This is a genomic window from Paenibacillus sp. FSL E2-8871 (assembly GCF_038000345.1).
GTDB lineage: Bacteria > Bacillota > Bacilli > Paenibacillales > Paenibacillaceae > Paenibacillus_AQ.
Genome location: NZ_JBBOBV010000001.1, coordinates 5997410 through 6228095, shown reverse-complemented (window position 1 = coordinate 6228095; position 230686 = coordinate 5997410). Strand labels below are relative to the sequence as shown.

The window sequence follows — 230686 nt, the reverse complement described above, 5'->3', positions numbered from 1 at the left end:
TGCACCGTAGAGAACTGGACTCGTCTCATCTCTTGGTATTGAACCACTCTACAAGAATCGCAGCCGTATCATGGGGCTGAAATACCGGAAAATAATGACCATAGGGTACATCTACGCATTTAACCTGTGGATCGATTTCCTCAGGATAGTGGTAATCCTCATCTTCCTTGCCCCAGACCACTACTGTGCTCTTCGCCTGATCAGCTTTACTCCACGTCCCCATCGATAACTTGTCTTGGACTCCTTTGCCCTTCCCGGTATGAATCCAGCGTAACAAATCGGTATGCGCACCCGCAATGCGTGGAGATTGCATACTGGACCTCACCTTTTCTGCAAATCTTCTAATTACACGGTGATCCGTGTCACGGTTTGATTGAAGCATACGATTCCAGCCAGCTTCGGATCGCCCGGCCAGAAGGGTACGCACGAAACCTCTTGGCATACGGGAAGCCATACGCAGAGCTGTCTGGTTAGAGTTATGACCTGCGGGCTGCAATAAACCAAGCTGAATATCGGTGCGTCTGCTCCTGATTGCCGCCGTAGCTGCAATTGCGCCCCCAACAGAGTGACCGATCAGCTTCATCGGGCCTTCCAACTCGCGAAGTGCGGTGAGTAGTTCATGCACCTGGCCTTCAAACGCTTCACTCTTCTGATGAACAGGTGACCGACCGAATCCGGCCAGATCGACAAGCCATACCGGGTTTCCTGTCAGTTCCCGAAGCCGTTCTCCCAAAGGTAACATCTCATCGGCACAACTAAGCAAACCATGTACGATGATCCACGGCTCTCCTTCACCATCCCAACCAAGTGCAGCCAAATTTCCGATCCGTGATCGAATACAACCGGCTGGCAAAGTCCCAGATGATGCATGACGGAGACGATAATCCAAGTCGGCTGTCACAAATGGAAGCTGTTCCCTGATATCAGGCCAGGATTGTCCCATACGTGTGAACAGAGCCTCCGTCTCTTCCACCGGAAATGTTCTGTTGGTAATAAAAGAAACCGATTCTGCTGGAACACCGCTGATCCGCGTACCGCCTGATTTCATCGCCCTTTGAATCCATGTCAGTGGTACAGCCCATTTGGGCTTTGGAACATCCATTTGCTGTGACAGAAGATGTAGTAATTCCTTCATGCTAGGACTATCTTCTTTGCGCGCCAAAAGTGGATACGTTCCTCCCACTGGAGCTGTTTCTTTGGATAAAAAGACAAGGGTCTTTGCAACCACATCATTCTCCACAAGCGGCAACCAATACGATGAACCTCCCGGTACAACAGGCATGAATCGTTTCTGAATCGCCTGAATGAGCAGTCCGATACCACCCGTTTGCTCGGTTTCACCCGTGGGTCGCGGTCCCACGACTGTACTTGGATTGACAACAGACAACGGATACTGATTCGCCTCTGCATGTTCACGGATATACAGATCAGCGTGAAATTTCATTTCTTCATATGCACTTTCATGATTTTCTAGTTTGTTGACCTGAATGTATTCCCCCTTTTCGTCCCGTTGTCCATACGGGCTCATAAATCCAACAACATGGATAAAGTGTCTCAGTCCGCGTGTACGATGGATCTCGCCAGCCAGTTCCGCCACTTCCTTCGCGCCGTTCATAAAAATCTGTTCTGCTTCTTTACGCTCCAGAGTAACATCCATCGTGCCGCCAGCATGAATGATGACGTCTGCTTCGAGAACAAGCTGCCGATCAGTCAATACAAGGCCGAGACCTGGTTTGGACAAATCGCCGTGGATAAATGTAATTCGGTCGAAGTTCTTCACTCCGTAAGCTTGCAGCACAACTCTGGCTCTTGGTTCGGAACGAACAAGCAACAACAATTTTGTGTCCCCAGCCGCGAGTTGTTTTACTGTTTCCTTACCGATAAAGCCTGTACTGCCTGTCATGAAAATGATTACTGGTTCAATTGCCCTCTTGTTAATAACCTGCTTTATGTCCCTAGTGTGCTCCGTATTTGTTTCACGAGTAGTATGAACATTCACTGTGTATCCGCCCCTTATAGTACTATAAAGTACTAATAATATTCAAAAAAAGAGCTTCGTTTACCGAAGCATCTGACAAAAAGTACGTGCTGATTGTTCAATAATTCCTGTATCACGCGCGGTCTCCGCAAGCACAAGGGAACCTTCCATTGCCGCAATAAATAATGCTGCTGCTGGCCCCGGCTCGATTCCTTTACGAAACTCCCCGCCATCCAGCCCCTGTTGGAACAATTTCTCCATCATCGGCTGCAACTCACGAAAGAAACGGGATATGCTTTCTTTTACTTCCGGTGCACTGGCTGGTGTCTGCATATACAGTGTAATAAACGGACAACTTCCTTCATAATCCCGACCCTCTATGCCTGCGGACAGTAACGCCATAAACGAATAGATGCGTTCTGTTACCTCTCGTTCACGCTGACTGAGCAGCAGGTAAAGATCTGATTCATACTGGGCGATCCAGTACTGCACCACAGCATGAAGTAATTCCTCCTTGTTTTTAAAATGGTAATAAATATTCGACTTGGATACTCCGCTAACCCGTACTACCTCATCCATACTAACGTAGCTGTACCCCTGACGCAGAAATAACTGTGCAGCCACTTCAACTGCCTTGGTCCGGTTAACCGGATTGGAACTCTTAGATTTAGCAGATTCATTGTTCAATTTTTTATTCGTCATAGATAGAACTATATAGTACTAATCAAATAAAAACAAGTTTTTTGTTAATCAAAAGATCCTCTTTCATCTCAACCCCCTCCTACTTGTCCACATATAGTATTAACGCTGTGTTAAATACGTCATGGAATTACTAAACCGCTTCGGGTTATCCACATTCCAGAGATATTCACGAGGTTATTGGATCTGATCGGCAGATTCATCCTCTTTAATCAAAAGCGACTAGGGCGTGTTAGTGACTCAAAAATATATTTTCATTATATCCATATTATTACTACATCATTTCAACTCTTGTAGATATAAGTCTAGCGACAATTATTACTACTCTTTTTTTGCTAGCGATCATTTTAGAGTTATCTATCTAGAAGCTTATTCCTACATTCAAAACATATATATATTAAATCTATGCATCATTTAAAGTATTCTTCTGAACACCACTTTATCTTTATTTCTCTACTTTTTTCATGAATTTTTATTAACTGATTTTAAAAAAAATTCGTTGAACTATATCTTCAGCTATCAAAAACTGTCTCTTAAAGTAAATTATTTGCTTCTGATATGGACCTTGGTGCTTTTCATTGTTCTCATATACATGTAACAATTGAATATGTAGATCATATATTTCTTTATATGACATAATAACACCCCTTAGCAGTTAAAAAGTTAATTTTCTGAATATGCTTTTTTTTATGTTCAATTAGCCCAACTACTTGAATTAACAAAAAAGCAACTCCCCTGTTGGCAAGTCGCTTTTAACACAATCTTTTGTGAATCTTTATTACTATTGTAAACCCTACCGCTTCGCCTTATAAAACTCATGATAAAGCTTCATCAGCGCCCTCTTCTCAATCCGCGAAACATAACTCCGCGAGATCCCCAGCTCCTTGGCAATCTCCCGCTGCGTCCGCTCTTCTCCACCTGTATCAAGTCCAAATCGCCCAACGACAACTTCCTTTTCCCGATCATCCAGTATATCAAGATTACGATAAATCTTGCTTTTCTCGATCTTCAAATCCACTTCTTTAATGACATCATCAGCCTCGGAGCCAAGGATATCGATGAGTGTAATTTCATTACCTTCTTTATCCGTCCCAATTGGATCGTGCAGAGATACGTCTTTCCGTGTTTTCTTCAAAGATCTAAGGTGCATCAGAATTTCGTTTTCGATACATCGGGCAGCAAAAGTGGCTAGCTTTGTGCCTTTGTTCGGGCGATAGCTCTCGATGGCTTTAATCAGGCCGATCGTGCCGATGGAGATGAGATCCTCCATGTCTTCTCCGGTATTATCGAATTTCTTTACTATATGGGCGACAAGTCTCAAATTGTGCTCGATAAGCAAATTTCGGGCTTTAGCATCCCCTTCAGCCATCATGCCTAAGTATTTGCTTTCCTCCTGCTCCGAGAGCGGCTGTGGAAATGCGTTGTTCCTTACGTAGGATACCAGCAACGTCAGTTCTTTGATTAGCAACGCGATCGTACTTAAGAATCCAGGCAACTTGGCGACACCTCCCGCACTTGTACAATGAAACCGATCTGTTAGCCTTACGGGTTCATGGTCATCTTATTGTATGTGGGTAGATGCCTAGAAGTGCATGTACGGGGGAAATTGTACAAACACACAAATTTATGTTTTTCTATTTTTTAACCAAGTATGAACAAAAGACCTGCAGAAGCCTTCGCCGTCTTGGCGAGACAACCGCAGGTTTTTATTGCCTATCGCATCAAGCTTTATCCACTAGATCATTTTTTGTAAGTATTATAGATTAGCATTGCTGCTTCGGCCCGGCTCGCTGTTCCACCCGGGTTCAAATTCAATCCGTCACCTTTAACGAACCCTGCCTTGACCAGTGAAGCAATGCTGCTTACCGCATAGCTTGATACCTTCGAAGCATCTCTGAATCCTTTCAGGTCAGCAATTAAACCTTCTTCGGGAAGCTTCCCAGCTGCTTTCAGTACCCTAGCGATCAGCACCATCATATCCTGTCGGCTGATTTCGGCATTCGGAATAAATTTTCCGTCCGCACCACCCTTAGCAATTCCGAGCGCTTTGGCGATAGACAACGCCTCGGCATAATATGTGCCTGGATTGACGTCGGCAAACTGATCTGTTGAATCCGAACTGAGCTTAAAGGCCCGAACTGCCATCACAATAAAGTCCGCTCGCTTGATCTTTCCTCCCGGCGAGAACAAACCATCGCCTGTGCCTTTAATAATCCCCTCTGCCGCAAGCTTGTCGATAGCCTGCCTTGCCCAGTCATATCGGCTAGAGATATCCCGGAAAGTTATTGCTGACTGTCCCGATGTTCCCGGCTGCGAATCTGGGTTTGGTGCCTGAGACGCTGATGCGCTGCTAGTCGGCGTCGGCGTTGGTATCGGTGTCGCAGTGGTTCCCGGATTCGTCGTGCCGCTGTCATTGCCACCACTGCTACCGCTTCTCGGTGTAACCGATATGTCCGACTTAACCCCTTCGCCTAACAAATTGCTTGCTGATACGGCGAATGTGTAAGATTGGCCATTGTTCAGATTCGTAATCACTGCACCAAGACCGTTATCTTTCCAGGTAATATGCTCGGTAATTGGTGTGTAGGTTTCCCCTTCCTTGACGTATACGTTGTAACCTTCAGCATTTGCGTTAGCTGGCCAGCTTATAGTGACTTGCCGATTTCCGACCTGTGCTGTCGGCACAACGTTACCAGGCACTGCGCCGCTCAAATGGATACTATCCACTCGGATATCCGGATTTTTAAAGACTAGATATAAATCATGCGTACCGGAGAGTGTCGTCAACAACTCCCCCGTTACATCGGTATAATCCAACTCGGTCACTTTAAAGGTGCTGCCTGGCACCTCACGAACTGCTGGCACAGTCGCGTCAAATGTAACGACCGCCAAACGGGTTCCCGTTGGAGAATCTGCTCTAACCTCAACTACTGAGCTTGCATTCGTGGAAGCCCCACGCAAGGTAATGCCAGTTACACCGGATAAACGAACTTGATTAAGTGCTACCCAGGAGTTGCTGTTCTTAGACATGACGGCATAATATCCGTTCTCGGCTTCTTTTGCCTTAAGCCCTTCTGCTGTACGAAGCTTGGAGACCTCTCGATAAACTACATCTTTAGATGCAAAGGCATGATCGAAAATGTTAGCAGGCGCATTGACCGCATCAAGCTTCGCAATACTCTCATTATTGTAAGAGAGCGCAGCGGATATAGGAAGGTCACTAGACGATTTGCCTACCATCAGAGTGTAGCTTCCTGTTTCATTCACATACTCATTACGGTTGACATCCCACACGGCGAAATCAGATGGGTTCACTGTAAGCTGAACAGCCTTTGTCTCTCCGGCCGGAATGTACACTTTTTCATAGGAAACCAGCTGTTTCTTAGGTGTATGATCACCGTACTTGGAGGTATTGTTTTTGATGTACAGCTGAACTACCTCAGAAGTATTAACAGCTCCAGCATTCTCCACATCTAGGTTGATGGCAAAAGGTTCCTTGCCGCTAACATTAGACGGCACGCTTAAGTTCGAAAATTCGAAGCTGCTGTATCCCAACCCGTAACCGAATGGATAAGTTACTTGGGCATCGGTATACATGTAGGTCAGCTTACTTTCAAGCGGATCACCGTTTGTCATATCCACTGTAAATCGAGGATCGAGCTCGGCCAAAGTCACCGGAGTCGCCCCTTCAGGCAATGAATAATTATCAAGAACCGGCAAAGCATCCATTCCGGCATACCATGTCGAAGATAGGCGACCAGTAGGCGCGTAATCACCGAACAGCACATCCGCAAGTGCCTTGCTGTCGTATTGACCTGCATATGGCTGATACATAATAGCAGCTACATTCTCATTGTTTTGAATGGCCTCCATGTTCACAGGCGCATTTGACTTAACAATAACAACCGTCTTTTTCGGAAAAGCCTGCGCCACTTGAGACACAATCTTATACTGATCTTCTCCCAGGTTAAGATCCGATCTGTCGGCGCCTTCGCCTGCGCTATGTCTGGCAGGTGCACCGACGACAACTACGGCGTAATCGTTGCCGGAGGCCCAAGCGCTTGCATCTGCGCCCGCTTCCTTCAAGACAATCTCTTGAAACTTCTGATTGTCAGTTCGTGCCGCGGCGCCTGCTTGATTGGTCAGCGTCGTCGACGATAGATCAAGACGATCCGCCCCGTTCACGGTAACAAACCGGCCAGCAGAGTAGTAAGCTGTTTCAAACCCACCTCCGAAGCTCTCCGAATACGTGCCTGAGATCAGCGAGACGGTTCCGTCGCTATTTGCTTCTTGACGGAAGCGACCCGGAAGTGTACTGGCATCCGCCACATTAGAGAACGGATTTTCCACGAGATTGAGCTTGGTCGCATCGCTGTTTTGGACTGTACGGCTACTTCCGCTCGTTACGTCCTTCAGCCATTTTCCATTTGCCAGTGACAAGTAACTATAGCCGCCTTGGCCCCATGCGTAAGCCTCAAAGGCTTGGGATGCCGTATAGGCTTTTCCGGCGGCACTATAGACATAGACACTGTCTGTTACGGTTGCCATATCCGGTGCAATGAAATCCGCAGTGAGCTGAGCACCGTTCGTATAGGTGGAAGCCGTAACCGTTTGATGATTGGAGACAGAATCCAACGCAATTACGGGAGCGCCTGTACCAAAGGTAACATTATCACTACCAATTGCTTCCCGAATGGCTCCAAGTGGGGACAGCCCAGCCCCAGGCAATACCGGTGTTTTAGATACAGAGTAAGTTGCTTTAAACCGGGTATCCGCCAACAGCCCCGTTACAGCAACGTTGCTGGATTTGGATAAAGGTAGCAAATTATTATCGTTCTTCAGCAGAACGACACTTTCCCGCGAAGCATCAAGCGCAACGTTCTGGTTTTCGTTCAACGTATAGATTTGCGGACTCCGGTCGCTCGCTAAATCCGAGAACGGATAACTTTTCGGGGAACCATCTGGATTTTTCTCGTTAAAATATCCAGTGCGTACCCACATCTCGATTTGTCCGCGGACGCTATTCTCTAGATCCACGCGGGTCACACCAAAAGTCCCATTATTTACAGCATTCAGAATGTTGGTGCGGGTGGAGCTTGTCGTGTTGGCATGATTTCCGCTAAGCAGCAGGAGCGCTGCCGCACCATCAGCATCCGTATAGTTCTGATAACCATTGTTGAAGCCTGCGGTCATCGCGCGATCGGCGGCTATAAAATCACCTACCGGCAGCATACTATACGGGTTTGAATTCGACGCACGGATAATATTCGGTGAGATATGGTTAGGAACTCCATTCGTTCGACCGTAAGTAGTCATAATACTTTGGACCACACCGGCTTGTAATGGATATAGGAAACTTTTCATTTGGTATTCATTAAGCGCCCGGGCGCTTGCATAAAATTGGCCGCTTGCTCTGAACCATTGTGCCAGATAGTTGGTATAATGCTTCGTCCCCAATTGAGCTTTTAACCAGAAGCCATCCTCGTTGCCAGCCTCCCCGTACCCGGTGATCCCCTTAGCCATGGAATTGATCATCGTTCCAGCAAGGACTGGGTCCTCTGCGTAGCCCTCTTCAAATCTGCCACTAAGTGGATTTGTCCGTAAATCAGATACGGCAGAGAACATCAAGGTGTTGGGATTGGCCAAAGTGACTTCTCCCCGCCGCTCGTTCCCCATGACTGTCCCCACTTTGCTGACTAGATCCTTATTCCAGCTTTGTCCCAAAGCGAGCATGGACGGCATATCTGTGCTTACACCCATAACACGGTCCACTCCGCCGGCTGCCGTTCCCGGCAAGGTATAACCTCCCGCGATTGTCCGGGCTGTGCCGGCACTCTTTTGATCCGCGTAATACGCCAAATCCTCGATGCTCATATCAGCTAAAATCAAATCTACAAATGCGTCCAGATGACTAGGTACACCATCAAAGATCGGCATGTTGGATGCGCCTCTAGCAAACTCAATCGCTACATTGTCAGCCGCTCTCACCTGATTCGGTGCGATCGTTGATATCATGGAGATGATAAGCGCCATAATCAGGGTGACCACAACTAGTTTTCTGAGGGTAAAACCTTTCATTCCACTGCTCATGTGATTGCTCCTTTTAATTTTTTTGGACAAGTCTCTCGCATGTAACTGATGACAGTCTAGCTGCTGCTGTCCTCTTCAGAGATTTAAAGAGTCGTCGATGAGATATCACATGATGCAGTTTCTGAAGATTAGCCTTTCACTGAACCTACCGTAAGTCCCCCTACGAAATACTTCTGTAGGAACGAGAAGGCAATCAGTAGCGGAAGCGCACACAGCATACAAGCTGCGAAGAGGACGTTCCACTGGGTTGGATTCTGCTGGTCACCCATGAAGCCAAGCATGGCTAGCGGCAGTGGAGACTGCGAGGACTTGGATATAAACGTCATATTGAAAAAATAGTCATTCCAAATCCAGATGCCCTGCGTGATGATGACCGAAACTGTGACGGGAATCAGTAGCGGGAAGACCACTGTCCAGAACCGACGAAAAAGTCCCGCACCATCAATATGTGCTGCTTCTTCTACCTCCTCCGGAACACCACTACGAATAAATCCGGTGTACAGGAATGTTGAAAATGGCAGGCTGCAGGTAACGAACATCAGGATCGGCGTATACTGCGTGCTTGGAATACCCAAGCTGTTGATCATTTGCACAATTGGAATCAGAACCATCTGTCCGGGTACGACTAGCCCGGCAAGGAAGAAAAGATACAGAAACTGGCTCCATTTACTTCTGATTCGGGCCATCGGATAGGAAGCCATAGCCGCGAAGATCACAACTAAAACAACGGAAATTGCTGTCAGCACCACACTATTTAGTAGAGCGGAATCAAAATGCATCCGTTCAAAGGCTGTCCGGTAACTTGTAAATGATATCTCATTGAACAAATCAAGCGGGTTTGTGTTGTTGTCCGGTGATCTCAGTGAGGTGGACAGCACGATCACAAGCGGAATTAGATTCAGTACCATAATCACGATAACGAGGAGCTGAACAAGTATTTTTTTGAGAATTGACCCGGCTCTAACAGGCTTCCGCACGTTTCGGACAGGCTTATGCTGCTGCAGGAGGTTGCCTACTGCTGTTCCATTACTCATGCTGACACCTCTTTTCTATTCATCATCAGGACAGAAACCGCAGTAATAGCGATAATCAGCATAAACGAAATAATCCCGAGCGCCGAGGCCTTGCCAAACATTTGCTCCGTGAACGCCATTTTATAAATCGAATAAATTAGGGTGTTAGTCGAAGTTCCAGGACCTCCATTAGTCATAATAAACGGAAAATCGAAGGCTTTCAGACCATTAATTAAACTCAGCGTCGTATTGATCGTAATGGATGTGGCAAGCAGTGGGAGCTTCACAAACCGCAATAGCTTCCAGGCACCGCAACCATCGATTCTGCCGGCCTCGAGCAGCTCACTAGGAACGGTCTGAAGACCTGCCAGAAAGATAATCATTGTTGTTCCGACGTTCTTCCAGATTTCTACGAAAATAATAGAATATAGCGCCGTGGAATAGCTGCCGAGAAAATTCAAATTATCATTTGCAATCCCGAGCTTGGTCAAGAATGTTGCAATCATCCCGCTGTCCGGCATATAAACATAACTCCAGATGAAGCCGACCACAATCGCACTGAATAGAGTCGGAATGTAGGAGATGGAGCGGTAAAAGCCCTTGCCTCGAATCTTCATGTTCAGCAGCAGCGCCAGTCCAAGCCCGATTAGATTGCCCCCCACTACGCTGACAACCGTATAAATGAGAGTATTCTTGATCGAGTTGCCCAGCGTACCTCCGCTAAACAAATCCTTATAATTATCAAAGCCGATATAATTAAAGGTTTGGGCGTACCCGTTAAAATCTGTAATGCTATATTGAAACAGCTTCGTAATCGGGAAGATCCAGAATATTAAATAAAAGATCAAGGCCGGAACTGCGAAAAAATACATCGTTTTTTTCATTACAGTTGATTTCATCTCTGTCTCATCCTCCTATCCAGAACCGCTCCGCCAGTCAAGCGAGCTAAATGACAGGACTGGCGGGACGACCTTCAGTAATTCCCGTTTAATTTTTCCACAATTCCTTGAACTTGTCGTCCATAGCCTCTGTAACCTGCTCCGGAGTAGTCTTTCGTCCACCAATAATCTCGGCGAATTTAGCTTCCATCTCTTCAGCTACACCCGTTGGCCACATTTGATTCGGGAAGTATACGGACTTTCCATTATTCAGGTATGAATCATTAACTTCTTTGAACAGGTCATGATTCAACGGAACACCTTTATACACGCTGATCGAACTGTTGGCTTCGGTCCAAGCCTTGAACAGATCTGACTGACCATCAAACAGGTAATTCATAACTTCCTTGGCAATGTCCAGATTCTCCGATTTGGCGTTAAGCGCGAAACCAGCAGCAGTGGCAGCAGAGACATAAGTGGGCTGGCCTGAATCGTTAGCAGGCAGAGAGAAGAATCCACGGGTAAAGTCGGCTGCACCTTTGGCTGTCAGTGTTGCATAATCCCAGGTTCCGTCAAACACCATAGCCGCTTTACCATCTACGAACAGTTGAGCCGCTTGAGCACTTCCAAGTCCAAGTGAGTTCTTGACTACATAACCTTTGTCATATAATTCCTTCATTTTGGAGATCGTGGCTACCCACTTTGGATCTGTTAACGATTTTTCTCCCGCTTGAAGCTTGGTATCGAAATCCATTTCATCCGGATAAACCTCATTCGCTGCGATTTGATACATCCCGAACTGGAGGAACCAAGGATCCTTGTCCGCGAGTGAGATTGGAGTAATGCCCGCATCCTTCAGCTTCTGGCAAGCTTCCAGGAATGAGGTCCAATCCTTCGGCATTTCTATGACACCCGCCTGCTTGAACAAATCCTGATTGTAATACACCCCTAGATAATCAAGACCTCCAGCGATCCCATAAGGCTTACCCTCATAAGACATATCATCTTTCGCCCCTTGGCTGATGTTATCCCAAAAGGTTAAATCCGATAGATCAGCCGCATAGCCGGCCTTTGCCATGTCCAGAACACCGAGGGATGCATTTCTTGGGAATACCCAGTAAATATCAGGCCCTTTACCTGAAGCAAGCTTTGTACGAATGGACGTAAAATACTGCTCATCCGGAAGCTTGGAAGTTTCGAGCGTAACGTTAGGGAACTTTTCCTTCACGAGCTTAGGCATAATATCAAGTGCAAAATCCTGTCCGTCCGGGGCTTTAGTGCCAGATACCATCATGGTCAGCGTCACCTTTTTCGCACTGTCTGTTGTTGCTGCCGGAGCATTTGTAGCGCTTCCACTATTTTCAGCGTTACTAGTGTTGCTGTTGTTACCTGAGCCGCAGCCTGCTAGAACAGCAAGTAACAGCGCTATCATTAAAGCTCCTGTCCGTTTTTTAGTACGTAATTTCATAGAATAACCTCCCTGTTTTCATATCACTTCTATTTCCCGGCATCCATTTTTTGTTGGTTGCTGTATTGTTATTTTAATCTTGTAAGCGGTATAATTACTTTTGCATTTAGGGTGCACTATTTTACGAACGGCTTAAATCGGAGGAGAGCGAATGAAATTTTCCAGTATCAAGATGAAACTCTTTCTAGCACTCGTTCTTGTATCAGTCATTCCGATTGTGATCGTCACGTATAACTCCTACCGGAGCTATACTAATCTGGTCAACCAGCAAACCTCTCTCGTTGCCTCCAACACCATCCATAATACCGTTAAAGGCATTGAGGATATTTTCGGAAATATTGAACGCATTTCACTTACCATTCAGCAGCAAACCTCCAGTGCGACCGCATACACTACCGTTAGCGACGAGCTAAAAAAACTGGCCAGCACCAGCGATTCCTATGACATTTTTATAATACAAAACAAGCTGAAGCTGATCTTTGAGAACCTGCTACTGAGCTATGATTATGTTAATGGAATCTATCTTTTTTCTCCTGACGGCAAAAATATCAGCTATGGCAGTACGGCGGAACTGAAGGTGGGATATGTCCCCCTCCGGGATGCGTGGTATCAGAAGACCATTGCCAACAAAGGTCAGCTGTATATCGGCGAGCCCGGTGTAAAGCCTTATATCATTAATTCTGAGCCTTCCCTGGTATTCTCCCGTGCGCTCTATGATATGAAGACTCAGCAGTTCCTTGGTGTGTTTATGCTGGACTGTAGCTTAGATATTTTCAAAGGCTTGAATCAAGACGCTGTCCCAAATATGAGTTATTTTGTACTGGCCAATGACGACGGTAACATTATCTACGACAGTACCGGCCAGAACACGGACTCACGGCTGCCGGAGGACTTAACCCGCAAGACCGAGGCTATGCAGGGTGATGAACTGGAATTTTACAATGAAAATAATTTGACGGTTATTCAGCGACTTCCTGTATATCACTGGACAGTTATCGCCAATATTTCGCTAAGTGAGCTGTACGAGAAATACGGAATTTCCAACAAGCTGATCCTTTATATTTCCCTTACTTGTGCGGTCATTTTCATACTTCTGTCCATCCTGTTATCCAACTGGATTACTAAGCCGATTACCCAGCTCGCTAAAATCATGCGCAAAAACAAATCGCAAAAATTCGTTACAACCGAGATCAAACCTAAGCGGGTTGACGAGATCGGCTTTCTGTATACGGAATACAACAAGATGATGCAGGACATCGACATCTTTGTCAGAGAGAGCTATCAGAATAAAATTCTGACCATGGATTCACAAATGAAAGCGCTTGAAGCCCAGATTAATTCGCATTTTCTGTATAATACACTCGAATCTATCAACAGCATAGCTGAAATTGAAGAGGTTGAAAGCATTGCTGTAATGACCAAAGCGCTGGGAGATATGTTTCGCTACAGTATCAAGACGGATAGTGAGCTGGTATTTGCCCGGGACGAGATTCAGCATGTCGATAACTATATGGCCATCCAGCAGATCCGCTACGGCAGCAAAATCTGTTTTGTAAAAGAGATGGAGGACTCCGTTCTGGAAGCGAAAATTCTCAAGCTGATCCTTCAGCCCTTAGTGGAGAATGCCGTCTATCACGGCTTGGAGAATAAAAGAGGTAACGGCATGCTCTTACTAAAGGGCTATCTGGAGCCTGATACCAAGCGAATTATCTTTGAGATCCAAGATGACGGGATTGGTATCCCAGAAGCACGGCTTAAGGAAATTCAAACACTGCTAGATCAACCACCGGAATTCATGGGGCTTGGTCACCGGAGCAGACAGAGCATCGGGATTAAGAATGTGCACTCTCGCATCGCCCTGTATTACGGCTCAGATTTCGGACTGACCCTATCCAGCGAACCCACGCTGGGAACAACGATCACCCTAACACTCCCCTCTAAATAAAGATAAAAGGAGACTGGATCATGTACAAATTCATAATCGTCGACGATGAGCCTTTGATCCGCCAGGGTCTACTAAAAAAAATCAAGGCAGTGACTAATGAACTGATCTTCAGTGGAGAAGCCGACAATGGTGAGGATGCCTTGGACCTTATCCAAGCGACGGACCCACATCTAATCTTCACCGATATGCGGATGCCCGTGATGGATGGAAAATCCCTGCTTCGTCAGCTGCAAAATGATTATTCCGATAAGAAAATCATCGTCATCAGCGGATTTTCCGATTTTGAATATATGCAAGAAGCGATCTCAGCCAGAGTTGTCCACTATTTACTGAAGCCGTTCAGCAAAGACGAGATCCACCAAGCGATCTCCAAAGCGATAACCGCCATAGAGAGTGAGCAGTCCGCTAAGGCGGAAACTCTGAATATAACCAAAGAAGCGGAGCAGCTAAGCCTACAGGGAGATTTGCAGGCCCTGCTTCAATACATTGCCGGCTTCTACCCGGCTGAGAAGCCGCCAAGCTTCCGATCAGCCCCATTGCTCAATCTGATGACATCCCGAAGAATGATCCTATTGACGCTCTATAATCCAGAAGATCTAGTTGCCCAAGAACCCTATCTGGAGAGGACTAGTATCTTTCTCCCTCATCCTCAGAGCAGGAAACTCGCCTTTTCTCTCCTGCTATGTGATGCTTCACTGAGTGATTCTAAGGTGCTGGAACTGGCTTCTTATGAAGCCAAACAGTTGATCGAAGAAACTGGACCACAAGCCTGCATCGGCATAAGTGGCAGAAAAACCGATCTGAAGGAACTGCCGCAGGCACGGCTAGAATCGATGTCCGCATTGAACTGCCGGGCCATCGCCGACCAGGGACAGTTTTTCCACTACCGCCCGGGTAGCTACCAAGCAGGGCCGGAAATGTGGGAAAGTAGCCGGGAACTCATCTTTTTCATCGAATCTGGGAATAGCGATAAGGTGAAAGATCGAATTCACGACTATTTTGACTATTACCGAGGGCAACCCGCAGCAACAATCCATCAGTTGAAAGAGAACTGCCGAGCCATAATCACAGAGGTCAAAACCTTGGTTTCCGTCTATTTTCCTGTAGAGAACGGACAACATACATCATCCAGCCTTGAAGGCGTACTTAATATTTCATTTGATTCGGAAGAAATCCGGGGATATTTCCTGACCGTACTCACTTCGATTGCAGAATTACTAAAGGAACAATCGGTCTATGCCTCTCCCAACGTCATTGATAATGTAAAGGTATATATCCGCAAAAACATCTGCTCGTCCCTCACGCTAGAGCATTTATCGAATCTGTTCTACATCAGTCCGAGCTATCTTAGTTACTTGTTTAAGGAGAAGACGGGCGAAAATCTGATTGATTATGTCAACAAAGAGCGAATCGAACGTGCCAAGTTGCTGCTCCGTACCAGTGATGAGAAGATTTATAAGATTGCCAAGAGTCTTGGGATCGATAACGCCAAATATTTTTTCCGCCTATTCAAGAAAATGACCGGGTTCACACCAGAGGAATATCGAAAATTAAGTGAAGCTCAAAAAGAGGGGGCACGCTAATGGATCATATGGAGCTGGATTGTTATCTACGCCGCCTTGATGCAATCGAAGCCAAACAACAGTACACCCGTCGCAACATTAATGAATTTGGTGGCAAAGAATTGATCTTACCTCACGGAGAACGGGTTCCGCGTCTACCGGTACATCATTTTTTTAATCAGGGCGATTATCATATCAGCAAGCACCACCGGTTCGCCGATATGCCGGAGCATACGCATACATTTATCGAACTAAATTATATGTATTCAGGCCGCTGCCGTCAGACTATTGGCGGATCCGTCGTAGAGCTGACTCAAGGCCAGATTTGCTTGTTGGATACGGACGTACCCCATTCAATTTTTACACTTAATGAAGACGATATTTTGATCAATATTTTGATGCGAAAGGAAACACTGAACGCGGCATTTCTGACCCGGCTGGGTTCTGACGGAAGATTAAGTGATTTTCTGATCAACGCCCAATCTCCCGCTGCAGCCCATGACCGTTACCTTGTCTTCCGATCAGATAACAGTCATAACCTTCACCATATTCTCGCCAGCATGATGTGCGAGTACTTTGATCCCCGTGATTTCTCCGCGGACATGATCAACGGTTATATGGTCATCGTGTTTACCGAGCTCATGCGGGTTCTAAACCAGAACACCGCCCCCAGTGGATTACCTACCACTAAACGGGGCGATCTGCTGGAAATCCTACAATATCTGGAACATCATTTTAATAACTGCTCCTTGAAGGATTTGGCCACACGCTTTAATTTCAATCCCAATTATCTGAGCAATCTACTTAAGAAAAGCACAGGCAAAACGTTTGGTGAGTTGGTACAAGAGCATCGTATGGCTTATGCCGCGCTCTTACTCGCTAACAGTGATCGACCGATTGGAGATATAGCCGGAGAATGCGGATATGAAAGCCTAAGCTTTTTCTACAAAAAATTCGCGGAACGATACGAAGTTACTCCGCTTTTGTACCGCAAGCAGAGCCAAACAACCTGAGACACCATTTGCTACGGTGCTCAGGCTGTTCGAGCTGATATCGAATAGGCATCTGCTTATAATTGATATTTGCGGATCAGATACGTTGGCGTACAGCTCCAAGCATGGCAATAACTATTAATTAAATGACTGCCATAGGGAGAAAAGCTCTTGTCGCTTGGATTATACAGCTCCCAGAACGTATCAGCCCCGTCTTTAATCATCTGCCCCCAATACTTCTTGATCTCCGAAATGGCTGTATCCCTTTCGCCCATCTGAATCAGTGCCTCAATAAAATGGTGAACCATATAGGGTGTGGTCATCGGAATGGGAGCGGAATCCTGCTGAAGCCGTAGCAATAGTCTCTTCCCGCGCTCTTCTTCAACGATTCCGGCAAGCACCATCCAGATCTGAGAAGCCCATGAAACCTGCCTAATATCACCACTAACAAAATAGCCTAATTCAGAGTCCCATAAGTGATCCAAAGTGGCCTTCGTAAGTTCTTCAATCGTCTGCCGTAAACGATCCTGTCGTTCATTTCCGAGAAGAACGGCCAGATGCAGCGCGCATTTCAAGTTATAGATTAAGATAGCCTGCGCCGGGGCCTGTTTGTTCAGATCCGGATGCCAGTCAATAAAAGCCCACCAGGTCTCATCGTCGGTCACAATGCCACGCTCGTCCAATCGTTCTAAAGCCAGCTCTATCTGCCGATAAGCAGATGGCCACAGCTCCTCCAGCGTGTTCCGGTCATCTGTAGCCAAGTAATAATCATGAAGTGTAGATACAAAAAAGAGTGAATAATCATAGAGATACGTATCGTCAGGTATGACCTGGGGTTTCATGAACAAGTTAGCCGTGATCCGACCCCGCTCATCCGGATAAGCTGCAAACAAGTACAGGCATCGCTTAACCAGATCATTGCCTGAGAACGTTTCGTAATTGGCCAGCGCCTGAAGCCGCAGGTCACCAAGCCACAGTCTTCGGTCCCGCTTAGGTCCATCTTCGAAGACCTCCTGCATACATTCTTCCAGCGTCTTAACGCTGACTTCATCAATGGCTTGCAGTTCAGGATCTGTGTGGCCCAACGGAGCCTGAAGGGAGCGGTCAGCCGAAGTTTCCGCTGTACAACTAATTTCAGCAAAGGATACTTTATACTTCGGTGACGTATCAAGTACCTTAAGCTTTACATACCGAAAGCTGTATCGACGATCCAGATTTAGTGATGAAGGCAGTATATCCAGATGAACTCGCTCTTCCTGTAACCACGAGCTGCTTAGCCATCCGTCATACTCAGAAAAGGATTCAGCCATCTCCACCGGCATTTCCCCGAGGGTGATCTGCAGATGTAACGGAGCATCCGGGGGACTACCTATTGGAATAATCCGAATCGCCAGCCTTCCCACTAGATGCTCTCCGAAATCTAGAATAACCTCCTCCCCTTTACCAAAAGCAATGGCAGAAAGAGCCTCTGCACCTTGAATCGATTCTGACTGCCAGCCATGCACCGCTAGTTCATTCTTTACAACCCGGATTATCTGCTTCGGTTTACAATCCCGGTAAATAAGCTGAGGTTGAAGCTGCTCTGCGGTTAAAGCGAACACCTCATTTTTATGGATAGTTACCGCTTGCTGGCGCTGCATCGCTTGAGTCATAACCTATCTCCTCCTTCATTGGTCTTGTTCCCCCTCTAGTAAACCTCAATTCCGCTTGCCTGAACATACAGTGAATACAGCTAATCTTACTCTTATTACAGTTCTGCTCAACGGAGTGACGCTAATTTGTCATGATAAAAAAGATGCAGTAAGATCCATCACAAAAAACAACACAGCTGCCTTAGCAAACCGCTCCAACCTGCGTATTTTCGTGATATTAACACTTTAATAGAGCGTTTACTAGACCAATTTCCAACTAGTTAGGATGCACTTTTCATGTTGACTTTTCAACATATAGTGATTAAAATAAACAACGCACACTAAATATAGTATGCATATGATTTTCCAGTATTTATAGCTTATCTATTCAATCTTTACAGTAATATATACAGGGGGAGAGACTCCATGCTAGTCGCATACGATTCAAAAACCGGAAACGTCAAACGCTTCATTGGTAAGCTTAAGCTGCCAGCTGTGCAGATTGAAGAGCATATGACCATTGACGAGCCCTATGTGCTTATTACATATACCACCGGCTTTGGACAGATTCCAGAGAAGGTGTCTACTTTCTTGAAGAACAATTATTCCAATTTGAAAGGCATCGCCGCCAGCGGCAACAAGAACTGGGGCGAGCTGTTCGCGCATAGCGCAGACTTGATTGCAGATCGGTACAATGTACCAGTTATCGGTAAATTTGAGCTATCGGGCACATTTGGTGATGTGGAACGAATTAAACAGGAGGTGAGCCGAGTTGCGGCATATTGAACTAAACAACATGTTGATGAAGAGAGACGAAAGTGGTTTCTTTCAATTGGATAAAGACCTTGAGGCAGTAGCCGAATTTATGCGGGATGTAGAACGGCGGAGCCTGGTTTTTGCGAATACAAAAGCCAAGGTTGATTATATGATTGAACAGGATTTCTACGAAAATTTTTACGAACAGTACAGCTTGGCTGAGATTGAAGATGTCTACCAAATTACCCATTCTTACAACTTCAGCTTTCCATCCTATATGGCAGCTTCGAAGTTCTATACGGATTACGCTGTAAAAAGCAATGACCGCAAGCAATATCTGGAGCATTATCCGGACCGTGTGGCGGCAGTCTCCCTTCATCTTGGACGCGGCAACGCCGCTACTGCCGGCATGCTTGCCCGTTCGATGATGGAGCAGCGTCTGCAGCCAGCGACCCCAACCTTCTTAAATGCCGGCAAGAGCCGTCGCGGTGAGCTTGTCTCCTGCTTCCTTATCGAAATGGACGACTCGCTTAATTCGATCAACTATGTGCTCAATACCTGCATGCAGCTGTCGAAGATCGGCGGTGGTGTGGCTGTCAACCTGTCCAAGCTCCGTTCCCGCGGAGAGACAATCAAGGGTGTCGAGGATGCGGCGAAGGGCATTATACCTGTGCTCAAGCTGATGGAAGACGGCTTCTCCTATGCTGACCAGATGGGTCAACGTAAAGGTTCTGGAGCCGCCTACTACAACATTTTTGGATGGGATGTTCTTGAATTTCTCGACAGTAAGAAGATCAACGCCGACGAAAAAACAAGACTCAAAACCCTGTCCATCGGCCTGATCATTCCGAATCGCTTCTATAAGCTGGCGAAGGACAATGAACCGCTCCATGTATTTGCCCCTTACAGTGTGTACAAGGCTTATGGCACGCATCTTGATGACATGGATTTGGATGAAATGTACGATAAGCTGCTAGCCGATCCACGTGTCAAAAAGAGAAAGGCCATGAGCGCACGGGATATGCTGACCAAAATCGCCATGATCCAGCTGGAATCTGGCTATCCATATATTATGAACAAGAGCAACGCCAATGAGGCTCATGCCCTGAAAAACGTTGGACAGATCAAAATGTCCAACCTCTGCACGGAAATCTTCCAGCTGCAGGAGACCTCAGAAATTGCTGACTACGGACAGGAAGATACCATCCGCCGTGATGTAAGCTGCAATCTGGCTTCCTTAAACATTGTCAACGTGATGGAGCATGGCAAAATCCGTGAATCGGTACATGAAGGTATGATCGCCTTGACTGCAGTCAGCGATATGACCAGCATCTCTAATGCCCCAGGCGTAGCCAAAGCTAACAAAGAGATGCACTCCGTCGGTCTCGGTGTCATGAATCTGCACGGCTATCTGGCCAAGAACAAGATCGCTTATGAGAGCGAACAGGCTCGCGATTTTGCCCGGACCTTCTTCATGACCATGAACTATCATTCACTGGAGAAAAGCATGGAGATCGCTGCTGCAACCGGCCGGTCCTTCCATGGATTTGAGGCTTCTGATTATGCTACAGGAGCTTATTTCGAGCGTTACCTGACTACGGATTACCGCCCTGTAACGCCAAGAGTACAAGAGTTGTTCGGAGATATTTTTATCCCATCCCCTGCGGACTGGGAACAACTGCAGGATGCAGTAAAAGCAAATGGCCTGTACCATGCATACCGTTTGGCAATTGCGCCGACAGCCAGCATTTCCTATATTCAAAATGCTACTTCAAGCGTTATGCCTATTGTAGAGCAGATTGAGACCCGGACTTATGCCAATTCAACGACTTACTATCCGATGCCGTACCTGCGTCCAGACAATGTATTTTTCTATAAATCAGCTTACCAAATGGATCAGTTCAAGGTGATCGATTTGATCGCGGAAATTCAGCCCCACATCGACCAGGGCATCTCGACCGTTCTGCATGTGAACAGCGATGTCTCCACCAGAGAACTGGCCCGCTCCTATCTGTACGCGGCGCATAAAGGCCTGAAGTCGCTATATTACACCCGGACCAAAAAGCTGTCCGTTGAGGAATGCCTCACCTGCTCGATCTAACTGGAAGGCTATAGCCGCAGAAAAGGAGATTGCCATATTATGACCGCTATCCAAGCCGTTAACTGGAACCGTCCTGACGACGATTTCTCATTGATGTTCTGGAATCAGAACATTATGCAATTCTGGACGGACGATGAAATTCCATTATCCGATGATAAAATGTCCTGGCTCACGCTCAGTGAGCAAGAAAAGGACTCCTATATGAAGGTACTCGGCGGACTCACGCTGCTGGATACGATTCAAGGCGGAGTAGGTATGCCGCAGATTATGGAGCATGTCGAAGGTCTTCAGCGCAAGGCTGTGCTTGGCTTTATGGGCATGATGGAACAGATTCACGCCAAATCGTACAGTAGCATCTTCACCACTTTGTCCTCCACAGAGGAGATTGACAGTGTGTTCCGCTGGGTTGAAGAGAACCCTTATCTGCAGTTCAAGGCAGAGACCATATCACAATATTACAAAAAAATAGATTCACCCAAAGATCTGTACCTTGCCATGGCAGCCTCAGTGCTGCTCGAGAGCTACTTGTTCTACAGTGGCTTCTTCTACCCGCTTTATCTAGCTGGCCAAGGCAAAATGACATGCAGCGGTGAGATCATCGACCTTATTCTGCGGGATGAGAGCATCCATGGCGTATATGTCGGTGTGCTGGCGCAGGAGATCTTTGACGGGCTACCAGATGACGAGCAGCGTGAGCTACACCAGAAGCTGGTAGACCTCCTTAGACTGCTACATGAGAATGAAGAACGTTATACCGAGCAGATCTACGCTCCCATCGGACTGGTGGACGAGGTCAAGACCTTCCTTAGATACAATGCTAACAAAGCCATGATGAATCTGGGGCATGATCCGCTATTCGACGAGGAAGAGATCAACCCGATTGTTCAGAATGGCATCAGTACCCACACCAAGCAGCATGATTTCTTCTCGAAAAAAGGTAACGGATACGTCCGGGCGCTTAACGTGGAACCGCTGAAAGATGAAGATTTTCAATTTTAAATATAGATAAAGCAAAAAAGTGCGGAGAAAATTCTCCGCACTTTTTGCTAACTGTAAGATTAGATTATTGCAAGCTTTTCAGGTATGTTCTAGCTTCTTCGTAGGTATCGTAAGCATCTGCAAAATCTCTACCAAAAATACGTTTCAATTGCATCTTCCAAATTGGGTTTTTAGTTACATAAGCCCATCCTGCTTGACCAGCTTCACTCGCCATCGCACCAGTAGGGGCTAGCATAGCTGCAACCTCAGGAGTAAGTACACTTTTAGAATCAGTTACATCAGTTGTTCCTGTAAATTTAGGTTTAACAAGCTTCATGATATTTTCAAAATCTTTCAGGTATCCTGGAACATCTTCAGCTGAAAAATCAATAGATACTACATCGATATGGTTCTCATTTTGGTTGTACTTAATTGTGTATGACATAATTATTTTTCCTCCAAGTTTTAACGTTATTTTTTAATAATAGAGATGAAATGTATGTAACTTCACAGACAAAAAATACCCGCCCCAGGCTTTTTCAGGGCGACGACATCTACTTCCTGTATCGTTTTTATAACAACACCCTTTCTAGAATATTAACTAATACATATTACCTATATTATTATCGACAAATTTCTTTTTTTATTTATATTAAAATACAAATTTCTACAAATTCCAACATATCCATGGTCATATTTTCCTTAATTCATTCATTTTTGTGTATCTGCTGTCTCTTGCAAGCATTCAATTTGCCAACATACGAAGAATCTATTTATTTTAGACAACTAAAAAAGGCTCTGCGTGCGACTTCCGATTCCAATCCAGTCATCCTTCAGGTTTTTGGAATCAGAATACGCCGCAAAGCCTTTAATACTATATATTAGTTGTTATATAAGTAAATCAATCCGTGATTACTTTGTTGCGGAATAGCCCCCGTCAATCACATGTGCTGTACCTGTAATAAACGAAGCCTCATCACTTAGTAGGAAGCATGCAAACGCAGCTACTTCCTCAGGCGTACCGTATCTACCCAGAGCCGTTCCAGAAGCGATAAGAGATTGAAGCATCTCTACATCATCAGACAACAGCTTTTCATATCTGTTCATGGTTGGTGTAGGGATAGGTCCTGGGCAAAGGGCATTTACTCTAATGTTACGGTGACCCACTTCTTTGGCAACTGATTTAGTCATCCCCACAATAGCATGTTTACTTGCTGAATAAGCTGCATCATTGGCCATCCCGATAAAAATACCATGCAAAGAGGAGCAGTTTAGAACGGAAGCTCCAGATTTCATATGAGGTAATGTATAATGCAACATGTAGAATTGGCTAGTGAGATTTGTCTGAATCACTTTTTGAAACAACAACGGATCATAGTCTATAACATCCGTATTGTCTCCTGTAATTGCTGAGTTATTATATAGGCAATCAATTTTTCCATAAGCTGCTAATGTTTGATCTACGATATTTTTGCAGTCTGCTTCGAGAGAAACATCTGACCGAACAAACATCGCTTCCCCACCTAGAGCCTTAATTTCCTCAACTGTGTTAGCGCCGGCATCTGAACGATTGGCAACTACTACAATACCGCCCTCTCTTGCTACTCTTAAGGCTGTAGCTTTTCCGATTCCGGTACCTGCACCTGTAATAATAACTACTTTGTTCTCAAATCTGTTGCTACTCATATGCGCACCACTTTCTTATGTCTTTTTCAGGAGGAGGATTCGAACCTCATAGACCCTAATATCGCCTGATGCAATATGGATTGGAACATTTTTGCAGAAAAATCGACAAAATTATCCTCTATATGACAACTTTATTGTATTTAATTGTATATAGCAATGAATATTTTAATCTACTTTTGCAACAATTGAGAATTTGGTTTTGATCGTCATAAAAAAAACACCCCTTAGAATTTCATCAGATAAACCAGAAGTTTTATCCGATGCTTATTCTAAGGGGTTTGATAATTTGTAAATCCGTCGTTGTTAATGAAACCATACTCCAAATAAATTATTTATTGGCTTATAGATAAGAATAATCAGAAACAAAGGACTCGGGATGTTCAATTTTAACAAAGCACATACGGTCGCGCCAAGTCCCAAAATCCAAAATATAAAATATACGCTAAGATCACGTACTCGGCGCTTTCGCACTAATTTAGGCAAATCAAGTGCCATACAACCTACAGCAAGCACCAAAAAAAACAATAACACCATTCGACTCACTCCTTGATTTTTTCAAGAAAAGAATTATCTGTGAGACCTACGCGATTAATAACTACTGAGGCACTATAATGGATGGGCAATGATTTGAGGTAATCGTCGCCTTTTTTTTGCTGTAGCTTTGTCCAGGCTTTAGGACTGGCATGGTAGATCGATTGTCCAAATCCCATAATATCAACATTGAAGCGATTAGTTACTTGCTCCACAGTGTTTTGCATCCGCTCTATAATCCGTTCCTCTGTTTCCTTTTCCAAACGTTTTATGGTGCTTTCCGATTCCAAATTTTCTGTACTTTGCACTTCTTCAATGTTGCAAAGCGTCTTAACGTCAAGGTAAATATGCGGCTCCCCATCAATAATTTTCACTTTGCGTTTGGTTGAAGCCTGGATCGCTTCGATAACAATAGGCTTTCCATCTTCCCCTGCTATCGAGCCAGAATGTGAGGTTACCTTATCGTTGATATAATTGTAACCAATCGTTTCACCCTCATTTAGCCAACCGATCAGTTTGTCTTTTCTGAACACAGCTACAGTATGGTATTCCAATCTCGCCTTAGGCATTGTTCGCTCTACATTGCTTTTATCTCCTCCCTCTTTGGGATCTCCCATAACTTCCACTCCGGTCAGTACAGGATGTTCACCTTCAGCCAATAAATTTTCAATAAAATCATCCAGCGTGACAGCGACTGTTTTTGCTGAATCTTTATAAGAATTATCTAGGGAACTAAATAATTTGTTCGCTGGTAATTTATCCATAGGTGTAAGGACATTCAAGACATCGCTGGCGGTTGTATCTCTGGCAACCATAACGTAGAAATCCATTCGAGCTTCCCGACTTCTTTTAAATACGTCCAGTATCTCGCCCACTCCGGAGCGGGCAAGTTCCTCCCCAATAACCAACACCCGGATATGACCAAGATAACTCGTCCTGGAACTATCCAGATTCAACTTACGTTGTGCATCATAAAACGTAGGTACCGTAAATTTATAAACAACCACTGGAACTCCAGTGCCTCCCCCTCCTCCAGACGATTGTGAGGAAATCGCAGATGGAATAACGACCTGCATCGAAACTGTATAACCCGTTTCAGCCTTGTCGATCCCTAACCCCAGGACAAAGGCTACCTCATTCAGCTCCTTTCTCTCCCAACAGCCACTTAGCACTAACGTAAATTGGAGAGCTATCATCAATTGGAGAACGCCTCTAACTAATTTTTTATTCATTGCGTTGATTCCTCATCACTAGAAGTACTTTGACGAAATAGGTTCTGCGTCTTGTTCTCAGCAGGCCTTGTTTTTAAAAAAGGCCACGGAAAGCGAAAGATAGAGTCTTTTAAGTCTTTTGAATTATAAGGTCCGAGCGGACTCATATAAGGCATTCCGAAAGAACGCAAACTCGACAAATGCAGTACGATGATAAAAATACCGAATAGAATTCCATATAATCCGATAAATCCGGCCAAAGCTATAAGCACAAAACGGATCATCCGCGCAGCTATAGACATTCCTGTCTCCGGAATAACAAAGCTAGAAATGGCTGTAAGCGATACAATAATGACCATTGCAGATGAAATAAAACCCGCTGCAACTGCTGCTTGCCCTATCACCAACGTTCCGACAATGGAAATCGCCTGTCCAATATTTTTGGGTATCCGCACCCCGGCCTCCCGCAAAATCTCATAAGTCATTTCCATGATCAGCGCCTCGACAAAAGCAGGAAAAGGAACACTCTCCCGCTGGGCAGCTAAACTAATTACAAGATTGGTCGGTATCATCTCCTGATGATACGTAGTTATCGCAACATACAATGAAGGTGCAAGCAAAGTAATAAAAAATGAAATAAAACGAACTAATCTCAGCAATGTACCAATATCAGCCCTTTGGTAATAATCCTCAGCAGACTGAAAAAATGCCACAAAAAATGTGGGTACCAACAGTACAAAAGGAGTTCCATCAACAATAATGGCCACTTTTCCTTCCAAAATACCTGCTGCAATCGTATCTGGACGATCACTGTTGTATACGGTAGGAAATGGTGTAAATACCGTCTCTTGAATAAATTCTTCAATATATCCACTCTCGAGAATACTGTCCGTATCAATTTTATTCAGACGGCGTTTTACTTCTTGCACCAACTCCTTATTCGCGATGTTGCTTAGATACATAATGGATACGCTGGTTTGAGTTACCCTTCCGATCTGAACGGTTTCCAGCCATAAATGGCTATCTTTTATTTTCCGCCGAACCAGTGCCGTATTCGTCCGTAAATTCTCAGTGAATCCTTCCATTGGACCTCGAACAACCGATTGGGAACTGGGCTCACCTACATTGCGATCTTCCCAGCCTGGTAAGCCGATCCGGAGAGCGGTGGATGTCCCATCGAGCAGCAGCATTACACTACCGGACAGCAATTCGTGTACAAATTGGCTGTAATCAACGATAACGGTTAGATCACCGGCTATTAATATTTGTTTCTTAATGATCTCAATCTTCTGCTCGGGCTCAAGCTTCCCCAGCTGTTCATAAGGAATATGTTCCTGCAAAGAATACAAAATTGAATTATGCAGCACCTGAGTATCCACAAGACCGTCTATGTAAATCAAAGAAATATTAGTATTTTCTTCTATCTGCAACTCTTTTATCACTACATCAGAACTTCCGCCCAGCAATCCGTTCAACTGATCAATATTGGTTTTCAATCGGTTTGATAGTGTACCCGTCTCCGAACTTTTCACGATGTAGCCTCCACTTCACTTAGATTAATGAGTATAGTTTGATGTTAATTTTGATAATTATTCCTTTCTGATTAAAATTCGGAATGGCATAATTCTGGTAACTACAACCATACTAAAACTAGTCCAATAAATTTGAGGGGGTATATGCATTTGGAGAAAGATCGAATTAGTACCAATCAAATGATTATACTCGGGCTATTCACATTTATTGGGGATATGGCACTTGTATATCCAGCGTTAATGATATCAGGAGCGAAGCAAGATGCATGGATTGCTGCTTTGATTAGTATTCCCTTGGGCCTAGCGACCATAAAACTGTTGCTCTGTTTAGCAGACATTGAACCAAACAAGAATATTATCGAGCTTAGCCTACAAATTCTAGGAAAATGGGCCGGAACTGCTGTAGCCTTGTTCTATCTAGTGTTCTTCCTGATTGCCGCTTCCACTTACATAAGAGAAATTGAAGATTTCATGTGTACACAGATTTACGAGAAAACACCCGGTGGGGTTATCCGTTTCATGGCCATTTTCCTACTGGTATATGGTGTACGACTGGGTCTGGAAACATTAGGACGGGCAGCTCAGCTTTTTTTCCCTTTGTTTGCAGTTTTTTTGATCGGTCTGCTGCTTCTGCTGACTCCCGATGTCAAAATGGAACGTTTATACCCCATTATGAACACACCAGTACCGGACATGCTCCATACTTTGATGTATGGTGTTTTTTATCCTTTTGGTGAATTATGCGTGTTTCTTATGGTATATCCTTATGCTCAGAAGAATAGCAAAACAAGCCGGGATATTTTCATAGCCCTGATCATCGGGGCTATGGGACTTAACCTCATCTTATTTTTTTCCCTTACCGTTCTTGGTGTTTACGCTTCTGAACATCAATTTTATGCCGCTTATATTCTTGCTCAAAAAATTAATATTGCTAATTCTCTGCAACGTATTGAAGCGCTTATGGCTACAGCATGGATTATCAGCACGTACTTTAAAACAGCCATTTATTACTATGCTTTAACATTAGGTACAGCCCAATTGTTTAAACTCAAAAGCCACCGTCCTCTGATCCTACCCACTGGATTTTTGTTATTTGGTATGTCACAACTGATTGCCAAAGACATCATTTTTTATGTAAAGGAAATCCCCACCTACTGGGTAGATTGGGATTTCACCTGTGCATTTGTTCTGCCGCTTATGTTGCTAATTGTGTATTATTTTAAGAAACGTTTTGCTGCCAAGGTTTAAACAACCTCTCTCCTCAAAATAAAAAAGGACAGCTATTGAGCTGTCCTTTTGTTCATGAATTTCTTGTATGCAGCAAGTTTATTCCTTCTTATCCAATGTAATCGACGATGGTGTTACATCACGAATTGGCTCTTGAGCCACTTCAAAAGTTGATCCGCAACTCGGACAAAAGCGAGCCTCGATTGCCACATTGCCACCGCATGCTTTACACTGCTTCACATCGGACAACCCCGCAATTTGCTGCAGATTGACCTCAATCTCCGATTTCAGTTCAAGAATACGGGAAATATTCTTCTCGATCTGCTCACTCGGCAATGGTCCTGCTCCTTGTGTTACAGCTTCAAACAACAGTTTACCCATTACCTGATACTGCTGGTCAATGTCATTCTGCTTGCTGTTGTTCTGTAATTTCAAACGGTTGATCTCCACCACTGTCTTTGCTTTATTGCCAGCCTCGCTCACGCCTGCCTTTACCTTGTTAAAAAAGCTCATATTCAGCCCCCTATTCCGTAGTAGTCATATATAAGCATATTTCGACACCACCACAAGTATTCCTCTCTTTATTGTACCTAACTTCAACCGGGATTTGTAGTTCATCCACAATCATGAACTTATTTCCCCCGCCTTCCTGCGGGAACGAACCTCGACTCAGGTCTGGTATATAAAACCGCCTTCAGGCCGTTTTGCCGCATTTAAAAAGGCTATACAATGAGTACATAAGCAAGCGGGTTGCAAGATTTAAACACAATCCCCCCCATTAGAGAGGATGACAATAATAAATGAAAAAATTATATCGTTCCAGAAGTGACCAGAAGATTAGTGGTGTATGCGGAGGTCTTGCCAGTTGGTCAGGCATCGATGCCACAATTCTCCGTCTCGTAACTGTTGCCGCAGCACTTTTCAGCTTCGGTACCGTACTTATCTTTTACTTTATCGCCAGCATCATCGTCCCTAAAGAACCTTTTGGCAGCTTTTCGGATGGACATGATTTCTATTAACAGATCGTCATTTAGTACCAATCAAACATACTAACGAGAGATATAACATGAGTTTATTCAAAAGAATTTCCACCCTTACTAAAGCTGCCCTACACGAAGGTCTGAACAAATTAGAAAACCCAGTGCTACTGACGGGTCAGTATCTACGCGATCTTGAGAACGAAATAGCTACGGCAGAACGCAATGAACGTGATTTAAAAGTTACAGCGAGTGTATTGGAACGCCGTAAGCAAGAATATACTCAGCTGATAGATCAAAGCGAAGCTGAAGCTGTTCAGGCGGTTGAGCAAGGTAATGAAGAAAGAGCACGCCTTGCACTCATGGCCAAGCTGCGGTATACAGAACAGCTGGATGAGAGCATCAATAGTCAGGCACAAACTCAGCAATCCCTGGCAGAGCTGGAGATCAACATCGCTAGAGCTAAAGAAGAGCGCGAACACCTTAAAGCGAAAAGAACTGAACTTATCGCTCGTGCTCAGCAAGCTACAGAAACACTAAGCTCAGCCCCTCATAGTAACAGTGTAAAAGGACCGAATGTGGGTACCGCTTCACGTGGCTTCGAACGAATGGAAGAGAAAATTTTCGAGTGGGAAGCATTGGCAGAAAACTCTAAGTATAAATCCAACTCAGGCGCAGGTGTAGCTTCATCCATTGACCCCAACCTTCGTAGTGCTGTTGATGATGAAATTGAACGTATCCGCAACCGGAAAATCAATACCGACAAAAAATAAATATACTAACAGGTCCCTTATTTCTCAGCAACTGAGCTATATAAGGGGCTTGTTTTTTCTATTCCTCTTCATCCCGCGAATCATTTTTTTCGATTCCGGATCTACTCGGTAAGACTCTGTGATTTTCTGTAAAGCCTTGTTATAGGTGAAATCATCTAAAGTGTTAGTTCTCAAATAACCTATCGTAGCCGCAGGCAGCTTCACATAACACATCGATAGCGCCCAAGAAACCGCCATTTTCACATAATACCCCTCATGTCTGACCTTATCGAGTAGTTGTAGAATCCGACTGATGTACGCTTCTTCAATAAAGAAATTAAGCATCATTACTACCGCAAATCGAATCTCATATTCTTTGTCAGATAACAGATACGGCACTATAAAGTCCCACATCTGCTCTTTATTCTTCAAGGTAAACTTCAGCCCTGTGCAAAAGCTATCACATACCGACCAGTTATCGATTTTAGGAATAAAGTCCGCAATATAATGCAGAATTTCTTCAGGATCTGCCTTCACATAACCAAGTACCATACCTTGCAGCATTACCTCTTCAAAAAAATCAGAGTCGACGTGCTCCAAATAGGCTCTCCAGTCACCCTTTGCAATGGTTTTGGCGAGTTTACGTAGCTCCGGTAGCCTGACTCCTATCACATTATCGATCGTCGGAAGTAAAGCCGCAGAAAACTTCTGGTAATCCGCGTCTGCCAACTCCACTAGCTGTTCCTTTATTGTTTTATCCACTATAGTGCTCCCTACGTATTAATTATTGAAATGAAATCTCCCATAAATATATGGAAGCTACCGAACCATGTGGTGAGTACCTGAGACGGTATTGTTCGAATTGCTTTTTGGTAAGCGTATCAAGCCCATACAGCTTCATCATGCCGCGACGAATGGCGATATCTCCCCAACTAACTACATCTGGGCGCTCCATACAATTGATTAGCATCATCTCTGCTGTCCACATACCGATGCCTTTTAACTTCATGAGTCTTTGAATAACCTCTTGATCGGACAATCCATATAATTCCTCCAGCTTAAACTCCCCATCAGCAATCAGCTTGGAAATGTCATGAATGCAAACCGCCTTTTTCATCGTCATGCCGCAACCCTGAATCTCATCCGCTGTGTGTATAGCTAGCTGCTGCGGAGTTATTTCTTCGAACTGAGCCTGCATTCTTGTCCAGATAGTTCGAACTGCTTTGACTGATATTAGCTGACCTACTATGGCATAGATAAGCGCGGTGAATAGATCCGGAATAATCACACGTTCCACTTTCCCCATTCGCGCCATCGCCGCACCTAGCACTGGGTCCACACTTCCGAGGTAATCGATTTCTGCTTGCCCATATTCAAAAAATTTAGTGATTACAGCTCCCAAAGTATTTCCTCCCGTATCTGAGCTTAACAATAATATACAACATCTATTTTGCAGTGTACGGATTCTTGAATAGGATAGCAAGATAACGAAACTTGAAAAAGCCACAACATTTCTACTCGGGTAGATGGTTATGGCGGGAATTCATATTTTTACTCAACTACTATATGTAACTTGTACTAGATTGTATTTATCATTTTACTACTTTAATATGAATGTATATATGATAGATGAGGAGCTTTACGATGGACTTTATAGCAATTGACTTTGAAACGGCGAATTCCAGTCGATCCAGCGCCTGTGCTTTGGGGCTTGTGGAAGTTAAAGATGGCGTAATCACAGCAGAACATTCTTGGCTGATCGATCCCAAGCAGCGGTTTGACGGCATGAACATTTCGATACATGGCATCACCCCTTCCATGGTAATCGGTCAGCCTACTTTCCACGAATTATGGCCCACCGTTGAACCTTTGCTGCACGGACGAATTGTTGTAGCGCACAATGCCGCTTTTGATATGAGTGTACTGCGGTATTGCCTCGATGGGATGTCCATAAGCTATCCGAGCTTTCAATACTTATGTACTTATTTACTAGGCAAAAAAATGCTGCCCGAGCTTCCCTCTCATAAGCTTAATGTAGTATCCGAGCATTTCGGCATTGAGCTGAAGCACCATGACGCTCTCGATGACGCGCGCGCTGCTGCCTTGGTTCTATTAATGCTTATGGAGCGAGAATCACACCTTGACCCGCTTTTGCTCTCCAGCAGCCAAGGATATACTAGCGGAACAATGTTTGCTGGTGGATACACTCCTTTTTCTGCTCGAAAGAGTAAACCTGCTAAGAAACCTGTGAACAATCAAAGAACGAAAAACTTCTATTTGTAAGAAACTATTAAGTTATTTACCAAAAAACACCCAACAGGCTCATTACAGCTGGTTGGGTGTTTTGCATAGATGGAGGAATATAGCATACAAGTCGATTCATTCACTACGAAAAAATCTAACCTTGCTGGTCATTATAGGGAAGAATTCCGTATATTTTTTATCATCGATCAGTGAACATCCCATTGGTTCATCCAGATCACCAACCAAGATTAACACAACACGCTAGATCTTCATCCGATAAACTGCTTTATTCTCCAGTCCTCTGATGAATGGCGTCCATTCTTCCGTTTCTGGTGTGGTATCCAGCGCATCCTCGACCATCTGCAGCTTCGCATCCATCGCGTCAATATGATGCAGCGCTACGGCCTCAGCCGTTTGCGGCTGAACAGGACTGCCCCATTCGCCCAGGTTATGGTGTGATAATACGAGATGCTGTAACGCCAGAACCTTCTCCGAATTCAAATCAATGTCTAAGCGGATGGCCGCTTCTGTAATCCAGTTAGATGCCATCGAGATATGACCAATCAACTTACCCTGAACGCTATATTCTGAGACAATTCCGAGCTGAGAGATCATCTCCTCCGGCTTCGCGATATCATGCAGAATAATTCCAGCCTTCATTAAATCTGTATTCAGAAACGGACGCTGCTTGCACAGAAAATCCCCGATCTCCAGCATGCGAACCATATGATAAGCAAGTCCGGCAAAATAAGCATGGTGATGCGTTTTGGCAGCCGGATAATGCATCAATTTCTCTTCCACTTTGCTTACACAAAAGGAGACAATCGAGGCAATCTCCGGATCTGTGATGCTTGCCATAACCCCTTTAATCGTATGAATAAGGTCTACTGGACGAATAGGAGCGGAGCGAATAAAATCCGTTAGCGCAACGCCATCCTCATCGTTCACCAATCTGATTTTGGTTACTTTGATTTGCAATTTCTCACGATAAGTGTGCGCAATCCCGCGAACCTTCACCAGTGCCATAGGAAAAAAAGTTTCTTTATCGGTTGTGCTGACATCCCAATATTTCGCGGACAATTGTCCACTGGAATCTCCCAAGACTAGGTCGAAATAATCCTTTGGAGGAGTACCGTTCGTTTGTTTGATCGCTAGCTCTCTTAAGAGATAAAAGCCAACAAATTCATCCTGTGGAGCGAGCTGTTTAATTTGTGTCATGTTGAAGCCTCCTATTAATAACAGGCTTTGTACCTGCTCTCTATATTAAACTTTAGACACTCACGTCCAAAATCCCTTTAAATCACTATACGATCTATTTTCATTTTTATGTACAGGTAGATAAAGGAGGTTACTCCACAGGCCATAATATGGCTCTAGAATAACCCCCTTTATAGATTAAATATTGATTAAAAATTGCTTATTTACCAGCGGATTCAAGCGCTGATTTAATAGCTTCTACCACTTTAGCAGATACTTCTTTCTCGGCATCATTATTTCCGAAAGCTGCTGCGCGATATCCATACTTGTGTAAGCTATAGCCTGTTGAAGTCGACTCAATCTCGCTCTTCACAGCCAGCTCAGCGTCAGTCAACTGGTTAACCGCTCTTGTGCTTCCGTTTTTATCTAGATAGTAAACGAGCATTTTAACAGGAACGCCATGTTCAACATACGTCATAACATTTACAAGCTTATCAGCACTTACACCAATGAAGATTCCATCGAAGTAAGCCGCTTTATTAGCTTCAACAATCTCAGCTTTCCCGTATGCTCTATCCACCGCAGTCTTAAGAGCTACACTACTGCTAGTTGCACCGGAAACAGCGTCCACATCTTGAACAGCTTCTCTAGTACCTGCTGCAAGGATGCTAGTAGTCAATTGCGGAATTGCTTTTACCACCTCTGGGTAAGCTGCCTTGCCTCTATCCACAAGATTCATTCCTACACGATACAAAGCAACATTAACGATCTTACCGTTACGCAGTGTAACGTCTGCTCTGTTTGTTCCTTTATCATAGGCATCACCTAATGCAGTGAAGGTTCCGTCTTTATAGATTCCTTGAACTTTGGATGCATTAGTCAAAGCATCAGTCAGAGCCGCTTTGGCAGCTGCGGATAGCTCTTCTTGACCTGTGATATCGGACATTTGCACACCTTTTTCAAGTAATCCTGAAGTAAGTGTACCCACCAGCGATTTTTGTTCTGCACTTAGTTTGTCATCAGCGATCAGCTTGCCGTCAGCTCCGAACAAGCTTAATTTAATGTTTGTAACTGTATCTGAAGCAACATCAACAAGCAGTAATACTTTAGATTGGTTATCCACACCTGCGAATTTTCCGTCAAAATATTTAACTTCACCAGGAACTTTCAGTGCTTTCTCGAAAGCTCTTTCTACGGCTTGGTTCCAACCGTGACTGCTTTCTGTAGCGCCAGAAATTCCATCTACTTTCTCATCATAGTTAGCGAAGTAAGATCCATTAGCAAGCAACTTAGCTGTCATCGGAGCATTAGCTTTTACAACTTCTGCATAAGCCGTTGCACCTCTGTCAATGAGGTTGTTCCCAAGTCTGAACAGCTTCACGTCCACTAGCTTACCGTTGCGGATCACGATGTCAGCTCTTTCAACACCAACACTTCTTGCAGTCCCATAAGAGGAATAGAATCCGTCTACATAAGCAGAAGTATTGTTAATCTTTGCATTCTGCTCAGCATCCCAGAAAGCATTAATCGCAGCCTTAAAGTCGGCTTCGAGTCCTGCAACAGGCTCTGCAGCTGTTCCTTTAGCCAGCAATGCTGGTGTTATAGCTGCAACTGCTGCGGATTGCTCAGCTGTGTAGGCCTTCTCATCCACGAAATCACCGGCACTGTTCAGCGGGTACACTTTAACAGCTGTGAGCTTATTGGATTCGTAGGTTGCAAATACTGCATATTTACCTGTAGGATCTATGCCCATATGAACACCATCAAAGTAAATAGCATCTGTATCTTTCACTGTTAGAGCTCTTTCAAACGCTCTGTCTACAGACAATTTCCATCCATTACTAGAGCGTGTTGCTCCCGAAACAGCATCTACTGCAGCTGCTCCATCTCTTGTCTTGCCAATCAATTTATTCTCCATCAATCCATAAGCTTGCCATAAAGCGCTATAATTGTTACGAGCATCTCTGTCGATCAGCTTAGGGCTGGTTCTCAGGAGATCGATGCTAGTAATTTTTCCATCTTTAATTTCGATCTTAGCGCCTTCGGTACCTTTGGAGTAAGCATCGCCATAAGCTACGTAAACCCCATCTTGATATACATTTTGCTTAACTGTAACCGGCAATGCTGTAGGTACAGGCTTAACAGTCGCTGCTGGAACTACTGTAGCCGCTGGAGCAGCGGTTGCTTTTGGCGTTGTAGCTGGTTTTGTCGTTGCTGCTGGTGCCGCTGTTGCCTTTGGTGTTGCTACTGGTTTTACCGTTGCTTTCGGTGTTTCTACTGGTTTTGCTGTTGGCTTTGGTGTTGCTACTGGTTTTGCTGTTGCTTTTGGTGTTGCTTTTGGTGTTGCTTTTGGTGTTGCTACTGGTTTTGCTGTTGCTGCTGGTTTTGCTGTTGGTTTAGCTGCTGGTGCATCCGCTTCTTCAGAAGCTGCGGATACTGCATCCACCTTCAAGTTCAAAGCAGGCACATTAAGTGTGTAAGCAAATGGCGCTAACAATATTGCCGCGCTAACCGTTAAAGAAATTAGTTTTTTCAATAAAATTCTCCTTTACCAAATCCCCAGTGATATATAGCTTTTCTTAACCAAACTTACCTTTCACGGCGCCCCTTCTCTTCTTATGAAGCATTACATCTCTCTTCATAAGAACCCATCCCCCCTCTCATGCCTATGCGCGAACCATCACTTTCCAAAAAAATAATGCCTTAAATCTATTCATTCATTTTTACAATAAACCGCATCAAAGGTGAAATAATTCACATATCATATCAGAAAAAAATGAAGGCGCTTTTTCAATCAATTTCTGGTTTGATACTACCAAACTTTTCCGCAATTCCTCTGTATCTAAAATCACATACCCTATAAGAAACATCACTATTTGCTCATAAATGTGATTTTTCATTATTTTTTCCAAACAAATACACCCACTTCCTATTCCAAAGTAGATAACGTGATCTCGATTATTGTGTATCCAAGAATAGATATGTTATTTTAGAACGATCTCTAACATGGGAAAGGAGTTCAAAGCTTTGAACAAACAGCCACCTATTGGAGTTATTCTCGCCCAAATTGGCACACCTACTGCACCTACTGCAAAGGCGGTACGTCCTTATCTGAAACGTTTTTTATCCGACCGCCGAATCATAGATTATTCCCCACTGCTCTGGCAACCTCTGCTGCGAGGCGTTATTCTGCGTACACGTCCTCGGCGGTCGGCTGAGCTGTACAGACAAATCTGGACAACAGAAGGATCACCTTTACTCTTCCACTCATTAGCTCAGCGATCTGGTTTGCAAGCGCTTCTAGGTTCTCGGTATCAAGTAGAGCTTGGCTTAGCATATAGCGAACCAAGTATGGAACAAGCGATGAGCACATTGGAAGCAAATGGAGTCACACGCATCATCATTGTGCCGCTATTCCCGCAATATTCGTCCACTACGACGGCATCTGTCTTCGATCAAGCGAGTTTTGCTGCACTAGGACGACAAAGCTCCACTGGGCCGGTAACAAAGCGCCTTATTCCTGCTCTCAGATTTATGGATGCTTATTATAATGAACCCGGTTATATTTCAGCCATGAAGTCGCATTTACTGCAGCAAATGGAACTTCTTAGCTCTAATCCTGATTTTTTTGTACTGACCTTTCACGGAATCCCCAAACGATATGCAGATACAGGCGATCCCTATCCAGAGCAATGTATGGAAACTGCGCGTCTTCTCGCTTCAGCTATGAATTGGGAGCCTGAACGCTGGCAGCTTACTTTTCAATCACGCTTCGGACGCGAAGAATGGGTAGGTCCCTCTACAGCAGATGTTTTGGGAAAGCTAGCGGAACGCGGAATTCATAAGCCTTTGATTTTCTCACCGGGACTTGTAACGGATTGTCTGGAAACGCTGCACGAGCTAGCCATAGAAGGGTGCGAGCAATTTGAGGCTGGAGGAGGACATGCTGAAGACTTCACTGCGATCCCCTGCTTGAATAATCATGAGGACTGGCTTCAATTTCTGGCTCAGCATGTTGAACGAAATGCCATGGGCTGGTAATACAAAAAAACCGTCTTGTCCGCAAATATTCTTTGCTGCAGAAAAGACGGTTTGCTATGTCAATTCATAAGATCTAAGGGTCACTAAGATGCTTATGCTGTAAGCTGCTTATATTTAGTAGTCAGTTCATGGAACCATTGCTTGTCCTGTAAGGTCAATGCAAAGTCGATCAGCTCGGCAATCTCACTTGGCTGCAAATCAGCTGAATCATTAAAAGATACTTCAGCGGTTGCAGTGGCTTCTCCATTCCCATTCTCTGCATAATCATAAGAGAAGCATATCTTGATATCACTTTCCAGAAATTCGTTACGCAGGAAATATAACACCTCACACATTAGCACAGGTCTAACATGATCATCAAAGACACATTCCATAACCTTCGCCCAGTACTGCTGATTGCTGAGGTGTAGCTTATCATTGGTTAAGAGATATTTCTCACCCTGAAAATCAGTGACAAATCTCAGCTCAAGCGGCTTCATTTTAAAAATAGTAGCAATTTGCTTCATGCTAATATTCAGAATGTCTTGCGTTTCTAGTCTGATCATCTCTCATGCACCTCGTCCCTCTTAGTTGGGTTACCTGAAACCTGATGATATCTATAATTTCGTTAAATGCCAATAATGTAAAATTAACTCTATCCAATCACTTTAATTTTTATCTAATTTAACATTATTATCGTCAACTGACTACGCTTTGTTAATATTTTTTCATTAATTCCACAGAAAAATGTTTCAATCTTTGTCCATCTGTTTAATATGTATATTTAAAAACTTAGTCTTTCTTATTTTCACAACAAAAAACTGTTCTGAATGGTCATTACGACCTCAGAACAGTTTTTTGCATTAGGATTATACTTCGGTTAATTTACTTAAACAAACAATGGCACTAACTGTATTCCCTCGGGTGAAATCCGCACGAGTCCTTTATCTGTGATACGTAACGTTGGGATAACCGCCAAAGCAAGCAGCGATAAAGTCATAAACGCGTAATTCAAAGTACAGCCGGCATCATACAACGCTTTGCTGATCGCAGCTGATTTCTCAGCAGCAATTTCGAAGGGTTCCGTGGACATTAGACCTGCAATAGCCAACGGGAATAATGTTTCCCCACTGGATGTGATCATGCAAACACCACCCTGGGCATCCGCCACCGCATTTGCAGCTTTAGCCATTAACTCATCATCATTGCCGATGACGAGTACATTATGACTATCGTGAGCAACCGTCATTGCAATGGCAGCCGGCTCTTTAAATCCAATACCTTCGACAACGGCCACTGATTTATTGCCTGTACCTTTATGACGTTCGAGCACAGCGATTTTACACAGACCCTCCACAGCATTTACATCCAACTGCCCTGCCACTACAGGTACCGAAACTATACGTTCAATGGTCTCTACATGATTTTCTCTTACTTTAATAACTCTTGCAGTAAGTTCACCTGTTTCAATTGGAGCCGCGATAATGAAATCTTCGGCGGTAGGACGCTGTGGCAAATGAACCGAAGCCAAAACTTCCTCTGGATAAGTGAATTTAGCAAGCTCTGCCGTCATCACACCATTTTCGGCAACTACTACACCCGCGGCAATCGTAAGTACCACGTGAACATCGGCCAAATTCCCGTCCAGCAGAATAATATCCGCAAAAGAACCTGGAGTAATAGATCCGATATCCTGAGACAACCCAAAACGCTCTGCTGTATTAATAGTTGCCATTTGGAAGGCTGTTACTGGTTTCACGCCTTGAGCAATCGCATGGCGAACAACGAAATCCATATGACCTTCGTCGCGTAACGATTCCGAGCTGCGATCGTCAGTTACCAGCATCATGCGGCGCGGATCAAGTCCACGCTCTGTATGAGCGGTGATGGTCTTGGCAACATCATGCCAAGCCGAGCCCCGGCGCATTTTGGCATACATCCCCAGTCGAACGCGCTCAATCACATCGTCTGCCGTCACACACTCATGATCGCCAGTCACACCTGCCGCAGCATACACGGGCAGTCTCCAGTCGCTGGAAGGCCATGTGAAATGACCATCTACAAATCTGCCTGCCCGCAGCGTAGCTTGAATTTCCCCAAGCATTTTCTCATCGCCATAAACAACGCCAGGAAAGTTCATCACTTCACCCAGCGCAATCACATCGGGTCCCCAAGTAAAGGCTTCTGCCACTTCTTCTGGTCCAATAGAAGCTCCCGTTGTCTCGAATTCCGCACCTGCCGCAGGCACACAAGAAGCCACCTGCATGTAAGCCGCTAACGGTGTCCCCCGCATCTCATCGAGCATCAATTGAATCCCCTTCAGCCCAAATACATTAGCAATCTCATGAGCATCAAAGAAACCACCTGTTGTACCCAGCGGCAGAACCGCACGGGAGAATTCAGTAACGGTCAGCTGTGTGCTCTCAATATGACAATGGCCATCGAGTAGTCCCGGAGCTATATACTTACCGTTCGCCTCAATGACCTGTGTTCCTTCACCAATCATATGTGTCACATCTTTACCAACATAAGCGATACGTCCACCTTGTATACCAACAGACATTCCTTCTAAAATTTCACCAGAGCATACATTAACCAGCTTTCCACCTGTAATTACTAGTGTTGCCGGTTTATCTCCTCTTGCCGTAGCCACAAGCTCAGGTACACAATCTGCTAAAGGCTTTCTTGTAAAAGTTGTCATTTTCATCTCTCCCCCGTTAGTATCCAAGTGCGTTCTTGATGTAGTGAATAGATTCATAATAATAGAGGATTGCTTAATCATCGGCTGTGTTGATATCATAGTTGGCAAATCTGATATTGTACGAAAAAACGGCTCCGTCATCCCTATAGATGATAGCCGTTTTCTTAATCCAAAGATTGTCCAACACTCCGGACATGCCCCTGGTATGAACTCACCCGCCAGCATCTATTCCAACGATTATCTTACGTTTTCCTCATATACGTCAAGTGCCGCTTGAACACCAAGTCCGTAAGAAACTTCAAATCCGTGTCGCAGCAACGCTGCTTCCAAAGCTCCAAGCAAACGCAGCACATTATTCGTACGGCAGCTAAAGCCCATCGTGCCAATGCGCCAGATCTTTCCTTTCAGAGGTCCAAAGGAGCTGGCAATTTCAATGCCGAACCGCTCCAGCAGCAGCGTGCGTACAGATTCACCGTCTATGCCCTCAGGAATCAGCACACAGGTAACAACGGTAAGTTTGCAGGACGGCTCCCCGTAAAGTTCAAGCCCCATCGCTGTTAATCCAGCTACAAGTGCTTTTTCATGGAGGATATGTCTGGCGAATCTGGCATCCAGCCCTTCTTCAAGGGTAAGCCGCAAGCCCTCCCGCAGTGCATAAAGCATTGAGGTCATCTCTGTATGATGATTGAGACGTTGTGGACTCCAGTAATCCTGAAGCATGCCGAGATCGAAATAATTGCTGCGGACAAAAGATAAGTCACCTGGCTGGACATCACTTGTTCTAATCCCTCGTTCTACTCGTTTTCGGGTCATGAGCTTAGCTTCAGCACGATCATTATACGTTATCGGTGCCATTCCGGAAGGGACGGACAGGCATTTCTGTGTACCGCCAACGACGGCATCCAACATCCAAGCATCTGTCTCGACAGGAATGCCCCCAATGGTTGCAACTGCATCAACTATGAATAAAGCATCCATCCGGCGGCAAGCTCTACCGATTTCCGCGAGTGGCTGCACACGTCCTGTAGAGGTCTCCCCATGAACCATTGCGACCACATGTGGCTTAAAAGTCTCCATAGCTGCTATCACTTCCTCCGGCTCAAACACACTCCCCCATGGCTTTTCCAGCACGAACACCTCAGCGCCACATCTTTCAGCAATCTCATGCAATAGATGTCCGAAGCGGCCAAAGATCGGAATCAGCACACGTTCACCCGGCAGGATTAAGCTGACCATCAACGCCTCAATACCAGCGCGAGAGGTCCCATCTATAGGGTAAGCCCATGCATTTCGGGTAGCGAACAGCTCCCGCAGCATTTCCATCGTTTCATTCATAATAGAGGTGAACTCTGGATCAAACTGACCCAGCACCGGAAAAGACATCGCCCGCAGTACACGCGGATCTACCTCGACCGGACCCGGAGTCATAATACAGCGTTGGGACGGCGACAAATCTTCGTAACGCTTCATGATGATCCTCCCTTCAAGTAGAAACGGCTATGCCGTCCTTTAAGGGACGGGCTCCGTTTCAGCGAGAAATATAAGGATAAAGTATAGAGTAAACATATACTTCCTTATATTTAAAAGTTCGGCGAACTCTTTTTAATAAGCTAACTCATATAACATCGCAGTCAGCACCTCAAGCCCAGCAACGAGCTGCTCAGGGGAAGTATACTCTTCCGGAGAATGGCTGATGCCAGCTCGGCTTGGCACAAATATCATCGCAGTAGGGCAACGCGGCGCAAACAGCTGGGCGTCATGTCCCGCTCCACTTACCATCATGCGGTACGTCTTCGCCTGTTGGCGGCAGATATTTTCCAGCATTGCAGATAGCTTCGTATCCATAGGCGCAGGGACTGTGTGGAGCACGGATGTAACCTCAAGAATCACCCCACGTTTAACAGCAATTTCATTACATTCCGCAAGAAGCTTCTCACAGAAACGTTCCAGTTCGTCCTCTTCACTATGGCGGATATCTAATGTAAAAAGAACCTCACCCGGGATCACATTTGGCGTATTCGGGTACACCTCAAGCTTACCCGAGGTTGCTACAAGAGGTTCACCAGCCGTTTTAGCAGAACTTTCAAGCACGTACAGCATTTCAACCGCACTAGCCAGTGCATCCTGCCGCATAAACATCGGTGTCGTGCCCGCATGATTAGCAATACCACTGACCTTGACCACATATCGTCTCTGACCAACAATCCCCTGAACTACGCCTATCTGAGTGTCTGTCTTCTCCAGAATAATCCCCTGCTCGATGTGCAGTTCTACAAAAGCACCAATATCATTTCTGACTCCAGTCCGCTTAGAAGCTTTCTCCTCCGTTATGTCCTGTAAGAATCTGGATTGTGCCATTGCTGCTTTTAACGTCACTCCCTCTGCATCTATACAGGTCTCGGCCTCGCTTCCGTCATACCTTTCCGTGACATGGCCCGAACCCCAATAAGCAAGCGGAAATCGGCTCCCCTCTTCTTCACAAAAAGATACGACCTCAAGCGTCCGCTGCGGCTGGCCAAAGTTCCTCTGCAAATCTTGAAGCGCAATCATAGCCGCAGCGATCCCATACGCACCATCATATTTTCCGCCATTGACTACAGTATCGATATGCGATCCGGTTAAAATAACCTTTTGCTGCGGATCGCATCCACTCAATCGTCCATATACATTGCCAACCTTGTCTATGGAAACTTCTAAGCCGAGCCCAGCCATTTTTTCCTGCAAAAAAATCTGCGCCCGGCTCCATTCTTCCGTATATAGCAGTCTAGTAACTCCTGGCCCAGGTGTGCTGAATGCCGCCAGCTCCTCCAGCAGCTCCAGCAGTTTCTGAGTCGACGCTTGAACTCTGGAATCATTCATAGGCTGTACTGCTCCTTCCTAATTCGCAGCCACTGTCCACCTCCCTCACTAATCACTCCTTCTTCAGAGGTATAGATCACATTCCCGCGACAGATCGTAGCAACTACTTTGCAGGATAAAGTTCTTCCGATGTAGGGGCTGTGCTTGTGGCGATACAATAAATCCTCCGCAGTCAGCGTATAGGTTGTATTTGGATTCAGCAGAACTAGATCGGCATCTAGACCTAGGGCTATAGCGCCTTTACGATGCTCTATTCCAAAACGTTTTGCGGGTTGCCCTGCGAGCAGACTGGAAATTAATGTAACATCCAACCCCCGCACATTCACGCCTTCATGGAACATAAGCTCCAGACTGCTCTGCGCACCCGAGATCCCACCCCAAGCTGCAAAAAAAGACAAGTCCGGCTTCACCTTCAATTCCGTTGGACAGGGGGAATGATCCGAAGCAATCAGATCGATTTTGCCTTGGGCCAACATCTCCCATAACTTCTCCTGCTCCACCGCACTTCGCAGCGGAGGCGCACACTTCGCCACAGGGCCTAAAGCCTCCATATCATTTTCAGTGAGGACCAGATAATGTGGACAGGTTTCTGCCGAAACGTCCAGACCTCGAAGCTTAGCTTCATAGATTTTCTCAATGGCGGCGGCCGTGCTGATATGAACAAAATGCAACCGGCAGCTAGTACGTTCACTGTACAGCAGCGCCCTGGACACTGCCTCCACCTCTGCTTCAGCAGGGCGGCAAGCCGCAAAATCACGCGCGCTGGTTCTGCCATTTCGCACTGCATCTGCGGTTAACACCGCCGTGATAGCCTCACTTTCTGCATGCAGCGCCAGAATCCCGCCCAGAGAAGCGATTCGCTGCATCCCTTGATAGAGTGTATCCTCATCCACTTCACGGAATCTGCCTTCGCCCTCCCCTCCAGGATTGGAGAGAAAGGCTTTAAACCCAGTGACGCCAGCGGCTGCCAAAACTTCTAAATCATCCAGATTGCCGGGAACGAGCCCACCCCACAGCACATAATCAACGGCAGAGTTTCCAGCCGCAGCATCTACCTTTTGATGAAGTGCAACCTCGTTCACAGTAGGTGGATTGCCGTTAAGCGGCATATCTGCATAGGTTGTGCAGCCGCCAGCTGCCAACGCCGCAGAACCGCTGCGAAAGCCTTCCCAATGTCCAAACGTTGGTTCATTAAAGTGGACATGCATATCAATCATACCGGGGAGGACATAGAACCCATCTGCGTCGATGATTTTGGTTAGCGGCGCAAGCGAAAGTTCCTCTCCAAGTGCGACAATCTTACCCTCTGATACTGCAATATCCAGCTTGAGTACCTGATCGGGCAGCACTACATTCCCGTTCTTAATCACAAGTTCATAGGATTCCTTCATGAGCTGCCACCTCCTCCGGTCGTCAACTTACTCCTAACTTCCCCGATACGTACTATATCCACCAGGAGCTACTAGCAAGGGTACATGGTAGTGTTGCATGGAGCTCTCTATATGAAAGCGAATAGGTATCTGTTCTAGAAAAAAAGACATCTCACGTTGAGTATCTACTGAGCTTTCTGTTACTCCTATGCCAGCTGCTGACGCTTTGGCATCAGCTCTACGGTAGTAATCGCCGACCATAAACAGCAGCTCGTAACATCCAGCCTCCATTTCGTTTCCCTCCAGCAGCGGAGCATCCAGCCTCCCGTCACTGTTCGTGACTTCTTCACACAGAAGCTTGCTCATCCCATCCGTAAGCTTCCAGAGCTGAAGCGTCAAACCTGTAGCAGGAATCCCCCGCGACAGATCCAGCACATGGGTGGTAAGACGCCCGCTCATTACGCTGTCTCTCCGACCAGATCTGCACGGCTAACAGAAAAGCCCTGAAAACCATAGGGTGGACGAGGTTCGGTGAATACTCCACCTTTAGTTTCTTCAGGCTCAACAATGGTTTCCCAAGTCCGGTTATTGGACTCAAATGAAACGGTAGCCAGCTGTGGAAAACGGGACAATACGCGCAGCCCAATTTGATAAATCAACGATTGGATTGATGGACTGTTCAGCTCATGAAAAGCGCTATGGGCGATATCGCGAACCTGCTCCGCAGCCACATATTGGCCTAGATCTCCATCCAGAGCATGCTCAACACCACTGTAGGTCCAGTTAATATTCAGAAAAATATAAAGCGGACGGTCAAAGCTCTCCGGCAATGTTGTGTACTCATCACGGACGAATCCATAAAACGAGCTTCCACTCACTTTTATCAGCTGTAAATCCTTCAATCGGCATTCATGAGCGATAACCTCAGTCCCATTCTCTCCACGTTTTATAGTTAACGAAGCCGAATAAGATTCATTATTGGAGTGACGCAGTACTAAATGACTCTGTTTAAGCCCCTCAACCCCAGGCACCATCACCTGTTCAAAAGGTAACCGGTCTGCGGAAACTGAAACTGCGGTGACATGATCGTATTTATCGAGAAAACGGCTGCTTAGAAGCTGCATTAGCCCCTCCGTTGTGCTCCCAGTGTAGTCTGCGGTATTACGAAGGATGAAATTTTTCATAGAATCGGTAGCAACAACCATGGAATTGTCCCCCTCTGAAAAAGAAGGAAGAAACGCTTCGCCCGTGACCGCGAATGTAATATTATGTGCGAATATAATGTTGTCGCAGCCCGTGAAGGAAGATTCGGGAACGGGGGTAACGGCCAGCGGTTTAGCATAGGTACGATAAGTTAACACATCACTTTTTCCATAAAACATTGTACGTCCGTTAATTGGCTCCAGCATGGCTGACACCCTCCCCGTTTATGATGAATGAATGAGTGAATGAATAATTAAATAATTAAATCACTTAAGCGAAATCTCGTAATTGTACCGACTTCAGAAAAGGCTTGAACCCATTCCTCCTGAGGGGAACGCTCTACTCGCACTCCAATGGCGCCGATAATGTCATCTTTGTTTTTGCCACGAACAGCTAGAATAAAAGGGAAATGAAATTTGTCCGTATACTTTCGATTCAGATCATTTAATAGATTGAACTCTTCCGTTGTTAGCCGATCCAGTCCAGCTCCCTGCTGCTCAGAGGCAGACAAAGCCGTAATTTGAAGCCTAGTCGCCAAATCTGGATGAGCTTTTAATAGTCCCTCCATTCGGCTCCGGTCAGCACTCAGTACGGTCTGCATCATTGTGCTATGCAAATGCTCTAAAGAATGGAACGGAATCTGCTTATACGCCTCCTCTGCTACCCACGGTGAATGTTCAAAAATGCCGCCTAGATGCTTCACAAAATCCGTTATACTCATGGCATTTATCTCTTCCAACGTAAACCTGCCTTCAGAAACGACCATCCACTCAACCTCCAATAGCTTTGTTAACAGCTCGTAAAATGCCACCGTACCCCGTACAGCGACAAATGTTACCCGATAAAGCTTCTTCCACTTCAGCCTGAGTAGGATGCGGGTTTTCTTCCAGCAGAGCAACCACCGAAATAACCATCCCTGGTGTACAATAACCGCATTGGAACCCTCCCTCTTCTAAAAAAGCCCGCTGAACGGGATGCAGGCCTACTTCACTAAGACCCTCAATTGTTGTAATTTCCGCACCTGAGCATTGATAGGCCATAACCAGACATGAATTCACTGGACGTCCATCCACCAGCACCATACATGCCCCGCAGCGGCCAATCTCACAAGAACGTTTTGTGCCGGTCAGCTCCAAATCTTCACGTATGACATTTAAAAGCCGGCGGGAAGGTGGAATCTCCGTGGACATCGCTTTTCCATTAAGATAGCAGTTAAAGATGAACCTTTCTTCTGCAAAAGCTTCCTCAGACGATAAGGGGTCACGGTTATCTTCATCTAGATTGTGATCTGAATTATGGCTCGGCATGGATATTCACCACCTTTTGTGGAATAAACGGTGTAGACTGCAGCCATTCGGGATCAATGGGCAGCTTGGTTACCCGCTTCCCTACAGCCTGAAATATGGCTGACACGACTGCCGGAGCTACATTGACGGAACCCACCTCTCCAATGCCGCGAGGACCGTACGTGTCATGATCCGGCAAATCCTCTATCGGCTGCACCTGAATGCTGCCATTCATGTCGGCAATGGTCGGCACCAAATAGGTGTCTAAATTTTTGGTGACATAGCTGCCGCCTGACATCACAGCATCCTCTGACAAAGTGAAGCCTACCGCCATACTGCTGCCACCTTCGATCTGCCCGAGATAACCTTGCGGATTAGCCATCGGTCCCGCCGCTACCGCATGATATTGGTCCAGTACACGGACACGTCCAGTAAGCAGATTAACTTCCACGCGGACTGCGATTGCAGAATAGGTGTATAGGAAATGTGCCCCCACTCTTTTAAAGGGTGTGGTTGGATAAGTAAACTTTGTATTACAGACAATGGGTTCTGAAATACGCTGTGCCAAGTCCTTGTAAGTCAGAAGCAGACCGCCGTCTTTTAGCCAAATGCCGCCAGGGCCGAGTTTCATTTCATAGTTATCCAGCTCTGGCTTTATCATCGCAGCTGCCTGCAGCACTCGAGCGGTGAAGTCTGGACGCAGCCGTTTCAAGGCCATCCACATCATGCTAGTTGATCGGGAAGCCGTACTAGATCCGCTATCGGGCACAACATCCGTATCGCCAATGACGATGCTTAGATCCTCTGCCGCCAAGCCAAACTGTTCAATCAGCATTTGTTCCATGGTTGCGATTAACCCCTGACCAAACTCCTCGTAACCAAACACCGCCTCAATCTTGCCCTCTAGCGTCAAAGAGAGCCTACCACCCGCCGGATCGGGAATACCATAACCAAGTCCTGCACCATGCATAGCTATAGCAGCACCCGTTCCAGTTACGATCCAAGGTTCCACAACACCTGAATCACTGTCTGTAGATGCAGCCTCAGTCATAAGAGGCGAACCCGCCAGCGCTTCCCACACCTGAAAGGCACCATCGGTCTGAGCAATTTCCTGACCCAGTGGCCCCAGATCTCCATATTTACGCAAATTACGGCGGCGCATTTCCCACGGATCGATCTGCAATCGCTCAGCCAATCGATCGATTTGTCCCTCCAAAGCGAAAATCGCCTGATTGCCGCCAAAACCGCGAAATTCACCAGATACACCGTTATTGGTATATACAGCAAAACCCTTCACATCCACATGATCGATGATATAGGGGCCCATCACATGTTCTGTCGCAAAGTTGAGCACCTCCGCCCCCAGTGTTGCGTAAGCTCCCGTATCCGAAATAATTCTGACCTGATGTGCCCTGATGATTCCTTCGGGGTCGCAGCCAGTCTTCATGGTGATTTTCATGGGATGGCGTTTTAGTCCTGCACGTACCGATTCAGATCTCGAATTATGCAGTCTTACCGGACGGAGTGTCCGCAAGGCGAGCAGCGCTCCATACGGCTGTACATTCAACTCGTCTTTTCCTCCAAAGGACCCGCCGATAGGACTCGAGATGACGCGAATATCTTCTTGAGGAATAGCCAGAATTCTGGATAGCTGCAGGCGATCCATCAACCCATGTTGTGTAGCTGAATATACGGTAAGCCGTCCGTTATCCTCTGGGATAAACAGTCCACCTTCAGTCTCCATATAGGTGTGCATTTGGCGTGGTGTATAGTAAGTCTCTTCTACCACATGACAGCAATCCGTAAATACCGCTTCTGGCTCCCCTTTCCGATATTCCGTATGATGAAGCACGTTTCCCTCGGCATGCAGCAGAATTGCGTCCTTTTTCATCGCCTCTTCCGGATTCTCGAGTAACGGTAGAAGCTCATAATCCACTTCGATAAGAGATAAGGCGTATTCCGCAATTTCGTCCGTCTCTGCCGCGACTGCCGCAATCGCATCGCCAGTGTAACGCACACGGTCACTGCAAAATACCGGTTGATGCGGCAAAGCTATGCCAAAGCCGTTAAGTCCGGGCACATCCTCATGAGTGATTACAGCGTGTACACCAGGGACTTCAATGGCCTTCTCAATACGTATGGACAAAATACGAGCATGTGCCTGCTCACTGCGGAGCACACGGCCGATCAACATTCCTTCTGCCCTCATGTCGGTCAAATACTGCAGCTTACCGGATACCTTGCCCTCTCCATCGGGTCGTGTACGCCAGCGGCTACCGCTGGATTCCTTATTCAGCAGCATTTCCCTTCTCTCCTTTCGTCGGGTTATTCACCTCTTAACTCCGTATATTCATAGCCTTCCACAGCTCAGATACAACCAAATTCCCAGCAGTCTTTTTCTTGTAAAGTTCTGTGGCAAAGGGATCACTATACGTCTCAAAACTGTTCTCAACCACTTCATATAAAGAAGCCAACAGCTCCTCTGTATTCCTCACACCTTCAAGCATAACTTCAGCTCTACTTAGTCGCTGCGGTCGCCCCGAGCCCCCACCTGCGGCGATACGCACCTCACGGAAACGGTTTTCCTCATCGATCGATACTGAGATTGCTACCGTTACAAGTGAAGGGGTGAACGCTTCCCTGCGGCCAACCTTACGGAAAATTTCTAGCCTATCCGTTAACGGACTCTCTAAACGAGTAGGTGAGATGCGAATCTCAGCCACAAGATCTGCCGCAGGTTTTATCCCGCTCCAGTGATTATTTAGCCACTCTATCAAAGGTAGAGCCGTCATAAATTTGCCGTCAAAGGAGATTAACTCCGCGTCATAGACCAGTAACGCAGGTAGAATATCTCCGAAGCCAGAAGCGATATTGCCCCCGAGCGTGGCAAGATTACGCACCGACGGAGCCGCTATGCAACGTGCAGCCTCTTGCAGCGCAGGAGCTACGGCCTGCAAATGCTCATTACTGCGGCACTGAGAGAGTGGAACAAGAGCACCCAGAGATAAGTGAAATTCCGTTAAGGTAATGTCCGCGAGATTTGTAATTTGCCGAAGATCAATCAGCTGTTTGGGCATAAGAGCTGTTCCATTTTCCCACCCTGTTCTCAGCAGTGTTCCTCCTGCGACATATTGGGCACTGTCTCCAAACGCCGTTTTTCTCTCCCAAGCTTCGTGCAGGCTGCGGGGTTGAATTACTTCAGGTAGCCTTCCTTCCTCTTCCCGTAAAACTCCCATACACTCCGCCTCCTTATTGAGTACCAGATTGGTGCTTCCCTTCTCGTATAGCCTGCCTTAAAACCTTTGTTCCCGAATATAAGGAACTCCGAGCGCCTCCGGTGTGCCAGATGGTTTGTTGCGATTGCGGTACCCCAGGTACATTAGGACCAGAATGGTCACAAGGTACGGAATCATTTTGAGAAAATAGGGCGGAACCGCACTGCCCAGCAATTGAATACGGAAGCCAAGTGAATCCAATGCCCCAAAAAAGTAGGCGCAGAACAAGGCACGCAGCGGATTCCATCTGGCGAAAATCACCAGCCCTACCGCAATCCAGCCCCGGCCGGCTGTCAGCCCTTCATTCCAGGTTGGCGCGTAGGCCAATACCATATCCGCTCCGGCCAGGCCGATGAGAGCAGCACCGGTGATCACATAGCTGTAGCGGATAAGCTGTACACGGATCCCCATCACATCTGCGGTAGCCGGACTGTCTCCGACTGCCCGCAAATGCAGGCCCCATGAAGTGCGGTGAATTAGCAGATGTAGAGCAAGCACTAGCAGTAAGCTGAACCAGGTTAGGTAGTCCGTGTTGCCGAATATTTTTCCGATGAACGGTACATTTTCCAGCCAAGCCAGATGCAGCTTAGGGGAGGTTCCCGGCAAAGGAATGCCGCTGATCGGTTTACCAAGATAAGCGCTCAACCCACTGCCGAACAGGGTCATCGCAAGACCGGACATCGTTTGATTCGCCCGCAAGGTCACACAGAGAAAAGAATGCAGCAAACCAAGTACAGCCGTTATAGCTACGGTAGCCAACAGAGCCAGCAGCAGGTTTCCGGAGCGAATATACACGATACAAGTGGTGACCGCTCCCATCAGCATCAGACCTTCAGCCCCAAGCTGTATAATACCGGCTCGTTCATTTAGAATGCCTCCCAGCGTAGCCAGCAGCAGCGGGGTCCCTGCGGAAATAGCGGCAATAAGTAGCTGTGTTGTAAAATCCATTGCCTATCTCCCCCCTTTCAGCTGAAACCGGCTACGGCGAATGCGGAAGCGGTAGATCATATCGCCAGCAATCAAGAAAAACAGGATGGAGCCCTGCAGCATTTCTGATATCGATGAGGGCAGCCCGATGGTTTGAACACTATATCCGCCAACAATTAAGCCACCGAATAGAATAGAAGTAACGATTAGACCGAGTGGATTCAATTTAGCCAGCCAAGCTACAATAATGGCGGTGTATCCATAACCCGGTGAAATGCCCTGCATCAGCTTGTGTGTAACACCGGAGACCTCCGCCATGCCAGCGATCCCGGCGAGCCCCCCACTGATCAGCATGACGATAATAATATGGCGCTTGATAGGAATCCCCGCGTATCTGGCTGCAACAGGATTGGCCCCAATCAGCCGGAGCTCGTAACCCCACTTGGTATAACGAATCATTAAGTAATAAATCACAACGGCGATAAGTGCAAATAACAATCCAATATGCAATCTTGTACTTCCGAGAACGGGCAGCGACTGAGCCGCAGTAAACATAGGTGATCCCGGGAAATTAAATCCTTTAGGATCTTTCCAGGGTCCGAATACCACGTAATCGAGCGCCAATAGGGCAACATAATTCAGCATTAATGAAGTGATTAGCTCATTCACTCCAAAATGCGTCCGCGGAATAGCTGTCAGCAGTCCCCAAAGCGCACCCGCGGCAATCCCGAACAGCAGCATTAAGCTCAGGGACCAGAATGAAGGTAAGTCAGGAAAATAAATCGTGACCGCTGTGGCCGCCATAGCCCCAACGGTTAACTGGCCTTCTGCTCCAATATTCCATACCGAAATGCGGTAAGCCACAGCAATCCCAAGCCCACATAGGAGTAGCGGGATCGCTTTAACCATCGTTTCCGTGAGCCCATACGCAGTGCCAAATGCGCCACGGAACATTTTTTCATAGACCAGCACCGGATTCATACCATTCGCCGCAATAAATAGGGCACACAACAATAGCGCTAAAACTATAGATACAATAGGTGTCCACCAAGGAGAACGGATGCGGCTGGCATCGTATTCGAAACGTAGAGAGAATCGTTTTCCGGAGTGGGAGGGGCGGGGTTCCAGTACTGCTGCTGCGGTATTTCTTCCATTCTCCAGGCTCATACGGCGCTCTCCTCTCTATTATGAATACCAGCCATTAGTAGTCCGATGCTCTCTCGATTCGCTTCCTCATGTGTACTCTCACCAATAATTGAGCCGTTATAGATCACTAGAATCCGGTCGGACAACTGAAGCAATTCATCTAAATCCTCCGAAATTAACAACACGCCACTACCTGAACCACGCAGCTCCATAAGAAGGTCGTGAACACCAGCCGTGGCACCTACATCCAGCCCTTGTGTCGGATGAACGGCGACCATCAGCTTAGGCCGATGACTGATTTCACGTGCAAAGAGCAGCTTCTGCTGATTACCACCTGACAACTGTTGTACTGGCGTCTCCAGCTCAGGTGTTTTGACGTTAAAGCGTTGGACCAGCTCCTGTGACCACAAACGGTTCTTCGCGGACTTCAAGAAACCAAATTTGGAGTGCTCCTCTGAGCGGTAAGACTTAAACAAAAGATTATCCACCGATCCGAGGCGTCCAGCTAAACCGCTCTTCATCCGGTTCTCCGGCACGTGGGAGATTCCTGAATCAGTTGCCCCTCTAACCGAAGCCGATTTCACCGTCTTTCCATCAAACGTGATTTCACCACTTTTCCAGCCTCTAAGGCCTGTTAACACTTCAGCCAGTTCCTTTTGTCCATTGCCAGCTACCCCAGCTACGCCTACAATCTCCCCTTTACATACGTTCAGAGAGAAGTGATCCAGTGCTTTTCGCCCGTGATCGGCATATACGTCCACATCTTTCACTTCTAATAAAGAATCCCCTTCAGTGGCTTCCCGTTCTTGACGGGTGATGGTTACTTCCTTGCCCACCATCAGACGTGCCAGCTCCAGTTCATCTGTATCTGCCGTGGTCAGTGTGGCGATCATTTTCCCTTTGCGCATGACGGAAATCCGATCCGAGGACGCCATAACCTCTTTCATTTTATGAGTAGTCATAATGACCGTTTTTCCTGCCTGCTTCATGACCCGCAGCGTTTCAAATAGCTGTTCCACCTCTCCCGGGGTCAGTACAGAGGTTGGTTCATCCAGAATAATAATGTCAGCCCCGCGATACAGCGTCTTAACGATTTCAACACGCTGCTGCTCACCCACGGACAACTGCCAGATCGGGCGATCCACCGGGAAATTCAGTCCAAACCGTTCCGCTAATGCCTCGATCTCCTCGCGTTTGTTCTTCATCCACTTACGGCCGCGCCAGAAAGACGACTTTTCGCCAAGCACGATATTTTCTGCTGCTGTGAGGCTTTGCACCAGCCTAAAGTTCTGAAACACCATACCTACACCCAGCTGCGCAGCATCTTTAGGAGAACGGATCTGAGCACCTTTCCCATGAATGAAGATTTCTCCTTCGTCTGCTCTATACACCCCTGACAGCATGCTCATCACCGTGCTCTTCCCGGCCCCATTCTCCCCAAGCAACGCATGAATCTCACCCGTATTTGCCGAAAAGTCGACTTGATCACTGGCGGTTACCGAGCCGAATTTTTTCACAATCCCCCGCATTTCAACTGAAGTTCCCCGCATGGCCTGAACCCCTCCTTCCTTCAAGTTGTAGTACGGGTGGGGAAGTTTCCACTTAACGGAACCCACCCCACCCATAGATTGTGCACATTTTATTCCCTATTTTTAAACATTATTGCGGGATAGTTCCTTCCACACCCTTTACGAGCCAGTTCATGCCCAGTACTTCCTCCAAGGTCAGCTTCTGGCCCTCCTGAACCTTCACATTCCCTTGATTATCTGAGATCGGACCTGTGAAAACCTCAAGCTCACCACTGATAATTTTGGCTTTGGCGTCTTCGACAAGCTTTTTCACATCATCTGGGATCTTGTTCCCGAAAGGAGCCAGCTCCACCATACCGTCAGCCATATCACCGGAATATTGCTCGCTCTTCCAGGTTCCATCCATAACTGCCTGCACAGCTTTTACGTAATACGGCCCCCAATTCCATACCGGATTCGTCAAATAATTGTCCGGAGCGTATTTACTCATATCCGAGTCATTTCCCCCGGCAAAAGCCCCTCGTTCAGCAGCAGCCTGCAGGGTTGCAGGTGAATCCTGATAGGCCAAAAGCACATCCGCACCCTTATCCAGCAAGCTGATTGCCGCTTGACGTTCAGTCGTCGGGTCATACCATGTATTCGTCCATACCACATTCACCTTTACATCAGGATTGACACTTTGTGCTCCAAGGGTAAAAGCATTCAAGTTATAAATCACTTCGCTGATCGGAAAAGCCCCTACATAACCCAACTGATTATTTTTGGTCATTTTCCCTGCCGCTATGCCGCTCAGATAGCTGGCCTGATAGTTCTTTCCGAAGTAGGTCCCCATGTTCTCTGCGGTTTTGTAACCCGAAGCATGCAGGAACTTCACGTTGGGAAATTTGCCCGCTACATTTAATGTAAAATCCATATATCCGAAGCTCGTTGTAAACACGATGTCGTGTGATTGCGCAAGCTCTGTGATGATTCGTTCGGCGTCAGCACTTTCAGGGACATTTTCTACAAAGTCAGCTTTAATCCCCAGCTCCTTCTCCATATACAGCCGTCCTTGATCATGTTGGTACGTGTAGCCGCCATCCCCTGGAGGTCCGATATAAACAAAAGCAACCGTCGGTTTCTTTGCAGCCGGTTCTGTTGTTGCAGTTGCCTCTGTTGCCGCTGTAGTTGTCGCTGGTGCCTCCGTTGCATTTGTAGAAGTATTATTATTGCTGCCACACCCCACCAAAGCCACCGTCATTAGAACCATTAATGCAAGACAAGATGTTATGAACTGACCCCTTTTTTTCATAATTCTCCTCCTCCAAATCATCTCTCATCATGGCTGCAACCATTAATGTACTTCTACTATACTTAGAGGTGGCCTTGGCGTAAATTTATATAACATACGTTTGTATAGGAATATAAGAATCAGAACTTTTTTTGTGTGTAATGCACTAATTGGTTTTCGGAAGGTGAGTTGCGTGTCATATTATATGACCAAAGGTGGAAAAGGAACACTGTTTCAGATTACTTTCCAGACTATTCTTTACTTCACTTTCCATTTCTCAGAATCCATTGCTCCTGAATCTCACCAAAATCTTCTTTTGTATCTGCGTCCATGAAATAATGGGCAGACTTAGATTCCAGAACAATCCCCTTATAATCAGGTGAACGCAATATCCCCGCCGCTCCTCGATCTCCATCTAATCCCTGTAGTGCTGGAAACAACGTCTTCGAGAACAAAGCCGGGGGCATAGCCGACCCATTGCTGACGCTAGCGACATAGTCCATCTCCGGAGATTGTTCAAACGTTTGTATTAGACGGTTCACTAATGCTGTTGTAATAAATGGCTGATCCGCAAGCGCCACAACTACTGCATCGGGCTGCAAAGGTAATACCGCATTAAGACCGCAGCGCAGTGAAAAAGACAATCCTAGATGTGCGGTTAAGCAAGTTTCGGTACGTCTGGAGCCTTGCGGTTCAATCGCGGGTGGCAGCCATTCCAAGTTGTCATCCGCACGCACTACCACGATTAGCGGTTCTAGATTGCAACGATCCAATTCACTAAGCGCGACGCTCCCGAGTGAGACCTCCTGCGACAATTTCAGTGAAACCTTGGACACGCCCATCCGCCTGCTCTGCCCCGCTGCCAAATATATTCCTGCTACCTTCAATACTATCCACTCCTTTAGGCAGCTCTCGTAAGCCCGCCCTTCTAATTTGAATAATTTCCGCTATAATACTGACCGCAATCTCCTCTGGACCTTCTCCACCAATGGGTAACCCAACAGGCGCATGCAAAGATGCAGGAGCTTCAAGCCCTTCCAGTAAAAGAGCTATCCGCGCCTTCGAACCGATAATTCCTATATATAGAGGGGCAAGCGGAATCACACTCTCCAGGAACTGTTTATCCCGCCCAAGTTGATGACTGCAAATCAATACATAATCCTCTCGAGCTACGCCCAATCGCTGAACAACCTCCATAGGGGAACAAATTACTTGTTCAGCTCGAGGAAACTTATTGTGCAAGCTTCCTTCGCGCCAATCCGCAACCGCAACCCGAAAGCCAACTCTGTCAGCAAGTTCCGCAATTGGAACCACATCACGTCCCCCGCCAAAAATCACAAGCCGCGGTCTAGGCACGAAAGACGTATGGAATGCTGTCAATTCTGCTGGAGCGGCCATAAAGCGACCTGCCGCTAGGTTTTCTTTTGCCGAGTGGGATAATTTCGGATGTTTCTTGTTCTGCGATAGTGAAGTATCAGTATCCAGCTGCAGCTTATAGTTAAAACCTTTCGCCGCTGTCTCCCGAAACAGAACCAACCGCTCTCCTGCCGCCAGCCTGACACTCGCCTGCACCAAAAGCTTGTAGAGCTGACCCTGCACGGGTTCAAGCACCACTTTGATTTTGCCTCCACAGCCGACAGTCTCACCCCAGGACAGATCATCCGAAGACAACATATTGTATTCCACAATCTCGGGCAGCCCTCGTTCCCATATCTCAGAGGTACGTAGCTCCAGATCGCTTTCCAAACAACCTGGACTCAGACTCCCAATCGTGCCCCCTTCAAAAAACAGCATCACTGCCCCAGGTTTACGATACGAGTGTCCCTCTACCTCAATCAGTGTTGCCAGCACCGCAGGCGCCTGATGGGTTTGAATATGCGTTGCGATCTCATGTGTATTCACGAGGCCCCCTCCTCCGTGTTTGCATTTCAACCCAGACCTTAGTCCCGCCCAAGCATTTTCCGAAACATGAACACTAACTTCAGCCTCATTAGATCATTTATTTTTTTAAAATCGACATCCAAGAGCTCACTTAGCTTCTCGATCCGGTAGGTAGCCGTGTTCCGATGAATAAACAACTTTTTGGCTGTCTCATTGACATGCCCATCGTTCTCTAGATAAACCTCCAGCGTCCGCAGCATTTCTCGCACATACTCCGGCTCACGACTAAGCAGTCCTCTAAGCGTTCCGTTGCAATATTTCTCCATGACCTCTGTCGGGATTTGCCCAAGAAGCAAGGAAAGCTCAAGCTGCCGATAATGCACAACATTCCCATGCACTCCCTCAAACTGAAGCATCCCCATACATTCCTTCACCTCCGCAAAAGCCTCCTTCAGCCCATCCGGCTTCAATTTACAACTACTTATCGCAGCTCGTGGATAATACCCCTTGTCAAACTTCAAGTTGTCAAAACAAGTCTGGATTACATCCCGAAATTGCTCAGGACTCTGAAGAGCTGCCGGATAGATGGACAATAATCCTTGGTCTACAATCACATGAATGGCCTTTAAATCCCGCAGTACGGGGTGTTCAGTGTATTCTTCTTTTAATCTAAGCAGCTCACTTTGGCGTTCTTCAACAGTCGCAACAATATCAGTTAATACTAGTTGAAATGGCGACTGAAGCAGTTCAATTTCCAATTCGAGCGTAGCCTGTGCTAAATCGGCGTAAGATAAGTTACCATTTAGACAACGTCTCAACAATCCACTGAACTCCCTATGTTCTGCCTGTTCAAAATAATCCTCGTATCCTGAGTGAATATGATATGAAATAAGTTCAGCCCCCTGAACGAACAAGCTCTCTTCCACCGGGAGCAATAAAGGGTCGATGGAACAATACAATAAATATCCCGAGCACTTTTCTTCTTGCATTAGGGGTGTGCGATAACCCGTACGATCTTCTACACGAAAACGTTGATTCCGTTTCTGCCAGGGCCATCCCTCCAGCAACTGTGAGGTCTGGTATTCAGAATTGTTATAGATTACATCCCCGCGTGCGCTAACCACTACAAGTGAATGTCCAATCACTTCAGACACCGAGTCAAACAGTGGACGGCTGCGGACAGATCGCAGGGCAAATTGCATCAGCTTTTTCTGCTTCTCCATTATGCTCTGCAAAACATGAGTGCTCCGGCTAAGCTCGGCGCGAAACAGGCCATTCATCTGATCCGAAAAAGTGAACTGGAACGGCAACTGGATTAAGGGGAAGTTAAGGCTCTCAGCTTCTGCGATCAGTTGCTCCGGTACTTCATCCCAAAATCGTCCCAGCTTAATACCCAAGGCCGATGAGCCCCTTCGATTCAGCGTCTGCAGCAAAGCAGAGGCATCCTCCAGATTGTCCTTGATTAAATAGGCTGTCGTTAGCAGCATCTCGCCTTCTTTGATCCAATCCGAAATATCAGGTGCGTCCATCACATTAATCGATTTCACAATTCGATGTTTCCCCTTGGACCCCGCGATAAGCTTCGCCTCGGACAAAGGATAAATGGACAACGCTTCTTCAACCGTAAGATGCATGCCATCCCTCCTTTTTAGGATCAATTGAACCATTTTTGATTCATAATGTTATTTTATGTAACATTATAATTAAAATGAACCTCTTTGGATAGAGCCAAATTAAAATTTAATGGTTATTATGTTAGTTAATATAACATTAAATGAACATAACTGATGAATCATTAATCTTTAGTTCACATCACTTGTGTGAGTAGTATAATTAGATCGGACAATATTAGGATGGATTTGGAGGGGATCTTTTGAGTAAAAAGCAAGTGTTTACGGGTTCACCCTGGGAGTCGGTGGTTGGATATTCTCGTGCCATCCGAATCGGCAATCGTATCGAAGTCGCAGGAACAACAGCCATGCAAGACGGGGAAATAGTCGGTGTAGGAGATCCATACGCGCAGACGAAATTCATTCTACATACCATCGAAAAAGCGCTAAACCAGCTAGATGCTGATTTGTCGCATGTAATTAGAACAAGAATGTTCGTGACAGACATCTCACGCTGGGAAGAAGTCGGCAAAGCACACGGCGAATTTTTCAAAGATATTCAGCCTGTAGCAACCATGGTAGAGGTAAAAGCGCTTATTGATCCACTATTGTTAGTAGAAATAGAAGTCGAAGCATTCGTAGAATAGGGCTCGGATGGGGCACGGGGCATGGCACCTTCTTCACAGAAGGTGCTTTGTTTGCGTGTTCAGATGAAACGTGAGCGTGTCGCTGACCTTTGTGGTGTGGGGCATTTTTGCCCCTCTTTTCGGCTATATGACCGGAATTACTGGATTCTAGGGTATTTATACCCCTCTTTCCTTTAATATCGCCAGAATTCTTGGATTCTGGGGGATTTATACCCCTCTTTCCTGTAATATGGCCGGAATTACTGGATTCTAGGGTATTTATACCCCTCTTTCCGGCTATATCGCCGGAATTACTGGATTCCGGGGCATTTTCGCCCTTCTTCCCCGCAATATGAGCCAATTTCACGCATTCTACGGGATTTATACCGTTATTTTCAGCTATACGGGCTAATTTCGCGAATTCTACGGGATTTATACCGCTCTTCTTCTTCACGTGGAGGTGTTTACTGAAACACTGGTCTTAAGCCAACTTTTGAGCGCTGAATTTATCTTTTACTCTAACACACCATTATTGAACCTACTTCATCACATTGAGATCATTTTTTTAAAACCAATTTCACCTATCATCTCAAAACCCATCAAGTCCCGTCATCTCAAGACCGCCGCCAAACCTCCTTCACCCATGAGAGTAACCGAAGATCCTGACCATGTCCGGCGATAACCGACAATCCCAGCGGCAGTCCATTTGTAGAGAGCATAGGTAACGTTACTTGAGGCAGGCCTGCCAGTCCAGCTATACAGCTCAACATCATCGCCCCACTACGATTCTCCTCCAATTGACGTAAATCCCCACCACGCAGCGGTGCAGGACCAGGTACTGTCGGAATCACAAGACAATTATCTTCTCCCAGCAGCTTGCGCAACTGGGTAGAAATCTCCTTTCGCTTATTCTGAGCGATACTGTGGTCCTTGCCCGCTAAGCTGGCAGCCCAAGAGAACCGGGCTGCAATATCAGGCCCAAAAACTGGTTTCACCTTCTCAATCCAGGCGCTATGGGTTGTCCAGATCTCATTGCCTTGTAGCTCTCGAAAGACATCCATCCAGACTTTTAAACCTTCTCGAGCTATTTTAGTTTTGAGGAAATGATCAGCACCAGTCCGCAAACGATTCAATCCGTCCACTAGAATACTTACATCCTTTGGGGCAACCAAATCCCAACAGTCCGTAGCGACAAATAAAGTCCCCATTTTCTTTTGTGAATCATCCTCTTTATCCTTTCTAGAATTATATTCCACATGATTTTCTTTGCTCTTCGGTATCTGATCCTCTATGTTTTTTTGTATATTATTCTCCAATTCTTCCTCTTCATTTTTTCCCCCACCGTTCTCTATATTCAATTCTAAATTTCCATCTATGCTCATCGTTACTTTTTCATCCATGCGCCCATTTCCAAGTAAAACCTCCCCCACTTTCTGGAGCACATCCATACGATCAGCGATCCAGCCTACTGTATCAAATTGCGGTGATAACGGGATCACACCTTCCATATTCACAGCACCATGCGTCGGGCGAAAGCCATATACTCCGCAATAGGCGGAAGGGACTCGAATAGAACCACCTGTATCTGTTCCGAGCGCAAAATCAACACTACCTGAAGCTACCGCTACTGCCGATCCACTAGAAGAACCACCTGGGATACAGCCTGCAGCACGTGGATTTATGGGCGTTCCATAATGATGGTTCTCACCGCCCAGACTGTACATTAGCTCATCCGTATGAGTCGCTCCTCGAAGCGTCGCTCCCGACTGGAGCAGCTGGCGTACTACTGCTGCATGTTCTGTAGAGGGATTGTGGCTCCGCAGCCAATCTGGATTACCTGCAGAAGAGCTGTGCCCTGCGATCGCATACACATCTTTTACAGCAAAGGTCATTCCGTCCAATATCCCATTCCCTAAACGTCCGACTGTTAGCTCAGAATCTATGAACGCGCCATACCGATTATCCAGAATCATTTCTCCTTCCTCCTCCCCTCACCATTCCTTCTCTGATCATAATCAACCCGTCATCCGTCATTTCTATTAAGAACCTATCGCTCCGTTAAACTAGGATTTTCCCATTTGCCTTTCCGAGAATCCTCTCACGATATCCTTCCTACCAAATAACGGAAGGAGCAAATTGGGGGATTTGGAGAGAGCATCTCACCCTACCAACCTATCGCAGCGCCATCGCAGCGCGGGTCTGTCCCCCCACTACGATATCCATTGTCATCTATGGATATCGCGTGAGCATGACCCACGCTCCCGTCATATGGTTCCACTTTCCGGACAATATGACCAGCTCCCGCCAGATCTGCCAGCACCTCATCCGCTACCCGTCCCTCTACCTTCAGCTCCTGCGTAGGTTCCCCCCACGTTCTCCCCCATACAAAACGTGGTTCACTTACAGCAGTTTGCGGATTCATCCCATAATGCAGCATCCTTGTAAGTAGCAACGTTTGAGTTTGCGGCTGACCTTCACCACCTTGCGTACCATATAGAATCACAGGCTTGCCCTCGCGGCAGGCAATGGCTGGCATCAGTGTGTGGAAGCTGCGCTTATGCGGTTCAAGCGTATTGATATGGCTCGGATCAAGCGAGAAAAACGAACCCCGATTCTGAAGCAGAATTCCTGTATTCCCAGCAACCACACCTGAGCCAAACTCAAAATACAGACTCTGAATAAAGGAAACCGCATTTCCCTCCTCATCCACCACCGCAGCATATGCAGTATCACTACCAATAGGCTGACTTGTCAGCTGTGCCGCTTTTTGCATCGAGATCGTAGAGGCTAGTTGCCCTGCATAGTTCTTATCCAGCAACTGCACCAAAGGAATAGCACTAAAATCCGGATCTGTAAGCACTCTATCCCGATCGCGAAAGCTCAGCTTCAGCGCTTCAACAAGCAGGTGGTAATATTCATAAGAACCATGCTCGATTTCTCCGAAATTAAAATGCTCCAATATATTAAGACTCATCAGCCCCGTAAACCCTTGAGAATTTGGCGGCACTTGATACACCCTATGCCCATGATATTCCACATGAATCGGCTCAACCCAATCCCCCTGATGATCCGCAAAATCATCCCGTGTTAGATAGCCCCCAGCTGCCAGCATATAATCACAAATATCTTCAGCAATCTTCCCCTTATAAAAAGCGTCCCGTCCACCCGCAGCCAACGTCCTCAGGGTTGTCGCCAGCTGCATCTGCTGAAATCTCGATCCAGCAGACACAACCACTCCACCCGGCATATAAATCGCGGATGCCTCCGCCGACAACGCCGCTCCAGCAAACAGCGTATTATTTCGCTGGTCCGGCGACATCGGAAACCCACTCTGAGCATAGCCGATAGCTGGCTCCAGCACCTCTACCAGCGTTAAGCGGCCATACTTACTGAGCATGGCATCCCAGCTATCCACCATCCCCGGCACGGTGATGGCACTGCGGATTCCCCGCCTCGGGATAGCTCCCTCCCCGGCATAGCAACTTCTGCGAACTCCGTAACCCGACCGTCCACTTCCGTTATACGCCCGGACACGCGCCTCTTCTGTGCTATAAGTCAACCAGAACGAGTCCCCACCAAGCCCCGTCATATGTGGGTAGACTACAGCGAGCGTCGCACTAACCGCCACCGCCGCATCAAAGGCATTTCCCCCTTTTTCCAAAATGCGCGCACCCGCAGCCGAAGCTAAATAATGAGGGCTGACGACCATTGTTTTTGTGCCTATTACAGGTTTCTCCGCCATGTTCCCCATCTCCCTATTAACTTCTCACTTAATTAATGTCATTTAACATTACATAAAAATCCCTTGTCAATCGGTTACGCTAAACCTCAAAATAACCATCCTCTTTTTGTGATTCATGCACAAACATTAGCTAATTTCTAGTCAACCTCGTAGCTTCACACATATGATTTGTATAGAATGGGCTCTAAACACAAGGGGAGGTCTCACGTGATATCCATCCATAAAGACTATGTACAATTAGCTATCGCCATGTTCAGAACTGGGATTGTCGGCTATGGCGGAGGGCCTTCCGTGATTCCATTAATCCGGCATGATGCGGTAACTCGCTACACTTGGCTAAGCGATGATGAATTCGGGGAGACATTGGCGATTGCCAACGCGCTACCGGGACCTATTGCTACCAAAATGGCGGCTTATCTTGGATATAAACTTCGAGGAGTTAGGGGGGCGATACTGTCAGTTCTGGCACATATTTTACCTAGCTGCCTGGCTATGATCATACTGTTATCGGCTGTAAATTATTTAAGTAGCTCAAAAGTAGTAGCTGGAATGATCGCGGGGGTATCTCCTGTCATTGCTGTCATGTTAGGAATAATGGCATATGAGTTTGCGCAAAAAACCTATAAAGGGCTAGGAAAATATCTCAGCGCTGTCTTCATCCTTCTCGCCTTACTTCTGCTACAAATAATTCACATACATCCAGCTCTCGTAATCGTGCTTTTTCTAGGTTACGGAGCCGTTCATTACCGGATCATCGCGAAGCAACAACAAGGAGGATCAAATTGATGGACTGGTTAGAGCTCATATACGGATTTTTCATGGCGAATTTGCTTGGATACGGCGGTGGTCCTTCCTCTATTCCATTGATGTATCAAGAAATCGTTCCCCATTACGGCTGGCTGACCGATGAACAATTCTCTAACATGCTTGCACTTGGCAATGCACTGCCTGGCCCGATTGCTACCAAAATCGCAGCTTTCGTCGGCTATGATGTCTACGGTTGGTTAGGACTCATCGTAGCTTTGTTAGCAACCGTCTTGCCCTCCACAGTAGCGCTTATTATCCTGTTAGAGGTCATGCAAAAATACAAGCAATCCCCCGTAGTGAAAGGGATGACATTGCTTGTTCAACCGGTTATTGCAGTTATGATGGCTGCGCTCACTTGGACAATGGTCAAAGGTCCTACGAACTCTATCGGAATCTGGCAAACACTGTTCATTGCCGCAATCGCATTCTGGGCCATCAAGCGGCTTAAGCTGCATCCTGCCTTAGTCATCTTAGCCGCTTTTGCCTATGGTGGTCTGGTACTTCGCTACACGGTCTAACTAAACTATTTTAAAATATATTGTGACAATACCGCCTGTACCTCATAAATATTCACGGATTTATTAAAGGTCTTCTTGAGCGGCATAGTGCTGCTAGAAATATAGATACATAGCTCCGCATCCAGATCAAAGTGCCCTGCCGTCTCCACGGAATAATGCGAGATGCTTTTGTATGGGATGGAATGATAGTCCGTCTTTTTCCCCGTCAGTCCCTGTTTATCCACTAGAATCAGTCGTTTGTCTGTAAAAATAAACATATCTCTAATCAGCTTGTAGGCTCGTTCAATTTTCTCTTGAGGGGCAAGGATTTGTGCATATTCCCGTTGTACCTCCGCTAGATTTACTTGTGATGCATTACCCATCAATCCGTCAAAAATCGCCATATAACTTCCCCTTTTCATCTGTTATTTTTAGTGGCTTGTCTCCTCCCACATAGAACCATATTATTCCACATTTCATATTATATGCAGTGTAAAACTTCGCTCTGCCATCTTTTTACTTGCTAAATTTCCGATTATTGTTTACACTGTCATTAAATTTGTTAAGAAAGGGGTGTGGAAGGAATGGATCACAATTGGACCAACAGTGTTATGAGTCGGCTACCTAAAGCGATAGCTGGCATTGCTCATGTAAATGGCGATAACGGGAGAAGTCTGTCCATTTCCATGAATTTAATAACACTACACAATTGTGAAATGCCTTTCCTGCCATCACCCGGACGGATCAGTTAACCGGAGAATGATAAGGCCGTGGGGAAATTTCCCTACGGTCTTTTTTTATGGTTTTTTACAGAATTCCAGTTTCGATTTAGGGTTCTGGCGGTGCAAAGGGCATTCTTAAAGGAGAATATATATGATTATTCAATGCCAAAATGTTCAAAAATACCACGGTGCACAGCTCGTACTAAATAGCATCACCTTCGATATCCGCCAAGGAGAAAAAATCGGTCTAATCGGCCGCAATGGCTGCGGTAAAACTACACTTTTCCACTTACTGAATGGCGAAGAGCGCCCCGATCAAGGGCAAATCTCAATTCGCAAAGGTAGTGTAGTAGGAATGCTGGCTCAAATTCAAGAGGTTAACGAAAAAGAAACCGTATATGAAGTTCTACAGCGTAGCTTTGCTGAACCTTTGCAATGGCAACAACGCCTGCGAGAGCTGGAGCTTGAAATGTCCACCTTCAATACCGGAACGGATGAAACGCTATGGAATCGGCTGCTGAAAGAATATGGTAGCCTTCAGGATAAATTTGAGACCGCAGGAGGCTACGAAATTGAATCCACCATTCAGCGAGTTGCCATTGGTCTAGGAATCGGAACTGGGCAATATAACCGACTCTTCTCCTCTCTTTCTGGCGGCGAGAAAACTAAAGTCGGACTCGCAGAGCTGCTACTGCGTAGACCTGATGTACTTCTACTCGATGAGCCAACCAATCATCTAGACATGAACGCCATCGAGTGGTTAGAGCAGTACTTACAGAGCTATGACGGTACAGTGTTAGCCATTTCCCATGATCGTTACTTCCTCGACGCTGTAGTCAAAAAAGTGATCGAGATTGAGGATGGCGAGGCTTTTACCTTCCATACCAACTACAGCGGCTATCAAATAGAGAAGGAAACACGTCTACTTCAACAATTTGCTGATTATCAAGAACAACAGAAAAAGATAAAGCAAATGCAGGAGAGTATCAAACGCCTCATCGAATTTGGGAATCGGGGAACTCCCCCAAACCCTGCCTTTTACCGGCGAGCAGCTTCCATGCAAAAAGCACTGGATCGTATGGTAAAGGTTAAACGTCCTATTCTTGAGCGCAAATCGATGGATTTGCAGCTACAACAAAATGATCGCTCCGGGAATCAAGTCGTCATACTGGAGGATATCGGTAAGGCATATGGAGAGCGAAGCCTGTTTTCAGACGCAAACGAAGTTCTTCGCTACGGAGAGACTACGGCACTTATCGGTGGTAACGGGGCAGGGAAAAGTACACTTTTAAGAATTATATTAGGTCAGGAGACGCCAGACACCGGAAGCTGCACGCTTGGTTCAAGAACCGTTGTTGGCTATCTCGCGCAAGAGGCTGTCCCTGACAATAACAAACAATCCGTACTCCGCTACTTCCGTGAAGAGGCCGGACTAGAAGAAGGTGAAGCGCGCGGGCAGCTCGCACGTTTCCTATTCTACGGTGCCGATGTATTCAAAGACATCACGAATCTATCCGGAGGGGAATGGACCCGCCTGCGTTTCGCTGTGTTGATGCATCGTAAACCAAACCTGTTAATTCTGGATGAACCAACGAACCATCTAGACATTGACTCCCGGGAAGCGTTAGAGGAAGCATTAGAAGAATTCCCAGGTACAGTGCTGGCCGTTTCACATGATCGCTATTTCATTAATCGTCTGTTCCATAAGCTCTGGTCCATTGAAAGTGGACGATTTGGAGTTTTCAACGGCAACTATGAGTATTACAAGGAGAAGCAAGCTGAACAGGCGTTAGCAGCACCAGTCTCTATTCCTGATCAGCCTAAACCTTTCTCTTCAGATGGAACCACTGCACGCTCCGGTAAGCCTCAATCTAACCGTTCCGTGAATGTTAATGTCACCACGGCTAACTCGTCCAGTTCCCGCAAGAAGAGTATCCACTTTGATTGGGAAAAGGCTATTGCCGAAGTTGAGGATCAGCTTTGGGAAATCGATGCCAAAATGCTAGATCCACTGATCAGTAGCAATGCGGCAGAGCTCGCCGAGCTACAGAAAGAACGCGATGCAGTGCAAGAGCAACTAGATGAGCTCTATGCGGGCTGGATGGAAACTGCGGGACACTAACGATTATTACATGAGGAGATACGGATATGAGCAACGAAACGAAGATTAAGCTTTTTTGGGAAGAATACACCCAGCTTCATCCACAAGCAGCGGATAACTACGAGGCTTGGGCCTTTGGCGACAGTCCTCAAATGGCCGATGAACTGCTAGATCTGGTGATCCGTAGGATTAAGACAGGAACCGCTTCGAACTATGAAATTTATGCAGTCTGTGACGAGACCTTACCAGAAATTGGCCGACATAGTATCCTGCTGGACGGCCGTGGTAATCCGCAAGCAGTGATCGTTACGACAGATGTGCAAATTACACCTTTTGATGAGGTAGGCGCTGACTTTGCCTATAGCGAAGGCGAGGATGACAGAACGCTAGAGTCGTGGCGCCATGAGCATGAGAAGTTCTTCTCCAGAGAATCCTTAGCGTTCTTGAAGAAGCCTTTTGATCCAAAGATGAAGGTAGTTTGCGAGAACTTTAGACTGGTATATTCGAAATCTTGAGAAACACAGGAAACTAAAAAGGCGGCCTCTTCAGTTACGAAGAGACCGCCTTTGATGTATACTATACAACTAATAGAGTTAGATAATTATTAAAATACGGCTCAGCGCCAAAACCCCAGAATCCAGCCAATCACAGAGATCCATAACGGAATGCTGATTAAGATACCCCAAACCAGCCCAGTGGCAATATTGCCCTCTGCAGGACGCACCACATTTTCCTGTTTCAATGGAATGCTCAACTCTTCTTGTTCCATGCGATCCCCTCCTAAAATTCTTATCGTCACAGTAGAGGAAAAAATGTAGACCGCTCGACCTAAAAGCTTAGAATACCAACATTGTAAGTGCTTACATAATAGTAATTACCCATCATTTACATCATTAAAAACATCACTTTACGGAAGTCATATATAATATGCAAATTCTTAGTCCAATATTACTACTTTTTCTGGATTTCGTAAATATTCAAACATCTTTTCAATCTGCTCACTTGTATTCCTCTCTAATGAGAGCTCAGGCAGTTCATCTTCAGCAAAAAAGGATACTTCACTCGTCTCCACCCCTTGCAGCGCCTCGCCGCCTACAATTCTGCACAAAATAAAAAACTTATACACGTGATACGGCTCCGGAGGATGGTTATGAAATTTCTTATCTAAAACAGCCAGCAAGCGAATTGCTTCTGTCTCAAATCCTGATTCTTCTTGAATTTCCTTAACAACGACTTCACTCGGTGACAGACCGATGTCTCCCCAGCCCCCGGGAAGCGCCCACTTTCCATCTAATTTCTCGCGGACAAGCAGGATTCTGTCATCCTGAAAAACAACACCACGGATATCCACTTTCGGCGTAGAATAGCCACCCTCACTAGCAAAGGAGAGTCTTATTCTCTCCTTGCTTTCGAACGTATAATTAGCGAGGATATCTACACTTAGCTCCCGCAAAGCTTGATACCGTTCTATATCATAGACATCTTTAGCGTAAGTTAGTCCAGTCTGTGCGATGGCCTGTATTTCTTTAGCCCAGGTTAACCATTTCTGCTCCATTGCTGCACCCCTTTAAATAACTTGATTAGGATTACTGGCAAAGCATTAAATGACGGGAGAACAAACCTTTTTTAGCTTCACAGCGGTCTATAATCGTAAATCCAGCCTCCGTGATCATCTCATCCATCGGTTCAATCGCAACGATAACTACCCGATCTACAATCCGGCGCGCATTCACTAGAATCGCAAACTGTTCCTCAGGTGTAATACTAGAATATAGATTATAAGGCATATCTACAATAGCTACATCGTAATGTTCTGTGATGTCAGCAATATCTCCAAGCGTAACCTCACTTGTGAATCCAAAATGGGCAATATTCGTTCTGGCACCGATCGCGATCTGAGGGTTAATGTCACGTCCAACCATATTGATTCCCATCGAGAGAGCTTCTACCATTACTGTTCCGATGCCGCAGCAAGGATCGATAGCTCGTACACCTTCCGGATTCGGAACGGCTATATTGACCGCAGCTCGGGCTACACGTGTGCTAAGCGCGATAGAGTAGCTACGCGGCTTTTTCATTTGACGGAACCAGGTGGCCTTGTTCTTATGATAAGATCCAAAGTACCAGCGACCGCCCAGCGTAACAATACCGTATACCAACTGAGGGTGGTTTACATCCGCTTCCCCTTCAATCCGCAGCCCAATTTCCCGCTCGATCACTCTTCGCTCATCATATTCTATTTTGTCCGCAGGGGACAGATCATTGGTCTTCACAAAAATAACCTTAAATGTCTTACCGCCAAGCTCCACCTGCTCCGTTTGATCATAAATCTCAGGCAAGCTATCTCCCTCGTACATAACATCAATTCGTTCTTTAATGAAGGGACTACGACTTACATCCACCTCTACCTCACTCTTAAAGATTGAAGAAGGCACTTCCTCTCCAAAAAGACAACGAAGCTCCATCTTACATAGAGATAACTCATCCTCTGAACAGGTATACGTATATATAAATGTGTTCTTTCCACTTTTCTTTTGCAAAATAATCCATCCTCTATCCCAGTAAATTGTACTCCTAGCTTGTTACTCTTGCGTTTCGTGCTGGCTATCATACCCTATACGCGCTTTGGCGATTTCAACGTTGTTTCTATTGACCCACTCCACTAGGGAAGTTAAAGGATCCAGCAAGGACTCTCCTAAACTCGTCAGACCATATTCAACAGTCAAGGGTACCGTAGGCGTAGCTTTACGCCAAACTATACCATCTCGTTCTAAATGACGCAGGGTTTGGGTCAGCATCCGTTGTGATATCCCACCAGAACGCCGCTGCAGTTCTTTAAACCGCAATGCTTCTGCACCCAAATTAACAATGATGAGCACACTCCATTTGTCCCCAACCCTGTCGAGAATTTGGCGGGTGATGGAGCAATCCTCTAGCGTCGGCATTAGCCGAATGGGTTCGTCCATTGAATGTTCCAAAGTGGTTACCTCCATAGGAACTCAAGCATGTAATAGTGCCTTCTTGTCCCTTAAGTTTAATCAGCTTATCATGGTTACTGTTAGTAATCAACAACCGGAAAGGAACTATTAATTACGAAAAAAAGCTCCGGTCACGAGGATCAGATAAGACGTCTTTCTAATCGCTTTTGATCCATAGTGAGTTCTCCAGTATAATGATTCCTATAGAATGCTAAACAAGACGGTCACGCATGGCGATTAAGCTCATAGCCGGTTTTGCGCAGCAAAACTTAAGGAGGTACATACACACTATGTCATATGAAACGTATTTTTCAACACACCGGGATGAACATCTCGAAGAACTAAAACAATGGCTCAAGATTCCAAGTATTTCTGCCTTGTCTGAGCATAAGGACGATGTACTAGCTGCAGCCCATTGGCTGACAGACACACTAAAGAAAGCCGGACTTGAGAACATTGAACTTCATCCGACAGCGGGACATCCCGTCATATATGCTGACTATCTTCATGCTCCGGGTAAGCCAACCATTCTTGTATACGGCCACTACGATGTGCAGCCAGTAGATCCGCTAAACCTGTGGACTACACCTCCGTTTGAACCAGAGATCCGTGACGGCAAGCTGTATGCACGTGGAGCAACGGATGACAAAGGACAAGTATTCATTCACCTCAAAGCGATTGAAGCAATCCTGAAACAAGAAGGTACTCTTCCTGTTAACATCAAGCTCTGTATCGAAGGCGAAGAAGAAATCGGCAGCGCAAATCTCCCTCCATTCCTGGAAGCTAACAAAGAGAAGCTGGCTGCAGATGCGGTGCTAGTCTCCGATACTTCCCTGCTGGAACGTGGTCGCCCTGCAATTTGCACAGGACTACGTGGCCTAGGATCACTTGAAGTGAGCGTAACTACAGCTCTTACAGACCTGCACTCCGGCTCTTACGGTGGTGGTGTTCCGAATGCACTGCACGCTCTCGTGTCCCTGCTCAGCTCCCTTCATGACGACAAAGGCCGTGTTTCTGTAGAAGGCTTCTATGATGGTGTACCTGAACTTTCTCCAATGCTACGTGAGGAATTCGTGAAGCAAGGCGTGAATGAAGATAAGATTCGCGAAGGACTTGGACTCGATGCGTTATACGGCGAAGAAGGTTATTCTTTTGTAGAACGTATTGGTGCTCGCCCTACACTTGAACTTAACGGTGTCTATGGTGGCTTCCAAGGCGAAGGAAGCAAGACAGTTATTCCAAAAGAAGCACATGCCAAGATTACTTGCCGTCTCGTTGGCGATCAGGATCCACAGCATATTCTTGATGCCGTTGAAGCGCATCTGAAGGCTAATATTCAAACCGGAGCGAAAGTGCATGTGACGCAAATGGAGAAGGCACGTGCCTTTAACATCGATCCATCGAACCCTATTCTACAAACTGCAGCAGACGCTTACGGCAAAGTATACGGAACCCGTGCCCTCTTCACCAAAGACGGTGGCTCCATTCCGATCATGGAAAGCTTCTCCCGTGTACTTGAAGCACCAGTGGTCCTGATGGGCTTTGGCCTTGATGATGAGAACTTGCACGCACCGGATGAGCATTTCAACCTGGAGAACTTTGATAAGGGACTGCTCACCATTGTTGAGTTCTTGAAGACTGTTTAAGAGAATCAGGTAGTATAACGAAGCCAGACTCCTCTTCATTGAGGAGCCTGGCTTTTTGATATCTAAGAATAGTTCATAACAAAACCATCAACCAAAACATAAAAAAATCCTTGCATCGCAAGGATTTGAAATTTTAAATTATGGAGCGGGTGATGGGAATCGAACCCACGCTATCAGCTTGGAAGGCTGAAGTTCTACCATTGAACTACACCCGCATTAGAAAGTGAGTACAAGAGATATTGTATCACCCCTATAAATAAAAATCAACATTTTTTTATGCGAAATATAAGACATAGAGTATGGTGTGAAACTTATACTTTCTTATATTTTACAAGGAAGCGCCGAGGGGAGCCTTTTTCAAAAATGAGGTCTCAAATTCAGCTGCTTGAATAGGTTTACTGAACAAAAACCCTTGAGCTTCATGGCAATGCTGCTCACGCAAAAACTGCAGCTGCTCCTTGTTCTCCACCCCTTCTGCGGTAACTTTGAGCTTCAAATGATGCGCCATAGAAGTAATCGTGGAGACTATTGCCGCATTATTACTGTCCTCCATAACCTCGGAGACAAACGATCTGTCAATCTTTAGCCTGTCGATCGGCATATCCTTCAAATAGTGCAATGAGCTATAACCTGTACCAAAATCATCGATGCTAATGAACACACCTAGCTCTTTCAAGCGCTTCAGCTGATCAAAAGCCGTTTCTTTATCCAAGGTCATACTCTCTGTAATTTCAAGATCAACATAACATGGATCCAAACCAATATCGGTCAGAATGGTATGAATTTTACCAGCCAGGTTCGGCTGAAGGAATTGACGCATAGATAAGTTGATAGAGACGCATATCGGCTGGTAGCCTGCTAGCTGCCACTGTTTATTTTGCAGGCACGCCGTCTTCAGTACCCATTCCCCAATTGGAACAATTAGCCCGCTATCCTCAGCTAATGGAATGAACTCATTAGGTGAGACAATACCACGCTTAGGATGATTCCAGCGTAATAAAGCTTCCATCCCTACAATCTCTTCTGTCTCCAGCTGCACCTTTGGCTGATATAAGAGATAGAACTCATCACGCTCAAGCGCTCTTCGAAGGTCATTTTCCAGCTTCAGGCGTTCCTTTGCCTTCATCTGCATGGCTGGGATATAACGACGAATCTCCACGCCCTGTTCCTTCGCATTATGAACAGCAGTATCCGCATTTTGAATGAGATGTTCAGCAGTTTCCCCGTCACCGGGATAAATACTCATCCCCAAGCTGAGTGAGATATGGTACTCGCCAGATTCTATATTAACGGGTGCTTCAAATAATCTGAGCAACTCTGTAGCTCGTGCCAAGCATTCTCCAAGACTTGCTCTTTCTGTCATTAGAAAAGCAAACTCATCCGCTCCCATACTATACAACTCTTCACCGGATCTAGCCTCATTACTGAGACGCTCAGACACCAATTTCAATAAAAGGTCTCCGGCATAATGACCCAGAGAGTCATTTATATTCTTAAAATGATTAATATTCATAATGGCCAAAGCTGAGAATTGATCATTTGTGTCCGTCTCTCCAGCATCAATCATTTCTTCTACACGCTGTGTCAGCCGACGTCTATTAGGAAGTCCTGTTAAATCATCATGATACGCCAAATAATTGATCCGTTCTTCGGCCAACTGTTTCTCGTAAAATGGCTCTTCAATTGTCAGGCGATACACGCCAGTAAGCAACTGGTAATAAGCAATTCCGCTACATAACATTCCAAAGACATCATCAATATTTCCGCCACTTATGGGAGTCATAAAAAAAGCCTGACCTAGCGAGAAAAAGATAAGTGCCCGAATAATAACAAGCAGCGAGGCTGACTTTTCATTATTCCCAGGAAATACGATGACAGCAACACCTGCTAAATAAACAAAAAGTACTGCCAGATCAACGAATTGTTTAAGTGTACTCATCCAAGGCTTAGTAAATAACTCAGGCACTGCCGAGTGGATAAATATAAATAATGCGATGAAGAGTATGATCAACATGAAGGCGATTCTGAATACATTTCTTTTTTCGGTAACTGTCACAGGTTTATCTTCTCTACTAAAAATAAACAATATACCCAGCCCGCTGGATAGTCGTGAAAAGGTAAGCAGCCACCTAGATTCCTCAGGGGTTATTAACGATGAAATCAATGGAAATGCTACAAAGCCGAGTGTATGCAAGAAATCAATAATACATATTCCACCAAAAAGAGCTGCGACATATAATCTTCCTTTAGATAATCTGCTAGAGAAGAACAACCAGCCCTGTGCAAATATCGCAAATCCAAAAGCAACTGTACAACAGCCGACAATGAGATAGAGTGCAGAAATAATATCCCAATTGTCCAATCGGTTTAACGATGTATGGAAAATTTGAATGAATAGGAACAGTAAGGCTCCTACAATAGCCGCTTGAATTGTCTTTTTCTCTTCTTGTCTCATAGATCCCTCGCGTCTGAAAATGATGTCGATTATTAAGCAACTATGTATAGTCTTGTCCTATGTATAAATATCGGCTAGATCGGTCTTTAAAGTTACATTTCTTTTGTGAGGTCGTATTTTCATAGCGATTATTCATAAATCTTGCATAAATATAAACCATTTTCTTCTAGCAGGCAAGCAAAAATACCTTCAGGCTTCTTATTAGAACGGTAAGTATTTTAGCGAAAAATATTAGAATCATTTATCAGAGAAACTTATAGAAATTTTATTTTTATTCAAAAAAAAAAAAAGCACTTCCCCCTACGAACGGGTTCAGTGCTTCTGAACAACAGGTTTATTTATCTCCGAAGTTAACCTCTGGTGTTGTAAGCTTATCATAGAAATCAACCGCTTTATCCTTATCCGCCGATGCGCGAAGCGCCATTGCTGAACGTGGATGCTCATCAAGCGTTCCAGTGATCATGTAAGGAATGATATAGCCCCACTCTTCTTTTTCACGTAAAGGAATCATCAGGCGTTCAATGATATCAATTACAGGGCGCAATGTGTAGCGTGTATTCTTCAAATGGGTCACTAGCAGCTCTGTAGGACAGTTCCCCGCAGCACGTCCCATTCCATAACAGGAAGCGTCCAGCAGCTCTACACCTTTCTCAGCAGCAATCAACGTATTGGAGAACGCGAGTTGAAGATTATTGTGGGTATGTACGCCCAGGCGTTTGTTTGGCAAATGAGTTTTGAACTTCTCAACTAAGTAATTGATGTCGTTGTGATCTAGACTACCGTATGAATCCACAATGTATACCACATCAACTACACTCTCACGAATCATTTCGAAAGCTTCTAATAATTCATTCTCCATTACATTCGACAAAGCCATAATATTGATCGTTGTCTCATAGCCTAGATCATGGAAGGTTTGTACCAGCTGTAAGGCTTTCTCCACATCTTTGCTATAGCAAGCTACCCGAATCAAATCCAGCATACTTTCGCTGCGAGGTAAAATATCATTTTCATCCACACGACCGATATCAACCAAAGCGGAAAGCTTCGTATGTCCCTTTTGCGGGATAACTTTACGTAAGAAGTCATCGTTCAGAAAACGCCATGGTCCAGCACCTTCTGCTCCTTTGAGCAGTTTAGGGGAGTTTTTATAACCGATTTCCATATAGTCAACACCAGCCTCATTCAAGCCGGCATACAAATTTTGCACAAATTCCACGCTGAAATCCCAGTTGTTAACGAGCCCCCCATCGCGAATGGTGCAGTCAACAATTTTACATTGATTAGTCTTCATAATTATCTCCCTTCAATTCCTGCAATCATCGTATGTGCTATTGCAATCATTATAACCTCTAGCATAGCTTTACTATGCAATTTATATCGTTCAATCATACTTTAATGAAGAATAAATTGTAAAGGTTATTTCACCTTTAACTCATAGATGTTATTATCACATTATGTCTGCGACAAATGTCACAGTATACAAACACTTAAAAATGCTACATTACAACTAAACAGTTGAGATTGATTATCAGTCTCTTTTGGAGGGATTACAATAGCTACTTCTACCTGCTGTTCCTTGCTGCAACTACAACCTGGTTCTGCCGGCTGTATTCATAAAATAGAAGGAATGAACCCCATTCTACGCCGTCGTCTTGCTGATCTCGGAGTGTCAGAGGGTGTGAACATCCGTCTTAAAGGAAAGGGACCTTTTTGGGGACCGATTACGCTAGAATGTAACGGCCAGCTGTTCGCCATACGCCGCAAAGAAGCTTCTCTGATTGAGGTGAACGTATCTTGAGTTCTATAGCTCTTGTGGGCAATCCCAATACAGGTAAGACCTCCCTCTTCAATACATTAACGACTTCATACGAATATGTAGGTAACTGGTCAGGCGTTACGGTTGAGAAAAAGATCGGAAATCTGAAGAACGGGGCAGGCAAGCTCATTGATTTGCCCGGCATCTATTCTCTGCACCCACTCTCCCGTGATGAAGGGGTCGCAGCCCAATATCTGATAGAAGAATCCCCAGAAGCATTAATTAATATCGTGGATGCATCCCAGCTGGAGCGAAATCTACTGCTCACGCTTCAATTACTTGAGTATGGCAAGCCTACTGTACTCGGTCTTAATATGATTGACGTCGCTAATGCGCGTGGTATTCATATCAATCAAACCATTTTACAATCAAGATTGGGTGTAACGGTCCTCCCACTTATAGCAAGAACCGGTAAAGGCAGCGTACAGATGCTCAGCATCCTAGAGGAATCGTCAGCGATTCCTGCCGTGAAGTTCACGCTGAATTATGGCGAAGTTGTAGAACGAGCGATATCTTCTATAGAAAAGGAATTACGTCCTATAAAGAATCTACCAAATCATCGCTGGGTTGCTCTACAGCTAATGGAGCAGAATCCGGTTATTCTTCAATTTCTGAAATCACGTATAGATATTACGAGACTACTGAATATCTGTGAATCTTGTCAGAGTGAGCTACAACTCAAAAAACTCGCCTTGACACTCCCGCAATGGATTCGTTCGAACCGCATGGAGTATATTCGCAATATTTGTGTCGAAGTCCTTGATACGACAGCTCAGAAGCCCCATAACTTGACTGAAAGATTAGATTCGGTATTGACTCATCGCATTTTGGGACTGCCCTTATTCATTTTCTTTATGTATGCTCTCTTTAAGACTACATTTGACTGGGTTGGCGGCCCCCTATCGGATATCGTAGATGGCTTGATTTCTGGCCCTATTAGTGATGGAACAAACTCGCTGCTTCAGACCATTGGTGCCTCCAGCTTCACGCATGCATTGATCGTAGATGGCATCATCGGTGGCGTAGGCGGCGTACTGGTCTTTGTTCCGCAAATCTTCATTCTCTTTCTGATCATTTCCTTCTTAGAGGATTCCGGATACATGGCAAGGGTCTGCTTGTTGATGGACAGCACCATGGAACGAATGGGACTGAACGGAAAAGCATTCATTCCATTTATCATTGGTTTTGGTTGCAATGTACCGGCCATTATGGCGGCGCGAAGTATCGAACAGCCCAAAGACCGCATGCTGACAACCCTGTTAATGCCGCTGATGTCTTGTTCTGCAAGATTACCTGTTTATGCATTATTCGCAGTTGTATTCTTCCCTGAGCAACAAGCGTTTGCCGTTCTCTCTATGTATGTTATGGGGATTGTGTTTGCCCTAATTCTTTGTAAGGTATTCTCTAAATACTTATTCAAGAATGAATCCTCCGTCTTCATCATCGAACTCCCTCCTTACCGTATGCCGCAGATCAAAACCTTATCGCGCAGCACTTGGGAGAAAGGCAAAGGGTTCCTTCGTAAAGCGGGAACGATTATTCTAGCTGGATCAGCCATTATTTGGTTCATGTCTTATGCTGGTCCTGGCAGATTTGATGTAGAAATGGATCATAGCTATCTAGCTAAATTCGGAGGCATGATTGCACCACTACTGGAACCGCTTGGTTTCGGAACGTGGCAGGCAGGCTCTACATTAGTTCCAGGATTTTTAGCTAAAGAGGTTGTTGTGTCTACGATGAATATCATCTATCACGCACCAGATACCGCTGGATTAGAGAATCAAATTTCACAAGTCTTTACACCGCTGAGTGCGATCAGCTTTATGGCCTTTATCCTGTTATATATCCCTTGTCTCGCCACTGTAGGGGTTATCAAAAAAGAAACAGCCTCTTGGAAATGGACTTTCTTCTCCATTGGCTATTCTCTTGCTCTGGCGTATAGCGTATCTTTTGTTATTTTCCAAGGTGGGCGATTATTAGGCTGGTCGTAGAACTTGTAATTCGTTGATTCTCTTAATGAAAGTGGGGCACCGTAATGATAAATGTTCTAATCGTCACTCTGATCTTCGGTTATTCAGGCTGGATCATCTATCGACATGTGCAAAAGGGCAAGCAAGGCGCTTGCGCTGGCTGTGATAAGGGCAAGACCTGTTCTGCAGCGTCTTTAGATTCTCCCCTCTCCTGCTGCTCAACACCTGTTAATAAGAAGAAGTAGGCTTACCTAACCGTTATATGAAAGGGTTCATAGTTTAGCTTGCATTGCTTTCGGGTATGTTTGTTATAAGCAATTACAGACTATACCTAAGGAGGTAATCACTATGAACACAAAAAAAACATTTTTCACAACAGCCGCATTGGGCATAGCCTATTTACTGAAGAATAAGGGAACTCGCGATAAAATAATGAACAGTATTCAATCCTTTACTTCTCAATCAAAGGCTAAAAAATCCAGTGGCAATATTTAATCTTCAGCATTCTTACAAAAGCAAAGAAACCTCGCCTTAGGGAATGGTCGGTCTTCCATCCATTGTCCTAGGGCGAGGTTTCTTTTTGTTGATTATGAAGAGCGAATCATTCGCTTTCGCTGAGCAACCACTGAACCAATGTGCGAACCATGGCTCCTGTACCGCCTCTAGGATTAACTCCACGTTCTTTAGAAAGAAATGCGGTTCCAGCAATATCTAGGTGTATCCACGGCAGACCTTCCGCAAACTCACCTACAAATAACCCAGCGGTAGTGGCTCCCCCGAATCTTCCTGCGGTGTTACGGATATCGGCCACTTCGCTCTTTAGCATTTCGCGGAATTCCGGGTAAGCCGGAAGCTGCCATATTTTTTCACCCGAAACATTAGCTGCTGTCAGAAACTGCTCCATAAATTCCTCGTTGTTAGTAACAGCACCTGTAGCTATATCTCCTAATGTCGACAACACTGCACCTGTCAGCGTAGCGACATCAATAACACGTTTTGCTCCCCATTCCCGGGCATAGGTCAGCGCATCCCCAAGTACAAGTCTGCCTTCAGCATCGGTATTCAATACTTCTATTGTTCGTCCGCTCATTGATGTAATGATGTCCCCGGGTTTAAAGGCATTAGCAGAAGGCATATTCTCAGCGGATGGAATGACCATTACGACATTAATTCGGGGACGTAATCGGCCGAGTGCCTCCATGACTCCAAGCACAGCCGCTGCGCCTCCCATATCACTGATTAACTCTTCCATGCCTGGGGCTCTTTTTAAGGAAATCCCCCCCGTATCAAAAGTAATCCCTTTACCGACCAGCCCCACTACATTATCCCAGTGCCCCGTTCCCTGGTAACGGATGACGATCATTCGCGGAGGGTTTACACTTCCTTTTCCGACTGCGAGCAATCCGCCCATTCCTTTTTGCTCAATTTCCCGTTCATCCAGCACTTCGGAAGGAAATCCATAACGTTCAGCAACTTCTATAGCGGCCATAGCTAGGTCAGATGGAGTCAGCAGATTGCCGGGCATATTCGTCAAGTTCCGTGCCAGATTCGTAGCCTCACCAAAAGCCAGCCCTCTCTGCATGCCCAGATTCCAGTCACGCTCGAAAGTATCCGCTGGCTTCTTCTCGATAATAAAAATAACCGAGTTTGGACCTGTATATTGAGATTGCTCCTGCTTATAGGTGGGACGACGATAGGAACCAAGTGACAACCCCTCAGACAACGCATAGGCAATAGATACGATATCCTTATCTTCTGTTAGCTCCTGAACACCTTCAGGCAACTGAAACACTAGCTGTATTGCCTTCAATCGAAGTGCTGCACGTGCTATCTGAACCGCCATTTGACGTAGGTCTTCAGCACTAAGTAATTGGTTCCCTTTTCCAACTAAAATAGCTACAGGACAACCAGATGGATAATCTAACGGCAGTACATAAGTCTGATTCAGCTTCCCACTAAAGAGACCTGACTTTCCTAATAATCGAATTCTGTCATTCCACCTCTCTGAGAGGCCGCCATGTTGGGCTTCCGACTCAGAGATGATAAGAATAAGGGCATCACCCTGTATTTCATTAATGGCACTGCCACTAATAAATTCTATATTCATTGTGTCTACCTCCATTTGTCTCCCAAAACCAACCCCCATTGTAACATAAGCAAGGCCGATCTCTGCATCTGTATTATCCGCAGGGATCAGCCTCTTAAACACTATATATTCTATTCGAATGTACTAATGGATTAATGGCAATGAGATTACAAAATGAGTACCTTCGTTAACTCTACTACTGACAGAAATGCTTCCGCCATGATTTTTGATGATTCGGTCACTCACGGAAAGCCCTAGCCCTGTCCCATTCTCCTTAGTTGTAAAAAATGGACTAAATAACATGTCCAGTGTACGGATATCCATTCCCTTTCCGTTATCAGAGATGAACATACGGACCTCAGAACCCTCTCTGTGGGCTCCAACCTCTATTTTACCCATTAGACCATCTGCTCTATCCGCAACGGCCTCCATAGCGTTTCTAATCAAGTTGAGGACTACCTGCTTCATTTGTTTTACATCTCCAGAAATCATCATATCCTCCTGAAAAGGATGTAGATTGATCTGGCAACCTTTCATCAAGGCTTCACTCTCTGTAAGCAACACAACCTCCTTGAGCAAGGCTGACACAGGAATCATTCCCACTTGAGGAACTGAAGGCTTGGAAGAAGTTAGAAATTCATGGATAATATCGTTGGCACGATCGATTTCCGCCAAGATTATCTTGCCATATTCCTGCTTCCCAAGCTGCTGTAGATGCGGGTGAAGCAATTGAATAAATCCACGAATTGCGGTTAAGGGATTCCGGATTTCATGGGCAATAGATGCAGATAATTTACCTAGCATAGCCAAACTATCGTTCTGGTAAGCCGTTTGCTCAATCAACTTATAATCGGAGATTTCTTTAACTGTAAACAAATAACAACCCTTCATTTGTTCTCCACAGCATAGTGTAACCTTCCAGTACCGGCCATACTCGTCTAAAAACTCATAATTAGATTTTCCTTTGTATACCATCTCTCTATAGCTTTGCAGTACTTGCTTTTTCTTAAAGCGGCTCAGTCGAACGTTAGATAACAGGTGTGATATTGTACAGCCAACAAGGGAGTGACGGGTTAATTCAAGCATCCCGTACATTTGCTTATTTACAAAACTTATAACTCCCTCTTCATCAAAAAGCATGATTCCGCTGTCAATATTCTCTAGAACATCCTCGTATGTAGTATCCACAGGTCCTGATTGATAGGTTCTTCCCGGTAATAGAAGACTTTCTTGATATTGGCTAATCACGATACGAAGTTCCCCCTTTTACTGCATTTGACGAAGACGCTAAAGCGACATCAAATTACTATGTATTTGAGTATATGACGAAGCCGCCAGAACATTCGGTAATCGTTGCACTTTTTCCAACCGGTTCAATTATATTCCAATCATATCCAAGTGAAGTAGACAACGCAATCAGAGAAACTGTCGAATGATAAAAAAATTCATAAAATGATTCCAAAGACATATAAAATATCACATCAAATTATATTTATCACTATTAGTTCGTTCAAATGATTTAAACTCTTTTAAAAGAAAATAGAAAAAGCTAAAGGCCCTCGCGGTTGCGAAGGCCTTGATAAAGAAATGGGTCAGACCCAAATTGTAAATAATCTTACGCTTTCTGTTGCAGACGAAGGCGTCTTTGACTCATCACAGCTAATCTTTTCTTCAATTCCCGTTCCCACTTCGTATCCTCAATCTGTTTGGCTACAGCAAGCAGGTCAAGCGCCATATCGATCTGACTCCGCACAATAGCTAGAGGCTCTTCACTCTCGATGTTAATGACATTCTCGAATATTGCAGTTTCGTCTTCCATGACATAGTCCTGAAAATCCACATCAGTAACACCGTCTCCATGTGCGTATTCCGCCAAGATCTCATACTCGTTTTCTACCTTATAGTGAACCTCTACACGATGACATACCGGACAAAAAAGCAGGGGAACATTATGGACTTGCGTGCGATAATGTTTAAGGGTTCCCTTTGTTCCTACCATACTCGCTCCACAGCAAAAGCTCATATTTGTTCACCCTCCTTAGAATAACTAACCCATCTGAGTTTTTATTATTGTATTACATTACCCCAATGGAGATTCCTCCACTCGAGGACATAATATAACTTTTCACGCCTATTTTCAAATCCATTTTTTATTTAAGTCTTTTTTGGTGCAAAAAACCTCCATACAGAAAAAACTTCTGCAAGGAGGTCGAAATCAGAATATCATAGATCAGATAATAGCAGAACAACATTTAAAGGTTTCTGTCACCTGGTTTCCAGTTCATAGGGCATAAGCCACCAGATTGCAGGGCTTGCAGGACACGAAGTGTTTCTTCTACGCTGCGACCCACATCATTGTGATTAACGACCTGATATTTCAATTCACCTTCAGGATCAATGATGAACAATCCACGCAATGCAATACCTTCTTCTTCAATCAGAATGCCGTAGTCTTTAGCAACTTGTTTAGTAATATCAGCAGCAAGGGGGAAATTCAAACGGCCAAGACCATTCGAATCCTTAGGTGTATTGATCCATGCTTTGTGGCTGTGGATCGAATCTACACTTGCGCCGAGAATTTCTGTATCAAGCGCTTCGAACTGCGCAGCTGCTTCACTGAGAGCTGTGATTTCAGTCGGACATACAAAAGTGAAGTCCAGAGGATAAAAGAAGAATACCAGCCATTTGCCACGATAGTCGGACAGACTTACTTTACCAAAATCCTTACCATCACCTGATACGGTTTGCATAGTAAAATCTGGAGCTGGTCTACCTACTAAACGTTCAGCCATTGCCAAAATCCTCCTTTGATTATGTAAGAAACCAACCATTTCTTGTCGTGATATGCTGGAATAATTTACATCTTGTCTACATATCAAATGGTATCATCGTACAAAATCAAAGTCAATCTTAGACAAATTCCCCTATAATCGTAATTAGGAATCAGATTTTATTATGCTTTGCGGATAGCTGCAACAATCAGGTCGCCCATTTCAGATGTACTGATCGCTTTGCTCTTATCTACGGCGATATCACTTGTACGGTGTCCTGCGTCCAATACTTCAGCTACTGCAGCCTCTATCGCTGCAGCAGCATCCTCATAACCAAAGGTTAAACGGTACATTAGTGCTAAGGACAAGATTGTTGCAATCGGGTTCGCAAGTCCTTGTCCGGCAATATCAGGTGCGGAGCCGTGAACGGGCTCGTAGAGACCGTAGTTACCATCGCCCATCGAAGCGGAAGCAAGCATACCGATAGAGCCTGTCAACATCGCAGCCTCGTCACTCAGAATGTCACCAAACATGTTCTCGGTAACGATAACATCAAAGCTAGCTGGACGACGCAGCAGCTGCATTGCGCAGTTATCAACGAGTACATGTTCAACCTCTACCTCAGGATATTCTGGAGCAATCTTATTTACGACCTCACGCCATAAACGTGAAGTTTCAAGTACATTCGCTTTATCAACACTTGCTAGCTTATTGCGACGCTTGCCAGCAATCTCAAAAGCCTGACGCACAATTCGCTCCACTTCCATTACGTTATATACACAGGTATCCACTGCTTCTTCACCATGTTCACCTTGACGACGCAGTTTATCTCCGAAATAAATCCCACCAGTCAGCTCACGAACGACCATAAGATCGGTACCTTCCAGCACTTCTGGCTTCAATGTCGAAGCGTCCTTAAGGCAATCGAATACGACTGCTGGACGTAAGTTTGAGAACAATCCAAGTGCTTTGCGAATGCCAAGCAATCCGGTTTCAGGACGAAGCTCCTTAGAATTGTTATCCCACTTCGGTCCGCCTACAGCGCCCAGTAATACGGCGTCAGCACTGCGACAGATTTCCAGTGTATCTTCCGGCAGCGGTGTGCCTCTTTCGTCTATTGCAATGCCTCCAAAAAGAGCGTGCTCCGTTTCAAAAGCATAACCAAATACTTTTTCCGTTGCTTTCAATACTTTTTCTGCTTCAGCTACTACTTCAGGTCCAATACCGTCCCCTGCGATTACGGCAATTTTTTTAACCTCACTCATCTCAGTCACTCCTCAAGTGGTCTGCTCTAACAGACATAGTTCTTCTTTATATTGTTGTATCATACCCAGTCGTAAAGGACAAAGATATAGATTCTATTGAGTTGATAGGCATAGCCTATAGGATACTTATTTTGAAGGAAAATTTTCTTGAGTAATGAAAAAGCCGCCAGATATATCCCTTTGGCGACTCTGCGCTTTCATGTTCGATTAATGAAATGGATTTGCAATTACTGAAATTTCACCAGCAGAATATTCCAGGAAATATGCAGTTTTTGTAGTTAGATTATAATTCAAAAATTTACTTTTCCCATTTTCAGGCCATTTTTGATCTTTTACGATCTGAGCGCCTTCTTGCGAAAATAACGACCAGGTTTGTTCTAATACATCCCCAACAAACACTTGATTATTAATAAATTCCGTCTTCCACCCCGAAAGATTACCCTCTTCTTTAAAAGCTTGCTTAATAGAGGTTACTGCGCTTCCGGTTGCAACATTCATCAAACGGAACACGTTCTGAGAATCATCTGAAGCAGGACGCTTCGCGTTAGCTGGAGTAGGCTGGTATATGTATGATGTGTATACTGCCAAATTTGCACCATTAAATTTAAGCTTAATGTCAGTATTAAAGTCTTTTAACATTTTTTCATTATGGTGAAATAAATTAATTGTTCTCACAAAGAAATCATCGCTCATTATACCTTGTGCTTGATACTTTATAGCTAAATAAGGATATCCAACAAAATCCCAACCCTGAACGTTTACACTTTCATATCCGGTATCGTTAATCTTAGCGTTAAAGCTTACACTTGGCATCTTCCAAGGATACTGATAAAGATTAAAGGAATCTCCAAATTGAACCATGATTCGTTCGTTTACTTTCCCCGTAGGAGCAACCCATTTGATTTTGTCTGCCGCACCTTTAAGCGGTATTTCTGTTTTACTAATCTGCTCTCCAGCATAGGTAAAGACCGTTTTCGTAATTGCGTTGCCATTTGATTTCTTGAGTAGCACTATTTTTTGCGGATTCTTCATCACGTTAAGGTCGAGAATCGTATGAGTATCGTTTGATAGGTTGACTACCTTATTTGTTGTTACATTGACTACGTCAGCTTTGTTAGTGCTATGATCAATGATTGCGACGAGATCGGTACTAACATAAAGCGTATCTGTACTGTCCAAGCTTGGAGGTGACTTCGATGGATTAGCATAGGACTGATTTGTGAATACAAGCATTCCGATAATTGCTGCAAAAATAATACTGAAGCTCTTTTTCATAGTATTCCCTCCATTATGATATTTTTCCCATTGTAAATACGTTGTAAGCTAAAAAAAGTTTTTGAAAACATAAAACTACGCTATTGAGCACCAGAGAAGGACTTGGAAAATTTGCCCTTGGTTAATAAGTTGTTTACAATTAAGTTGAAATCATCTACCTAAGGAGTGAATGCGAAGTGCAATATGCTAAGCTTGGCAAATCCGGTATGAAGGTCAGTCGGCTATGTCTCGGAACAATGAACTTCGGCCCACAAACAGATGAACAAGAAGCCTTCCGTATTATGGACGCTGCACTCGACGCAGGTGTTAATTTTTTTGATACCGCTAACATTTATGGTTGGGGTGAGAATTCCGGTTTAACAGAAACGATTATTGGTCGTTGGTTTAAGCAAGGTGGTGGGCGACGTGAAAAGGTCGTGTTAGCTACCAAGGTATACGGTGCAATGAGCGATAAGCTCGATGGGCCTAATGATGAGGGTGGACTATCATCTTATATTATACGCCGCCATCTAGAGGGGTCTCTGCAGCGTCTCCAGACCGATCATATTGAATTGTACCAGATGCATCATGTTGACCGTAGTGTCTCTTGGGACGAGCTGTGGGGGGCTTTCGAGCTTGCTGTAAACCAAGGAAAGATTGGTTATGTCGGCTCCAGTAACTTTGCGGGATGGGATATCGCTGTGGCCCAACAAGAAGCGAAGGCACGTGGCTTTTTAGGTTTGATTTCTGAGCAGCATAAATACAGCCTCACCTGTCGCCTTCCTGAACTTGAAGTATTACCCTCCTCTCTCCATCATGGATTAGGCATTATTCCTTGGAGCCCACTGGATGGAGGTCTTCTTGGACGCAATGCACTTAAGAAAATAGAAGGCAGCCGCAGTGGAGGAAATGCTGAGCGCGTAGAGCAATACAAAGATCAGCTTGAGGCTTTTGCAAGCTTATGTATGGAGCTTGGGGAACCACAAGATAATGTAGCACTAGCATGGTTATTAGCCAATTCTGCTGTAACCGCACCAATTATTGGACCACGCACACTAGAGCAATTCGAGAGTGCACTACGCAGTCTTGAGATTGTGCTAGATGAATCTGTCCTTAAACGTTTAGATGAGATCTTCCCAGGACCGGGCGGAGAAGCTCCTAAAGCTTACGCTTGGTAGGTCTCTTATAATTTGAAAAAGGGAGTTAAGGCTTCAGCAGAGCCAATCGCTGAAGCCTTAACTCCCTTTTTTGTTCGTGCTTATTCAGCCGTGTCCACGGTCACGCTTCCATTACTCGTACTTAGGTCCACACTATGGGTTCCTTTACCGAGAGTGGCCGTGCCATAGCTGTCCCCATCTCGATTCCAGGGTACATTCCCCTTCAGCGAACCATTGCTGGTATCCGCTGTAATCTTCACATCGGAGACGGATGGCAATCCCACCGTAATCTTTCCGTTACTAGACGAACATTTCCATTTTCCAGTCACTGCTGAATTAATAGTGATCTTGCCGTTGCTGCTCTTTGCGGTTAAAGCTCCATCTATATTGTCCAATGTAATAGCTCCATTAGAGCTTTTGAGCTGCGCTCCACCTTGGATGTTCTGAACCGTCAGAGATCCATTGCTGGTATGTGCCTCTACTCCGCCAGCCACATCATGAATATTTAAAACCCCGTTACTAGTATCAGCCACTAAGCCAGACTTTAAATCCCAGGCTTCTATTGACCCATCGCTAGTATCTACCTCAACAGCAAGGCTGCTAGGTACACTTACATTTAAATAAGGGCTTTTAGTATTAAATCCAAACTGAATATTAGAGAACCAATTATGATCTGTATCCAGCTCCATAATCATTGTATCTCCCTCAGTTTTAACTTTCCATTTCTTTTCCAGCGCACTAGCAGCTTCACTTTGCGATTTTCCAGGTAAGAGTAAGCTTCCCTCATAATCCAATGCGCTTCCATCTATTCCCTCGACCTTTACTTTTCCACTTGGAAGTACGATTTTCAACGTCGTAATATTGTCTTTCACTTCGACATTCCCACTTAGTGGAGTCAAATGTGTATTTCCGATTAGACTGCTAAGTGAGCCGCCGGCCATTACTGACTGAGCACCGCTTGCTCCAACCAACAGGATAATCAATAGGATTGCCCAACCGCTCACACGACTTTTGGCATCGGATTTGATAAACAATCTTAGCAACATCTCGAGTCCGAACAAGATCAACAGTGCTGGCCATAAATAACCAAGCACTTCATAGCTGATCATATTATACTGAGCCATCACAATAATGACACCAAGTGCAATGCAGCCTATAGCTGCAGTGAAGCTCCCGATTTTCCATCTCCCCATAGTCAAATCCCCGTTTCTTACGCTCTCGTATTGTTTCTTAGCATCTTCAGACCGTACGCAATCAGACCCAGTGATAACAAGATCGTACCAATGTTAATCTCGATTAACATTCTCCAAAGCGTCGGAAATGCTGAAATCACCAGCATAAGGAACCCAGCAACAACACATCCGACACCGACCCAAGCCGGATTCACATCTTCATGTGGGTAACCCGGCATAGAGGATATTCCCATCGTCCAAGGTTCTCCGAAGCTGTCAGGATGAAACATCATACGCTCATGTTCGGCTGCAGTTATTTTCATCCAAGCCGCTTTCTGCAGAGCATCAAACAATTGGTAAAACCATAGTGCAGCTAGCGCAAAAGGGAAGATCATGGGCTCGGACGGGATAAACATAATACATAAGGAAGCCCCGATCATAAACTGCAGCCCCTGCTTTTTGAAGCCTAAGTACAAATGGCCTACACCAGGAACCATAGCTAACATAAAAGTGAGCCAACGTCTCTTCTTAATCATAATACATCCTCCTAAATTTTGGATAGCATAAACTTTTTATGTTTACCTGAATCCATCTATTATTTATAAATCTCTTTATGACTATTTTCTAAAACCACCAAACCATTGGGTCACCGAATTCGACACATGACCATTAATTTCAGTAATCCCATAAGCCAAATTCTCAAAAACTCCAAACTGTAACAATAAGAAGCTTAAGCAGGCAGCCACCGCATAATGCATCCAAGATGTTCTAGGAGCATAACGACGTCTTACGCTTGTCGCTTTAACCGCTCGCTCTCTGCGTCCTGTTTCGAGCTGTTCGATATGGGCCATAACACCTGCTGCGAGATCTGGAAAGTCCATCTGTTCATGCTGATATTCACTGTTCGTTTGCATTTCTGACCAAAGAGCGGACATTTCCTTAGCTTCCTCCAGCCACTGCGCGCAATCAGGACAGGATTGTATGTGCAACCGGATACTCAGCTCCATATCTGGAGACAGTAGGCCGTCAATGTAATGTGGCATCCATTCCTTCACTATTGCACAATTCATCGCAATTCCTCCCTTTGTCTACGCATCATCTGTCTGGCACGATAAAGCTGCGATTCGATAGTCTTAACGGAAACACCTTTTTGCTCCGCTATCTCTTGATAAGAATTTCGCTGAAAATAGTACAGCTGTACGACCGACCGGTACGGTTCCGCAAGGCTGTTCACATTCTCACCCAGCTCAGCTGATTGTTCCTGCTCTAGCACCTCTTGCTCTGGTGTTTGAGACGTTACCCAATCATTCTCAGTGTAATCAGCTGCACTCCGATGCCTCCACTCCCTATCATTGGCCCGTTTCCAGTCCAGACAGGTTCGATAGGCTATCCGATAAAGCCATGTCGAGAAGGTAGACTGTCCTCTGAAGGAGGGGAGCGCTTTGTATGCTTTTATAAAAACCTCTTGGGCCATATCTTTGGCCGATTCGGCTTCTCCAGTAATCTTGACGCACACTCTGTATACCATGCCTTGATAACGTGTCACCAAATGCCCAAAGGCCTGATGTTCACCATTCAGCACAGCAGAAATCCATTCCGCCTCTTCCAGCTTTCTCCCCTCCTTCACCTACATAACGTTAGACGCCAGCCAATTCTAATCCCCTGCAACTTTTTTTTAATTTTTGAAATGTTTTTTGGAAAGGAATATATTGTTTTTTGTCGAATAATGTTTAATTACTATGACTAAAAGAAAACTCTTTCTAATTGAATCAAGACAAGCTCCTTACCTTAAAAGGCCAATGGGAGTTCTATCCTAATACGCTGCTTCCCACTTCAATAGAGAATCTCTAAACAAAGCTCCCCCTAAAACATATATACAAATCCCGGATCAGTGGAACGATGCCCTTCATAATGGCGAAAAATCTGCTTTTGGCTACGGCTCCTATCATTACGGATTCTTGTAGATAAAAACGAAAAGCAGTCTTATGGCATACTCATATCCGGGGTTCGGACTGCTTCGGAAATTTATATCAATGGTGAACTACTAGGAAATTCAGGTTCTCCATCTGCCACTTCTACTTCATGCAGTCTATGCAGCAATATTATATACCATTGGTCCGCGGCAAAAGATGTTGATCTATTTTTTTCTGTTGGTAATTTCCGCTATAACTACAGTACTCATTGATGATGACAAGCTTTTGCTGCATATGCTTCCCTTAAACTACCAATGGAGCTTAAAACTATTAATCACTTCTAATATTATGGCTTTTATATTCATCTTACTGACAAGCAAGCAACTGATGTTCCAAAATTCAAAATTTAAAAGTGTTCGGATCCTGACCAGCTTATCCTTGGTACATATCCTTTTCATAATGCTCGGTCCCGTTGTCCGCTATTACGCATTATTCACACCTGTTTTTATTATCAATATAATCGTTCTATCATTAGAAGTTGTAGTTTACTTTCTGAAATCTGCGCTTAAAAACAACGATGGCTCTATTTTTCTATTGCTATCTATCTTAGCCATTATTAAAAGCACACATTGGGGATTGTTCAAAAATTTCAATGCTAAGCAGACTGAAAATCTGGCAAAATCACAGCTTCGTGAAAGCAACATTCAATTACAGTTAAGAAATGTTCCCATTCAATCCGTAGCTGTTGGCGTACTCGATATGCTCAAGTTCCTAACGGAGGGTAAGCACATTACACTAATCTCGGAGATTCCCGACTCGTTTCCTTCTATTGTGGCAGATGAGAAAAGACTCATTCAGATTTTGTTCAATCTGCTTCAAAATGCTGTGAAATATACGAGTGTAGGCTCAGTTAGGGTCCATGCGGATATTCATAAAGGTGTGGCGCGCATCCATATTACAGATACTGGCATTGGAATGAACGAGGAAACACAGCTTAGAGCCTTCCAACCCTATGAATAGGGTGACTCAAGCGTGACAGCAATAAGTGGTGGAATTGATGCTTTAATAAAACTGGATAGTGATCAATGGGATTTAATCATTACAGATGTAATGATGCCCCAGATGTCCGGCTATGAATTAACACAGAGAATTCGTGAACGTTTTACTATAGCTGAGCTTCCTATTCTACTTCTGACCGCACGTAGCCAGCCGGAAGATATCTACACCGGATTTGTTTCGGGCGCGAACGACTATGTAATGAAACCCATGAACGCTATGGAGCTAAGAGGACGGGTACGTTCCTTAACAGACATAAAACAGTCCGTAAATGAACGGCTTCGTCTGGAAGCAGCGTATCTTCAAGCGCAAATATAACCACATTTCTTATTCAACACATTAAATTCCATATCTGCTCTGGCATCTTTTGATACACAGCGTATGAGTCACCTTATTGATGTCTTTAGCTCTTATTTACGCTTAAGCTTTAACTTCTTGAACGCTGAGTCGATGATACCGATTGAATACGAGCTTGAGCTTGTCCGTGCCTATCTGTACATAGAGAAAGAGCGCTTTGAGGACAGGATGACCATCAACTGGGTTTAATAGAAAATCTACACTTTCAATATCCATCAAAGAACTAGCTGATGACATCGAGATTACAATCGCTGATAATGGTAAAGGTATGACTTCAGAGCAACTTCAGCAACTGCTGAGCAGTCAGTCTAATGTAACAAGAGGGATTGGATTTCTTAATACACATAAACGCTTGTTACGTGTCTATGCTAAGGGTTTGCAAATTAAAAGCAAGGAAGGGCTAGGTACTTCAGTAAGTTTCATAATCCCTTCTGAAAAAGAAATATGAATCACAAAAATACCTAGTCACAGACAGACTATAACGAACCGAAAAATAAAGAAGAGTTTATTGTTTTTTGCTAAAAAATACTATATTGAGTGGTGAAATAACAATGATTCAAGCAGTATTGGTGGACGATGAACGCCTTGCCCTCGTAAAGTTAGAATTCATGTTAAAAGAAATGGAAGCTGTTCATATCATCGCGTCCTATACAGATCCTGTTCAAGCTATACAAGAAGCTCCAGCCTTGGAGCCTGACGTTATTTTTATTGATATTGAAATGCCTGAAGTGAGCGGACTTCAAGCTGCCGCAATTCTGCAAGAGGTCTGTCCAAACGCTAATATCGTTTTCGTGACCGCGTATAACCAATATGCAGTGGAAGCCTTTGAGTTAAATGCGATTGATTATATTTTGAAGCCCGTGCGACATGACCGTTTATTCAAAACAGTACAACGCTTGGAGGACAGATTGAGGTTTGCACCAAAAAGCACAGAGGTAGCACATGAACTAACGATTCGTTGTTTTCAATCGCTGCGTTTTGAACGAGGAGGACAACCTTTAAACAATCTCCGTTGGAGAACTTCTAAGGCACAAGAATTGTTTGCTTTCTTGCTTCATAATCGCAATCGATTCGTCAGTAAAGATACCCTGATTGACCTACTGTGGCCAGATTTCAACCATAAAAAGGCTTCTACCCATCTCTACACAACCATTTATCAAGTACGACAATGTTTAAAGCAGAGTGAGGTAGATCTGCATATCAGCAACGTCAGTGGAGGGGAAGGGTATACGCTTGAGACCGGGCCGCTTCTAATCGATGCAGCCCAGTGGGAGCACAACATTCTTGCACTCGAATCCATCGGAGAGGACAATTGTGCAGAACATCAAAACTTATTTGAACTTTATTCAGGGGATTATTTTGGAGATTACGATTATTTGTGGGCGGAGGGCGAACGGCAACGTCTGCGCACCATTTGGCTACACCATGCTATGGGAATGGCCCAGTTCTATATCGATAACAACAGAGTTCCCGAAGCTGTCACTGTGTATCAAAAGGTAGTACAGCTTCAGCCCTATTTTGAACAAGGACATTTAGGATTGATGAAGGTCTACGACAGTATTGGAGAACGATCCGCAGTGGAAGAACAATACAAGAATCTGACGGAATTATTGAAAGGCGATCTAAGTATTGGTCTTCCTGCCGTTGTTCAAGATTGGTATGAACAATGGGAACTACATAACCTTAGAATACGCAGCAAGAAATAGTTTCTATTTATCAAAAAGACACCCGGATCTATTCGGGTGTCTTTGTTGTTACGATATATTAATTGCTGCGTTTGAAACAGCTAGTCAAACGAAGCTAGCGAATTATGCAAGATTGAACAAACTTGTCCGAAGCAAATTCAGACATTGTTCAATAAGCCGCAATTCTAACATGTTGTTGGCAGAGCTATGCCCTATTATCCTAGTTCCGGTTGATCTACGAAGGTAACAGCGGTATCTGAAGTGCTGTGCAATTCAAAGATGACAATCTCATTGTCGCCTTGTTTCAATAGAGGACCTGGCACATACATTGTTTTCTGTGGTCCGATATTCCAATAGCGTCCAAGGTTGAACCCATTAATGAACACGACGCCTTTAGTCCATCCTTCCATGCTCAAGAACGTATCACAAGGTTCATCCACAACCAAGGTGCTGCGGAAGAAGCTAGGTTCCATTTGCCTGAATAAACCTTCAAACTGCAGACCAGATAAATCCGTTAATGGCAACGTATAAGTCGTCCATTCCGACAGAAACTGCCGTCCATAACGTACCCCTTCGGTAATCCCTTTACAATCTCTCATAAAAGGACCATAGTTGACACGTCCTAAATTCTCCACAAGTATACTAACATGCAGCCCTTCGGCCGGAACCTCGAACTCTAATTTCACCTCTGGCTCTACACGATCTAAGGTTGCAGTGAGCTCTCCATTCAGAAAGACTAATGCACGATCATGTAAATCCTGGATGAAGAACTCATCTTTGGGACGAGGTCCTGTAAGGAACGTACTATAATGAATAAAGCCATAATCCTGACCCAATTTCTCCATCGATTCAGGGTATGCAGAGTGAATAGGTGCAGAAATACGATTCAAGTTTGCGGTAAGTGAAGTCTGCTCCTTCATCTCTACTCTCCCATATGCTCTCTTAGCGACAGGAGCTGGCAACTCAATGGGTCCGAGATCTACATATTTGGAGATCACTTCACGAACTGCATAATATTTAGCTGTCGGCTCACCGGATTCACTCAGTAAGGAATCATAGTCATAACTAGTAATTGTTGGTTCATAGCTGTCAAACGTATGTCCATTCGCTCCGTTGTAGAACCCAAAGTTAGTTCCGCCATGGAACATATAGAAATTAACGGATGCGCCTAAACTAAGTATCTCATCCAATACCTTCGCTACATCCTCAGCCGGACGCGTATGATGCTCCTCACGCCAATGATCAAACCAACCGTTCCAGTATTCCATACACATGATTGGAGCCTCTGGTTGGTATTCACGGAGCTTGTTGAATGCATCTACAGGACGTGATCCAAAGTTCACCGTCTCCAGCACACCTGGGACCATACCTCCCTGTAACATCGCGTCTTCTGGTCCATCGGAAGTGAATAGTAGTACATCTATCCCACGGGAAATCATGCTGTCTTTTAAATGAGCCAAATAGCGCTTGTCATTGCCGTAACTTCCGTACTCATTCTCAATCTGCATAGCAATGATCGGGCCACCATTTGTACATAACAGTGGTTGTAATTTGGGGAGCAATACATCATAATACGCATCTACATGATCTAGAAATGGCTTATGGTAGCATCGAAGACGCATATCCGAATCAGCTAGCAACCAAGATGGCAGTCCACCAAATTCCCATTCTGCACAAATATAAGGTGCGGGACGAACGATGACATGCATACCCAAATCTCCTGCCAATTCAATAAACCGGACTACATCTGCCATACCTTCAAACTGAAGTTGGCCTTTCTTCGGCTCGTGTAAATTCCATGCCACATAGGTTTCAACCGTATTGAAGCCGCAAGCTTTTAATTTGATAAGACGGTCTTCCCAATGTTCCGGCAGAGTCCGAAAATAATGGATGGCCCCTGAGATAAGCCGTATCGCCTGATCGTTATAATAAAAGGAAGATCCTGAATAATGAAAAGTTGCCATATTCTCAACACCTCGTAATGGTATGATCACTTAAGTAGAATATCTTGCTATCGCTTGATTGATCCGCTCTCTTGCCTCTAAGAGCCATGTTCCCTGATCCCTCGGGTATACAGAGAAGGTCAACGATGTACTCAGACCCTCTTCCATAATGGCTATCGTTGCTTTCTTGCCAATTTTCTGCTCAAGTAATTCTAGTGCGCGCAAATCCTGCAACCCTTCATATAGAACTTCCAGTCGAATGGATTCAATCGGGCCTTCTTCTCCTGGATAGACCAAGTAGGCATCTCCTGAGGGAAATGCATGCTCAGCGTCAGTCGTACGATAAGGGTCCAGCTGCTGATTCAATGAATATTGCGAGTACCAGAAGTTATAACCCCAATGCAAGAAGCCCTGTAATCCGAATTTATACAATTGAAACCCGATTATACGATTTCTAGCAGATGGCATGTTGAAAAACCGGTTGGATACTTGTTCACCTTGAGCGCAGCAATAGTACGTCCAAAGGTCTGGAACCTGATGTTCTAAGAACGGTTCAATATGCGTATTCGCAGGAATCGGCCTTTTCACCAGGCCCTGTTCATACAACTCCAATTCGGACAAAGCGTCCATGATCGGATAACTTGATAAATGTTTATAAATGATCTCACTTGCAGCTCGGTACGATTCCAAATGTTCCTCTCCTGGTTCATCTGAAATATGGAACCAGCTTTGCTGGTCTATTCCCTGCTCTTTCAAATATTGATCTAAGCAAGGTAAAAATTGATCCAAGAAACTACGGTATTCCGCCGAGGATGCGTCCGTATCCCAGCCGAATAGTTGCTGATCTTCACCTTGAATGGTTACCATTATTTTTGGTGCACATTTTGCACCCCATTGAGTAAATAAATGAGAGAACTCAAAGTATTTGAAGCCAAGTCGGCGGCACATCGATACCCAACGAGTAAGCAGATCAAATCCGAATTCATAACGATCTCCCGCTTTAGTCACGGAAATCAATTGAACGGTTGGACGTACTCCACCAATGGCTGTATCCAAAGGCGGTGTAAACAACGGAGTTAAGATCATGTTCATGCCATGCTTAACCATCGTATCTGCATAACGTTCTATAAGGGCCCAATGTGCTTCACTAAATACTTCGACACCATACTTTGTAGCAAGACAATCCACATGGAACCATTCCGTATGAATTAACTGTTGCGGCGGTAGTGTTGCAGGGATAACGGTTAACTCGAATACATCCGATTCACCTAACATCTGCCCTTCAGATGATTGGAAGAGGACCTGAATAGAGCGAAGCCCCGTACTCATTGTTTCATCCAAGGTTATCGTCACCCATAAAGATCGCCATTGTCCCGGGATCGATGAAATAGATTGTTGATCCAGCGTATACAATGGATCTGGATATAATCCCGGCGTAGTTCTTAGCACATCGTCATCATGATTTTTGAAACAAGGCATTTCTGAGGGAACAAGTCCAACGGATCTTATACATATTAGATCTGGAAGAGATGACTTTATCTCTACTTTAATATTCTTTAGAAGTGTATCTGAGGTATAAGCGACTTGGAACGAAAATGTTTCTCCGACAAGTGCGGTTGCACTGTGATAGGATTCATGATTCGGCACTTCATCAGCAAATACCTTAACCAACGAACTTAATAACATCGTCTGAAATGGCTGCGGGGCATTCATCGTTGCTTCACCTCTTCATCATTACAGACACTTTGTGCAAATTCTTTCAGAACAATACTGTTACCCTCGATGCGAGATTGCTCTGCTGCAAAAGCCATAAGGTGACTTTGAACGGAATGATTTGCTGATGTAAGACCTTGAATCTTCCCTTCCGCTCGAACCAGCTTAACAAAATCTTTGATTAACCCCATATCGCCGCCGCCATGACCAACATGACCACCTGCATTCTCGAACGAGATTCTCTCTACCTTACCGCTGCCAAAATGGATCACTTCAATTTCATTCTTCTCCATCGCACCGCGAATTTCTCCCGTGGTACCCATCAGCTTGAGGGTACGACTTACATCTTTGGTAAACGCACTCATTGTAAAAGCTATAGTTACGGAATTAGCGAATTCTAGATTTACCACTTGATGGTCGACGACATCATTATCACAATGATAGACACATCGTCCATAAGGTCCTTCCTGAAGAGCATTCAGGCGGGCTTCATAGCTTGGATCATCGCTAATTGCCGATGTAGGCCAATCCGTATCCTCCGTCAAATATTGATTAGGAGCATAATAGAGACATTTATCTGCTGCTGGGCATCCATCTGTGCAACGTAGCGGGGCTCCTTCCGGTGCTTCACTAGATTTGAAATGGGACAGTGAGCCGAAGGAAGACACTCGAACACATTCTGAATCTGTCAACCAGGAAAGAATGTCCAGATCATGACAGGACTTAGCGAGAATCATCGGACTGGACTCATCCTTTTTGCGCCAATTCCCTCTTACGAAGCTATGAGCTTGATGCCAGTAACCCACGTTCTCATTATGTTGAATAGACATCAATTTTCCGATCGCACCACTTTCCAGTAGTTCCTTGATCGTAGAGAAGAAATTGGTATATCTCAATACATGGCATATCGAGAAGACACGATTCACTTTAGAGGCCATTTCCCCCATAAGTACACATTCCTTGGCATCAGGGGACATCGGTTTTTCTAATAGTACATGATACCCTGCCTCCAGTGCTTTCATTGTTGGCACATAATGCTGATTGTCTTGGGTACAGATAAATACCGCATCTGCTACTTTCGGGGAGGCAAAAAAATCATCCCAATGGGTAAAGCACATATCATCAGCCAGCTTATGTCTTGCCTTAAATTTATTTCTCCGCTTCGCATTCGGCTCTGCAACAGCTACAACTTGAAGCTCATTGGGGTGCTGAATCGCATATTCTGAATAATTAATTCCTCGCAGGCCCGCTCCAATTAAAGCAACAGTAACTTTCTTCATCGCAATCTGCTCCTTCATATGAGACTTTATGCTATGTCTGTACTCTATTTCTTTATTCTTTAACACTACCAACCGTCATTCCTTTTACGAAATACCTTTGTAAGAATGGATACACTACCATAATTGGCAATGCGCCCATGAATATTTGCGCCGTTCGGATCGTCTTCTCACTCAGGTTCTCCATCACCTTGAGCTGCTCAATGGACATCGAGGACATCTGGGCATTGATAGACATAATCAAGGTAGAAAGATAGGTCTGTAGCGGATAATGCTCAGGTGAATTCAGGTAAAGGATACCGTCAAACCAAGCGTTCCAATGCCCAACTATGGTGAATAACCCAATCGTTGCGATGGATGGAAGGGATATCGGTAAATAAATTTGCCAAAGTACTCTCCAATGTCCGGCACCATCAATCGTAGCCGCTTCATCCAATTCTCTTGGAATAGATCTGAAGAAGTTAAGCATCAGAACCATATTCCATACATTCAATGCACCTGGTAAGATAAGTGCCCAAATGGAATCGATTAAGCCTGTATTCTTCACTACGATATACGTCGGAATTAAGCCGCCTCCAAAAAACATCGTAATCGCGAATATCCATACATATACGGTTCTAAATTTAAACTGATCATTCGATTTGGAAAGCGGAAAAGCAGTAATAAATACTAGAAACAAGTTAACTACTGAACCGAGCACTACTCGTTTTACGGAGACTCCCAAGGAACGAAAGAACTCTACCTTTTCTCCTAAATATACATAAGCATCCCAGGAAAAACCGACGGGCCAAAGCTTCACTTCTCCAGCCATCGCAGCTGTATTCGAGCTTAGTGAGATGGAGAGTAAGTGTACAAATGGGATAATGCCGAGTATGGTAATGAAAGTTAACAACAGCGTATTGAACACGATAAATAACTTTCTGCTGAATGATTGTTTATGTAGCACCATCTCCACCTCCTAGAATATGCGGTAATTGTTAAATTTGTAAGCTGCATAGTAAGTTGTTGATACCATAAATAAAGATATTATCGATTTAAAGAGACCCACTGCTGCCGCAGGTCCAAATTGTTGGCTGAACATCCCCAATCGATAGACAAATGTATCTATTATATCTGCGCCTGCATATACAGTCGGGTTATACATAATCAATATCTGCTCAAAACCTGCGTTAAGAATACCACCGAGACCTAATACACTAAGTAAAATAATAATCGGTGCTATACCTGGAAGCGTAATATTAAGCATTTGCTTCCATTTCCCTGCACCATCTACCTCTGCCGCTTCATACAGCGTCGCATTAATTCCTGTGATGGCAGCAAGCATGATGATCATATTGTAGCCCATGCCTTTCCAGACATCCGAGCCAATGATAATCCCCCTGAACCAACCATTATCAAGCATGAACATGATAGGTTCTAAGCCCATAGCGGAAATTAAGCCATTAATAGGCCCATTCAGAGAGAATAATTCAATAATGACACCCCCAAGTACAGTCCATGAAAGGAAGAACGGGAGGAAAATGGCGGATTGAATAAAACCTGCGAACCATTTCTTAGTAAGCTCATTTAATAATAAAGCTAGAATGAGCGGGACAAGCAGAGACAATACCATTTTGATGATAGCTATGACTAGCGTATTCCAAAGTACTTGCTTGAAATCCGGTAAATTAAATACATAACGGAAGTTATCTAATCCCACAAAATCGGATTTAAAGAAACCGGATAACGGCTCAAACTGCTGAAACGCCATAACCAGGCCGGCCATCGGTCCGTAGGCATAGATCAGTGTAACAATCACACCCGGTATTAACATGATATGAAGCGGAAATTCTTTCTTCAGTGATTTCATAGATGCCCTCCTCACCAACTTACTCATTTTAAAAACGGGAGGTGAGTCGGCTCACCCGACTCACCTCACCCGCTTTCTTGTCCCTATGATTTATTTCGTAGCTTCCGTGCTATACCATTCATTGACCTCATCGATAATTTCATTACCGCCAAGTGCCTTCCAGCTATCCACGAATTTATCGAAATCATCAAGAGAACCGCCCATGATAATCTTGGTAAAGGACTCTTGCATCAACTTATCCAGCTGACCGCCCTTTTCCACTACTGTTGGTGTAGGAAGACCGTAAAACTCGTTGTATACAAATTGTTGATTTTCTTTAATTTGTCGTGTTAAGCCCCAGCCACCGTCTTTTGCAGCCCGGCTATAATATTGACCCCAGTTTACACCTTTGGTAGCGTTAGATGTGTCGCCTGCCAGGAAGTCCTTAGTCGCTTTGAAAGTATCCGCAACGGTCTTATAATTTGCATCGTCTATTGTAATTTCAGTCTGATTAGCATCGAGCGCTTTGTTTACTTCCCTGTAAATCGTATCAATATCAACAGGGTTGGCAATCCGTGGGTTAAACCAGTTGTATACATAGCCATCTGCCGCTTTGTTCTTATCCTTGTATTTTTTATTACCAACTTCGATGTAGAAATTGAGCATCTTAATCGCTGCTTCTGGGTTCTTCATCTTTTTGTTCACAACGAAAATTTTGTTGCTGCGGATTTTTGGAACGAGTGATTTAGCTGGACCATCAATCCCTGGAAGCTGAATTGCAATCCAATCCGCCTTTGGATCTTTGTCTATGCTGGAGTTAAGCGGCCAGTTCGGATACCACCACTCTCCGTAGGAAATACCCACTTTACCTGCAGTCAGATCTTCTACAGCCTTATTCTCATCCTTTAGTGCAAACTCTTTATCAATAATTCCATCTTTATACCATGCTTGTAGCTTACCAAGTGCAGTCTTCACTTCAGGCTGAATCAATCCCGGTAACAATTTGTCATCGCCGCCTTTAATCCAAGCCGATTGTTTATCACCAACGGAAGGATAAGCACCGAATCCATTAAAGAAACCTCTGACATCAAATCCCCAAAAGAAGAGATTCTTTTGCATGGCGATACCATAGGTGTCATTCTTACCATTCTGATCTGGATCATTATGTGTGAATGCTTGTGCAACTTTCTCAAGCTCATCGATCGTCTTCGGTGCCTGTAAACCTAGATTATTAAGCCAATCTTGACGAATCCATAGTAGCTGCGTGGATAAAAAGGGATCTTCAAATGCAGGAATACCTAATTGCTTACCATCCGCACTGAACGTTTTCATCGCGAATCCACCATCTGAGTCCATATAAGCCTTAAGAGCTGGTGACGCATATTGTGCATAGGCATCTGTCAGATCAGCAAGCATATCTTGCTTTTTAAGTTTCTCATAGTTCTTCTGATCAACTTCTATCACATCGGGTAGATCCCCCGATGCCATGGCAAGCGAGAACTTCTGCTCAAACTGGGCAGAGGGAACGGTCCATTTGTATTTCACTTCAATATTCATCATCTCTTTGAGATCTTTCAGGTAGGCATTTTGTTCCGGTGTTATTCCGCTTGGAGTTCTTGGATCTTCTGGTGGATTATATCCTAGTATTTCTGTAACAGTGACCGTTTCCGGGTATTTCCCTAGTGGATCAGGTGCTGTGGCGCTGTCTGTCGCACTATTCGTAGTCTCTTCCTTAGGCGTAGATGGTGCATTCGCATTTCCATTCCCTTGACTTCCACATGCTGACAATAATGAAAGAATCATCGTTACTGACAAAATCATTTTCCATGGTCTCATTTTTTTCATCTGAACGCTTCCCCCCTTTGTTTGCTGCAATTCTTGTTGTTAATCAGTGTTCCTAGTTATTATTTTAGTCACAGAGGAAACCGCTTTCAATTTCACTTTTTTTACATCACTTTCACTTTATTTACTTATTTTGAATTTCGATAATCCTGTGGAGATAAACCCATTTTGCGTTTGAAGAATGTTGTAAAGTAGGATGGTGATTCAAAACCGACCCGGATGGCGATTTCATTTAATTTCAGAGTTGTATTCTTCATCAGCTGCAGAGCAACATGCAGCTTCGTCGACTGGATATACTCTAATAAATTTTGACCTGTCGTCTGTTTATAATAACGAGATAAATAGGACGGATTAAGATGCACCTCTGCAGCAATTGAGGTAAGCGATAGATCTCCAGATAGGTTCTCCTGCACAAATTGGTGAATTTGTTCGATGATAAGCGTCTTGAAATCTTCCTGCTCGATTCCTCCAGCTTTGTGCATCGTATCCTCAAGTTGACTTAGTTTCTCAAGGTCTAAGATAAGCATGTGCTGACCTAATAAAGCTCTCTTAAGAATCATAGAGCGCACTGCTTCAACTTGAAGATGGATTGATTCCCAATGGTTAAGTAAATCCCCCGATATTCCGAATGAAACGCAGACACTTAGCAGCTCATCACACTCATTCTGTACAGGCTCTAATATCCCTCTCATATAAGCAACGATTCCAGGCCAATTCACCCCTTGATCTGGATAGCCACTACGAAAGCGATTCAGCAATCCTTCATCTGGTTGAAGCAGCCATATGAATACACGATCATCATAAATCACTTCTTCACATGCAATAGATGCAGGCAGGTGATCATGGAAAATACGCTGAACAGACGGAGGCATTTTAAATTTAGGATCATCTAGTCGATCCAAGATACCAACAAGAAAGAACGAAGGACGATCTAATGCAATGCCGAACTCTACATCCTTGTAACGTACATTATTGAGTATAGAAGTAATAGACTCCCCGCTAAGCACCCGCTCCATCAGCTCTTTCTTTAGGAAGGAACTAGCGATTTGATAGTGCATTTGTGCCTTCTCCAATTGAAGTCTACGACGGTTCTCCTCGTCTAGCTTGTCGATTGCTGCCTTCACAGCTTGGAAAATAGGTTCAATTCCTTCCGTTTTCAGAATGTAATTGTCCACATTCTTACGAATCGCTTCGTATACATAATCAAATTCACTGTATCCTGTAAGGAAAATCACTCGGCATAATGGCCAATAATAGACGATTTCGTCCACGAGCTGGAGACCATTCTTCTGAGGCATACGAATATCGCTAACCAAAATATCCAATTTCGTTTTCTTAGCAATTTCAAGAGCTTCGCTTGAGGAGTAAGCTTTTCGTATATCCAGTTCAAATTCTGAGTTATCCTGAAACAGTTGGACTAATCCATTCACAATCACAGGCTCGTCATCTACGATTAGTAATCTATACATAATCACACTTCCTTACTCTCATATTTAACTATCAGTTCTACCCTCAATCCTCCGTATTTGCTGCGTGAGACAAACAAGCCACTATCTGGTCCGTACTTCAATTGGAGTCTATTATTAACGTTGATTAATCCCGTCTTCTCAACTTGTTTTAGACCCATCGCAAGTTTCTTCTGCAAGTACTCTATTTCCTCATCTTTTAAAAGATTGCCGTTATCTTCAATCGTGATAATTACTTTTCCCTCTTCGCATTCGGCACCAATATAGACAACCCCGTGTCGGGAGTCGTCTTCGAAAGCATGCTCGAACACATTCTCAACAATCGGCTGAATAATCAGCCTCGGTACTAAAATCGCATTCGCCAAAACGGGTATTTCTTCATATTCGAAAGAAATACGATTCGAGAAGCGAATACACTGAATTTCACAATAATCAAGCGCATGCTGATATTCCTTAAAGAAAGCCACCTCGTCCGATCCACTTCTTGTGATGTATTGGTAGTAGCTCCCTAGCTTTTGTGAGAGCTCAGCCGCACTATCGGAATCTCCTACTTTACACATCATGTAAATATTAAAGAAGCTGTTATAGAGAAAATGCGGGTTAATCTGTGACTGCAGTTGCTTCAACTGCGAATGCTGCAGGGCAATCTTCTGTTCATAATTTTCCTCAATAGAACGCTTAAGTCTAGAAGCCATGCGATTAAAACTATTAAATATATAGTAAAACTCATCTTTGGTCTTTGACTCGATGACTAAATCAAGATTATCCGTTTCTACCATACGGAATGTCTTAACCAATTTTGATAAGGGCCTATGAATCATTAGATTTACCGAATAAGAATAAAGTATCATTACCACAATAGCGATGACGAAAGAGGCATATAGTAGTGTATTAAATTGGCTTAAGGGCCTTGTGATTTCATTCTGATTCACGTACATAATCAAGGATAGATTCAAAGAACTGATAAAGTTATGGGCAATAAAGTAACTTTTACCGTTCACCTTGTTTATTTCTGGGATATCGGAATTAAACTGATCCTGTTTGGTGATGAGTCTAAGGACCTCAGTAGATACTAACTGATCGTCTGTAGTAGATAGAATATTGCCCAGCTCATTACTTCCCAGAAATACCTCCGATTCTTGATATAAGGTTGCGATTTGATTTAGTGCCTCCAATAGCTTACCTTTTGAGATTTCAATATACGACCAAAGCTCCGCATTATCTCCTGTTTCTATAAGGAAAATCGCATCACCGCTCCGATAGAATGAAGGCTTCTGCTTAACGTTAAGTAACGAGGAAATTTTTTCGTACTCCATATTAGGAATAGACGTGATCCCCGTCTTACCAGAGATCGTTTTTCCCAGAGACTTAATATATACCCCGGCGTTAACCACATATTCGCTTGAGGCAATGATCCGATTCAATAGATCTTCAGCATTACCGATTAATTCTACCTCTTCATACTTTTCTAAACTTTCGCCTCGGAAACTAAGCTTCTGTATGTTTTTATCTTCTTGAAATTGTAATTGTTGATTGCGGATGAAATATATCTCTTTATCCAGTTGCTTGGAATAGAACGACGCCCCAGCCAGGGATGAGTCCAAAATCGTATTTTTGGTGAATGACATCCCCTTATAATTCACCCAAATATTCATCGATATGAGCGGAATCAAAAAGACGATAAATACGATGACAACTTTCTGATAGACGAACCATTTTACTTTTCCCGTAGCCAGCAGCTTCATTCTCTACCTCCGTATCTACTCATTTTGAGCCCTTAAAGCTATAAAAAAGACCCGTAAAGTAGTCCTTTCCTCAAGGGAGGATTTTACGGGTAATGACTATTCTTTTAATTATAGATAGACTATCATCACGTCATGCTAAGAAGACTTTCATCCCATCATAGGAAATGATGAAATTCTCCTCTGCTGTATTCTTAACTAAAGTATCATGCAACTCTGCGCTGTAGTGAGAGAAATGAGTCAGAATAAATGATGTACTAGTATCACAACTATTTTGGTCAAGCAAACGTTCTCTTACAATCCGACAACCGGAGATCCCCATATGATAATCATATCTATCCTCTAGCCCATAATTACAATCCAGACTAACAACGTCCAGGTGCTTATCACGTAGATAATTGAAGGTTTCATCACTGAATATACCACTATCATTGCCGTATAAGAATCTTGTGTTATTCTGCTCAAGTAGATAGATAAAGCTATGTTCATCCGGCTTGTGATGGGCTGGCAATGCGGTTACTGTCACTTCTCCTAGAGTGAAGGGCATGAAAGGTTGTATGATATGAAACTCGTAAAAAGGATCTTCAATCGTATCGGTTCCATAATCATAGCGAAGAGCTGACTTCATCGTTTCTTCTACCGTTTCATTTCCGTAAATATGCAGTTTTTTTCCACTCTCCTGCAGCTGACAATACCAATGTTCATGCCTCATCATGAGCTCTGCTGCTGCAAAATGATCCGTATGCGAATGCGTAACAATCAAATGATTAACTTTCCCCAAATCCAATTTGTAACGAAGCTTATTCATATACATGTCAGGTGAGAAATCCAGCAGCAAATTAGAGTTAATAAACGCTCCTGTACGACCGCGAATATTCTTGCCACCAAGCTCCATCGCCATAGAGCAACGTTCACATTGACAAAATAAAGCTGGATAACCCTCGCTTGCTCCAGTTCCTAAATACATAAATTCCATGGTATCATCTCCCAGCGCATTTTATGATAGCGCTTACTAAATAGTAAAAAAAAGATATATGCTAAATAGTGTCGCTGGCGCTACATTACGAATAATGAGCGAAAATCCCATTTTCGTCAAGGTTCACTTCGTTGGGAGTTGGGTAGTAAGTGAAGAAGGTTATGAAACGAGTAGCCATAGACCAAAAATAAAGAGCAAGGCTCCTCCAATAACAGGAGGAGCCTTGCTCCGTTGACTTTTATCCTATGGGTGTTGAGTGCCGGGACAGTACCCTTATCATTACGATATATTAATTACTGCGTTTGAATCTTCGAGCTAACACAAAACCTACAAGAACTAGACTTCCACCTACTAAGTAAATAGGAAGTGCACTTTCTTCTCCCGTTTTCGGAAGCTCTGTTGGTTTATTACTGTTATCCCCCGGTTCTTTCACTGTACCTGTCGGTACTTCCTCGACATCAATCTCGATCTCGATCTCTTCTTCATTTCCATTCTCATCTGTCACAATGATCGTGAACTTGTCTTTTCCAATGAAGCCTGGATCTGGTGTATAAATCCACTTGCCATCTTTAGTAATTGTCACCTTACCATGATCTGGCTTATCACTAATACTTGGTAATCCACCGAGTGGGATTTCACCTTCAAGAGGAACTTCCTCATCTGTAGTCAGTTTCTCTACAGGTGGCGTCACCTTCGGAACAATAGGCGTACTAGTTGGCACCGCCGTGATAGTTGGTGTTACTGTTGGTGCTACTGTTGGTGTCGCCACCACAGGTGTTGCGGATGGAGTAGCCGTAACGATTACTCCCGGTATTGACGTCGGAGTCGACACAGGGAAAATTGGATTGTCTGGCGTTGACGTAGGTGTTACTGTCGACACAGGTGTTGCTGTCGGCGTTGCCGTCGGTGTTGTTGTTGGTGCTGTTGTTGGCGCTGTTGTTGGTGCTGTTGTTGGCGCTGTTGTTGGCGCTGTTGTTGGCGCTGTTGTTGGTGCTGTTGTTGGTGCTGTTGTTGGCGCTGTTGTTGGTGCTGTTGTTGGTGCTGTTGTTGGTGCTGTTGTTGGTGCTGTTGTTGGTGCTGTTGTTGGTGCTGTTGTTGGTGCTGTTGTTGGCGCTATTGTTGGTGCTGTTGTTGGCGCTGTTGTTGGTGCTGTTGTTGGCGTCACTATCTTTTGATTCGTTACAGTCATATCTGTAACTGTTGTTGAACTAAATTTCACCTCATATTTATTTGCATCCTTGATATATCCAATAGGTGCCGTTTTTTCTTGCAAGAAGTATTTACCAGGCCGGAGATCTTTAAATACTGTTTTACCGTCTTTATCTGTCGGAATAGATGTGCTAAATAAAACCTCTTCCGATCCAGACACGCGATATAAATTGAAGATAGCTCCTTCAAGAACTTTACTATTATCTGCTGCATCTACTTTCTTGACAGCTAATTCTTTTCTAGTCCCTTGTCCAATTCCACTAGAATCCGAAAATACTACAGTTACACTTGATTCTTTGGATTGGGTTTCCGTTTGGGATCCATTACCACTAAATTTAACAGAGTTACTAATTTTCCCACCATTTTTCGCCTCTAAAATTATAGAGTCATACTTCAAAATAAAAGGTTTCTCAATCGTTTTATTGAACTTCAATTTAAATTGCTCTGCACCTGTCTTGTCATCCTTTGTAAATTCAAGCGTATAATCCTTGTCCGCTCCTTGAATGAGTGCTGGACCAGATTCATTGACTGTGCCATCCTTTAAAATTGTTGTCGGCAGCAACCGGAATGACTCCGGCAAGAACATTTGATTAGCGTCCGGATTATCAATGATTTGTGCATCTTCTACAAGAGATTGGTTATAGTTGATCTTTAAAGTCCAATTTAGTTTTGTCTCATTTTTAGGGTCCTGTACTCCTGACTTGGTAACATATTGATCATTTTTACCACCGTTTGGAATGCTAACTTCACTTTTCAAATCTTTTGATACAGGCACACCATTGTCAGACAGCTTAGCTGTATTGTAAATCGTTCCATTCTCGACCACTTGATCCTTTAAGCTGGTGCTGAATTTAATCAAATAAGGCTTAGCAATTTTTTCATTAAAGCTTATTTTCAACAATTTAGTCGTTTTATTGTAATCTACAGAATATAGTTTGGGATTAGAGCTGGCAGTAACAGTGACTTCTTTTCCTACTTTAGGGTTACCACTGCTTTCTATCGAAAGTTCATAAACCTTTATAGATCCCTCTATCAACTGCTGTTTATCTTCTAACGTATCAACAAGCACAGCTTTATCAAGCTCTTTGCTATTGTAGTTAATCCCTATTTCCCAAGAAATCTCTTTGGTTTGAGCGTCATAGGAACCGTTTTTGTAGCCATTATTCTTTGCTTTTGAATCAGGATAGAATGTATCCTCAACCGTGATGGTTTTCGTTTCTGTAGGTTTGGACGGGTCATTCCATACAACAGAAGCTCTATTCAAAAATTTCACTTCGTTCTTAACCCAATCATATACAGTCCCATTACTATTCTTCAACCAATCATTATTGAAATACGTTTTGTAAGTAATTGTATAAGTCTTATCTATTGATGAGTTGAATTTCACGGTAAAACCTTCTGTAGGTTTTGAATCATCAAGAGTATACATAGAAGAGTCCACTAGTTTACCGCTATCATCTTTGATAACAAACCCAACATCAGTAAATTTCAAACCTCTGTTAGGGAAGGTATCCGTAATCACTACATTATTCATTACTTTTTTATCACTATTAATTTTTATTGTCCAGCTTATAGTTTTATCAGCGTAATTAGCCTGACCAACCTTCTTGGAGATAATATCTTGATTAAGTGTCCCGCTCGCAGGCTTGTCATTAGTAACACCATTAACTATAGTAGTAACAGTATTTGAAACCTTTGTTGCTTCTTCGATGCGATCTTTCGCCCGGGTCTGATACTCGATCTTGTAAGCATTCGAAATATTATTATTAAATGATAATTCGAAATTTTTCAGCCCTGCTTTCGGAGCTAAAGTATTCTCAGATACTGTGTAGTCAGTTACTAAAACTTTATCAGGATTATCTTTAGACTTAGTGAAATCTAATTTATATACCTTCAGAGAGCTAGGTACAAACTGTTGAGAGTCCGTATAATAATCGAACAATTTGGCATCTGCTTTAGAGATCGATTTTTCACCATAATTGTACTCAATCGCCCAATAAGTGTCCTGTGTCACGGAATTATAACTTAGAAAAGATTTCTTCAATAATGCTCCATGATTAAGAGATACACTTGCATTATCTGAAAAAGGTCCTGTATTATTCCCCTTGAAAGTTGCCGTGTTTACAAAAGTGGTTTTAGTATCATCAATAACATCCGTAACGTATTCAATACGGTATGCTTCCGTAATAGGTGTATTAATATCAGGGGTAATAAACTTTACCTCTAGGGTGTTCCCCACTAGAGTTGCAGAATATTGACTATTGTTTAAAGGAGCACCCGGAGATACAGTACCGTTTAACGCTACATTAAGCTTACTGACCTTGATATCACTTATATCAGTTAAAGCTAAACCCGTAGGGATTACATCAGTTACAGCAGCTCCATATACACTATCCATAACTTTGTTCACATCAACAGTCCATTTAATCTGTTTGGCATTATAATTTCCTTGATTAGTGCCTACCGCAACTCCATCTTTGTCAATAGTAGAACTAACCTCAGGTTTAAATTGGACTGTAAACTCCTGCTCTGCACCACCATTTATCGGAAACTTAATCGTATAGGGTATAGTATCCGTAAACTTTGTTGTGTCAAAACGAGTCTCCACTTCAATTGCACCTTTGACATCGAAATATTCTCCGACTTCACCGGTGAATGTTAAGGTAACTTTGTTAGGACTCCCTTTTATAATGTCGTAATGCCCCAGTTCTTGCCCTTCAATCATAATCTTTTTATTCAAAAAGTCTTTCTCGAGCACAAACCCTTCTGGTAGTTCAAATGTAAAAGTATCACCTGCAACATAATCACTTCCATCTGGAACCGCCCAGTTATAGTTCAACTTCACGGTGGAGCTCAGCTTGTAAACAGAATCTGTGACCTGTACCCCATTCTCATATACAGACATCGTCACACTTGTAATGATATTAGCACTGTTCTCAATCGCCTTTGCTTTGACCTGAGAATCGAAGCCAAAAGCATTGAAAAACTGCGTACTAAGAAGTATTACTACCATCCATAAACCAATTTTCTTTTTCCACATAAAACGAAAGTCCTCCTTCTTCCTATAAAAGTACTTACTCGACTATTTCTAAGTTGTTTGTTCTCCAAATACTTCAATAATCTCCCTTCGATTGTAATTTGCCGACATGAACAATTTCTGAACAGATCTGAAATTTCGCCAGAATTGGCTCAATTAGCAAATTTTTTTGAATAACAAAAAAGCCCTGACAGTGAGTTCACTGTCAGGGCTTCCTCTAAGTATTAGTAAATTTCTGCACAATATAATTTCACTTATATACTTGCGTGGTCACGTTTGGTGTAAGTTTTACGCTTCTCTAGAAGCTTGTTAAGCGCATCAATATAAGCACGGGCACTCGCTTCCAGAATATCGGTGCTAAGTCCACGGCCCTGTGCAGCAACTTCACCCTGCGACAGTACTACATGAACCTCGCCCTGTGCATCTTTACCACGGGAAACGGATTTAATGGAATAGTCCCCAAGGGTAACTTCCTCACCCGTGGCTTTATCAATAGCATTGTAGATGGCATCTACAGAACCATTGCCTTCTGCCTCTGCTACAATAGGCTCCGCTTCCGGACCATCGATAATCACCTTAGCAGTTGGAACAGCTTTATTACCGTAAGTAACGTAAATCGTCTGAAGTCTGAATACTTCTGGCGTATCAATTAGTTTCTCTTCAATTAATGCCAAAATATCTTCATCCGACACTTCTTTTTTCTTATCCGCCAAGTCTTTAAACCTTGAAAAAGCTGTATTAAGCTCTTCTTCAGATAAATCATACCCTAGATCACTTAGCTTATCGCGGAAAGCATGGCGTCCAGAGTGCTTACCAAGTACCAGTTTGCTCTCTTTAAGTCCAATGGTCTCCGGTGTCATGATCTCATAAGTGGTTTTCTCTTTCAGCATTCCGTCCTGGTGAATACCCGATTCATGAGCAAATGCATTAGCTCCTACAATCGCCTTATTCCCTGGGACTACCATACCTGTCAACTTGCTGACCAAGCGACTTGTGCGAGAAATCTCGGACAAAGTTAAGGATGTTTTTGCGCCAAAGAATTCAGCGCGTGTCTCCAGCGCCAATGCCACTTCTTCAATCGCTGTGTTCCCGGCACGTTCACCGATACCGTTGATCGTTCCTTCGATCTGATCTGCACCATTCTGAATCGCAGCCAGCGTATTTGCTGTAGCCATGCCAAGATCGTTATGACAATGAGCACTAAGCTGTACGCGTTCAATATCAGGCACATTCTCTTTTAGATATTTAAAGATAGCTCCGTACTCCGAAGGATTCAAGTAACCTACAGTATCCGGGATATTAACAACATTAGCCCCTTCCCGGATAGCCATGCCGACCATTTCAGCCATGAAATCATACTCCGTACGGCCCGCGTCTTCTAATGAAAACTCGAGCTTAGGGAAATATTTCTTAGCGTATCGGATAGCAGACTGTGCAGTTTCCAACACCTGAGCCTTATCCATCCGCAGCTTATGCTGCCGGTGAATAGGAGATGTAGCTAGAAAAATATGAATACAAGGGTCCTGCGCTCCCTGTAGTGCTTCTTTTACAGCATCAATATCTGTCTCTCTAGAACGAGAAAGGCCGATTACCGTGACGTTCTTCACAGCTCTTGCCACCGCATTAACAGAAGCTAGATCACCTGGAGAAGCTGCAGGAAAACCCGCTTCCATGCGATCAATTCCCAGCTTCTCTAACTGGTAAGCGATCTCCACTTTCTCACGCGTGTTGAGGTTCACACCTGGTGACTGCTCTCCATCTCGCAGTGTCGTATCGAACACATAAATTTTCCGCATGCTAAGCACCTCCCAAAGATTGTGCTGAAACTCTCAAATGCGGCTCGCAAAGTCACGGCCGCATTTGAAGGTAACACTATTTAATCATAAGTATGAATATGATTATTTCTTAATCCAGTGCATCATTTCACGCAATTGGCTACCTACAACTTCTACTGGGTGAGCAGCTTCGTTGCGGCGAGTAGCGGTAAGGAAAGCACGTCCGGATTGGTTCTCAAGGATAAAGTCACGAGCGAATTTACCTTCTTGAATATCTGTCAGAACAGCTTTCATTGCTTTTTTAGTATCTTCAGTTACAATGCGTGGTCCAGTTACATAGTCACCATATTCCGCAGTGTTACTGATGGAATCGCGCATGCTGGACAATCCGCCTTCGTATACCATGTCAACGATCAGTTTCAATTCGTGCAGACATTCGAAGTAAGCCATTTCAGGAGCATAGCCTGCTTCTGTCAAAGTTTCGAATCCAGCTTTGATCAGTGCGGATACACCACCACAAAGTACTGCTTGTTCGCCGAACAAGTCGGTTTCGGTTTCTTCGCGGAAAGAAGTTTCGATAACTCCTGCACGTGTACAACCAATACCTTTTGCATAAGCAAGACCGATTTCTTTCGCTTTACCTGTTGCATCTTGTTCGATAGCAATCAAGCCAGGAACGCCGAAGCCTTCAACATAAGTACGACGAACCATGTGACCTGGAGATTTTGGTGCTACGAGCAGCACGTCCGCATCTTTAGGAGCAACGATTTGTCCGAAGTGTACGTTAAAGCCGTGGGAGAACATCAAAGCTGCGCCTTTTTTGAGGTTTGGTTCCACTTCATTTTTATATACGGATGCTTGAGTTTCATCTGGCATTAAGATTTGCACAACATCTGCACGGGATACTGCTTCAGCTACTGGCAATACTTCAAAACCGTCATTTTTCGCAGTTTCAAAAGATTTACCTTCACGAAGACCGATGACAACTTGAAGACCACTATCACGTAGGTTTTGTGCTTGGGCATGTCCTTGGCTTCCGTACCCGATTACCGCAATTGTCTTTCCTTTTAATACACTAAGTTCTGCATCCTGTTCATAGTACGTTGTAACTGCCATTGTCAATATCCTCCTTTAATTTGAGACCCATCATAAAGAGCGGGTGCTTCAAGAGAACTGGATTCGTCGATTAGATCAAGCTGCTCCTCAAGCTCCCGCTCTTTAGCGGGAATGTCATTCATATCATATCAGATTAATGCAATCAAGCAGTAATCCGTTAAAGTCGCAAAATAAACTATTTAAGAGTTGCCACGTACCATAGCCGTAACACCTGTGCGAGACAGCTCTCTGATTCCATAAGGCTTCAATAGCTCGATCATCGCGTCAATCTTCTGTGTCTCCCCAACTACCTGCACCAGTATAGTGGTGCTGCCGATATCGACAACTGAAGCACGGAAAGTCTCAACTACACCCAAAATTTCCGGACGCTCACTTGGATCAGCATTCACTTTAATCAGAGCCAGCTCGCGTGCAACCATTGGCTTAGCTCCAAGATCAACAACTTTGATAACATCAATTAGCTTATAGAGCTGCTTCTCGATTTGTTCAAGGGTATGCTGGTCGCCAAGAGTAACGATAACCATCCGGGATAATCCAAACTCTTCGGACTGGCCGACTGTAATACTCTCAATATTAAATCCACGGCGACCGAACAAGCCTGACACCCGCTGAAGCACACCTGGCTGGTCATTTACGAGTACAGAAATCGTATGTCTTGTCACTGTTATTCATCCCCCATCAGCATATGATCGATGGTTGAACCTTGAGTTACCATCGGGTAGACATTCTCGTCTTTTGGAACAACGAATTCTACCAATACTGGACCCGGTGTTTCCAGAGCTTTCTGCCATGCATCACGTGCTTCTTCCTTATTCGTCGCCCGTAGACCTTTTACACCATAGGCCTCAGCCAGCTTAACGAAATCCGGACTACCTGCAAGGTCTGTATAGCTATAACGTTTGTCATAGATAAGATTCTGCCATTGGCGAACCATTCCAAGCACTTGATTATTAATAACAACGATTTTGACAGGTATATTGTTAATCGCACAAATCGCCAGCTCTTGGGAACACATTTGCATACCGCCATCCCCGTTAATCGATACTACCAACCGTTCAGGATGTGCCATTTGCGCACCGATAGCTGATGGGAATCCGAAGCCCATCGTTCCAAGACCACCTGAAGTAATCCATGAACGCGGATGATTGAACTTGTAATATTGTGCTGCCCACATTTGATGCTGGCCAACGTCCGTAGTAACAATCGCTTCACCATTAGTGGTGTCATTAATCATTTCAATAACCCATTGTGGTTTAAGCTCTGTCTCCGAATCTTTATACCGAAGTGGCTGATCAAGCTTCGACTGCGCGATATGCGTTCTCCAAGCATCAGCCTTAGATGCACGGCCAACCTCAGGAATCAGCATTTCCAGTACAGTTTTTACATCTCCAACGATCGGAATATCAGGCGATACATTTTTTCCGATTTCTGCAGGATCGATATCGATATGCACGATCTTGGCTTTTGGCGCGAAGCCGTCCAGCCTACCCGTAACACGGTCATCGAAGCGGGCACCGATATTAATGAGCAGATCGCATTGCTGAATCGCATTGTTTGCGGTATATGTGCCATGCATACCTGGCATTCCCATCCAAAGCTCTTCAGCACTTGGGAAGGCTCCAAGTCCCAGCAAGGTTGTAGTTATTGGAATCTCTGTCCGTTTCACGAATTCGAACATAGCCTCATGTGCTCCGGAATAGATAACTCCACCACCTGCAATGATAATCGGACGTTCAGCAACCTCAATCGCACGAACCAGTTTATCAAGCTGCAGTTTGTTTGGAACTGTACAAGGGTTGTAGCCACGAAGATTTACGGTCTTCACTGGTGTGAACAACGTCTTTGCTGCCGACACATCTTTCGGTATATCGATCAATACTGGACCTTTACGACCGGTATTCGCCACATGGAAAGCTTCATGTATTACGCGAGGGAGATCCTCAACATCTCTTACAAAGTAGCTGTGTTTAGTGATTGGCATCGTGATTCCAGTAATGTCTGCTTCCTGGAAAGCATCTGTACCGATCAGGCTTGAGAAAACGTTACCTGTGATTACGACCAATGGAGTGGAGTCCATATATGCTGTAGCAATACCTGTTACAAGGTTTGTTGCGCCAGGACCCGAGGTTGCGATACACACCCCTGGTTTGCCACTTGCTCTAGCGTAACCGTCAGCTGCATGAATCGCTCCTTGCTCATGACGTGTTAACACGTGATTGAAATCCGTAAAACCGTACAATGCATCATAAATGTACAATACAGCTCCACCTGGATATCCGAATACTGTGTCTACACCCTCCAATACAAGGCTGCGGAGTAGTATTTCCGAACCGGTAATAACTTCCGGCTCCATCCATTTTTCTTTTAGCTGCTCTGTAGACCGTAATTCCGGTATTTGCGCGCTCATCAGTATTCCTCCTCCGATATTTAACATTCATTATGCAAATGACGGACCGTCCTCTATACATCAGCAAATAGTTATTTATAAAACAAAAAAACCTTCCGCCTCCCACGCACAGTATTAGCGCGTGAGGGACGAAAGGTTGATCTTCCGTGGTACCACCCATGTTTGCATTACATCTCGCGATGCAACGCCTTATCAGGTATACAAAAATCCATCGATGTAGGCAAGGGCCCTAATCTCTGTAACCTGAAGTCCATAACGCGGACTAAACGATTCCCCCTAATAATTCCACCACTCTAGCCAGTGGACCTTTCAGGGAAACAGCTCCGAGGTGAGCTCGTATATAAGGGATTTCGGTGGAGGTTGCAGCAAATCCTCACACTCTCTGAGCAAAAGAGCCCTTAAAACTTCGTCCTCATCATTGCCGATACATGTATGTTCGTTAAAATGTTTAGACACATTATATGATTCCTATCACGGATAGTCAATACCCTTATTTTTAAAATCGTCACAACTCCTGCTTCTACCCTCTCGGAACGCCTGCCCCTCTCCCAACATATGATGTACGACAATGCGTGGAAAGGGGACGCTCTATGATTCGTTATCGTCGACCGAAGCAGGATGACGTTGTTATTTTTGATTTAATCGAGCGACAGCTCGTTCCATTATCTCATCTGCCGCAAACTGAAATCACTAAAATCAAAAAGGATTTACCCCGTCGTCTAGGACACGGAATCACACTTGTCACCTGTCCCGACTATGAAAGCGATCCAAACGGGTTTGTCCATTTCTTGCTGCATGGTGATTTACTCTACATCGATATGCTAGCCATTGCACCAGATGCTCGGCGAAAACACTTGGGAAATATGCTTATGGATCGGGCAGAAAGATTTGCACTTTCTCGCGGTTGTCATCGTTCTAAGGTATCTGTCGATCTAGGGAATGCAGCAGCGCTAGCCTTTTATCGAAAATTGGGCTACAGCGTAGCCCGTTATCAATCACTAAGTTTTTGTTACGAGCTTGAGAAACGATTCTCCTAGCCAAAGCAGCACTTATCGGAACTCAAAAGAATCCAAAAGGTGAATATGGTGTGCCTCCGTACCCATAACCTCCATAAGGAGTTCCATATCCGTAACCGCCACCATAAGGTGTAGCTCCACCATAGCCTCCTCCATAGCCACCGCCATAACCTCCACCATAAGCATAAGGGGCAGTACCAATGGCGAGCAAATCAAACAACACTAATGGAATGATTGCTTTAGTTTGTACTTTTTTACCACTTACACGTTGCAAAATAAGACGATTTCCTGATACACGAAGGAGCTTTCCTGTAACCTGTGTGCCATCTTTTTTCACAGCGATGATCTGTTTACCTATGAGCCTCATAACCTGCTTTTTCGTAACTGGCTTAGTCATAATATCCCCTCCAAAAAGTTTTGCATGCCTCTGATTCCCACCATCTTCAAAACAGTTTATTCGCACAAAAGTACCTTCGCCTGTACACTTGCCCTTACCTCTTAATGTTTATCCATATCGATCCTAACAAAAAAAGCCGTATCTCCGGAAAAGTCCGGAAATACGGCTTGATAATGATATAAGCAAAAAATCGAAAAGATCTAGCGTTTACCAGGATCGTAAGGCTGACCTAATGCCTTAGGAGCAGCGGAACGACCTACAGCACCTACCAATACAATGATCGTTAATACGTAAGGAATCATAAAGATGAACTCTTGTGGTATGTCCTTTGACCATTCAAACAATTGTACGTAGTTACGGATCGCTTGAGAGAATCCGAAGAATACAGCAGCGCCAAAGGCACCAAGCGGATTCCACTTACCAAAGATCATCGCTGCAATAGCGATAAAACCTTGACCTGAAATCGTATTATGCCCAAAGGTTCCGGTTGTAGTTAGAGTGATTGTAGCACCACCGATACCAGCCAGCAATCCACTCAGCATTACGCCGATATATCTCATCCGCTTCACCTTGACCCCTAAGGTGTCTGCAGCACTAGGATGTTCACCTACTGCGCGTAAACGCAGTCCAAATGGCGTTTTAAACAAAACGAAATAAATAACAATAACCAGCACAATGGCCAGATAAGTGGTCGGATAGGAATTAAATATCCCTTCACCGATCACTGGGATTTTGGAGAGTCCAGGAATTGAAACCTTGTTAAACCCATCGATTAGTGGAGTTTCAGCAGATCCATCAAACAGCAGCTTTACCATGTAGAGCGTACTGCCTGCGGCTAAAAAGTTAATAACCGTACCACTGATCGTCTGATCCGATTTAAAGGTAATAGCTGCAACTGCATGAATTAGTGAACCAATTACCCCGACGGCCATAGCACATAGTACGCCAATCCAAGGAGCCCATTCACCCATCCCAGCATCTTGAGCATAATAACCGCCCACTGCTGCGGCAAAAGCACCAAACATCATCAAACCTTCAAGTCCAATATTTACGACACCGGAGCGTTCAGAGAAGATGCCGCCAAGTGAGGCAAAAATAAGCGCTGTGGAAAAAACAAGCGTTGTATTAAGCAGTTGACCTAACGTCTGCAGATCCATCTATAACACCTTCTCTTTCTTGCGCTTGAAGTAAAAGGGCTTAAGCACCCAGCGCACAATCCCTTGTGCCGCAATAAAGAATATGATTGAACCTATAACGATACGAATAAGCTCTGGAGGAACATCTGCAGCAAAACTCATTCCTGCAGAACCATAAGTCAACGTACCATAGAGAATCGCAGCAAGAACAACACCAAGTGGATGTGTTAAACCAAGTAGAGCCACTGCGATACCATCAAAACCATATCCTGGTGATGCCGCGAACACAGATTGATAATGGAATACACCCAGTACCTCCCCTGCTCCGGCCAACCCTGCAAATACTCCACTTATGAACATTGCTTTTACAACGTTACGGCCAACATTCATACCTGCGTACTCGGCAGCATGAGGATTGTAACCAACAGCACGCATTTCATATCCTTGCTTAGTCTTCCATAAGTAGACATAGAAGAATACTGCTGCAGCAAGGGCAATAGCTGTTCCCCAGTGCAGACGTGCATTGTCAAATAACGAATTCAAGAACGTCATAGAAAGTGAAGCTGGAATATCCTCGGAACGATTCTGTCCCGGGAGTAACAGAAATGCTCTTACAATATAATTCGACAAGTACAGAGCAACCCAGTTTAACATGATCGTGGTAATAACTTCATTAATCCCACGTTTGGCCTTCAAGTAGCCGGCGATACCAGCCCACAGACCTCCACATAACCCTGCTATAATAACAGCAAGCGGAACCAATATGAATCCTGGCAAGGCTGCAAATTTAATGCCCACCACGGTCGCAGCTGTCATACCAATCATCACTTGTCCGTCTGCCCCGATATTAAACATCCCTGAACGGAATGCAAAGGCTACGGCTAAACCAGTGAGCATTAATGGCGTCATTTCGCGCACGGCTTCACCAAAGTTGTACAAGTTACCAAATACACGTGAGAACAGTGCGGAGTAAGCAGTTATCGGATCATAACCACCCATAAGCATAACTATTGCTCCCACAAGAAAACCAAGTACGATGGCGACAAGAGGAACGATATAGCTGTCAGTTGTGAAGATTTTTTTGAACTTATTCAACTGCCTTACCTCCCCGCTTCAAGCTGCCTGCCATCATAAGACCCAGTTCCTGGTCATTCGTATCCTGCGGGAACACTTCACCGACAATTTTGCCTTCATAGATAACAGCAATTCTGTCTGATACATTCATAATCTCGTCCAATTCAAACGAAATGAGCAATACAGCTTTTCCTTGGTCACGCTGTGCGATAAGCTGCTTTTGAACAAACTCGATAGCCCCAACATCTAGACCGCGTGTTGGTTGTGCTGCAATAAGTAATGTCGGATCTTTATCTATTTCCCGAGCAATAATCGCTTTCTGTTGATTTCCGCCGGATAGAGAACGTGCTTTGGTCTGAATTGAAGGTGTACGCACATCAAATTGCTCCACAAGACCTTCAGCATATTTATCAATGACATCATTTTGCATAAAGCCATTTTTGTTATATGGACTCTTATAGTAAGTTTCCAGAACCATGTTCTCACTTACTGAGAAATCAAGCACCAAACCATGCTTATGACGGTCCTCTGGAATATGAGACACATTCATCTCCGTAATCTTACGCGGGGATAAATTAGCTATTTCGTTCCCGGACACCTGAATAGAACCAGAATCAATTTTACGCAGACCTGTAATGGCCTGAATCAGTTCACTCTGTCCATTGCCATCTACACCAGCTATTCCGAGAATTTCTCCGGCTTTCACATCAAAGCTAAGGCCGTCCAGCACTGAGACACCATCTTTACTCTTGCTGTTCACATCCTTCAGCTCGAGTACAGTTTTGCCAACCTCAGGAGCCTTCTTATCTACCTTGAAGGTTACGCCACGTCCAACCATCTTCTCAGCTAGTTCATTCGGATTAGTCTCTGCGGTATTTACGGTATCGATTACTTTTCCGCGTCTAATAATGGTGACCCGATCAGATATTTGCATAATTTCTTTAAGCTTATGCGTAATCAGGATAATAGATTTTCCCTCTGCAACAAGCCGCTTCATAATCGCCATCAATTCCGTAATTTCTTGAGGCGTAAGTACTGCAGTCGGCTCATCAAATATGAGAATATCCGCTCCGCGGTACAGGGTCTTCATAATTTCTACCCTTTGCTGCATACCTACAGAAATGTCATGAATAACGGCATTTGGATTCACTTGCAGGCCATATTGCTCCGATAGCTTCCGAACCTGTTCCGCAGCGGATTTATAGTCAATTTTAAGACCTTTCTTCGGCTCCATCCCAAGAACAATATTCTCGGTAACCGTAAAAGGTTCCACGAGCTTGAAATGCTGATGCACCATACCAATACCAAGCTCAATCGCTTTATTGGGATTATCAATTATAACCGGTTTCCCGTCGATTTCAATACTACCTTCGTCCGGTTGATACAATCCAAACACGATATTCATTAGGGTTGATTTACCTGCACCATTCTCACCGAGCAATGCAAGAATCTCACCCTTTTTTAAGGTCAAGCTAATGGAATCGTTAGCAACAATACCAGGAAATCGTTTTGTGATTTGCTTCAACTCTACGACAGGAGCCGCAGCACTCATGGAATCACCCTCATCACAGAATATATAACTACCATGCAGACACGGATGTACCGCCCTTTTCAAGACGGTATAACTGTGTCCAACTTATCATAACCAGTGCTTTAACAAGGAATAAGGCCAGCACATAACCGGCCTTATTCTTTGTTGCTTATTGTAATCCGACAAATAAAAGGGAGATCTTACTCGGTAGGAACTGTAATTGTTCCATCAATGATTTGTTTTTTGTAATCTTCAACTTTAGCCAAGATCTCTTCAGAAACGTTAACTTTAGATGTATCAGAGATACCTACACCATTGTCTTTCAAACCAAGAACAGTTGTAGTACCACCTTTGAAAGTACCATCGATTACTTCTTTGGAAACCTTCTTCACAGCTTCGTCAACGCGTTTGATCATGGAAGTCAAAGTTACGTCCGTACCAAATTCAATGGATTGGTCTTTGTCTACACCGATAACCCAAACTTTTGCACCGCCAGCTTTGTTACGGGATTTAGCTTCGTTAAATACGCCATTTCCTGTTGCACCAGCAGCAGGGAAGATGATGTCATTACCATCGTTATATAATGTAGCGGCAAGAGATTTACCAGTATCTGGTTTGTCATATGCACCTGCATAAGTAATTGTAACTTTAGCGTCAGGCTTAACTGCTAATACACCAGCTTTAAAGCCTACTTCAAAACGTTTGATTACTGGGCTTTCCATACCGCCGATAAAAGCTACCTTGTTAGTTTTTGTAGTCAAACCAGCAACCACACCAACCAAGAAGGAACCTTCGTTCTCAGAGAAAGTAACGGATGCTACGTTAGGAGCATCTACAACGCTATCAATAATTGCCAAGTTAGCATTTGCGTTCTCACCAGCAACCTTTTTAATTGCGTCGCCAAGATCAAAACCAATACCCCAAGTCAAGTTGTAGCCATCTTTAACGAATTGGTTAAGGTTTGGCTCATAGTCAGCGTTTGATTTACTTTGCAAATATTTAACGGAAGAACCTGTTTCTTTTTCAAGAGCTTGTAATGCTTCCCATGCGGATTGGTTAAACGATTTATCGTTTACGCCTCCGATGTCAGTAACCATACCAAATTTGAAATCAGATTTTGCGGCATTTGTTCCGCCATTTGTTCCTGCATTAGTCTCGCCATTTGCAGCATTTTTAGCGTTGTTGTTTCCGCAACCAGCCAATACTACTGTGAATGCCAGCAACATTACAAGAGATAGCTTGAAAACTTTTTTCATTGAATGTGATCCCCCTTAAAATATTGGATGTCATCTGTGTTCTACTTGGACATTCCATAGATCAAATTATAACTGCAATAAAATCTAAAATCCAGTCCATAAATGACCTCAGGTCAATAAATATTTGTACTTTTTCGTAAGTAACCGCTTTCCATGACACGACATGTTATCATCATGTTTGAATGATGTTAGAAAACCTTATTTTACTTTGTATAGTATTCCAACACATTACAAATATTATTGCACACTTATGTGTTTTCTATTATTATGATTGCTTAGTATTTGCACTGAAAGGAAGTTATCAGATATGACCGATGAAAAAAATCCACAAACGATGCCGGCTTTTAAATATTGCCGTGAATCCCGTGTCTTCAAAACCGGACGCGTTTTCCCTAATGATGTTAATAATCACAAAACATTGTTTGGCGGTAAGCTTATGAGCGGCATTGATGAAGTAGCCTCCATCTCAGCTATGCGCCATTGCCGTGCTAATGTCGTTACAGCCTCTACAGACTCTGTTGACTTCTTGAGGCCCATCCGACCTACAGACTCCGTATGTTTCGAATCCTTCGTTTCTTGGACCGGACGTACAAGCATAGAGGTATTCGTAAAGATCATTTCAGAAAACTTATATACGGGTGAGCGCGCCGTCGCCGCCACTTCATTCCTTACCTTTGTTGCAGTTGGGGAGGATGGTACTCCCACTCCAGTTCCTGCCATAATCCCAGAGACCGATGAAGAGAAATTGATCAGCGAATCAGCTAATGAACGTTCTGAGCTACGTAAAGTAAGAAGAACCATCAGTAAAAAGCTCGCTGCCGAGCTCAATACTGTGAAGTACTGGGAATAACTCTGCATTAAGCAGAGTTTTTTTCTCGTTTTTTTTACGGCAGAGAAATCATTTCCTCATTTTATATACTTCATACCACACAAAAAAGCACCGCTGCATGGGCAACACGCAGGCGGTGCTTTTCGATTATATTACAACACTTACGCGTTGATTTTCTCTTTGGCAATACCAGCCAAGGAGTTGAATGCGTTAAGATCATTTACAGCCAGATCAGCCAGCATCTTACGGTTAACTTCTACACCAGCCAATTTCAGGCCGTATACAAGCTTGCTGTAAGAAAGACCGTTCAAACGAGCTGCTGCATTAATACGAACGATCCACAGTCTGCGGAAGTTACGTTTAGTTTGACGACGGTCGCGGTAAGCGTAAACCATCGATTTCATTACTTGTTCTTTAGCTGTTTTAAAAATGCGGTGTTTAGAACCGAAATAACCTTTTGCCAATTTCAATACTTTTTTATGTCTACGACGAACTACAAATCCGCCCTTAACTCTTGCCATATTAATAAACCTCCCAAAAATGTGTGATAAACTATTTCAAGTTAGCCAATCCTTGTTTCAAACGTCTTACATCCCCAGGGGCCATTACTGGATTACCGTTCAGAACGCGCTTAGCGCGTTTAGATTTGTGGGACAGCAAGTGGTTTTTGTGAGCTTTGTAACGTGTTACTTTACCAGTTCCGGTAATTTTGAAGCGGCCTTTCAGGCTGCTATGTGTTTTCATCTTAGGCATGGTGTTTCCTCCTTGAATATTATGCGGCGCCAAATTGCATGTAAGCAAGTGACTCCAGATTTATTGGGCTTTAGGAGCCAAGATCATAATCATGCTGCGACCTTCCAGCTTAGGCTGGCGCTCAACAACAGATATATCAGCCACTTCGTTCTTAACACGCTCGAGGATTTTCTGGCCGATATTCGCATGTGTAATTTCACGTCCGCGGAAACGAACGGAGCACTTTACTTTATCGCCTTCACCCAAGAACTTGATCACATTGCGGAACTTGGTTTGATAATCATGTTCCTCAATGTTAGCACGGAACCAGACTTCCTTGATATCAACGACCTTCTGGTTCTTACGGGCTTCCTTCTCTTTCTTCTGCGTTTCATAACGGAACTTGCCGTAATCCATGATGCGGCATACCGGCGGCTTAGCCTGTGGTGCTACATTGACTAAATCTAGATTAAGATCGATCGCCATTTGCAACGCTTCGCGGATCGGTTTAATTCCGATTTGTTCACCTTCCGCACCAACCAACCGTACCTCTTTGGCCCGAATTTCATCATTGATCATATGTTCCTTACTGATAACTCTCCACCTCCGGATCTTTTTAACAACTATACTGCCTTACTCCATAAAAAAGGGGTGCCGGTAACACCCGACACCCCGTGTTTGATCAACGTTCATGAACATTAACATTCATAAAGCATTGAGATCAAAACCAGCCGGCGAATATGCCAGTCAGGTGAGAAGCAGGTGCTTCTTCTTGCAATCCCTATGATTTGCGTACTTGAATACTATACACCACTCCAAACGGAGTGTCAATTCTTTTATTCAATATTCTTAAATATCTTATACCTGCTTGCTTTGCACTTCTTCAAGTCTTACGACACGTGTATGCTTGGTATGGCTCCATTGCTTGTTGTTCTGCGTGAAGAACGCATAGAACGTAATAGGATACCAAGAGATCAGGTAAATTGGGAAGAACACCAGATAAGCGTACACCTTCTTAAATTTAACCTTCTCCAAAGCCATCGCAATCCCAAAGGTCACCAGATTCAAACCGATCGCAAGAAAACCGAGCCAGACTGGCAAGCTGCCGTAAATATTAGCAATATTCGGTCCGTTAAAGAGGGCCATATCCACCCACATTACCGCCGTCATCAAGAAGGTGAGCAAAACAATGTACACATTTGCTCCGTAAAGCGCAAGGTCAAACTTCGTTAGGCTACGTTCTTTAATACTTTGCCAAAGTAATGGAAAAAAATAACGACGAGCTACAGTAAAGTGTCCTTGCATCCAGCGCAGACGCTGTCTTGAAGAGGCCTTGAAAGTTAGAGGCTTCTCATCAAATACCTTTGCGTCATAGTTGAACTTAGGATATACACCATGAGATGCACTGCGCATCGTAAACTCCAGATCCTCAACCAAGCTTGTAGCTCCCCAGCCCATCTCTTTAAGGAGATTGGTCTCGAAACACATTCCTGTTCCGCCAAGGAAGTTCGCCATATTCAAATTATGGCGTGAAAGTTGCCACAAACGGTTAATATACCAATACGACACACCATACGCTGCAGTAATCCAGGAATCTTCTGGATTCTTGGTGTCAATATAACCTTGAATAACACGCGCTCCTGAACAAAGATCATTATTCATCTCCATCAGGAATTCAGTATGTGCCAGATTATCGGCATCAAACATTACAACTGCGTCATATTGACGCTGCATGCCCCAAAGCTCCTTGAGCATCCATTCAATGGCATAACCTTTACCACGTAGATTCGGGTTAGTACGGACACAAGCGTTCATTCCGTGCTCTCTAACGATGCGAGCTGTGCCATCTGTACAATTGTCACAAATTACAAATACGTCAAACAGTTCTGAAGGATAGTTAAGCTGCTTCAGGTTCTCCATTAACGCGCCGACGACTTCTTCCTCGTTATGTGCAGCAACAAGTACTGCAAATGTTTTTTCTGGCTTATACTTTGTCTTTGTCTTTTTCTTGTGCAGACCAAATAACGAAAAGGTAAACTGATATACTGCGATTGCTGCCAAGATCACTTGGAGCGTAACAAACAGTGCGTCTGTCATGACCTTTTGATGCCCCCTTTTTTCACTCTCGGTGTTCTTTTTTTTCTCTCTAGCTTGCTTGACGTTCCTTCTGACCCTTTTGTTGCATCCCTTAACAATAGACCAAGAGTATTCTTATTCTAGGCAGACTTCACAATTTTTATATGTGTTGTTTAAAAGAATTGTATGGATTCCATTTATTTGGATCCTTATTTATCTCTTACCCTTTTAAACATGTTTAGTCCGCTTGAATCATTGTACGGCGTTAGCGGCTCTAAGTCAAAACTAGCAAATTTCTAGCAAAACTGAGCTTTTCCTTGAAATGGACTACCTTTAAAAAGTATGATTAAGACAGATCTAATGCTAAAGAACGGACTGCTCATAAGCACCTGTTATCGGTAGCCGACTGGCGGAGGGACAAGATATGAGACATTTATTCATGAAGCTACATCTCTGGGAGCGGCACCTTTTTAAGTGGATCAACGGACGAATGCATAATCGTTTTCTGAACTTTTGGCTCTTCTATCTCACTCATTTGGGTGGAGCTACAAGCACAATTGTTATCAACATACTGATATGGGCATTTGCTCCTCAGCCATGGAGAACCGCTAGCCTGCAAGCAATGACGGCTCTAGCTGTTAGCCATTTGCCCGTTGCTGTCGCTAAAAAACTGTATCCACGCATGCGGCCTTATCTGGCGCTACCGGATACGAACACATTTCGTAATCCATTAAAGGATCATTCTTTTCCTTCTGGTCATACTACAGCTATCTTTGCTTCAACGGTCCCATATATGGTAGCATTTCCTGCCTTGATCGTTATTCTGCTGCCGCTGGCCTGTATTGTCGGGTTTTCACGCATTTATCTGGGATTACATTATCCATCTGATGTCTTTGCAGGCTTAGTGATCGGAACCAGTGTTGCAGCGGGCACTATAGCCTTATGGATCTGAAGTATATATGGTTAAACCGGGAAAACCTTTGAGAATAGGTGAATCAAAATTGCAAAAAAAAAGAATTTTAATACTCTCAGAAGGCTTTGGAGCAGGACATACTCAAGCAGCTTATGCGCTGTCGAGCAGTCTGCGCCAACTGTCACCTAATTTACAAACGAAGGTGCTAGAACTTGGGAATTTCCTTAATCCCAAAATGGCACCCATTATTCTGTCTGCTTACCGTAAGACGGTAACGACTCAGCCAAAGCTGATGGGGTACGTCTACCGTCACCAGAAATCATTTAATCGTCTTACCACGCTTGCCCTGCATCGTATATTTTATACGCATACAAAAAATGTTGTTATGCAGTTGAAACCTGACGTTATTGTCTGCACACACTTCATTCCGGGTGCTGTAGTATCTCGTCTTAAGAGAGTGGATCCTACCCTAAAGATGCCACTCGTAACTGTTATAACGGATTATGACGCACATGCCAGTTGGATCAGTCCAGAGGTAGACCGTTATCTGGTATCAACACCAGAGGTTAAATCCAAATTGCGTATGCGAAACATTCCTTCTGCGAAAATTCAGGTTACAGGGATACCTGTACATCCCAACTTTTGGCAGCATCCTGGAAAGCAGGAGATTCGACAGCAGTTCAATCTCAAGGATATGCCAACGGTACTAGTCATGGGCGGCGGCTGGGGGATCATGAACGATCAGGTTGTAAATGCCTGTCTGGCGGAATGGCGAGAGAAGATTCAGATTGTTTTCTGTCTCGGCAAGAATGAAGAGCTGCTTCAGGAAATGAAAGAAGACTCACGTTATAATCATCCTAATATATCCTTGATCGGCTTTACGCGTGAGATTGACAAGCTGATGGAGGTGTCCGATCTGCTCGTCACGAAGCCGGGTGGAATGACCTGCAGTGAAGGGCTCGCTAAAGGAATACCGATGCTTTTCTATAACCCTCTGCCCGGGCAGGAGGAGGAGAATTGCCGCTATTTTACCGCAGCAGGTTTCGGAGAGCCGATAGAGTCTTTAGACGTAGTCGTAATGTGGATGGAACGTCTATTAACCAACTACGTGGATGTGCAAAATAAGCGAAAACTTCATCTTGAGGAAATCGCCCGTTACCACCCATTGCAATGTGCTCAGAGCATTATCGAATTATTGGAATAGTTAATTTAAAAGCGGCAGCCTCCAAACCACTTGGAGGCTGCCGCTTTATTATTGAAGCACATCTTTTGGAGTAGTGCTTTGTAACTACAACCGATATTTGTCCAAACGGGTAGCTTGATACTGCTTGAGCGCTTCCGCACCTACAATGGCCTCACAACGATGGATATTCACGCCACGTCCGACAAATTTCGTCTCGTATTCCGTCATAATATGATCCTCATTTATGATGCCGTCCGCATGTAGGTCTAACGAGATATTTTTCATCTGTAGACCAAAGTCCGCAAATGCATTTAATGAGAATTCAAATAGGCTTCGAGAATCTGTTTTCAAATGAATTTCACCTAAGTCGCTTAGCAGCCCCCGATATTTGTCAAGAAAACGCGGGTGTGTCAAACGACGACGAGCATGCTTACTCTTCGGCCAGGGATCACTGAAGTTAAGATAAATCCGTTCCAGCTCTCCTGGAGCAAATACTTCCTCTGCATAATCAATATTGGCGAGTGCCAATTTCAGGTTGGGCGGCGTCTCATGACCTGCCGGCTCCCATACTGCTCTAGCCTTATCTCCAGCACGGCGGATCAGCTCATCATACATATCAACGCCGATAAAATTGATATCGGGATATTTGAAGCTCATTTGGCTGATAAACTGTCCCTTGCCCATTCCGAACTCCACATGGATCGGATGATCATTTCCGAACAGCTTGGACCACTCACCTTTATAACTCCGAGGGTCAAGAATGACTAGATCGGTCTGTTCTTCCAAACTTTCACGTATTCCTTTTCTTCCGCGTAAACGCATAGGTATTCCTCCGATTATCTCTTATACGATAACTGTCACTTGCAATATTGTGCCGAAATTGTCCCGAAAAGTAAAGGGATTGGGGTAAAAAAGAAAAAGGAATTCTCTGGCTCAGCTCTTAAATGAGCTATCCAGGGGAATTCCTTCGTTGTGTATATTTGGAATTAAGGCTCATTCTTGTCCGGTAGATTAGGATCTACTTTGTGTTTGAGCTTGTGGCAAATGTCTTTTTTTCGAATGCGCTGCGGATTTTACGCTGTGCATCTGTCTTGATCTTAGGGTTGCCGTTAAATTCCACACCTGTTAGTGCAAGGGCTTCATCTGGCGTTAAGTGGACTTCAATCGAATCTTTACCCTCAGCATATACCGTTTGAGAATTCATTGCTATCACCTCACGGTTATTATTATGGATCGGACGACACGAAATTATGAACTCCTGGCTGAATTTCTTTAAGCCACAGCAGCTTTTCACACTCTGAATATAACATACTATGTAAGCATTTTCAAGTTGAAAGCGCCTTACTTTCGGCCTATTTTTCATGCCAGTACCGGGAGTGAATGTTACGCCGAGCTCTGTTTTTTGATACAATGTATTGGATTATAAGAAACGGCTGTGTGTTCTTCTTTTATAAAGGATGCCATCCGTCTCAGAAAAATATAAGGATAAGGATAGTTATCCATGTTTATATTTTCAGAAAGGAGCTCCTCGTGTCTAATCTTCAATACACTACTCCTCCGCAGCTTTGGGGAGATAAACGTTTTCATACCTGGAATTACGAAATGCGTGAACATTTGAACACCAAGGTATTCAAAGTTATGCTTGATGCAGGCTTTACCTGTCCCAACCGTGACGGCTCCATCGCTAAAGGTGGTTGTACTTTTTGCAGTGCCAGAGGTTCTGGTGATTTTGCGGGAAGTCGCCGAGATGATCTCGTCACCCAATTTAATAATATCCGTGACAAGCAGCATCTAAAATGGCCAAACGCTAAATACATTGGATATTTTCAGGCCTATACGAATACGTACGCTCCGGTCGAAGAGCTTAGAGAATATTTCGAAGTGATTTTACAGCAGCCAGGTGTCGTTGGACTATCTATTGCTACACGGCCTGACTGTTTGCCGGATGATGTTGTCGAATATTTGGCCGAGCTAAACGAGCGCACGTATCTGTGGGTAGAGATGGGTCTCCAGACTATACACGACTCCACCTCTGAGCTAATTAACCGGGCTCACGATAGCCAGTGTTATGTAGATGCTGTTGAGAAGTTGCGGCGTCATGGCATTCGTGTCTGCACCCATATCATTCACGGTCTCCCACAGGAGACGCATGAAATGATGCTTGAAACGGTATCTGCTGTGGCTCGCATGGATGTGCAAGGAATTAAGATTCACCTTCTGCATCTCATGCGTAAAACACCCATGGTGAAGCAATACGAAGCTGGATTGCTACGATTCATGGAACAGGATGAGTATGTGAAGCTCATTGCCGATTCACTCGAAATTTTGCCCCCTGAAATGATTGTACATCGCTTGACTGGAGACGCTCCTCGGGATATCTTAATCGGACCGATGTGGAGCCTCAAGAAATGGGAAGTGCTAAATGCCATTGACGATGAGCTAGTTGCTCGTGATACTTGGCAGGGTAAGTATTGGAGGAAGAGCTAATGGGCTTTATGTCCGTTTTAAGCTTTGCTCATAAATTTATCTCTGAGCGGTTAACTTTAGGTGATCGTGCGATTGATGCCACAGTAGGTACTGGTGCTGATACGCTTTTTCTAGCCAAAGCAACCGGAGCTCGCGGTGAAGTCTACGGCTTTGACATTCAAGCTGCAGCACTGAGGCTGGCTGAAGAGCGCCTGCGGCTTGCAAGAGAGGAAGCTCCCTCGCTCGCCACCGTCACCTTGCTGGAACGTAGTCACGCCGAAATGGCTGAAGCTGTTCCAGCGAACTGGCATGGCACCGTTGGAGCTGTAATGTTCAATCTAGGCTACTTGCCTTCAGGAGATGCCGACAAGAACATCATTACTCAGCCGGACAGCTCCATTGCAGCCTTGGAAGCTTCTCTCCAGTTACTGCGTCCAGGTGGGATCATTACGGCAGTTCTTTATCCCGGCCATGCAGGTGGAGATAAAGAAGCCTCTGCCGTTGAATCTTGGGCAGCAGCTGTTTCCCAAAAGGTAGCACAAAGCATTGTTTATCGTCAGCTGCAGCGCACGGATTCACCTTATATGATTGCGCTCGAAAAGAAAAAAGGAATCCCCTCTTAAACTGTAAGCATCAAACTATTTTATATTTGGGAAGGAAGATGTAGCAATGACTCAACCATATCCTTTGAAATTTCAACCGGAGTTTAAAGAACGTGTCTGGGGAGGCCGCGCGCTGGAGAAATTCGGCCTAGATCTACCTGAAGGACATATTGGCGAAGGCTGGATGATCGCCGATCACGCGAATGGAACGTCTTCGGTGGTAAACGGAGAGTTAGCCGGTCAAGGCTTAGATCAAATTCGTGAGCAGTTCGGCCATGAATGGTTCGGAAGCAAAGGGATTTCAGAAACGGGTGGAAGATTTCCTCTACTAATCAAATTGCTGGATTGCAACGACAATCTTTCCGTTCAAGTCCACCCTACAGATGATTATGAGGGATTGCCACAAGGTGAACTGGGTAAAACAGAGATGTGGTACGTGTTAGACGCTAAGCCAGGTGCCAAAATCATCTATGGTCTTAAAGAAGGCGTGGATCGTGAAACATTGCGCGAAGCACTGGAGAAAGGCACCGTTATGGATAGCCTTCAAGAAGTATCTGTCTCTGCAGGAGACTCCTTCTATATTCCCGCCGGAACCGTTCATGCGCTATGTGCTGGTGTCGTTGTAGCAGAGATCCAGCAAAATTCCGACACTACATACCGCATTTATGATTATGACCGTCCAGGCCTGGACGGAAAACCACGTGAGCTTCATATTGAAGATTCACTTAATGTTACAGCTTATGAAGGCGCCGGGGCTACTTCAATGAAGACAGATAACGCAGTACCTGGTGAGTGGCTGCAACTTGCCGCTTCGCCATATTTTATCGTAGAAAAAGGAATCGTAAATGGTTCATGGGACCTCACCACTACAGAAGACAGCTTCACTATTCTAGTCATCTGTGAAGGCAGCGGACATCTTACTTGGGATGGCGGCTCCCAACCTTATGCTGCAGGAGAATGCTATCTGATTCCTTCCAGTCTCGGCCGTTACGCTATCGAAGGTCATTCTACTGTGCTTCGCTCTTATTTACCATAAGTCGAGAACCTTTAGGAGGAATGGACCATGAAGGAAAATAGCTTTACCATAACGGATCCCATAGGTGTAAATATCCATGTCTATGAATGGTTACCTGAATCCGATGTGTCAGTTAGAGGAATCGTGCAAATTTCTCACGGTATGTGTGAAACAGCTGTCCGCTATGCTCGTTTTGCGGAAGCATTAACCGGAGTAGGTTATGCAGTATATGTCAATGACCACCGGGGACATGGTAAAACCGCTGGTCAAGTTGATCTGCTTGGCGATGTTGGTGAAGACGGATTCTACTGGATGCGGCGCAATCTGCTCCAGGTGGCAGCCAAAGCACTCTCCAAACATGAAGGTAAGCCCATCTTTCTATTCGCTCATAGTATGGGTTCCTTTCTGGCTCAAAAGCTGATGTGTGAAGAGGGTAACGAAATCTATGCAGGATTTATCCTAAGCGGTACAAATGGTCCTCGCGGTATGCTGCGCCTTGGAGAATCTCTGGCTAGTGCACAGCTCAAGTTAAAGGGTGAACATCACCGAAGTGTACTACTGAACAGCTTAGTATTCGGCAGTTACAACCGTGCTTTTTCTCCCGTAAGAACTGCATATGACTGGCTGAGCAGCGATGATGCGGAAGTTGATAAGTACATTGCCGATCCATTCTGCGGAGCCATTTGTACAACACGCTTTTTCCGTGGTTTTTTCCACCTCCTAAGGGAGATCCATTCCGAGGAATCACTTAGGACATTATGTACAAGTAAGCCCATTTATATATTTGGTGGGGATAAGGATCCTGTAGGGATGAGCGGCCAAGGCATTCCTCGTCTTGCGGAGCTGTATAAGAAACGAGGGATATCGGACGTAGAGTATCGGCTCTATCCAGGTGGCAGGCATGAAATGCTTAATGAGGTGAACCGGGATCAAGTTACGGCCGATGTGCTTAACTGGTTAGAACAGCATTTCCCTTCTGAGGTTACGACTACAAGTTAAGAGAAAAACGTGGTTTATCAGTTTTATTAGACAGAAGAGCAGCGATCCTCCCGTTATTAGGGGATCGCTGCTCTTCGTTTTGGGTTGTGAGCAGCTTACATTACTCCTAGCTCCTTTCTTCCCCTCCGCTCTCGGACTCATCTGACGCTTTTGGTCAGCCATTACTATCCCCCTTCATTTTCGGACTTAGAAGACTTTTATGGCCAATCATCACTTCCCTCCACCACTTGCGGACTCAGAAGACGCTTGCGCATGTAACAAAAAAAGACCGCCCCCAAAGGAACGGTCTTTCCTCCCTACACAATCGCCTTATTACAAAGGCAGCGTATAATACTGAGCGCGTTGGCTCTCGTTCTGCTGATACATTACAATTAGCAGTGTACGACCTTCGCGAACGGAAGGTGATTCAGCTACGGCTACAGCAGAGCTTGTGGTTTGGACAGACTCTTCTAAACTACTCTCTGTAACTCCCTGTATTAATGACTCAGGAGAAGGTACAGCCCCGTCGTTAGCATCGCCTGCTTCCTCTTCCTCTGAACCCCCATCCGCCCGTAGACCACTGATGGATTCCAGCACCGCTTCAAGCGAGAACGGCAGCACTTCAAGCACCGTATATTTTTGCAGCTCTCTTTCACTGAGTCCGGCTTCTGCCAACTGCGCAGAGATTTGACCCGGATTAGCAGCGATATCCCTCAAGTAACTCGACCAATCCGACTTATCCAGCACGAAATCCCACCAGATTTTGCGAGGCTTATACTTGTGTCCTAGGAAATAATCAAGCTTCATTAGCCCAGTAATAATATCCATAGACGGAGTCCCACGATCTATCAAGAAGGACTGCAAACGGGTAAAGAGATCTTCTAGCTGATGCCCAATCTTTTGCCAGCCTCTCTCCTCCCAGTAGTCACCGAACTCCTGAAAGAAATCAAATGGTGAATCAAACACGTGACGGATCAAGTATTTGGCTGTATGGTCCATCCGGTGGCTGTTCCAGTATTTCTCCAGCACATCCTCAAGCCGCTTCAAACGAATAATATCCGAGAAGGTCATCATATGACTGCTAAGAATTTCGTAAGGGGCATGTTCCATATACGTATACTCATATTTTGCCGCCTGTGCACGCAGACCCGTCCCGCGAAGCATTTTGAGGAATCCAAGCTGCAGCTCTTCTGGCTCCATAACGAATACATCATTAAAGGTTTTGCGGAAGGTGGTGTAATCCTCCATCGGAAGCCCCGCGATCAAATCCAGATGCTGATCGATATTGCGACTTTCCTTAATCTTCATTACCGTACGAGAGAGCTTCTTGAAATTCTGACGGCGTTTAACAAGCTCGTTCGTCTCATCATTTGTAGACTGTACACCAATCTCAAATCTAAAGATGCCCGGAGGCGCATTATTCGACAGGAAATCCAGAACTTCTGGCCGCATGATATCTGCTGTGATTTCAAACTGGAACACACAGCCTTGATGATTATCGATCAGGAATTGAAACATTTCCATCGCATAGTTGCGGTTGATATTGAAGGTGCGGTCCAAGAATTTAATGATTTTGGCACCATTTTCAATTAAGTAGAGTAAATCAGACTTCACTCGCTCAATATCATAGTAACGTACGCCTACCTCAATACTGGATAAACAAAATTGACAGTTAAACGGGCACCCACGGCTCGTCTCAAAATAAACAATACGTTTGCTCAGATCTGGAATATCCTCTGGAAAACGATGCGGTGTAGGCAGCGTATTTAGATCGCTTTTGGGACGAGGTGGATTTACAATGATCTCCTCTCCCTTACGATAAGCAGCTCCGTACACAAAATGAAATTTCCGGTCGTCTCTCAGCTCCTGCAGCAGATGATGGAACGTCTCTTCTCCATCTCCGTTGACGATAAAATCAATGCCAGCTTCTCTCTTCATCCAATGCAGCGGCTCATAAGAAACTTCCGGTCCTCCGAGAACAATCGTAACCTCAGGCATCACTTGCTTAAGAATTCCGATCAGCTTGAGCGTCTCTTCGATATTCCAGATATAACAGGAGAAGCCAATCACATCTGGCCGTTTCTGAAACAAGTCGGACACGATATTCATCACGGGATCTTTAATGGTGTACTCCACCAAATGAATATCTTTAAATTCATGCTCACTGTAAGCTTTAAGCAAACGGATCGCCAGTGAGGTATGGATATATTTTGCGTTTAGCGTGGTCAGAACGATTTTCAATGCTACACGACCTTTTCTACATTTCATTTTGAAAAAACTCTAGGAATGCCTTACCATACTTCCGGTATTTCACTTCCCCGACACCCTTTACCCTCAGCATTTCCGCTTCGGTCTGTGGGCAAACCACACTCATCTCACGCAGCGTGGCATCATTAAAAATAATATATGAGGGCACATGCTCACGTCCCGCCAACTCTCGCCGGATCAGACGCAGTTGCTCAAAGACGGTCTCATTGACTGCCGAAGGTGACAGGTCATGCCCGCGACTACGAACTCGCGTACCAGATGCCGCACCTGCTCGTGATGGCCGCGCTACTCGCTGCATGACCTCACGCTGTCCGCGCAGTACCTCAGCAGCCAAAGGCTGGAGCCGCACTACGGGGTATTGTCCTTCAGACAAAGCAAGATATCCCTCAGAGATGAGTACATTGATGCTCTCTGAGATCTCCTTCTCTGTCCGGCTCGACATCGCCCCATGCGTTGGCAGCTTGTCAAAACCATATTGCATCACCTTCTGATTGCGAGAGCCTTTCAGCACAGAAGCCACCAACGCAACTCCATAACGTTCCCGCATACGGTGAATGCAGGAGAATATCTTCTGCGCATCTACGGTCATATCTACAAGCTCTCGTTCATCTGTACATGAGCTGCAAATGCCGCATAACTTGTCCTCATGCTCCTCCCCGAAATAATCCAGCTGGGCACTGCGCAAGCAGCGGGTAGTATAACAATAATCAATCATTTGCTGAAGCTTGCGATATTCGTTAGCTTTACGGTCCGTATCCTGCGGATTCTGCTCGATCAGGAACTTTTGCGTCATAATATCCTGTGCGCTAAAAAGCAAAATACATTCACTCGGCTCCCCGTCACGTCCAGCACGGCCCGCTTCCTGAACATAAGCTTCCATATTTTTTGGCATATTATAATGAATTACGTACCGGACATTGGATTTGTCAATCCCCATCCCAAAAGCGTTGGTGGCCACCATGACCCGGATATCGTCATATAGGAAGCCTTCCTGGCTATCTGCCCGCTCCTGATCATTCATACCTGCGTGATAGCGGCCTGCCGCTATTCCTGAAGCCTGCAGCCTTTGATATAGATCATCCACTTCTTTGCGTGTAGCCGCATATACAATACCCGGCTGATGAGAATGCGTTGCTGTGTAATCCATGACGAATTCCCGCTTATTCTCTCCACGTAGCACAGACATCGCTAGATTATCTCTTCCGAGTCCAGTCATGAAAATACCCGGCTCGCGCAGACGCAGCAGCCGAACCATATCCTCCATAACCTCTGGTGTTGCCGTCGCTGTAAATGCAGCCAAGATTGGCCGTTCTGGCAGCTCGTTCACAAAAGGTGATACCGACAAATAGCTTGTACGGAAATCATGTCCCCACTGAGATACACAGTGCGCCTCATCCACAGCCACACAGGAAATCGCCAGCTCAGCCATCTCCAGACGGAACCAGTCCAGCTCTAGCCTTTCGGGCGCAACATAAAGCAGCTTCAAATCGCCGCGACGGGCAGCCCGAATCCGCTCATTTACTTCTTTCCCGCTTAACGTGCTATTAATAAAGGCTGCCGGAATACCTGCCGTGGTTAACGCATCGACCTGATCCTTCATCAGAGAGATCAATGGTGAGATCACTAGTGTTAGCCCAGGAAGCAGCAGTGCGGGAACTTGATAGCAAATCGATTTCCCACCTCCCGTAGGAAGAATACCGAGTGTGTCGCGACCTTCCAGCAAGTTCTGAACAATCTTCTTCTGACCATCCCGAAAATCCGGATAACCGTAATATTTTTGCAGCTCAGCCTGCGCCTGTTCAATAGTAGGTGCTTGCATCATCATATCTCTCATAACCCCTTAAGCGTTTCTATCTTTAGTTTAGCGGTCAAAAGTGTATTGAGCAACACTCCTTAACTATGGTCACCATGTTCTTCCTTTGAAATATTTACATAAAAGGCCTTCTTTTAAGCCAAGCTTTAAGAAGAGAGATTTCATAGAAGGGTGGAGCGACCGTGCAAAATTGGAAACAAAAATATACCTCTTTTAAACATAAACCTGCACGCAAAGAGTCCTCTGCCCAGGACAATCGTCCGGTAAAGCCACTGGATTCCAGCCTGGAGAGCAATATAAGCTTCATTCAACAAGTCTTTGGAGAAGACAGTGATCTTATAGTCCGTAACTTCAAGGTGTACGGTAGACATGATGCGGCTATTATCTTTTTTTCTTCTGTGGTGGACCAGAATCAAATTCAGAACTATGTTTTAAAGCCATTAATGAATGTTTCCTCTGATCTCTCAGAAATTCCAAAAGATCTAAAGGATTTACCTGATTACATCTGGAGTATGACGGTACAAGTAACACAAGGTAACCGTACTAAGGATCTAAATACTCTAGCCTCTATCTTGCTGGAGGGAAATGTAGTTCTAATCATAGATGGAATGGATCAGGCACTTTACTTCAATCTGCGTAAAATTGAGCATCGTAGCATTGAGCAACCTCAAACTGAACAAGTCATACGCGGTTCGCGTGATGGGTTTATAGAGAATTTAGAATCCAATATCTCTTTACTTCGCTATCGACTACAAACACCGGATTTTCGTGTAGTAACTGCCCCTCTTGGCGTACGGACGCGCTCAAAAGTATCTGTTTGTTATATCGAAGGAATAGCCGATCCAGGGCTAGTTCAAAAGGTGATGAAGCGATTATCAGCAATAAATGTAGACGGCATCCTTGATGCGGGGTATATCGAGCAATTCATAGAGGATCATCCCCTTTCCCCGTTTCCACAGGTTCAGCCAACCGAACGTCCGGATAAATCTATAGCCTCTTTATTAGAAGGACGAGTCATCATCCTTGTAGATGGCTCACCATTCTGCCTCATCGTCCCGGCGCTTTTCAATCAGTTCTTTCAGACGATGGATGACTATACAGAACGTTTTGTTGTAGGAAGCCTCCTAAGAATGATCCGCCTGATCGCATTATTATTTTCCCTTTTCTTCCCAGCCTTATATGTATCCATTATCTCTTTCAATCCTGAGCTATTGCCGACAGAGTTCGCCGTAGCAATAACTGGTGCAAGAGCTGGCGTACCCTTTCCAGCCGTATTGGAAGTTCTGATTATGGAAGTCTTCATGGAGGTGCTGCGCGAAGCAACCATTCGCCTACCGCAAATGATTGGCGGGGCTCTTTCTATTGTAGGTGTGCTTGTCATTGGTCAGGCAGCCGTAGCAGCAGGTCTGGCGAGTCCAACTACCGTAGTTGTTGTCGCTATAACGACCATAGGGTCTTTTGCCACACCCGCTTACAATGCCGCAATCTCTTCAAGAATGCTTAGATTTCCACTGATCATATTGGCAGGCTGCTTTGGTCTGTACGGAGTAATGCTTGGCACTATTGTTATTGTTAACCACTTATTATTCTTGGAATCCTTCGGCGTTCCCTACATGACACCCTTTGTTCCTACGATTTGGAAGGACCTCAAGGATAGTATTGTTCGTGTACCTTTATGGTGGATGCGAAGTCGCCCAAGCTTTCTCAATACACCTGATCCCGATCTTCTTGCGAAGGATATCCCCAAAATGCATACCGATCTGATTTTTAAGGAGAAAAGTGAAGCTGATGAATAGTAACCGCCCCATAACAACGATCCAAGTCATGGCTGTAATCATCAGTACGATTATAGGAATAGGAATCTTAAGTATTCCTCGTTATATGGCTGAAGCCGGAGACAGTGGTGCACCGCTCGTAACTGCTTCTGGCGTACCTGTTGCTTTTTTAGGTTGCTGGTTTACAGCGGTTGTCTGCCGAAAATTCCCTAACGAAACGTTGTTCGTATTCAGCCGCCGCCTTCTCGGAACTTGGCTCGCAGATATTTTCTCCATGCTTATTACTTTGTTTTTTGCTTTCTCTGCCGGGATCACCATGCGCCAATTCGGAGAAGTATGTGTTGCGGTTGTCTTTAAAAAGACACCAATCGAAGCAGTAATTCTCTTAATGCTCCTACTGGTTGCCTTATCAATCCGTAGAAATATTGTAAAATTCACTTATGTACATGTTTTTTATTTACCCTTTATTCTATTATCCGTTATCGCAATTATATTGGTAGCTATGAGAAATGTTGATGTTCTGAACCTGCTACCCCTCACCGGAAATTACACCACCTTTTCAAGCTTTTCCAAAGGAACAATTACATCCGCTGGCCTTTATCAAGGCACATTTGTCATCATCCTGCTGGTTCCTCTAATGAAAAAACCTCAACAGATCCTTAAAGCAGGCACTGTTGCGCTTGGTATCATTGGATTCATTTATGTAATGATCGTGTGGGTCACTCTAGGCATGTTTGGAGCTCAGGAAACCAAATTACTGTCCTATCCAACCCTAGAAGCAGCTCGCTCCATATCCATCGGCGCAGGACTATTAGAACGGTTTGATGCTCTTTTTATAATAATTTGGGTGATTTCTATATTCACTACCATTTTTACGAACTACTACTTAGCCGCATACTCTCTGCAGCAAGTGCTGCGGCACAAGGATCACCGCCTAATATCCAGTTTCTTACTTCCACTTATCTTCACTTTTTCACTTTTGCCGAGAAACATATTTCAGGTCTATTCATTTGCTAGCATTACAGCGATAATCGGTTTGATTTTTTTGACCTTCTATCCTCTTTTATTATGGTTAGTCTCTTTAATCCGAAATAAAGGAGCCATTTCTCATGAATGAAAAAATTTATAAGCGTGTAGTTCTTATTTTTATTCTCTCACTCCTGTCTGGATTGCTCGCAGGTTGCTGGGACCAGCTCGAAATTGAAGATCGTGCATTGGTGCTAGGGTTATCCATTGATTCCGTCCCTCCAGACAGCAAAACAAATGATGACCAAACCACTCATCTTAAAAGCGCAAATATTAACCTACCCCAAATTCGTGTAACCGCCCAAATTGCGGTTCCGGGAAGAGTTCCACTGGGACCAGGCAGTGGGGGTGAAGGCGGAGGCGGGAATCAAAATCCAGTATGGGTCGTAGAAGTATACGGGTACACATTAGATGACGCCATGAACAATTTGCAGCAGCAAATTTCTGATCCACGTTATCTAATTCATTTACGAGTGATTATTATTAGTGAGGACATAGCAAGAAAAAGCATGGACGACTTAAATGATTATTTGCGGCGAAATCCAGAAGTTCGTCGCCGGACCTGGCTGCTAGTGTCCGAAGGGGAAGCTGCCAAATTCATGAATATTAATCCTCCACTGCAGCGAGTGCCGACCCTTTACATCCTCTCCACCATGGAAAAAGCAGTGACATCGGGGAAATTTCCCGCTGATTATATAGGTGTATTCTGGTCAGCAGATTCCAAATGGGGCGAAAGTGGTTATCTGCCTTACGTCTCATTACATCAGGAAGACAATATCATGATTAAAGGCCTAGCTTACTTTAGTGGTGGAGTGATGGTCGGTTCGACGATTCCGATTGAGATTGGAGCATATATGTCCATGAAGGGCATTAATCCCGGGGGATACTCCGATCTTTTTTATGCTGATGAATTCGGTCCGGTGATGCTCAAGGTCAACGACCGGTTCACGAGGGTGAAAGTTCAATTCAAAGAGGGCAAACCTCACATCACCTATAACCTCTCTTTAGAAGCGGCTCTAGATGAGCATTTACGTAGTAATATCCCTATCGATTCCAGCCGTTCTTTAGAAAAGATTGAAGATATCTTTCAAAAGAGAGTGATCGGTATTTTCAACCACCTTATTGAAGAAACTCAACAAGCACATTCCGATGTCTTTGGCATGGGTGAATATATTCGTGCATATGCTCCCTCCTACTGGAAAGCACATGTTCGTGACAAACATGACTGGGAGCAGCAGTATTCCAATCTCAGTATTGAAGTTAAGTTGAAAACTCACATCGACAGAGTAGGTCTTAAACAAAATTAAATGACGTTTATAGGAGGCACTACTATGCTCTATCACCAGCTAACCTACGTAATTGTTGCGCTGCTGATCTCCAGTGTTCTGTTGCTTACTGTGGATACTAAAATATATGCAGTCAATGCTATGCACCGGGAAAAGAAATACGCTAATGTGATCGGTTGGATATATTTCAGCTTATTCCTGCTGATAGGACTAGCTCAGCTATTCTATCTATAAATCGAATTCGTTTCTTGCTGCCCTTCACATAGTATTTCTTAACCGCCCATGGTATATTGAGGAGTACAATATTAAAGGACGGAGAATGCAGTCATGAACACAAGAAGAAATCCTAAAGAAACAGCCAAAAGAGGTACTCGTTCCCACAGCAATTCCCACAGCAAGCCAAATGGCAAGCTTAATCATAAAGCTAAAGCACCCGCAGCGCCCAAGTCTTTTACAGTAAATGAACCTTCTGAGCTGCTACCCTTCTTACTCATCCATATCACAGGCCGTGGACGAAATGCTATTAAATCTATCCTCTCGCGTGGACAAGTAGCAGTGAACGGCAAAGTAATCACACAGCATAATTTTCAATTGCATCCGGGTCAAACTGTGACGATTGATCAAGAAAAGCCTGTACAAGTAGCGGAAACGATCGGACTCACCATCGTCCATGAAGATGATGATCTAATCATTATTCAGAAGGATGCTGGACTGCTGTCGATTGCCACTGCGGAAGAAAATGAATTAACAGCTTACCGCCAGCTTATGGAGCATGTCCGCATCAGCAATCCTAAGAATCGAATTTTTGTCGTGCACCGCTTGGACCGCGATACGTCTGGGGTAATGATGTTTGCCAAAAGCGAACGGATCCAGCAAGCACTGCAAACTACGTGGAAGGATACCGTGAAAGAACGTTCTTACGTAGCTCTAGTCGAAGGCGCCGTCAAAAGACCTGAAGGTACAGTGAGCTCTTGGCTAAAAGAAACCTCTACCCTGAAAATGTACTCCAGTCCTCATGAAGGCGATGGTCTACATGCGATCACACATTATAAGCTCATTCAGGCGAACCGCCACTTCTCGTTACTTGAGGTAAAGCTTGAAACTGGACGCAAAAATCAGATTCGTGTTCATATGGCAGATATCGGCCATCCGATTGCAGGAGACAAGAAGTATGGTGCAGAGACCAAAACGGTAGGCCGTCTCGGTCTGCATGCTCGTGTACTTTCTTTTATTCATCCTACTACAGGAGAGTTAATGACCTTCGAAAGCCCGATTCCGAAGACTTTCCTGAAATATACCGCACCTGCACCTACGAACTAACAAGATCACAGTGAATACCCATTCATCCTAAGGGGGCTGATTACAGTGGAGCTTACTACACTACAATCGCTACAATAACTTAACAAAGAATGGGTGATTAGCTATGACAACAGCACATCATTATGAATGTATTGAACGTTTACCCACGACTGAGGAGCATGCCTCCTTATGGGAAGCTGTCGGTTGGGGGAACGTGAATACGGAAATGACCGCAGCCTCTCTGGCTCATTCGGTGTATGGTATGGTCGTTGTACAGGAAGACAAGGTTATCGGTATGGGGCGGATCGTCGGCGATGGTCATATGTATTTCTATATTCAGGACGTAGCCGTGCTTCCCGAATTTCAGGGCCAAGGCATTGGTAATGTCATTATTGAGCAGCTAATACACTATATTCGATCTCATTGTTTTTCTGGCGCGTTCGTCGGACTTTTCGCATCACATGGGAATGATACCTTTTACGAACGATACGGCTTTCAGAATCATGCCCCGGGTATGACGGGCATGTTCAAGGTCATGGAGTAACAAGCGAAAGATGCCCGGTCCATATGGTCCCCGGGCATCTTTTTCACTTCTATTTAGATCATGTTACAATACTAATAAACAAAAGAAGGTGCCATTATTGTTCCATCCTACTGTCTTCGATAATATTAAAATTGCTTTTGAGAACCAAATCTACGATTACGATAATTTGGACGGAATTCTAGTAGTTACGGATCGTTCCGACCTTCTGAATATGGCATCGATGTCCAGAGAATTTAGCCTTTCCTTCCAATTGACGGCTGGCAGGAGCGTAACCGCCGAAGTCTTTCTTACTTCATCTGTGAAAGATCTTAGCGATGAAATACTGGAAGTGCCTAACACGGATCCCGGTTGCAATCTTTCGTTACGTTTTTATATGGAGATCGAAGATATCCCTGCTGAATGTCAGGCGATCGAGAGTGTTCTCAAAGCGATCTGGGGGCCTGAATTCCAGCCTGTGCAATCTTTAAGCTTCATTTATGGTCAAGAAGGTGAAACCTACAACAACTGCATCGAGCTGCGATTCAAAAGGCAAATCACAGAGGAGCAGATGGAGGACATTCCGAACCTGCTGAATCATCTGCTGCAAAGTGTAGAAGAACTGGAATCTTTCTCCGTATAATCTCTACTGTACACCGTTCGTACTTTGGAAAAAGAGGTGAGCCAGAATTGAAATTCCTGCCTGCAACTAAAAGTAACCGTTGGTTTATCTGGATGGCTGTTTATGGTATTTTTCTGTGGCTGCTTTTTATTCTGCACAGATTCGTTATGATGGCTCATACATTGGATGTCACACTCTTGCTGCGCTTCGCACTCTTTTCCATTGTCGTATCTGGTATCGTTAACGTCTTAGCATGGTTCGGAGCTCGTCTACTCTGGTTAATCACTACAACAGGAATAATCATCGGTTCAGTAATTATGCTAAGCTACACCTATAGAGAGATGTCCGGTTGGGAGGATCTCGCGGGACTCCTTGCTTTTTTCTTTTTTATATGTGGAGGATTTGCACTCGGTTTATTGGCGGAAGCAATTCGTCTGCTGGTTAAGCAGTGGCCGAAAGCTTGAACGGAGGAGATGATCGATCGTTGTCCAATTCTTTTCTAACCAAAAATGCATTGTCCCATTCCTTAAAAGAACTAATGGAACATACGTCGCTCAATAAAATTACAGTCAAACAACTCGTGGACCATTGCGGACTAAATCGACAAACCTTCTATTATCATTTTCAAGATATATTTGATTTACTCGGTTGGATCTATAAGACTGAGGCTGTAGAGAGCATCGCCCAGTATCGTAGCTACAGTACGTGGACGGACGGTTTTTATAAAATCTTCTGCTATATCGAACGAAATAAAACCTTTTGCTGCAACACCTTGAACTCACTGGGCAGAAATCATCTGGATGCGTATCTATACGAAGTGACGAATGATCTCATTATGGGTGTCATAAACGAACTGTCCGCCGGGATGGAGGTTAGCCACGAAGATAAACATTTCATTGCTAACTTCTATACACTGGCCTTCACAGGCCTTGTCATTCAGTGGATGAGAGACGGGATGAAGGAGCATCCGGATCACATTATCGAGAAGCTAAGTGTACTCATTGAGGGGAATTTTCTAAAAGCTTTGCACAAATATGAGAACAAACCGTTGTAACCTTTGGGTTCAGCGGTTTTTTTGTCTAAAAACTAGACACATGGACCGTAATGACTAAAATCCATACACTCTAAAAGGATTGATTATACCTTCGAAATTGGAGTTGGTTTACATTAAGAGTGTGATTATTTCAACAACAACTTGGAGGCGACCATTGTGAAAAAAGAGTACGGTAATAAACAGGTTTATTTTGTCGGTGGCGGAATTGCATCCTTAGCGGGCGCGGCTTACCTGGTCAGAGACTGTGACTTTCCGGGACAGAACATTCACATTATTGAAGAGATGAAGATTCTCGGTGGCAGCAACGACGGCGCAGGTGACGCTGAGCGCGGTTATGTCATTCGCGGTGGCCGGATGCTCAACGATGAGACCTATGAGAATACATGGGATCTACTCATGTCGATTCCCTCCCTCGACCATCCTGAGAAATCCGTTAGAGAAGAGATTATAGAATTCGATACCGCCAATCCAACACATGCTAACGCTAGACTCGTTAACCGCAACGGTGAGGTGGAAGATGTATTATCCATGGGCTTCGATATGGCTGACCGGCTTGCGATGGGTAAATTGATTATTACACCAGAAGAAAAAATGGGAAAAGCTCGGATTAACGACTGGTTTGGTCCACACTTTTTCACCACGAACTTCTGGTATATGTGGGCTACTACTTTCGCCTTCCAACCTTGGCATAGCGCGGTAGAGCTTAAACGATATATGATTCGCTTCGTTCATGAGTTCCCAAGAATTCAAACCCTGGAAGGCGTAACCCGCACTCCATATAACCAGTATGATTCCATCATCTTACCTATGCACAAATATCTCGAAGGCTTTGGTGTAGACTTTACATTGAAATGTACAGTAACTGACCTGCAGTTCAAAGACGGAGATGGCATTACCGTAACCCAAATGAACGTCCTGCGCCAAGGTGTCCCAGACGTTATTAACATAAGCGAAGACGATATCGTAATCGTCACGAACGGCTCCATGACTGAAGGATCAAGCCTTGGATCCATGACCTCTGCCCCACGTCTCAATGGAAAGGGTAGCTCATGGAAGTTATGGGAGAACATCGCTGCCAAAAAACCAGGTCTCGGCAATCCATCCTCCTTCGATGATCATATCGATGGTTCGAAATGGGAGTCCTTTACCGTGACCTTCCAAGATTCCAAATTCTTCGATCTTATGGAGAAATTCACTCGTAATCGTGCAGGCACTGGCGCATTGGTTACCTTTAAAGATTCGAGCTGGTTAATGTCCGTTGTCTTAGCTTTCCAACCGCATTTCCGCAATCAACCAGAGCATGTAAAAGTATTCTGGGGTTACGGTTTGTACCCTGACAACGTAGGAGACTTCGTGAAGAAGAAAATGAGCGAATGTACTGGTGAAGAAATTATGGAAGAATTAATCGGTCATCTTCATTTCGAAGAACATAAGGACGAGATCATGGCAACTGCTAATTGTATTCCATGTATGATGCCTTATATCACTTCACAATTCATGCCTAGATTAAATAGCGACCGACCTAAAGTAGTGCCTGAAGGCTCCACTAACCTTGCCTTCGTTGGCCAATATTGCGAAATTCCAGATGATGTTGTATTCACGGAAGAATACTCTATCCGAGCAGCAAGAACTGCAGTATACACATTGCTCGGCATTAACCGGCCTATCGAGCCTATCAATCAACATCAGTACGATGTCCGCACCTTGTTCACAAGCTTTATCACTTCTTTTAGATAAACACATCATAAAGAGACAAGCGCTCCCGGATAGATTCGGGGGCGCTTGTCTTTTTAATGTGTAAAACAGAGCAGAGTTTCGGAATTAAAAAAAGAAGAAATGGAAACTTCTCCATCTCTTCTTCTCTACACTATACAAACTTTATATATTGCAAGATCCGTCCGCGCAGCCATCATCCGTGGATACTTTGGATTTTCCATTACCAACCACCTGCAGCGTTGGTCCTGCTTGCTCCTCCGCCCACACGGTATCCAACACCTCTGTAAATACAGGTCCTGGCTGTGCACCAGATAACGCATATTTATTATTGAACACGAAGAATGGTACACCGGTAATATTAAGACGGCTTCCTTCTTCGATATCGCCGTTCACTTCAGCTGTGTAAGCATCTGTCTCCAGCATTGCCGCAACTTCTGCCTGATCCAGCCCTACCTCGGCAGCAAGTGTAGCAAGTACACTGCGGTCTCCAAGATTCAATGAATCCGTAAAGTAGGCACGTAGCAAACGTTCGGACATTTCTGCACCTTTTCCTTTTGAGCTTGCAAAGTGACTCAGGCGATGACTATCGAAAGTATTCGTATGCTTCATCGTATCGAATTGGAAATCCAATCCCACATCTTGGGCTTGATCAGCTAACTGAGCATTCATTGCTTTTGCTTTTTCAATCGTCATACCGTATTTGGAAGCCAGCATCTCATGAATACTCTGAGTCTCATTCAATTTTGCATGAGGATCCAGTTGAAAACTACGGAATACCACCTCTACTTGATCTCTGTTCGGGAACTGACTCAGCGCATTCTCCAAACGTCTTTTACCAATATAACAAAATGGACACGCATAATCGGACCAAATATCTATTCTCATGAAAAAAACCTCCTAATATTATTGTTCATTTGTAATTGCTGAATAAGATTGATAACTAAATATTCGTCGCTTACTATTATATAGTTAAAAACCGAAAAATACAAACTTAACTTTTATTTTCAAAAAATCTCTATAGACCTGAACCCCAACTAAAAGTATACGAAAGTGGTATATACGCTCTTCTTCAGGAACGATAGAATCAAGGTAACCATTTCGCCGGAAGACTACATTCAGATTAGCGGACGAAAGAAGTCCTGAAGGGAGATTCAAGATATGTATGATCTATCTATAGTGATTCCTACCCGTAACCGAATCGACGACCTTACGGTGTGCATAGAGTCCATTGGCAAGCAGACACAGCTTGAGGACATCTCCATCGAGCTATGGATTGTGGACGACGGTGAGATCCCTGAGGACAGATTAGCCTATTATCGTGAAATACTAACTGGGTTACCGCAGGCTAAACTACATTATCATCGCAAAACTAAGCCTGGTCTCTGGCTTTCCCGTTACGAAGCGCTAGGACTGATCCATGCAGAAATTATGCTTAACTTAGATGATGATGCAGAATTAGATGACTCCTTATATATTCGACGACTGCTAGATACTTATGCAGCCGATGATTCCATAGTTGGTGTAGGTGGTGTAGCCAAAGGCATACATAGTAGCATGCCAAGCAGGCTATTCGGTATGCTAACCGGACAAATGTCCGGATCACCAGGCAGATTGTCGGCAAGTATGTTTGCAGGCTCGCAATTCCTTTGGGGAGAGAAGAAGCATGTATTTGAAACGGATTTTTTTCACGGCTGCAATATGTCCTTCCGGCGCTCGGCACTACGTGATATTAAACCCTATCCATGGATGACAAGCTATTCCATAGCCGAAGATATTTATTTGTCTCATTTGGCCAGCCGCTATGGCAAGCTTGTGATTAATCCCGCCATGAAAATCATCCATCATGAGTCGCCAGGCTCTCGCGATAAGGCAGGCGTTGTAGCACGTGCTACCGCCATCAACCACTACTATCTGCTCAACTTGCGTAAAGCTCCTTTTATGAATTATGCTGCCTTGATCTGGACACTGGCTTGTCTGACGGCTAAAGCAACTCTAAAACGGAATTTCAAAGCTGTTAGCGGATATGCCAAGGGTATCCTCTTCGTATTAAATCCTCGCAAGAATAAATATAGTGAATATATGCTCGATTAAGTAGCATCGTTTACTTCTAAATCTGTAGCACCGCTCCGAATCAGGATACGGGGCTTTTTTCTATGTCGCCCGATTATATCCCTAAATGTGTCATGAAATTAATTTCCATCAAGTTGTTATCTGGGGTATGATATAAATAATGTGTTTTGTTTTAGAAACTAACTTTATGGATGGTGGAATATGTTCAAGAACAAAAAAACGACGCTGATCCTCGTTGTAATCGTCATCGCCCTCATAGCTGTCGGCGCTTGGCTAATTACTAAGGATAAGGACGATAAAACAGCGGGAACTACGGGTAGCGCAACAACATCCGGAAAAGGAGAGGAAAAGTCTCTCTCTCAAACCTTTTATATTTATGACACTGTTGTGAATATCAAAGTGTTCGGTGCTACAGTAGAACAGAAAAATATGGATGATATCCAGCAGATGCTGGAGCGAATGGATATGGAGCTTAGCCGCACCAAAGAAGGTGGAGAGACTTACGCAGTCAATCAGGCAGCAGGAAAAGAAGCGGTTGTTGTTTCTGACGAGACCCTGGATGTAATTAAACAATCCATACAATACGCAAAAGAAATGGACGGGCTATTTGATCCTACAATCGGTCCGTTAATCGATCTTTGGAATATCGGTAGCGGTGGAGATAAGGTCCCTCCCCAAGCTGAAATTGATAAAGCGAAGAGCCTAACCAATTACAAGGACGTTGAAATTGATGAAGCTGCGAAAACTGTAAAGCTGATGAAGGAAAATATGGTGCTAGATCTGGGCGGCATTGGTAAAGGTTATGCTGCTGACCGTATCGCTGATTATTTGAAAGAGCAAGGTCTAAATAGCGCTATGATTAACCTCGGAGGCAGCAGTATTATTGCTCTCGGTAAGAAGCCAAACGGAACGGAATGGAATATCGGATTGCAGGATCCAGATCAAAGCCGTGGCACACAGCTAGGAACCATTAAAATCTCAGATGAGGTCATCGATGCTTCTGGTGTTTACGAACGGTATTTTATGCAGGATAATATTCGTTACCATCATATCCTTGATCCACGCACAGGATATCCCTCACAGAACGGTCTCAAAAGCCTTACCATTATGAGCCCGAATGCAACAGATGCGGATGCCTTATCCACTGGGGTATTCCTGATGGGAATCGAGGAGGGCATGAAATATCTTGAATCTTTACCTGATGATGTTGAAGCTTTCTTTATTACCGACGACAACAAAATCTATGCCACTAAAGGCATAAAAGAAAGAATGAACCTGACAGATCCAACGTATAGCTTCGCAGATTAAACGAAAAAAGCTTGTCCCTTTGAGCCGAAGCTGGCTTTCTAGGGAGCAAGCTTTTTTTGGATAGAAGGAGCGAGATTTATGAACCTTGTGAAACCCCTACCTTCCATAGCGGCGGGCTATCGTCATACCGCCCTCCTTAAATCAGACGGCACGGTGACGGCTGTAGGTGATAATAAATATGGCCAATGTGATATAAGCGGGTGGCGGCATCCAACTACCCCAAAATTAGTTATAAAAATAATGAAAGCCATGCGCAGATTTCTCTCGCATGGCTTATTAATATCTTTGGAGGACTTGTTCTCTCAAACAAGAGGAAGCTCGCCAAATTCCTTATAATTAGTAAAAATATAACTAGGCTTATGATCCGTAGCTGGTTGTCTGCCTCGCGGATTGTACCAGCAAACCTTCCATCCAGCCGCAAGTGCTCCAACTACATCGTTAGCCCAAGTATCCCCTATATAAAGCGAATTGTCCGCCATAGTACCCGTCTTTTGGTTTACGTGTATGAATATTTCCGGGTCCGGTTTAGCAAGACCTACAGCATCAGAAATAAAGATCATGTCCTCGGGAATAATCTGATCTAAGCCTAGTCCACGAATCTTACTCATCTGATGATCCTTCGGTCCATTCGTAATTATGCCTACCTTATGACCGTCCGCAATAAATCGTTCAAGATGCTCACGCACGCCATCAATCATCTGAATCGTATATTGACGTCCAAAATATGCCGCTTGAACCGCTGTGGCTTGATCACGATCAATCTGCAAACCATACTCGGCAAAAGCAAGCTCCAAACGGCGCACCCTCGTCTCTTCAAGCGGAATCTCACCGCGCAAATACATCGGCCACAACACATCGCTATGATGTCTCACTTTATAAAATAATTCAGCAAAGTCCAGACTACTCTCATCTGGGCTGAGCACTTCCCGTACCGCTTCTTTAAATGGTACCAGATGATCATACAACGTATCATCGAGGTCAAAAAAGATTGCCAACTTATGACTTGTTTCCACTTTAACGCCCCTTACTCGTCTTTCTCTCTAGCTGCTTTAGAAAAAAAGGTTATAGGTAAAAAATTCATCATCCCGAATGTAGCCATGCGCTTCATATAACCGCTGCGCCCCCACATTCTCTGTCATCGTTGTCAGGGATAAGCCCTTCGTATTCGTAGAGACCGCATAATCTCTAGCACTTTCCAGTAGCATAGCACCTAGCCCTTGCCCTCGGATTTCTGCAGTAACGAACAAATCATTCAGGATCCAGAGGCGCTCCATCGTAACCGATGAAAAAGAAGGATAGAGCTGTGTGAAGCCCCGCGCGCGTTTCTCATCGCCTTTCCCCTCAACCACCATAAGGATCACAGATTCATTCAGCTTTAGTCTGTCGGCTAAGAAGGCGCGTGCACCTTCCCGATCTGAGGCTGCTCCATAAAATACTCGATACTCATCAAATAATGGGATGAGCCGTTCTAAATCATCCAGAACCACTCGTTCTATTCGATAATTGTTCATCATCAGCGCTCACTTTCCGGCTTCGCCCGTTTTAACCTCATTGTAAATGGTTACCGAGCCGTTCACCATGGAGAGAACGCCGAATGATTTGGACAATTGAGCCTTATTCCTTTGAATCGTAGAACACATGCCGGGCACTAACTTTACCCGCTTCGATATCTAAAATTCCGAAAGAATACAATTTCTCACGTCGCTTATCTGTAGGAGAACCTGGATTAAATAGCAGGATGCCATTCTCCTCTCTTAGCAAGGGCTGATGTGAATGACCAAAGAGAATACAATCCACCTCATCATTCGCAAAAGCAAGCAGGGCGTTCCCATCCGTTCCTTTACGGGAATGTGGCGTATGTCCATGTACCATGCCAATCCGGATTCCTTCAAGGATAATGATCTTGCGCTCTCCGAAACGCGCAATGATCTCATCCCCATCATTATTTCCGGCAATCCCCTCTACCGGTGCTAGTTCTGACAGTAAATCATAGATTCCCATACTCACCCAATCACCGAGATGCAAGATTAAATCCACATTTTGAAACTCTGCTATCAACGCCTTTGGCAGAGACTTAGCCATTCTTGACATATGTGTATCAGATACGACTCCTACTTTCATAAATCTCAGCTCCTAATCTATCATCCTCAACTTTGGTTATCATACTTATTCATAAATCTAATATTCAAATAATTGTACGATTTGCTTAAGCGAGAAGCAAGTTCTGTGACTTCCTCCACTCCGCAACTAGTTCTCCCGATCCTGCCAATTCCACAGCCTTACTTCCCCAACATGCATTCTGCTGACCCATGTTTCATCCTTCAGCTTGAGCAGTTCTTTCACCGGACCGGTTACAACAGCTCCATAGAGCTTAACTCCATTCTTCTCTATATAACTAATGGAATCATCCAAATCAATGAATGGAATCACCCTTTTGGAGATGGATTTATACTCCTGCATCAAGTGCAGCGTCTTGAGGAAGTTCGCATTACGTAGTTCACCATCCCCATATGACTCAACAGATGGAGAACTACTTGAACGACTAGTCACCCCTCCAAACCATCCTCGCTTCTCCCTCGATTCCTGCGTCACTTTCATATCATCCGCATGCCAAATTGGCATATATGGAAAACCTAATGGATCATTAACTACTGGCTGTCGTGTCCGTGGACCTGTATCTGCCGCAAACCACAAAGGCTGAAGATTCTTAGGCTCAAACTTCTTCAACAGCTCATCTGTCGTAAATAATTGGTCAAAAGACAAGTACGCTTCCGCTACCGTCCCCTCAGGGAGCTTCTCTAATCTCTCCCACTCACTGCTATCATCCATACGATTTGCCGCATCCTTCTTCCCCTGTGGATATACAAAGTAATAACCAACACTTCTACTCTCATTTGTCCAGGAATAGTTGTAGAGCCTAGCCCAGCCAAATAGAAGCTTCATTGAATAATCTCCGACAGTGATTTGTTCATCTCCCACTTGTTTCTCTATCTTACTTGTCAGATTCATACTAAAAAATGGACCGGTACCACTGCTCAAATGTACAATCGTATTCGGCTGTGAGACAGCAATAGCGGAAGAAACAACATCACGGTATTTCTCTACTCTCTCCCCAGTACCATAAAATATCGCACTGATAATACTGCAAATAATCATGAAAATTAAGAACGCAGAAATTACCGTTAAAGTATTCGATATACGGGCTCTCCATTTACCGCGGCGGATGATCTTTTTTTCCTTGCCAGGTCTGTCTCTTTTACTCTTTCCGTATTTTATGCTCTTATCCTCACGTGAAGCCGGCTTTTCTTCACCCATGAGTTCATCCAGATAAGCCTGATAAGCTTCCATCTTCTCCAGTTCGCGCTCCACTACATCCCTATCCTCGTCAGCAAGGGTACCTTCGCCGTACCTTCTTAACTTCTCCTTGAACTCCTCACTCATGTTCATTCCTCCTCCGCTCTGCTTCACGCAGCTTCTGTCTAGCTCGAAAGATTAAGATCTTATATTGGGACAGACCCACATTCATAATGTCCGATGCCTCCAGATAACTAAGACCATGAAAATCATGTAGCAGCAGTGCATGCCTCTGATTGTCCGGTAGCTCACCTATCGCAATCCTCATCTCTTCCCAACGTTCCTGCCGAAGCAGCGTGCTTTCCGTGGTATCTGGATGGGCGAGCTGTTTAAAAAAATCCTCACTCTGAACAGTACTGCGTCCTTCCTTCCGCTTATAATCTACGAAGGCATTGTACGCGACACGGAACAACCACGGCTTAATCTTCTCGTCTTTACAATCCTCCAAATATAAATAAGCACGGTAAAAGGTCTCCTGCATTAAATCTTCGGCCGCGTGATGATCACCACAAAGGGAGCGCAAATAGCGGTAAATATCCATCACATACATCTGATATATTTCATCCAGTGAATTTCGCTTCATGCACTCCCCCCTTAACCTAACCACGTATACTCGCATAAAAAGTTACAGCTAAATTTAGCAACTAGTATGAATATACCAGTATTTCTATGGAAGAATGCTAAAAAAAGCCCGCTGACAAGGAGGTTAACTCCTGCCAACAGGCTTGTTAATAATTATCTGAATATTCATTGATCATTCAATTCCCCAGGTTACTCTGCTTACAGAACAACCTCAACTTCTTTGAGCATTTCACTAACAGAGATTAAACCGCCACCGGACAAGTACCAGTAGTTAGGATCAAGGTAAATGATTTTACCGTTTTTAAAAGCATTTGTGTTCTTCACGAGATCGTTCTCAACTGCATCCTTCGCTGAACCGGATTTGCTGCCATCACTCTTCACAGCCGCATCTCTATCTACTACGAACAGATAATCGGGATTCTTGTCGGCTACATATTCGTAAGATACGCTTTGACCGTGAGTGGATACTTCGATTTTATCATCCGCTTGTGCAAATCCGAATACATCATGGATAATACCAAAACGTGAACCTGAACCATAAGCACTGATTTTTCCTTCATTGGCAAGAATAATAAGAGATTTTTTACCATCCGCTTTAGCTTTCTCATTCAGAGCTTTAACGGAGTCAGTAATAGTCGCAAGCTCAGCTTCTACTTCAGCTTCCTTGCCAAAAATTTGGCCCAGCGTCTTCACATTTTTCGTGAAGGATTCCATGTAATTCGCATTATCTACAGCAACGTACAATGTAGGTGCAATTTTGCTGAATTCATCATAAGAATCTTGCTGTCTGCCGGAAATGATGATCAGATCAGGAGAAAGACTATTTATCTTTTCGAAGTCAGGCTCTTTCAAACCACCGACATTCTCATATTTGGCATCGCTATATTTAGAGAGATAAGAGGGTACATTGCTTTGAGGCACTCCAGTCACCTCTACGCCCAGTTTATCCAAAGTATCGAGTGTACCGAAGTCAAATACAACGACTTTCTGCGGGTTACTCTTAATCGTAATTTCTCCAAGTTCATGCTTAATAGTAAGCTCTTTGGATTCTGTATTCGGTGCAGTAGTAGCCTCTGTATTGCCTGCCGCTGCTGTATTATTATCTGAAGTTGCTGCATTATTGGAGCCACAGGCCGCCAAGATTACGGCAAGAAACACTGTCATGATTAGTAAAGATACATTCTTCTTCAAAATATTCACCCCTATAATTTATAGTCAAGCTATTTGAATTATTCGCGTATTCGTCAAGAAGCTGGCGCCTATCACTTCTAGCGTTACGTCATAATAATTTCCGAAATATAAGCGGAGTCTTGTTTAAAAATAGACACCAATTTTACGACCACCTATTGTTTCTATAGGGATATCCATGTCATATACATCCCTAAGCACTGCTGTATCAATAATTTCATCCACCGTACCCGATGAAGCTACCCGCCCATTCTTGAGCGCTACAATGTAGTCAGAGTAACAAGAAGCGAAATTAATATCATGAATGACGAGCACAATCGTCTTGCCCTTCTCTTCTACCAGTCGGCGTAACACCTTCATAATTTGTACAGAATGCTTCATGTCCAAGTTGTTAAGTGGTTCATCGAGCAAAATATACTCCGTATCCTGAGCCATAACCATCGCAATATATGCCCTTTGACGTTGACCACCACTAAGCTGATCAATATATTTATCCTGCATCTCTTGGAGGTCCATGTAAGCAATCGCTTCGTCAACGAACGCTCGATCCTCAGGTGTGAGCTTCCCTTGTGAATAAGGGAACCTTCCGAAAGAAACAAGTTCCTTCACGGTAAGGCGTACGCTGATATGATTGGACTGCTTTAGCACCGATATTTTACGAGCAAGTTCATTACTCTTACAGCTGCCAATTTCCTTCCCTTCGATCAGTACTTCTCCCGCGTCTTTGGAGATAAGTCTACTGATCATGGAGAGCAACGTGCTTTTACCAGCTCCGTTAGGGCCGATAAACGAGGTAATAGTACCCTTTTTAATGGATAAAGACACATCGTCAACGACGGTAATTCCGCCATAACGCTTGGTTACATGCTTAACTTCTACCACGACTTATTCTCCTTTAACAGCAGATAGACAAAGTAGACGCCACCTGCAAAATTAATGATTACACTAACCGTAGTAGTGAATCCAAACACACGTTCAACTAGAAACTGTCCCCCGACAAGAGCAATAATGCTTAGCAAAATCGTGCCGGGAATCAGATAGGAATGCTTATACGTACGGAACAACTGATGCCCCACATTGGCTACTAGTAAACCCAAGAAAGTGATCGGTCCTACTAAAGCCGTTGATATCGAAACGTAGATGGATACAATAACTAACAGCCTTTTGACTACATAGTCATAATTGATCCCTAAGTTAATGGCTTCATCTTTTCCTAAAGAAATAACATCTAAGTACTTCACAAATCGCATGAAATACAGCGTAGTTAACGCTAGAACAACTGTAGACAATATCAGTAGATCACTGCTGACGTTGTTGAAGCTGGCGAACATTTTTCCTTGTAGAATCAGGAATTCATTCGGATCAATGAGCACTTCCATAAAAGAAGATGCACTCTGGAACATCGTCCCCATAATAAGTCCTACGAGCAGCAGGAAGTATATGTTTTGACCCTCTCTTCGGAACATTAGCTTATACAGCACACCTGAGAACAGAACCATGATGCAAGCTGAGAACAAGAAATTCACATTTTTATTCATAAACGTCATATTTGATGAGCCTAGGGCGTATACACCGAACGTCTGGATCAACATGTACAAAGAGTCTAGCCCCAGAATACTAGGTGTCAAAATCCGATTGTTCGTAATGCTCTGAAAAACTACGGTAGAGACAGCTATCACCGCTCCGGTAATTAAGATGGCCGCCAGCTTTCTCCCCCGACTGGGTAGAACATAATCCCAATTTCCCATAACATGATAGGTCATAAACAAGACGATGAGAGCAACAGCGCTTAAGGATAATATAGTTAGTTTCGTCTTCATCACTAATTCGCCTTTCTTCTCATCAGCAAGTAGATAAATAGACCACTTCCGATGACGCCTACCGTGAGACTGATGGATATTTCGTATGGATATATAATGAGCCTGCCCAGAATATCACAGAACAGGAGGAACACCGCACCTAGAATGGCAGTATGCGCCAGATTTTTTTTCAAGTTATCGCCTATGTATAGCGTTACTATGTTAGGTACAACAAGACCCAGGAATGGAATCGTACCTACGGTTAAAATAACAACTGAAGAGATTAACGCTACAATCACCAATCCTACGTTCACTACCGCTTTGTAGTTCATACCGAGATTGACGGAGAAATCCTCCCCCATACCGGCAACGGTGAACTTATTGGCGAAAACATACGCGAGAATGACAAGTGGAATACTGATATAGATTAATTCGTATTGACCCTTAATAATCGTTGAGAAATCGCCAAGCATCCAAGACGAGATATTCTGAACCAAATCATTTTTGTAAGCAAAAAATGTAGTAATCGAGCCTACAATGTTCCCGAACATGAGTCCGACCAGCGGGATAAAAATACTATCCTTGAACTTGATCCGATCTAAGATTCTCATAAATATAAATGTTCCTAGTAGGGCAAAAACAAAAGCAACGAGCAGCTTCTGCATCGGTGTCGCCCCTGTGAACAGCATCAGGGACACGAGAATACCGAATTTCGCGGAATCCATCGTGCCCGCCGTAGTGGGAGAAACGAATTTATTTCGTGATAATTGCTGCATAATTAATCCGGCAATACTCATGCTTACACCAGCTATAATCAGTGCAGCTAAGCGTGGAATCCGGCTGACTAGCAGAGTCTGTATCTGAGATTCCGTAAGCGAAAAAAGATCCAAAGGTGAAATGTCTTTTACGCCTATAAACAAAGATATAAATGAGAATACTATTAGAAGTAGGGACAAATATTTTAGTTTCATGAGTTGTTCCTTATCTGTTTAATAGTTAAATAGTTTGACAAATAGATGATATTATCGGTATTGATAATGATTTTCATTTGCACTATGTTCGATTATACCTAAGCCCACTTTGAGGGTCAACCCTTTCGTATAGTAAAATTTAAAACAATTGAATTTTATAAATAACATTAAAAAAGAGACACCCTAATAGGCATCTCTTTATCACATGATCTATTTCCGCTAGCTATAGCAGTTATTTATACTTGTGCCAATCCTGATTACTGTTCTCCAACAGATGTGCAAAATCATTCTCAAGCCGCTTTTGCTCAGCTTTTCGCTGATCTTCAACCGCTTTACGAGCAGCTTCCTTGCGGTCATTCTCTTCCGCTTTCAACGCATCAGATTGTGCCTTCAGCTTTCCAAGAACATCACTGCTCAACAGGTCTTTTAGCGTAGCTGGTCCATCGGTCGCAGCAGGACGCGGAGTGGTAGGCATTTTCTTTTTTTTAGCCACTGTCAATCATCCCTTCTAGTTATGAATTAAATTGGAATTTGTTTAAATTATTGGTCTTTTCGTTTATAATGTTCACTAAGAGGTGAGCCATATGAAGTCCACTGATTTATGTCCCCAGCTACAAAAAAGTATGGATATTATCGGCAGGCGTTGGACAGGTTTAATTATCTACCAGCTCCTCCAAGGACCGCAACGTTTCAATGTGATTGAAGCAGCCTTGCCCATCAGCGGAAGATTGCTCTCCGAACGACTTAAAGAGCTGGAACTGGAAGGGATTGTCCTTCGAGAAGTATTCCCTGAGACACCTGTGCGAATCCAATATTCCTTAACGGATAAAGGACTTGCCCTGGAGACAGTTATCCGGGATTTGCAGCGTTGGTCAAAAATATGGATTGATTGTGACACAAATAGCGTAAGCTCAACACTCAAAATGTAAGCGTTTCAATTGTGGCAGTTAGATTTTAAGTCCAACAATCACTAAATCACGTTCTATACCATCCAATTCAGCTACACCGGGTAGTAATCCCCACTGCTTAAAACCGAATTTTTCTAGCAAACCAAGGCTTGGATCATTATGTCCGAACACAAAACCAACTAGATTCTTAATGCCGAGACTAGGTGCTTTCTCAATGGCCTCTTTCAAAAGAATTCTACCGGCTCCACCACCACGGAACTTTTCACTCACGTATACACTAATTTCTGCTGTTGCATTATACGCTGGACGACCATAGAAGGATTGAAAGCTGAACCATGCCGCAATCTCATCTCCCTGCCTAAGTACCCATAAAGGACGATGGTGGCTGTTATGCTCATTGAACCATTTTTCTCTGTCTGCAACAGTAATAGGTTCCAGATCCGCAGTTACCATCCGTCCAGCAATCGTTGAGTTATAAATCTCCACAATAGCTGTTAAGTCTGTAGGTTTTGCATCTTCAATCCTGCTATTCTCCCAACTCATCCCTTGATTCCTCCAAATGTGTTAATTCACTCAGGCCGACCTGCTCCTGGCTCCATTGCCACAGCCGCTGCGCCTCTTGTTTATTCTGTGCTCTGGGAGTCAGCTCCTGATTCTTTCGTCGATAATAATATTGACCGGTTACCTCTTGCAAATCCGATTCTGTAGCCAAATAGATCGCTGTATCGGCTCCTTGTTCAGGAGTTAAAAAGAAGTATGACAGCAGCTTAAGGATCGACTTGCCAAAGCCTGTCTCCCGGTTAACACCTATATTTGTGCCCACTGCTCCTGGATGCACGCAATTCACCGTTACTCTTGTCCCTCGCAGGCGTGCTGCCAACTCTTTCGTGAACAGTATATTGGCTAACTTGGATCGAGCATAGGCTTTTGCGGGATTGAAACGGCGTGCGAGAGTTGGATCTTCATAGTGAAGTGCACCTATATTGTAAGCACCGGAAGCAACCACAACGATACGGCCTTGCTCTGCTGCTTTTAAAGGCTCCAGTAACAGATTCGTGAGCAAAAAATGACCCAAATGGTTCACACCAAGATCCATCTCAAAGCCGTCCTTCGTAAGCTGACGCTTAATCGTGACTACCCCAGCGTTATTGATGAGTATATCTAGAATCGGATATTTCCGGGTGAATTCCTCCGCAAAACTGCGAATGCTCTCCAGCGAGGCCAGATCACACAACATCAGCTCGATATCCACGGAGTGGCTCTTTTGCTTGGCGGCAGCCAGTGCTTCCTCTCCACGCTGGCGATTACGGCATACCATAATTACTTTGGCTCCCTTGCGAGCCAGTTCAACTGTCGTCGCTAGCCCCATACCAGAATTTGCTCCAGTTACAAGTGCAATTTTACCTCTCATCCCAAGAATCACTCCTCTCTCAACAACCGTACCCCAATAAGCTTCCGCCTAACCTTACGAGAAGTATATTTAAGATTATGTTACACCAACTAGTAGGCTCAAGAAAAGCTTCTTGTCAGGTTTTAAAAGTATAGGTGATCAAATATGCATCCTTCTTTACGGAAAGCTTGCGAATAGGCATGTTATGATTAGCCAACGATAGATGTAGTCCGTCTCGTGCGTCTAGTCTATTTTTGATCTATAATAGGAATATTGCAGTTCTAATCGTGAAGTTGAAAGGGGAACACCAACTATGAATAATGCTCTGACAAGCCTAGAGCAGCAAATGACGGGCGAAGGCCTTGATGCCCTGCTCGTAACAGATCCCAAACATGTCTACTATTTAACCGGATTCGCCAGCGATCCGCATGAACGTTTTCTCGGTCTGCTGTTGATACGCGGAGAAGAGCCAATGCTCATTCTACCCGCACTAGATGCAGAAGCGGCTCAAGCAGCTTCTTCGGTCACCAAAATCATAACTCATAATGATACCGATAATCCCTATAACCTGCTTAAAGATTGTTTCGGCAGCAGTAAGCTAGGTACTCTTGGTATAGAGAAGGAACATTTCTCAGTAGCCCGTTTTGAGCATCTAACCGCAGCCGTTCCAGCAGAACGTTTTAGTGATATAGGTCCATTGCTGCGCAGCATGCGCTCCAAAAAGACCCCAGATGAAGTTAAACGCATGAAACATGCCGCTGAGCTAGTTGAGGAAGCTTTGCGCCGCGTGCTTACCCATGTGAAAACAGGCGTTACAGAAAACGATTTAGTAGCGGAACTGGAATATCTAATGAAAAAGGTTGGCGCTTCCGGCCCTTCCTTCGACACTATGGTGCTTTCTGGTCCGAAAACTGCTCTGCCTCACGGTGTTCCAGGCAACCGGGTCATTCAGCCAGGCGACTTCCTGATGTTTGATATTGGGGTGTATGCTGATGGTTATGCTTCTGATATTACACGTACCTTTGCTATTGAATCCGTGGACGACAAGCTAATCACGATCTATAACACCGTGCTGGCTGCCAACGAAGCTGGGATCGCTGCTTCCAATCCTGGAGCTCCTTTCGGTTCTGTCGACAAAGCTGCGCGTGATGTGATTGAGGAAGCCGGATTCGGAGAATATTTCTTGCACCGTGTCGGACACGGACTGGGTATGGATGTTCATGAATATCCATCACTCCATGGACAGAACGATGACATTATCGAGATCGGCAATGTATTCACCGTTGAGCCAGGGATTTATGTACCGGGACTAGCGGGTGTGCGTATCGAAGATGATCTGATTATTACAGCTGAAGGTGCGGAAACCTTAACAAGCTTCCCTAAGGAACTGACTATTCTTCATTTGTAGAAAAGAAAATATCAAGAGTATCCGAAAAATATTAGAATCAAAGATAGCCCATCCCTAATAAGTTGGAAAAGAATCACTTTCAACTTATTGTGATGGGCTTTCTCTTTTTTCCCGCACCATACTCGACTTGTTCAGACCCTTTCAAATCTATAATCCCTTTCAACCTTACAAACTCTTGTTTTATAAGTGAGTTTCAACATTTCATCTGCCATTTCCACATTATATTAGCGCTTGAATAGAAACGAGCTGTTCAGTGAAAATAAAGTATCAGACTGGAGCTGTTGATTTAGCGTGGTTTTTGAATTGAAGAATCGCCAGCTTTTGAAAAATAAGTAGACTGCTGCTATTGTCATTGAACTAACGTTTCCCGTTTGTTCAAAAACTTTGTGTTAAAATACATTCCTAACAACTGCAATTGTATTTTCCAGAATTCTCTCACAGTTATAAGTTTTCTAATCCCCAATCGCTGTAGGTGTATTTTTTATTATGATAAACGTGTTTGAAATCTCTACAAAAATTCAGAAGTTTTCGGCTTCTTGTTTCAAAAGATCTATCACATGTCACTTATGGTAAGGTTCACCGTAACGGGGCTAGCGGCGAAAAAAGTAAAAGAAGCTGCCGCGGCATGCTCCTTCGCTTAACGCTCTTAATGCTTCGATCGTCTTCTCAAGGTTTTTTGACGTGGTATGCTAATTTGCAAATGATCTTCACACAGGATAGCCTCCCTATCGTCAAGCTTGTTCCGCTGCCTTTAGCAATCGAAGCAACAGCCCCTTACGCGGTTCCTGCGCCTTTCGAGCCAATACAGCCAGCTTCTCCGCCTTGCCTAAAATCGGATACAGCACTCGTTCGGCCTCGTAATCCGCCAAAGCCTCGACATGCTGCACCAATAGCGATAGCTTGTCTTCACTTTCCAGTTCAGGCTGAATCCTCAGCTTCAGCGAATCATGAGAGCAACGCAGGCAAGCGATCAAGGCGGGCATCGAGCGTTCGGTTATGCCATGGGTCTCGGCGAAAACAGCCGTGAACTTGTCCTGCACCAGCTGATGCTCCTCGTCTACAAGGGCCATATAGGTCTCTACCAACGGAAAATAACGCTCGTCCGTGAGTCCCAACCCGAATACGGCATAACTGCCCGGCATGACGCTTTTCTCACCTTCCGTATCCTCGTACCACACGAACTCTTCCATCGCCTCACGAGCGTATTCCTCCAATAACGGATACAGCTCGGAATAGGCCAGTGCATTTGCGAAAAAACGATGCGTATCCGATTTGGCAAGTCCTTTAATGGGTAATGCCTCTCTCACGCTGGATTTTAGCTTGATTTTGTAGCTTTTTGGGAAACCCTTCCGGAGTAGGGAGAGAATGAACGAAATCGCCCGTTCGTACGCACCAGCCTCTTCTTTACGAATAACGACCGTAATGATGGAAAACACATCGTTAGCCTTGCATTCAGTCAACTCGTCACGCAGATGAATGTCTTCACGCGCGAAGGTGTCGCTACCTTCCTTCAACATGCGTTCGGCTTTGCCGCTGCCCAGCTGCCTCGCAAGCTCCAGAAAAGTCATGCCCTTGGCTTTACTGTAACTTGGCTCGTAACGAAGAATCATCACAGCGCCGTACAACAGCAGATCGATAGGCTGGTTCGGCTCATCCATATGCTTGAGAGCCTTATCCGGCTTGATTCCATTTTCATTGGTTCTGTATTCGGAAAGCGTAACATCATAGTGACGTGGCAGGAATACTTCCTCGGTCCAGTGGGTTAAAGCTCGAATGATATCGCTGCGATGCTCCCTCAGCGCTTGCGCCCGTTCTTTATTCAACGCCTGAATCCGGTCAAATATAGCAATCGTCCGTCCGACGTCCGGTTCGTTGAACAAATACGGGTCCAACAGATGGCGTGTCAAAAAGAAAGTTTCTAACGGCTTTGTCGGGTAAGCACCCTTCTCCAGTTTTTGCTCGATATAGGACTCAACCCGCTCCAGAAGCTGCCGCTTTTTCTCTTCATATATGATGTCAAACACCGTTAATCTCACGGGCCCGTCTGCCGTTGCGAATCTTCCCTTCAAGGTAAATCGGTAATCGATAAGGGCCGACGTATGCAACTTGTTCAGTTTCTCCCTTACGATGCTCGTCAACCGGGGCTGCACCTCATGCAAGACCTCCTCCTGCGTAAAAGGAGACGCCTTCATCGACTTGCGCCCTGAAGCATTCCTTCTAAAATCCGAACTGCCAACGCTAGTCCTACCCGGTCGATAATCCAGCACAATGTCGTTAAAAATGCCCACTTGCAGCGTGGTACGCTTGACAGCGCCCTCCACGTCCTTTCGTTTCTCTTGTTCCTCAAACCACTCATAAATTGCCGCTTTCATCTCTTCCAGCGCTTCTTCCTGTAGTGCGTTCATCGTCTCCCGCCTTTCCACATGTTTCTTCGCTGATCGCATCCAAAATACACCACTTGCAATCCATTTATCGGCTAGTTCTTGCGCAATATCCGTTACTGCCAAAGTTACTGCTACCACAAAATCCGATAGCATAGCTGCCTCAATCCACCGTTCAAAATCCGCCTCAGACATTACTTTAGGATCCGGGATCACTCCTGCAAAGTACATAGAGTCGTATTTCCATGTAGCATAGAGCGGCCAAGGTTGCTCCTCATTAAATCACTTATTTATCACCTAGCTTTATCCCCACTATTCAACCTGTTATGTACATGAAAAGTTACCTTTGTCCCTGTACCTAACGTACTTGTGATATGGAGTCCTGTTCCAAAGTGTCGTTTTAATCGCAGATCAGTATTAATCAATCCGACGCCTGAACGACTATCTGCTTTCCTTTCTAATATTCCTTGCAATTGGACCTCGTCTATTCCGTCCCCATCGTCTTCAACGGTTATCTCTGCATGCGTCTCATAGACAGAAATCCGAATAAGAATCGTTCCTCCACGATTGCGCTTCATTATGCCATGTCTTATCGCATTTTCAACGAGAGGCTGGATCGTAAGAAATGGGACTTTTATGTCCCCACAGTCATCTGTCTCCCAAATAACCTGTAACCTTTCTTCAAACCGAACCTTTTCAATATATAGATAAGAACGTACTAGACTTAACTCCTCTTCTATCGGAACAAGCCTATCCATGTTTTGAAATTCAAATTTATTCCTCAGAAAATTGCTGAATTCATCGAGCAAAATACGCATCTTATCCAAATTAATATCACTTAAAGCTGTTACAGCATTCAACGCATTAAATATAAAATGAGGCTGGATTTGCGCTTGCAGCCATGCAGCTTCTAATCGCAGTTGTTCTCGAACCGATTGTTTAATCGTAGCTAACGCCTCAATCCGCGATTTTATTTCTATTGCTTCCACTGGCTTCGTCACATAATCGTTTGCCCCCGCTATAAAGCCGCTCTGAATATCTTTCGGTTGGCTTCTTGCGGTAAGGAGCAATACAGGGAGCTCCGTGAGTGTAAACCGCTCACGAATCATTCGTGTCAGCTCATAACCGGACATCTGTGGCATCATGATATCGGAGATGACCAGATCCCATTCCTTAGTGTCCAGTACAGCTAATGCCTCTTTACCACTCGTTACCATCGTTAAATCATATTCGTCTGGTGGTAGTATGGCTTCAAGTACTTGAAGGTTGACAGGATCATCATCAACAACTAATAGAATCGGACGTTCACGATTCATTTCTATTAAAGTTGTTTGAATAGCTGGCGGAATCTTCACTTTTTCCATATACACTGAGGAGGCTATTTCTTGAATCGGCATGGATTGTAATGGTTCAAATGAGTTGGTCAAATCATTCTCTTCCTCCTCTTCCAAACCTGCTAGCCTTAATGAAAATGTGAATTTTGAGCCCTCTCCTAAAACAGAGGACACTACTAACGTACCTCCATGAAGCTCAACCAGTTGCTTGCTTATACTTAAACCCAACCCAAAGCCACCATCAATCATAGTCTCACTCGTGCTGGCTTGCTCGTACGGACGGAATAGGCGCTTAAGCATGTTCTCATCCATTCCGATCCCGGTATCAGCAATAACGATATAGGCTCGTCCATCTTTTACAAAAGCTTGAATCGAAATGACCCCATCATTCGTATATTTCACAGCATTATGAAGTAAATTGAAAACGATTTGAACAACCCGGTTCTCATCCGCTTTTACTGGAGGAAAATCTTCAGGAATTTGATTTGCAATTTTTACAGACTTCACATCTGCATTTAATTGCAGCATATCAAGTACTCCGGTCACAATTGGCTGAATATATATGACTCTTTTGTGTATGCGCGGATTGCCTTCCCGTAAACTCATCACATCAATTAAATCGTCTAATATCAATGTCATTCGACGTCCTACAGATAAACCTGTTTCAAGCTCTTTGATACTCCTTTCCTGCAACAAATGCCGCTCCCGTTTTAAAACGGATTGTGACATATTAAGAATACTATGAAGCGGATTTTTAAATTCATGAGAAGTATTTGCTAGGAATTGATCTTTATGGTCATTCATCCTTTGCAATGTTGTCGCAAGCTCTTTCGTGTTCGCATGCATGATAAAATAATCTTTAAACCATACAGAGGCTAAACAAGCTATCGCAATAATCAAATCGAACGGATAATAGACAAGACTCAAACCGCTATCCAGCAAGATTAACGACCAAAGAGCATAGTTCATCAACGCAAGAAAAGAGAAAAGCAGTAAAAGATTGCTCTTTAAATCTTTAATTACTTTTTTAAACATCGTAATCAGCGTTATAACTGCAGCAGTACCACCTAATACATAATAAATAGGGAAGAGCATGATCACCTGAGTTGGATTTAAAAACAACGTGATGCCGGCAGTCCCTAGATTCATTATTTTATAGACAGGGTACATCCTACGCCAATATGGAAGCTCGCGATGATTCGTACACTGGAGCAAAGCATAGGCTGCAATAACGAAAGCAATATTAGTCAGCCTAAAATCCCAATCAATTCCAATGTAAAATAACTGATGGAACAACTTCTCATCCGTACTAAAGACACTCGTGATCGTTACACATAATGCAAGCAAACTAAAATAAAGCAGCTTCTTTTCCTTATTTCCTATTAAATACAAAATAAGTGCATAGACAGCGTGCATAATAAAAATAATTGCTGCTAAAAACTGCATAAAAATGGAAGCCTTCATCTCTTTGGCAATGGCTTCTTCTGAACCGAATTTTATGGATCGGACAATGCCCCCGCTTCGACTATCCACATAATTTGCCGCCTGAATCACGAGTTCGATTACACCGTTGTCATCTGCTGTAAAGGTTGTAGAATAAGGTAGGTCCTTCGAAATATATTCATCCTTTGTTGTCGCCACCTGTCCGGATTTAGTAAGTAATCGACCGTTTACATATAATTCTGATGCAGTGCGTACACTGGGTACACGAATACTATAATTAAGATGCTTCGCCGGGTCTACATAAAGAAGCAAACGATAAGAGCCATACCCGTATGGAGATGGCTTGTCAGCATGCAAAACTTCACTCCATCCTCCCGGTACCTGAATGTGTCTTGGCGCATTATCGCCTAACAATTGTTGCCGACTACCATCTATCAACCATTGCGAGGGATAAAACTCCCATTCCCCATCAAGTAAGTGAATGCTGCCATCTTCTGCATTCCAATTGCGTAAATCGAATTGCCCATTATGAATTGACGCCTGTTTGGGATATTGAAACGCTTCCATCCATAAAATGCGAAAACCGGTTAAAATAACTAATATGAAAACTAGCAATAATATTATATAGCTCTTTTTCATTTGATATTTGGATGAGTGAGTTTCCACGAAGTATTTCTCCCCTAGTCATTTTCTTCTAAGACATTTAAATAAGCACTCTCCATAATTTACCACAGTTAATATAGGAGAAACAGACGATAAAGACATCTTGATGTCTATTATATAGAAATACCGACTTGGAATTTCGCGAGTTTGTTGTTCACAAGAAAACTATAGTATGTTCTGTTCAACTAATCTGCCCGTTAGTTGAACAAATAAAAAAAACGGCTGCCTAAGCAACCGCTGTTCCACTAACGTACCCCGTGAGCTCAATGATCTGAAGAAATTGTTTCACTCAAGCTACTCCTCAGAAATCTCTACGTACTATCTTAACCCAATTTGACGCTGAAATTAGGCATTAACCTTGCCTAGGGCGAATATCTTAACGGGGAAATACATTAAAAAAATGAGGCGATACACTTGGGATACTTCGTTACTGTGGAACCGGGCGTAAAAGTATTTATAGAGGACATCAATCCGAAGGGAAATAAAACGATACTTTTTATTCATGGCTGGCCGCTAAACCATAACCAGTTCGAATATCAGTTCAATTTCCTTCCTAAGCTCGGATATCGTTGTATCGGAATGGACTGGAGAGGATATGGCAATTCGGATAAACCATTCGATGGTTACGGTTTCGATAGATTAGCAGATGATCTTCGTATGGTCATCGAAGCGTTACAGCTAAAAAACATAACACTGGCAGGACACTCTACCGGAGGAGCGATCTCAATTCGTTATATGGCTCGTTATAAAGGGTACGGGGTATCTAAACTCGTCCTGATCGACGCTGCGTCTCCATCAAGCGTTCCAAAAGAATTTACGAATAAAATCATCGAAGAGACAAACAATGACCGTCCGAAAATGCTGCAAAACCAAACGGAGAGCTTTTTCTTTCAGTACATTTCTGAAGCGAAATCCGAATGGTTCTTTCTAATGGGTTTACAAGCTGCGAATTGGTCGACCTCTGCCATTATGGTCACGCTAAGAGACGAGAATGTTTACAACGATCTTGGACAAATCGATGTGCCCACATTAATTATTCATGGAATTCATGATAAAGTCGTTCCGTTTACCCAAGCTCAGGAAACAAATAAACTGATTAAAAATTCGCAATTAGTTCCATTCCAATACAGCGGCCATTGCCCTTTTTTGGAGGAGCGTGATAGATTCAACCAACTATTATCTTCTTTTGCATAACGCCTCGGATTAGCCGCACCATCGCTCCCAATAATATAGTCCGATAATGCCCGATGATTGAGCAAACCTGCCCGTTAGCTTAATAAAGCAGCGTCAATCTAATACCTAGCTTTCAGTTCATTAATTCATCTTTTGGATACAACTGCTCTGCTGACATCTTCACGCCTGCATTCCCCACATCCCGCGAATCGACTCTGCCTCTTTGACCATCCTGCCGACTAGTTCCGAGACCGTAGGGGTATCATGGATCAACCCTGTCACTTGGCCTGCCCAGCCGATGCCCTCTTCTTTGACATCATCATAAATCCAGCGCTTATTGGCTGCACCGCTAATATATTCTTTTAAGGCTTCATAAGTCGGAGTCACACGCTCAATTTCGAGAATCTTATCTATGTACTCACTACGTAGCACTCGCGCGGGCGCTCCGATAGAGCGTTTGATTACGACTGTATCTGACTCGGAGCTTTCTACTAGGGCTTTTTTATAAGAAGCAGCCGCATGAACACATTCAACCGTAGCAACGAATCGTGTGCCCATTTCAATTCCCTCAGCCCCCAGTGCATGGGCCGCCATCCATCCACGGCCATCCCCGATCCCGCCTGAAGCAATCACAGGAATATCAACCGCATCAACTACTTGAGGAACAAGCACCATAGTCCCTACATCATCACGTCCCAAGTGGCCTCCTCCCTCCTGCCCAACAACAATAACCGCAGAAGCGCCTAATTGTTCAGCTTTTTGGGCTTGTCTGCGTGAAGAGACGAGCACGAGCGTTTTAATATCAGTCTGCTGTAGCATTTCCAGTATAGGGGCCGGATTCCCACCGGTGAGACTCACCACGGGAACCTTCTCGTCGATGGCGACCTGCACCCGATCTTCATAACCAATACCATGCACACCGATGGCAAAATTAACGCCAAAAGGCTTGTCCGTCAAAGTACGTACCCGTTCTATTTCTGAACGTAAAGCCTCTGCACTCGGAAGACTCATCGCTGTAACCTGACCCAATCCACCAGCATTCGAAACGGCAGCTGCGAGGTCTGCATAACCTAAATAAGCAAGCCCACCTTGAATAATAGGATACTCTATGTGTAATAACTCCGTAATACGGGTGTTCCATTTCATCTTCATCTACACCTTTCCTATCTTTAACCACAGCAGAATCACAGCAAATAAAAGAGCAATTCCCCCTGCCAGATAATCCATTTTCTGAAATTGCAAAACCCTATAAGAAGTTCTTCCTTTACCATTTCCATAAGCACGCGCATCAATCGCATAGCTCAGCTGTTCAGCACGTTGAATTGTCGTGAAGAGCAAAGGAATAATGATCGGGACATAAGCAAATATCCGTTTAGGCAGTGATAATGCTGTAAGGTCATAACCTCTAGCCTTTTGTGCGAGCAGAATACGATCCAACTCCTCCTTGATGGTAGGAATAAACCGGATCGCAATCACTATCATTAAGGAGAATTGTTCTATGGGTACCCCTATTTTGGATAGAGGTGCAAGTAGCTTTTCAAGACCATATGCTAAGTCTAGCGGTTTAGTCGTTAACGTTAATACTGAGGCTAATAAGATGAGCAATATAATACGCCAAACAAAACGTAATCCTGTTCGCAGTCCCTCTTCAGTTACCTCAATAAAGGACCACGACCAGAGGATCGTTCCTTTGGTGAACACAGCATTATACAGAAGGGTAAACAGCAAAACAAATAATAACGGCCGCAGCCCCCGCCAGAAGAAATGAATAGGAACCTTCGACAGCAGCAAAATTCCGAATACAAAAACAGTTGCAACTGCATAGCTAAGCCATGTTCCAAGCATCAGAAAGCTAAGCATGAGAATCACGATACTAACAAGCTTTATACGAGGATCTAAACGATGGAAAATCGAATGCGTCTCCACATATTGACCCACTATTACGGAATCAGCCATGTAGACGCCCCCTCGAATGCCAAATTGGCTGAACAGCATCGAAGATATCCTGCTCTTTACAGCTAGCAACCTCTATTTTTTGGCCAGATAGTTCCTCTACTAGCTTCAAAAGCTGTAGGGGTTCAGGCATGGACAAGCCCAGCTCCACCAATAATTCTTCCTTTTCCATAAATAGTGTTCTGGGGTCAAAATGTCCTTCTAGCTGACCTTTATGGAAAACCAAAACCTCATCCGAGTACTCAGCAACATCCTCCATCTGATGCGAAACGAAGAGAATGGTGCGCTGATTTTGTTGCTGCCAAGTCTTCAGTAGCTTCAGCAAAGATACTTGGCTAGCTGGATCTAGCCCCGCTGTCGGTTCATCCAAAATTAGCAGCTTCGGATTCGTCATCAACACGGAGGCAATGGCCACACGACGCTTTTCTCCACCGCTTAATTGGAATGGATTTAACGGGAGAATGCCCTCAGACAGACCCACTTGCGGTAAAATCCTTTCAATCGCCTCCGTGATTTGCTGGCGTGAAGCACCCTGCAGATTCAGAGCAAAAGAAAGCTCCTTTTGCACCGTAGTTTCGAATAGCTGATGCTCTGGATATTGAAACACGAAGCCCAGCTCCGGGACCACCTTTAATTGTCCTTTGGCATCTCTGGGAGCAGGCTGCTGATCAATCCAATAGTCTCCTTTTACGGTGGGAATCAAGCCCTTCAGCACTTTGACAAAGGTAGACTTTCCTGCACCCGTGGGACCGATGATCGAAATCCATTTGCCCGCAGTAATGGTGCAGTTTATATTGTGCAAAGCCACATGATCAGCATAGTTTACACTTAAATTATCTAATTGGTAGACCATTGTGATCGAATTATCCCCTTCCAATCGGCTGTTGGCGGCACTTCTGAATGGAGCAATGCATGTACACGCACGGCAAAAGGCAGTTGTAATTGATAGTCCGCAACAGGCATCGTTTCAAAAAAAGCCAGTGGAGCACCATCATACTCAAGTCTCCCTTGATGCAGGAGTAATAATCGTTCTGCTGAAAGCACTTCCTCCATATGGTGAGTGATCTGAATAATGGTCAGACCTTGACGATGCAGCTCTTGCATAATGGCAAGCACCTGCTGCCTTCCCTGAGGATCAAGCATAGAGGTGGCTTCGTCAAATATAATGACTTGCGGGCGCATCGCCAATATAGCCGCAATAGCGACACGTTGCTTCTGACCTCCAGAGAGCTGATGTGGCATAGCGTCCAGGTAATCCTCCATATGAACAGCCTGCAAGGCATGCTCCAATCGGCTGCGCATTTCCTCCCTTGGCACACGAACGTTCTCCAAACCAAAAAGCACCTCATCCATAACGGTTGTGGTGATAAATTGATCCTCTGGATTCTGAAAAACAAAGCCAATTTGCTGATGAATATCTGCAAGATCAGCTGGCTTTGTGGTGTCTAGGCCCTTAAACTGTACAGCCCCTTTTCGCGGCAGCAGCAGTCCGTCCATGAGCTTTGCAATGGTGGATTTGCCAGAGCCATTCGCGCCAACAATCGCCACAAACTCCCCCGCTTCTATTGTAAAGCTGATATCCTCTAGGACAGGCTGACCCTTTTTATAATAAAAATGAACTTGATCGAAGGTAAGCATTTATTCACTCCCCTTTTGACGATGCCAAGTAGCGAAAAATGCCCCAATGCTGTTCTCGGAAAATGCAGGTGCAGGCTTCTCCCATTTCGTCACTTTTGATCCATTCACAGCAAAGATTTCACCGGTTAAATCCGCGTCAGACTCACTCAATAATGCAGTCACAAAGGAAGCAATATCCTCCGGGCCACCTATTCGCCAAAAGTCTGGGAACGGATCATTACGGCTGGCATGTTTCGCTTTCAAATGATCAATGACAGGTCTGGTCATATCTGTTAAAGCGGCTGGCGAAATCGCATTGACTCTAATTTGATCACGTTTCAGCTCCGCTGCTAGTGTCCACGTCATTCCAAGTATTCCAGCTTTGGCTGCACTATAATTCACCTGACCCACAGAACCTGTTAGTCCAGCCGTAGAGGTCATCAACAGGATATCGCCACCTGTCTGGCGCATATATGGAAGTACGCGTTGAATGCTATAGTAGGTGCCATTTAGATGTACATCCAGCACAGCCTTCCACTCTTCATCCGTCATCCGTAGACATTTCTGATCCTGCAAATTCCCAGCGTTAGCTATCAATACCTCAATACGGCCATACCGTGTAATAACCTCATCCACCATTGCAGTGACCGCAACTGGATCTGCTACATTAGCAGAGTATCCTGATGCCTCACCACCCGCCTGACGAATCTCATGGACAACCTCATCGATTAAGACTTGTTTTGTACCATTTACAACCACTACATAACCGGACTTGCCGAGCTGCACGGCAATACTACGCCCGATCCCTCTGGTTGCTCCAGTAATTAAGGCTACTTTGTTCATCACTACACCTCTTTCACTGAAAAAGCTCCCGAAGCAATAACATCGCCTGCTTCTGTTGTAAGGGTCACTTTAACCAGGCAGTCATCCTCCGCAAAATCAAAAATCACGACATTATCGACCTCTATAGGCTTATGAAATTTCATATCATATTGAGTGATCCACTGTGCCTGATGCTCCTCGATATATAAGGATTGGGCTAATCCCATTAGATACATCCCATGCGCAATGGGCCGCTTAAATCCAGCCTCAGTTGCAGCATCCTCATCTAGATGAATAGCGGCCAGATCTTGGGAAGCTGCTGCATATTGCCGGATAGCCTCAGCCGTTATGCATTTTCTCATCATGATCATCACCTACCCGAATTAACACCGTTTCTGCGGTGACTATAAGCTCGCCTTCACATTTACAAACCAGCGTATGTGTGTAAAAGGTCAGCTTGCCCTGCCGGCCATCTTTTTGCACCTTGCTCGTTAATGCTAATTCACAATCTAACGTCATCCCTGCCGTAATCGGTGCTTGATATGAGAATTTCTGAGTGCCGTGAAGCAAGGGCTCTCCCTTGCTAAGCCAAGGAATATCGAAGACCTGCCAAAAAATAATAGGCATCGTAGAAGGAGCAATCAGATTGCCATTAGTCGTCTGCACGGGTGCCTCAATACTCTGTGCGTAATCCGATATCCACTCAGCAGTCATAAGAATCTGATGTCGGACGCTGTTCATTCCGTAACCTCCACAAGCGTAGCCAGCCCCAACCCGCCGCCAATGCCCAAAGTGGCAAGTCCCCTTTGATAAGGCGTATGCTGCATTTCAGCACATAAACGCGTCATTAAAATAGCTCCGGACGCCCCATATGGATGACCGATAGCTAATGCGCCTCCTCCAAGATTGACCTTTTCCTGTGGGATCTGAAGCTCATTCAGTGAGGCTAGAACTTGCGAAGCAAAGGCTTCATTAAACTCTACGATATCTAAATCGGCTATGGTCAGCTGTTGACGATGTAACACCTTTTGAACAGCTGGAACTGGGCCCATACCTAAATAATTCGGATCTACACCTGCTGCTTGCGCATCTACGACACGCAGGATAGGTTTAAGCTTGAGTTGCCGACATTTCTCACGGGACATCATTAATAGAAGCGCCCCACCATCATTAATAGGACAGGCATTTCCAGCGGTGACAGTACCCTTTTCTTCAAAGATTGAAGGTAGCTTTCGCAGCTTGTCCAGGCTCGTATTAGCCCTTGGACATTCGTCGGTGTTCACCCACTCCCCCTCAACCAGAAGAGGTACAATCTCCTGCTGAAACCTACCACTTTGCTGAGCATGAACGGCCTTCTGATGGCTTTTCAAGGCATATTGATCCTGCTCTTCTCGCGAAATCCCATACTTCCGCGCTACATTTTCCGCAGCAATTCCCATATCCGGATCACCGTAAGCGCTAGGTGTAAAATGAGCACGGGTATATAGCTGCGGAACCCCCATCAAGGTTTGGGGCTTAGCCATTTTCCAAGGGGCACGACTCGTGCTCTCAACACCGCCCGCTAAATAAATCTCACCAGCGCCGCTTTGAATAAGCCGTGCTGCTATATTAATGGCCTCTAGCCCAGAACCGCACTGCCGATCCACAGTAACGCCCGGAACCGAAACAGGCAGTCCCGCTTCAAGCGCAGCTACCCGGGCAATATTTCCACCCGGACCGACCACATTTCCAATAATCACATCATCGATCATATCGACGGGCAGGTTCGTCTCTGCCACAATATGCTGAATAAGCGGCGCCAGTAATGCTTCCGGCTCAAATGTACTTAATAAGCCGCCCATCCTGCCAATCGGTGTACGTTTTGCCATAACAATTACTGCTTCTATCATACCATCGCTCTTTTCACATAGTCTTTCATCGCTTGCCGGGCAATTTTGCCACTGCTTGTATAGATAAACTCATCAACTGTCAGCAGCTCCTTCGGCGCTTTGTAACTTGCTAAATACTGGCGACAATAATTCTTTATTTCGTCTATAGATAAATGCTTTGCACCATTCCATTTCACGAGGACTGCCAGCTGTTCTCCCCAATAATCGTCAGGGACGCCAAGCACCATTACTTCTTGTATTTCCGGAAGATGCTCCAGTACTCGCTCTATTTCCTCTGGATAAACGTTCAGCCCACCGGAGATGATTCTATTTTTCAAGCGACCCGCCAGATATAAATAACCAGCTTCATCCTGATAAACATAATCCTCCAACACAAGCCATCCCTCTCGAAAAGCTGCTGCGGTCTCCTTCGGCAATTGATGGTAGCCTAGAAATATCATATCACTTCGCACATATAACTGCCCAATCTCCCCCGTAGGGACTTCACGGAACTCTTCATCACGAATGGAAATTTGCACTCCGGGATAGGGCTTGCCTACAGAGTTCGGATTATGCTCTTCCAGAACATCCAAATAACTAATATAACTCGCTTCTGAGGAACCATAGGATTCATAGAGACGCGTTCCAGCGAACACTTCTATACCCTTTTTTTTGGACAACTCCGACCACTTTGCACCTGAGCTAATAATCGCATCAATCTGCGTCTGCCCAGGAACAGCCTGCTGCATCATGGATTCAAGCATTGTCGGTACAACAAACAACACCACACCCGGAATCTGCTTGCACAGCTCTAACACCTGTGTGGCGCTAAATTTTTGCGTAATATGAAAGTTTGCTCCACCATACAGACTCTGCATTACAGCGAACAAGGACAGCGAATGCACAAACGGACCCGGTGCTAAAACATCCTTCATAGAGTCTAATTCAAAGGCAGCACTCGATACCTCAAAGCTCTTTAACCACGATAAATGGGTACGCATATATCCTTTGGGTAGCCCCGTTGTGCCTGAAGTAAAACCGATAAATAATAACTCGTTCGTCTCTTCCAATTCAGCTTCTGGCTTCTGAGCTTTCAACCACTGATCATAGGAACCTGTTCGTTCATTTGAAAAAGTCAGCGTTGGGATGGCTTGGTCCTTGAAGACCAAATTCTTTGCAGCTTCCGGCTCGGCAAAAATCATTGTCGGCTGGCACTGCTCTATAATAACCTGCAGTTCATTTGCACTCCACTTGGGATCTAAAGGAATGGGAACACAGCCTGCATAAATAGCCCCCAAGAAAACCTCGACAAATTCAATGCGATTCGTAGATAAAATAGCGATTTTGTCATGCCTAAGGCCCTTTTGCTGTAGACCATTGGCAATTCTCCGCATCGCTTGCACTAATGTTGCATAGGTATGAGTTGCTTGGTCATGGGTTAAGGCAATTCTGTCGGGCTGTTCTGCTGCATGACGCAGTATAGGAACTACTAGATTCATCCTTCACCACACCTATTCGTAATTTCTGTGACTACCGATTATGTACTCTCTCTTCGCTCGGGATACAATTAGAATGGCTACGATAGCTTATTTTAGCTTTATATTAATTTTATGTACATATTTATATGGAACGATTGAGCCCTCTTACGACTGAAAAAATCAAACAGCGCGCATCGATTATGATCGGTACGCGCTGGCTGTATTGTTGTTTATTCCTTCTTATGAGCGGATGATGGTATTCCATCTTCAGCAAAAGTAAAAGTTCGGGCGATATATAAGATAGGTGTGCTTACTGCGGTTAGTAAGAATTTCGCTAGATACGTTGTAAGCAAAATTTCAAACCACACACTCCAGTTATACAACCCAGCAAATGCAATGGTACAGAAGATTAGTGTATCCACAAAGGAGCTAACCATCGTACTGCCGTTGGAACGAATCCACAACTGACTTGAGGTGCTGTAATATTTGCGAATCCAGGAGTACAACCGAACGTCTAGGAACTGACTAATGAAGTAAGCAGTTAGACTACCCAACGCTAGTCGAGGCATCAGACCAAAGATCGTCTCCAAAGAAGACTGAGCAATATCGGTCTCTTGCGGCTTAAATACTAGTACCATTTGCATAATGACTGTCGTCATAAGCAAGGTGAAGAAGCCAAACCAAACCGCTTTACGTGCTTCTGCTCTTCCATACTTCTCATTAAGCAAATCGCTGGTCATATACAAAGTGACATACATCGTATTTCCGAGTGTCATCACGATATCAAATGGCATAGCAATCGTCTTAGCTACCTGAATGTTTGCAATTACAGTAGCGATACCTACCCAGGCATACATTCCACTTTTGCCGAACAGGCGGTAACAGAGTAGAAAAAAAGCAAAATTGACAATAACAAATAAAACTCCCCACATCAAATTAAACATATTGCTTAAACTCCTCCTAGTTTTGTTTACGCGGGATGGTTACGAACCGCGGCTTACATTAAGTTTTGGAACAAAACATTAATACTCTATCACACTGTCGTCAAACAATCCATAAAAATAAACAATTTATGAAATGGGTATTTATACCCATTTTTATTAACTAAAAATAAAAGTGTCAGTAATAATTCATCTTTTTCAGAAAAATATGCTATATAAACTAAAACTTTCACTATTCATCCAGAGGTTAATTCTATAGAATAGTATCAAACACTTCATTCCCGATCCATTTAGTTGATATATTACATAACTATGGAATATATTGCAGGTTGCCAGTCAATAGCAGTCGGTAGGGATATAAAGAAATGGGGCTTCGCTGCCCATAAAAAGGGGGAGAACAATATGTTTCGTTTCAAGCAGTCGATCAGTCGCAGATTTACGCGTTTATTATTTGTAGTTCTATTACTCACGTCTCTTTTGTTAAGTACCAGCTTCTACTTTATATCCACCAGTATTTTCAACAGCTATGTCATGCCACAAATCAATCAAATTCTAACTGCAGCTGCTCAGGACGTATATAAGAATATAAATACAATGCATGCTCAGCAAGCACTAAAGAAGAACGAACAAGCAGCCACCAATCTTGAATTCTATTTTCAGGATAAGAGAAAGCAGCATGGGGTTGAGACTATTTTTCTACTCAATCTAAAAGGCAAGGAAGCTGAGGTTCTGTCCGTAGATCATGATGCAAAATTAAAGCCGGAGGAAATTGTTAAGGTATCCTCTGCAATGCAGCAAGCTCTTAAAGGAAAGAGTGGACTAAGCGATACATACAAGGACTCGCATGGTGTACATAAGTCAGCTTATATCGGAATTCCCGGAAGTACGATGGTTATCGGAATCAGCAGTGATGTAAGCTTTATTCAAGAAAAAACAGACAGTATTCTGTGGACCAGCGCCGGGATCACTCTGCTAACGCTGATTATAGGCTCAACTGGTGCCTGGTTTATGAGCATGCGGATTACTCGTCCTATCTCAAAGCTTGCAGCTTACAGTGCCCGTCTTGCAGAGGGGGATTTCACAGAGGAATTAACGGTTAAAGGCAGTGATGAGGTAGCTCAACTGTCCAGAAGCTTCCAAGCGATGACCCTGCGCCTAAAAGAAATGATTGGACATGTACTCGTCACCTCAAATACTGTGGTCACCGATTCCAATTCTTTAAGAGAACGTGTTGAGGTCCTAAATGAAATGGCAGACCACTCTAGTACATCTGTTGTAGAAATTGGCAAAGGTAGTACGACCATCGCGAGCAGCGCTCTAGATAATTCAAAAGCTATGGAAGAAATCAATTTCGGCATTCAGCATATTGCTTCAGCAGCCACCGAAGTCACTGAGCAGATCAGTGAAGCTTCCGCTGAAGCGATTGGCGGTAATGAGATTGCCCAAAGTGCCGTTCTGCAAATGCGCCATGTTGAACGTGCCTCCCTGCAGTCGCTGGAGCAATTACAAGTTATGAATGAACGTTCAGTAATGATCGGAGAAGTCGTTCATAGTATTACTGAAATTACGAAGCAAATCCAAATGCTGTCGCTCAATGCTTCGATCGAAGCAGCACGTGCAGGAGAACATGGACGCGGCTTTGCCGTGGTTGCCGGAGAAGTACGCAAGCTTTCCGAACAATCCCGTAATGCGAATGAGCAGATTCGTGATTTCCTACTCGGACTTCAGGAAGATATGAATCGCTCCGTTACTGAGATGAACCATGTGAATTCTGAGGTAGCCTCCGGGGTAGGCAAGGTGGCAGAAGCGGGCGATGCCTTCAATCACCTTCTGATTCTGATTCAAAGCATCAATCAGAATATTCAATCTGTATCTGCGGCTACGCAGCAAATCTCAGCAAGTACAGAAGAAGTTAGTGCTTCCGTTGAGGAAACCGCACAAATCACTTCAAGATCCCAAGAAAGTGCGGACACACTATCCGAGAACTCCGAGCGCCAACGTATAGAGCTTGAAGGACATGCAGTAACCGTGCAGCATCTATATGAGCAGGCTAAGAAGCTTCAGGAAGCTGTGCAACAATTTAAGATCTAAAGCTTAGGCTTAAATAAAAACAACCCGTTCACACGAAAGTGTTGAACGGGTTGTTTTGTTAGTGTCTCGGCGCCCAAAGAATGACCGAAACGCCGATCACACAAATAACAGCACCAACCCAGTCATATACATCGGGTGTTTTCTTGTCTACTAGCCAGCCCCATAACACAGCGAGCACGATAAACACCCCGCCGTAAGCTGCATACACTCTTCCGAAGGATGGAAACTTCTGCAACGTAGGAATAATGCCATAGCTTATCAGAATCAAAGAACCTACCAAACCGTACCAGAGAGGTCTTGATTCTCTTAGCCATAACCATACTAAGTATCCGCCTCCGATCTCAGCAAGGCCGGCAATTACAAATAGTAGAATGGCAGCAACCATGTCATCCCTCTTTCCTATTGAACTCTAAAAATATCAAATGATTCGCAAAATATGATACAACGTCATCACGGTTAGCAAGTATGTGTACAAGCAAGAATCTGGGCCACAAAACAGCTGGAACCACAGGCATCAAAAGAGGATAAAACCAGATTGAGCCAGCTGGCTACTATGCGTCACCCGCAGGAGCCACTCACATGAAATTGTGCTGGAGCAGCACTAATACTAGTAGGAGCACAGCCTCTAGCAGCTCATTCAGCGCGCCGTACACATCGCCGGTGAGCCCGCCGAGCCGGCTGCTAATCCGCCGCGCAGCCACGGTGCCGCTTGCCAAGGCCGCAGCCGGCAGCAGTAACGCTGCCGCCAGATGCAGCGGCCACGCGGCTATGCCCGCGCCGAGCGCCAGAGGCGCACCAGCTGCGGCTAGCGAGAGCAGCGCGGCTATCGCCAGCGCGCGCCGCTCATGCGAGGGAGCGAGGCCGGCGAAGCTTGCGGCCAGCCCCTCGTTCCCGCGGGCAATGGGATAACGCACCATTGCCCGCACCATATACCAGCGGCTCCAGATCGCTGGCAGCAAGAGCAGTGGCAGCTCGTAATAGGCGTAGCCTTCGATTAATGCTGCCACTAAAGAGGCCTTTAACAGCAAGAGCAGCACGCAGGCGAGCACACCCATCGCACCCACACGGCTGTCCTTCATAATCTCCAGGATCCGTTCCCTCGGTCGGTAACTTAACAGACCATCCGCACTGTCCATCCAGCCATCGAGGTGCAGACCTCCGGTGAGTCCTACCCATAGAATGAGAGTAATGACAGCGGCTGACCAAGCTGGTAAAATCCAACCCGTCAAAGCTGCTCCAGCAGCTACACAAAGTCCGATAGCTGCACCCACCACGGGATAGAACAGCACACTTCGGCGCAGCAGCTCAGGAGAAAATCCAGGGTCACTCTTTACAGGAAACCGGGACAAAAACTGAAAGGCAGCCGCGGCAGCATCCCTGCGCTCCCTCATAAACGATACTCCCTGCTCTTGAGTTCAATTGGAATGCCCGCAGTCACTAAAAAAACCTGCTCGCATTGCCGAGCAAGCAGCGCGTTCATACGTCCTGCCAGATCACGGTACAATCGGCCAAGCGCATACTCCGGAACAATACCGTCTCCAACCTCATTAGTGACCAAAATGAGGTTTCCTTGAAATGTGCGTACACTGTCTTCAAGTCTTGTAATCTCGCTCTCAATCAACTCTTGCCTATCCGTAAATCCTTCCATGGCTAGCAGTACATTCGATAACCACAACGTTAGACAATCTACGAGAACCGCCTTTTCACCAGATAAACGCTTAAGAAGATCTGGCAAATCATAAGGCTCCTCTAATGTCTCCCAAGCATATCCGCTTTGTGAGCGCTGTTGCTGATGCAGTGCAATCCGTTCATTCATTTCATCATCAAACGCTTGTCCGGTTGCAACATAGAAGGCCTGATCTGCCAGTGACGACATCAATTTTTCTGCAAAACCACTCTTCCCGCTACGCGCGCCTCCCGTTACAAGAATACTCATTGTTTCCCAGCTCCAGAGATGCCTGCACTTTCAAAGGTGGCCATTTCACTCAAAATGCGGCATATCGCCTCTATTAAATGAAGGGACAATACGCCTCCAGTTCCTTCACCCAAACGAAGACCCAGGTTAAACAACGGTTCAAGACCAAGCTGCTCAAGCATCAGCTTATGTCCTTGTTCTCCTGATAGATGGGAGCCTATCATATAAGCAATGGATTCTGGTGCAAGCGCCTTCGCCACAAGAGCCGCCGCGCCCGAAATAAAACCATCCAGAATGACAGGTACCCTAGCAGCGGCTGCGCCAAGAATTAGACCAGTCAAACCAGCGATCTCCAGTCCCCCTACTTTGGACAATACATCCAGCGGATCTGCCGGATTCGGTTGATTCACCTTTAAAGCGCGTTCCACAACTGCAATCTTATGTAGTAGACGTTCATCATCAATTCCCGTTCCTCTTCCAACGGCTACTTCAGGTGGTATTCCTTTTAGAGCACACAGAATGGCTGCGCTAGCCGTTGTATTTCCTATACCCATTTCACCTGTAATAAAAATCTCCGTCCCGTTCTCAATCGCTTCTTGTGCGATTCTTATACCTACAAGCACAGCACTCATCGCTTCTTCACGACTCATCGCAGGTCCCACGGCTATATTATCCGTTCCGCGGCGCACTTTACGATCAATCAGATCCTCATGACTAAGATCGCCGTTAACACCGACATCTACGAACTTCACCTCAGCCCCAGCTTGGCGTGCCAGTACATTCACAGCCGCTCCTCCGCTGAGAAAATTATAGGCCATCTGCATTGTGACTTCCTGTGGAAATGCGCTAACTCCCTCGCAGCATACACCGTGATCGGCAGCCATCACAACTACCGTTCGTTTGGTGAAACTAGGCTGCTCCGTACCCGAAATTCCGGCGAGCTTAACGGCCAAGGTCTCCAATTGTCCCAGGCTGCCTGGCGGTTTGGTTAGAATGTTCAGGCGGTGCTCCGCTTTTAGGAAAGACTGTTCATCCGCTGGTGTGATTCGTTTAATTACTTCTTGAATAGATGAAATCATATTTTAACCTCCAATTAAAGATATCCGTATAACCTATTCTATCTTATCTACACAGAAAAGCCCCCATCTATGATAGATGGGGACTACTAGAATTACAACTTCACTTTCATAAATCCTTCGATTCTCTCCAGCGCTTCCGTCAATTTTTGTAGGGATGCTGCATAAGAGCAGCGAATATACCCTTCTCCACCCGCTCCAAACACATGCCCCGGAACCGCAGCAACACCAACCTCCTTGAGCAGCTGCAAAGCGAAAACTTCTGACTTCATTCCGGTATTAGCGATGGAAGGAAAGACATAAAATGCACCCTCCGGCTCGTGGCACGGTAAACCAATAGATCGAAATCCACTAACCAGCAGCTTTCTTCGCTCATCAAAGCATCGTTTCATGTGGTCCTTATGCTCCATACCCTTCCGCAGTGATTCAATGGCAGCGATTTGACCTAGTATTGGAGCACACATCGCAGTGTACTGATGGATTTTGAGCATCGCAGCAATTAATTCCTGATCACCACAAGCATAGCCTACTCTCCAGCCAGTCATCGCAAAGGCTTTGGAGAAGCCACTAATGACAATCGTTCGTTCCAACATCCCAGGAAGAGAGGCAATACTTACATGCTGACTATCATAGGTTAGCTCGGCATAGATTTCATCTGAAATGACAAGTAAGTTATTCTCTTTTACAATCTGTGCAATGGGTAGCCAATCCTCGTAAGTCATTACTGCTCCTGTAGGATTAGTCGGAAAATTCACCATAAGAATCTTGGAACGCGGGGTAATCACCTGCCGCAACGCTTCAGGAGTAAGTTTAAAACCCTGCTCGGCTGAAGATTCAACCTCTACCGTAATCCCACCGTTCAAATGAGTAATCGGCGAATACGCAATATAGCTCGGAGAAGGGACGATAATCTCATCCCCGGGTGTAATAAAGGCCCGCAGAGCCAAATCCACGGCTTCACTGCTTCCCACTGTAACCATAATCTCGTTAGTTGGCTCATAGCGGAGATTGAAGCTTGTGTGCAGATAAGAGGCGATCTCTTCTCTAAGCTCCAGCAAGCCGGAATTTGGTGTATACATCGTCTCCCCATTATTCAAAGCACGAATACAGGCAGCTCTTACATGCTCCGGTGTAACGAAATCAGGCTCGCCTACACCAAGCGATATAATATCCTGATTCCCTGTACTTAGGTCAAAAAAAGCCCGAATCCCCGAGGGAGCAATCTCCCGTACACGCGGAGTAATCCATTCATTATGCATGACTGAGCACCTCTTCTTTCGGACTCTTTTCTGTTAGGGAAAGGGAAATGATCTCGTCCAGCAGTCCGCTGAAGCTGTAACCTGCCGCTTGCGCGCTTTTTGGTAAAAGACTCGCCTTCGTCATGCCCGGTAATGTGTTCACCTCCAGCACATATGGAATACCATCCTTAATGAGCATATCCACCCTTGCGTACACGCTGCATTTTAGTGCTTTGTAGCAAGTTAAGGCTGCATCACGTACTCGCTCATACACCTCAGCTGGTAGATCAATGACTCGTTCGTCTGCCCCGCCATCTTCGTATTTCGCACTGTAATCGAACCACTCCGCATGCGCCGAGGTGATTCCCAAAACGGGCAGCATCTCTCCATTTAGAATAGAGCAAGTGATTTCCTGGCCTTGAATGTAGCTCTCGATCAGAATCGACTGATCACAAGCAAAAGCCTTCTGTACTGCGCTCAACAGCTCCTCGCTACTGCTCACCTTTTCCATACCTATACTCGAACCGCCTGCACATGGCTTCACCATAACAGGATATCCCATCCGCTCTACGGCTTCTTGAGAATAATCCTTCATACTATCCCAGCACAGCCAATCCGCCGTATTGACGCCTGAGCAGCGCATAAGCTTTTTGGAAAGATCTTTATCCATACAAATGCTGCTAGACAAAACGCCACTACCCGTATAAGGAATCCCCATCGTCTCCAGCGTCCCCTGAACCGTACCGTCCTCTCCGTAAGCTCCGTGGAGCGCAAGCAGCGCGATATCGATTCCTTTTGCCTGCTCAATGAGCTCTTCACGCTTGGTGATCACTATTGGAGTAACCTCATATTTATTGGGATCTAGATTCTTCAAAATCTCTCTACCGCTATTCATGGATACCTCATACTCTGAGGACACCCCGCCCATAATTACGCCTACCTTCATCTTCATCTCAAGCACCTCTTTATCCCATTAGTTGTCGTGCTGTTCTACCAATAATCTCGATCCCCTTGCGGATATCCTCATCCGTCACTCTGGAGAAACCGATCCTTATCGTATTTTGACCTTTACCGTCTGTGAAGAATATATCTCCTGCTGTAAAAATAACCCCTTGTTCATGACAGGCCGCTAGCAGCGTCCTTGTATTAAAACCCTCCGCAAAGGTTACAAAAAGATGCAATCCGCCATCCCCTGATAACGCCGTATAAGGAATAAACTCCTTACAGCATTGCAGGGTTAATTCATATTTTCGTTTATATTCCGCTCTGGCTTTTTTCAAATACTTCTCTAAATGGCCACCTAATAAGTACTGATACAAAATGGATTGATCCAGCGTCGAGGTATGAATGGTACGTGCGCGCTTGACGCTTTCGAGAGAATAGATCAGCTCCTGATCTGCCAGCACCCAACCTACGCGTAGTCCCGGAAATAGTACTTTTGAGAAGCTACCTAGATAGATCACGCTGTTGCCGCTACCTGCTGCTGCGATAAGTGGAGCCACATGTGAGCCCGAATAGCGTAACTCCTCGTTAAAACCATCCTCGATCACCGGTATTTGGTACCGGTTCATCAGCTTCATTAGCCTCTGTCTTTTCTCAGGAGACATTACAATGCCGGTCGGATTATGATAAGAAGGGACAAAGTAGGCACAGTCAAAAGCTTGCTCCTGCAATGCCTTCTCCAGCTCAACCAGATCAATCCCATCACGCTCCATAGGAATCCCGGTGATCTCAAAGCCATTCAGCTTCAGATTTTTGATCGCCGTATGATGCGTTGGATTCTCACAGATGACCGAACCATTCTTTTTGCTAAGTGCAGACAATACAATATCGAATCCCTCTGTAAAGCCATTGGTGATCAATATATCCTTGCCTTTCGTTTCAACGCCTTTGTGCTCCATGTACTGCTTCAAATAGTCTATTAAAGGCTTATACCCTTTGGCATATCCATAATTTAGTAAGACGTTGCCTTCCACCGACATACGATCCATAAAGGAGCGTTTCACATTATCTAGATCAAAAAGACTCTCATCAGGTGCGATGCTCGTGAAGGAGATCGTCCCCTTCTCCGCTCGTATGCCGCGCTTCATGATATCCAGATCCTCCGCCAGCCGCGCATGATCATTGATACGCGTCTTCCAGTCCATCGTCCAGGAAGAGATTGTTTCACTGCCGGGAGGTGTAGGTGCCACATAACTTCCCTGACCCTGCACGGCATACGCAAATCCATCATCCTCAAGCTCTGCATAAGCAGAGATTACGGAGTTGCGGCTAACCTTAAGCAATGTGCTGAGTTCTCGTGTGGAGGGCAGCTTTTGATTGCCTTGCAGACCGCCTTTTATGATTAAGTGCTTCATATAGTCTTTAATTTGTATATACACCGGCCGTCCGGCTATGAGCTTAAAATCCTTAAACATCTCTCAATCGCCCCCATGACTATCATGGCACAATCACTCGCTTAAAAAAAGAACCACAGCCATGGGATTTTAATCCGGCTGTGGTTCTATAAGAGGACAAATGCCCAAAAAATCAAGTTATAGATCTATGCTTCGATCACAAGCTCCCCTTCTCCAGCAGGGATCTCAAAACCATTTAAAAACCGGGTTAGTATGTCCTCAGTAATCGGAAATGCGGCATTTGCGTCAAAACGTTCACTCCGAATGAGCAGTCGCTGACGCAGTTCATCTGGCCCAACCTTTAAAAAAATCAGCTCCCAATCGCCGCCATGCTCTTCAATTAACTGCTTATAATCGTTCCGTCTCTGACGTTGCCAGAAGCTGAAATCGATGACAACATGATGTTTTGCCTGAAGCAGATTCACCAGCTCCCCCCGCAGCTTTATCTCCGACTCTTCTTTATAGGACTCATAATTCTGCTCTGGATAATCCACCCCGAAACGTCCGTGCGTGGCCCAAATGTCCTCATCTATCGAAAGCCGTACGAATCCCTCTTTCTCCAGCTTTTTAGCAAAGGTTGTTTTACCCGACCCCGCTACACCGCACATCATCACTACGATGGAAGCAACACTCGTACGCTTTTGCAGAAGCAATTTTTCAATAACCAACTTTTCACTCAGCATTATAAATGCATCTTCCTTCCACTTGATCTAGTAAATATATTTTTAATTACGGCGATGATGATGGTATACTCATCGTTACAAAATACTTTCTCAAAGGATTGTGATAAGGATATGGTGAAATCAGTCCAGCAGACCTCCTAAAATGAAAAATGAAATAATTTTAGGAGGTCATAATAAATGATTTTCAACCCGATTGTCATTGATAACTGGAGTAGAAAACCCTATTTTGAACATTATTTAAACAATGTCAGATGCACCTATAGCATGACCGTAAATATTGATATCACCCTTCTACTGTCAGAGCTTAAGCATAAGGGAATTAAGCTGTACCCAGCACTAATCCACATGATAACTACGGTGGTGAACCGTCATAGTGAATTCCGCACATGCTTTGATTCTGAAGGTAGATTAGGTTATTGGGATAGCTTATCACCTAGTTTTACAATTTTCCATGATGATGATAAGACCTTCTCAAGCATCTGGACTTCGTACGGTGAAAAGTTTAATGATTTCTATAACCGTTATCTGGATGATATGAAAATGTACGGAAGCGTGAAACAATTTATCGCTAAAGCAAACGAACCACCGAACACCTTCCCTATTTCTAGTATTCCGTGGGTCAGCTTCACGGGCTTTAACCTGAACGTGTATAACGAGGGAACCTTCCTGCTTCCCATCTTTACTATAGGAAAATATTTTCATCAAGACAAAAAAATACTATTACCAATATCGGGGCAATTCCATCATGCCGTGTGCGACGGTTACCATGCCAGCATGCTGTATAATGAATTGCAATCACGTGCAGATAACTATAAGGAATGGTTACCTAACATCTAATTATCGCTGAGGGCGAACGATAGTTTAAACATAAAGGGTTCCACATATTAGGTATGGCTAATATGTGGAACCCTCTCTTTCATTTGATTTTCTCATCAATCTCCCGAAATATCTGCCGACCATTGCCCGTTCTGCCAAAATAGCCTGAGTACCATTGCTGTTCCCGGAGAAGGTGCAACTGCGCTGTAGAATGTGACACCAGGAATTAACTGTGCAAGGAAATTCCGAATAACACCACCATGTGTGACTACCAACACCCTGCTTGTTATTACCTCAGCCTTTTTTTCACTAATTGCAGCCTGCACAAATGTATCCTCAGCCCCTCGCCCCAGATCTGACAGGAAGCTACGCAACCGTTCGTCAAACTGCGCCCATGTTTCACCATCCGGTGGTGTAACTGTGGAAGGATTATCAATCCAGCTTCTATACAGTGAGTTATCCTTTAATTCCTCATAAGTACAGCCTTCGAAAGCTCCAAAATTCATTTCACGCAGGCGCGGATCGTAGACAGCCACCTTCTCTAAAGAAGGAGAAATATAAGCTAGAGTCTCCCGACATCTAAGCAAATCGCTGCAAAATACACACCAAAAATCATTCGATACTTCAGACTGCTGCTTAAGCTGAGATAGCTGCTCTACTTCACTAGATAGCAACGGGAGATCCGAATGTCCTAAGTAACGATGCTCAGCATTCCACTGAGTTTGCCCGTGGCGAACAAGTACTAATTCTAGCTCTATAGAAGGAAACGCCATGTCTAGCATTAGCCCCCGATCCATATCCATGCCACAACCGCGCATAAGCCTACAAAAATTGAAGAGGAGAGCATCATCATCCGCGAGGTCTGAATAATATCGTCCGGCTCCATCGCTCGTACCGGATCACCCATATAGGCTCGGAAAGAAGCGACACCATGATAGACGTTCTCTCCTCCGAGACGGATACCAAGTGCGCCCGCAACAGCGGATTCTGGATAGCCGCTATTTGGGCTTGGATGGAGACTCGCATCCCTCTTCACCATTTGCAGACAATTGCGCCAATCCAGACGAAGCAGCCATGCACACAGTGCCAAGAGCAATGCCGTAATCCGTGCTGGAATGAAGTTGGCAACATCATCAAGCCGAGCGGATGCCCAGCCGAGATCTCGGTATTTATCATTCTTATATCCCACCATGGAATCGAGTGTATTTACTGCTCGATAAGCCATAGCAAGCGGCGCGCCACCGATGAGCGCATAGAACAATGGAGAAATAATCGCATCGACGATATTCTCTGCTACAGTCTCTACTGTGCCGCGCACAATTTCCGGGGAATCTAGCGAAGTCGTATCACGCCCCACAATCATCCCCAACGCCTTGCGGGCAGCAGGGATATCGCCCTTCTGCAATTCCACGTACACCGCCATTCCTGCATCCTTTAGTCCCTTGGAGGCAATCGTGGTTGAAATCAACCAAGCCTCGGCTATCCAGACGAGCCATGGTGAGATATATGACAGCAGCCATAGCAGAATGGCTGTCAGTGCCCAAGCACCACCCGCCACACATAGCGGAAGTAACACCCCTGCTCTGCGCAGGCTTTGCGGGTGGGACCATAAACGACGGATCGCCCGCTCCAGAGCCGTGATTGCTTTGCCCATACCGATTACGGGATGGGGCAAGCTACGCGGATCACCTACGATCCGATCAATTACATAAGCCGCAAGCAGTACTAAAGCGATTGTCACAGGCGATCACCTCTGTACATTCTCCAGCAATTCCAGCTACCTATTCTCATTAGCTGTCCTTCCTTGCCTGAACCGATAGCAAACTCCCTGTCACAGCGCTATATACAAGACGCCCGATTGCGCCCCCAAGATCGGTAGCGGTTCCGGCGTAAACATGCTCTGCCTTGTATCGCCCACTTTGGCTCACAGCGAGCACTATCGCATCCGTAGTTGTTCCGGTAGCGATCAGCCCATTCTCGGGATCGGTAATCCCGAGATCGGCCAGAGCAGCAGCTTTTGCTTCGACAGCTGTCTGTACAGCATTGACCATGGCCGCCGGTGTCAGGCAGCCATCAATACCTAGCATTATGTTAATCGTACCCGGGCGATAAACAGCCAGCACATTGCGTTCCACACCCGCGCGCGCAGCATTTCCTGCGGCGGCAGTAACGCAAACAAAAATACCCGCTGAGCCTGTGTCTTCCTCAGCTACCGCTGCATGCTCTAGCGGTACTGCCGTCATCAGACCGGCACAGCCAGACATTGAATAACCCCACTCGCGGAGCTTATTCTCCATATCCTGAACAGGATCACTACATTCATAATTTCGGTCAACATATAAATTGACGGCCCTCTCTAGCCGATTCATTCCTCCACCATAGAACGCACTCGATAAACCATCTGCTTCAGCAGGTAGCTCTAGTAGCAGATGGTTTCCCTTCCACTGTAAAGCAAGCCCTGGCCAGATGGCCGAATGGTACTCTTTTACACCTCCTGCGAGGTTAAATGGAATCTTTACTTGCACCATATATCGATCTTGCTCCTTCCACAGCACATTACTTTTATCCATTCATCCAACCAGCTTCGCGGTCGCGCCTGTACTTCCCCAACAGTCTCACTTAGAAACTACCTAATTCTCTATTTCAGCAAATGACTATCTGCTCTAAAATCTACTCCAACACATACTCCAATATCCACCTAAAAATCCGTCCCTCACCCATCTATTGCACTTTATACAACAGATTCGGCTTTATTCACTGGCAAAAGCCATTCTGCTGTATTTCTTGCAATAGAATGTCACGTAAAAACCTAATTCACATCATTTTCCAAATTTCTATTGTACACAGTGCTATAGAATCGAATTGCTACGCCAGCAAAGCGAGTTTTGTTGTACGAAATACAACGAATGCACTTTGGAGGATGTCCATCAGAAGCTATCTCACCAAACTTTGCCACAACCCTAAGCATGCGAGCTGAAGCCCGCCATCCGGTATCAAATCGCAACTTCTGCGGTACTTGAGTCACTTATTCATTAGAATCCCTGCCTTCTCTACGCCGCGAGTGTCACTTACAGTAGACTCCCATCCCCCTGCGCTACACCAGACACTTTAACAGCAAACCCGCTGCCCTCTAAGCTACACAGGTCACTTATCCGCCAGAATTTCCTTCATCTGTTTTAGCAGCCGGACATTATCCTCATGTCCCTTAACGGCTACTCGGATATGCTCGCCTCCTAGACCGGGGTACATGGCACAGCTGCGCACCAGTATACCGACACGCCCAAGACGGGTCTGCATCTCAGCCGCACTCCACGGCGAAGGCAGGCCGCAGAGCAGAAAGTTGGCTTCGCCTGGCGGCACATCGCAGCCTAGCTGCATAAGGCCTTGCCGCAGCAGCTCCCGTTCAGTGGCGATCAGTTCGCGTGTGCGATGTCCATACTCGTGCCCACACTCAAGGCAGGCTTCGCCTGCCAGCAGCGCCAAACCATTCACGCTCCAGGTAACCTGCTTTCCGGTCATCGCCTTTGCCAACTCCGGATGCGAAATGGCAAACCCGAGACGCAGTCCGGGAATCGCATAAAATTTCGTCATCGACCGCACCAAAATCGTATGCGGAAACTGATCCAGATCCGGCAAAAGCGTATTTCGTTCTGCTTCTGGAATAAAATCAATAAAGGCTTCATCCACAGCCAAATACGTCCCGTAGCTTTCAGCCTTCTGCGCTAACCAGCGCAGCTCATCCACAGTATACTGAACGCCATTAGGGTTGTTCGGCTGTCCAAGGAACAGCAGATCAACCTTCTCCAGCAGCCCGGCAATCTCATTCACTCCAGCTCGGAAGTGCTGTTCCTTTGTCCCCTGAACAGATAATACTTCTGCGCCGAATTGTACAGATAGCTGCCGGTACTCAGAAAAACAAGGTTCTACGATACCTACCTTTTGCGGAGCAATCGCAAGCAGCAACAATGCCATAGATTCTGCGGCTCCGTTGCCTACTGTCAACCAACTACTATGTATACCAAGGTCCTTTGCTAGCAGACTTTTGAAGCGTCGATGTCCAGGGTCAGGGTAGGCAACCACCGTAGACATTGCTGTTCTAAGTAGCTCTAAGACGGCTGGCGGAGGCCCGATAGGATTGATGTTTGCACTGAAATCAAGAAATGTGCCACCAGCCTCCTCATAAAGTTCCGCAGCTGTTAGCAAATCACCGCCGTGGCCGTATTTTTCAAGCATATTTACACTCCCTCTATCCACTTTCGTTTGTTCGATATGTATCTCATTGCCACCATTATTGCGTCTTTGGCAGGAATACGTCAATGCTCACTAAAGGAATCACCTGAATAACCGCTTGCCTCAAATCGACATTAAAATCTACGAAGTGTCAAAAGATAATAAAGTTCTAGACTGGCAGCCTCATCAGATCTATGGACACGCTGTCCCCGAACCCGCTTCGGTTTGAAGATGGAAACGGGATATCGTCTACATGATCACCTGTACGAATAAAGAAAGATGCTATGCCGAATACGAAAAAAAGAAGTCGACCATTTCGTTGGTCGACCTCTAGTTTTTTCTCTAATTTTTTCTATTGCGCGGTCAAAATTTGTGGACCTTCAGCCGTGATGGCGATCGTATGCTCGTATTGGGCGGCGAGCTTGTTGTCCATCGTCCGTGCGGTCCAGCCGTCCGGATCGATTGTCATGAAGTAGGTACCTTCGGTGATCATGGGCTCAATCGTGAACACCATACCTTCCTTGATACGAGGGCCTTTTCCAGGCTTGCCGACATGCATATAAGTCGGCTCCTCGTGCAGGTCGCGGCCGATGCCATGAGCGAGAAGGTCGCGCACGACGCCGAAACCGTGTGATTCCGCATGCCGCTGAATCGCGCTCGTCACGTCGCCGAGTCGATTGCCGGGCTGAGCCTGCTCGATGCCCAGGTCAAGACATGCCTTCGTGACACGCATCAACTTCTCGGCCATCGGCGAGATCTGCCCGACCGCATAACTCCAGGCCGAATCGCCGAGCCAGCCATCGAGCTCAGCGACCGTGTCGATCGTCACGATATCGCCTTCCTCAAGTGGCTTATTGCTAGGGAAGCCATGCGCGATTACATCGTTGGCGGAGGCACACGTCGCATATTGATAGCCTCTATAGCCTTTCTGGTATGGCTTTGCGCCGTGCTTCAACATAATGTCCTCGAATATGCGCTCAATCTCGTTGGTGGTAATACCCGGTTTGATAAGCGGGGCGATTGTACGATGACATTCAGCCACCACTTGGCATGCCTTGCGGATAGCCTCAATTTCATGCTTGCTTTTTAAAATGACCATGTTCGTATCAGGACCCCTTCGTAATAGCTTGGATAGCGAGTCGGGCGATTCGATCGACGTTCAGATCAGAATTGCTCGCATAGTAGTGCAGCCCACAGCAACCGACCAGCACGGCAAGCATATGGTCGACGCTGTCGTCTTCGCACTGGGCAATCGATTGGAGTGGAACGTACAGGCGTTCCATAAACCGTCTCTTGGCGTGGTGTCGATCCCTTTCAGACAAGCCTACATAATGTTCCGCCGCCATTTTGTAGACGAGATATGCGCGGGCGTCCGACTGCCACAGCTGGAGCAGCGCTTTACAATACATCAACAACTGCCTGTCATCCGGTGGGCTGCCGCTGATGTCCGCCCATTTGGCGATAACTTGCTCACATCGCTCAAAGCCGCTTTCTAACACATCTTCTATTAATAAATGCCGGTTGGGATAATAATGGTATACTGTGCCGTAACCAAGACCTGCCTCGCGGGCGACGTCACGAATATCAAAGCTGCCGCCCGTGCGAAAGTAGGAGCGAGCGGCGACGTCCAGGATCTGTTCTTTGCGCTGTATGCGTATGAGCTCATTTTGTTCTTTGGTACGGGGGCACATAGCGTATAACCTCCTTATTTAGACCTGCAAATTTGTCAATATAAAAATAGTACCCCATGGGCAGAAGAAATGCAAAAGATTTGTTGATTTTCGATAAAATGAAGTACTAAACAATAAGACTGGGCGCTGGAAATTCTTCAATTTAAAAATCGCATTCATTCAACGAATCTAGTCTAATACTTTATTTCCACCGAAACACGAAGCGATCTCTTTTGTTAAAAAACTGCTTTTGGTTTAAAATGAGAACTGTAATCAATTTTGCTGCAACGGAGGAATTCACTATGATTTTTATTGATAACACAGGGATTACTGACGCTTCCATCAATTTGGCGATTGAGGAATATGCGCTGAAACACTTGCCGATGGACGAGAGTTACCTGCTTTTTTATATTAACAGCCCATCTATCATCATCGGTAAACATCAAAATACGATTGAAGAAATCAATCAGGAATATGTTAAAGAGAATGATATTAAGGTTGTGCGGCGTTTGTCCGGCGGTGGAGCGGTCTATCACGATCTCGGAAATTTGAACTTCAGCTTCATTACTAAGGACGACGGCCAATCCTTCCATAACTTCCTGAAATTCACCCAGCCGGTGATCGACTACTTACAAAGCATGGGTGTTAACGCTGAGCTTAGTGGACGGAATGATCTTCAAGTCGGCGAACAAAAAATTTCCGGCAACGCTCAATTCTCCACACGTGGACGCATGTTCAGTCATGGCACACTGATGTTTGATCTCAATTTGGACAATGTACAAGCCTCTCTAAAAGTAAATCCAGAGAAGTTCAAATCGAAGAGCACCAAATCCGTACGTAGTCGCGTAGCCAACATCAAAGAGCTGCTAGGTACAGACATGACCATTGAAGAGTTCCGCTCCGGTCTCCTACGTTCGATCTTTGGCATGGAGCCATCCGAGGTCCCTCAGTATAAGCTTCAGGAAGCAGACTGGGACAAAATCCACGAAATTTCCAAAGAGCACTACCAGAACTGGGACTGGAACTACGGTCTGTCACCAAAAAGCAACGTCAAACACACACGTAAATTCCCTGCTGGAATTATTGATATTCGTATGGATATTGAGGATTCCCTCATTAAGGACATCAAAATCTATGGTGACTTCTTTGGGGTTGGTGACGTAGTAGATGTTGAAAATGCACTTCGTGGCAAACGTTATAATGAGGCAGAGGTTAGAGAAGCATTAGCTGATCTGGATTTGAAGCATTATTTCGGACGTATTGAGCCGGAGGACTTTATCGGACTGGTTTTCTTAGAGGAATAGTTACACAAAAATAAAGGGGCCTGCTTATCCTATGCGCAATTTGCGTAAAGAATAGACAAGCCCCTCTTTCATATTCATTTTAGTTCAAGGAGAAAGTATAAATACATAGACAACGAACGCTAGAGTCAGCATGATGCAGATGTTCTCTACGGCTCCACCTTTTTTCGTGCCTGTACTCATTAGCTTTAGACGCAGCTTAAAGGGTATTGGCGGCAATGGTGTAATTCCTCTTTGAGTAAGGGAGTCTGCCAGTAGATGAAGTGCATACGACATACCGCCAGCTATCCACAGACTGCCACTATCATTTATACCCGCTGAGGCAAAATACAATAAGGCGCTCCAGCCCGCAACTCCATACAAGGTATGTGTCAGTCCACGATGAGGAACAACCGATGAGACTACAAGCACGCACGCTGCAATGTAGTTCCATGGATCATAGGCTTCCCCGAACGCAAAGAGTGCTATGGCAATCAAGATCATGACCAAATGGCGCAGCTTTCGACTAGGCAGGAAAGATACACTTCCGACTAGCAGTGCAAGCACAATATTCCAAGGACGTTCCACGATTCCGGCAAAATAGAGATAGATCGCTGCGCCTATCAAAGCAATTTGCAGCGCTCTTAATAGAAATTCTGGAATCGCCTTGCGCACAAGCAGCGAATTCGGTTCATCGATATCAGGCAGCAAAGAGCTTAACGCTGCGACTGCAATAACTGGAATCGTAATCTCGTGTGACATCAAACTCATTACAGATAGGGTAACCCCAGTGCTGATTATTAAATGGGATCTGCCCATCATGGTGAAACCGCTCCTTTCTAAGATGCAAAAACAAGAACAAATGTGCGGTTATCGAAGTATATCAAGACCCTGTTTTTTTGTCTAGCCTAATCCCTTAAATCCCTTTAAATATAAGCCTTTGAGCGATTCCTATCTTGTCCTCCCCATGAATATACGATACAATTTGGACAACTTGACCTTGTCGTTCTTACAAGGACGGCATTTGCCGAAGAGAGGATGACCTAAGAAGTGAAGCGTTCCCGTATGGCCGATTTCAGCCTGCTACTTGTGGCGATGATGTGGGGATGCACCTTTCTGATTGTTCAAAATGCTGTCAAAGTGCTCCCTCCACTCGCGTTTAACAGCATCCGCTTTACAGGTGCTGCCCTGTTGCTGGCTCTAATCACTTTTATTTTTTACCGCAAGGAGTGGAAACAGCTAAGTTTCCGCATGGTACGTGACTCTCTGCTGCTAGGCCTTTTTTTGTTTATGGGCTATGGCTTCCAGACCATGGGACTTCTATATACAACCACCTCCAATACCGGGTTTATTACTGGTCTATCGGTCGTATTGGTTCCGTTTCTCTCTCTGGCGCTACTAAAGCATGCCATTTCACGTTACACTTGGTTCAGCGCGGCGCTTGCCGCAGTAGGTCTTTATCTGCTGACCTTCACCGGCTCTGCTTTGTCCCTGAATAAAGGCGATGCTTTGATCTTGCTCTGCGCCATAGCTTTTGCGCTACAAGTCGCATATACTGGCGTTTATGCACCTCATTATCCGGCGTTGCCGCTGGCAACCTTGCAGCTCGCCTTCGTTGGACTGTTGAGCATTGTCGCTTCGCTTATCTTTGAAGGAGCTGCACCGCTGGCACACAGCGCAGAGCTTATCAAGGACCCGGACGTTCTCTGGGCACTTTTAATCTCTATTGGTCCTACCAGCGCTTTTGCTTTCTGGATTCAAACCGCCTGCCAAAAGTACACTACGCCTTCCCGGGTAGCCATTATTTATGCCACAGAACCTGTATTCGCTGTTCTGACAGGCTTAGCCTTTGGCGGAGAAACGCTTGGTATGTCCGCTCTGCTCGGTTGTGGTTGTATTCTGGGAGCTATGCTTATGGCAGAGCTGAGTCCGGAACCGGGTCAGAATCAACATAAAAAGAATTATTTTTCCAAATTACATTTATTTAGAAAGAGATAAGGAGAGAGACAAATGTACAAATTGATCGCAATTGATATTGATGACACTCTAATTAACGATGATAAGGAAGTAACACCCGCTACACAGACTGCGCTTGAAGAGGCTGTAGCCGCTGGCGTTGTTGTAACCCTTGCTACAGGCCGAGCTTATGCTTCTGCACAAGCCATTGCCCGTCAAACTGGACTTAACGTGCCAATCATCACTTACCAAGGCGCACTCGTTAAGAACTTGCTCGATGAAAAGGTACTATATGAGCGTTACGTACCACAAGATGCAGTACACAAGCTGTTCACTTACTGTGTGGAGCATAATCTGCATTTGCAAACTTACATTGACGACAAGCTGTATGCCCGTGAAGACAACCAGAAGATCAAAGATTATACAGACCTGAACAAAACGCCATATTATATTGAACCAGATTGGGAGAAGCTTGTCCCACAAAAAACACCAAAAATGCTGATTATCGATGATCCTGCATTCTTGGATGAGCTGGCTCCAATTCTACGTGAATTGCTCGGCGATTCCGTGCATATTACCAAATCCAAACCACAATTTCTAGAAATCATGCATCATGAAGGAACCAAGGGAATTGCGCTTGAATTCCTAGCCAATCATTTTGGTTGTGATCTCTCCGAGACTATGGCTATGGGTGACTCTTGGAACGACCATGAGATGCTGGAAGCTGCCGGTCTGGGCGTTGCTATGGCGAACGCTATTCCTGCGCTGAAAGAAATTGCTGATTTCGTAACCCTGAGCAACAATGAAGATGGCGTAAAATACGCGATTGATAAATTCATTCTCAATAAAGTGAACTAAATCGGCTGAACTTAATAGTTTTAGTGATAAAGTTCAGTTGCAACTACGGTGAATATTTGGACTTACGGTCGCTGTTAGGTTTGAATTTCATGATTTAAACCGTTGTCAACGGTAGAAATTCAAACCTAAAGGCGATCGCTTACGCTCCTACAGTTCCAAACTTTCCCCTCCATTGCTCCTTCCTTTACCTCAAGTTCTTAAGTTCAATCTATATAGATTCACTTTTTTAAGAAAAGGGTGTTGCTACGCCATATTTTATGACGTTGCAACACCCTTTTGTTATTTCAGCAAGCTCGGTATTCCTGTAGATGCAAACTCTAATGCCTCTTGCTCACCCTCCCCAGCCTCTTCCTCTTCCAGCTGAGAATAGTACAAATCATGATATCTTCCTTCTGCTGCAAGTAGCTCCTCGTGGGTACCACTCTCCACAATTTCACTGTTCTCCATCACTAGAATGACATCAGCGTTCTGAATCGTTGATAGACGGTGAGCGATAACGAGTGTGGTTTTGTCTCCCATTAATTTACGAATCGCTTGCTGCACCAGCTTCTCCGATTCATTATCAAGCGCAGCAGTAGCTTCATCCAGCAACAAAATTGGAGAGTTCCTAAGAATCGCTCTCGCAATCGATAGTCGCTGGCGTTGTCCACCGGACAGGCGTGAACCTTCCTCACCGATATCTGTATCGAGGCCCTCCGGCAACTCTATTACAAAATCATAAGCGTTCGCTTGTCGCAAAGCTTCCAGAATTTCATGCTCATCTGCATCTGGATTTCCATTTCGGATGTTATCACGGATACTTCCTGTATAAAGCCCGGACTCTTGCGGCACATAAGAGAAGTGACTCCTAAGTTTAGCTAAACTCATCTCGCTTGTCTTCTCATTATTTATAAACACTTCACCCTCATCAGGTTCATACAACCCAAGGAGTACCTTAAAAAGTGTAGATTTCCCTCCACCGCTCGGTCCCACAATTGCCATTTGAGCCCCTTTGTGAAGCTCTAAGCTGATTTTGTTCAAACTACGTCTCTCCGCTCCCGGATAAGAGAAGGATACCGAGGACATGACCATACGCTCAAATTCAGGCTGTTTCGTAGCTGCTTCGGGTAAAGCCTCCACTTCTACAGGGCTATCCAACACTTCAAAGATCCGTCCCGCCGCCCCAAGTGATTGCTGCATCGAATTGATCAGTCCTGGCAATGCCGAGAACGGCATCACTAAATAATTCATGAGCTGGATGAAAGCAATCATCGCACCGACCTCAAGTGATCCTTTTGCCACAAAATAACCAGCCACGACCAGCGCCAGAAGAAACGTAAAGTTTCCCAAAAAAGAGGAGAATGAGCCAGTAGCTCCCTCAATTCTTCCCCGTTTTAATTCTTCGGAAGTGATATTCTCACTATGTTCCTGATACTGCTTCATTAGTCTGCGTTCAATGCTAAAGGATTTAAACACCATACTACTGCCTAGAATGTCATGTAAAAAGGAAGTAATCTTGCTCATATTAGTCTGAATCTTCACACTGTTCTCACGCATCGCTGAACCGAAGATTTTTCCCGTAAGGAACATCAAAGGCCCCATTGCAAAACAGATCAATGCCAGTAGCCAGTTAATATAGAGCAAATAACCAAAAGCCGCAAGAGCAAGCAAAGGGTTACGGATTAAATCAATCATTACCTCGCCGGCAGCATTACCCACAGATTGATTATCATTAGTAAAGCGGGACAACAAATCTCCGGAGTGATTACGGTCAAAATAAGACTGAGGAAGAGCTAAAGCATGTCGCATCATATCTAGCCGCAGTTCATTTCTGATCTTGGCTGAGATTTTATTTTTGAGATAGCGATCGAAAAAACCGTTGATTGCACTCACTAATAAGTAGATTAATCCGAATATAACCAGCCCTTTAAAAGCTTTCACATCAAGTCTAACCGCCGCATCCGTAATTACTGAGAGCAGCCAAGCAATCGTTAAATCCAGAACAATCCCAAATAAAGTCGTAAACAATAAAACCGAATATAAGAGCTTGTGCCTTAACATGTATGTACTTAATCTTGAGAAAACACCTTTCTGCTTCAAAAAAAATCAGCCCTCTCCCCTATTAGCTACTTATTACTCCCTTCCTATCGTTGATAATTATTCTATATATGTAAATATAAGACGGCAATACTTTCTGATTATAAAGTATAAACATGATTCTGAATACCGAATGCAATAGATATCACAAAAGGAACATCAACTGTCCGAGATTGCCCGAGTGATGCCCCTTAGCCAAATCGTATATATATTGTTGCTGTCTTTTTCATGTATACTAGAACCAGTTTGACTATCTTAACAAAAAATAGAGGAGTAACTTCACAACATGATCAAAAGACTTACTGCACTATTTTCAATTCCCTCTTATGCCTTACTCTTTTTATGTATGCTACTTCAGGGAATGGGGATTTCACTCAGTTCACCCTTCTTATCCATTTATTTCACGGAACAGCTTGGCGTATCTGTCGGATTGTTTGGTGTTTTTCTAGCCACCACGTTAATTGCCGGAATATGGATCAGTACACTAATCGGGAGACGCTCTGACCTTGGCTTAAATCGAAAAAACATTTACCTTGTTGCCACACTCTGTAATGCGCTGGCATATAGCGGGTACTTGCTCATTCAGGATTTCACAATCTTGTTCATCTACATGATTGTGTTCACCGCCCTCGGTGCACCAGGGATGCCTCAATTGTTCGCCATTGCTAGAGAAGCAGTGAATAAGAGCAATTTTACGGATACTGCGTTTGCTAATTCTACCTTGCGTTCTGCTTTCTCTCTCGGCTTTATTACAGGTCCTTTAATCGGCACCCTGCTAATCGCTGCTGTTGGGTTTAAGGGGATTTTCACGGGTACGATCGGAGTATTCCTGCTTGTTGCCTTACTCGTTTTCTTCTTTCTCAAATCAAATACAGTTACAGAGCTGAGCAGCAACAAGGCTGAAGTAAAAGTAAAAACTTTCCGGCTCAGTCAGAACCGCAATATTCTGCTTCCTTTTCTGATTCTGATACTCATGTATGTAGCTCACTGGACGAGCAGCATCAATACGGCCCTCTTTATTACAAATAATCTAGGGGGATCGACAAGCGATGTCGGTCTAGTCAGCAGTATATGTGCTGCGCTGGAAATTCCGTTTATGATTATGCTCGGTCTACTCAGTGCGAAGTACAGTAACCGAGCCTTGATGATGTGTGGGGCCATTTTAGGAGGAGCATATTATCTCGTTGTCATTTTCTCAGGCGAGATGTGGCAGATGCTTGCAGCCCAAGTTTTACTCGCCGTTTTCGTTGCTGTGATATCAGCAATTGGCATTAGCTACATCCAGGATCTGCTCCCAAACATGCCTGGGTATGCATCCACGCTTTACTCTAATTCATCCACGATCGGTAGACTGATTGGGAGTCTTGTTGGCGGGGGCTTAGCCAGTATTGTAGGTTACCGGTATTCATTTGTGCTCTGTTTTATACTCATCATTGTTTCATTAGTCATGCTTGCGGTAAGCGGACGTCACCCTTTAAATGAACCAGAACAATTAACTGTTTAATCCGTTTATTTCTACTTGCCCATTCTCTTCTAAAGTGAAGAGAATGGGTTTTTGTATATTGGAATTCTCATACCTGTCTGGGCTAGAGTAACGTTCTCCGGTAAAATATATGCTTCTCTCATATCTACATCATGCGACATATGGGTATACACTGCCTTTTTAGGCTTCACGATTTGCAGTAGCTCCGCTGCCTCCGTCATGTCGTACACAGAGCGAGAGGATAGCTCCGCCGCTTCGTAATAGAAGCTTGTACCAAGGACCAGCAAGTCCGCTCCATGCATCAGGCGTGTCTCCTCAGCCCCAAGAGATATGGAATCAGGACAATACACCCATGTATAACCCTCCTTCTCTAGCCGAAAGGCGTACGAATATCCATTCTTACCATGGTTTACTTTCCAGGTATCTATCTTCCAGCCGTCCAGTTCTATCCCTTCATCACAGGGAATCATCTCGATGTGATTTCGCAGCCAAGGGTATTGCCGTTCGATAATAGGAATAACTTCTGCTGGAGTATAAAGTTCACCCTTAATGCCCGTCCATCGACAAGCATCTGCCCATTCCGGTAGCCCACCAATATGATCAAAATGAGCATGCGTCACCAGCAGTCTTCGCATATTCCGAACTCCCTGCGCCTCCATCTGACGTCGCCAATCTGGCCCACAATCAATCACTAGAAAGTCACTGCCATTATCTATAAGTACAGAGGAACGCAGCCTTGTATTGCTCCCATGCTCCCTTGCTTCTGTGCAGGTCTCGCAGCTGCAATATATCCGTGGGACACCCATGGCATCCCCAGTACCCAAAAACACCAACGTATCCATAATCTATCTCTCCTTCAGTTCCCATCAAGGAAGTCTTAAATTATCATATGTCTATCTTAAAGATGCTCACCAAAATATCCCCACAAAGTGGAGCTTTGCTTCGATGCGTACTCAGGTACTTTGCGGGGGCCCCAATATATACTTTCGTCAAAAAAGTCATCCCTTAAGCAGTAGCCCTGCTAGGATGACTCTATTTTTACACCTCTACCTATATTCCGGCAAGTACCTGATACCAAATCCCCCGCTTGGAATAAAGCGTACTTCGCACCTCATCCCAGCCACCTAAATAATTGATATCGAAGAGACCCGCTGGATCGGGGTAGCGGCTTTTGTTCTCCGCATAGACCTGTTTATCTACGGGACGAAAGCCATATTTTGCAAAGATCTCTTGTGCCTGCGGGTTCATCAAGAAATCAACTAATGCTTCTGCTGCCGCGCGTGTCCCATGCTTATCCGCATACTTCTCTACGACAGCCGCTGGGTTCTCAATCAGCATTGTATTTTTAGGAATAATGACTTCATATTTAACACCCTGAGCTATCCGGGCCAGCAGTTCATTCTCATAGGTGACAATGACATCACCCACTCCATACTCGAAGGCAGCCATAGATGCACGTCCGCTCTTATCCAAAGACTCCACATTGGCATGTACACTTTCTAAAAAAGCTTTCGCTGCTGCTGGATCCTTAATGCCCTCTTGCTCCTCTGACAGCTTCAGACCAGCCCCATAGATCGCGTTAATATCCCACTGCGCACCACCGGATGTTTTGGGATTTGGGTATAACACTTTAATCCCTGGCTTGGCTAAGTCCGCAAAATCGCGAATTCCTTTGGGGTTTCCCTCACGGGTACCAAGTGCGACTACCGAACGTGTCACCATGCCTTGTTCCCCCTGCTCTTTCCACGTTGGCGCTACGAGTCCAGCCTTAACCAGCTTCTCGACATCACCTTCCATGGCTAGCAGTGTAACATCCGCTTCGAACCCGCCTACGATTGCACGTGCCTGTGTTCCGGAAGCTTCATAGGACTGCTGAAAACTAATCTCCTGTCCAGTATCCGCTTTCCACTGCGCTGCAAATAACGGCAAAATATCTTCCATCGCATCCTTAGCCACACTGTATGCGCCAACGACCAGCGTAACATCCCCTTGCTTCGAAGGATCTGCCATCGTCGTAATCGCCTTCTCATTCCCGCAACCGACTGCTGCCAGCGTAAGTATGGCCAGCATTAGGGCAGCAAAACATCCGTGCAGTTGTCTGCTCCTTTTGAAATTCATTGCGGCCCACATCCTTCGAGATAATGATTTTAATATTTCCTTGAAAGTAGCTCTTTGGCTGAACTTAAAATTCAAGTAACCGACGTTCGGTATTTGCCGTAATTACGCAGAATGTTTGGACTTCCACTTCATTACTTCATACCTTCACATCAGTTCCTCTAATCCTAGCTCATCACATTCGTTACTTACAAAAAAATTGAAAATCATTTTATTTATTTTTATATTAAATAAATATCGGCATCGGATCTTCTTTCAGGTTGTTCTCCTGGATCCAGCTTCGCTCATCATTAAACAGGTAGGCGCGGTGCACAAGAACTGAGATATCCTGTCCCGGCTGCAATGTTTCTTTCTCCAAGGAACGATAAGTGACCAGCTTATGACCATTAACTTCAACCTCAACGAGCCATTCACTTCCACGGAAATGCAGATGCTTTACGACGCCTTTTTCTGTAGCTGAAGCCATCTTGAACTCATGCAGGTTACCAACTTCAATATACTCAGGACGAATAAGTGCTTTGGTAGGCTTACCGTCTCCAGCGCCTTTAAAGCCCTTCACCTCAGAAGCATCTTCAATCAGTGTCGACTCCCCGATAAAAGTTGCCACAAATGGTGTTTTAGGCTCCTTATAAATATCCCAAGGTGTACCCTTTTGTTCCAACTGCCCTTGGTTGATGATCATAATCTCGTCCGCGACTTCAATCGCTTCGTCTTGGTCATGCGTTACGAAGATGGAAGTGATGCCAACACGCTCAATCAGCTCACGTAGCCAAGCGCGCAGCTCCTGACGGATCTTCGCATCAATAGCTGCAAACGGCTCATCTAAGAGTAATAGCTGTGGTTCAGGCGCGAGTGCACGAGCAAAGGCCACACGCTGGCGTTGTCCACCAGATAGCTGATGCGGATAACGCTTCTCGAAGCCTTTTAACCCCGTAAGCTCTACCAGTTCCATAACACGATCACGAATGGCGGTTTTGCTGGCCTTTTTAACTTTTAATCCAAAAGCAATATTATCAAAAACAGTCATGTGCTTAAATAATGCATAGTTCTGAAAGACAAAGCCGATCCCGCGCTCTTGAGGAGGAAGATTGTTAACTGTCTGACCATGAAAAATGATCTCGCCATTATCCGGTGTCTCCAGCCCTGCGAGCATACGAAGAATCGAAGTTTTACCGCCACCACTCGGGCCGAGCAGTCCGATCAGATGACCTTTTGTAATGGTGAAATTGACGTCCTTGACCGCATGAAAATCTCCAAAATGCTTATTTAATCCCCGCACTTCAACATGCATATTACTGCACTTCCTTTCTTCTCTTGGTCCATTCCATCAATAACAGTAGACCTGCGGAAAATGCAGCCAGAACTAGCGCTATTCCTCCAGCAGCCGTTACATTAAAATTCTCAACATCCTGATAGACTAGCGTCGTCGCCGTCTGGGTTTTGTTCATAATGTTACCCGAGACCACGAGCACTGCCCCGAACTCACCTAGTGAACGAGCCACCGTAAGGATGACCCCATACACAACCGCCCAACGAATCGAAGGCCAAGTCACCTTCCAAAAAATTGTCCAGCCACGAGCGCCCAGTGTAGAAGCAGCTTCCTCCTGCTGTGAACCAATCTCCTGAAGCACCGGCATTACCTCACGCACCATTAAAGGAAAGGTTACGAACAAGGTAGCAATGATCATTCCGGGAATCGCATAGACGATCTTCAGCCCAATCCCTTCAAAAATCGCACCCAAGGCGCTATCCGGACCCAGCAGCAGGACAATCATCAGCCCGCCAATGACAGGGGACACAGCATAAGGCAAATCAACAATACTGTTAAGCAAGCCCTTTAGACGTCTATTTATCCAGTTCGCCCGGACAAGATACAGCGCCATCATAATTCCGAACAACGTATTTAATAACGTAACTACGATCACAACAAGCCCAGTCATCATAAGCGCATGCAGCGCTTCAGGCCTAGTCAGAGCATCCCAGAAACCACCAAATCCTTCACTAAAAGCACCTATAGCCATTTTCCCTAGCGGTGCAGCAATTAGCAGAAAAAACACCAAGTAGGTGAGTCCGATCCACAATTTTCTCATGAGCGTCTCCCCCGCATCTGCAGCATATTAATGAGCCAAAGAATGAGAAAAGATAAGGTCAAGAGAATGACAGAAACCGCTGCTGCGGAAACCGGATTATCACTTTCAACTTCACCAAAAATAAAAACAGAAGATACGAGTGTACGACCTGGAATATTGCCTGCTACGAGGACTACAGCGCCGAATTCAGCAAGCGCCCGCGAGAAGGCGAGCATTCCACCGCTGATCATCCCAGGAGCCATAGAGGGGAGAATAACATGCCAGAAGACTTTAGTTCCCTTGGCACCCATTGTATATGCCGCTTCCTCTTCGGAAGGATCAAGTTCCTCCAGCAAGGGCTGAACCGCTCGAATCACGAAGGGAAAGGTTACGAAGACCATAGCAATTACGATTGCCGGTTGATGAAAAACAATTTCAAAACCAAGTGCTTCTGCAGCCTTGCCGATAAGACTACCAGGTCCGAGCAAGAGCAAAATCATCAAACCACCAACTGCCGTCGGCAGTGCAAATGGTAAATCCACAAGACTATTAAGCAATGCTTTACCAATGAATTGATAACGAATAAGAACCCAGGCAATCATTGTTCCTAAAAAGACATTAATTAAAGTAGCGATGATCGCCAGTTTTAAGGTTAACAGCACCGACTTCCAGGCAATCGGGTCGCTTATGCTTTCCACAAAATTACCGAAACCCAGTGAAAAAGAGTTGTAATAGACCCCAAGTATAGGCAACACAATCAATACTACAAAATAGAGCAAAATTGTAGTTCGGAAACCCCAAGTCCAACCTTTGTGTCTAAGCAGCGAATTCAATGATTTTGCCCTCCCACCTCCGGATAACCGGTCGGTATACTAACCAACATCTCCATTAATTATTCCTATTTATATACTTGGTTTTATATTATTACTACTTTACCAAATCCTTCTCGTTGTCGTCAATTACTTTCAAGTGAATTTGGGGTAAAATATATATAACAAAGGTTAGGAAAAAGTGGCACATCACAGGAAGGGGAATGATTATGCTGCATACACTGGAGATTACTACAACGAAACGGGATGAATTACGGGATATTACTCGTGAAGTCATTTCTTTTGTGAAAAAAAGCGGGGTGCGTAGCGGGGTGATCGTAGTTTATTGTCCACATACCACCGCAGGAATTGCAATCAATGAGAATGCAGATCCTGATGTGAGGCATGATGTTCTGATGCGTTTAGATGAAGTCTACCCTTGGGAGCATCCGAAGTATCGACATGCTGAAGGCAATACTGCCTCCCACCTTAAGTCTATTACATCCGGACCTTCCCAGAGCATAATCATCCATGATGGCGAACTATTACTTGGACGTTGGCAGGGTATTTATTTTTGTGAGTTTGATGGACCTAGACGTAGACAATGTTTCTTAAAAATTATTGAGGGATAAACGATGAATGGCCGCTTCCGTTATTGCTACGGAGCGGCCATTAAAATATAACTAGAATTAAACATTACTTTGACCAAGCAGAGAAGTAGTGTTATACCAATGCACAGCTTTAAAGTGTGAACTTATAAAAAAAACAGCATGTTAAAGGCTGCGACATAAAACCTTGATATGAGCTGATGCTGCCTCTTTTACATCCTCAAATGATACTTTATCTTGGATATAATAAGATATAAATCCGTGAGCGGATAAGAACAAGGTTAGCGGCACGTTCTGCCAATCCTCGGACACATATCCCTCTTCCTTCATATGACGGCGTACAATACTTGAGAATAAATCAAAACATCGTCCCTGCTCTGCCCTACAATAAGCCAGCAGCTCTTCATCACGAATCATGAACATAATTTCATACTGATAAGGATGATCTATTCCAAACCTTATAAACTCCATAATTAGCTGCTCTACTCGAGTCATACCCTCTTCAGGTGGCTTATTCATTACTTGACCAAGCAAAGTAGCCACATGATTAAAATCTTCGACAACAATGGCGTAGAACAATTCCGCCTTCTCTTTGAAATGATAATAGAGAGAGCCGTGGCTGTACCCCAAATGTTGACCGATGCTTCGCATTGAAATCGCTCGATACCCTTTGGTAATAAACAGATGCCTAGCGGCCTCTAATATTCTTTCCCTCGACAACTCCTGCTCCACTGCTCTCCTTGCCATATACCTAATCCCCTTCGCTGTAGTAAATCCGCCGCCCTTCTGTTACCAAGGCTTGCCCTTGGGTTAGATCTGTTATCCATGCCATAAATGCGTCTCCCTCATCATTTCGCGGTAAACATAACAACGTTACTTTATCGGTGAACAAAGTCTCGCCGGTCTGAATACCCCTTCCCCGAAGTTCGTTCTCAACCTTGCCTAGCCAAGTGTAATCAATTTCTACGAATACCTCTCGTCTTAGCACACGGGTGATTACTTCTCCTACTTCAAGCGCAAGCACTGCCCCATCCGTATAAGCTCTAATCAGCCCTCCGGCACCCAGCATAATGCCTCCGAAATAACGGGTAACAACAATTGCGACATTTTTAACTCCCTGGTTGCGAATTACTTCCAAAATCGGTTTGCCGGCTGTTCCACTCGGCTCCCCGTCGTCCGATTGCCTCTGGATTTCGTCTCGCTCCCCAATCACATAAGCAGAACAGTTATGCGTTGCGTCCCGATGTTTCTTCTTGATGTCTTCGATAAACAACAATGCTTCTTCTTCATTCTCAACTGGCATAACATGACCAATGAAGCGAGATTTGCGGATTACGACTTCCTTAGAACCGGAAGATCGCACCGTTCGATATTGTTCTAACATAATTATTCCAGTCCTTATATACATATGATGTCTTCATATAATGTCAGGAGCAGCCCCGGTATTGGATTACCTATGGACTGCTCCTGGTGACTTACACTAGTATGAATGGTCTCTAAATTACTGCTGCAATACTATTCTGTAAGTCTTGCTTCCAGCTCTGCCTTTTCTTTTTCGTAACCCGGTTTGCCAAGTAGCGCAAACATATTTTTCTTGTATGCTTCAACGCCTGGTTGGTCGAATGGGTTAACACCGAGCAGGTAACCGCTGATGCCGCAAGCTTTTTCAAAGAAGTAAACCAAATAACCAAATGTGTATGGTGTTTGATCAGGAATAGTAACGATAAGGTTAGGTACTTGACCATCTGTATGCGCAAGCATTGTACCTTGGAAAGCCTTCTTATTTACGAAATCCATAGTCTTTCCTGTTAAGAAGTTCAAGCCATCCAGATCATCAGGATCGTTCTCAATGGTCACATGATGAGCCACTTGATCTACTTGGATTACCGTTTCAAAGATATTACGGTTACCTTCTTGGATAAATTGACCCATGGAGTGTAGATCCGTAGAGAAATCAACGGAAGAAGGATAAATTCCTTTGAAATCCTTACCTTCGCTCTCGCCAAACAATTGTTTCCACCACTCCGATACAAAGTGTAAGGAAGGCTCATAGTTCACGAGAATTTCAGTTGTCTTACCTTTGCGATACAGAGCATTACGAACTGCAGCATATTGATAAGCTTGGTTAGTAGCTACATCTGGATTATTGAACTCATCCGCAGCGGCAGCAGCACCTTGCATCATCTCTTCAATGTTAATACCTGCTACAGCGATTGGAAGCAAGCCTACAGGTGTCAATACGGAGTAACGTCCGCCTACATCGTCTGGAATGATGAAGGATTCATAACCTTCTTCAGTAGCCAATTTCTTAAGGGCACCTTTTTCCTTGTCTGTAGTAGCGTAAATACGTTTGCGAGCTTCTTCTTTACCATATTTCTTCTCCAGCGCTGCGCGGAAAATACGGAAAGCAATGGCTGGCTCAGTCGTAGTTCCTGATTTGGAGATTACGTTCACGGAGAAGTCTTTGCCTTCTACTAAATCAAGCAAATGCGTGATGTATGTAGAACTGATGTTATTACCAGCGAAATAAACTTCTGGAGTTTTGCGCTTATCTTTAGAAAGGTTATTGTAAAAAGAATGCGAGAGCGCTTCAATCGCTGCGCGTGCTCCCAGATAAGAACCACCAATACCAATTACAATCAGTACTTCGGAATCGCTCTGGATCTTCTTTGCGGCTTGCTGAATGCGTGCGAATTCTTCCTTATCATAAGCTGATGGAAGATCAATCCATCCAAGATAGTCGGAACCTACACCAGTCTTATTATGCAACTGTTCGTGCGCTAACTTAACTGGAGCGGCAAGGTTGTCAATTTCTTGTTGGTTGAAGAAAGTAAGGGCTTTGGTGTAGTCAAAATTAATCTTCTTAGACATCGGTAATGGAAACCTCCTGTTTATCTCTTTAAATTTGAAACCGCTTGTTACAACTTTATAATTAGGATACTTTAATTTGCCTTGACTGGCAAGGTCTTAGGGCACATCCCGGGCTTTAGAACCAAGTTTTCGAAAGTTTCATGGAAGCGTTTCCCGCATCATTAGGCATGGCTGAGCTGTGGTGCTAGCCTAAGTGCCGTGATAGAATGAAGAAAACGGAAGGTGGCTATACAAATGAAACAAATCGGTTTTATCGGACTTGGAACAATGGGAGCGCCAATGGCTTCCAACTTGCTTCGTGGCGGCTTTCAGGTGACGGTGTACAACCGTACAGCAGCTAAATGTAAACCTCTTGAAGCAGAAGGTGCCCAGACTGCCCTTACGCCACGTGCCGCCGCTGAAGGTAAGGATGTTATTATTACCATGATCAGTAATGATGATTCGGTTCGTGAAGTGTTTTATGGTCAGGATGGTATTCTTGATGCACTTAAGCCAGGCGGCTTAATTATTGATTCCAGCACAATTTCTCCAGGACTAGTTCACGAAATTGCCACTGCTGTAGAAGCTCGAGGTGGACATTTCCTTGACGCGCCAGTGACCGGAAGCAAGCCGGCAGCTATTGAAGGAACCTTGGTGTTCATGGTTGGCGGCAGTGCTGAAGTTATAGAACAGCATCGCGATATATTCGATACTTTGGGCAAAAAGCTGATACATATGGGTGAGAACGGCAGTGGTGCTGTAGCCAAGCTGGCTCATAATGCTATGGTCGGCATTCACAACGTTGCCCTAGCTGAAGGATTCGCTATCGCTGTAAAATCAGGTGTTCCAGCTGACAAGTTCCTTGAACTAGTGCAGCTTGGTTCTGCGGGTAGCAAACAAGCAGAGCTTAAAGGCCGTAAAATCATAGAAAATGATTTCAGCAATCAGTTCTCCCTTGCATTAATGTTAAAGGATTTGAAGTTAGCCTCCGCCCACAGCGATTTCACAGGCGTCCCTTCTCCAATGCTGGGACTAGCTAAAAGCATGTTCCAAGCTGGGTTTACCCAAGGCTATGGCGACGAAGACCTCTCCGCTGTAGTGAAATGCTATGAAGAGTGGATCGGACAAAAAATGGGTTCTACTGTATCCGAATAACATTTCACTTACTCATGACCGTTTCCACATGATTTCCAATGTGAGAGGCGGTCTTTTTTAACGAATTTCCAATCTAAAAATACGAACGCTTGTTTGCAATAATAATACTAAATTATTCTTTGTAGTGCAAGAAAAAAAGGAAGCCCTGCTTTTCAGCAGAGCTTCCTTTAGTTATGTCTTTATAGAACCGGGTAAGAACAGCAATAATCAGTTACTTCAAATACTTCCAACGCAAATTTTGAGTTGCCAGGGACATTGAACGTTACCGCTCCCTTAATCTCCTGCCATACCTCAGTGCCGGGAAGCAGCACTTTAAGATCGCCGGACAGAATCTCCATAATTTCAGGACCATCCGTACCAAATTCATATACACCAGGCAACATGATACCAAGGGTGACCTTAGTTCCATCCTGCAAAATTACCGTACGGCTTGTTACTTGTCCGCCATAATATACATTGGCTGCTTTTTCAATCGTTGCGTTGTTAAACTGACTCATTACTTGTTCTCCCCCTAATGATTATTCAGTTAATTACAGAAGTGCTTTCACACGGCTAACTACGTTCTCAACAGTAAAGCCGTATTCTTTCATTACTCTGTCTCCAGGTGCGGAAGCCCCGAAAGTAGTGATGCCGAGGATATCGCCTTGATCACCAGTGTAACGTTCCCAGCCAAAGGTTTGTGCCATTTCGATTGCAAGACGAGCCTTAACTCCTGGAAGAATTACGGAATCACGGTATTCTTTATCTTGTTTTTCGAACAGATCCCAGCTTGGCAAGCTGATTACACGAACATCGATACCTTCTTCAGCCAAAGCAGCTTGTGCTTTAACAGCCAATTGTACCTCAGAACCAGTAGCGATCAGTTGTGCTTGTGGAGTGCCATTCTTGGAATCAGAAACAACATAACCACCACGTTTGATGTTTTCACGAACGCCATCAACTGTTCCAGCAAGAATTGGCAAGTTTTGACGAGTCAGAACCAAAGCAACTGGATTCTCTTTGTTTTCCATAGCATAAGCCCATGCTGCAGAAGTTTCGTTAGCATCAGCCGGACGAATAACAGTCAGACCTGGGATGATACGCAGGGAAGCCAATTGTTCGATTGGTTCATGCGTAGGACCATCTTCACCAACTGCAATACTGTCATGTGTCAGTACATAGGTTACTGGCAATTTCATGATCGAAGCCAAACGGATGGCTGGACGCAGGTAGTCTGTGAACACGAAGAATGTTCCTCCGAATACTTTAAGACCCGTGTGCAGTGCAATACCGTTCATTGCAGCAGCCATACCAAACTCACGTACGCCGAAGTAGATGTTGCGGCCATCATAAGATTCTGGTGTGAACGATGTCAAACCATTCAAATGTGTCATAGTGGAACTTTCCAAGTCAGCGGAACCACCTACAAGCTGAGGAACGCCAGCAGTCAGACCGTTAAGCGCACTACCGGAAGCTACACGAGTCGATACTGCCTTATCTTCAGTAGTGTAAGTTGGGAGGTTAGCATCCCAGCCTTCTGGAAGATCGCCGTTGATTACTGTTTCGAACTGTGCAGCAAGCTCTGGATATGCTTTTTTGTAAGCTGCGAATTTGTCATCCCAAGCTTTGTTAGCTGCGATTCCGTTTTTCTTCACTTCTGCAAAATGAGCACGCACTTCGTCAGGTACATAGAAATCTTCTTCGTATACCCATTTGTAGAAATCTTTGGTAAGCTTAGCTTCTTCTGCTCCAAGTGGGGAACCGTGAGTACCGCCATGGCCGCCTTTACCTTGTTTGTTAGGGCTACCATAACCAATTACAGTTTTCACTTCGATCAAAGTCGGTTTGCTAGTCTCAGCTTGAGCTTCAGCAATCGCTTTGGCAATAGCCGGAAGATCATTTCCGTCTTCAACGCGCAGTACTTGCCAACCATAAGCATCAAAACGTTGAGCCACGTTCTCGGAGAAGGAAAGGTTCAATTTACCATCAAGGGAAATATCATTTGAATCATACAATACAACCAATTTGCCCAGTTTCAAATGACCAGCGAGTGAAGCGGACTCGGAAGAGATCCCTTCCATCAGGTCACCATCACCACAAATAGCGTAAGTATAGTGGTCAACCACTTTATGTTCATCTTTGTTGTAGGTAGCTCCCAATTGAGCTTCAGCCATAGCCATACCAACAGCCATACCAATACCTTGTCCAAGTGGACCTGTTGTTGCATCGACACCAGCGGTGTGACCTACTTCTGGGTGACCCGGAGTCAAGCTGCCCCATTGACGGAAATTTTTCAATTCTTCCATAGGAAGATCATAACCACTAAGGTGCAACAAGCTGTACAGAAGCATAGAACCATGTCCTGCGGACAATACAAAACGGTCACGGTTTACCCATGTTGGATGATCAGGGTTGTGTTTCATTGTTTTTGCAAACAATTGGTAGCCCATTGGTGCAGAACCCATTGGCATACCTGGGTGGCCGGAGTTTGCTTTTTCAATGGCGTCAATCGCCAAAGTACGAATCGTTGTAATGGACAGGTTATCTACAGTTGAGTTTTCTTCCTTTTGAATCGCTTGTTCTTGTTCACTCATTTAATAGTTCCTCCTCTGAAATCTCAAGAATGTCATTTTGACTCTTATTGTATCATTAGTGTGGAAGCAATTCCAATTGTTTTTAAAAACTCTTTATTTGAACAGCTTATCTTTTGCAATATCGACGTATTTATATACACACAAGAACTATGAGACAAGCCAGAATTGCACTAGTCTATGGTCTAGTTTTTAATTGCGACTAAAGATTGTTTTACAATGCTCAAATATACAGTAAGATGGAGTTAGTTAAGCATAATTTTCATTCATTACCCAACATTTCCTAGTGGAAAGGAACTTTGAACATGAGTTCGAATAAGGACATCTTTATTGTGCTTACCGGTACAGGTACGGCCTTTAGTGGTTTTATTAAGTGGTTTACAAAAGCCGATCTGAATCATGCTTCGATCGCCTTTGACTGTGAACTGCGGGAGGTATACAGCTTCGGAAGAAAAAAAATGCACAATCCATTTGTGGCAGGACTAATCCAGGAGAACTTTATCGACCCTTTTTATAGCAGTGCTAATTGTTCCATCTATCAGTTGCGTGTTAGCGCTGAGGAATACGATACGATGTACAATCACGTCCAAGGGATGATGCAAAATCAGGAGCGTTATAAATACCATCTTTTAGGATTAATCGGTGTGCTTCTGAATATTAAAATCGATAGAGAAAATGCTTATTTTTGTTCCCATTTCGTTGCCTCTTTATTTGAAGAAACTGCAGTTCAGCCTGTGAATAAGCCTTCCTGCTTCGTTACACCGGAAGATTTCGCGCTTTCACTCTGTGCACATAAGATTTTTACTGGCAAGCTATCCTATTATTTACGTAGAGCTCAGAGAGCCTCTGCGCGCCCATCCTCTTTACCATTACATACTACTTCGGTTGCCGCACGAATGATGCGAATGAATGAAGACCGGACTGAAGGGGTCGTATAAAAGGTTCTATGCTTGTGAAAAAGGACTAAGCGGATTTAAATCCGCTTAGTCCTTTTTCATTAACCATCAAATAACAAATTGGACCATGTACTGTTTGCACATAAGCTCATAACCGATGGATTGATATAGAGAAATTGCGCCTACATTTTCCTCAAGGACATTCAAATAGACGTTAGAGGTAACCCTTCCCCCCGTTCGGGTGAGCTCGGCACAGATCTTTTTCCCGTAGCCTTGCCTTCTCCATCTTACATCCGTTCCGATGTTCCCCAATTCAACGTAATCTTCGCTATAAATATGGTATCCACCTACCGCAATCAGCTCATGTTGTTCCATCACACCATAGAACGGATACTGTAATTCTTCTTTTGAGAACGCCATTGTATCTAAATCGGCCATTTTCGACTCAATGAGTTCAAAATAAGGGGGACCCAAATGTAAAACGCTTGTATCCACCGGTGGTAACGCTTCTTGATGGATATGCTTCATTAGAAGCAGTTTTTTGGGTGACTTAACAAGTTCAAGCTGTGAAGCGAGTACAGCCATAACTTCTTCATTCACGATTACATTACCGACAGCATTGTCAGGTAAACTCAATTGATCTTTCATAAATGCAAGCACGGACCGGAGACAGAATGACTTCTCCACAGGGAATACGGAAAAAGCATAGAATGGAAGCCCTCTTAAAAAGGCCAATACGCCGAGCAATTCTCCCTGGTCAGTAAAATGTCCATAGTGTACCGAATTATGCTTACGAGCTGTAAGGTATGAATAGTATAAAAAATGCTGTTCCCTATTAATCGAACTCAAGATTGATTTCATTTCCGCTGGTGTTAACTCTCGAATCATGTCCCCTACCCCTATCAATGTTTGATACAATGCTTCAACATTAACATGATCCTGTGAAGTCACGCAAAAAAGATAGGGTGATATAGGCTCCTACTCTACTTAATTCGATGACTCTGAAAATACTCCGACCAATCCGTTGATATAACAACGGTAACTGTATCCGTTTTGGTGTTATACGCATTCTGAGCCGTAAAGGTAAAAGTAACAGGGCCATCTGGTAGCTTTTCAAAAGAGCTATCATACATTTCACCTGTCCAGAAGGTTTTATCGTCGTTAGTTGGGCTGAGCTGCGTAATGAACCCTCCGTTCATGGTTACTTGCACAGTATCCGGGAGACCTGTTGCTGTACCTTGCAGAACAAAACGTTCTCCTGCCCAAAATACGTTGTATCCTCTTGGACTTTCCTCATTTCCGCTTTTTTTCAAATTGTAGCCTTTACGGTTGTTGTTCCACTCTTCGGTGTGCTTAACGCCACCTTTAATACTCAGTAAATTCACCATGAAGTATTTACGTGAAGAGATATTGCTCCAGTTGTAACCATCAAAAACTTCCACTTCAACGGCATATTTTTCATTCTCAATCAGTGAACTGACTGGAATCTGCCATTGCTTAGCGCTTGAAACTTGTTCACCAGATTGTACCTTGATTGCACCGGTGGCCAAGTTAATAATTCGCACCTTATAACGTTGCTGCAGATCTTTGTCCTCATCTTGATAATCCCATTTAATGATCGGGGTAAGTGTACTTGCGATTGTCGGTTTTGACGAGTCCGTACTGGTTGGATACGTAATATTAACTGTTGGAATTCTATTCACAACTGTTATACTATGGGATATTTCACGGTACAGCCCCAGAGAATCCGTTACAAGCTGTCTAAAGGTGAATACACCATTACTACTAAACTGCTTCGTAAAGTCCTTTTGAATGCTTGCTAGGGCTTCTGTTCCACTTGATGGTTTTAAGAAATACTTGTGGCTTATTGTATCTCCTTTTGGTTCGTCCGGATCAGAGGCGGTACTCTTAATGTTCAGAACGTCCGTCCGGTAGATCGGTACCTTAGTCGCATCTTTACCAGTATCTGTGATCAGAGTGAATCCCGGCTTAGGTGCATTATCGATGATGAATGTTTTTTCATTTGATACATCTGACCATGAAAATTTGGAGTACGCCCGACCTTTCACTGTAAAGTATTCAAACCGTTCAAATGTATTATTTGGGATTTGATATTGTCTGAGTAGGCCAGTAGGATCTGGATTTTCTACAGTGGAAACTAATAGATCATCCTTCGTAAAAAACTCTAATCTATATTTCTCCTGTGGATCATTTTCTGGATCTGCGTAAGTCCATTTAATTAATGGATCGCCTTGTTCCGAGTCAATCACAGATGGGTTTGTTGCTGTACCTGAAGGGCTAGTTAAAGTCATAGTAGGTGCCAAATTCTCTTTCACTTGGACTTGCAATCCAGCGATATTCGACTTATCTCCTATTTGATCGATTGCCCAATGTTCTAGCGTATATACCCCTGGATCTGAGAAGGTAAGCGTAATATCGCGAGTAAGATATGATTTCACTTCACCATTACTGTTCGTTACTTTCCAGTAGTATTCTAACGAGCCTTGATCTGATGTATCCTCATCGATATCTCCTGATGTAAATTGTTTCGTATCATACTGATTTACGGATGAAGGTCCGTTAATCTTAGCGACAGGAACATGATTCTTAACCATAAATGTACGCGTCGCATAAGAGCTTAACCTTCCATCAGAGGCTGTGAGCTGCATTTCCCAACCATCAGAAATGGCCTTTTTATGTGAGATACCGTTACGATTTATAAGATCACGAATGGTCATTGATTGATAACGGTTGTTTCCTGCCCAGTAGTAAGGAGAATCATTTAATTTTGCATTCCAGGCGTAAGATAAAACATCTCCATCTTCATCCGGATCTGGTGTTAAGTTATCCATTGTGATGATCGTGTCGCGGTATATTTCGTTAGGCATTGTAAATGCTGCAGCCGGTGGATGATTAACTACCTGTACATTTTGACTGTACCAATCCGACCACAATCCACGATTATCATGTACTTGAAGATTAATTTGATAATTGCCTTCTCCAAATGAAGCGATATTCGGAGGTGTTGTTGCTCCACCCCAATGTTCCCATACTTTATTCCATCCGTCTTTGATTACAGTCCAGTAATATACATCCAATGGATCATTATCTGGATCGAAAGATTTGTCTGTAATGGTCGTAGATTTACGATAAGAAACGGTATTCGGATTAACGGTAAATAATGCAACAGGTGGTAGATTAACAGCAGCATTCCCCACAGTACGTTGACACCAATCGCTCCATACACCGACTCCATTATCTCCATCCACATCACGGACTCTTAAACGTATATCGTAACTGTCCTTTTCAAAAACTCCCCCAGGCGGCTGCCCGTCGATCCACATCTCATCTACACTCTTTTTATATTGCCATTGCCACTGCATAATCCCTTTATCAGAACTTGTAATATGATCTAAATCGTAGGACGTATCTGTTAATTGAACATTTCCGTTGATAAGCCTTGCTGAAAAAAGCGCTATTGGCTTGCGATGGACTTTAAAGCTCATCGTAGATGCGGCATCTTTACTCCACATCTGATATTCAGCAAAGCGAGCATCCTGTTTCGGTATATCCTTAGCTTGATAACTCACTACATATTGTCCGGTATACGGAAATGAAGTGTAAAGGCTCGTCCTCCATAGTCCCGAATCCCCTATAATCCCCATTGAGTTATCAAAGTAATTCGGATCATGATCATATCTCACTCGATCAGCGTACTTAGCATCCCACTCATAATCTTCGTAGGTGGTGCCGCTATTCTCTATAGGACTATTAACGAGAACAAAAGCGTTTCGCTTCAGTCGGTTTGTAACTTTAAAGGTCATACTCGCGGATTCTGACATATTTGAAGGATCCGCTACTTTTACAGTCATCGTATAATCGCCCGGCGGGATCGAATCAGCCACAGCGTCTACAGGGATAGAGAAATACTGATACCCTTTCGTCTGGGATACTACCGTCTTCCTATAAAATACATTTGGTATCTCAGCACTTACGATAAGATCATCATTATCTGGATCGTGAACATATCCCTCGATGTTAAGTATGTTTCGTCCAGGCTCGTTCTGCAGGACTTGATTATTAGGTGTATTTAACGAAATGGTAGGTGGACTATTAGGTATCAAAGGAAATACCCTTTGAAAACTCCAACCAATATACGGCCCTCCATATCCTTTATCTGGACTATATCCACCAAATGGGTCCTGTTGACCTGCACCAAAACTGTAATTAATAACTAATCCTTTTGGAAGTTCACCGTAACTTAAATTCCCTATATAGTTGTAGTAAGGAACATCTGTCACAAGATTAAATGTATGATCGAATGTATTCTCGTCAAACGGTCCATCAAAAAAGCTCCTATACAATGGGGTCCAATTGGTATTTGGATTTGACCAGTGGCTCGGACAATTATATTGGTAGACTGGTAAATCTAATGGTGCCCCCTCTGGTATTGCCGCCACACAGAGATCCGCTCGAACAACACGTCTATCTAGAGCACTGTTTGAACGATACAAGTTTACTCCTACAGTCAATGTTGCATCTGAACTAATATCAAATGTTAGTTGCTTAGTGGTACGATTATATTTAATATTCGTTAGCTTTTGGTTATTTATTGTCCCACGCATAGTACCATAGTTCCAACCAGCGTCATAAAAATCACCATCAGCAGGTATATTTATATCTTTATACGTGATGAAATTTGGATCACCCGTCGCAGCCTCTGCTGTCTGAAGATACACTCCCTGACTAGGAAAAACTCCGAATAGGATAGCGATTATAATTACTAGCGAAAGTATTTCTTTTGTCTTTTTCATTTAAGCACCTCTCCTACCAGGACCAATCAACTTCTGGCGCTCGATTTTTCACTTCTACAATCCGTGAGCTTAACTTTTGTCCATCTGAATTTGTAGATTTCCGATCAGCTTCTGTCACAAACTCATCAATGGTTGGTTGACCAAACTCTTCAAACACAGTAAGTCGGACTTCATATTTCCCTACCTCGCTCAGCTCTAAATTTAAGCGATCTTTGTTCTCATTACTGAAGATCACCCATGCTTCTCCGCTAAAACTCCCGTCATTATTAGAATCATAGCGATACTCCCATAGTCTCCGACCCACTACATCTTTATCAGGCGAATAGGAGATATCATCCAATGAAACCACCGCTTTATTACCGTAATCAGGACTTCGATATACCACTCCAGGCAGAGTAAAATAGTTGTACGGCGCTTCATCTGGCACAATATCAAAAGTAATCTCATCACTATCAGAATACCCAAGCGTATTTTCCACATAAATCGTAGCCTTATATTTTCCAGGTTTTTTAAATAAGATGTCTTTGCTTTCAAGTTCAGATAATGTACCACTATATTTAATATCTGCATTCGTACCGCCAGATACAGCAGTGATGGTAACTCGTGTTTTCGATGGTATTAACGGAAAGCGTGTTGGACTCTGGCTTCTATTGAACAATGTCGTTTTACGATTTTGTTTAAGTATTCCTTCTATATTTATAATTGCTGCTGGTTTCGGCTCAATGACGGTAACTTCTGTACTTGTACTACCTATTTGTCCATCATTGTCAACGACTGTGAGAGCTATAGGAAATGTCTCTCCAACTTGCTCTATGGTATACCATACATACCCCCTTGGGACATTTCCGATTTCTCCCTGCGCTCCAGATGTGCTCCAAGCATAATCAGTGATATATCCATCCGGATCATAGGAGGCATTCCCACTAACGAGCATATCAGACCCTGCTTTTATGTATCTAGCTGTTGATATTCTCGCAATAGGTGGCTTTCCTTCAGGTTCTGTTGGAATAGTTGGATTGGGAGGAAAAGTAACTTGAGGATTGTTTTTATAAACACCTGCTGAAATCTGTAGAGGCTGTTCCAGAGAGGTGATGGTTCCATTCTTTGTGACGATTGGCTTTTTAAAGCGGACGAGAACGGTTAAAGCATATTCCTGACTAAAATGTTCGCCCGTTACACTCGACTTTTTGATCTCAAAGTCAAATAAAGTGTTTACGTTAAATGTCTTTGCAGATTCCTTTTTCGTTTTGAGTGTATTATTTCTGTCTTTCTCTTTAGCATAGAACACCCACTCATCAATGTTTGAAGCATCATTGTAGCCTTGCAGCTGCCCCATTAATGAAATTTGTACGGGTTCGTCTTTATCTCCCAATTTTGTTGGATTGGGATTAGGTTTATTTAGAGTTACCGTACCGGTAAGTGTTGGTTCTGTAGGGAGAGTGTAGTCAAAGGAGACGTTTCCACTATACTTATACGTAGTCACATTAGCCGAACCTGTAAAGTAGTAGCTTAAATCTGTTCTATAACGTCTGCCCAACGCATGACCACTTTTATCAAAATTTGGACTTAATTGTTCAGGAACATAATTTTGCATATCTGCGTCAGTCTTATAGTAAATAATAAATTGATTCCCATTTACAATATTATGATTAACATATGTTGTTGGAAGCAATTCTTTAGGTACAACAATTTTGACTGTTGACTCTATGATTTGAGATGAATCTATTACCGAATTCACGTTTTGGTCGTACCATTTAATTCCCGAACGGGATACTGCTGATTGGGTTACCACCGTCATATCCGGAGGATCATTTCTAGGTGTACCATTACCTTGTCCATTTTTATCGTAATGTTTCTGACCATTAATATATGGGTCCCATTCATTTATCTGCCATCTTACTCCGTCCGAATATCGCCAAATAGAATTACCAGGAGTTGTTACAAAAGGGATATTAAACGAGGCATTATACCCAAGTACATTATCTATACGTTGTTTTGCTTCAACGCCCTTTAAAGTAACCTTTATTTTCCCATTCTCCAATGTAAGAGCAACTTTTTGATTAGTGCCATTATACTGAAGAGAAGAGACATTAATTGCCGAAGTGGATACTCCACTAGGAAGTTCTAAGTAGTAAGATTTTTGAGCATTTGCAGATCCACTAAGAATTTCTGAAGGTATTGCCACTGTTTTACTTTGTGAATTAGCTGCCTTAATGTTTTGTGGAGTATATGAAAAAACTAATATAACTGTAAGCAGAACAATCCAAATTTTCTTCATATAAATTACTCCCCTGGACGTTTAACAATGTATTTTTCTTCAAATTCCCCTCCGATATTCATATATATAGAGATATCTGTAGGATCTTTGATATACCCATACATCTGATAGCTAGATAGCTTTTCACCTGGTTTCAACACCCAACTCCACAATGCTTCTTTATTGTTCAACTCTAACATTTTCTTTTTAGGTGAAGGTGTAAGAAGATTATAACCATCCACTTTAAGATACCATTTTGCACTCAAATCATTAGAACTTAATTGAATGACTTTATTGCCCTTATTTTCAATGGTGAGTTTAGTCCATACCATATATTTAGTAGGTGTTTTATAAATTCGATCTGAATAACCATACATCTTCATTAGAGACTGTGCTTCTTTAGACTTTACATCGTAAAACATCAGCTTTTCTAACGTGTACGTTAATCCTCCAGCGCTGATTGTTACTGGAAGATCCACTTCTTTTTTCAGACCAAATCTAAATAGATTATCTCTCATGATAGGTGCTGGCGTTGCTATAGGTTTCTCGGTTGCTGTGGGTACCGCGGATGTGGTTGGCTTAGCCGTAACTACTGATGTAATCGTTTCCGCTTTTGCAACCACTCCCTGCCCCAAAACCACGCTAAATAACATTGCCGATACCAAAGTCGCCTTTACAACTCTCTTCTTCATCTCCAAATCTCTCCCTAGTCTCAATTGGATTTTTCCTACTTATTGAACTTATACTCCTGAACTGCTGGTACTCTGATTGGCTCTTGTGTTTTGGCTCTGGAGATCAGCAGCGGATGTTCCGTCTCAATGACGGCAATAACCGAGGGACCCTCTATGTATTTGGTAATGCCATATTCACTATCCTCGTATAAAAGCGGAAAAGTTACTCCATCGGAATCATCAACAATATCAAACTTCACGATCTTTACTTGATTCTTAAAACGGCTGCCTACTTGGGGAGAAAGGCCATTATCAAGCCCAAGATTCGCCTGCAAGGCATGCTGAAAAGTATCGTAAGCAAGCGCGGGATCGATAATTAGACGACCTCGTGTGAGTTCAGTTTCATCTAATTCCTGCGCGGCATCGTGAACAGCGATATTGTTTGCATCTTTTAGCATGCTGCGCAGCATGTCCCACTCCTGATTCTGGATATGAAAGAACCAGGAGTAGATAAAGATCAGTAGGACAAATGCCAGCTTAATAATGTAATCCATAAATTAGGCTCATCCCTTAATCAATCGAGATATTCACTCATAATTGACCCATGTCCATAATATCGGGTCGGCTGCGAAACCGTGGAAAAGTTATACGGAAACAAATTTATCCGTGGTGCTGTTACATACACATCAATTCGTTGCTTGCGTTCTTGAATGGTATCTGTACTGCTCGTAATTTCTATAGAACCCTCTGAGAACCCAATCGCCTTCAGATTTGAAATCACTTCGTTCCGCATAGACGCTGTGACCATCCCCTCCGTTGCAGCTTTTTGTGTGATGTAGGACGTATTAGCTTTGACCTGTAAATCTAGCAGATAATCAATATAGGTGAATATGGGCTGCAGGATAATAAACAGGACAAGCCACATGAATAATGCCCGGAGGACGGTCTCCTTCAATAGAAACGCCTCCTTCTAATATTGCTCTACTTGCTTAGTATGTGTAATGATATCGTCTTGACTGCTGCCAATGATATTAGTAGCTACTGTGATAAACATCCCTGCGATCACAAAGCCAATAGCCAGAAACATTGCTATGGAGATAGAGTCTTTTTTCATAATCGAATTAAACCGAAGGTTGGGTTAAGACCCGAGCAGTTGCCGTTTGGCTGGAATCCAGCGGTTGAATAAGTGTCACACCCGGAATCGTCGGTTTATTATCATCCGTAGCATCAATTACATCTCGAACTACAGGAATCAAAACGGCAATTACGATGGCCACACATAAAAATCCAATAGCAATAAACAAACCTGTAGAAATAGCGTCCTTTTTCATTGTTAAAATCTCCCTTTTATTTTATATTTTTTAAATAATATTGAAAATACTATTTTTCACTGGAACATACCCACCCCATTAAAATTCCCTTTGATCAGTAAAATGTACTGCATCGCCATCGCGACGATCATCAAAAAAGTAGCAATCGATGGGATAACATTAATGATCGTAGATAGATCACCGATAAAAGACCACTTTTTCAAATACTGATCGCTGGAGATTTTGGAGATAATCTTACTTTGCTCACGCAAATAATTCGCCGCTTCTGTGTCGTCATCCATACCCTCAGTAGCCAGCAAAATGGACCGAATGTCATTAATAAAACTATGATTATCCGGAAACTTTGCACAAAACCATTCAATCGCCCCCTCCACACCCTCATCTACTGCTCGTTCTGACAACTCGTACAGATCCTGACGTATATATTGAAAATGTCCAGCCGTACTCCCGCAAAAAGTGCCAAATTGCGCATATCCGCGCTTGCGTAGCCGATTATTCTCGTATAGACGGATGAAAGAGATCAGCTCACCGTCTTTTTTAATAACCGTTTTTTGATGAAGCCATGCAAGCACCCAGCCAAACGGAAGATAGCGTATCGGACTGCTGATTACGAGAATAAGTAGAGCAATTAGAGGGTCATAGATAGAAAAAGAATTAGAACGAATGAAATCACTGACGACTTGAGTTATTAAATAAATCAGCGCTGCAGAGTAACGGAAAAGCGTAATTTTACGGGCCGCAATCGATAAACCAGAATCATTTAATAATTGCTGAAGTCTATCCCCCTGCACCCGTTCCCCAAGCTCATTCCACCGTAGTCCTAATCGGACAAGATATCTTTCCTGTTTACTACTACTGCTTACAAAGACAAGTAATGCGACATAAACAATCCCGATTACAGTAACTAATAGTAACAATCTGTCCATAGCTCATCACCTTAGTGGTAGTCCAGTTTAGGTCTGGCGAGAATAGTGCTGATCACAAAAGAAATAAAAAGACCGGAGACGATCACCATCAAAAAAGAAAGTCCTACTGTAGTCTCAAACTGCAATTGGAAATAGATATCAGGCTTCAGCATGTACATAAAGGTTCCAACCGTTGATACCAGCACCAAAAGATTCCCGTATAAGCCAAGGCTGATCGCATCTCTACTTCCCGCTTTTACAGTCAAAATCGTTTCTCTCTGTTGCTCCATAGAACGGTTTAACAGCATCAGTGAGCTTTTTAAATAACGGGTTCCTTCCTTCTCGGCATAGAGCAAATCCGATATAAATTCTAGGGCGAAGGTAGTACCAATCGCATTGGAAAATCTCCCGGCTTCCTCAACAAGCTCCTTCTCATTACTGTAATTGGAAAACGCAGCCCCTAGCAGCTTCAAAGGCCCCTTCAACACATTCTTATCCGTAAGAAAATCCGCTGTCCGATCGAGAACGGAATCTACCGACAAGTGAGTGAATTTGGTGGAGATTTTGACTACATCGAGTAAATCATAGCTTCCATGCACCTTCCTCTGCGCGTAGATGTATCTCATACGAAAATAAGGAATCGTCGCAGAAATCACAGCCATAAAAAGTGGAAATCTCCAAGCCCCCTGAATCGAACGCCCTTCGTTAAAAGTTATCCCTTCCAGAAAAGGATTGTTAAAACTCAATTGTCCAGGAAGCTCGCTTAGCGTCAGTAGTCCTGATAGAAAAACCGCGATAAACACTATTGCTGTACGCGTCATAAAACGCATAACGCTAATTCCCGGCTCATACTTTCGGTGTACGAAATATAAAAGATTATCTAGATGACGGTAGAGCCACAGCCTTTTTTTTACCGAGCTAACTCTTTTGCCAAAAATACTCATTTTATGTTTGACACGAAAATCGACTTTCTGACCTACCTGTCGTAAATGCCGTTCGATTAGCGGTTTAATGAGCAACCAAATTCCCCATACAATTAACAAATGAAGGACAAAACGAAGAATATACAATAATAAATCCACGGTTTCACCTCCTCACTCGTTAAGAATGATCTTAGATTTCAAGCTTTCTTTGATAGGCTGATCCATTGGTTTTGCTGCTGCAAGCTGTCCCAGCTCTTTCTGGAGCAACTGTGTTGCCTGCTCATTTTTCCTAGTCATCTTCAGAATCAGGTTCTTCGTCAGCCTGTCATTATAGGACCAACACATCTTCTGAGGTTCCCAGCGCATCAGATCATTCGCAAATACAGAGTTCTTTTCCTCGTCATAAAAGACTTCCGATATTCGCGTTAACCGCTTCTTCCCGTTCGGAACACTTTCCAAAATAAAAACCAGCTCGCACGATTTCAGTGCAGAGATCAAATGCCCCTTAAGGCTCCCGCCAATCCTTGTCGACACGGCAAAAGCGCCTTGATAAGGAATATCCTCCGAATCAACGGTGTGGAAGGTTCCGGTGATGCCGTCATACCCTTTTTCCCCACTCCAAAGATAAAATTCCCATTCGTTATACCGCATTTCCGTCATATACAAAATGTTGGGGTCATGCCGCAGCGATTCTACCCCTACCTCCATCAATTCCTCGTTCGCAGCCTGGATTGGAATAATTCGGTGCCCTTTAATCTGGTAAGGTAAAATCGACTCCGGATGCTTTTCTATCATTACTACACCCATACAGGATGAAGATCCGAGCAGTTGCTCACCGACGATCGTATTTGCAAAGGTTGTTTTTCCCGAGCCTACAGCGCCCGCAATAATGGTATTGCGAAAGGTAGACGATAACGCCCGAATCATTTCAACCGCTTCCGCAGGAATACATTCTGTACCCGCCTGATCTTCTAGACTCAGAAACTCTACAACCTGCCGCCGTAACGATATTGTGGTGAAGCCATCCCATACTCTCGGGGATACCCAAATGGCAAGCCTAATAAATCGACCAGGCCAGAGCGGGTCATCCATTTTAAACTCCACTGAAGGGTTGTCCTTGTTCAGCTTTTTGTTGGGATCACTTTTTAATAAGGAGCGCTTTAACTGTTCAACCCGATCTAGTGAAGGCATCTCATATGGATAAGCTACAAACTCACCTTTCTGGTTATAAAAGATCTGCTTTCCGATCATCTGTAGCCCGGTTGATTCACTGTATGCACGATCAGTAAACCAACGATACGCCGGACCAAAACCCTTCCATTCATGATAGAGCGCTTCTGCAGCCGTTCTGTATGCTTCTGGAACCTTTCCCGTAAAGGGTGTCTTCCGCAAGTATTTCTCTATCTCATTCATAAAAAAGCTAACCGCCTGCGGATCTCCAATTAGCGCCTTCGCATTTAACTCGAAGTAAGCATCATCCTCACGTTCCAGCCCTTCGTTCATATCGTTTTTCATTTTTTGTAAAAATGCATAAAAGTCTTCCTTGCCCGGTTTGCTCATGCGTAGGATACTTTGTTTTAGAGAGAACAACGGACGGCTCGGTTGATTTCCATTCATAGGAATATACCTTTCTTTTTAGCTTCTGGCGCCAGGCTCATGGACACTAGCAAAGAATGTACCTTATCATCCACATGCTGCAGCTCTTTTTTGCCTAAAGGTAAGCTTTCCTGCAAGGGCTGGTAATACGGTAGCTCCAGCAAGATTTCAGTCCCAAAGCGAAGCGCTAGATTTTTAGGAGAAGATATTTCTTCCACATTACTGCGGTTAATAATCAGTTGAAAATCATGTGGACGTAGATCCATATGCCCAGCAAGCTCTAGAAGAGGTTCGAGTCTGTATTCATGCTTTGGATGAGTGACGATCATACGCAGTGCCGATTTGTGCATTCCGACATACCACGCTGCGCTTTCCGGAATAGAGCCAAAGTCAGCAATAACCACATCTGCATTTGCCCCAGCTCTAGCCAAAAAATATTCAATCTCATCCTCCTGATAATCTTGTGCGCTCAAGTAATCGTAGTTGCCTGGGAGATACGAGTAACCGTCTTGCTTAATCAATTGCTCAAAATCCTCATCATGAATCATCTTCCCTGTGAGCCTTGATCGAAGCCTATCCAGACTAATAGTCGCTTTGCGGTCATATCCGGGATCATATAAATCAAGTCCAAGGACAATAACACGAAGGCCTGCCGCGGCAATTCGTCTTGCGAACAGCTTGGCTACACTAGTGCAGCCGATCCCAGGACCAGATCCAAAAAAACCAACCAGATTACTTCGTTCCTCCCCGTCCTCGTCTAGAATAAAGCGAATCTTCTCTATCACCACTGACGAGGTAGAACGAGGAGGGATAAAATAGATTTCTAAGCTTTCACACAGCATATGTACAGCTTGGTAACCACTGATTCCCTTTTGCAAATATACATATAGGATCGTTGAGCTCGGATAATTCCGGCGCAGTTCGCTAAGTGACTGAGCTTGAATCTGGTCACTGGTAACCATTAGCATATGGCCCTCTGCATGAGATGGATCAGGAAGTACGCTTTGTGTAATTACAATAAATCCTGCATTTTTGATATCATTAATGGTTAACTGATCTATGCCTAGACTAAATATTTTCAAGACTCTTCCCTCCTACTCGACCCGTACGATCCACAGCTTCTTTCCCTGCTCCAAAAATTGTCCTAGCTGTTGTCCATCGCTTTTCTTCAGCTTCAACTCTGGTGTCGCTACCTTGCCAGTCGAAGTGAATCGATTATTGTTGTTTCCCTTTTCTGAATCCAGCACATCATTATTGTCTTCAGTTCGCACATAGTTCACGGTGACTCCAGATAAAAACACCTCCTTTGCTGGTTCGCTAAGTGGACTTTGCTCTATCAGCTCTTGCCCTTCCTTCTTGTTATCTGTGCTAAGCGATTCACTCCGTTTCTCTTGATCAGCTTCTACAAGATAAATATCTACCTTATCCCGACTGCGCAGTGAACCATTGATGGCATAGATGGCCTCCTTCGGTATAGGAAAAATCCCTTCATCCTCTAGTGGCTCCAAATCACTAACATCCACTAGCGATGTCGTCAAAATAATTCCGTTAGTCAGATTTACATTCGTAATTTTGTGCTCCACTTGTGCAATTTCTGTAATTACACCGGAAGGTATATCCTTGGTCTGAACAGAATCCAGATACAAATCACTTGCTTTCAGCTCATAATTTTTGGGAAGAAGCTCCCCGCCTTCCACCTTAATTTTGACCACGGTTCGGGAGAGCACGTAGGGCTTGAAATAAAGATCATAGCCCAGCAGTCCGCCAACTCCAGTAATCAAAATGAGACTTGCGAAGAAATAATTGCGTTTCAACAGTTGCCTACGCTGTAAAGCCAAGCCTTCCACCTCCTCAAAAACACAGTTTTGAAAAACGACAAAAAGCAACTTGGCGTAAATAGCCAAGCTGCTGGTAAAATGCTTTTTTACCTGTAGAGATTTAGAGAGCTATTAGATTATAGAGTTCCGGTAAAAGCGCTCAGGTTCATACCATAGGCTCTCACCGGAAAATAACCTTTTATTTAAACACTACGGTCTTATTTTGATGGACGAGGATCCGGTCTTCGATATGCCACTTCACCGCACGAGCCAGAACAACCCGCTCAATGGTGCGTCCAATCCGCTTCAGCTCGATGACATCATCACCGTGACTAACCCGCTGTACATCCTGTTCAATAATCGGGCCACCATCAAGCTCTTCTGTAACATAGTGAGCAGTTGCTCCAATAATCTTTACCCCGCGTTGGTACGCTTGAGCGTAAGGATTACCGCCAATAAAGGCCGGCAGGAAGGAGTGATGAATATTAATAATTTGGTGGCGATAGTGCTCAATAAACGACGGAGAGATAATCTGCATATACCGAGCCAGAATTATAACATCAATGTCGTCTCCGATGACCTCAAGCTGACGTTTTTCCGCCTCAGCCTTAGTATCAGCTGTAACTGGAATATGGTGAAAAGGAATGCCGAAGGACTCGACATACGATTTCATATCCAAATGGTTGCTCACGACGAGAGCGATGTCAGCTTCTAGATCACCAGCTTGCCACTGCCAGAGCAGCTCCACAAGACAATGGTCTTCTTTAGAGACAAATATGGCTAATCTTTTCTTATGACGAACATTGAAAATTTTCCAGTTCATCTTGAAACGTTCAGCCACCCCGCCGAACAAAGAACGGATCTCTTCCAGACGATCTCCTAATTCGGGAAGGTCAAACTCAACTCTCATGAAGAACATTCCGCCATCTGGATCCATTGTGTACTGATCCGATTGCACAATATTCGCGCCATGCTGATACAGAAAGTGTGATACAGCCGCCACGATTCCCGGTCCGTCAGGACAAGAAATGAGCATACGCGCCCGGTTGGAATAAGACTCAACACCTGACGAATTGTTTCTTTTTACGTGTAATTCCATGATCCTCATCCCATCCTCTCATCTACATGTGCAATCTGAAGTCTAACTTATGCGTGAACGAGCACTTACTTGCCTGCTAACCATGCAATCAAGCGATGATTAATGGCTTCCTCGCTCAATTGCGGGAACAGCTCGGCAGCGATGACTTCATCAAATAGACGCTCCAGCGGTTCACGTGGATCAGCTTTTTTAGCCTTGGCATCGTTCTTCAGCATCTCCCAGACATTAAGCACAAATTGACGGGAATCGATCTCCTTATTAGCAAAAAACTCACGCAGTTTTTCAACATCCTCTATAAACTCCGGTCCAAATCGTTCCGCTACGTTACCACGGAGCAAAGCAATCTCTACCTCATACATCGGACGCTGTTTCTTCGCATCTTTACCAACCCATGGCGTCTCAAGAATGAATGGCAGACCTGTCAATTTCTCATGATGGACGATTTTGTTAATCGTATCAAAACCGATCCAACCCGAACCAATTGGAGTGTGACGGTCTTTACCTGCTCCACATGGATTTTTGCTGTCATTGATATGGATAACCCCAAGACGATTCAAGCCGATAATCTCATCAAACTTGTTAAGAACGCCATCCAAATCATTAACGATATCATAGCCAGCATCATGAATGTGACAAGTATCAAGACATACGGACAAACGCTCGTTATGTTCAACCTTATCAATAATAGAAGCAATCTCCTCGAAGCTGCGCCCGATCTCTGTTCCCTTACCAGCCATAGTTTCTAGGGCGATATGAACTTCCGTTTCATTAGTTCCCCCAAGAACCTCATTAAGGCCATCTGCAATCCGCTGAATGCCGTATTCTGCATCCTTATCAGTGAATGCACCCGGATGTAATACGATATGCTTGACCTCAAGCGCATGCGTACGGCGAATTTCCTCTTGTAAGAAATCAACGGCCAACTGATACGTGTTCTCTTTATAGGAAGCGAGATTAATAATGTAAGGTGCGTGGACTACAATCTCCTCCACACCGTTTTCTTTCATTGCTTGCTTTCCTTCAACCGGATACATGGCATCAATCGGCTTGCGGCGCGTGTTCTGTGGCGCTCCTGTATATATCATAAATGAGCTGGAACCATACTCATTTGCTTCATTTGCTGCGGTCAAAAGACCCTTGTCCGAGCAAGACACGTGTGAACCTATTTTCAGCATACTTCTTCCCTCTTTCCTTCACGAATTACCCCCTATTCTACCGTGATCAGAAAAATAAATCTAGACAAGGTCAATATGCTGGGTTCTGCTTCGCAAAACTTTGGAAATAAGCTATACTTTAATATGAGATTAAATTATGTGAGAATACTCATTGCCAAAAGGTGGTGTATGCATGTCTATCCAATCAGGACTTGGTTTATTATCCGCAACACCGAGCAATTGGTTCATGAACTCTATCGCTTTCTGGACATTTATGCTGCTGGGTTCCATGTGTATCGGCGGTTTTTTTATGTTCCGGAAATTCCTAAAGGTGTTGCCAAAAGCTGATGGAAAATCAAAGCTGGACTGGCAAAATTACTGGGTAGAACGTAGCCGTTCACTCTGGAGTGATGAATCAAAAGCTTTCTTAGACCAGCTTGTTCAGCCTGTGCCCAGCCCTTTTCGCGATATCGCCAAACATTCCATTGCTGCCGAGATCGGTAAGATCGCTGTGGAAAGTAATGCAAAAGAGGTTACTCGTGATCACTGCATTAAAGGTTACATAGTCGCCACTCCGCGGCGTGACAATCGTTTCCTCGTCAATTTTCTCGAAAAGAATAAAATCGACTACTCTGCTTACCAGCATTTGTTTAAGTGATTGCTAATCAAATGTCGCGTTCAGAACGGAGGCCCACCTTATGAAATATGTGATATGTGGCGGCACCGGTTTTATTGGCAGCGAACTAGCAAAATACTGGCTACTAGCAGGCAATGAAGTTGCAATCGTCGGTCGCAATCTACCTAAGGCTGCACCTTATCATCCTAAGCTGAGTTACCACACATGGGACAGCCTTAACAACGATCAAGTGCCTATAGAAAATGCGGATGCCTTGGTCAATCTCGCTGGTGCTTCTCTTAGCCAGCGTTGGAGTCCAAGTGGTAAAAAGGCAATCATGCAATCCCGTCTTGCAACCGTTTCCGCTGCTGCTAAGCTACTCGACCGTTTGAAACACAAACCTTCTGTAGTCATTCAGGCGTCCGCTGTAGCTATTTACGGAACCTCTTTGCAAGATACCTTTAGTGAATCATCACCAGCCCATGTCATGGACT

At 44.5% G+C, this 230686-nt stretch carries 207 protein-coding genes, 1 tRNA gene, 3 pseudogenes and 1 riboswitch (1 of these 212 only partly in view); of the genes and pseudogenes, 62 read left to right on the top strand and 149 right to left on the bottom strand.

Going from position 1 to position 230686, the window contains the following annotated elements:
- Window positions 1–25 precede the first annotated feature (25 nt).
- The 7 genes from NYE25_RS27995 to NYE25_RS27965 all read right to left on the bottom strand — a co-directional run bounded on the left by NYE25_RS27995 (window position 26) and on the right by NYE25_RS27965 (window position 12126).
- The gene (locus NYE25_RS27995; protein WP_341147391.1) at window positions 26–1999 is read right to left on the bottom strand and encodes an alpha/beta fold hydrolase; all 1974 of its coding nucleotides are present in this window, start codon (window positions 1997–1999) and stop codon (window positions 26–28) included.
- A gap of 60 nt (window positions 2000–2059) precedes the next feature.
- Complete coding sequence (locus NYE25_RS27990) at window positions 2060–2665, bottom strand: TetR/AcrR family transcriptional regulator (RefSeq protein WP_256716200.1); 606 nt, start codon at window positions 2663–2665, stop codon at window positions 2060–2062.
- Window positions 2666–3470: 805 nt separating this feature from the next.
- A complete protein-coding gene (gene sigK / locus NYE25_RS27985; protein ID WP_042125228.1) occupies window positions 3471–4172 on the bottom strand; it encodes an RNA polymerase sporulation sigma factor SigK in 702 nt (233 codons plus the stop codon).
- Between the two features lie 245 nt (window positions 4173–4417).
- Window positions 4418–8767, bottom strand: coding sequence for a glycoside hydrolase family 3 C-terminal domain-containing protein (locus NYE25_RS27980; protein WP_341147390.1), 4350 nt, complete (start codon window positions 8765–8767; stop codon window positions 4418–4420).
- A gap of 128 nt (window positions 8768–8895) precedes the next feature.
- Window positions 8896–9801, bottom strand: coding sequence for a carbohydrate ABC transporter permease (locus NYE25_RS27975; RefSeq protein ID WP_341147389.1), 906 nt, complete (start codon window positions 9799–9801; stop codon window positions 8896–8898).
- Window positions 9798–10679: a carbohydrate ABC transporter permease gene (locus NYE25_RS27970; protein WP_341061419.1), complete on the bottom strand. Its 882-nt coding sequence runs from the start codon at window positions 10677–10679 to the stop codon at window positions 9798–9800. The genes NYE25_RS27975 and NYE25_RS27970 overlap by 4 nt, the downstream gene beginning before the upstream one ends.
- An 88-nt stretch (window positions 10680–10767) precedes the next feature.
- Entirely contained in the window at window positions 10768–12126 is a 1359-nt protein-coding gene (locus tag NYE25_RS27965) for an ABC transporter substrate-binding protein (RefSeq protein ID WP_341127447.1), read from the bottom strand.
- A gap of 151 nt (window positions 12127–12277) precedes the next feature.
- On the opposite strand from NYE25_RS27965, the gene NYE25_RS27960 reads away from it, so the two are divergent.
- The 3 genes from NYE25_RS27960 to NYE25_RS27950 are packed head-to-tail and all read left to right on the top strand — an operon-like array spanning window position 12278 to window position 16646.
- Window positions 12278–14071: a sensor histidine kinase gene (locus NYE25_RS27960; protein WP_341127446.1), complete on the top strand. Its 1794-nt coding sequence runs from the start codon at window positions 12278–12280 to the stop codon at window positions 14069–14071.
- 20 nt (window positions 14072–14091) lie between these two features.
- Window positions 14092–15654, top strand: a complete 1563-nt coding sequence (locus tag NYE25_RS27955; RefSeq protein ID WP_341147388.1) for a response regulator — start codon at window positions 14092–14094, stop codon at window positions 15652–15654.
- Window positions 15654–16646, top strand: coding sequence for an AraC family transcriptional regulator (locus NYE25_RS27950; RefSeq protein ID WP_341061416.1), 993 nt, complete (start codon window positions 15654–15656; stop codon window positions 16644–16646). Before NYE25_RS27955 ends, NYE25_RS27950 begins: the two co-directional genes overlap by 1 nt.
- A gap of 56 nt (window positions 16647–16702) precedes the next feature.
- On the opposite strand, the gene NYE25_RS27945 is transcribed toward NYE25_RS27950, so the two are convergent.
- A complete protein-coding gene (locus NYE25_RS27945; protein WP_341061415.1) occupies window positions 16703–18277 on the bottom strand; it encodes an alpha-L-rhamnosidase-related protein in 1575 nt (524 codons plus the stop codon).
- A 405-nt stretch (window positions 18278–18682) separates the two neighbouring features.
- On the opposite strand from NYE25_RS27945, the gene nrdI reads away from it, so the two are divergent.
- From nrdI to nrdF, 3 genes are read left to right on the top strand one after another with little or no spacing between them, the layout of a single operon-like run.
- Window positions 18683–19042 (top strand): class Ib ribonucleoside-diphosphate reductase assembly flavoprotein NrdI, encoded by a 360-nt coding sequence (gene nrdI / locus NYE25_RS27940; protein ID WP_042185827.1) that lies wholly within the window; start codon window positions 18683–18685, stop codon window positions 19040–19042.
- Window positions 19029–21113: a class 1b ribonucleoside-diphosphate reductase subunit alpha gene (gene nrdE / locus NYE25_RS27935; protein ID WP_076286294.1), complete on the top strand. Its 2085-nt coding sequence runs from the start codon at window positions 19029–19031 to the stop codon at window positions 21111–21113. The genes nrdI and nrdE overlap by 14 nt, the downstream gene beginning before the upstream one ends.
- 39 nt (window positions 21114–21152) lie before the next feature.
- Window positions 21153–22112: a class 1b ribonucleoside-diphosphate reductase subunit beta gene (nrdF, locus tag NYE25_RS27930; protein WP_042185822.1), complete on the top strand. Its 960-nt coding sequence runs from the start codon at window positions 21153–21155 to the stop codon at window positions 22110–22112.
- Window positions 22113–22176: 64 nt separating this feature from the next.
- Here the strand turns inward: nrdF and NYE25_RS27925 are convergent, their stop codons facing one another.
- The 5 genes from NYE25_RS27925 to NYE25_RS27905 form a co-directional block, all read right to left on the bottom strand.
- Window positions 22177–22536, bottom strand: a complete 360-nt coding sequence (locus NYE25_RS27925; protein WP_042185820.1) for a hypothetical protein — start codon at window positions 22534–22536, stop codon at window positions 22177–22179.
- Window positions 22537–23003: 467 nt separating this feature from the next.
- Window positions 23004–23777: an SDR family NAD(P)-dependent oxidoreductase gene (locus NYE25_RS27920; RefSeq protein WP_042185818.1), complete on the bottom strand. Its 774-nt coding sequence runs from the start codon at window positions 23775–23777 to the stop codon at window positions 23004–23006.
- Window positions 23778–24080: 303 nt separating this feature from the next.
- Window positions 24081–24311: a hypothetical protein gene (locus NYE25_RS27915; RefSeq protein WP_042185817.1), complete on the bottom strand. Its 231-nt coding sequence runs from the start codon at window positions 24309–24311 to the stop codon at window positions 24081–24083.
- A 5-nt stretch (window positions 24312–24316) separates the two neighbouring features.
- Window positions 24317–25540, bottom strand: a complete 1224-nt coding sequence (locus NYE25_RS27910) for a Ger(x)C family spore germination protein (RefSeq protein WP_076286295.1) — start codon at window positions 25538–25540, stop codon at window positions 24317–24319.
- Window positions 25537–27051 carry a spore germination protein gene (locus NYE25_RS27905; protein ID WP_042185813.1) on the bottom strand — a complete coding sequence of 505 codons (1515 nt, stop codon included), beginning with the start codon at window positions 27049–27051 and terminating at the stop codon, window positions 25537–25539. Before NYE25_RS27905 ends, NYE25_RS27910 begins: the two co-directional genes overlap by 4 nt.
- Window positions 27052–27195: 144 nt before the next feature.
- Between NYE25_RS27905 and NYE25_RS27900 the strand changes: the two genes are divergently transcribed.
- Window positions 27196–28299 carry a GerAB/ArcD/ProY family transporter gene (locus tag NYE25_RS27900; RefSeq protein ID WP_341147387.1) on the top strand — a complete coding sequence of 368 codons (1104 nt, stop codon included), beginning with the start codon at window positions 27196–27198 and terminating at the stop codon, window positions 28297–28299.
- Window positions 28300–28377: 78 nt separating this feature from the next.
- Here NYE25_RS27900 and NYE25_RS27895 read toward each other — a convergent pair whose 3' ends face one another.
- Entirely contained in the window at window positions 28378–28791 is a 414-nt protein-coding gene (locus NYE25_RS27895) for a zinc ribbon domain-containing protein (protein ID WP_076286297.1), read from the bottom strand.
- A gap of 287 nt (window positions 28792–29078) precedes the next feature.
- On the opposite strand from NYE25_RS27895, the gene NYE25_RS27890 reads away from it, so the two are divergent.
- Both NYE25_RS27890 and NYE25_RS27885 read left to right on the top strand, forming a co-directional pair.
- Window positions 29079–29297 (top strand): PspC domain-containing protein, encoded by a 219-nt coding sequence (locus tag NYE25_RS27890; protein WP_042185808.1) that lies wholly within the window; start codon window positions 29079–29081, stop codon window positions 29295–29297.
- A gap of 47 nt (window positions 29298–29344) precedes the next feature.
- A complete protein-coding gene (locus NYE25_RS27885) occupies window positions 29345–30028 on the top strand; it encodes a PspA/IM30 family protein (protein WP_341147386.1) in 684 nt (227 codons plus the stop codon).
- A 36-nt stretch (window positions 30029–30064) separates the two neighbouring features.
- Here NYE25_RS27885 and NYE25_RS27880 read toward each other — a convergent pair whose 3' ends face one another.
- Both NYE25_RS27880 and NYE25_RS27875 read right to left on the bottom strand, forming a co-directional pair.
- Entirely contained in the window at window positions 30065–30769 is a 705-nt protein-coding gene (locus NYE25_RS27880; RefSeq protein WP_341147385.1) for a DNA alkylation repair protein, read from the bottom strand.
- Window positions 30770–30791: 22 nt separating this feature from the next.
- The gene (locus tag NYE25_RS27875; RefSeq protein WP_341147384.1) at window positions 30792–31409 is read right to left on the bottom strand and encodes a DNA-3-methyladenine glycosylase family protein; all 618 of its coding nucleotides are present in this window, start codon (window positions 31407–31409) and stop codon (window positions 30792–30794) included.
- Window positions 31410–31651: 242 nt separating this feature from the next.
- Here NYE25_RS27875 and NYE25_RS27870 point away from each other — a divergent pair, with 242 nt between their 5' ends.
- Window positions 31652–32290, top strand: a complete 639-nt coding sequence (locus NYE25_RS27870; protein ID WP_341049601.1) for a 3'-5' exonuclease — start codon at window positions 31652–31654, stop codon at window positions 32288–32290.
- A 222-nt stretch (window positions 32291–32512) separates the two neighbouring features.
- On the opposite strand, the gene NYE25_RS27865 is transcribed toward NYE25_RS27870, so the two are convergent.
- Window positions 32513–33469, bottom strand: coding sequence for a 3'-5' exoribonuclease YhaM family protein (locus NYE25_RS27865; RefSeq protein WP_341049603.1), 957 nt, complete (start codon window positions 33467–33469; stop codon window positions 32513–32515).
- Window positions 33470–33668: 199 nt separating this feature from the next.
- Window positions 33669–35984, bottom strand: a complete 2316-nt coding sequence (locus tag NYE25_RS27860) for an FMN-binding protein (RefSeq protein WP_341147383.1) — start codon at window positions 35982–35984, stop codon at window positions 33669–33671.
- Between the two features lie 491 nt (window positions 35985–36475).
- Here NYE25_RS27860 and hemH point away from each other — a divergent pair, with 491 nt between their 5' ends.
- Window positions 36476–37489: a ferrochelatase gene (gene hemH / locus NYE25_RS27855; protein ID WP_341147382.1), complete on the top strand. Its 1014-nt coding sequence runs from the start codon at window positions 36476–36478 to the stop codon at window positions 37487–37489.
- A gap of 92 nt (window positions 37490–37581) precedes the next feature.
- On the opposite strand, the gene NYE25_RS27850 is transcribed toward hemH, so the two are convergent.
- From NYE25_RS27850 to NYE25_RS27765, 18 genes are all read right to left on the bottom strand, one after another.
- Window positions 37582–38034: an IDEAL domain-containing protein gene (locus tag NYE25_RS27850; RefSeq protein ID WP_339269512.1), complete on the bottom strand. Its 453-nt coding sequence runs from the start codon at window positions 38032–38034 to the stop codon at window positions 37582–37584.
- Between the two features lie 323 nt (window positions 38035–38357).
- Window positions 38358–40169: an adenine deaminase gene (ade, locus tag NYE25_RS27845; RefSeq protein WP_445667158.1), complete on the bottom strand. Its 1812-nt coding sequence runs from the start codon at window positions 40167–40169 to the stop codon at window positions 38358–38360.
- Window positions 40170–40406: 237 nt separating this feature from the next.
- Window positions 40407–41639 carry a pyridoxal-phosphate-dependent aminotransferase family protein gene (locus tag NYE25_RS27840; RefSeq protein ID WP_341147380.1) on the bottom strand — a complete coding sequence of 411 codons (1233 nt, stop codon included), beginning with the start codon at window positions 41637–41639 and terminating at the stop codon, window positions 40407–40409.
- A 132-nt stretch (window positions 41640–41771) separates the two neighbouring features.
- A complete protein-coding gene (locus NYE25_RS27835; protein WP_341147379.1) occupies window positions 41772–43028 on the bottom strand; it encodes a M20 family metallo-hydrolase in 1257 nt (418 codons plus the stop codon).
- Complete coding sequence (locus NYE25_RS27830) at window positions 43025–44419, bottom strand: allantoinase (RefSeq protein WP_341147378.1); 1395 nt, start codon at window positions 44417–44419, stop codon at window positions 43025–43027. Before NYE25_RS27830 ends, NYE25_RS27835 begins: the two co-directional genes overlap by 4 nt.
- A gap of 33 nt (window positions 44420–44452) precedes the next feature.
- Window positions 44453–44857, bottom strand: coding sequence for a hydroxyisourate hydrolase (gene uraH / locus NYE25_RS27825; RefSeq protein WP_341137882.1), 405 nt, complete (start codon window positions 44855–44857; stop codon window positions 44453–44455).
- A complete protein-coding gene (pucL, locus tag NYE25_RS27820; RefSeq protein ID WP_341049616.1) occupies window positions 44857–45807 on the bottom strand; it encodes a factor-independent urate hydroxylase in 951 nt (316 codons plus the stop codon). Before pucL ends, uraH begins: the two co-directional genes overlap by 1 nt.
- A gap of 47 nt (window positions 45808–45854) precedes the next feature.
- Window positions 45855–46367: a 2-oxo-4-hydroxy-4-carboxy-5-ureidoimidazoline decarboxylase gene (gene uraD / locus NYE25_RS27815; protein WP_341147377.1), complete on the bottom strand. Its 513-nt coding sequence runs from the start codon at window positions 46365–46367 to the stop codon at window positions 45855–45857.
- Window positions 46368–46371: 4 nt separating this feature from the next.
- Window positions 46372–46908, bottom strand: coding sequence for a (2Fe-2S)-binding protein (locus tag NYE25_RS27810; protein WP_341147376.1), 537 nt, complete (start codon window positions 46906–46908; stop codon window positions 46372–46374).
- Window positions 46895–49189 (bottom strand): xanthine dehydrogenase subunit D, encoded by a 2295-nt coding sequence (gene pucD / locus NYE25_RS27805; protein ID WP_341147375.1) that lies wholly within the window; start codon window positions 49187–49189, stop codon window positions 46895–46897. Before pucD ends, NYE25_RS27810 begins: the two co-directional genes overlap by 14 nt.
- A 34-nt stretch (window positions 49190–49223) precedes the next feature.
- Window positions 49224–50123 carry an FAD binding domain-containing protein gene (locus NYE25_RS27800; protein ID WP_341147374.1) on the bottom strand — a complete coding sequence of 300 codons (900 nt, stop codon included), beginning with the start codon at window positions 50121–50123 and terminating at the stop codon, window positions 49224–49226.
- Between the two features lie 57 nt (window positions 50124–50180).
- Entirely contained in the window at window positions 50181–51110 is a 930-nt protein-coding gene (locus tag NYE25_RS27795) for an ABC transporter permease (protein ID WP_341147373.1), read from the bottom strand.
- A gap of 3 nt (window positions 51111–51113) precedes the next feature.
- Window positions 51114–52256: an ABC transporter permease gene (locus NYE25_RS27790; protein WP_341147372.1), complete on the bottom strand. Its 1143-nt coding sequence runs from the start codon at window positions 52254–52256 to the stop codon at window positions 51114–51116.
- Complete coding sequence (locus tag NYE25_RS27785) at window positions 52253–53785, bottom strand: ABC transporter ATP-binding protein (RefSeq protein WP_341147371.1); 1533 nt, start codon at window positions 53783–53785, stop codon at window positions 52253–52255. Before NYE25_RS27785 ends, NYE25_RS27790 begins: the two co-directional genes overlap by 4 nt.
- Window positions 53786–53894: 109 nt before the next feature.
- Entirely contained in the window at window positions 53895–55055 is a 1161-nt protein-coding gene (locus tag NYE25_RS27780; protein ID WP_036680038.1) for a BMP family ABC transporter substrate-binding protein, read from the bottom strand.
- A 242-nt stretch (window positions 55056–55297) separates the two neighbouring features.
- Window positions 55298–55870 carry an NTP transferase domain-containing protein gene (locus tag NYE25_RS27775; RefSeq protein ID WP_341147370.1) on the bottom strand — a complete coding sequence of 191 codons (573 nt, stop codon included), beginning with the start codon at window positions 55868–55870 and terminating at the stop codon, window positions 55298–55300.
- Complete coding sequence (locus NYE25_RS27770; RefSeq protein WP_341147369.1) at window positions 55812–56936, bottom strand: XdhC family protein; 1125 nt, start codon at window positions 56934–56936, stop codon at window positions 55812–55814. Before NYE25_RS27770 ends, NYE25_RS27775 begins: the two co-directional genes overlap by 59 nt.
- Window positions 56937–56974: 38 nt before the next feature.
- The gene (locus NYE25_RS27765; RefSeq protein ID WP_341147368.1) at window positions 56975–58549 is read right to left on the bottom strand and encodes a PucR family transcriptional regulator; all 1575 of its coding nucleotides are present in this window, start codon (window positions 58547–58549) and stop codon (window positions 56975–56977) included.
- A 239-nt stretch (window positions 58550–58788) separates the two neighbouring features.
- On the opposite strand from NYE25_RS27765, the gene NYE25_RS27760 reads away from it, so the two are divergent.
- On the top strand, window positions 58789–59172 hold the full coding sequence (locus tag NYE25_RS27760) for a RidA family protein (RefSeq protein ID WP_042185766.1): 384 nt from the start codon (window positions 58789–58791) through the stop codon (window positions 59170–59172).
- A 593-nt stretch (window positions 59173–59765) separates the two neighbouring features.
- Here the strand turns inward: NYE25_RS27760 and NYE25_RS27755 are convergent.
- Together NYE25_RS27755 and ggt are read right to left on the bottom strand one after the other, a co-directional pair.
- Entirely contained in the window at window positions 59766–61124 is a 1359-nt protein-coding gene (locus NYE25_RS27755; protein ID WP_445667157.1) for an amidase family protein, read from the bottom strand.
- Between the two features lie 191 nt (window positions 61125–61315).
- Entirely contained in the window at window positions 61316–62893 is a 1578-nt protein-coding gene (gene ggt / locus NYE25_RS27750; protein ID WP_341147367.1) for a gamma-glutamyltransferase, read from the bottom strand.
- A 207-nt stretch (window positions 62894–63100) separates the two neighbouring features.
- Here ggt and NYE25_RS27745 point away from each other — a divergent pair, with 207 nt between their 5' ends.
- Window positions 63101–63679: a chromate transporter gene (locus NYE25_RS27745; RefSeq protein WP_445667156.1), complete on the top strand. Its 579-nt coding sequence runs from the start codon at window positions 63101–63103 to the stop codon at window positions 63677–63679.
- Entirely contained in the window at window positions 63679–64218 is a 540-nt protein-coding gene (locus NYE25_RS27740) for a chromate transporter (protein ID WP_341147366.1), read from the top strand. The genes NYE25_RS27745 and NYE25_RS27740 overlap by 1 nt, the downstream gene beginning before the upstream one ends.
- Window positions 64219–64223: 5 nt before the next feature.
- Here NYE25_RS27740 and NYE25_RS27735 read toward each other — a convergent pair whose 3' ends face one another.
- Window positions 64224–64601, bottom strand: coding sequence for a PH domain-containing protein (locus NYE25_RS27735; RefSeq protein WP_341125969.1), 378 nt, complete (start codon window positions 64599–64601; stop codon window positions 64224–64226).
- Window positions 64602–64781: 180 nt separating this feature from the next.
- On the opposite strand from NYE25_RS27735, the gene NYE25_RS27730 reads away from it, so the two are divergent.
- From NYE25_RS27730 to NYE25_RS27720, 3 genes are all read left to right on the top strand, one after another.
- Window positions 64782–64949 (top strand): hypothetical protein, encoded by a 168-nt coding sequence (locus NYE25_RS27730; protein WP_156114741.1) that lies wholly within the window; start codon window positions 64782–64784, stop codon window positions 64947–64949.
- Between the two features lie 121 nt (window positions 64950–65070).
- Window positions 65071–67041: an ABC-F family ATP-binding cassette domain-containing protein gene (locus NYE25_RS27725; protein WP_341147365.1), complete on the top strand. Its 1971-nt coding sequence runs from the start codon at window positions 65071–65073 to the stop codon at window positions 67039–67041.
- 26 nt (window positions 67042–67067) lie between these two features.
- Window positions 67068–67535: an ASCH domain-containing protein gene (locus tag NYE25_RS27720; protein WP_042125149.1), complete on the top strand. Its 468-nt coding sequence runs from the start codon at window positions 67068–67070 to the stop codon at window positions 67533–67535.
- Window positions 67536–67636: 101 nt separating this feature from the next.
- Here NYE25_RS27720 and NYE25_RS27715 read toward each other — a convergent pair whose 3' ends face one another.
- From NYE25_RS27715 to NYE25_RS27700, 4 genes are all read right to left on the bottom strand, one after another.
- Window positions 67637–67789 carry a hypothetical protein gene (locus NYE25_RS27715; protein ID WP_156113065.1) on the bottom strand — a complete coding sequence of 51 codons (153 nt, stop codon included), beginning with the start codon at window positions 67787–67789 and terminating at the stop codon, window positions 67637–67639.
- Window positions 67790–67957: 168 nt separating this feature from the next.
- Window positions 67958–68575, bottom strand: a complete 618-nt coding sequence (locus tag NYE25_RS27710; RefSeq protein WP_341147364.1) for an NUDIX hydrolase — start codon at window positions 68573–68575, stop codon at window positions 67958–67960.
- A 31-nt stretch (window positions 68576–68606) separates the two neighbouring features.
- Window positions 68607–69560, bottom strand: a complete 954-nt coding sequence (locus tag NYE25_RS27705) for a TRM11 family SAM-dependent methyltransferase (RefSeq protein ID WP_341147363.1) — start codon at window positions 69558–69560, stop codon at window positions 68607–68609.
- A 42-nt stretch (window positions 69561–69602) separates the two neighbouring features.
- Window positions 69603–69998 carry a winged helix-turn-helix transcriptional regulator gene (locus NYE25_RS27700; RefSeq protein WP_341049649.1) on the bottom strand — a complete coding sequence of 132 codons (396 nt, stop codon included), beginning with the start codon at window positions 69996–69998 and terminating at the stop codon, window positions 69603–69605.
- A gap of 290 nt (window positions 69999–70288) precedes the next feature.
- Here NYE25_RS27700 and NYE25_RS27695 point away from each other — a divergent pair, with 290 nt between their 5' ends.
- On the top strand, window positions 70289–71644 hold the full coding sequence (locus tag NYE25_RS27695) for a dipeptidase (RefSeq protein ID WP_341049650.1): 1356 nt from the start codon (window positions 70289–70291) through the stop codon (window positions 71642–71644).
- Between the two features lie 141 nt (window positions 71645–71785).
- Here NYE25_RS27695 and NYE25_RS27690 read toward each other — a convergent pair.
- The 3 genes from NYE25_RS27690 to NYE25_RS27680 all read right to left on the bottom strand — a co-directional run bounded on the left by NYE25_RS27690 (window position 71786) and on the right by NYE25_RS27680 (window position 75393).
- Window positions 71786–71859 (bottom strand) — tRNA-Gly (locus NYE25_RS27690).
- A 113-nt stretch (window positions 71860–71972) separates the two neighbouring features.
- Window positions 71973–74099, bottom strand: a complete 2127-nt coding sequence (locus NYE25_RS27685; protein WP_341147362.1) for a putative bifunctional diguanylate cyclase/phosphodiesterase — start codon at window positions 74097–74099, stop codon at window positions 71973–71975.
- Between the two features lie 334 nt (window positions 74100–74433).
- A complete protein-coding gene (locus NYE25_RS27680; protein ID WP_170880320.1) occupies window positions 74434–75393 on the bottom strand; it encodes an aldolase catalytic domain-containing protein in 960 nt (319 codons plus the stop codon).
- A 285-nt stretch (window positions 75394–75678) separates the two neighbouring features.
- On the opposite strand from NYE25_RS27680, the gene NYE25_RS27675 reads away from it, so the two are divergent.
- The 4 genes from NYE25_RS27675 (at window position 75679) to NYE25_RS27660 (ending at window position 78383) form a co-directional block, all read left to right on the top strand.
- Window positions 75679–75900 (top strand): FeoA family protein, encoded by a 222-nt coding sequence (locus tag NYE25_RS27675; RefSeq protein WP_341147361.1) that lies wholly within the window; start codon window positions 75679–75681, stop codon window positions 75898–75900.
- Window positions 75897–77909, top strand: a complete 2013-nt coding sequence (gene feoB, locus NYE25_RS27670; RefSeq protein WP_341147360.1) for a ferrous iron transport protein B — start codon at window positions 75897–75899, stop codon at window positions 77907–77909. The genes NYE25_RS27675 and feoB overlap by 4 nt, the downstream gene beginning before the upstream one ends.
- A 44-nt stretch (window positions 77910–77953) precedes the next feature.
- Window positions 77954–78133: a FeoB-associated Cys-rich membrane protein gene (locus NYE25_RS27665; protein ID WP_076286329.1), complete on the top strand. Its 180-nt coding sequence runs from the start codon at window positions 77954–77956 to the stop codon at window positions 78131–78133.
- 103 nt (window positions 78134–78236) lie between these two features.
- The gene (locus tag NYE25_RS27660; RefSeq protein ID WP_341147359.1) at window positions 78237–78383 is read left to right on the top strand and encodes a hypothetical protein; all 147 of its coding nucleotides are present in this window, start codon (window positions 78237–78239) and stop codon (window positions 78381–78383) included.
- A gap of 106 nt (window positions 78384–78489) precedes the next feature.
- Here the strand turns inward: NYE25_RS27660 and NYE25_RS27655 are convergent, their stop codons facing one another.
- The 6 genes from NYE25_RS27655 to NYE25_RS27630 form a co-directional block, all read right to left on the bottom strand.
- Window positions 78490–79995 carry a leucyl aminopeptidase gene (locus tag NYE25_RS27655; RefSeq protein ID WP_341147358.1) on the bottom strand — a complete coding sequence of 502 codons (1506 nt, stop codon included), beginning with the start codon at window positions 79993–79995 and terminating at the stop codon, window positions 78490–78492.
- Between the two features lie 123 nt (window positions 79996–80118).
- Window positions 80119–81222: an ATP-binding protein gene (locus tag NYE25_RS27650; RefSeq protein ID WP_341147357.1), complete on the bottom strand. Its 1104-nt coding sequence runs from the start codon at window positions 81220–81222 to the stop codon at window positions 80119–80121.
- 367 nt (window positions 81223–81589) lie between these two features.
- Window positions 81590–81997 (bottom strand): hypothetical protein, encoded by a 408-nt coding sequence (locus tag NYE25_RS27645; protein WP_042125131.1) that lies wholly within the window; start codon window positions 81995–81997, stop codon window positions 81590–81592.
- A gap of 229 nt (window positions 81998–82226) precedes the next feature.
- Window positions 82227–82766: a peroxiredoxin gene (locus NYE25_RS27640; protein WP_042125130.1), complete on the bottom strand. Its 540-nt coding sequence runs from the start codon at window positions 82764–82766 to the stop codon at window positions 82227–82229.
- A 161-nt stretch (window positions 82767–82927) separates the two neighbouring features.
- A complete protein-coding gene (gene leuB / locus NYE25_RS27635; RefSeq protein WP_341147356.1) occupies window positions 82928–84010 on the bottom strand; it encodes a 3-isopropylmalate dehydrogenase in 1083 nt (360 codons plus the stop codon).
- 207 nt (window positions 84011–84217) lie between these two features.
- Window positions 84218–85285, bottom strand: coding sequence for a hypothetical protein (locus NYE25_RS27630; protein WP_341147355.1), 1068 nt, complete (start codon window positions 85283–85285; stop codon window positions 84218–84220).
- Window positions 85286–85461: 176 nt separating this feature from the next.
- On the opposite strand from NYE25_RS27630, the gene NYE25_RS27625 reads away from it, so the two are divergent.
- The gene (locus NYE25_RS27625; RefSeq protein ID WP_341147354.1) at window positions 85462–86442 is read left to right on the top strand and encodes an aldo/keto reductase; all 981 of its coding nucleotides are present in this window, start codon (window positions 85462–85464) and stop codon (window positions 86440–86442) included.
- A gap of 80 nt (window positions 86443–86522) precedes the next feature.
- Here the strand turns inward: NYE25_RS27625 and NYE25_RS27620 are convergent, their stop codons facing one another.
- The 4 genes from NYE25_RS27620 to NYE25_RS27605 form a co-directional block, all read right to left on the bottom strand.
- On the bottom strand, window positions 86523–87614 hold the full coding sequence (locus tag NYE25_RS27620) for a DUF4097 family beta strand repeat-containing protein (RefSeq protein WP_341147353.1): 1092 nt from the start codon (window positions 87612–87614) through the stop codon (window positions 86523–86525).
- Window positions 87615–87631: 17 nt separating this feature from the next.
- Window positions 87632–88129 (bottom strand): hypothetical protein, encoded by a 498-nt coding sequence (locus tag NYE25_RS27615; protein ID WP_341147352.1) that lies wholly within the window; start codon window positions 88127–88129, stop codon window positions 87632–87634.
- A gap of 81 nt (window positions 88130–88210) precedes the next feature.
- A complete protein-coding gene (locus NYE25_RS27610; protein ID WP_341147351.1) occupies window positions 88211–88663 on the bottom strand; it encodes an anti-sigma factor family protein in 453 nt (150 codons plus the stop codon).
- Window positions 88660–89220, bottom strand: coding sequence for an RNA polymerase sigma factor (locus NYE25_RS27605; protein WP_042125119.1), 561 nt, complete (start codon window positions 89218–89220; stop codon window positions 88660–88662). Before NYE25_RS27605 ends, NYE25_RS27610 begins: the two co-directional genes overlap by 4 nt.
- A gap of 424 nt (window positions 89221–89644) precedes the next feature.
- Between NYE25_RS27605 and NYE25_RS31350 the strand changes: the two are divergent.
- From NYE25_RS31350 to NYE25_RS27590, 4 genes and pseudogenes are all read left to right on the top strand, one after another.
- Window positions 89645–90148, top strand: a pseudogene (locus NYE25_RS31350) (7TM diverse intracellular signaling domain-containing protein); the annotation flags it as partial.
- A 213-nt stretch (window positions 90149–90361) separates the two neighbouring features.
- Window positions 90362–91102 (top strand): annotated as a pseudogene (locus NYE25_RS31345) (histidine kinase); the annotation flags it as partial.
- A gap of 25 nt (window positions 91103–91127) precedes the next feature.
- On the top strand, window positions 91128–91367 hold the full coding sequence (locus NYE25_RS31340) for a sensor histidine kinase (protein ID WP_445667186.1): 240 nt from the start codon (window positions 91128–91130) through the stop codon (window positions 91365–91367).
- Between the two features lie 103 nt (window positions 91368–91470).
- Window positions 91471–92625 (top strand): response regulator, encoded by a 1155-nt coding sequence (locus NYE25_RS27590; protein WP_341147349.1) that lies wholly within the window; start codon window positions 91471–91473, stop codon window positions 92623–92625.
- Window positions 92626–92819: 194 nt separating this feature from the next.
- On the opposite strand, the gene NYE25_RS27585 is transcribed toward NYE25_RS27590, so the two are convergent.
- From NYE25_RS27585 to ilvB, 14 genes are all read right to left on the bottom strand, one after another.
- Window positions 92820–94568, bottom strand: coding sequence for a glycoside hydrolase family 35 protein (locus tag NYE25_RS27585; RefSeq protein ID WP_341147348.1), 1749 nt, complete (start codon window positions 94566–94568; stop codon window positions 92820–92822).
- A 30-nt stretch (window positions 94569–94598) separates the two neighbouring features.
- Window positions 94599–96260 carry a DUF4091 domain-containing protein gene (locus tag NYE25_RS27580; RefSeq protein WP_076286335.1) on the bottom strand — a complete coding sequence of 554 codons (1662 nt, stop codon included), beginning with the start codon at window positions 96258–96260 and terminating at the stop codon, window positions 94599–94601.
- Window positions 96257–97540: a Gfo/Idh/MocA family protein gene (locus NYE25_RS27575; RefSeq protein ID WP_341147347.1), complete on the bottom strand. Its 1284-nt coding sequence runs from the start codon at window positions 97538–97540 to the stop codon at window positions 96257–96259. The genes NYE25_RS27580 and NYE25_RS27575 overlap by 4 nt, the downstream gene beginning before the upstream one ends.
- Window positions 97541–97592: 52 nt before the next feature.
- Window positions 97593–98486, bottom strand: coding sequence for a carbohydrate ABC transporter permease (locus NYE25_RS27570; protein ID WP_042125110.1), 894 nt, complete (start codon window positions 98484–98486; stop codon window positions 97593–97595).
- Between the two features lie 9 nt (window positions 98487–98495).
- Window positions 98496–99386 carry an ABC transporter permease gene (locus NYE25_RS27565; protein WP_341049665.1) on the bottom strand — a complete coding sequence of 297 codons (891 nt, stop codon included), beginning with the start codon at window positions 99384–99386 and terminating at the stop codon, window positions 98496–98498.
- 90 nt (window positions 99387–99476) lie between these two features.
- Window positions 99477–101210, bottom strand: coding sequence for an extracellular solute-binding protein (locus NYE25_RS27560; RefSeq protein WP_341061388.1), 1734 nt, complete (start codon window positions 101208–101210; stop codon window positions 99477–99479).
- A 125-nt stretch (window positions 101211–101335) separates the two neighbouring features.
- On the bottom strand, window positions 101336–102676 hold the full coding sequence (locus NYE25_RS27555) for a response regulator transcription factor (protein ID WP_076286337.1): 1341 nt from the start codon (window positions 102674–102676) through the stop codon (window positions 101336–101338).
- A gap of 2 nt (window positions 102677–102678) precedes the next feature.
- Complete coding sequence (locus NYE25_RS27550) at window positions 102679–104418, bottom strand: sensor histidine kinase (RefSeq protein ID WP_341147346.1); 1740 nt, start codon at window positions 104416–104418, stop codon at window positions 102679–102681.
- A 130-nt stretch (window positions 104419–104548) separates the two neighbouring features.
- Entirely contained in the window at window positions 104549–105391 is an 843-nt protein-coding gene (locus tag NYE25_RS27545) for an MBL fold metallo-hydrolase (protein ID WP_341147345.1), read from the bottom strand.
- Between the two features lie 289 nt (window positions 105392–105680).
- Window positions 105681–109640: a collagen binding domain-containing protein gene (locus NYE25_RS27540; RefSeq protein WP_341147344.1), complete on the bottom strand. Its 3960-nt coding sequence runs from the start codon at window positions 109638–109640 to the stop codon at window positions 105681–105683.
- A 251-nt stretch (window positions 109641–109891) separates the two neighbouring features.
- Window positions 109892–111433 carry a 2-isopropylmalate synthase gene (locus NYE25_RS27535; RefSeq protein WP_042125095.1) on the bottom strand — a complete coding sequence of 514 codons (1542 nt, stop codon included), beginning with the start codon at window positions 111431–111433 and terminating at the stop codon, window positions 109892–109894.
- 102 nt (window positions 111434–111535) lie between these two features.
- Window positions 111536–112528, bottom strand: a complete 993-nt coding sequence (ilvC, locus tag NYE25_RS27530) for a ketol-acid reductoisomerase (protein ID WP_036679485.1) — start codon at window positions 112526–112528, stop codon at window positions 111536–111538.
- A gap of 179 nt (window positions 112529–112707) precedes the next feature.
- Window positions 112708–113196 (bottom strand): acetolactate synthase small subunit, encoded by a 489-nt coding sequence (ilvN, locus tag NYE25_RS27525; RefSeq protein WP_341147793.1) that lies wholly within the window; start codon window positions 113194–113196, stop codon window positions 112708–112710.
- Window positions 113193–114935: a biosynthetic-type acetolactate synthase large subunit gene (gene ilvB, locus NYE25_RS27520; protein WP_042125091.1), complete on the bottom strand. Its 1743-nt coding sequence runs from the start codon at window positions 114933–114935 to the stop codon at window positions 113193–113195. Before ilvB ends, ilvN begins: the two co-directional genes overlap by 4 nt.
- 590 nt (window positions 114936–115525) lie before the next feature.
- Between ilvB and NYE25_RS27515 the strand changes: the two genes are divergently transcribed.
- A complete protein-coding gene (locus NYE25_RS27515; protein WP_042125089.1) occupies window positions 115526–115972 on the top strand; it encodes a GNAT family N-acetyltransferase in 447 nt (148 codons plus the stop codon).
- Window positions 115973–115994: 22 nt separating this feature from the next.
- On the opposite strand, the gene NYE25_RS27510 is transcribed toward NYE25_RS27515, so the two are convergent.
- The 5 genes from NYE25_RS27510 to NYE25_RS27490 form a co-directional block, all read right to left on the bottom strand.
- Window positions 115995–116348 (bottom strand): hypothetical protein, encoded by a 354-nt coding sequence (locus tag NYE25_RS27510; protein ID WP_042125087.1) that lies wholly within the window; start codon window positions 116346–116348, stop codon window positions 115995–115997.
- 200 nt (window positions 116349–116548) lie between these two features.
- Window positions 116549–117505, bottom strand: coding sequence for an ABC transporter permease (locus NYE25_RS27505; protein ID WP_042125085.1), 957 nt, complete (start codon window positions 117503–117505; stop codon window positions 116549–116551).
- On the bottom strand, window positions 117506–118579 hold the full coding sequence (locus tag NYE25_RS27500) for an ABC transporter permease (RefSeq protein WP_042125082.1): 1074 nt from the start codon (window positions 118577–118579) through the stop codon (window positions 117506–117508).
- On the bottom strand, window positions 118572–120110 hold the full coding sequence (locus tag NYE25_RS27495; RefSeq protein ID WP_042125080.1) for an ABC transporter ATP-binding protein: 1539 nt from the start codon (window positions 120108–120110) through the stop codon (window positions 118572–118574). Before NYE25_RS27495 ends, NYE25_RS27500 begins: the two co-directional genes overlap by 8 nt.
- 179 nt (window positions 120111–120289) lie before the next feature.
- On the bottom strand, window positions 120290–121345 hold the full coding sequence (locus tag NYE25_RS27490) for a BMP family lipoprotein (protein WP_042185713.1): 1056 nt from the start codon (window positions 121343–121345) through the stop codon (window positions 120290–120292).
- 307 nt (window positions 121346–121652) lie between these two features.
- Between NYE25_RS27490 and NYE25_RS27485 the strand changes: the two genes are divergently transcribed.
- Window positions 121653–122195 carry an acyl-CoA thioesterase gene (locus tag NYE25_RS27485; RefSeq protein ID WP_042185711.1) on the top strand — a complete coding sequence of 181 codons (543 nt, stop codon included), beginning with the start codon at window positions 121653–121655 and terminating at the stop codon, window positions 122193–122195.
- Window positions 122196–122335: 140 nt separating this feature from the next.
- Here the strand turns inward: NYE25_RS27485 and rplT are convergent, their stop codons facing one another.
- The 4 genes from rplT to NYE25_RS27465 all read right to left on the bottom strand — a co-directional run bounded on the left by rplT (window position 122336) and on the right by NYE25_RS27465 (window position 125003).
- A complete protein-coding gene (gene rplT, locus NYE25_RS27480; protein ID WP_042125073.1) occupies window positions 122336–122695 on the bottom strand; it encodes a 50S ribosomal protein L20 in 360 nt (119 codons plus the stop codon).
- Window positions 122696–122726: 31 nt separating this feature from the next.
- Window positions 122727–122927 (bottom strand): 50S ribosomal protein L35, encoded by a 201-nt coding sequence (rpmI, locus tag NYE25_RS27475; RefSeq protein WP_036679507.1) that lies wholly within the window; start codon window positions 122925–122927, stop codon window positions 122727–122729.
- Between the two features lie 60 nt (window positions 122928–122987).
- Window positions 122988–123485, bottom strand: a complete 498-nt coding sequence (gene infC / locus NYE25_RS27470; protein WP_036679510.1) for a translation initiation factor IF-3 — start codon at window positions 123483–123485, stop codon at window positions 122988–122990.
- 279 nt (window positions 123486–123764) lie between these two features.
- The gene (locus tag NYE25_RS27465; RefSeq protein WP_042185708.1) at window positions 123765–125003 is read right to left on the bottom strand and encodes a glycosyltransferase family 2 protein; all 1239 of its coding nucleotides are present in this window, start codon (window positions 125001–125003) and stop codon (window positions 123765–123767) included.
- 403 nt (window positions 125004–125406) lie between these two features.
- On the opposite strand from NYE25_RS27465, the gene NYE25_RS27460 reads away from it, so the two are divergent.
- Window positions 125407–125934 carry a phosphatase PAP2 family protein gene (locus NYE25_RS27460; RefSeq protein WP_341049672.1) on the top strand — a complete coding sequence of 176 codons (528 nt, stop codon included), beginning with the start codon at window positions 125407–125409 and terminating at the stop codon, window positions 125932–125934.
- Between the two features lie 49 nt (window positions 125935–125983).
- Window positions 125984–127099, top strand: a complete 1116-nt coding sequence (locus NYE25_RS27455) for an MGDG synthase family glycosyltransferase (RefSeq protein WP_341147343.1) — start codon at window positions 125984–125986, stop codon at window positions 127097–127099.
- A gap of 84 nt (window positions 127100–127183) precedes the next feature.
- On the opposite strand, the gene trmB is transcribed toward NYE25_RS27455, so the two are convergent.
- Together trmB and NYE25_RS27445 are read right to left on the bottom strand one after the other, a co-directional pair.
- Window positions 127184–127900 (bottom strand): tRNA (guanosine(46)-N7)-methyltransferase TrmB, encoded by a 717-nt coding sequence (gene trmB, locus NYE25_RS27450; RefSeq protein ID WP_036679523.1) that lies wholly within the window; start codon window positions 127898–127900, stop codon window positions 127184–127186.
- Window positions 127901–128096: 196 nt separating this feature from the next.
- On the bottom strand, window positions 128097–128282 hold the full coding sequence (locus NYE25_RS27445) for a hypothetical protein (RefSeq protein WP_042125061.1): 186 nt from the start codon (window positions 128280–128282) through the stop codon (window positions 128097–128099).
- Window positions 128283–128608: 326 nt separating this feature from the next.
- On the opposite strand from NYE25_RS27445, the gene NYE25_RS27440 reads away from it, so the two are divergent.
- The 4 genes from NYE25_RS27440 to NYE25_RS27425 are packed head-to-tail and all read left to right on the top strand — an operon-like array spanning window position 128609 to window position 132160.
- Window positions 128609–129565 carry a TIGR01212 family radical SAM protein gene (locus NYE25_RS27440; RefSeq protein ID WP_076286344.1) on the top strand — a complete coding sequence of 319 codons (957 nt, stop codon included), beginning with the start codon at window positions 128609–128611 and terminating at the stop codon, window positions 129563–129565.
- A complete protein-coding gene (locus NYE25_RS27435; protein WP_341147342.1) occupies window positions 129565–130167 on the top strand; it encodes a class I SAM-dependent methyltransferase in 603 nt (200 codons plus the stop codon). The genes NYE25_RS27440 and NYE25_RS27435 overlap by 1 nt, the downstream gene beginning before the upstream one ends.
- Before the next feature lie 46 nt (window positions 130168–130213).
- Window positions 130214–131182 (top strand): type I phosphomannose isomerase catalytic subunit, encoded by a 969-nt coding sequence (locus tag NYE25_RS27430; RefSeq protein ID WP_042185697.1) that lies wholly within the window; start codon window positions 130214–130216, stop codon window positions 131180–131182.
- Window positions 131183–131209: 27 nt separating this feature from the next.
- The gene (locus NYE25_RS27425; protein ID WP_341147341.1) at window positions 131210–132160 is read left to right on the top strand and encodes an alpha/beta hydrolase; all 951 of its coding nucleotides are present in this window, start codon (window positions 131210–131212) and stop codon (window positions 132158–132160) included.
- Window positions 132161–132472: 312 nt separating this feature from the next.
- Here NYE25_RS27425 and NYE25_RS27420 read toward each other — a convergent pair whose 3' ends face one another.
- Both NYE25_RS27420 and recQ read right to left on the bottom strand, forming a co-directional pair.
- Window positions 132473–134380 carry a B12-binding domain-containing radical SAM protein gene (locus tag NYE25_RS27420; RefSeq protein ID WP_341147792.1) on the bottom strand — a complete coding sequence of 636 codons (1908 nt, stop codon included), beginning with the start codon at window positions 134378–134380 and terminating at the stop codon, window positions 132473–132475.
- Between the two features lie 16 nt (window positions 134381–134396).
- Window positions 134397–136232, bottom strand: a complete 1836-nt coding sequence (gene recQ / locus NYE25_RS27415; protein ID WP_076284133.1) for a DNA helicase RecQ — start codon at window positions 136230–136232, stop codon at window positions 134397–134399.
- Window positions 136233–136402: 170 nt separating this feature from the next.
- On the opposite strand from recQ, the gene NYE25_RS27410 reads away from it, so the two are divergent.
- The 10 genes from NYE25_RS27410 (at window position 136403) to NYE25_RS27365 (ending at window position 145539) form a co-directional block, all read left to right on the top strand.
- A complete protein-coding gene (locus tag NYE25_RS27410; protein ID WP_341125991.1) occupies window positions 136403–138016 on the top strand; it encodes a spore germination protein in 1614 nt (537 codons plus the stop codon).
- Window positions 138009–139112 carry a GerAB/ArcD/ProY family transporter gene (locus NYE25_RS27405; RefSeq protein ID WP_341147340.1) on the top strand — a complete coding sequence of 368 codons (1104 nt, stop codon included), beginning with the start codon at window positions 138009–138011 and terminating at the stop codon, window positions 139110–139112. Before NYE25_RS27410 ends, NYE25_RS27405 begins: the two co-directional genes overlap by 8 nt.
- Window positions 139105–140328 (top strand): Ger(x)C family spore germination protein, encoded by a 1224-nt coding sequence (locus NYE25_RS27400; protein WP_340974672.1) that lies wholly within the window; start codon window positions 139105–139107, stop codon window positions 140326–140328. The genes NYE25_RS27405 and NYE25_RS27400 overlap by 8 nt, the downstream gene beginning before the upstream one ends.
- Window positions 140329–140352: 24 nt before the next feature.
- Entirely contained in the window at window positions 140353–140541 is a 189-nt protein-coding gene (locus tag NYE25_RS27395) for a CLC_0170 family protein (RefSeq protein WP_149645127.1), read from the top strand.
- Between the two features lie 93 nt (window positions 140542–140634).
- On the top strand, window positions 140635–141627 hold the full coding sequence (locus NYE25_RS27390) for an RluA family pseudouridine synthase (RefSeq protein ID WP_341147339.1): 993 nt from the start codon (window positions 140635–140637) through the stop codon (window positions 141625–141627).
- 103 nt (window positions 141628–141730) lie between these two features.
- A complete protein-coding gene (locus NYE25_RS27385; protein ID WP_339269406.1) occupies window positions 141731–142150 on the top strand; it encodes a GNAT family N-acetyltransferase in 420 nt (139 codons plus the stop codon).
- 97 nt (window positions 142151–142247) lie between these two features.
- On the top strand, window positions 142248–142769 hold the full coding sequence (locus tag NYE25_RS27380; RefSeq protein WP_341147338.1) for a hypothetical protein: 522 nt from the start codon (window positions 142248–142250) through the stop codon (window positions 142767–142769).
- 47 nt (window positions 142770–142816) lie between these two features.
- Window positions 142817–143212, top strand: coding sequence for a hypothetical protein (locus tag NYE25_RS27375; protein WP_341147337.1), 396 nt, complete (start codon window positions 142817–142819; stop codon window positions 143210–143212).
- A gap of 20 nt (window positions 143213–143232) precedes the next feature.
- Complete coding sequence (locus tag NYE25_RS27370; protein ID WP_341147336.1) at window positions 143233–143802, top strand: TetR-like C-terminal domain-containing protein; 570 nt, start codon at window positions 143233–143235, stop codon at window positions 143800–143802.
- 156 nt (window positions 143803–143958) lie between these two features.
- A complete protein-coding gene (locus tag NYE25_RS27365; RefSeq protein ID WP_341147335.1) occupies window positions 143959–145539 on the top strand; it encodes an oleate hydratase in 1581 nt (526 codons plus the stop codon).
- Between the two features lie 141 nt (window positions 145540–145680).
- Here NYE25_RS27365 and NYE25_RS27360 read toward each other — a convergent pair whose 3' ends face one another.
- Window positions 145681–146403 (bottom strand): DsbA family oxidoreductase, encoded by a 723-nt coding sequence (locus NYE25_RS27360; protein WP_341147334.1) that lies wholly within the window; start codon window positions 146401–146403, stop codon window positions 145681–145683.
- Between the two features lie 273 nt (window positions 146404–146676).
- On the opposite strand from NYE25_RS27360, the gene NYE25_RS27355 reads away from it, so the two are divergent.
- The 3 genes and pseudogenes from NYE25_RS27355 to NYE25_RS27345 form a co-directional block, all read left to right on the top strand.
- Window positions 146677–147609: a glycosyltransferase family 2 protein gene (locus NYE25_RS27355; RefSeq protein WP_341147333.1), complete on the top strand. Its 933-nt coding sequence runs from the start codon at window positions 146677–146679 to the stop codon at window positions 147607–147609.
- A 180-nt stretch (window positions 147610–147789) separates the two neighbouring features.
- The gene (locus NYE25_RS27350; RefSeq protein WP_341049698.1) at window positions 147790–148896 is read left to right on the top strand and encodes an FAD:protein FMN transferase; all 1107 of its coding nucleotides are present in this window, start codon (window positions 147790–147792) and stop codon (window positions 148894–148896) included.
- Between the two features lie 78 nt (window positions 148897–148974).
- Window positions 148975–149103, top strand: a pseudogene (locus NYE25_RS27345) (RCC1-like domain-containing protein); the annotation flags it as partial.
- Window positions 149104–149198: 95 nt separating this feature from the next.
- Here the strand turns inward: NYE25_RS27345 and NYE25_RS27340 are convergent.
- The 10 genes from NYE25_RS27340 to NYE25_RS27295 form a co-directional block, all read right to left on the bottom strand.
- Window positions 149199–149909, bottom strand: a complete 711-nt coding sequence (locus NYE25_RS27340; protein ID WP_341147332.1) for an HAD family hydrolase — start codon at window positions 149907–149909, stop codon at window positions 149199–149201.
- A gap of 36 nt (window positions 149910–149945) precedes the next feature.
- A complete protein-coding gene (locus NYE25_RS27335) occupies window positions 149946–150410 on the bottom strand; it encodes a GNAT family N-acetyltransferase (RefSeq protein ID WP_341147331.1) in 465 nt (154 codons plus the stop codon).
- A gap of 100 nt (window positions 150411–150510) precedes the next feature.
- The gene (locus NYE25_RS27330; RefSeq protein WP_341147330.1) at window positions 150511–151017 is read right to left on the bottom strand and encodes a metallophosphoesterase family protein; all 507 of its coding nucleotides are present in this window, start codon (window positions 151015–151017) and stop codon (window positions 150511–150513) included.
- Window positions 151018–151143: 126 nt separating this feature from the next.
- Window positions 151144–152337 (bottom strand): anti-sigma factor, encoded by a 1194-nt coding sequence (locus NYE25_RS27325; protein ID WP_341147329.1) that lies wholly within the window; start codon window positions 152335–152337, stop codon window positions 151144–151146.
- On the bottom strand, window positions 152330–152833 hold the full coding sequence (locus NYE25_RS27320) for a sigma-70 family RNA polymerase sigma factor (RefSeq protein ID WP_042185661.1): 504 nt from the start codon (window positions 152831–152833) through the stop codon (window positions 152330–152332). The genes NYE25_RS27325 and NYE25_RS27320 overlap by 8 nt, the downstream gene beginning before the upstream one ends.
- Before the next feature lie 197 nt (window positions 152834–153030).
- Window positions 153031–154023, bottom strand: coding sequence for a siderophore ABC transporter substrate-binding protein (locus NYE25_RS27315; RefSeq protein WP_269321982.1), 993 nt, complete (start codon window positions 154021–154023; stop codon window positions 153031–153033).
- Between the two features lie 123 nt (window positions 154024–154146).
- A complete protein-coding gene (locus tag NYE25_RS27310; protein WP_076298253.1) occupies window positions 154147–154902 on the bottom strand; it encodes an iron ABC transporter ATP-binding protein in 756 nt (251 codons plus the stop codon).
- Window positions 154896–155840, bottom strand: coding sequence for an iron chelate uptake ABC transporter family permease subunit (locus NYE25_RS27305; protein WP_042125012.1), 945 nt, complete (start codon window positions 155838–155840; stop codon window positions 154896–154898). Before NYE25_RS27305 ends, NYE25_RS27310 begins: the two co-directional genes overlap by 7 nt.
- Window positions 155841–155842: 2 nt before the next feature.
- The gene (locus NYE25_RS27300; RefSeq protein WP_060624871.1) at window positions 155843–156790 is read right to left on the bottom strand and encodes an ABC transporter permease; all 948 of its coding nucleotides are present in this window, start codon (window positions 156788–156790) and stop codon (window positions 155843–155845) included.
- A 232-nt stretch (window positions 156791–157022) separates the two neighbouring features.
- Window positions 157023–157265: a YqkE family protein gene (locus NYE25_RS27295; RefSeq protein ID WP_143759304.1), complete on the bottom strand. Its 243-nt coding sequence runs from the start codon at window positions 157263–157265 to the stop codon at window positions 157023–157025.
- 109 nt (window positions 157266–157374) lie between these two features.
- On the opposite strand from NYE25_RS27295, the gene NYE25_RS27290 reads away from it, so the two are divergent.
- Window positions 157375–157719: a winged helix-turn-helix transcriptional regulator gene (locus NYE25_RS27290; protein WP_042185654.1), complete on the top strand. Its 345-nt coding sequence runs from the start codon at window positions 157375–157377 to the stop codon at window positions 157717–157719.
- Between the two features lie 18 nt (window positions 157720–157737).
- On the opposite strand, the gene NYE25_RS27285 is transcribed toward NYE25_RS27290, so the two are convergent.
- Entirely contained in the window at window positions 157738–158241 is a 504-nt protein-coding gene (locus tag NYE25_RS27285; RefSeq protein WP_339269375.1) for a GNAT family N-acetyltransferase, read from the bottom strand.
- Entirely contained in the window at window positions 158225–159109 is an 885-nt protein-coding gene (locus NYE25_RS27280; RefSeq protein WP_341147328.1) for an SDR family oxidoreductase, read from the bottom strand. The genes NYE25_RS27285 and NYE25_RS27280 overlap by 17 nt, the downstream gene beginning before the upstream one ends.
- Before the next feature lie 292 nt (window positions 159110–159401).
- Here NYE25_RS27280 and NYE25_RS27275 point away from each other — a divergent pair, with 292 nt between their 5' ends.
- Entirely contained in the window at window positions 159402–160496 is a 1095-nt protein-coding gene (locus NYE25_RS27275) for a M24 family metallopeptidase (protein ID WP_076298256.1), read from the top strand.
- A gap of 731 nt (window positions 160497–161227) precedes the next feature.
- Here the strand turns inward: NYE25_RS27275 and NYE25_RS27270 are convergent.
- Entirely contained in the window at window positions 161228–162901 is a 1674-nt protein-coding gene (locus NYE25_RS27270) for a DUF6138 family protein (RefSeq protein WP_341147791.1), read from the bottom strand.
- A gap of 269 nt (window positions 162902–163170) precedes the next feature.
- Entirely contained in the window at window positions 163171–166320 is a 3150-nt protein-coding gene (locus tag NYE25_RS27260) for a hybrid sensor histidine kinase/response regulator (RefSeq protein WP_341147327.1), read from the bottom strand.
- 411 nt (window positions 166321–166731) lie between these two features.
- Between NYE25_RS27260 and NYE25_RS27255 the strand changes: the two genes are divergently transcribed.
- Window positions 166732–167511 carry an alpha/beta fold hydrolase gene (locus tag NYE25_RS27255; RefSeq protein ID WP_076298258.1) on the top strand — a complete coding sequence of 260 codons (780 nt, stop codon included), beginning with the start codon at window positions 166732–166734 and terminating at the stop codon, window positions 167509–167511.
- A gap of 159 nt (window positions 167512–167670) precedes the next feature.
- On the opposite strand, the gene NYE25_RS27250 is transcribed toward NYE25_RS27255, so the two are convergent.
- The 10 genes from NYE25_RS27250 to NYE25_RS27205 form a co-directional block, all read right to left on the bottom strand.
- The gene (locus NYE25_RS27250) at window positions 167671–168636 is read right to left on the bottom strand and encodes an NAD(P)H-dependent flavin oxidoreductase (RefSeq protein WP_341147790.1); all 966 of its coding nucleotides are present in this window, start codon (window positions 168634–168636) and stop codon (window positions 167671–167673) included.
- 6 nt (window positions 168637–168642) lie between these two features.
- Window positions 168643–169446 (bottom strand): energy-coupling factor transporter transmembrane component T family protein, encoded by an 804-nt coding sequence (locus NYE25_RS27245; protein WP_341147326.1) that lies wholly within the window; start codon window positions 169444–169446, stop codon window positions 168643–168645.
- Complete coding sequence (locus tag NYE25_RS27240; RefSeq protein ID WP_341147325.1) at window positions 169439–170296, bottom strand: ATP-binding cassette domain-containing protein; 858 nt, start codon at window positions 170294–170296, stop codon at window positions 169439–169441. The genes NYE25_RS27245 and NYE25_RS27240 overlap by 8 nt, the downstream gene beginning before the upstream one ends.
- Window positions 170281–171081, bottom strand: a complete 801-nt coding sequence (locus NYE25_RS27235; RefSeq protein WP_076298261.1) for an energy-coupling factor transporter ATPase — start codon at window positions 171079–171081, stop codon at window positions 170281–170283. Before NYE25_RS27235 ends, NYE25_RS27240 begins: the two co-directional genes overlap by 16 nt.
- A complete protein-coding gene (locus NYE25_RS27230; protein WP_341147324.1) occupies window positions 171082–171903 on the bottom strand; it encodes an SDR family NAD(P)-dependent oxidoreductase in 822 nt (273 codons plus the stop codon).
- 2 nt (window positions 171904–171905) lie between these two features.
- Window positions 171906–172247, bottom strand: coding sequence for a MaoC family dehydratase (locus NYE25_RS27225; protein WP_341147323.1), 342 nt, complete (start codon window positions 172245–172247; stop codon window positions 171906–171908).
- Window positions 172222–172623, bottom strand: a complete 402-nt coding sequence (locus tag NYE25_RS27220; protein ID WP_341126005.1) for an FAS1-like dehydratase domain-containing protein — start codon at window positions 172621–172623, stop codon at window positions 172222–172224. Before NYE25_RS27220 ends, NYE25_RS27225 begins: the two co-directional genes overlap by 26 nt.
- On the bottom strand, window positions 172620–173771 hold the full coding sequence (locus tag NYE25_RS27215) for a thiolase family protein (protein ID WP_339245715.1): 1152 nt from the start codon (window positions 173769–173771) through the stop codon (window positions 172620–172622). Before NYE25_RS27215 ends, NYE25_RS27220 begins: the two co-directional genes overlap by 4 nt.
- Complete coding sequence (locus NYE25_RS27210) at window positions 173768–175249, bottom strand: AMP-binding protein (protein ID WP_341147322.1); 1482 nt, start codon at window positions 175247–175249, stop codon at window positions 173768–173770. The genes NYE25_RS27215 and NYE25_RS27210 overlap by 4 nt, the downstream gene beginning before the upstream one ends.
- A gap of 209 nt (window positions 175250–175458) precedes the next feature.
- The gene (locus NYE25_RS27205) at window positions 175459–176172 is read right to left on the bottom strand and encodes a queuosine precursor transporter (RefSeq protein ID WP_042185630.1); all 714 of its coding nucleotides are present in this window, start codon (window positions 176170–176172) and stop codon (window positions 175459–175461) included.
- A 10-nt stretch (window positions 176173–176182) separates the two neighbouring features.
- Window positions 176183–176228, bottom strand: a riboswitch (PreQ1 riboswitch).
- A gap of 343 nt (window positions 176229–176571) precedes the next feature.
- Between NYE25_RS27205 and NYE25_RS27200 the strand changes: the two genes are divergently transcribed.
- Window positions 176572–178260, top strand: a complete 1689-nt coding sequence (locus tag NYE25_RS27200) for a methyl-accepting chemotaxis protein (RefSeq protein WP_042185629.1) — start codon at window positions 176572–176574, stop codon at window positions 178258–178260.
- Window positions 178261–178318: 58 nt separating this feature from the next.
- Here NYE25_RS27200 and NYE25_RS27195 read toward each other — a convergent pair whose 3' ends face one another.
- From NYE25_RS27195 to NYE25_RS27160, 8 genes are all read right to left on the bottom strand, one after another.
- A complete protein-coding gene (locus NYE25_RS27195; protein ID WP_042185628.1) occupies window positions 178319–178645 on the bottom strand; it encodes a YnfA family protein in 327 nt (108 codons plus the stop codon).
- Window positions 178646–178835: 190 nt separating this feature from the next.
- Complete coding sequence (gene cobS, locus NYE25_RS27190; RefSeq protein WP_341147321.1) at window positions 178836–179651, bottom strand: adenosylcobinamide-GDP ribazoletransferase; 816 nt, start codon at window positions 179649–179651, stop codon at window positions 178836–178838.
- Entirely contained in the window at window positions 179648–180196 is a 549-nt protein-coding gene (cobU, locus tag NYE25_RS27185) for a bifunctional adenosylcobinamide kinase/adenosylcobinamide-phosphate guanylyltransferase (protein WP_076284100.1), read from the bottom strand. Before cobU ends, cobS begins: the two co-directional genes overlap by 4 nt.
- On the bottom strand, window positions 180193–181254 hold the full coding sequence (gene cobT, locus NYE25_RS27180) for a nicotinate-nucleotide--dimethylbenzimidazole phosphoribosyltransferase (protein ID WP_341147320.1): 1062 nt from the start codon (window positions 181252–181254) through the stop codon (window positions 180193–180195). Before cobT ends, cobU begins: the two co-directional genes overlap by 4 nt.
- 92 nt (window positions 181255–181346) lie before the next feature.
- On the bottom strand, window positions 181347–182510 hold the full coding sequence (locus tag NYE25_RS27175) for an aminotransferase class I/II-fold pyridoxal phosphate-dependent enzyme (RefSeq protein ID WP_341147319.1): 1164 nt from the start codon (window positions 182508–182510) through the stop codon (window positions 181347–181349).
- A complete protein-coding gene (locus tag NYE25_RS27170; RefSeq protein WP_341147789.1) occupies window positions 182503–183435 on the bottom strand; it encodes a D-alanine--D-alanine ligase in 933 nt (310 codons plus the stop codon). Before NYE25_RS27170 ends, NYE25_RS27175 begins: the two co-directional genes overlap by 8 nt.
- Window positions 183436–183454: 19 nt before the next feature.
- Window positions 183455–184906: a MocR-like pyridoxine biosynthesis transcription factor PdxR gene (pdxR, locus tag NYE25_RS27165; protein ID WP_341147318.1), complete on the bottom strand. Its 1452-nt coding sequence runs from the start codon at window positions 184904–184906 to the stop codon at window positions 183455–183457.
- A 125-nt stretch (window positions 184907–185031) separates the two neighbouring features.
- Window positions 185032–185568, bottom strand: a complete 537-nt coding sequence (locus NYE25_RS27160) for an AAA family ATPase (RefSeq protein WP_341147317.1) — start codon at window positions 185566–185568, stop codon at window positions 185032–185034.
- A gap of 177 nt (window positions 185569–185745) precedes the next feature.
- Here NYE25_RS27160 and catA point away from each other — a divergent pair, with 177 nt between their 5' ends.
- Window positions 185746–186405 (top strand): type A chloramphenicol O-acetyltransferase, encoded by a 660-nt coding sequence (catA, locus tag NYE25_RS27155; RefSeq protein WP_341147316.1) that lies wholly within the window; start codon window positions 185746–185748, stop codon window positions 186403–186405.
- A gap of 95 nt (window positions 186406–186500) precedes the next feature.
- Here the strand turns inward: catA and NYE25_RS27150 are convergent, their stop codons facing one another.
- The 6 genes from NYE25_RS27150 to NYE25_RS27125 all read right to left on the bottom strand — a co-directional run bounded on the left by NYE25_RS27150 (window position 186501) and on the right by NYE25_RS27125 (window position 192305).
- Window positions 186501–187187 carry a histidine phosphatase family protein gene (locus tag NYE25_RS27150; protein ID WP_341147315.1) on the bottom strand — a complete coding sequence of 229 codons (687 nt, stop codon included), beginning with the start codon at window positions 187185–187187 and terminating at the stop codon, window positions 186501–186503.
- The gene (gene cbiB, locus NYE25_RS27145; protein ID WP_341147314.1) at window positions 187166–188125 is read right to left on the bottom strand and encodes an adenosylcobinamide-phosphate synthase CbiB; all 960 of its coding nucleotides are present in this window, start codon (window positions 188123–188125) and stop codon (window positions 187166–187168) included. Before cbiB ends, NYE25_RS27150 begins: the two co-directional genes overlap by 22 nt.
- A gap of 49 nt (window positions 188126–188174) precedes the next feature.
- Window positions 188175–188954: an adenosylcobinamide amidohydrolase gene (locus tag NYE25_RS27140; protein WP_262495571.1), complete on the bottom strand. Its 780-nt coding sequence runs from the start codon at window positions 188952–188954 to the stop codon at window positions 188175–188177.
- Between the two features lie 574 nt (window positions 188955–189528).
- Window positions 189529–190617 (bottom strand): pyridoxal phosphate-dependent aminotransferase, encoded by a 1089-nt coding sequence (locus tag NYE25_RS27135; protein WP_341147313.1) that lies wholly within the window; start codon window positions 190615–190617, stop codon window positions 189529–189531.
- Between the two features lie 349 nt (window positions 190618–190966).
- The gene (gene map / locus NYE25_RS27130) at window positions 190967–191713 is read right to left on the bottom strand and encodes a type I methionyl aminopeptidase (RefSeq protein ID WP_341147312.1); all 747 of its coding nucleotides are present in this window, start codon (window positions 191711–191713) and stop codon (window positions 190967–190969) included.
- A 7-nt stretch (window positions 191714–191720) separates the two neighbouring features.
- Window positions 191721–192305, bottom strand: a complete 585-nt coding sequence (locus NYE25_RS27125; protein WP_341147311.1) for a TetR/AcrR family transcriptional regulator — start codon at window positions 192303–192305, stop codon at window positions 191721–191723.
- Between the two features lie 281 nt (window positions 192306–192586).
- On the opposite strand from NYE25_RS27125, the gene NYE25_RS27120 reads away from it, so the two are divergent.
- Complete coding sequence (locus tag NYE25_RS27120) at window positions 192587–193588, top strand: lipoate--protein ligase (protein WP_042185606.1); 1002 nt, start codon at window positions 192587–192589, stop codon at window positions 193586–193588.
- 84 nt (window positions 193589–193672) lie between these two features.
- Here NYE25_RS27120 and NYE25_RS27115 read toward each other — a convergent pair whose 3' ends face one another.
- A complete protein-coding gene (locus NYE25_RS27115) occupies window positions 193673–194386 on the bottom strand; it encodes a metal-dependent hydrolase (RefSeq protein ID WP_340974638.1) in 714 nt (237 codons plus the stop codon).
- 228 nt (window positions 194387–194614) lie between these two features.
- Here NYE25_RS27115 and NYE25_RS27110 point away from each other — a divergent pair, with 228 nt between their 5' ends.
- The gene (locus NYE25_RS27110) at window positions 194615–195562 is read left to right on the top strand and encodes a DMT family transporter (RefSeq protein WP_042185604.1); all 948 of its coding nucleotides are present in this window, start codon (window positions 194615–194617) and stop codon (window positions 195560–195562) included.
- Between the two features lie 12 nt (window positions 195563–195574).
- Complete coding sequence (locus NYE25_RS27105; RefSeq protein ID WP_042124947.1) at window positions 195575–196378, top strand: Cof-type HAD-IIB family hydrolase; 804 nt, start codon at window positions 195575–195577, stop codon at window positions 196376–196378.
- Between the two features lie 279 nt (window positions 196379–196657).
- On the opposite strand, the gene NYE25_RS27100 is transcribed toward NYE25_RS27105, so the two are convergent.
- Window positions 196658–198457, bottom strand: a complete 1800-nt coding sequence (locus NYE25_RS27100) for an ABC transporter ATP-binding protein (protein WP_341147310.1) — start codon at window positions 198455–198457, stop codon at window positions 196658–196660.
- Window positions 198458–198740: 283 nt separating this feature from the next.
- Here NYE25_RS27100 and NYE25_RS27095 point away from each other — a divergent pair, with 283 nt between their 5' ends.
- Entirely contained in the window at window positions 198741–199958 is a 1218-nt protein-coding gene (locus tag NYE25_RS27095) for a sugar efflux transporter (protein ID WP_042185600.1), read from the top strand.
- A 29-nt stretch (window positions 199959–199987) separates the two neighbouring features.
- On the opposite strand, the gene NYE25_RS27090 is transcribed toward NYE25_RS27095, so the two are convergent.
- The 5 genes from NYE25_RS27090 to cysT form a co-directional block, all read right to left on the bottom strand.
- The gene (locus NYE25_RS27090) at window positions 199988–200779 is read right to left on the bottom strand and encodes an MBL fold metallo-hydrolase (RefSeq protein ID WP_341147309.1); all 792 of its coding nucleotides are present in this window, start codon (window positions 200777–200779) and stop codon (window positions 199988–199990) included.
- A 208-nt stretch (window positions 200780–200987) separates the two neighbouring features.
- The gene (locus tag NYE25_RS27085) at window positions 200988–202055 is read right to left on the bottom strand and encodes a sulfate ABC transporter substrate-binding protein (protein ID WP_341147308.1); all 1068 of its coding nucleotides are present in this window, start codon (window positions 202053–202055) and stop codon (window positions 200988–200990) included.
- Window positions 202056–202278: 223 nt separating this feature from the next.
- Complete coding sequence (locus tag NYE25_RS27080; protein ID WP_042124940.1) at window positions 202279–203343, bottom strand: sulfate/molybdate ABC transporter ATP-binding protein; 1065 nt, start codon at window positions 203341–203343, stop codon at window positions 202279–202281.
- A 1-nt stretch (window position 203344) separates the two neighbouring features.
- Window positions 203345–204142, bottom strand: coding sequence for a sulfate ABC transporter permease subunit (locus NYE25_RS27075; protein ID WP_149645170.1), 798 nt, complete (start codon window positions 204140–204142; stop codon window positions 203345–203347).
- Complete coding sequence (gene cysT, locus NYE25_RS27070) at window positions 204139–204954, bottom strand: sulfate ABC transporter permease subunit CysT (protein ID WP_076284086.1); 816 nt, start codon at window positions 204952–204954, stop codon at window positions 204139–204141. The genes NYE25_RS27075 and cysT overlap by 4 nt, the downstream gene beginning before the upstream one ends.
- A gap of 206 nt (window positions 204955–205160) precedes the next feature.
- Here cysT and NYE25_RS27065 point away from each other — a divergent pair, with 206 nt between their 5' ends.
- Window positions 205161–205562 carry a secondary thiamine-phosphate synthase enzyme YjbQ gene (locus NYE25_RS27065; RefSeq protein ID WP_042185590.1) on the top strand — a complete coding sequence of 134 codons (402 nt, stop codon included), beginning with the start codon at window positions 205161–205163 and terminating at the stop codon, window positions 205560–205562.
- Window positions 205563–205703: 141 nt separating this feature from the next.
- Here the strand turns inward: NYE25_RS27065 and NYE25_RS27060 are convergent, their stop codons facing one another.
- The 3 genes from NYE25_RS27060 to NYE25_RS27050 all read right to left on the bottom strand — a co-directional run bounded on the left by NYE25_RS27060 (window position 205704) and on the right by NYE25_RS27050 (window position 208409).
- On the bottom strand, window positions 205704–206285 hold the full coding sequence (locus tag NYE25_RS27060) for a TetR/AcrR family transcriptional regulator (RefSeq protein WP_076284085.1): 582 nt from the start codon (window positions 206283–206285) through the stop codon (window positions 205704–205706).
- A 4-nt stretch (window positions 206286–206289) separates the two neighbouring features.
- On the bottom strand, window positions 206290–206922 hold the full coding sequence (locus tag NYE25_RS27055) for a YigZ family protein (RefSeq protein ID WP_341147307.1): 633 nt from the start codon (window positions 206920–206922) through the stop codon (window positions 206290–206292).
- A 131-nt stretch (window positions 206923–207053) separates the two neighbouring features.
- Window positions 207054–208409 carry a glucose-6-phosphate isomerase gene (locus NYE25_RS27050; protein ID WP_042185583.1) on the bottom strand — a complete coding sequence of 452 codons (1356 nt, stop codon included), beginning with the start codon at window positions 208407–208409 and terminating at the stop codon, window positions 207054–207056.
- A gap of 234 nt (window positions 208410–208643) precedes the next feature.
- Here NYE25_RS27050 and NYE25_RS27045 point away from each other — a divergent pair, with 234 nt between their 5' ends.
- Complete coding sequence (locus NYE25_RS27045) at window positions 208644–209543, top strand: NAD(P)-dependent oxidoreductase (protein ID WP_076298279.1); 900 nt, start codon at window positions 208644–208646, stop codon at window positions 209541–209543.
- Between the two features lie 179 nt (window positions 209544–209722).
- Here the strand turns inward: NYE25_RS27045 and ppnP are convergent, their stop codons facing one another.
- Both ppnP and tkt read right to left on the bottom strand, forming a co-directional pair.
- Window positions 209723–210040 (bottom strand): pyrimidine/purine nucleoside phosphorylase, encoded by a 318-nt coding sequence (ppnP, locus tag NYE25_RS27040; protein WP_341147306.1) that lies wholly within the window; start codon window positions 210038–210040, stop codon window positions 209723–209725.
- Between the two features lie 33 nt (window positions 210041–210073).
- Window positions 210074–212116 carry a transketolase gene (gene tkt / locus NYE25_RS27035; RefSeq protein WP_042185576.1) on the bottom strand — a complete coding sequence of 681 codons (2043 nt, stop codon included), beginning with the start codon at window positions 212114–212116 and terminating at the stop codon, window positions 210074–210076.
- Window positions 212117–212418: 302 nt separating this feature from the next.
- On the opposite strand from tkt, the gene NYE25_RS27030 reads away from it, so the two are divergent.
- Window positions 212419–213051: a hypothetical protein gene (locus NYE25_RS27030; protein WP_042124922.1), complete on the top strand. Its 633-nt coding sequence runs from the start codon at window positions 212419–212421 to the stop codon at window positions 213049–213051.
- Window positions 213052–213117: 66 nt separating this feature from the next.
- Here the strand turns inward: NYE25_RS27030 and NYE25_RS27025 are convergent, their stop codons facing one another.
- The 15 genes from NYE25_RS27025 to NYE25_RS26955 form a co-directional block, all read right to left on the bottom strand.
- Window positions 213118–213897, bottom strand: a complete 780-nt coding sequence (locus NYE25_RS27025; RefSeq protein WP_341147305.1) for a GNAT family N-acetyltransferase — start codon at window positions 213895–213897, stop codon at window positions 213118–213120.
- 95 nt (window positions 213898–213992) lie between these two features.
- Window positions 213993–217823, bottom strand: coding sequence for a hypothetical protein (locus NYE25_RS27020; protein ID WP_341147304.1), 3831 nt, complete (start codon window positions 217821–217823; stop codon window positions 213993–213995).
- A gap of 13 nt (window positions 217824–217836) precedes the next feature.
- Window positions 217837–220101 (bottom strand): PKD domain-containing protein, encoded by a 2265-nt coding sequence (locus tag NYE25_RS27015; protein WP_341147303.1) that lies wholly within the window; start codon window positions 220099–220101, stop codon window positions 217837–217839.
- Between the two features lie 5 nt (window positions 220102–220106).
- Entirely contained in the window at window positions 220107–220772 is a 666-nt protein-coding gene (locus NYE25_RS27010) for a hypothetical protein (RefSeq protein ID WP_341147302.1), read from the bottom strand.
- 35 nt (window positions 220773–220807) lie between these two features.
- Window positions 220808–221305: a hypothetical protein gene (locus NYE25_RS27005; RefSeq protein WP_341147301.1), complete on the bottom strand. Its 498-nt coding sequence runs from the start codon at window positions 221303–221305 to the stop codon at window positions 220808–220810.
- 20 nt (window positions 221306–221325) lie between these two features.
- Window positions 221326–221706, bottom strand: coding sequence for a hypothetical protein (locus tag NYE25_RS27000; RefSeq protein WP_076284074.1), 381 nt, complete (start codon window positions 221704–221706; stop codon window positions 221326–221328).
- 15 nt (window positions 221707–221721) lie between these two features.
- A complete protein-coding gene (locus NYE25_RS26995) occupies window positions 221722–221865 on the bottom strand; it encodes a hypothetical protein (RefSeq protein WP_179085743.1) in 144 nt (47 codons plus the stop codon).
- 7 nt (window positions 221866–221872) lie between these two features.
- The gene (locus NYE25_RS26990) at window positions 221873–222082 is read right to left on the bottom strand and encodes a hypothetical protein (protein ID WP_341147300.1); all 210 of its coding nucleotides are present in this window, start codon (window positions 222080–222082) and stop codon (window positions 221873–221875) included.
- Between the two features lie 56 nt (window positions 222083–222138).
- The gene (locus tag NYE25_RS26985) at window positions 222139–223008 is read right to left on the bottom strand and encodes a hypothetical protein (RefSeq protein WP_341147299.1); all 870 of its coding nucleotides are present in this window, start codon (window positions 223006–223008) and stop codon (window positions 222139–222141) included.
- An 11-nt stretch (window positions 223009–223019) separates the two neighbouring features.
- Window positions 223020–224069 (bottom strand): hypothetical protein, encoded by a 1050-nt coding sequence (locus NYE25_RS26980; protein ID WP_076298287.1) that lies wholly within the window; start codon window positions 224067–224069, stop codon window positions 223020–223022.
- 12 nt (window positions 224070–224081) lie between these two features.
- A complete protein-coding gene (locus NYE25_RS26975) occupies window positions 224082–225527 on the bottom strand; it encodes an ATPase, T2SS/T4P/T4SS family (RefSeq protein ID WP_076284070.1) in 1446 nt (481 codons plus the stop codon).
- Window positions 225524–226588 carry a hypothetical protein gene (locus NYE25_RS26970; RefSeq protein ID WP_076284069.1) on the bottom strand — a complete coding sequence of 355 codons (1065 nt, stop codon included), beginning with the start codon at window positions 226586–226588 and terminating at the stop codon, window positions 225524–225526. The genes NYE25_RS26975 and NYE25_RS26970 overlap by 4 nt, the downstream gene beginning before the upstream one ends.
- Before the next feature lie 12 nt (window positions 226589–226600).
- On the bottom strand, window positions 226601–227344 hold the full coding sequence (locus tag NYE25_RS26965; RefSeq protein ID WP_076284068.1) for a hypothetical protein: 744 nt from the start codon (window positions 227342–227344) through the stop codon (window positions 226601–226603).
- 178 nt (window positions 227345–227522) lie between these two features.
- Window positions 227523–228422 (bottom strand): formyltetrahydrofolate deformylase, encoded by a 900-nt coding sequence (gene purU, locus NYE25_RS26960; RefSeq protein ID WP_042193405.1) that lies wholly within the window; start codon window positions 228420–228422, stop codon window positions 227523–227525.
- Between the two features lie 65 nt (window positions 228423–228487).
- The gene (locus tag NYE25_RS26955) at window positions 228488–229597 is read right to left on the bottom strand and encodes a deoxyribonuclease IV (RefSeq protein WP_341127367.1); all 1110 of its coding nucleotides are present in this window, start codon (window positions 229595–229597) and stop codon (window positions 228488–228490) included.
- A 172-nt stretch (window positions 229598–229769) separates the two neighbouring features.
- Here NYE25_RS26955 and NYE25_RS26950 point away from each other — a divergent pair, with 172 nt between their 5' ends.
- Both NYE25_RS26950 and NYE25_RS26945 read left to right on the top strand, forming a co-directional pair.
- Entirely contained in the window at window positions 229770–230234 is a 465-nt protein-coding gene (locus tag NYE25_RS26950) for a DUF2621 domain-containing protein (protein ID WP_042124904.1), read from the top strand.
- Window positions 230235–230274: 40 nt separating this feature from the next.
- On the top strand, window positions 230275–230686 hold the beginning of the coding sequence (locus tag NYE25_RS26945) for a TIGR01777 family oxidoreductase (protein WP_341147298.1). It continues 494 nt past the right edge of the window; the window shows 412 of its 906 coding nt (coding positions 1–412); its start codon is at window positions 230275–230277; its stop codon lies off the right edge, out of view.

Bases quoted from the DNA above. Each gene is read 5' to 3' on its own strand.
- NYE25_RS27980 (WP_341147390.1), bottom strand. From the start codon at position 8,767: ATGAGCAGTGGAATGAAAGGTTTTACCCTCAGAAAACTAGTTGTGGTC.
- NYE25_RS27975 (WP_341147389.1), bottom strand. From the start codon at position 9,801: ATGAGTAATGGAACAGCAGTAGGCAACCTCCTGCAGCAGCATAAGCCT.
- NYE25_RS27970 (WP_341061419.1), bottom strand. From the start codon at position 10,679: ATGAAATCAACTGTAATGAAAAAAACGATGTATTTTTTCGCAGTTCCG.
- NYE25_RS27965 (WP_341127447.1), bottom strand. From the start codon at position 12,126: ATGAAATTACGTACTAAAAAACGGACAGGAGCTTTAATGATAGCGCTG.
- NYE25_RS27960 (WP_341127446.1), top strand. From the start codon at position 12,278: ATGAAATTTTCCAGTATCAAGATGAAACTCTTTCTAGCACTCGTTCTT.
- NYE25_RS27955 (WP_341147388.1), top strand. From the start codon at position 14,092: ATGTACAAATTCATAATCGTCGACGATGAGCCTTTGATCCGCCAGGGT.
- NYE25_RS27950 (WP_341061416.1), top strand. From the start codon at position 15,654: ATGGATCATATGGAGCTGGATTGTTATCTACGCCGCCTTGATGCAATC.
- NYE25_RS27945 (WP_341061415.1), bottom strand. From the start codon at position 18,277: ATGACTCAAGCGATGCAGCGCCAGCAAGCGGTAACTATCCATAAAAAT.
- nrdI (WP_042185827.1), top strand. From the start codon at position 18,683: ATGCTAGTCGCATACGATTCAAAAACCGGAAACGTCAAACGCTTCATT.
- nrdF (WP_042185822.1), top strand. From the start codon at position 21,153: ATGACCGCTATCCAAGCCGTTAACTGGAACCGTCCTGACGACGATTTC.
- NYE25_RS27925 (WP_042185820.1), bottom strand. From the start codon at position 22,536: ATGTCATACACAATTAAGTACAACCAAAATGAGAACCATATCGATGTA.
- NYE25_RS27920 (WP_042185818.1), bottom strand. From the start codon at position 23,777: ATGAGTAGCAACAGATTTGAGAACAAAGTAGTTATTATTACAGGTGCA.
- NYE25_RS27915 (WP_042185817.1), bottom strand. From the start codon at position 24,311: ATGGTGTTATTGTTTTTTTTGGTGCTTGCTGTAGGTTGTATGGCACTT.
- NYE25_RS27910 (WP_076286295.1), bottom strand. From the start codon at position 25,540: ATGAATAAAAAATTAGTTAGAGGCGTTCTCCAATTGATGATAGCTCTC.
- NYE25_RS27900 (WP_341147387.1), top strand. From the start codon at position 27,196: ATGCATTTGGAGAAAGATCGAATTAGTACCAATCAAATGATTATACTC.
- NYE25_RS27895 (WP_076286297.1), bottom strand. From the start codon at position 28,791: ATGAGCTTTTTTAACAAGGTAAAGGCAGGCGTGAGCGAGGCTGGCAAT.
- NYE25_RS27890 (WP_042185808.1), top strand. From the start codon at position 29,079: ATGAAAAAATTATATCGTTCCAGAAGTGACCAGAAGATTAGTGGTGTA.
- NYE25_RS27885 (WP_341147386.1), top strand. From the start codon at position 29,345: ATGAGTTTATTCAAAAGAATTTCCACCCTTACTAAAGCTGCCCTACAC.
- NYE25_RS27870 (WP_341049601.1), top strand. From the start codon at position 31,652: ATGGACTTTATAGCAATTGACTTTGAAACGGCGAATTCCAGTCGATCC.
- NYE25_RS27865 (WP_341049603.1), bottom strand. From the start codon at position 33,469: ATGACACAAATTAAACAGCTCGCTCCACAGGATGAATTTGTTGGCTTT.
- NYE25_RS27850 (WP_339269512.1), bottom strand. From the start codon at position 38,034: ATGATCAGACTAGAAACGCAAGACATTCTGAATATTAGCATGAAGCAA.
- ade (WP_445667158.1), bottom strand. From the start codon at position 40,169: ATGACAACTTTTACAAGAAAGCCTTTAGCAGATTGTGTACCTGAGCTT.
- NYE25_RS27840 (WP_341147380.1), bottom strand. From the start codon at position 41,639: ATGAAGCGTTACGAAGATTTGTCGCCGTCCCAACGCTGTATTATGACT.
- NYE25_RS27835 (WP_341147379.1), bottom strand. From the start codon at position 43,028: ATGAATGATTCCAGAGTTCAAGCGTCGACTCAGAAACTGCTGGAGCTG.
- NYE25_RS27830 (WP_341147378.1), bottom strand. From the start codon at position 44,419: ATGAAGGAATCCTATGAACTTGTGATTAAGAACGGGAATGTAGTGCTG.
- uraH (WP_341137882.1), bottom strand. From the start codon at position 44,857: ATGAGCGGGCGTCTTACCACCCATGTGCTGGATCTGTCGCGGGGGATT.
- pucL (WP_341049616.1), bottom strand. From the start codon at position 45,807: ATGCTGGAGCCAATTAACGGACGTACAATGTTTTATGGAAAAAGTGAT.
- uraD (WP_341147377.1), bottom strand. From the start codon at position 46,367: ATGGTCGTTTCTGAAGGCAGGTTTACGTTGGAAGAGATAAATGCCATG.
- NYE25_RS27810 (WP_341147376.1), bottom strand. From the start codon at position 46,908: ATGCCGAGCCATAATTCAGATCACAATCTAGATGAAGATAACCGTGAC.
- pucD (WP_341147375.1), bottom strand. From the start codon at position 49,189: ATGCTGCTGAATAAGGAATCCAGCGGTAGCCGCTGGCGTACACGACCC.
- NYE25_RS27800 (WP_341147374.1), bottom strand. From the start codon at position 50,123: ATGGGAGTTTTACGGGAAGAGGAAGGAAGGCTACCTGAAGTAATTCAA.
- NYE25_RS27795 (WP_341147373.1), bottom strand. From the start codon at position 51,110: ATGGATTTTACAACACAGCTACTTATTGCCGCTATTTCCGCAGGGACC.
- NYE25_RS27790 (WP_341147372.1), bottom strand. From the start codon at position 52,256: ATGAGCCTGGAGAATGGAAGAAATACCGCAGCAGCAGTACTGGAACCC.
- NYE25_RS27785 (WP_341147371.1), bottom strand. From the start codon at position 53,785: ATGCGGGGAACTTCAGTTGAAATGCGGGGGATTGTGAAAAAATTCGGC.
- NYE25_RS27780 (WP_036680038.1), bottom strand. From the start codon at position 55,055: ATGAAAAAAAGGGGTCAGTTCATAACATCTTGTCTTGCATTAATGGTT.
- NYE25_RS27765 (WP_341147368.1), bottom strand. From the start codon at position 58,549: ATGCATCTTACGGTTGAAGAAGCGTTGTCCATTTATCCTTTGTCCGAG.
- NYE25_RS27755 (WP_445667157.1), bottom strand. From the start codon at position 61,124: ATGATTCTGGATAATCGGTATGGCGCGTTCATAGATTCTGAGCTAACA.
- ggt (WP_341147367.1), bottom strand. From the start codon at position 62,893: ATGGCGGAGAAACCTGTAATAGGCACAAAAACAATGGTCGTCAGCCCT.
- NYE25_RS27740 (WP_341147366.1), top strand. From the start codon at position 63,679: ATGGACTGGTTAGAGCTCATATACGGATTTTTCATGGCGAATTTGCTT.
- NYE25_RS27735 (WP_341125969.1), bottom strand. From the start codon at position 64,601: ATGGCGATTTTTGACGGATTGATGGGTAATGCATCACAAGTAAATCTA.
- NYE25_RS27730 (WP_156114741.1), top strand. From the start codon at position 64,782: ATGGATCACAATTGGACCAACAGTGTTATGAGTCGGCTACCTAAAGCG.
- NYE25_RS27725 (WP_341147365.1), top strand. From the start codon at position 65,071: ATGATTATTCAATGCCAAAATGTTCAAAAATACCACGGTGCACAGCTC.
- NYE25_RS27720 (WP_042125149.1), top strand. From the start codon at position 67,068: ATGAGCAACGAAACGAAGATTAAGCTTTTTTGGGAAGAATACACCCAG.
- NYE25_RS27715 (WP_156113065.1), bottom strand. From the start codon at position 67,789: ATGGAACAAGAAGAGTTGAGCATTCCATTGAAACAGGAAAATGTGGTG.
- NYE25_RS27710 (WP_341147364.1), bottom strand. From the start codon at position 68,575: ATGGAGCAGAAATGGTTAACCTGGGCTAAAGAAATACAGGCCATCGCA.
- NYE25_RS27695 (WP_341049650.1), top strand. From the start codon at position 70,289: ATGTCATATGAAACGTATTTTTCAACACACCGGGATGAACATCTCGAA.
- NYE25_RS27685 (WP_341147362.1), bottom strand. From the start codon at position 74,099: ATGAGACAAGAAGAGAAAAAGACAATTCAAGCGGCTATTGTAGGAGCC.
- NYE25_RS27680 (WP_170880320.1), bottom strand. From the start codon at position 75,393: ATGAAGACTAATCAATGTAAAATTGTTGACTGCACCATTCGCGATGGG.
- NYE25_RS27665 (WP_076286329.1), top strand. From the start codon at position 77,954: ATGATAAATGTTCTAATCGTCACTCTGATCTTCGGTTATTCAGGCTGG.
- NYE25_RS27660 (WP_341147359.1), top strand. From the start codon at position 78,237: ATGAACACAAAAAAAACATTTTTCACAACAGCCGCATTGGGCATAGCC.
- NYE25_RS27655 (WP_341147358.1), bottom strand. From the start codon at position 79,995: ATGAATATAGAATTTATTAGTGGCAGTGCCATTAATGAAATACAGGGT.
- NYE25_RS27645 (WP_042125131.1), bottom strand. From the start codon at position 81,997: ATGAGCTTTTGCTGTGGAGCGAGTATGGTAGGAACAAAGGGAACCCTT.
- NYE25_RS27640 (WP_042125130.1), bottom strand. From the start codon at position 82,766: ATGGCTGAACGTTTAGTAGGTAGACCAGCTCCAGATTTTACTATGCAA.
- leuB (WP_341147356.1), bottom strand. From the start codon at position 84,010: ATGAGTGAGGTTAAAAAAATTGCCGTAATCGCAGGGGACGGTATTGGA.
- NYE25_RS27630 (WP_341147355.1), bottom strand. From the start codon at position 85,285: ATGAAAAAGAGCTTCAGTATTATTTTTGCAGCAATTATCGGAATGCTT.
- NYE25_RS27620 (WP_341147353.1), bottom strand. From the start codon at position 87,614: ATGGGGAGATGGAAAATCGGGAGCTTCACTGCAGCTATAGGCTGCATT.
- NYE25_RS27615 (WP_341147352.1), bottom strand. From the start codon at position 88,129: ATGATTAAGAAGAGACGTTGGCTCACTTTTATGTTAGCTATGGTTCCT.
- NYE25_RS27610 (WP_341147351.1), bottom strand. From the start codon at position 88,663: ATGAATTGTGCAATAGTGAAGGAATGGATGCCACATTACATTGACGGC.
- NYE25_RS27590 (WP_341147349.1), top strand. From the start codon at position 91,471: ATGATTCAAGCAGTATTGGTGGACGATGAACGCCTTGCCCTCGTAAAG.
- NYE25_RS27585 (WP_341147348.1), bottom strand. From the start codon at position 94,568: ATGGCAACTTTTCATTATTCAGGATCTTCCTTTTATTATAACGATCAG.
- NYE25_RS27580 (WP_076286335.1), bottom strand. From the start codon at position 96,260: ATGAATGCCCCGCAGCCATTTCAGACGATGTTATTAAGTTCGTTGGTT.
- NYE25_RS27575 (WP_341147347.1), bottom strand. From the start codon at position 97,540: ATGAAGAAAGTTACTGTTGCTTTAATTGGAGCGGGCCTGCGAGGAATT.
- NYE25_RS27570 (WP_042125110.1), bottom strand. From the start codon at position 98,486: ATGGTGCTACATAAACAATCATTCAGCAGAAAGTTATTTATCGTGTTC.
- NYE25_RS27565 (WP_341049665.1), bottom strand. From the start codon at position 99,386: ATGAAATCACTGAAGAAAGAATTTCCGCTTCATATCATGTTAATACCG.
- NYE25_RS27560 (WP_341061388.1), bottom strand. From the start codon at position 101,210: ATGAAAAAAATGAGACCATGGAAAATGATTTTGTCAGTAACGATGATT.
- NYE25_RS27555 (WP_076286337.1), bottom strand. From the start codon at position 102,676: ATGTATAGATTACTAATCGTAGATGACGAGCCTGTGATTGTGAATGGA.
- NYE25_RS27550 (WP_341147346.1), bottom strand. From the start codon at position 104,418: ATGAAGCTGCTGGCTACGGGAAAAGTAAAATGGTTCGTCTATCAGAAA.
- NYE25_RS27545 (WP_341147345.1), bottom strand. From the start codon at position 105,391: ATGGAATTTATGTATTTAGGAACTGGAGCAAGCGAGGGTTATCCAGCT.
- NYE25_RS27540 (WP_341147344.1), bottom strand. From the start codon at position 109,640: ATGTGGAAAAAGAAAATTGGTTTATGGATGGTAGTAATACTTCTTAGT.
- NYE25_RS27535 (WP_042125095.1), bottom strand. From the start codon at position 111,433: ATGCGGAAAATTTATGTGTTCGATACGACACTGCGAGATGGAGAGCAG.
- ilvC (WP_036679485.1), bottom strand. From the start codon at position 112,528: ATGGCAGTTACAACGTACTATGAACAGGATGCAGAACTTAGTGTATTA.
- ilvB (WP_042125091.1), bottom strand. From the start codon at position 114,935: ATGAGCGCGCAAATACCGGAATTACGGTCTACAGAGCAGCTAAAAGAA.
- NYE25_RS27515 (WP_042125089.1), top strand. From the start codon at position 115,526: ATGATTCGTTATCGTCGACCGAAGCAGGATGACGTTGTTATTTTTGAT.
- NYE25_RS27510 (WP_042125087.1), bottom strand. From the start codon at position 116,348: ATGACTAAGCCAGTTACGAAAAAGCAGGTTATGAGGCTCATAGGTAAA.
- NYE25_RS27505 (WP_042125085.1), bottom strand. From the start codon at position 117,505: ATGGATCTGCAGACGTTAGGTCAACTGCTTAATACAACGCTTGTTTTT.
- NYE25_RS27495 (WP_042125080.1), bottom strand. From the start codon at position 120,110: ATGAGTGCTGCGGCTCCTGTCGTAGAGTTGAAGCAAATCACAAAACGA.
- NYE25_RS27490 (WP_042185713.1), bottom strand. From the start codon at position 121,345: ATGAAAAAAGTTTTCAAGCTATCTCTTGTAATGTTGCTGGCATTCACA.
- NYE25_RS27485 (WP_042185711.1), top strand. From the start codon at position 121,653: ATGACCGATGAAAAAAATCCACAAACGATGCCGGCTTTTAAATATTGC.
- rplT (WP_042125073.1), bottom strand. From the start codon at position 122,695: ATGGCAAGAGTTAAGGGCGGATTTGTAGTTCGTCGTAGACATAAAAAA.
- rpmI (WP_036679507.1), bottom strand. From the start codon at position 122,927: ATGCCTAAGATGAAAACACATAGCAGCCTGAAAGGCCGCTTCAAAATT.
- infC (WP_036679510.1), bottom strand. From the start codon at position 123,485: ATGATCAATGATGAAATTCGGGCCAAAGAGGTACGGTTGGTTGGTGCG.
- NYE25_RS27465 (WP_042185708.1), bottom strand. From the start codon at position 125,003: ATGACAGACGCACTGTTTGTTACGCTCCAAGTGATCTTGGCAGCAATC.
- NYE25_RS27460 (WP_341049672.1), top strand. From the start codon at position 125,407: ATGAGACATTTATTCATGAAGCTACATCTCTGGGAGCGGCACCTTTTT.
- trmB (WP_036679523.1), bottom strand. From the start codon at position 127,900: ATGCGTTTACGCGGAAGAAAAGGAATACGTGAAAGTTTGGAAGAACAG.
- NYE25_RS27445 (WP_042125061.1), bottom strand. From the start codon at position 128,282: ATGAATTCTCAAACGGTATATGCTGAGGGTAAAGATTCGATTGAAGTC.
- NYE25_RS27435 (WP_341147342.1), top strand. From the start codon at position 129,565: ATGGGCTTTATGTCCGTTTTAAGCTTTGCTCATAAATTTATCTCTGAG.
- NYE25_RS27430 (WP_042185697.1), top strand. From the start codon at position 130,214: ATGACTCAACCATATCCTTTGAAATTTCAACCGGAGTTTAAAGAACGT.
- NYE25_RS27425 (WP_341147341.1), top strand. From the start codon at position 131,210: ATGAAGGAAAATAGCTTTACCATAACGGATCCCATAGGTGTAAATATC.
- recQ (WP_076284133.1), bottom strand. From the start codon at position 136,232: ATGATGATGCAAGCACCTACTATTGAACAGGCGCAGGCTGAGCTGCAA.
- NYE25_RS27405 (WP_341147340.1), top strand. From the start codon at position 138,009: ATGAATAGTAACCGCCCCATAACAACGATCCAAGTCATGGCTGTAATC.
- NYE25_RS27400 (WP_340974672.1), top strand. From the start codon at position 139,105: ATGAATGAAAAAATTTATAAGCGTGTAGTTCTTATTTTTATTCTCTCA.
- NYE25_RS27395 (WP_149645127.1), top strand. From the start codon at position 140,353: ATGCTCTATCACCAGCTAACCTACGTAATTGTTGCGCTGCTGATCTCC.
- NYE25_RS27390 (WP_341147339.1), top strand. From the start codon at position 140,635: ATGAACACAAGAAGAAATCCTAAAGAAACAGCCAAAAGAGGTACTCGT.
- NYE25_RS27385 (WP_339269406.1), top strand. From the start codon at position 141,731: ATGACAACAGCACATCATTATGAATGTATTGAACGTTTACCCACGACT.
- NYE25_RS27360 (WP_341147334.1), bottom strand. From the start codon at position 146,403: ATGAGAATAGATATTTGGTCCGATTATGCGTGTCCATTTTGTTATATT.
- NYE25_RS27355 (WP_341147333.1), top strand. From the start codon at position 146,677: ATGTATGATCTATCTATAGTGATTCCTACCCGTAACCGAATCGACGAC.
- NYE25_RS27350 (WP_341049698.1), top strand. From the start codon at position 147,790: ATGTTCAAGAACAAAAAAACGACGCTGATCCTCGTTGTAATCGTCATC.
- NYE25_RS27335 (WP_341147331.1), bottom strand. From the start codon at position 150,410: ATGATGAACAATTATCGAATAGAACGAGTGGTTCTGGATGATTTAGAA.
- NYE25_RS27330 (WP_341147330.1), bottom strand. From the start codon at position 151,017: ATGAAAGTAGGAGTCGTATCTGATACACATATGTCAAGAATGGCTAAG.
- NYE25_RS27325 (WP_341147329.1), bottom strand. From the start codon at position 152,337: ATGAGTGAGGAGTTCAAGGAGAAGTTAAGAAGGTACGGCGAAGGTACC.
- NYE25_RS27320 (WP_042185661.1), bottom strand. From the start codon at position 152,833: ATGAAGCGAAATTCACTGGATGAAATATATCAGATGTATGTGATGGAT.
- NYE25_RS27305 (WP_042125012.1), bottom strand. From the start codon at position 155,840: ATGAAGACGAAACTAACTATATTATCCTTAAGCGCTGTTGCTCTCATC.
- NYE25_RS27300 (WP_060624871.1), bottom strand. From the start codon at position 156,790: ATGAAACTAAAATATTTGTCCCTACTTCTAATAGTATTCTCATTTATA.
- NYE25_RS27295 (WP_143759304.1), bottom strand. From the start codon at position 157,265: ATGCCTACCACTCCGCGTCCTGCTGCGACCGATGGACCAGCTACGCTA.
- NYE25_RS27290 (WP_042185654.1), top strand. From the start codon at position 157,375: ATGAAGTCCACTGATTTATGTCCCCAGCTACAAAAAAGTATGGATATT.
- NYE25_RS27285 (WP_339269375.1), bottom strand. From the start codon at position 158,241: ATGAGTTGGGAGAATAGCAGGATTGAAGATGCAAAACCTACAGACTTA.
- NYE25_RS27280 (WP_341147328.1), bottom strand. From the start codon at position 159,109: ATGAGAGGTAAAATTGCACTTGTAACTGGAGCAAATTCTGGTATGGGG.
- NYE25_RS27275 (WP_076298256.1), top strand. From the start codon at position 159,402: ATGAATAATGCTCTGACAAGCCTAGAGCAGCAAATGACGGGCGAAGGC.
- NYE25_RS27270 (WP_341147791.1), bottom strand. From the start codon at position 162,901: ATGAACGCACTACAGGAAGAAGCGCTGGAAGAGATGAAAGCGGCAATT.
- NYE25_RS27250 (WP_341147790.1), bottom strand. From the start codon at position 168,636: ATGAAATGGAACACCCGTATTACGGAGTTATTACACATAGAGTATCCT.
- NYE25_RS27245 (WP_341147326.1), bottom strand. From the start codon at position 169,446: ATGGCTGATTCCGTAATAGTGGGTCAATATGTGGAGACGCATTCGATT.
- NYE25_RS27240 (WP_341147325.1), bottom strand. From the start codon at position 170,296: ATGGTCTACCAATTAGATAATTTAAGTGTAAACTATGCTGATCATGTG.
- NYE25_RS27235 (WP_076298261.1), bottom strand. From the start codon at position 171,081: ATGCTTACCTTCGATCAAGTTCATTTTTATTATAAAAAGGGTCAGCCT.
- NYE25_RS27230 (WP_341147324.1), bottom strand. From the start codon at position 171,903: ATGAACAAAGTAGCCTTAATTACTGGAGCAACCAGAGGGATCGGGCGT.
- NYE25_RS27225 (WP_341147323.1), bottom strand. From the start codon at position 172,247: ATGATGAGAAAATGCATAACGGCTGAGGCTATCCGGCAATATGCAGCA.
- NYE25_RS27220 (WP_341126005.1), bottom strand. From the start codon at position 172,623: ATGAACAGCGTCCGACATCAGATTCTTATGACTGCTGAGTGGATATCG.
- NYE25_RS27215 (WP_339245715.1), bottom strand. From the start codon at position 173,771: ATGATAGAAGCAGTAATTGTTATGGCAAAACGTACACCGATTGGCAGG.
- NYE25_RS27210 (WP_341147322.1), bottom strand. From the start codon at position 175,249: ATGAATCTAGTAGTTCCTATACTGCGTCATGCAGCAGAACAGCCCGAC.
- NYE25_RS27205 (WP_042185630.1), bottom strand. From the start codon at position 176,172: ATGTTTAATTTGATGTGGGGAGTTTTATTTGTTATTGTCAATTTTGCT.
- NYE25_RS27200 (WP_042185629.1), top strand. From the start codon at position 176,572: ATGTTTCGTTTCAAGCAGTCGATCAGTCGCAGATTTACGCGTTTATTA.
- NYE25_RS27195 (WP_042185628.1), bottom strand. From the start codon at position 178,645: ATGGTTGCTGCCATTCTACTATTTGTAATTGCCGGCCTTGCTGAGATC.
- cobS (WP_341147321.1), bottom strand. From the start codon at position 179,651: ATGAGGGAGCGCAGGGATGCTGCCGCGGCTGCCTTTCAGTTTTTGTCC.
- cobU (WP_076284100.1), bottom strand. From the start codon at position 180,196: ATGAGTATTCTTGTAACGGGAGGCGCGCGTAGCGGGAAGAGTGGTTTT.
- cobT (WP_341147320.1), bottom strand. From the start codon at position 181,254: ATGATTTCATCTATTCAAGAAGTAATTAAACGAATCACACCAGCGGAT.
- NYE25_RS27175 (WP_341147319.1), bottom strand. From the start codon at position 182,510: ATGCATAATGAATGGATTACTCCGCGTGTACGGGAGATTGCTCCCTCG.
- NYE25_RS27170 (WP_341147789.1), bottom strand. From the start codon at position 183,435: ATGAAGGTAGGCGTAATTATGGGCGGGGTGTCCTCAGAGTATGAGGTA.
- pdxR (WP_341147318.1), bottom strand. From the start codon at position 184,906: ATGTTTAAGGATTTTAAGCTCATAGCCGGACGGCCGGTGTATATACAA.
- NYE25_RS27160 (WP_341147317.1), bottom strand. From the start codon at position 185,568: ATGCTGAGTGAAAAGTTGGTTATTGAAAAATTGCTTCTGCAAAAGCGT.
- catA (WP_341147316.1), top strand. From the start codon at position 185,746: ATGATTTTCAACCCGATTGTCATTGATAACTGGAGTAGAAAACCCTAT.
- NYE25_RS27150 (WP_341147315.1), bottom strand. From the start codon at position 187,187: ATGGATATGGATCGGGGGCTAATGCTAGACATGGCGTTTCCTTCTATA.
- NYE25_RS27140 (WP_262495571.1), bottom strand. From the start codon at position 188,954: ATGGATAAAAGTAATGTGCTGTGGAAGGAGCAAGATCGATATATGGTG.
- NYE25_RS27135 (WP_341147313.1), bottom strand. From the start codon at position 190,617: ATGCTTGAAAAATACGGCCACGGCGGTGATTTGCTAACAGCTGCGGAA.
- map (WP_341147312.1), bottom strand. From the start codon at position 191,713: ATGGTCATTTTAAAAAGCAAGCATGAAATTGAGGCTATCCGCAAGGCA.
- NYE25_RS27125 (WP_341147311.1), bottom strand. From the start codon at position 192,305: ATGTGCCCCCGTACCAAAGAACAAAATGAGCTCATACGCATACAGCGC.
- NYE25_RS27120 (WP_042185606.1), top strand. From the start codon at position 192,587: ATGATTTTTATTGATAACACAGGGATTACTGACGCTTCCATCAATTTG.
- NYE25_RS27115 (WP_340974638.1), bottom strand. From the start codon at position 194,386: ATGATGGGCAGATCCCATTTAATAATCAGCACTGGGGTTACCCTATCT.
- NYE25_RS27105 (WP_042124947.1), top strand. From the start codon at position 195,575: ATGTACAAATTGATCGCAATTGATATTGATGACACTCTAATTAACGAT.
- NYE25_RS27095 (WP_042185600.1), top strand. From the start codon at position 198,741: ATGATCAAAAGACTTACTGCACTATTTTCAATTCCCTCTTATGCCTTA.
- NYE25_RS27090 (WP_341147309.1), bottom strand. From the start codon at position 200,779: ATGGATACGTTGGTGTTTTTGGGTACTGGGGATGCCATGGGTGTCCCA.
- NYE25_RS27085 (WP_341147308.1), bottom strand. From the start codon at position 202,055: ATGAATTTCAAAAGGAGCAGACAACTGCACGGATGTTTTGCTGCCCTA.
- NYE25_RS27080 (WP_042124940.1), bottom strand. From the start codon at position 203,343: ATGCATGTTGAAGTGCGGGGATTAAATAAGCATTTTGGAGATTTTCAT.
- NYE25_RS27075 (WP_149645170.1), bottom strand. From the start codon at position 204,142: ATGAGAAAATTGTGGATCGGACTCACCTACTTGGTGTTTTTTCTGCTA.
- NYE25_RS27065 (WP_042185590.1), top strand. From the start codon at position 205,161: ATGCTGCATACACTGGAGATTACTACAACGAAACGGGATGAATTACGG.
- NYE25_RS27060 (WP_076284085.1), bottom strand. From the start codon at position 206,285: ATGGCAAGGAGAGCAGTGGAGCAGGAGTTGTCGAGGGAAAGAATATTA.
- NYE25_RS27055 (WP_341147307.1), bottom strand. From the start codon at position 206,922: ATGTTAGAACAATATCGAACGGTGCGATCTTCCGGTTCTAAGGAAGTC.
- NYE25_RS27050 (WP_042185583.1), bottom strand. From the start codon at position 208,409: ATGTCTAAGAAGATTAATTTTGACTACACCAAAGCCCTTACTTTCTTC.
- NYE25_RS27045 (WP_076298279.1), top strand. From the start codon at position 208,644: ATGAAACAAATCGGTTTTATCGGACTTGGAACAATGGGAGCGCCAATG.
- ppnP (WP_341147306.1), bottom strand. From the start codon at position 210,040: ATGAGTCAGTTTAACAACGCAACGATTGAAAAAGCAGCCAATGTATAT.
- tkt (WP_042185576.1), bottom strand. From the start codon at position 212,116: ATGAGTGAACAAGAACAAGCGATTCAAAAGGAAGAAAACTCAACTGTA.
- NYE25_RS27030 (WP_042124922.1), top strand. From the start codon at position 212,419: ATGAGTTCGAATAAGGACATCTTTATTGTGCTTACCGGTACAGGTACG.
- NYE25_RS27025 (WP_341147305.1), bottom strand. From the start codon at position 213,897: ATGATTCGAGAGTTAACACCAGCGGAAATGAAATCAATCTTGAGTTCG.
- NYE25_RS27020 (WP_341147304.1), bottom strand. From the start codon at position 217,823: ATGAAAAAGACAAAAGAAATACTTTCGCTAGTAATTATAATCGCTATC.
- NYE25_RS27015 (WP_341147303.1), bottom strand. From the start codon at position 220,101: ATGAAGAAAATTTGGATTGTTCTGCTTACAGTTATATTAGTTTTTTCA.
- NYE25_RS27010 (WP_341147302.1), bottom strand. From the start codon at position 220,772: ATGAAGAAGAGAGTTGTAAAGGCGACTTTGGTATCGGCAATGTTATTT.
- NYE25_RS27005 (WP_341147301.1), bottom strand. From the start codon at position 221,305: ATGGATTACATTATTAAGCTGGCATTTGTCCTACTGATCTTTATCTAC.
- NYE25_RS26995 (WP_179085743.1), bottom strand. From the start codon at position 221,865: ATGAAAAAAGACTCTATCTCCATAGCAATGTTTCTGGCTATTGGCTTT.
- NYE25_RS26990 (WP_341147300.1), bottom strand. From the start codon at position 222,082: ATGAAAAAGGACGCTATTTCTACAGGTTTGTTTATTGCTATTGGATTT.
- NYE25_RS26985 (WP_341147299.1), bottom strand. From the start codon at position 223,008: ATGGACAGATTGTTACTATTAGTTACTGTAATCGGGATTGTTTATGTC.
- NYE25_RS26975 (WP_076284070.1), bottom strand. From the start codon at position 225,527: ATGAATGGAAATCAACCGAGCCGTCCGTTGTTCTCTCTAAAACAAAGT.
- purU (WP_042193405.1), bottom strand. From the start codon at position 228,422: ATGGAATTACACGTAAAAAGAAACAATTCGTCAGGTGTTGAGTCTTAT.
- NYE25_RS26955 (WP_341127367.1), bottom strand. From the start codon at position 229,597: ATGCTGAAAATAGGTTCACACGTGTCTTGCTCGGACAAGGGTCTTTTG.
- NYE25_RS26950 (WP_042124904.1), top strand. From the start codon at position 229,770: ATGTCTATCCAATCAGGACTTGGTTTATTATCCGCAACACCGAGCAAT.